At 57.4% G+C, this 230,686-nt stretch carries 191 protein-coding genes, 3 tRNA genes, 11 pseudogenes and 3 riboswitches (2 of these 208 running past the window's edge); of the genes and pseudogenes, 116 read left to right on the top strand and 89 right to left on the bottom strand.

The features are described 5' to 3' along the window. The 4 genes from purM to QE435_RS05850 form a co-directional block, all read left to right on the top strand. On the top strand, positions 1-204 hold the final stretch of the coding sequence (gene purM, locus QE435_RS05865; protein ID WP_306928698.1) for a phosphoribosylformylglycinamidine cyclo-ligase. Its footprint begins 870 nt before the window's first position; only the last 204 of its 1,074 coding nucleotides appear in the window; the start codon falls outside the window, past its left edge; the stop codon is at positions 202-204. Continuing rightward, a complete protein-coding gene (purN, locus tag QE435_RS05860; RefSeq protein ID WP_349040594.1) occupies positions 201-860 on the top strand; it encodes a phosphoribosylglycinamide formyltransferase in 660 nt (219 codons plus the stop codon). Before purM ends, purN begins: the two co-directional genes overlap by 4 nt. A gap of 71 nt (positions 861-931) precedes the next feature. Continuing rightward, on the top strand, positions 932-1,171 hold the full coding sequence (locus QE435_RS05855; RefSeq protein ID WP_349040593.1) for a type II toxin-antitoxin system Phd/YefM family antitoxin: 240 nt from the start codon (positions 932-934) through the stop codon (positions 1,169-1,171). Further along, positions 1,172-1,570 carry a type II toxin-antitoxin system VapC family toxin gene (locus tag QE435_RS05850; protein ID WP_349040592.1) on the top strand — a complete coding sequence of 133 codons (399 nt, stop codon included), beginning with the start codon at positions 1,172-1,174 and terminating at the stop codon, positions 1,568-1,570. A gap of 6 nt (positions 1,571-1,576) precedes the next feature. On the opposite strand, the gene QE435_RS05845 is transcribed toward QE435_RS05850, so the two are convergent. Together QE435_RS05845 and QE435_RS05840 are read right to left on the bottom strand one after the other, a co-directional pair. Further along, positions 1,577-2,191, bottom strand: a complete 615-nt coding sequence (locus QE435_RS05845; RefSeq protein ID WP_349040591.1) for an NUDIX domain-containing protein — start codon at positions 2,189-2,191, stop codon at positions 1,577-1,579. 13 nt (positions 2,192-2,204) lie between these two features. After that, entirely contained in the window at positions 2,205-4,403 is a 2,199-nt protein-coding gene (locus QE435_RS05840) for a molybdopterin oxidoreductase family protein (protein WP_349040590.1), read from the bottom strand. A gap of 17 nt (positions 4,404-4,420) precedes the next feature. Between QE435_RS05840 and QE435_RS05835 the strand changes: the two genes are divergently transcribed. Next, complete coding sequence (locus tag QE435_RS05835; RefSeq protein WP_309769995.1) at positions 4,421-5,269, top strand: 23S rRNA (adenine(2030)-N(6))-methyltransferase RlmJ; 849 nt, start codon at positions 4,421-4,423, stop codon at positions 5,267-5,269. A gap of 6 nt (positions 5,270-5,275) precedes the next feature. Here the strand turns inward: QE435_RS05835 and QE435_RS05830 are convergent, their stop codons facing one another. Continuing rightward, positions 5,276-6,232: a lysylphosphatidylglycerol synthase domain-containing protein gene (locus QE435_RS05830; RefSeq protein ID WP_349040589.1), complete on the bottom strand. Its 957-nt coding sequence runs from the start codon at positions 6,230-6,232 to the stop codon at positions 5,276-5,278. Between the two features lie 205 nt (positions 6,233-6,437). Between QE435_RS05830 and QE435_RS05825 the strand changes: the two genes are divergently transcribed. Together QE435_RS05825 and QE435_RS05820 are read left to right on the top strand one after the other, a co-directional pair. Further along, a complete protein-coding gene (locus tag QE435_RS05825; protein WP_349040588.1) occupies positions 6,438-7,169 on the top strand; it encodes a ribonuclease in 732 nt (243 codons plus the stop codon). An 18-nt stretch (positions 7,170-7,187) separates the two neighbouring features. Next, positions 7,188-7,781 (top strand): glutathione S-transferase family protein, encoded by a 594-nt coding sequence (locus QE435_RS05820; RefSeq protein ID WP_349040587.1) that lies wholly within the window; start codon positions 7,188-7,190, stop codon positions 7,779-7,781. Between the two features lie 74 nt (positions 7,782-7,855). Here QE435_RS05820 and QE435_RS05815 read toward each other — a convergent pair whose 3' ends face one another. After that, entirely contained in the window at positions 7,856-8,506 is a 651-nt protein-coding gene (locus QE435_RS05815) for an outer membrane protein (protein ID WP_349040586.1), read from the bottom strand. A 370-nt stretch (positions 8,507-8,876) separates the two neighbouring features. Between QE435_RS05815 and QE435_RS05810 the strand changes: the two genes are divergently transcribed. The 5 genes from QE435_RS05810 to QE435_RS05790 all read left to right on the top strand — a co-directional run bounded on the left by QE435_RS05810 (position 8,877) and on the right by QE435_RS05790 (position 13,092). Further along, positions 8,877-9,644 carry an SDR family oxidoreductase gene (locus tag QE435_RS05810; RefSeq protein WP_349040585.1) on the top strand — a complete coding sequence of 256 codons (768 nt, stop codon included), beginning with the start codon at positions 8,877-8,879 and terminating at the stop codon, positions 9,642-9,644. Further along, positions 9,641-11,683 (top strand): excinuclease ABC subunit UvrC, encoded by a 2,043-nt coding sequence (gene uvrC / locus QE435_RS05805; RefSeq protein ID WP_349040584.1) that lies wholly within the window; start codon positions 9,641-9,643, stop codon positions 11,681-11,683. Before QE435_RS05810 ends, uvrC begins: the two co-directional genes overlap by 4 nt. Before the next feature lie 102 nt (positions 11,684-11,785). Continuing rightward, positions 11,786-12,373, top strand: a complete 588-nt coding sequence (gene pgsA, locus QE435_RS05800; RefSeq protein ID WP_349040583.1) for a CDP-diacylglycerol--glycerol-3-phosphate 3-phosphatidyltransferase — start codon at positions 11,786-11,788, stop codon at positions 12,371-12,373. After that, on the top strand, positions 12,373-12,627 hold the full coding sequence (moaD, locus tag QE435_RS05795; RefSeq protein ID WP_306928722.1) for a molybdopterin converting factor subunit 1: 255 nt from the start codon (positions 12,373-12,375) through the stop codon (positions 12,625-12,627). Before pgsA ends, moaD begins: the two co-directional genes overlap by 1 nt. Before the next feature lie 3 nt (positions 12,628-12,630). Further along, a complete protein-coding gene (locus QE435_RS05790; RefSeq protein WP_349040582.1) occupies positions 12,631-13,092 on the top strand; it encodes a molybdenum cofactor biosynthesis protein MoaE in 462 nt (153 codons plus the stop codon). Positions 13,093-13,166: 74 nt separating this feature from the next. On the opposite strand, the gene QE435_RS05785 is transcribed toward QE435_RS05790, so the two are convergent. Beyond that, positions 13,167-15,443 (bottom strand): heavy metal translocating P-type ATPase, encoded by a 2,277-nt coding sequence (locus tag QE435_RS05785; RefSeq protein WP_349040581.1) that lies wholly within the window; start codon positions 15,441-15,443, stop codon positions 13,167-13,169. A 204-nt stretch (positions 15,444-15,647) separates the two neighbouring features. Here QE435_RS05785 and QE435_RS05780 point away from each other — a divergent pair, with 204 nt between their 5' ends. Then, entirely contained in the window at positions 15,648-16,532 is an 885-nt protein-coding gene (locus QE435_RS05780; protein WP_349040580.1) for a DMT family transporter, read from the top strand. Here the strand turns inward: QE435_RS05780 and QE435_RS05775 are convergent. Together QE435_RS05775 and rocF are read right to left on the bottom strand one after the other, a co-directional pair. Continuing rightward, positions 16,527-17,615 (bottom strand): ornithine cyclodeaminase, encoded by a 1,089-nt coding sequence (locus QE435_RS05775; protein WP_349040579.1) that lies wholly within the window; start codon positions 17,613-17,615, stop codon positions 16,527-16,529. The genes QE435_RS05780 and QE435_RS05775 overlap by 6 nt on opposite strands. A 12-nt stretch (positions 17,616-17,627) precedes the next feature. Then, entirely contained in the window at positions 17,628-18,548 is a 921-nt protein-coding gene (gene rocF / locus QE435_RS05770) for an arginase (RefSeq protein ID WP_349040578.1), read from the bottom strand. A 129-nt stretch (positions 18,549-18,677) separates the two neighbouring features. On the opposite strand from rocF, the gene QE435_RS05765 reads away from it, so the two are divergent. Further along, the gene (locus QE435_RS05765; protein ID WP_349040577.1) at positions 18,678-19,115 is read left to right on the top strand and encodes an Lrp/AsnC family transcriptional regulator; all 438 of its coding nucleotides are present in this window, start codon (positions 18,678-18,680) and stop codon (positions 19,113-19,115) included. A 109-nt stretch (positions 19,116-19,224) separates the two neighbouring features. Then, a tRNA-Gln gene (locus QE435_RS05760) sits at positions 19,225-19,298 on the top strand. Positions 19,299-19,472: 174 nt separating this feature from the next. Here QE435_RS05760 and QE435_RS05755 read toward each other — a convergent pair. The 9 genes and pseudogenes from QE435_RS05755 to QE435_RS05715 all read right to left on the bottom strand — a co-directional run. Beyond that, positions 19,473-19,662, bottom strand: a pseudogene (locus QE435_RS05755) (IS6 family transposase); the annotation flags it as partial. A 153-nt stretch (positions 19,663-19,815) separates the two neighbouring features. Continuing rightward, complete coding sequence (locus QE435_RS05750; protein WP_349040576.1) at positions 19,816-20,610, bottom strand: ABC transporter permease; 795 nt, start codon at positions 20,608-20,610, stop codon at positions 19,816-19,818. Continuing rightward, complete coding sequence (locus tag QE435_RS05745; RefSeq protein WP_349040575.1) at positions 20,607-21,518, bottom strand: ABC transporter permease; 912 nt, start codon at positions 21,516-21,518, stop codon at positions 20,607-20,609. Before QE435_RS05745 ends, QE435_RS05750 begins: the two co-directional genes overlap by 4 nt. 2 nt (positions 21,519-21,520) lie before the next feature. Beyond that, positions 21,521-23,026 (bottom strand): ABC transporter substrate-binding protein, encoded by a 1,506-nt coding sequence (locus QE435_RS05740; RefSeq protein ID WP_349040574.1) that lies wholly within the window; start codon positions 23,024-23,026, stop codon positions 21,521-21,523. A 1-nt stretch (position 23,027) separates the two neighbouring features. Beyond that, positions 23,028-23,888, bottom strand: coding sequence for a (2Fe-2S) ferredoxin domain-containing protein (locus QE435_RS05735; protein WP_349040573.1), 861 nt, complete (start codon positions 23,886-23,888; stop codon positions 23,028-23,030). A 29-nt stretch (positions 23,889-23,917) separates the two neighbouring features. Further along, positions 23,918-24,107, bottom strand: a riboswitch (cobalamin riboswitch). Positions 24,108-24,633: 526 nt separating this feature from the next. Continuing rightward, positions 24,634-27,459, bottom strand: coding sequence for a TonB-dependent receptor (locus QE435_RS05730; RefSeq protein WP_349040572.1), 2,826 nt, complete (start codon positions 27,457-27,459; stop codon positions 24,634-24,636). A gap of 154 nt (positions 27,460-27,613) precedes the next feature. Continuing rightward, entirely contained in the window at positions 27,614-28,741 is a 1,128-nt protein-coding gene (locus QE435_RS05725) for a FecR family protein (protein ID WP_349040571.1), read from the bottom strand. Between the two features lie 3 nt (positions 28,742-28,744). Continuing rightward, positions 28,745-29,251, bottom strand: a complete 507-nt coding sequence (locus QE435_RS05720) for a sigma-70 family RNA polymerase sigma factor (protein WP_309769925.1) — start codon at positions 29,249-29,251, stop codon at positions 28,745-28,747. A gap of 486 nt (positions 29,252-29,737) precedes the next feature. Beyond that, the gene (locus QE435_RS05715) at positions 29,738-30,085 is read right to left on the bottom strand and encodes a hypothetical protein (RefSeq protein WP_306928748.1); all 348 of its coding nucleotides are present in this window, start codon (positions 30,083-30,085) and stop codon (positions 29,738-29,740) included. Between the two features lie 429 nt (positions 30,086-30,514). Here QE435_RS05715 and QE435_RS05710 point away from each other — a divergent pair, with 429 nt between their 5' ends. Next, the gene (locus QE435_RS05710) at positions 30,515-32,218 is read left to right on the top strand and encodes an ATP-binding protein (RefSeq protein ID WP_349040570.1); all 1,704 of its coding nucleotides are present in this window, start codon (positions 30,515-30,517) and stop codon (positions 32,216-32,218) included. Between the two features lies 1 nt (position 32,219). Further along, the gene (locus tag QE435_RS05705) at positions 32,220-32,843 is read left to right on the top strand and encodes a response regulator (protein WP_306928753.1); all 624 of its coding nucleotides are present in this window, start codon (positions 32,220-32,222) and stop codon (positions 32,841-32,843) included. A gap of 166 nt (positions 32,844-33,009) precedes the next feature. On the opposite strand, the gene QE435_RS05700 is transcribed toward QE435_RS05705, so the two are convergent. From QE435_RS05700 to QE435_RS05665, 8 genes are all read right to left on the bottom strand, one after another. Next, a complete protein-coding gene (locus QE435_RS05700; protein WP_349040569.1) occupies positions 33,010-33,552 on the bottom strand; it encodes a DsbA family protein in 543 nt (180 codons plus the stop codon). After that, a complete protein-coding gene (locus QE435_RS05695; RefSeq protein WP_349040568.1) occupies positions 33,527-34,030 on the bottom strand; it encodes a redoxin domain-containing protein in 504 nt (167 codons plus the stop codon). Before QE435_RS05695 ends, QE435_RS05700 begins: the two co-directional genes overlap by 26 nt. A 12-nt stretch (positions 34,031-34,042) precedes the next feature. Beyond that, the gene (locus QE435_RS05690) at positions 34,043-34,723 is read right to left on the bottom strand and encodes an HdeD family acid-resistance protein (protein WP_349040567.1); all 681 of its coding nucleotides are present in this window, start codon (positions 34,721-34,723) and stop codon (positions 34,043-34,045) included. Between the two features lie 558 nt (positions 34,724-35,281). After that, entirely contained in the window at positions 35,282-36,994 is a 1,713-nt protein-coding gene (locus QE435_RS05685; protein WP_349040566.1) for a cation:proton antiporter, read from the bottom strand. A gap of 356 nt (positions 36,995-37,350) precedes the next feature. Next, the gene (locus QE435_RS05680) at positions 37,351-38,004 is read right to left on the bottom strand and encodes a BON domain-containing protein (protein ID WP_306928760.1); all 654 of its coding nucleotides are present in this window, start codon (positions 38,002-38,004) and stop codon (positions 37,351-37,353) included. A gap of 213 nt (positions 38,005-38,217) precedes the next feature. Then, on the bottom strand, positions 38,218-38,721 hold the full coding sequence (locus QE435_RS05675) for an Hsp20/alpha crystallin family protein (RefSeq protein WP_349040565.1): 504 nt from the start codon (positions 38,719-38,721) through the stop codon (positions 38,218-38,220). Between the two features lie 13 nt (positions 38,722-38,734). Continuing rightward, positions 38,735-39,118: an Hsp20/alpha crystallin family protein gene (locus QE435_RS05670; protein WP_349040564.1), complete on the bottom strand. Its 384-nt coding sequence runs from the start codon at positions 39,116-39,118 to the stop codon at positions 38,735-38,737. A 12-nt stretch (positions 39,119-39,130) separates the two neighbouring features. Further along, complete coding sequence (locus tag QE435_RS05665) at positions 39,131-39,571, bottom strand: Hsp20/alpha crystallin family protein (protein WP_306928766.1); 441 nt, start codon at positions 39,569-39,571, stop codon at positions 39,131-39,133. 184 nt (positions 39,572-39,755) lie between these two features. Between QE435_RS05665 and QE435_RS05660 the strand changes: the two genes are divergently transcribed. Both QE435_RS05660 and QE435_RS05655 read left to right on the top strand, forming a co-directional pair. Beyond that, positions 39,756-40,673: a J domain-containing protein gene (locus QE435_RS05660; protein ID WP_349040563.1), complete on the top strand. Its 918-nt coding sequence runs from the start codon at positions 39,756-39,758 to the stop codon at positions 40,671-40,673. After that, positions 40,674-41,027, top strand: coding sequence for a chaperone modulator CbpM (locus tag QE435_RS05655; RefSeq protein ID WP_349040562.1), 354 nt, complete (start codon positions 40,674-40,676; stop codon positions 41,025-41,027). 88 nt (positions 41,028-41,115) lie between these two features. Here the strand turns inward: QE435_RS05655 and QE435_RS05650 are convergent, their stop codons facing one another. From QE435_RS05650 to QE435_RS05615, 8 genes are all read right to left on the bottom strand, one after another. Beyond that, complete coding sequence (locus tag QE435_RS05650) at positions 41,116-41,703, bottom strand: nucleotide exchange factor GrpE (protein WP_349040561.1); 588 nt, start codon at positions 41,701-41,703, stop codon at positions 41,116-41,118. Then, positions 41,696-43,609, bottom strand: a complete 1,914-nt coding sequence (dnaK, locus tag QE435_RS05645; protein WP_349040560.1) for a molecular chaperone DnaK — start codon at positions 43,607-43,609, stop codon at positions 41,696-41,698. The genes QE435_RS05650 and dnaK overlap by 8 nt, the downstream gene beginning before the upstream one ends. 201 nt (positions 43,610-43,810) lie before the next feature. Next, the gene (locus QE435_RS05640; protein WP_349040559.1) at positions 43,811-44,428 is read right to left on the bottom strand and encodes a helix-turn-helix domain-containing protein; all 618 of its coding nucleotides are present in this window, start codon (positions 44,426-44,428) and stop codon (positions 43,811-43,813) included. Positions 44,429-45,221: 793 nt separating this feature from the next. Next, on the bottom strand, positions 45,222-46,310 hold the full coding sequence (locus QE435_RS05635) for an ABC transporter ATP-binding protein (RefSeq protein WP_349040558.1): 1,089 nt from the start codon (positions 46,308-46,310) through the stop codon (positions 45,222-45,224). Further along, complete coding sequence (locus QE435_RS05630) at positions 46,307-47,875, bottom strand: iron ABC transporter permease (protein ID WP_349040557.1); 1,569 nt, start codon at positions 47,873-47,875, stop codon at positions 46,307-46,309. The genes QE435_RS05635 and QE435_RS05630 overlap by 4 nt, the downstream gene beginning before the upstream one ends. A 70-nt stretch (positions 47,876-47,945) precedes the next feature. Continuing rightward, on the bottom strand, positions 47,946-48,947 hold the full coding sequence (locus tag QE435_RS05625) for an iron ABC transporter substrate-binding protein (protein WP_306928781.1): 1,002 nt from the start codon (positions 48,945-48,947) through the stop codon (positions 47,946-47,948). Between the two features lie 180 nt (positions 48,948-49,127). After that, positions 49,128-49,799, bottom strand: a complete 672-nt coding sequence (locus tag QE435_RS05620) for a response regulator transcription factor (protein WP_349040556.1) — start codon at positions 49,797-49,799, stop codon at positions 49,128-49,130. Continuing rightward, positions 49,796-51,079: a sensor histidine kinase gene (locus QE435_RS05615; protein ID WP_349040555.1), complete on the bottom strand. Its 1,284-nt coding sequence runs from the start codon at positions 51,077-51,079 to the stop codon at positions 49,796-49,798. Before QE435_RS05615 ends, QE435_RS05620 begins: the two co-directional genes overlap by 4 nt. A gap of 978 nt (positions 51,080-52,057) precedes the next feature. Between QE435_RS05615 and QE435_RS05610 the strand changes: the two genes are divergently transcribed. The 15 genes from QE435_RS05610 to QE435_RS05540 all read left to right on the top strand — a co-directional run bounded on the left by QE435_RS05610 (position 52,058) and on the right by QE435_RS05540 (position 64,053). Continuing rightward, positions 52,058-52,996, top strand: coding sequence for an ABC transporter substrate-binding protein (locus tag QE435_RS05610; protein WP_349040554.1), 939 nt, complete (start codon positions 52,058-52,060; stop codon positions 52,994-52,996). 1 nt (position 52,997) lies between these two features. Next, positions 52,998-53,786, top strand: a complete 789-nt coding sequence (locus tag QE435_RS05605) for an ABC transporter ATP-binding protein (protein ID WP_349040553.1) — start codon at positions 52,998-53,000, stop codon at positions 53,784-53,786. After that, complete coding sequence (locus tag QE435_RS05600) at positions 53,783-54,613, top strand: ABC transporter permease (RefSeq protein ID WP_306928791.1); 831 nt, start codon at positions 53,783-53,785, stop codon at positions 54,611-54,613. Before QE435_RS05605 ends, QE435_RS05600 begins: the two co-directional genes overlap by 4 nt. A gap of 167 nt (positions 54,614-54,780) precedes the next feature. After that, positions 54,781-54,939 carry a 2-dehydropantoate 2-reductase N-terminal domain-containing protein gene (locus tag QE435_RS05595; protein ID WP_349040552.1) on the top strand — a complete coding sequence of 53 codons (159 nt, stop codon included), beginning with the start codon at positions 54,781-54,783 and terminating at the stop codon, positions 54,937-54,939. Between the two features lie 23 nt (positions 54,940-54,962). Next, complete coding sequence (locus tag QE435_RS05590) at positions 54,963-55,808, top strand: ketopantoate reductase C-terminal domain-containing protein (protein WP_349040551.1); 846 nt, start codon at positions 54,963-54,965, stop codon at positions 55,806-55,808. Further along, on the top strand, positions 55,780-56,535 hold the full coding sequence (locus QE435_RS05585; RefSeq protein WP_349040550.1) for a class II aldolase/adducin family protein: 756 nt from the start codon (positions 55,780-55,782) through the stop codon (positions 56,533-56,535). Before QE435_RS05590 ends, QE435_RS05585 begins: the two co-directional genes overlap by 29 nt. A gap of 173 nt (positions 56,536-56,708) precedes the next feature. Continuing rightward, positions 56,709-57,905 (top strand): amidase, encoded by a 1,197-nt coding sequence (locus QE435_RS05580; RefSeq protein ID WP_349040549.1) that lies wholly within the window; start codon positions 56,709-56,711, stop codon positions 57,903-57,905. Continuing rightward, a complete protein-coding gene (locus QE435_RS05575) occupies positions 57,905-59,050 on the top strand; it encodes an acyl-CoA dehydrogenase family protein (protein WP_349040548.1) in 1,146 nt (381 codons plus the stop codon). The genes QE435_RS05580 and QE435_RS05575 overlap by 1 nt, the downstream gene beginning before the upstream one ends. Before the next feature lie 28 nt (positions 59,051-59,078). Further along, entirely contained in the window at positions 59,079-59,435 is a 357-nt protein-coding gene (locus QE435_RS05570; protein WP_306928799.1) for a hypothetical protein, read from the top strand. Next, positions 59,432-59,995, top strand: coding sequence for a nuclear transport factor 2 family protein (locus QE435_RS05565; RefSeq protein ID WP_306928801.1), 564 nt, complete (start codon positions 59,432-59,434; stop codon positions 59,993-59,995). The genes QE435_RS05570 and QE435_RS05565 overlap by 4 nt, the downstream gene beginning before the upstream one ends. After that, positions 59,995-61,260, top strand: a complete 1,266-nt coding sequence (locus QE435_RS05560; protein WP_349040547.1) for an aromatic ring-hydroxylating dioxygenase subunit alpha — start codon at positions 59,995-59,997, stop codon at positions 61,258-61,260. The genes QE435_RS05565 and QE435_RS05560 overlap by 1 nt, the downstream gene beginning before the upstream one ends. Further along, a complete protein-coding gene (locus QE435_RS05555) occupies positions 61,257-61,754 on the top strand; it encodes an aromatic-ring-hydroxylating dioxygenase subunit beta (protein WP_349040546.1) in 498 nt (165 codons plus the stop codon). Before QE435_RS05560 ends, QE435_RS05555 begins: the two co-directional genes overlap by 4 nt. 14 nt (positions 61,755-61,768) lie before the next feature. Continuing rightward, positions 61,769-62,530 (top strand): SDR family oxidoreductase, encoded by a 762-nt coding sequence (locus QE435_RS05550; RefSeq protein ID WP_349040545.1) that lies wholly within the window; start codon positions 61,769-61,771, stop codon positions 62,528-62,530. Positions 62,531-62,573: 43 nt separating this feature from the next. Further along, positions 62,574-63,548, top strand: coding sequence for a PDR/VanB family oxidoreductase (locus tag QE435_RS05545; protein ID WP_349040544.1), 975 nt, complete (start codon positions 62,574-62,576; stop codon positions 63,546-63,548). A 7-nt stretch (positions 63,549-63,555) separates the two neighbouring features. Beyond that, positions 63,556-64,053 (top strand): flavin reductase, encoded by a 498-nt coding sequence (locus tag QE435_RS05540; protein WP_306928809.1) that lies wholly within the window; start codon positions 63,556-63,558, stop codon positions 64,051-64,053. A 31-nt stretch (positions 64,054-64,084) separates the two neighbouring features. Here the strand turns inward: QE435_RS05540 and QE435_RS05535 are convergent, their stop codons facing one another. Then, positions 64,085-64,558 (bottom strand): MarR family transcriptional regulator, encoded by a 474-nt coding sequence (locus QE435_RS05535; protein ID WP_306928811.1) that lies wholly within the window; start codon positions 64,556-64,558, stop codon positions 64,085-64,087. Between the two features lie 150 nt (positions 64,559-64,708). Between QE435_RS05535 and QE435_RS05530 the strand changes: the two genes are divergently transcribed. The 7 genes from QE435_RS05530 (at position 64,709) to QE435_RS05500 (ending at position 72,261) form a co-directional block, all read left to right on the top strand. Beyond that, the gene (locus QE435_RS05530; RefSeq protein WP_349040543.1) at positions 64,709-65,893 is read left to right on the top strand and encodes an ABC transporter substrate-binding protein; all 1,185 of its coding nucleotides are present in this window, start codon (positions 64,709-64,711) and stop codon (positions 65,891-65,893) included. Positions 65,894-66,063: 170 nt separating this feature from the next. Then, positions 66,064-67,101: a branched-chain amino acid ABC transporter permease gene (locus QE435_RS05525; RefSeq protein WP_306928814.1), complete on the top strand. Its 1,038-nt coding sequence runs from the start codon at positions 66,064-66,066 to the stop codon at positions 67,099-67,101. After that, positions 67,098-68,909, top strand: coding sequence for a branched-chain amino acid ABC transporter ATP-binding protein/permease (locus QE435_RS05520; RefSeq protein ID WP_349040542.1), 1,812 nt, complete (start codon positions 67,098-67,100; stop codon positions 68,907-68,909). Before QE435_RS05525 ends, QE435_RS05520 begins: the two co-directional genes overlap by 4 nt. Beyond that, positions 68,906-69,661, top strand: a complete 756-nt coding sequence (locus QE435_RS05515) for an ABC transporter ATP-binding protein (RefSeq protein WP_349040541.1) — start codon at positions 68,906-68,908, stop codon at positions 69,659-69,661. The genes QE435_RS05520 and QE435_RS05515 overlap by 4 nt, the downstream gene beginning before the upstream one ends. Before the next feature lie 157 nt (positions 69,662-69,818). Continuing rightward, positions 69,819-70,487, top strand: coding sequence for a nuclear transport factor 2 family protein (locus tag QE435_RS05510; RefSeq protein ID WP_349040540.1), 669 nt, complete (start codon positions 69,819-69,821; stop codon positions 70,485-70,487). 117 nt (positions 70,488-70,604) lie between these two features. Beyond that, entirely contained in the window at positions 70,605-71,426 is an 822-nt protein-coding gene (locus tag QE435_RS05505; RefSeq protein ID WP_349040539.1) for a hypothetical protein, read from the top strand. After that, the gene (locus QE435_RS05500; RefSeq protein WP_349040538.1) at positions 71,368-72,261 is read left to right on the top strand and encodes an extracellular solute-binding protein; all 894 of its coding nucleotides are present in this window, start codon (positions 71,368-71,370) and stop codon (positions 72,259-72,261) included. Before QE435_RS05505 ends, QE435_RS05500 begins: the two co-directional genes overlap by 59 nt. A gap of 20 nt (positions 72,262-72,281) precedes the next feature. On the opposite strand, the pseudogene QE435_RS05495 reads toward QE435_RS05500, so the two are convergent. After that, positions 72,282-73,236: pseudogene (locus QE435_RS05495) on the bottom strand (IS481 family transposase). Between the two features lie 746 nt (positions 73,237-73,982). Here QE435_RS05495 and QE435_RS05490 point away from each other — a divergent pair. The 3 genes and pseudogenes from QE435_RS05490 to QE435_RS05480 all read left to right on the top strand — a co-directional run. After that, on the top strand, positions 73,983-74,363 hold the full coding sequence (locus QE435_RS05490) for a hypothetical protein (RefSeq protein WP_349040537.1): 381 nt from the start codon (positions 73,983-73,985) through the stop codon (positions 74,361-74,363). Between the two features lie 6 nt (positions 74,364-74,369). Next, complete coding sequence (locus tag QE435_RS05485; protein WP_349040536.1) at positions 74,370-74,630, top strand: transposase; 261 nt, start codon at positions 74,370-74,372, stop codon at positions 74,628-74,630. 65 nt (positions 74,631-74,695) lie between these two features. Then, positions 74,696-75,274 (top strand): annotated as a pseudogene (locus QE435_RS05480) (integrase core domain-containing protein); the annotation flags it as partial. Between the two features lie 139 nt (positions 75,275-75,413). Here QE435_RS05480 and QE435_RS05475 read toward each other — a convergent pair. After that, on the bottom strand, positions 75,414-77,144 hold the full coding sequence (locus tag QE435_RS05475; RefSeq protein ID WP_349040535.1) for a TadG family pilus assembly protein: 1,731 nt from the start codon (positions 77,142-77,144) through the stop codon (positions 75,414-75,416). Between the two features lies 1 nt (position 77,145). Then, positions 77,146-77,568: a pilus assembly protein gene (locus tag QE435_RS05470; RefSeq protein WP_309769891.1), complete on the bottom strand. Its 423-nt coding sequence runs from the start codon at positions 77,566-77,568 to the stop codon at positions 77,146-77,148. A 666-nt stretch (positions 77,569-78,234) separates the two neighbouring features. Between QE435_RS05470 and QE435_RS05465 the strand changes: the two genes are divergently transcribed. Continuing rightward, entirely contained in the window at positions 78,235-78,426 is a 192-nt protein-coding gene (locus QE435_RS05465) for a hypothetical protein (protein WP_349040534.1), read from the top strand. 394 nt (positions 78,427-78,820) lie between these two features. On the opposite strand, the gene QE435_RS05460 is transcribed toward QE435_RS05465, so the two are convergent. Both QE435_RS05460 and QE435_RS05455 read right to left on the bottom strand, forming a co-directional pair. After that, on the bottom strand, positions 78,821-79,465 hold the full coding sequence (locus QE435_RS05460) for an XRE family transcriptional regulator (RefSeq protein WP_309769890.1): 645 nt from the start codon (positions 79,463-79,465) through the stop codon (positions 78,821-78,823). A 66-nt stretch (positions 79,466-79,531) separates the two neighbouring features. Continuing rightward, positions 79,532-80,587, bottom strand: coding sequence for an Ldh family oxidoreductase (locus QE435_RS05455; protein ID WP_349040533.1), 1,056 nt, complete (start codon positions 80,585-80,587; stop codon positions 79,532-79,534). Between the two features lie 378 nt (positions 80,588-80,965). On the opposite strand from QE435_RS05455, the gene QE435_RS05450 reads away from it, so the two are divergent. From QE435_RS05450 to QE435_RS05420, 7 genes are all read left to right on the top strand, one after another. Next, entirely contained in the window at positions 80,966-82,252 is a 1,287-nt protein-coding gene (locus tag QE435_RS05450) for an ArgE/DapE family deacylase (protein ID WP_349040532.1), read from the top strand. Positions 82,253-82,345: 93 nt separating this feature from the next. Further along, positions 82,346-82,900, top strand: a complete 555-nt coding sequence (locus QE435_RS05445; protein WP_349040531.1) for a hypothetical protein — start codon at positions 82,346-82,348, stop codon at positions 82,898-82,900. A gap of 82 nt (positions 82,901-82,982) precedes the next feature. Further along, positions 82,983-83,981: a sugar ABC transporter substrate-binding protein gene (locus QE435_RS05440; RefSeq protein ID WP_306929298.1), complete on the top strand. Its 999-nt coding sequence runs from the start codon at positions 82,983-82,985 to the stop codon at positions 83,979-83,981. A 70-nt stretch (positions 83,982-84,051) separates the two neighbouring features. Beyond that, positions 84,052-85,584, top strand: a complete 1,533-nt coding sequence (locus QE435_RS05435) for a sugar ABC transporter ATP-binding protein (protein ID WP_349040530.1) — start codon at positions 84,052-84,054, stop codon at positions 85,582-85,584. Continuing rightward, positions 85,581-86,552, top strand: coding sequence for an ABC transporter permease (locus tag QE435_RS05430; protein ID WP_349040529.1), 972 nt, complete (start codon positions 85,581-85,583; stop codon positions 86,550-86,552). Before QE435_RS05435 ends, QE435_RS05430 begins: the two co-directional genes overlap by 4 nt. An 81-nt stretch (positions 86,553-86,633) precedes the next feature. Further along, positions 86,634-88,703, top strand: coding sequence for a hydantoinase/oxoprolinase family protein (locus QE435_RS05425; RefSeq protein ID WP_349040528.1), 2,070 nt, complete (start codon positions 86,634-86,636; stop codon positions 88,701-88,703). A gap of 3 nt (positions 88,704-88,706) precedes the next feature. After that, on the top strand, positions 88,707-90,377 hold the full coding sequence (locus QE435_RS05420) for a hydantoinase B/oxoprolinase family protein (protein WP_349040527.1): 1,671 nt from the start codon (positions 88,707-88,709) through the stop codon (positions 90,375-90,377). Positions 90,378-91,547: 1,170 nt separating this feature from the next. Here QE435_RS05420 and QE435_RS05415 read toward each other — a convergent pair. From QE435_RS05415 to QE435_RS05405, 3 genes are read right to left on the bottom strand one after another with little or no spacing between them, the layout of a single operon-like run. Further along, positions 91,548-109,319, bottom strand: coding sequence for a cadherin domain-containing protein (locus QE435_RS05415; protein WP_349040526.1), 17,772 nt, complete (start codon positions 109,317-109,319; stop codon positions 91,548-91,550). 5 nt (positions 109,320-109,324) lie between these two features. Continuing rightward, positions 109,325-109,663 carry a PilZ domain-containing protein gene (locus tag QE435_RS05410; protein ID WP_309770620.1) on the bottom strand — a complete coding sequence of 113 codons (339 nt, stop codon included), beginning with the start codon at positions 109,661-109,663 and terminating at the stop codon, positions 109,325-109,327. Positions 109,664-109,671: 8 nt separating this feature from the next. Next, positions 109,672-111,162 (bottom strand): hypothetical protein, encoded by a 1,491-nt coding sequence (locus QE435_RS05405; protein WP_349040525.1) that lies wholly within the window; start codon positions 111,160-111,162, stop codon positions 109,672-109,674. A gap of 340 nt (positions 111,163-111,502) precedes the next feature. Between QE435_RS05405 and QE435_RS05400 the strand changes: the two genes are divergently transcribed. After that, positions 111,503-112,249 carry a helix-turn-helix transcriptional regulator gene (locus tag QE435_RS05400; RefSeq protein WP_309769878.1) on the top strand — a complete coding sequence of 249 codons (747 nt, stop codon included), beginning with the start codon at positions 111,503-111,505 and terminating at the stop codon, positions 112,247-112,249. 30 nt (positions 112,250-112,279) lie between these two features. On the opposite strand, the gene QE435_RS05395 is transcribed toward QE435_RS05400, so the two are convergent. Together QE435_RS05395 and QE435_RS05390 are read right to left on the bottom strand one after the other, a co-directional pair. Next, positions 112,280-113,746, bottom strand: a complete 1,467-nt coding sequence (locus tag QE435_RS05395) for a pilus assembly protein TadG-related protein (protein WP_349040524.1) — start codon at positions 113,744-113,746, stop codon at positions 112,280-112,282. 297 nt (positions 113,747-114,043) lie between these two features. Next, complete coding sequence (locus QE435_RS05390; RefSeq protein WP_309769876.1) at positions 114,044-115,342, bottom strand: HlyD family type I secretion periplasmic adaptor subunit; 1,299 nt, start codon at positions 115,340-115,342, stop codon at positions 114,044-114,046. Between the two features lie 477 nt (positions 115,343-115,819). Between QE435_RS05390 and QE435_RS05385 the strand changes: the two genes are divergently transcribed. The 4 genes and pseudogenes from QE435_RS05385 to QE435_RS05370 all read left to right on the top strand — a co-directional run bounded on the left by QE435_RS05385 (position 115,820) and on the right by QE435_RS05370 (position 121,399). After that, positions 115,820-117,496 carry an ATP-binding cassette domain-containing protein gene (locus tag QE435_RS05385; RefSeq protein ID WP_349040523.1) on the top strand — a complete coding sequence of 559 codons (1,677 nt, stop codon included), beginning with the start codon at positions 115,820-115,822 and terminating at the stop codon, positions 117,494-117,496. Between the two features lie 11 nt (positions 117,497-117,507). Further along, positions 117,508-118,407, top strand: coding sequence for a hypothetical protein (locus tag QE435_RS05380; protein WP_349040522.1), 900 nt, complete (start codon positions 117,508-117,510; stop codon positions 118,405-118,407). A gap of 567 nt (positions 118,408-118,974) precedes the next feature. After that, a pseudogene (locus QE435_RS05375) lies at positions 118,975-119,680 on the top strand (IS5 family transposase). A 231-nt stretch (positions 119,681-119,911) separates the two neighbouring features. Further along, the gene (locus tag QE435_RS05370; protein ID WP_349040521.1) at positions 119,912-121,399 is read left to right on the top strand and encodes a TolC family protein; all 1,488 of its coding nucleotides are present in this window, start codon (positions 119,912-119,914) and stop codon (positions 121,397-121,399) included. A gap of 172 nt (positions 121,400-121,571) precedes the next feature. On the opposite strand, the gene QE435_RS05365 is transcribed toward QE435_RS05370, so the two are convergent. The 6 genes and pseudogenes from QE435_RS05365 to QE435_RS05340 form a co-directional block, all read right to left on the bottom strand. Further along, positions 121,572-121,910 (bottom strand): hypothetical protein, encoded by a 339-nt coding sequence (locus QE435_RS05365; RefSeq protein WP_349040520.1) that lies wholly within the window; start codon positions 121,908-121,910, stop codon positions 121,572-121,574. A gap of 77 nt (positions 121,911-121,987) precedes the next feature. Beyond that, positions 121,988-123,497 (bottom strand): annotated as a pseudogene (locus QE435_RS05360) (IS66 family transposase). 117 nt (positions 123,498-123,614) lie between these two features. After that, a pseudogene (gene tnpB / locus QE435_RS05355) lies at positions 123,615-123,967 on the bottom strand (IS66 family insertion sequence element accessory protein TnpB). Next, positions 123,964-124,218 carry a hypothetical protein gene (locus tag QE435_RS05350; RefSeq protein WP_349040519.1) on the bottom strand — a complete coding sequence of 85 codons (255 nt, stop codon included), beginning with the start codon at positions 124,216-124,218 and terminating at the stop codon, positions 123,964-123,966. Before QE435_RS05350 ends, tnpB begins: the two are co-directional and overlap by 4 nt. Before the next feature lie 518 nt (positions 124,219-124,736). After that, on the bottom strand, positions 124,737-125,786 hold the full coding sequence (locus tag QE435_RS05345) for a GGDEF domain-containing protein (RefSeq protein ID WP_349040518.1): 1,050 nt from the start codon (positions 125,784-125,786) through the stop codon (positions 124,737-124,739). 49 nt (positions 125,787-125,835) lie between these two features. Continuing rightward, positions 125,836-126,795 carry an HD-GYP domain-containing protein gene (locus QE435_RS05340; RefSeq protein WP_309769871.1) on the bottom strand — a complete coding sequence of 320 codons (960 nt, stop codon included), beginning with the start codon at positions 126,793-126,795 and terminating at the stop codon, positions 125,836-125,838. 1,197 nt (positions 126,796-127,992) lie between these two features. Between QE435_RS05340 and QE435_RS05335 the strand changes: the two are divergent. Then, a pseudogene (locus QE435_RS05335) lies at positions 127,993-128,688 on the top strand (IS5 family transposase). On the opposite strand, the pseudogene QE435_RS05330 reads toward QE435_RS05335, so the two are convergent. From QE435_RS05330 to QE435_RS05305, 6 genes and pseudogenes are all read right to left on the bottom strand, one after another. Further along, a pseudogene (locus QE435_RS05330) lies at positions 128,651-128,931 on the bottom strand (integrase core domain-containing protein); the annotation flags it as partial. The pseudogenes QE435_RS05335 and QE435_RS05330 sit on opposite strands and share 38 nt — an antisense overlap. A gap of 112 nt (positions 128,932-129,043) precedes the next feature. Further along, positions 129,044-129,370, bottom strand: coding sequence for a hypothetical protein (locus QE435_RS05325; protein ID WP_349040517.1), 327 nt, complete (start codon positions 129,368-129,370; stop codon positions 129,044-129,046). A gap of 48 nt (positions 129,371-129,418) precedes the next feature. Next, positions 129,419-130,684: a cysteine desulfurase-like protein gene (locus QE435_RS05320; protein WP_349040516.1), complete on the bottom strand. Its 1,266-nt coding sequence runs from the start codon at positions 130,682-130,684 to the stop codon at positions 129,419-129,421. A 23-nt stretch (positions 130,685-130,707) separates the two neighbouring features. Continuing rightward, entirely contained in the window at positions 130,708-131,457 is a 750-nt protein-coding gene (locus QE435_RS05315; protein WP_349040515.1) for an amino acid ABC transporter ATP-binding protein, read from the bottom strand. Then, positions 131,454-132,128: an amino acid ABC transporter permease gene (locus tag QE435_RS05310; RefSeq protein WP_349040514.1), complete on the bottom strand. Its 675-nt coding sequence runs from the start codon at positions 132,126-132,128 to the stop codon at positions 131,454-131,456. The genes QE435_RS05315 and QE435_RS05310 overlap by 4 nt, the downstream gene beginning before the upstream one ends. Positions 132,129-132,185: 57 nt before the next feature. Then, positions 132,186-132,974, bottom strand: a complete 789-nt coding sequence (locus tag QE435_RS05305; RefSeq protein WP_306930219.1) for a basic amino acid ABC transporter substrate-binding protein — start codon at positions 132,972-132,974, stop codon at positions 132,186-132,188. A gap of 157 nt (positions 132,975-133,131) precedes the next feature. Between QE435_RS05305 and QE435_RS05300 the strand changes: the two genes are divergently transcribed. Together QE435_RS05300 and QE435_RS05295 are read left to right on the top strand one after the other, a co-directional pair. Beyond that, positions 133,132-133,830 (top strand): FadR/GntR family transcriptional regulator, encoded by a 699-nt coding sequence (locus tag QE435_RS05300; RefSeq protein ID WP_306929279.1) that lies wholly within the window; start codon positions 133,132-133,134, stop codon positions 133,828-133,830. A 202-nt stretch (positions 133,831-134,032) separates the two neighbouring features. Continuing rightward, positions 134,033-134,329, top strand: a complete 297-nt coding sequence (locus tag QE435_RS05295; RefSeq protein ID WP_309769868.1) for a PRC-barrel domain-containing protein — start codon at positions 134,033-134,035, stop codon at positions 134,327-134,329. Between the two features lie 203 nt (positions 134,330-134,532). On the opposite strand, the gene QE435_RS05290 is transcribed toward QE435_RS05295, so the two are convergent. Then, a complete protein-coding gene (locus QE435_RS05290) occupies positions 134,533-134,787 on the bottom strand; it encodes a hypothetical protein (protein ID WP_349040513.1) in 255 nt (84 codons plus the stop codon). A gap of 307 nt (positions 134,788-135,094) precedes the next feature. Between QE435_RS05290 and QE435_RS05285 the strand changes: the two genes are divergently transcribed. From QE435_RS05285 to QE435_RS05250, 8 genes and pseudogenes are all read left to right on the top strand, one after another. Continuing rightward, the gene (locus QE435_RS05285; RefSeq protein WP_349040512.1) at positions 135,095-135,565 is read left to right on the top strand and encodes a heme-degrading domain-containing protein; all 471 of its coding nucleotides are present in this window, start codon (positions 135,095-135,097) and stop codon (positions 135,563-135,565) included. A 143-nt stretch (positions 135,566-135,708) separates the two neighbouring features. Then, positions 135,709-136,545 carry a transporter substrate-binding domain-containing protein gene (locus QE435_RS05280; RefSeq protein WP_306929272.1) on the top strand — a complete coding sequence of 279 codons (837 nt, stop codon included), beginning with the start codon at positions 135,709-135,711 and terminating at the stop codon, positions 136,543-136,545. A gap of 23 nt (positions 136,546-136,568) precedes the next feature. Then, a pseudogene (locus QE435_RS05275) lies at positions 136,569-137,303 on the top strand (amino acid ABC transporter permease); the annotation flags it as partial. Positions 137,304-137,312: 9 nt separating this feature from the next. Further along, positions 137,313-138,095 (top strand): amino acid ABC transporter permease, encoded by a 783-nt coding sequence (locus tag QE435_RS05270; protein ID WP_349041137.1) that lies wholly within the window; start codon positions 137,313-137,315, stop codon positions 138,093-138,095. 12 nt (positions 138,096-138,107) lie between these two features. Then, positions 138,108-138,893: an amino acid ABC transporter ATP-binding protein gene (locus tag QE435_RS05265; RefSeq protein ID WP_349040511.1), complete on the top strand. Its 786-nt coding sequence runs from the start codon at positions 138,108-138,110 to the stop codon at positions 138,891-138,893. A gap of 2 nt (positions 138,894-138,895) precedes the next feature. Next, entirely contained in the window at positions 138,896-140,236 is a 1,341-nt protein-coding gene (locus QE435_RS05260) for an MmgE/PrpD family protein (RefSeq protein WP_349040510.1), read from the top strand. Positions 140,237-140,251: 15 nt separating this feature from the next. Further along, complete coding sequence (locus QE435_RS05255) at positions 140,252-141,556, top strand: LLM class flavin-dependent oxidoreductase (protein WP_349040509.1); 1,305 nt, start codon at positions 140,252-140,254, stop codon at positions 141,554-141,556. Positions 141,557-141,690: 134 nt separating this feature from the next. Beyond that, positions 141,691-142,557, top strand: a complete 867-nt coding sequence (locus QE435_RS05250) for a D-amino-acid transaminase (protein WP_349040508.1) — start codon at positions 141,691-141,693, stop codon at positions 142,555-142,557. 16 nt (positions 142,558-142,573) lie between these two features. On the opposite strand, the gene QE435_RS05245 is transcribed toward QE435_RS05250, so the two are convergent. Then, complete coding sequence (locus QE435_RS05245; RefSeq protein WP_349040507.1) at positions 142,574-143,455, bottom strand: LysR family transcriptional regulator; 882 nt, start codon at positions 143,453-143,455, stop codon at positions 142,574-142,576. 161 nt (positions 143,456-143,616) lie between these two features. Here QE435_RS05245 and QE435_RS05240 point away from each other — a divergent pair, with 161 nt between their 5' ends. Beyond that, entirely contained in the window at positions 143,617-145,128 is a 1,512-nt protein-coding gene (locus QE435_RS05240) for an MFS transporter (RefSeq protein ID WP_349040506.1), read from the top strand. Here the strand turns inward: QE435_RS05240 and QE435_RS05235 are convergent. Further along, complete coding sequence (locus QE435_RS05235; protein WP_349040505.1) at positions 145,118-146,650, bottom strand: serine hydrolase domain-containing protein; 1,533 nt, start codon at positions 146,648-146,650, stop codon at positions 145,118-145,120. The two genes, QE435_RS05240 and QE435_RS05235, sit on opposite strands and share 11 nt — an antisense overlap. 110 nt (positions 146,651-146,760) lie before the next feature. Here QE435_RS05235 and QE435_RS05230 point away from each other — a divergent pair, with 110 nt between their 5' ends. The 5 genes from QE435_RS05230 to QE435_RS05210 all read left to right on the top strand — a co-directional run bounded on the left by QE435_RS05230 (position 146,761) and on the right by QE435_RS05210 (position 154,664). Continuing rightward, positions 146,761-147,798 carry a dipeptidase gene (locus QE435_RS05230; protein ID WP_349040504.1) on the top strand — a complete coding sequence of 346 codons (1,038 nt, stop codon included), beginning with the start codon at positions 146,761-146,763 and terminating at the stop codon, positions 147,796-147,798. A gap of 147 nt (positions 147,799-147,945) precedes the next feature. Next, complete coding sequence (mprF, locus tag QE435_RS05225; RefSeq protein ID WP_349040503.1) at positions 147,946-150,546, top strand: bifunctional lysylphosphatidylglycerol flippase/synthetase MprF; 2,601 nt, start codon at positions 147,946-147,948, stop codon at positions 150,544-150,546. Next, positions 150,543-151,907 (top strand): AcvB/VirJ family lysyl-phosphatidylglycerol hydrolase, encoded by a 1,365-nt coding sequence (locus tag QE435_RS05220; RefSeq protein WP_349040502.1) that lies wholly within the window; start codon positions 150,543-150,545, stop codon positions 151,905-151,907. Before mprF ends, QE435_RS05220 begins: the two co-directional genes overlap by 4 nt. Before the next feature lie 187 nt (positions 151,908-152,094). Beyond that, positions 152,095-153,237: a Xaa-Pro peptidase family protein gene (locus QE435_RS05215; RefSeq protein ID WP_349040501.1), complete on the top strand. Its 1,143-nt coding sequence runs from the start codon at positions 152,095-152,097 to the stop codon at positions 153,235-153,237. Between the two features lie 89 nt (positions 153,238-153,326). After that, complete coding sequence (locus QE435_RS05210) at positions 153,327-154,664, top strand: telomere resolvase (protein WP_349040500.1); 1,338 nt, start codon at positions 153,327-153,329, stop codon at positions 154,662-154,664. Positions 154,665-154,668: 4 nt separating this feature from the next. On the opposite strand, the gene QE435_RS05205 is transcribed toward QE435_RS05210, so the two are convergent. After that, entirely contained in the window at positions 154,669-155,331 is a 663-nt protein-coding gene (locus tag QE435_RS05205; protein ID WP_349040499.1) for a CHASE3 domain-containing protein, read from the bottom strand. 208 nt (positions 155,332-155,539) lie between these two features. Further along, positions 155,540-155,642, top strand: a riboswitch (TPP riboswitch). A gap of 71 nt (positions 155,643-155,713) precedes the next feature. Here QE435_RS05205 and QE435_RS05200 point away from each other — a divergent pair. Genes QE435_RS05200 through thiD form a run of 3 tightly spaced genes read left to right on the top strand, consistent with a single transcriptional unit; the run spans position 155,714 to position 157,894 of the window. Continuing rightward, the gene (locus QE435_RS05200) at positions 155,714-156,451 is read left to right on the top strand and encodes a hydroxyethylthiazole kinase (RefSeq protein ID WP_349040498.1); all 738 of its coding nucleotides are present in this window, start codon (positions 155,714-155,716) and stop codon (positions 156,449-156,451) included. Continuing rightward, positions 156,438-157,097 (top strand): thiamine phosphate synthase, encoded by a 660-nt coding sequence (gene thiE, locus QE435_RS05195; protein ID WP_349040497.1) that lies wholly within the window; start codon positions 156,438-156,440, stop codon positions 157,095-157,097. The genes QE435_RS05200 and thiE overlap by 14 nt, the downstream gene beginning before the upstream one ends. Further along, positions 157,094-157,894 carry a bifunctional hydroxymethylpyrimidine kinase/phosphomethylpyrimidine kinase gene (thiD, locus tag QE435_RS05190; protein ID WP_349040496.1) on the top strand — a complete coding sequence of 267 codons (801 nt, stop codon included), beginning with the start codon at positions 157,094-157,096 and terminating at the stop codon, positions 157,892-157,894. Before thiE ends, thiD begins: the two co-directional genes overlap by 4 nt. A gap of 13 nt (positions 157,895-157,907) precedes the next feature. Here the strand turns inward: thiD and QE435_RS05185 are convergent, their stop codons facing one another. After that, complete coding sequence (locus tag QE435_RS05185) at positions 157,908-158,384, bottom strand: Lrp/AsnC family transcriptional regulator (protein WP_349040495.1); 477 nt, start codon at positions 158,382-158,384, stop codon at positions 157,908-157,910. A gap of 127 nt (positions 158,385-158,511) precedes the next feature. Here QE435_RS05185 and alr point away from each other — a divergent pair, with 127 nt between their 5' ends. Together alr and QE435_RS05175 are read left to right on the top strand one after the other, a co-directional pair. Beyond that, positions 158,512-159,678, top strand: coding sequence for an alanine racemase (gene alr, locus QE435_RS05180; RefSeq protein WP_349040494.1), 1,167 nt, complete (start codon positions 158,512-158,514; stop codon positions 159,676-159,678). 7 nt (positions 159,679-159,685) lie between these two features. After that, positions 159,686-160,942 (top strand): D-amino acid dehydrogenase, encoded by a 1,257-nt coding sequence (locus QE435_RS05175; protein ID WP_349040493.1) that lies wholly within the window; start codon positions 159,686-159,688, stop codon positions 160,940-160,942. A gap of 40 nt (positions 160,943-160,982) precedes the next feature. On the opposite strand, the gene QE435_RS05170 is transcribed toward QE435_RS05175, so the two are convergent. After that, the gene (locus tag QE435_RS05170; protein WP_306929235.1) at positions 160,983-161,693 is read right to left on the bottom strand and encodes a GntR family transcriptional regulator; all 711 of its coding nucleotides are present in this window, start codon (positions 161,691-161,693) and stop codon (positions 160,983-160,985) included. Between the two features lie 261 nt (positions 161,694-161,954). On the opposite strand from QE435_RS05170, the gene QE435_RS05165 reads away from it, so the two are divergent. The 6 genes and pseudogenes from QE435_RS05165 to QE435_RS05140 all read left to right on the top strand — a co-directional run bounded on the left by QE435_RS05165 (position 161,955) and on the right by QE435_RS05140 (position 167,680). Further along, the gene (locus QE435_RS05165; protein ID WP_349040492.1) at positions 161,955-163,037 is read left to right on the top strand and encodes an ABC transporter ATP-binding protein; all 1,083 of its coding nucleotides are present in this window, start codon (positions 161,955-161,957) and stop codon (positions 163,035-163,037) included. Between the two features lie 33 nt (positions 163,038-163,070). Then, positions 163,071-164,360 carry a PotD/PotF family extracellular solute-binding protein gene (locus QE435_RS05160; protein WP_306929233.1) on the top strand — a complete coding sequence of 430 codons (1,290 nt, stop codon included), beginning with the start codon at positions 163,071-163,073 and terminating at the stop codon, positions 164,358-164,360. 235 nt (positions 164,361-164,595) lie between these two features. Then, positions 164,596-165,507 (top strand): ABC transporter permease, encoded by a 912-nt coding sequence (locus QE435_RS05155; protein WP_296039834.1) that lies wholly within the window; start codon positions 164,596-164,598, stop codon positions 165,505-165,507. Positions 165,508-165,509: 2 nt separating this feature from the next. Next, positions 165,510-166,329, top strand: a pseudogene (locus tag QE435_RS05150) (ABC transporter permease). 10 nt (positions 166,330-166,339) lie between these two features. Then, positions 166,340-167,086: an aspartate/glutamate racemase family protein gene (locus tag QE435_RS05145; RefSeq protein ID WP_349040491.1), complete on the top strand. Its 747-nt coding sequence runs from the start codon at positions 166,340-166,342 to the stop codon at positions 167,084-167,086. Between the two features lie 111 nt (positions 167,087-167,197). Further along, positions 167,198-167,680: a BA14K family protein gene (locus tag QE435_RS05140; protein ID WP_306929227.1), complete on the top strand. Its 483-nt coding sequence runs from the start codon at positions 167,198-167,200 to the stop codon at positions 167,678-167,680. 49 nt (positions 167,681-167,729) lie between these two features. Here the strand turns inward: QE435_RS05140 and QE435_RS05135 are convergent, their stop codons facing one another. Together QE435_RS05135 and QE435_RS05130 are read right to left on the bottom strand one after the other, a co-directional pair. Then, positions 167,730-169,085 (bottom strand): sigma-54 dependent transcriptional regulator, encoded by a 1,356-nt coding sequence (locus tag QE435_RS05135; protein WP_349040490.1) that lies wholly within the window; start codon positions 169,083-169,085, stop codon positions 167,730-167,732. A 1-nt stretch (position 169,086) separates the two neighbouring features. Beyond that, positions 169,087-170,907, bottom strand: a complete 1,821-nt coding sequence (locus tag QE435_RS05130) for a sensor histidine kinase (RefSeq protein WP_349040489.1) — start codon at positions 170,905-170,907, stop codon at positions 169,087-169,089. Positions 170,908-171,163: 256 nt separating this feature from the next. On the opposite strand from QE435_RS05130, the gene QE435_RS05125 reads away from it, so the two are divergent. The 9 genes from QE435_RS05125 (at position 171,164) to iolB (ending at position 183,201) form a co-directional block, all read left to right on the top strand. Then, positions 171,164-172,498, top strand: coding sequence for a dicarboxylate/amino acid:cation symporter (locus QE435_RS05125; protein WP_349040488.1), 1,335 nt, complete (start codon positions 171,164-171,166; stop codon positions 172,496-172,498). Between the two features lie 117 nt (positions 172,499-172,615). Beyond that, positions 172,616-173,053 (top strand): EamA family transporter, encoded by a 438-nt coding sequence (locus tag QE435_RS05120; protein WP_349040487.1) that lies wholly within the window; start codon positions 172,616-172,618, stop codon positions 173,051-173,053. Between the two features lie 93 nt (positions 173,054-173,146). Beyond that, a complete protein-coding gene (locus QE435_RS05115) occupies positions 173,147-174,679 on the top strand; it encodes an acyl-CoA carboxylase subunit beta (RefSeq protein WP_349040486.1) in 1,533 nt (510 codons plus the stop codon). Between the two features lie 11 nt (positions 174,680-174,690). After that, positions 174,691-176,694: an acetyl/propionyl/methylcrotonyl-CoA carboxylase subunit alpha gene (locus tag QE435_RS05110; RefSeq protein ID WP_349040485.1), complete on the top strand. Its 2,004-nt coding sequence runs from the start codon at positions 174,691-174,693 to the stop codon at positions 176,692-176,694. Between the two features lie 102 nt (positions 176,695-176,796). Continuing rightward, a complete protein-coding gene (locus tag QE435_RS05105) occupies positions 176,797-177,612 on the top strand; it encodes a MurR/RpiR family transcriptional regulator (protein ID WP_306929215.1) in 816 nt (271 codons plus the stop codon). A gap of 115 nt (positions 177,613-177,727) precedes the next feature. Further along, positions 177,728-179,653 (top strand): 5-dehydro-2-deoxygluconokinase, encoded by a 1,926-nt coding sequence (gene iolC, locus QE435_RS05100; protein WP_349041136.1) that lies wholly within the window; start codon positions 177,728-177,730, stop codon positions 179,651-179,653. Next, positions 179,650-181,473: a 3D-(3,5/4)-trihydroxycyclohexane-1,2-dione acylhydrolase (decyclizing) gene (iolD, locus tag QE435_RS05095; protein WP_349040484.1), complete on the top strand. Its 1,824-nt coding sequence runs from the start codon at positions 179,650-179,652 to the stop codon at positions 181,471-181,473. The genes iolC and iolD overlap by 4 nt, the downstream gene beginning before the upstream one ends. A 2-nt stretch (positions 181,474-181,475) precedes the next feature. Then, a complete protein-coding gene (iolE, locus tag QE435_RS05090) occupies positions 181,476-182,375 on the top strand; it encodes a myo-inosose-2 dehydratase (protein ID WP_349040483.1) in 900 nt (299 codons plus the stop codon). A 16-nt stretch (positions 182,376-182,391) separates the two neighbouring features. Then, complete coding sequence (gene iolB, locus QE435_RS05085) at positions 182,392-183,201, top strand: 5-deoxy-glucuronate isomerase (protein ID WP_349040482.1); 810 nt, start codon at positions 182,392-182,394, stop codon at positions 183,199-183,201. A gap of 76 nt (positions 183,202-183,277) precedes the next feature. Here the strand turns inward: iolB and iolG are convergent, their stop codons facing one another. Both iolG and QE435_RS05075 read right to left on the bottom strand, forming a co-directional pair. Beyond that, positions 183,278-184,270: an inositol 2-dehydrogenase gene (iolG, locus tag QE435_RS05080; protein ID WP_349040481.1), complete on the bottom strand. Its 993-nt coding sequence runs from the start codon at positions 184,268-184,270 to the stop codon at positions 183,278-183,280. A 570-nt stretch (positions 184,271-184,840) separates the two neighbouring features. Further along, the gene (locus tag QE435_RS05075; RefSeq protein ID WP_349040480.1) at positions 184,841-185,224 is read right to left on the bottom strand and encodes a hypothetical protein; all 384 of its coding nucleotides are present in this window, start codon (positions 185,222-185,224) and stop codon (positions 184,841-184,843) included. A 158-nt stretch (positions 185,225-185,382) separates the two neighbouring features. Here QE435_RS05075 and QE435_RS05070 point away from each other — a divergent pair, with 158 nt between their 5' ends. The 3 genes from QE435_RS05070 to QE435_RS05060 all read left to right on the top strand — a co-directional run bounded on the left by QE435_RS05070 (position 185,383) and on the right by QE435_RS05060 (position 186,968). Next, positions 185,383-185,601 (top strand): hypothetical protein, encoded by a 219-nt coding sequence (locus tag QE435_RS05070; protein WP_309769831.1) that lies wholly within the window; start codon positions 185,383-185,385, stop codon positions 185,599-185,601. A gap of 135 nt (positions 185,602-185,736) precedes the next feature. Next, positions 185,737-186,480: a cytochrome c oxidase assembly protein gene (locus QE435_RS05065; protein WP_349040479.1), complete on the top strand. Its 744-nt coding sequence runs from the start codon at positions 185,737-185,739 to the stop codon at positions 186,478-186,480. Then, positions 186,474-186,968: a CopD family protein gene (locus QE435_RS05060; protein WP_349040478.1), complete on the top strand. Its 495-nt coding sequence runs from the start codon at positions 186,474-186,476 to the stop codon at positions 186,966-186,968. Before QE435_RS05065 ends, QE435_RS05060 begins: the two co-directional genes overlap by 7 nt. On the opposite strand, the gene QE435_RS05055 is transcribed toward QE435_RS05060, so the two are convergent. Further along, complete coding sequence (locus tag QE435_RS05055) at positions 186,946-187,443, bottom strand: DUF2231 domain-containing protein (protein WP_349040477.1); 498 nt, start codon at positions 187,441-187,443, stop codon at positions 186,946-186,948. The genes QE435_RS05060 and QE435_RS05055 overlap by 23 nt on opposite strands. Positions 187,444-187,512: 69 nt before the next feature. Here QE435_RS05055 and coxB point away from each other — a divergent pair, with 69 nt between their 5' ends. The 4 genes from coxB (at position 187,513) to QE435_RS05035 (ending at position 191,897) form a co-directional block, all read left to right on the top strand. Then, positions 187,513-188,178 carry a cytochrome c oxidase subunit II gene (coxB, locus tag QE435_RS05050; RefSeq protein ID WP_349040476.1) on the top strand — a complete coding sequence of 222 codons (666 nt, stop codon included), beginning with the start codon at positions 187,513-187,515 and terminating at the stop codon, positions 188,176-188,178. Further along, positions 188,175-190,670, top strand: coding sequence for a cytochrome c oxidase subunit I (gene ctaD / locus QE435_RS05045; protein WP_349040475.1), 2,496 nt, complete (start codon positions 188,175-188,177; stop codon positions 190,668-190,670). Before coxB ends, ctaD begins: the two co-directional genes overlap by 4 nt. Next, positions 190,670-191,002 (top strand): hypothetical protein, encoded by a 333-nt coding sequence (locus QE435_RS05040; RefSeq protein WP_349040474.1) that lies wholly within the window; start codon positions 190,670-190,672, stop codon positions 191,000-191,002. The genes ctaD and QE435_RS05040 overlap by 1 nt, the downstream gene beginning before the upstream one ends. A gap of 127 nt (positions 191,003-191,129) precedes the next feature. Then, positions 191,130-191,897 (top strand): Crp/Fnr family transcriptional regulator, encoded by a 768-nt coding sequence (locus QE435_RS05035; RefSeq protein WP_349040473.1) that lies wholly within the window; start codon positions 191,130-191,132, stop codon positions 191,895-191,897. Positions 191,898-191,943: 46 nt separating this feature from the next. On the opposite strand, the gene QE435_RS05030 is transcribed toward QE435_RS05035, so the two are convergent. Continuing rightward, the gene (locus QE435_RS05030; RefSeq protein WP_309769823.1) at positions 191,944-192,546 is read right to left on the bottom strand and encodes a hypothetical protein; all 603 of its coding nucleotides are present in this window, start codon (positions 192,544-192,546) and stop codon (positions 191,944-191,946) included. Positions 192,547-192,761: 215 nt separating this feature from the next. Next, positions 192,762-193,481: a Crp/Fnr family transcriptional regulator gene (locus QE435_RS05025; RefSeq protein WP_306929189.1), complete on the bottom strand. Its 720-nt coding sequence runs from the start codon at positions 193,479-193,481 to the stop codon at positions 192,762-192,764. A gap of 757 nt (positions 193,482-194,238) precedes the next feature. Here QE435_RS05025 and QE435_RS05020 point away from each other — a divergent pair. The 3 genes from QE435_RS05020 to QE435_RS05010 all read left to right on the top strand — a co-directional run bounded on the left by QE435_RS05020 (position 194,239) and on the right by QE435_RS05010 (position 195,719). Continuing rightward, positions 194,239-194,592 carry a hypothetical protein gene (locus tag QE435_RS05020; protein WP_349040472.1) on the top strand — a complete coding sequence of 118 codons (354 nt, stop codon included), beginning with the start codon at positions 194,239-194,241 and terminating at the stop codon, positions 194,590-194,592. 186 nt (positions 194,593-194,778) lie between these two features. Then, positions 194,779-195,018 carry a hypothetical protein gene (locus QE435_RS05015; protein WP_349040471.1) on the top strand — a complete coding sequence of 80 codons (240 nt, stop codon included), beginning with the start codon at positions 194,779-194,781 and terminating at the stop codon, positions 195,016-195,018. Between the two features lie 86 nt (positions 195,019-195,104). Further along, complete coding sequence (locus QE435_RS05010) at positions 195,105-195,719, top strand: isochorismatase family cysteine hydrolase (RefSeq protein ID WP_349040470.1); 615 nt, start codon at positions 195,105-195,107, stop codon at positions 195,717-195,719. A 44-nt stretch (positions 195,720-195,763) separates the two neighbouring features. Here the strand turns inward: QE435_RS05010 and QE435_RS05005 are convergent, their stop codons facing one another. The 5 genes from QE435_RS05005 to QE435_RS04985 all read right to left on the bottom strand — a co-directional run bounded on the left by QE435_RS05005 (position 195,764) and on the right by QE435_RS04985 (position 200,368). Beyond that, positions 195,764-196,219 carry a sigma-70 family RNA polymerase sigma factor gene (locus tag QE435_RS05005; RefSeq protein WP_306930217.1) on the bottom strand — a complete coding sequence of 152 codons (456 nt, stop codon included), beginning with the start codon at positions 196,217-196,219 and terminating at the stop codon, positions 195,764-195,766. A gap of 367 nt (positions 196,220-196,586) precedes the next feature. Continuing rightward, complete coding sequence (locus tag QE435_RS05000; RefSeq protein ID WP_349040469.1) at positions 196,587-197,483, bottom strand: DMT family transporter; 897 nt, start codon at positions 197,481-197,483, stop codon at positions 196,587-196,589. Positions 197,484-197,538: 55 nt separating this feature from the next. Then, on the bottom strand, positions 197,539-198,300 hold the full coding sequence (locus QE435_RS04995; protein WP_306929181.1) for an ABC transporter ATP-binding protein: 762 nt from the start codon (positions 198,298-198,300) through the stop codon (positions 197,539-197,541). Then, a complete protein-coding gene (locus QE435_RS04990; protein WP_349040468.1) occupies positions 198,297-199,316 on the bottom strand; it encodes an iron chelate uptake ABC transporter family permease subunit in 1,020 nt (339 codons plus the stop codon). Before QE435_RS04990 ends, QE435_RS04995 begins: the two co-directional genes overlap by 4 nt. Positions 199,317-199,351: 35 nt before the next feature. Further along, positions 199,352-200,368, bottom strand: a complete 1,017-nt coding sequence (locus QE435_RS04985; protein WP_349041135.1) for an ABC transporter substrate-binding protein — start codon at positions 200,366-200,368, stop codon at positions 199,352-199,354. Between the two features lie 184 nt (positions 200,369-200,552). After that, positions 200,553-200,770: riboswitch (cobalamin riboswitch) on the top strand. A 302-nt stretch (positions 200,771-201,072) separates the two neighbouring features. On the opposite strand from QE435_RS04985, the gene nrdH reads away from it, so the two are divergent. The 4 genes from nrdH to nrdF are packed head-to-tail and all read left to right on the top strand — an operon-like array spanning position 201,073 to position 204,854. Continuing rightward, entirely contained in the window at positions 201,073-201,297 is a 225-nt protein-coding gene (nrdH, locus tag QE435_RS04980; protein WP_062600318.1) for a glutaredoxin-like protein NrdH, read from the top strand. Positions 201,298-201,305: 8 nt separating this feature from the next. Next, the gene (nrdI, locus tag QE435_RS04975; RefSeq protein WP_349041134.1) at positions 201,306-201,704 is read left to right on the top strand and encodes a class Ib ribonucleoside-diphosphate reductase assembly flavoprotein NrdI; all 399 of its coding nucleotides are present in this window, start codon (positions 201,306-201,308) and stop codon (positions 201,702-201,704) included. After that, on the top strand, positions 201,692-203,848 hold the full coding sequence (nrdE, locus tag QE435_RS04970) for a class 1b ribonucleoside-diphosphate reductase subunit alpha (protein ID WP_349040467.1): 2,157 nt from the start codon (positions 201,692-201,694) through the stop codon (positions 203,846-203,848). Before nrdI ends, nrdE begins: the two co-directional genes overlap by 13 nt. 16 nt (positions 203,849-203,864) lie before the next feature. Further along, positions 203,865-204,854: a class 1b ribonucleoside-diphosphate reductase subunit beta gene (gene nrdF, locus QE435_RS04965; RefSeq protein WP_349040466.1), complete on the top strand. Its 990-nt coding sequence runs from the start codon at positions 203,865-203,867 to the stop codon at positions 204,852-204,854. Between the two features lie 138 nt (positions 204,855-204,992). Here the strand turns inward: nrdF and QE435_RS04960 are convergent, their stop codons facing one another. The 6 genes from QE435_RS04960 to QE435_RS04935 form a co-directional block, all read right to left on the bottom strand. After that, positions 204,993-206,345 carry an alpha-glucosidase/alpha-galactosidase gene (locus QE435_RS04960; protein ID WP_306929175.1) on the bottom strand — a complete coding sequence of 451 codons (1,353 nt, stop codon included), beginning with the start codon at positions 206,343-206,345 and terminating at the stop codon, positions 204,993-204,995. A gap of 21 nt (positions 206,346-206,366) precedes the next feature. Next, positions 206,367-208,022, bottom strand: a complete 1,656-nt coding sequence (locus tag QE435_RS04955; RefSeq protein ID WP_349040465.1) for an ABC transporter ATP-binding protein — start codon at positions 208,020-208,022, stop codon at positions 206,367-206,369. 18 nt (positions 208,023-208,040) lie between these two features. Continuing rightward, on the bottom strand, positions 208,041-209,162 hold the full coding sequence (locus QE435_RS04950; protein ID WP_349040464.1) for an ABC transporter permease: 1,122 nt from the start codon (positions 209,160-209,162) through the stop codon (positions 208,041-208,043). Between the two features lie 2 nt (positions 209,163-209,164). After that, complete coding sequence (locus tag QE435_RS04945) at positions 209,165-210,169, bottom strand: ABC transporter permease (protein ID WP_309769810.1); 1,005 nt, start codon at positions 210,167-210,169, stop codon at positions 209,165-209,167. A 114-nt stretch (positions 210,170-210,283) separates the two neighbouring features. Further along, entirely contained in the window at positions 210,284-212,365 is a 2,082-nt protein-coding gene (locus tag QE435_RS04940; RefSeq protein ID WP_349040463.1) for an ABC transporter substrate-binding protein, read from the bottom strand. A gap of 116 nt (positions 212,366-212,481) precedes the next feature. Further along, positions 212,482-213,936 (bottom strand): alpha-glucosidase/alpha-galactosidase, encoded by a 1,455-nt coding sequence (locus tag QE435_RS04935; protein ID WP_349040462.1) that lies wholly within the window; start codon positions 213,934-213,936, stop codon positions 212,482-212,484. Between the two features lie 196 nt (positions 213,937-214,132). On the opposite strand from QE435_RS04935, the gene QE435_RS04930 reads away from it, so the two are divergent. Next, positions 214,133-215,020 (top strand): AraC family transcriptional regulator, encoded by an 888-nt coding sequence (locus QE435_RS04930; protein ID WP_306929164.1) that lies wholly within the window; start codon positions 214,133-214,135, stop codon positions 215,018-215,020. Between the two features lie 221 nt (positions 215,021-215,241). After that, positions 215,242-217,179: an EAL domain-containing protein gene (locus QE435_RS04925; protein WP_349040461.1), complete on the top strand. Its 1,938-nt coding sequence runs from the start codon at positions 215,242-215,244 to the stop codon at positions 217,177-217,179. Between the two features lie 32 nt (positions 217,180-217,211). On the opposite strand, the gene QE435_RS04920 is transcribed toward QE435_RS04925, so the two are convergent. From QE435_RS04920 to QE435_RS04910, 3 genes are all read right to left on the bottom strand, one after another. Further along, the gene (locus tag QE435_RS04920; RefSeq protein ID WP_349040460.1) at positions 217,212-218,270 is read right to left on the bottom strand and encodes a D-alanyl-D-alanine carboxypeptidase family protein; all 1,059 of its coding nucleotides are present in this window, start codon (positions 218,268-218,270) and stop codon (positions 217,212-217,214) included. A 134-nt stretch (positions 218,271-218,404) separates the two neighbouring features. Beyond that, positions 218,405-218,479, bottom strand: a tRNA-Gly gene (locus QE435_RS04915). A gap of 218 nt (positions 218,480-218,697) precedes the next feature. Beyond that, positions 218,698-218,772 (bottom strand) — tRNA-Gly (locus QE435_RS04910). A gap of 254 nt (positions 218,773-219,026) precedes the next feature. Here QE435_RS04910 and QE435_RS04905 point away from each other — a divergent pair. From QE435_RS04905 to QE435_RS04880, 6 genes are all read left to right on the top strand, one after another. Then, positions 219,027-219,539: a prolyl-tRNA synthetase associated domain-containing protein gene (locus tag QE435_RS04905; protein WP_306930212.1), complete on the top strand. Its 513-nt coding sequence runs from the start codon at positions 219,027-219,029 to the stop codon at positions 219,537-219,539. Between the two features lie 55 nt (positions 219,540-219,594). Then, a complete protein-coding gene (gene trxA / locus QE435_RS04900) occupies positions 219,595-220,563 on the top strand; it encodes a thioredoxin (protein ID WP_349040459.1) in 969 nt (322 codons plus the stop codon). Positions 220,564-220,638: 75 nt separating this feature from the next. After that, entirely contained in the window at positions 220,639-221,310 is a 672-nt protein-coding gene (locus QE435_RS04895) for an LON peptidase substrate-binding domain-containing protein (RefSeq protein WP_349040458.1), read from the top strand. Between the two features lie 9 nt (positions 221,311-221,319). Then, on the top strand, positions 221,320-221,508 hold the full coding sequence (locus tag QE435_RS04890) for a Trm112 family protein (protein WP_306929153.1): 189 nt from the start codon (positions 221,320-221,322) through the stop codon (positions 221,506-221,508). A 139-nt stretch (positions 221,509-221,647) separates the two neighbouring features. Beyond that, positions 221,648-221,827 (top strand): hypothetical protein, encoded by a 180-nt coding sequence (locus QE435_RS04885; RefSeq protein ID WP_349040457.1) that lies wholly within the window; start codon positions 221,648-221,650, stop codon positions 221,825-221,827. A 250-nt stretch (positions 221,828-222,077) separates the two neighbouring features. Next, the gene (locus QE435_RS04880) at positions 222,078-224,585 is read left to right on the top strand and encodes a methyl-accepting chemotaxis protein (protein ID WP_349040456.1); all 2,508 of its coding nucleotides are present in this window, start codon (positions 222,078-222,080) and stop codon (positions 224,583-224,585) included. Between the two features lie 33 nt (positions 224,586-224,618). Here the strand turns inward: QE435_RS04880 and QE435_RS04875 are convergent, their stop codons facing one another. The 7 genes and pseudogenes from QE435_RS04875 to QE435_RS04845 form a co-directional block, all read right to left on the bottom strand. Then, on the bottom strand, positions 224,619-225,146 hold the full coding sequence (locus tag QE435_RS04875; RefSeq protein WP_349041133.1) for a GNAT family N-acetyltransferase: 528 nt from the start codon (positions 225,144-225,146) through the stop codon (positions 224,619-224,621). 11 nt (positions 225,147-225,157) lie between these two features. Further along, the gene (locus QE435_RS04870; RefSeq protein WP_349040455.1) at positions 225,158-225,739 is read right to left on the bottom strand and encodes an XRE family transcriptional regulator; all 582 of its coding nucleotides are present in this window, start codon (positions 225,737-225,739) and stop codon (positions 225,158-225,160) included. 84 nt (positions 225,740-225,823) lie between these two features. Beyond that, positions 225,824-226,930: a sn-glycerol-3-phosphate import ATP-binding protein UgpC gene (locus QE435_RS04865; RefSeq protein WP_349040454.1), complete on the bottom strand. Its 1,107-nt coding sequence runs from the start codon at positions 226,928-226,930 to the stop codon at positions 225,824-225,826. Positions 226,931-226,942: 12 nt separating this feature from the next. Next, positions 226,943-227,785, bottom strand: coding sequence for a sn-glycerol-3-phosphate ABC transporter permease UgpE (ugpE, locus tag QE435_RS04860; RefSeq protein ID WP_306929145.1), 843 nt, complete (start codon positions 227,783-227,785; stop codon positions 226,943-226,945). 11 nt (positions 227,786-227,796) lie between these two features. Then, a complete protein-coding gene (locus QE435_RS04855) occupies positions 227,797-228,768 on the bottom strand; it encodes an ABC transporter permease subunit (protein WP_349040453.1) in 972 nt (323 codons plus the stop codon). 200 nt (positions 228,769-228,968) lie between these two features. Continuing rightward, positions 228,969-230,268, bottom strand: a pseudogene (locus tag QE435_RS04850) (extracellular solute-binding protein). A gap of 141 nt (positions 230,269-230,409) precedes the next feature. Further along, positions 230,410-230,686 carry the end of a sugar O-acetyltransferase gene (locus tag QE435_RS04845; protein WP_349040452.1) on the bottom strand. Its footprint extends 278 nt past the window's final position, so only the last 277 of its 555 coding nucleotides appear in the window; the start codon falls outside the window, past its right edge; the stop codon is at positions 230,410-230,412.

Genomic DNA, 230,686 nt, shown 5'->3' with positions numbered 1-230,686 from the left:
AAGACCGGCGGCGTGGCGGCAAACGAGATGCTCCGCACCTTCAACTGCGGCGTCGGCATGATCGTCGTCGTTTCCGCCGAGAACGCCAAAGTCGTCACAGACGCCTTGACCGCCGAGGGCGAAACCGTCTTTCCGCTGGGACGCATGGTTGCCCGTGAAGAGGGCGCGCATGGCACGATCTATAAGGGCACGCTCGAACTATGAGCCTCAGCGCTCCCCGCAAGCGCGTCGTCGTCTTCATTTCCGGCAGCGGCTCCAACATGGTGGCGCTGGCCGAAGCCTGCCGTGAGACGGATTTTCCCGCAGAGATCGCTTGCGTCATCTCCGACAAGCCGACGGCAGGCGGGCTTGCCAAGGCGCAGGGTTTCGGCATTCCAACGCTGGTTTTCGAACGCAAGAATTACGCCAGCAAGAGCGAGCACGAAGCCGCAATCCTGGCAGCGCTTAGCGAACTTGCGCCTGACATCATCTGCCTAGCCGGCTATATGCGCCTGATCTCTGGTGAATTCATCGCGCCTTACGAAGGCCGGATCATCAATATCCATCCATCGCTTCTGCCGCTCTTCCCCGGTCTCCACACCCATCAGCGCGCTATTGACAGCGGCATGAAGATCACCGGCTGCACCGTGCATTTCGTCACCGAAGGCATGGATGAAGGCCCAGTCATCGGCCAGGCGGCCGTGCCTGTTATCGCAGGCGATACGGCCGAAAGCCTCGCCGCGCGCGTTCTCACCGTTGAACACAAACTCTACCCATTATCGCTGAAGCTGCTTGCCGAAGGTAAAGTGCGGATGGAGAGTGGCAAAGTGGTACGAAATGGCAACCAAACGTCCACCAGCGAGACGCTGCTCTCTGCTTGAGATTAGCTTGGTCAAGCCTTGACCAAGTAGCTTTTGCTCTGTTATTTTTTAAATAGTGGAGCACGAGAACGATGACGCTGACCGTAAAAGTGGGTGAAGCAAAGACACATCTTTCAGAGCTTCTTGCAAAGGTGGAAGCGGGTGAAGACGTGATTATTGCACGTGGCAACGACGCGGTGGCCCGTCTCGTCAGGACAAACGACGTTCAGGCTCGTAAGCAACTGATAGAAACATTGCGCTCTGAGCGTGCCGCACGCGTTCACGTCACTGCGGACGAGATTCGGGATTGGAAGACTGAAGGCCGAAGTTAAATGCCCTTTGTCGTTGACGCCTCGGTGGTCGCCGCCTGGTTTCTACCTGACGAAACCAATGAAGTAGCGGATAAGGCCCTTTCCAGGCTCGAGCATGACGATGCTTTCGCTCCCGATCTTCTCGCCCAAGAGCTTTGCAACATTCTCATCACGGCGGAGCGACGAAAGCGTATCGATCAGGAAAATGTTCTCTCCATCTTGCTACGGTTTCAAAGCCTTCCGCTGACCCTTGTATCGGGCGGCGATTCGGTCTCCGTCATAAAGCTTGCGCAACGCCATACGCTCTCCGCATATGATGCGGCCTATCTCGCGCTTGCCACAGGACGAAACATGCCGCTGGCCACAGCCGATAGGAAGCTCTCCGCAGCAGCAGTTGCGGAAAACGCGTCCTTCGTCTGACAGTCGTTACAAACTCGCCCGATTTAGCATCGCCCATTGCAGCATGATGATCGTCTTGGAATCGGTGATCTCGCCGGATGCGATCATGCCATAGGCGGCGTCGAGGGCAACGGTCAGGACTTCGATGTCCTCCCCCTCGTTTTCAAGCCCCCCGCCCTCTCCCGCCTTCACATCGAGATCGACACGGGCGTAGAAAAGGCTGACCTTCTCGGTCAATGTGCCGGGGCTGGCATAGGTATCAAAGAGATAGCGTGGCGCGCTGACGGCATAGCCGGTCTCTTCCATGGATTCACGGCGAATGGCCTCGTCCGGCTGATCGCCATCGGTCAGACCGGCGGGAATTTCCAGCATGAAGCTTGGGTCGCCATTCACATAAGCGCCGGGGCGGAACTGGCGAACCAGCACGACTTCCCCTCGCTTCGGATCGAAAAGCAGGATCGCGGCGGCCACGCCGTGATCATGCACCTCGCGATGGATGCGGAACGTGCGCCCGTCACGAGCCTGCTGTTCGAAAATCATCGTCTGCAAATGGATGAAGTTCTTCCAAACCGTCTGCTTTTCGATGAGCTTGACGCGCGCCTCGTCATCGACCTGCGATACTGGACCAGCAGTGGACCGCATCATCAAACTCCCATCAGGCTTTCTTCAGCCACACCTTGTTATCGTGGAACGCCGCTCCGCCATAGGGCGCAACAGCATCGGCGCCGGTCAAGACATTGATACCCTCGCCGTCAAGATGCGCCTTGTTGGGCCAGAGCCCTTCGGCAATCAGCACGCCGGGGCGCGCGCCCTCGACGATTTTCGCATGGATCCGCACATCGCCGCGCGCATTGCCGATCTGAACCACATCCCCTTCTGCGATGTCGAGGCGCACGGCGTCGATGGGGGAAATCATCAACTCTGGACGGCCTTCCTTTTGCACCGAGGTCTTGGTTTCCGCGAAGGTGGAATTCAGGAAGTTGCGAGCGGGAGACGTGGCAAGCCGGAAAGGATGCTCGGCGTCGACCGTTTCGATCACATCGACCTGATCCGGAAATTTCGGAAACGCAGCGGCAGGCCCCATGACGCCGATATTTTTCGGCGGCTTGTTCGGCGACGGGCCGTTCTGCCAATCGGGGCTGAAACGGAACTTGCCATCGCCGTATCCGAAACCTTTGAGATAATGCGCGACCTCGAATTCAGGCTGCGCATCGATCCACTTTTCTTCAGCCAGATTGTCGAAGCTGCCCCAGCCACTTGCTTGAAGAATCGTCTCGACATGCTCGCGCTCGCTCCGGCCAAAGCCCGGCATGTGATCGACACCAAGGCGCTTTGCGAGCTCCTCGATAACGAAGAGGTTTGTCCGCACCGTTTCCGGTGGCTCGACCAGCTTGGGACCGAGCAGAATATGGTTCTGCCCGCCCGCGCGATAGAGATCGTCATGCTCCAGGAACATGGTGGCCGGTAGAACGATATCGGCAATCTCTGCCGTCTCCGTCATGAACTGCTCATGCACGGCGACGAACAGATCCTCGCGTTGGAAGCCCTGCTTCACCAGTCGCTGTTCCGGACAGACATTGGCCGGATTGGTGTTCTGGATCAGCATGGCCGTCACCGGGCCGCCGCCGCGCAGCGCCTCGGCATCGCCAGTCAGGATGCGGCCGACCTGCGACTGATCGAGCTGGCGCACATTCGGATCGGCATAGGCCGTTCCCATGAGCTCCGCCTTGTTCAGCCGGAAGATATCGCCGTTATTGTGAAACGCGCCGCCACCCTCATATTGCCAGGATCCGAGCACGGTGGCGATGGAAAGCGCGGCATGCATGGCAACCGCACCATTGCGCTGGCGGGCAAAGCCATAGCCGAGGCGAAAGAAGCTTTTCTTCGTCGTTCCGATGAGCCTCGCGAAAGCCTCGATCTCTTCCACAGAAAGACCGGTTATCTCGGCAGCCCATTGCGGCGTCTTCGACGCAAGATGCGCCTCAAGCCCCGCCGGATCGTCGGCGAATTTCGCCATATAGGCGCGGTCGGCATAGCCATCCCGGAAAGCGATATGCATCACGGCACAGGCAAGAGCCGCGTCCGTGCCCGGCCGCACGACCAGCTTCATATCAGCCTGCTTCATCGTCGGATTGTCGTAGATATCGACAACGACGATCTTCGCGCCGCGTTCCTTGCGTGCCTTGACCGCGTGGGTCATGACGTTGACCTGCGTGGCGACGGCATTTGTGCCCCAGATGACGACGACATCGGCCTTTGCCATCTCGCGCGGGTCCGGTCCGCGCAGCGCGCCGGTGCCCATCACATAGCCGGTCCAGGCCATGTTGGTGCAGATGGAGCCGAAGAAACCGGAATATTTCTTGGCATGGCGCAGCCGCTCGATGCTGTCGCGCTGCACCTGCCCCATCGTACCGGCATAGAAATAGGGCCACACGGCTTCGGCACCATGCGCGGCTTCCGCTTTGATGAAGGCATTGGCGATTTCGTCCAGCGCGTCGTCCCAGCCGATCTCTTGCCACTCGCCAGCGCCTTTAGCGCCCTTGCGACGCTTCGGCGTCAGCAACCGGCCCGGATGATAGATCCGTTCCGAGTAGCGCGCGACCTTGGCGCAGATCACGCCCGCCGTGTAGGTATTAGAGTTGGCGCCACGCACACGGCCAATGCGGCCATCGGCGTTGATATCGACCTCCAGCGCGCAGGCGCTCGGACAGTCATGGGGACAGACGGTATGGCCGACGCGAGTGGCTTCGGTCACGGCTTTGGCGGAAATCGGGGTCGCAACGTTCATAGATTTTCTATATGGCATCTGCGAGATCGCCAAAAGGGCGAAGTGACGCGCATCAAGATAATTCATAAAAGGCATCGCCCCCGATGAACTACCGGCACATCTACCACGCAGGCAATTTTGCCGACGTTCTGAAACACGCGGTTCTGGCGCGGCTCGTTCGCTACCTCCAGAACAAGGACAAGGCGTTTCGCGTGCTGGATACGCATGCCGGCATCGGCCTCTACGATCTCTCGTCCGAAGAGGCGCAGAAGACAGGCGAATGGCAAACGGGCATCGGCAAGCTTCTGGAAGCCGATCTTCCAGCAGAGGTCGCCGAACTCATGGAGCCTTATCTCTCTGCCGTGCGGGAATTAAACCCGGAAGGCGGGCTCAAATACTATCCAGGCTCCCCGAAGCTTGCACGGATGCTGTTTCGCCCGCAGGACCGTCTTTCGGCGATGGAACTCCACCCGGACGATTTTCGCGCGCTCTCACGCCTCTTCGAAGGCGACTATCAGGCGCGCATCACCGAACTCGATGGTTGGCTATCACTTGGAGCGCATCTGCCGCCCAAGGAAAAGCGCGGCCTCGTGCTGGTCGATCCGCCTTTCGAGAAGGAAAACGAATATGAGCGCCTGGCGGATGGTCTTCACAAAGCCTACCGCCGCTTTGCCACCGGCACCTATTGCCTCTGGTATCCGCTGAAGAAGAACGCGCCGATCAAGGACTTTCACGAGCGCCTGCAATCCTATGAGATCCCGAAAATGCTCTGCACCGAGCTATCGGTCAGAAGCGACCGGCTGGACGGCTTGAGCGGATCCGGCCTCATCATCGTCAACCCGCCCTACACGCTGAAGGATGAACTGCACACGATGCTGCCCGTGCTGAAGTCGATCATGGCGCAGGATCGATACGCGTCGCATCGGGCTTTCTGGCTGCGCGGCGAGGAGTAAACAATCCTACTTCTGCTGTAGCCGCCTCTCTTCCCGCTCGGCGGCTGCAAGCTGCGAGCGTTCGAAAAACAGGATGATGAACAGGCCGATGACGAACGGGATGATCAGGTAGAACAGGCGGAAGACGAGAAGTGCGGCGATGACGTCTGCGGGGTTCATGTCCGGTAGACCCGTGACGAAGACGAGCTCGAGCACGCCGAGCCCTCCCGGCGCATGCGAAATCAGTGCGGCGGAAAAGGAAATCAGGAAGATGCCCAGGATCACCATGAAGCCTGGATTGCCCAACTCGGGCAGGGCGAAATAGATGATACCGGCCGCGCCGATCAATTCGATCGGCCCGATGACCAACTGCTGCACAACCAGTTTCGGGACCGGGTAAAACAGCGTGAAGGAGCCGATCTTGAGCGGCCTGAGCTTCATTAGGCTGCCGAGAATATAAAGTGCGACGATGGCAAGCAGCAGGATGCCGGTGGTGCGCGAGGCTTCCACCGGCAGAACATCGACGAAACGCTCCGTGATATCCGGCTCATAAACCAGGATAAAGCCGATCAGCATGATCGTACCGATCACGAAGGTGAAGGAGCAGAGGGCAACGAGAACGCCGACTTCTGCAGCACTCAATCCCTTCGACGTATAGGCGCGGTAGCGGACGACGGCACCGGAAAATACCGATGCACCGACATTGTGAGACAGGGCATAGGTGGTGAACGATGTCAGCGCGATAAAAAGCCAGCCGACCTTGCGTTTCAGATGCTGCAAGGCAATGCGGTCGTATCCGGCAAGTGCGGCATAGGCGACCAGCGTGCAGAGCCCCGACATCATCCAGTGATGCATGCTGATGGCGCTGAGGCTGCCCCAGACATCATCGAGCGAGAGATGGCGCAATTCCTTGTAGAGCAGCCACACGGAAAAGCAGATCGTCGCAATCCCGATGATGGGCCAGAGATACTTTTTCATTTTCATGCGGACATGCCCAGGCTCAATTTTCCTTCCAGTAAGGATGCCGTACCGGATTCGACAAGCTTATTCGTTATACCAACTCCGGTTCAACACGAAGGATGCTGGAGAAATGAATTTTCGGTGGTCTGTTTGCCATAGGCGCAAGATGGTATAAAACCCGAAGCCTGTTCAAAAAATCGTCATCCTTGCCAGAAAGACCGCGCCTTCGATGAAACAGTATTTCGGTTTTGTCGCACTCGGCGCCTTGTCACTGGCAGCGGCTGGATGGCTGTTTTTGGGCCAACCCCAGACGGCGTCCGGTCCTCCTACGACCCAGCGAACCGAAACCCGTTCACCGCCAAGCTCACGCGGCACCGCAGACACCTCGGAAACTGGCTTCGATTTCTACGTCCTGTCACTCTCCTGGTCGCCCGCATTCTGTGCCAGTGAAGCCGGACGAAATAGCCGGCAGCAATGCGGCTTGGATCGAAAGTTCGGATTCGTGGTTCATGGTCTCTGGCCCCAGAATGACCAAGGCTATCCGGCATTCTGCGGTACGGACAAAAGCGAACGTGTGCCTGACAGCATCGGACAAAGCATGTTCGACATTATGCCATCCATGGGGCTCATCGGCCACCAGTGGCGCAAGCATGGCAGTTGCAGCGGCCTGACCCAGGCGCAATATTTCGAGAAGACACGGGATGCCTATGAGCGCATCAAACTCCCAGCCGACATCTCCTCCGGTGATCAGACCAAGCGCCTTTCAGCCGACGCCATTGAGGCAGCCTTTGTCGATGCCAATCCCGGCATGACGAAGAGCGGAATCGCGATCAGTTGCGAGGGGCCGCGACTGGAGGAAGTGCGGATCTGCCTCTCCAAGACCTTGTCCTTCCGCGATTGCCCCGAGCTCGATCGACAGGGTTGCCGATCAAATGCCGCAGAGATCATTCCCATCCGCTAGTGAAACAGGAAAAACGCAATGGAACTGCTTTATGCTCCAGCCTCCCCCTATTCCGCCAAGGTGCGTATGGCTGCGCGCTATCTCGATATCGGCATCACCGATGTTCGGGTCGACACTAATGCAGAGCCCGCCACGCTGATCGACAATAATCCGCTCGGAAAAATCCCGGTGCTCCTGCATGAAGGTGGCTCGGTCTATGACAGCGTCGCGATCATGCATTATCTCGACCGCATATCTGGCGGAAAGCTCTACCCGAAAAAGCACGCCAAGCGCACAGAAGCCGAGATACTCGAAGCGCTCTGCGATGGCGTGATGGATTGCCTTCTGGCGATCGTCTACGAAAAGCGCTTCCGGCCGGAGGAAAAGGTTCACCAGGAGTGGATCGACAAGCAGTGGCGCAAGGTCGTGAAGGCGCTTGATTTCCTGAACGACAATCTGCCGAAGACCGGCAAGAAGCTGCATGGCGGCCACTTTGCCCTGGCTGCGATGATCGGCTATCTCGATTTGCGTTTTAACGGACAGTGGGCCAACGGGCGAAAGCGGCTGGCCGATTGGCCGGAAAAATTCGGCAAGAAGTTCAAGCCGTATACGGAACTGAAATCCGCCGCCTGATCGCCGACAATTCTTATAAGTGGAAACAGAAAAGCCGGGGCGAGCCCCGGCTTTTCCGCATAATATTTGGCGAATTAGAACTTGACGCCGATACCAGCCTTGACGCTGTGGTCGTCGAAGCCGCGCGAGACGTTGCCACCGTTGATGGCGAAGTCCTTGTCCTGATAATCGGTGTAACGATACTCAAGACGTGCCGTGATGTTGTCTGTGACGAGAGCTTCGACACCGGCGCCAACCGTGTAGCCGAGAGCCGTCTTGTCGTCCTTGCTGCCGGTTACGGTGTCACGAAGTTCGTTGTTCGAAACTGCAAGACCACCCGTACCGTAGATCAGGAAGGGGTTCATGTCGTAACCGACACGAGCGCGCAGCGAGCCGTTCAGCTTCTGCTTGCCCTGAAGGTTGCCGCCAGCGGAGCCCTTTTCATCGCCATAAGCGAGGTCGGCTTCACCACCGTAAACGATCTGGCCGTTCTGCCAGTTGTAACCGCCATAGAGGCCGCCGCCGAAGCCGTCAGCGTCGCGACCGTTGGTGCTGCCGCTGAAACGACCCCAGTCGTAGTTCACGGTACCACCGAGATACGCGCCGGACCAATCCTTGATCGGTGCGGGCTGCTCAACTGCGACCGGCGCCTGCGGAACTTCATTGACCGCGTCGGCTGCCTGTGCTGCCGAGAAAGCTGCCGCGGCCATGGTAGAAGCCAAAAGTGTTGCAACGATAGTACGCATGCCATTCTCCTTTTCAAACCCGCGGGGGCACTCAAACACTCGGTCCCAAACGCGGTATAAAACAGTTAGTTCCCTGCCCGTCTGGAAATGCAAAATGATGGGGGAATGAGGAAATCACAGAGCCAAAATGTGAATTGATTGAGGCACAGCCGTGACAGAAATTGGACGTTGCCAAAAGGACACAGAAATCCATTAAGGATAATGCATCGTTAATTTAAGCAAAGCGCGTTTTTACTTGTGTTTACATCAAATTAAGCTGGCAAAACTTGCGCCGGATAAATCTGTATAACGCCATTCGGATGTGGGCAAACCTCATCGTTTCGATCTATATCTGGAAGTAAATGTGGAATAAGCAGAGCACGGGTCCGCTTTGACAGAGACTATACCGAAGACCGTCTTGATAACGGGCGCTGCCCGTCGCATTGGCAAAGCCATTGCCGATTATCTTGCTTGCGAGGGGTTTGCCGTGGCGATCCACGCACGTTCCTCTTTGGCCGAAGGCGAGGAACTCGCTAACACTTTACGGCAGAAAGGTGGCAAGGCGGTCGTCCTTCAGGCAGACCTAATGGACATATCCTCCACAGCCGAATTGATGGAAGAGGCGACAAAAGCACTGGGACCGGTGGGGGTTCTCGTCAACAATGCCTCTGTTTTTCACAAGGATGAAGCCGAAACCTTCGATGCCGAGACCTTCGACGCGCATTTTGCCGTGCATGTGCGCGCACCGTCCATCCTTTCAGCCGCCTTTGCAAGGCAACTGCCGCAACAGCATTCCGGCCTGATCGTCAACATTATCGATCAACGCGTGTTGGCGCTCAATCCGCGCTTTTATTCCTACACATTGTCCAAGGCAGCGCTTTGGGCCGCAACCCAAACTTTGGCGCAAAGCTTTGCGCCGCGCATCCGGGTCAATGCCATCGGCCCCGGCCCGACGTTTAAAAACGAGAGACAGAGCCCCGAGGACTTTCAGGCGCAGGTCGACGCCCTTATATTGAAGAGAGGTCCGAAGCCCGATGAGTTCGGGCGGACGATTCGCTTTCTTTACGATACCCCCTCGATGACCGGCCAGATGATCGCACTCGACGGGGGCCAGCATCTTGGCTGGGAAACCCCGGACGTGGCGGAGATTAATGAATGAACGGAAAGAAGCTGCCGGATGGCGGTGTTCTCTTCGATGAAACCGACGACGATGAAGACGATGTTGCACTCTCCACCGCCGATGTTGCCGTGGAGCGGGACAGCGCAGGCATCGACTGGAACGCCGGCTGGAAGAACGAGTCCGGCCTGAAGGGCATGGATCTGATTGGCGAGTTCGTCAAACACCTGCCTAACAATCCTGGCGTCTATCGCATGTTCAACGAGGCTGGCGACGTTCTTTATGTCGGCAAGGCGCGCTCGCTGAAGAAGCGTGTCAGCAATTATGCCCAGGGCCGCGTGCATTCAAACCGCATTGGCCAGATGGTGCGGCTGACGACGCATATGGAGTTCGTCACCACCCGCACGGAAACCGAAGCGCTGCTGCTGGAAGCCAACCTCATCAAGCGCTTCCGCCCACGCTTCAACGTGCTTCTGCGCGATGACAAGTCGTTTCCTTATATTCTGATCACGGCGGACAATCGTGCGCCAGCGATCTTCAAGCATCGCGGTGCAAGAGCGCGCAAGGGCGCCTATTTCGGTCCCTTCGCCTCTGCCGGTGCGGTTGGTCGAACCATCAATTCGCTGCAGCGCGCCTTCCTGATCCGTACCTGTACCGACAGCGTGTTCGAGAGCCGCACGCGGCCTTGCCTGCTTTATCAAATCAAGCGCTGTTCCGGCCCCTGCACCCATGAGGTCAGCGACGATGCCTACGCAGAGCTGGTGCAGGAAGCGAAAGATTTCCTCTCCGGCAAAAGCCAGAGCGTGAAATCGACGATCGCCCGGCAGATGAACGAAGCCTCGGAAGATCTCGATTTCGAGCGCGCCGCGATCTATCGCGACCGTCTGGCCGCGCTGTCGCACGTACAGAGCCATCAGGGCATCAACCCTGCCGGGATCGATGAGGCGGACGTTTTTGCCATCCACCACGAAGGTGGCGTGTCGTGCATTCAAGTGTTCTTCTTCCGCACCGGGCAGAACTGGGGCAACCGCGCCTATTTCCCAAAGGCCGATCCGTCCCTGCCTGGCTCGGAAATTCTCAATGCCTTCCTGGCGCAGTTCTACGATGACAAGCCGGTGCCGAGGCAGATTCTCCTGTCTGAAACTGTGGACGAGCAGGAATTGCTGGCGGCAGCGTTTAGCGAAAAGGCCGGTCACAAGGTCGTCCTTTCGGTGCCGCAGCGCGGCGAAAAAAAGGACATTGTCGATCATGTGCTGGGCAATGCTCGCGAAGCCCATGGCCGCAAGCTCGCCGAGACCTCGTCTCAAGCGCGCCTGCTGAAAGGCTTCGCCGAGACCTTCGGTATGCCTTACATCCCGCGCCGCATCGAGATCTACGATAACTCTCACATCATGGGCACCAATGCGGTGGGCGGCATGGTGGTGGCAGGGCCGGATGGCTTCGTCAAAAACCAGTACCGCAAGTTCAACATCAAATCGACGGACATAACCCCCGGCGACGACTTCGGCATGATGCGCGAGGTGATGACGCGTCGGTTTTCCCGCCTGCTGAAAGAAGAAGGCAGGCCTGACCGGAGCCAGCCGGTGTCGCCGGAAGATGCGGCAGATATGCCGTTTCCGGTCTGGCCAGACGTGATCCTGATCGACGGTGGTCAAGGCCAGATGTCAGCGGTACGTGCCATCCTAGACGAACTCGGCATTCGTGATTGTGTGACCGCAATCGGCGTCGCCAAGGGTGTCGACCGCGATGCGGGGCGCGAGCGTTTCTTTACCGATACGCGCAGCGACTTTTCGCTGCCGCCGCGCGATCCCGTTCTTTACTTCATCCAGCGCCTGCGCGACGAAGCGCACCGTTTTGCCATCGGCTCCCACCGGGCGCGGCGCAAGAAGGAGATGATCAAGAATCCTCTCGATGAAGTAAGCGGCATCGGGCCAGGGAGAAAGCGCGCGCTTCTGCAGCATTTCGGCACGGCAAAAGCCGTGTCGCGTGCAGCGCTCAGCGATCTGATGGCTGTGGGCGGCATTTCAGAAACTGTCGCAAAACAGATATACAATCACTTCCATGAGAGCGGGCGCGAGTGACCGGGCGGCTTTTGCCGCCGCCCGCTAAAAAAACACAAAGAAGTGTTGACGCTTCCACCTCGGAGCGTCATCAACGCTCTGATATCGATAGACAGGTTTTCCATGGCTTCGCGCGCATACAAAATCCCGAATCTCCTGACCTATGGCCGCATTCTGGCCGTACCGGTCATTGTTTTGTGTTTCTTCGTTGAAGGAAAACTCGAAAGTTCGGATTTCGCGCGATGGACCGCTCTGTGGCTGTTCATCATCGCCTCGATCACCGATTTCCTCGATGGCTATCTGGCGCGCATCTGGAACCAGACATCCAACATCGGCCGCATGCTCGACCCGATCGCCGATAAGCTCTTGATCGCCTCGATCCTGCTGCTGCTGGCGGCTGACGGCACCATTGCGGGCTGGTCGCTCTGGGCAGCGATCACCATTCTCTGCCGTGAAATCCTGGTCTCTGGCCTGCGCGAATATCTCGCGGCCTTGAAGGTGTCCGTACCCGTGACCCGCATCGCCAAGTGGAAAACCACGATCCAGATGGTGGCTATCGCTTTCCTTCTGGCCGGACCCGCAGGCGATACGATCCTGCCTTATACGACCGAAATCGGCATCGGCCTTCTGTGGATCGCGGCAGCACTCACGATCTATACCGGCTATGACTACTTCAAGGCTGGCCTGCGCCACATCGTGGATGAAGAGTGATGACCCATATCGTTTACTTCGCCTGGGTGCGCGAAAAGATCGGCAAGGCGGAAGAGGATCTCGACATCCCCGCTGACGTGAAGACGGCGCGTGAGCTGATCCTTTATCTGAAAGGCCTTGGCGAAGAATACGAAGCGGCATTCGAATATCCGAATGTCATTCGCGTTGCGGTCAATCAGGAGCATATCGAGCACCACGAAAGCATTGTCGGTGCGCGGGAGATCGGTATCTTCCCGCCCATGACCGGCGGCTGACCGATGGGTGTCGCCCCGACCATTCGCGTGCAGACGGACGATTTTGACGCCGCGGTGGAAGCCAAGCTTTTGACGCGAAATGACGCAGGGATTGGCGCCGTCGTGACCTTCACCGGCCTCTGCCGCGACGAAGGTGGTGCGCTTTCTGCGCTAGAGCTTGAGCATTATCCCGGCATGGCGGAAGCGGAGATGACGCGGATCGCCAAGCTTGCCATCGAGCGTTTCGAGCTTCGTGGCCTGACGGCCATCCATCGCTACGGCAAGATCGCCACCGGCGACAACATCGTCCTCGTCATCGCCGCCTCATCTCACCGCCAGGCCGCCTTTGACGGCGCCAATTTCGTCATGGATTACCTGAAGACCGCTGCCCCTTTCTGGAAAAAGGAGCACGGGACGGATGGCACGGCAGGCGGATGGGTATCGGCCAAAGATGCCGATGAGAGCGCCAAGGATAAATGGCGCTAAGAGATCCCTCGTTTCCTTGTCATCGTCTCGTAACCGTTTCGCCTGGGACATCCGCGCCCGGCAGCGCGGCCGCCCTACTTTACTGTCCTCAGCAACCGTAACGCGTTCATGGTCACAAGCACCGTGGCGCCTGTGTCTGCCAGGATTGCGGGCCAGAGACCCGTGACACCGATAATGGTGGTGACGAGAAAGACAGCCTTCAGACCAAGCGAGATCGCAATGTTCTGATAAATATTGCGCATCGTTCGCTTGGACAGATCTATCATCCTGGCGACATCGCCGACGCGTCCATGCAGGATGGCCGCATCCGCCGTTTCCAGCGCCACATCCGTTCCACCGCCCATGGCGATCCCCACATCGGCAGCGGCGAGAGCGGGCGCGTCATTGATGCCATCCCCAACCTTGCCGACGACGAAACCCTGTTGTTTCAGTTCGCCGACGATGCGCTGCTTGTCTTCCGGCAGAAGGTCTGCACGCACCTCGATGCCGAGCGTCTTGCCGATGGCGCTTGCCGTGCGGGCATTATCGCCGGTCAACATCACGATCCTGACGCCCTTATCCTTCAGCGCTTTCAGTCCTTCGGCTGCATCCGCACGCGGCTCATCGCGCATGGCGATGGCACCGGCAAGCTTACCGTCCACCACGAGAACCGACACCGTCTTGCCTTCATCATTGAGCGCACCGAGGGTGGACTGATCCGCAGCCGGGATATCGACCATAGCGAGAGCAGCTTTCGCCGAACCGAGAAAGACCGGCTGCCCACCGACTGTAGCAGAAACGCCTTTACCGCCGAGTGCCTTGGCATCGCTTGCGGTAGGCACGACGACCTGGTCTTCCGATGCCATCTCCAGAATAGCAAGCGCAAGCGGATGGCTGGAACCGGTCTCAAGCGCGGCTGCCAGACGCAGCACTTCCAGCGCCGGCGAACCAAAGGAGACGATATCCGTCACCTTCGGCTTGCCCTCGGTCAGCGTGCCGGTCTTGTCCAGCGCCACCGCCGTCAGCCGGCCAAGGCCTTCCAACACCGCGCCGCCTTTCAACAACAGGCCTCTGCGCGCACCCGCCGAAAGCGAGGCAGCGATGGCGGCAGGGGTGGAGATGACCAGCGCGCATGGGCAGCCGATCAGCAGAATGGCAAGGCCCTTGTAGATCCACTCGTCCCAATTCGCCCCCCAGAGAAGCGGCGGCACGAGCGCCACGAGTGCTGCGACGGCCACCACGCCCGGCGTGTAATATTTCGAGAAGCGATCGATGAAGCGTTCGGTAGGCGCTTTGCTTTCCTGCGCTTCCTCCACCAGTTTCACGACACGGGCAATCGTATTGTCGGCAGCGGCCGCCGTGACACGCACCCGCAATGCGGCATCGCCATTCACCGTTCCAGCAAACACGCTGTCGCCGGCATTCTTCTGGACAGGCACGCTTTCGCCGGTCACCGGCGCCTCGTTGATGGCGCTTTCGCCCGAAACGATAACACCATCTGCCGATATGCGATCGCCCGGGCGAACCAGGATGACGGTGCCGATCTGAAGACTTTCGGCGGGCACTTCACTGGTTTGCCCCGCCTCTTCCAGCAGCGCGGTCTTCGGTACGAGGGCGGCGAGCGATTTGATGCTGTCCCGCGCCTTTCCGGCCGCCACGCCTTCCAGCAATTCGCCCACCAGAAAAAGGAAGACAACGGCAGCGGCTTCTTCCGTGGCTCTGATTGCCAGCGCACCAATCGCGGCGATGGTCATCAACATTTCGATGGAAAAGGGAGTACCCGCCAGCGCCGCCATGATGGCTCGGCGCGCGATCGGCACCAAACCGACCAGCATGGCGATGGCAAAAACATAAAGCTGGACGGACGGCACGAGGTGACCGATCGAATAGGCAACCACCAAAGCTGCGCCAGCCAACAACGTCGCACGGCCCTTCTTGCTTTTCCACCATGGACCGTCGCTCGGTCCATGGTCATGGCCATGCAATCGTTCGACAGCGACAGCACCGTTGCCATGATCGTGATCGCCATGCGTATGATTGTCGTGGTCGTGGTGAGAATGCCTATGGCCTTCTCCGTCCGCATGATTATGCGCATGACCGCCACAGCACGTCCCACCTTGGTTTGCCGATGTCGGGTTGCCGGCCTGACGCCCCGCCAATCGCTCAACCGAGTAGCCAAGGCCACGAACCTTTTTACCGATGGCGTCAAGATCGCTTGTCTGATCGTGACGGATGCTCATGGTTCCGGCAGTCACAGAGACAGAGACGTCCTCCACGCCCGGCATGCGCCGAACGGCAGTGTCGATCTTACTGGCGCAGGATGCGCAATCCATGCCGCCAACCCGAAATCTGGTCTGTAAATCCGTGCTCATCTGACAGTCCTCTTGATACTGCAGAGGTTCTACGACCTCTAGTAACTAGAGCTACAAGGGCAAAAACGACGTATGGGTTGGAATTATTCGGACGCAGGAACGGAAGCGTTTTGATCCGGCCTTTCGCTTCGGGCATTTTTCGCATAATTGCCCATTGTCAGATTATCGGCATGCCCTCCCCCGCCGATATGCCGAGAGAGAGCGATGCCCAGCCAATCCACCGGACTTCTCTACGCCCTTGGGGCGTTTTCCATATTTGCCGTACAGGATGGCATTTCCAAGCATCTCGGCCAGTACTACCCGCCCGTCTTCATCGTGATGCTGCGCTACTGGGCCTTTGCCGTCTTTGCGATTATCCTCGCCGCACGCTCTCACGACGGGCTGAAGGCAACGATGCGCTCCAAGCGGCTCTTGCTGCAGATCAGCCGCGGCGTGCTGCTTGCGGCTCAGATTGTTCTCTCAATTTTCTCGTTCAGGCTGGTGGGTCTCGCCCACACACATTCCATCTTCGCCTGCATCCCATTGATCGTCGCGGCACTCTCTGTTCCAATGCTTGGGGAGAAGGTCGGCTGGCGGCGTTGGTGCGCCATCCTCGTCGGCTTCATCGGCGTACTGATCATCATCAACCCAGGTGAAACGGGCTTCGATCTGACATTCCTGTTGACCTTCGTCGCAGCCTTCATGCTGGCGCTTTATGGCGTGATGACAAGGCTGGCCAGCCGCACCGATACGGCCATGACCAGTTTCTTTTACACCGGTGTTGCTGGCGCCGCCGCGCTGACACTGATCGGCCCGTTCTACTGGGTCAACATGGCGCCGCATGACTGGCTGTGGATGCTGGCGCTCTGCATCACCGGCATGAGCGGCCATTACCTGTTGATCCGCGCTTTCGAGCTGGCGGATGCGGCCTCTGTCCAGCCCTTTTCCTACTATCAGCTGGTGCTAGTCTCCATCGTCGGCGTCACGATCTATGGTGAAGTGCTCACCGCCCATATGGTGATTGGCGCGGCTATCGTCATCGCAGCCGGTCTCTTCACCATCTGGCGCGAGCAACTCACCGCCAGAAGACGCCGACTTCAAGGATTATGACAGCGCGATCCGACTCTCAGCGTCGGCAGCAGACATCGCCGCCTCGCATCGAAGCAGCATGCCATAAAGATCGCGCGGCTCATCCGGATCGGCCAGAAGATCGAGTTCCTCGAACAGACCCGTTTCCATCAGCTTGGAGCGCACGTAGCGCAGCGCCGAAAAATCCTCGATGGCGAAGCCCACACTGTCGAACAGCGTGATCTGCCGCTCGCTCGACCGTCCGGCGACCTTGCCAGCCATGACCTGCCACAACTCGATGACCGGATGGTCTGCATCCAACTGCTGGATCTCCCCTTCGATCCGCGTCTGCGGCGGGTATTCGACGAAAATATCCGAGCGCAGCAGGATGTCGCGATGCAGTTCGGTCTTGCCGGGGCAATCGCCGCCGACGGCGTTGATGTGAACGCCGGGGCCGACCATGTTGTCGGTCAGGATCGTGGCATATTGCTTGTCTGCGGTGACGGTGGTGATGATATCGGCACCCTCGACCGCCTGTTCAGCGCTGTCGCAGATGGTGATGGAAAAGCCGAGCCCGCGTAAGTTTGCCTCGCATTTACGGCTAGCCAGCGGATCGATATCGTAAAGCCGCAACTGATCGACACCGAGGATCGCTTTGAATGCCTGCGCCTGGAACTCGCTCTGCGCCCCATTGCCGATGATCGCCATGGAACGTGCATCCGCCCTTGCCAAATGCTTCGCGGCAACGGCAGAGGTGGCAGCGGTCCTGAGCGCCGTCAGGATCGTCATCTCGGACAGCAGCATCGGATAGCCGTTGCCGACATCGGACAGAACGCCGAAAGCCGTTACCGTCTGCCGGCCATCGCGGGTGTTCTTCGGATGCCCGTTCACATATTTGAATCCGTAAAGCGTGCCGTCACTTGTCGGCATCAACTCGATCACCCCCTCATGCGAGTGGGAGGCGACGCGCGGCGTCTTGTCGAAGCTCTCCCAGCGCAGAAAATCCTCTTCGATCACGTCCGCAAGTTCACGCAGGAACGTGTCGATGCCAACCTTCAGCACCAGCTTCATCATATGATCGACGCTGACGAAGGGAACGACGTTCAGTTTTGCAATCGCTGTCATGATCTTTCCTCCTCAGCCTGCGCGCGTTGGGCGGTCGAGAACGCGCTTGCCCATCAGGCTTGCAGTCAGATCCACCATCAGCGTTGCGGTGCGTCCACGTTCATCGAGGAACGGGTTCAGCTCCACCAGATCGAGGCTACTGACGAGGCCGCTGTCATGCAGCATCTCCATCACCAGATGCGCCTCACGGAAGGTGGCGCCGCCTGGCACGGTGGTACCGACAGCCGGTGCAATCGACGGATCGAGAAAATCGACATCGAAGCTGACATGCAGCAGCCCGTTGGCCGCCTCCACCCTTGCCAGGAACTCCCGCAACAGCACGGCCACGCCATGCTCATCGATCATGCGCATATCATGCACGGTGATACCGGAACCGCTAAGCGCCGCACGCTCCGCCGGATCGACGCTGCGAATACCGATCATGCAGACATTGTTCGGATCGACAGGATGCGCAAGCGGCGGGAAGTAACCCGCGAAGCCACTTCTCCCCGTGTAATAGGCGACCGGCGTGCCATGCAAATTACCGCTCTTCGTCGTCTCAAGCGTGTGAAAATCAGTGTGGGCATCCAGCCAAAGCACGAAAAGTGGTCGTCCCTGCTCGGCAGCCCGACGAGACAGCCCGGCAACGGTGCCCGCGGACAGTGCGTGGTCCCCGCCAAGGAAGATCGGCATGGCATCCGCGCTTTCGAGATAGGCTGTCTCGATCAAGGTTTCGGTCCAGGCGACCGTTTCAGGAAGGTGATGCACCGCCGCGTTCGGATGCTGGAGATCGCGAAAAGGCGCTGGCGACACATTGCCGAGATCGCGGACATGATGCCCCAACTCTTCAAGCGCCCCCTTCAGCCCTGCAACCCTGAGAGCGCTGGGCCCCATCTCGCATCCGAGCTGCCCTGCCCCGATCTGCAACGGAACACCGATCAACTTGCAGTCCATCACGTCATCTCCAGTTCCCGATTTTTGATCATGACACCACATTCAGATGGCAGATTGAATGGTAAGGATTGGCAAATTTTCCCATCAAGCTTATCATTCTGATCAATAGCCCTACCAATTTGGTTTTCGATGGATCAACTTGACGAAAAGCTCATCACCCTTCTGCGCCATAATGGGCGAAGAAGCATATCGGACCTTGCGATCGAAACCGGCGCGTCCCGCGCCACGATCCGCGCCCGCATGGAAAAGCTGGAGAAAAACGGCACGATCATCGGCTACACCGTCATCCTGCGCGCCGACGCGGTCGAGAACGCAATACGCGGCATCATGATGATCGAGATCGAAGGCCACGTCACCGACCGCGTCATCCGCGCCCTCGGCGGCATTTCGGAGGTCTCCGAAATCCACTCCACCAACGGCCGCTGGGACCTGATCGTCGAACTGAGCGCCGCAACGCTGACCGAATTCGACGCGGTACTGCGCCGCATCCGCCTCGTCCCCGGCATCACCGGCAGCGAAACCAGCCTGATCCTCTCCACACAGAGATCCACCAAAGCAAGGCTTTGACCTGAACCGACAAACAAGCTTTGGAAAAAATGCATTTTTCAGCTTGCATAGCCAACCAAATCATCTATATGACGACCCACCAAACGAAAGCGCCCGGCGCTTCTCGGATTGGGGAATAGTTCAATGGTAGAACAGCGGACTCTGACTCCGTCGATCTTGGTTCGAATCCAGGTTCCCCAGCCAATTCTCCCTAACTGCCCTTAATTCCTGATTTTCCAGTCGTGCCGGATATCGTTTTGGCATCATTGGCGACCTGATGCCCAGAACTTTAGCCCACAGGTGATGCCCACGAGACGTCGCCTTAAGGTTGCCTCCAGTATATCGTAAATTTGAGGTGATGGCTGGAGGAGATGTCGCGCGGGGGATTGGGAACAGGTTGGCAATCGAATTGTGAATGGAGACGAAGCAATGCCAATGGTGTTGTAGCGTGAAGCGCTTCATAATCCGTTCTCGCCATCGGAGTGGCTGGTGGGAATTCTCCGGCCCGCTTGTTCAAGCCTTTATGCGAGCGGTTTCCGACACCAAGCATGATCTCTGCTTTCGCAGCGAATTTGCCCCAAAACCTCCAGCATGAAACTGGCCTCATCGACGGAGCGCCAAAGCCATTGCTTTGCAGCGGATCGAACCAATGGCCTCGTCACAGGCGTCCTTCAACACCCATGGGCGAAGCTCGCTGGCGATTAAGCGCAACCTTTAATTATTATAAGGATATTCCCTTTTTTCGGACATGCGCCAACTCCTCTCTATCGAGCATCACACCCAAGGTGAAAGTCGTCAAAGCAATTGCTGCCCCTGGCCAGAACATAAGTCGAGGATGATCGAAGATAAAGGCGCGGTATTCAAAGAGCATGGAACCCCAATCGGGCTTCGATGGATCCGATCCGAGGCCGATGAATGCCAGCGAAGCATATGAGACGATGGCTAGACCAGCTTGATTTCCCGCATAGGTCACCATCAAAGGCAACGTATTGGGCAGCACGTGTTGAGTCATCATTCTAACGGGTGACACACCAAGACTATGGGCTGCGGTAATAAATGGCTGCCCTAAGACGCGTTTTGTCAAAGAATGAGCAAGCAGAGAATGGGGCCCAATCGCGGCAAGCCCGAGCGCAAGCCCCGCGCTCATGGGGGAGAGGCCGAAAAGCGCTGCGGCAACCAGCGCGATGATCAGCGTCGGCACCAGCACGAAAAACTCGCAACTACGCAAGATCAAGGCTTCTGCCCAGCCACCCAGCACGGCAGCAGACGTGCCTAGAAAACTGCCCGCGACAAAGCCTATCGAGCAGACGGCGAAGATCACACAACCGGTTCTCCACCCACCGACCAGAACGCGGGAAAGCAGATCACGCCCCAGTTGATCTGTTCCTAGAAAATGCTGGCTACTACCAGACGCGTAGCGGTCCAGAAGACTGACCGCGTTCGGATCATGCGGTTGCCATATGCCACCGGCGATCAGAAACGCAAAAACCAGGAGCAGCAATCCGTAGCGGATCATAAACGAGCTCTCGGATCGAGATGATACATGACAAGCTGGGCTGCTGCGTTCAACAATAGCATCCACAGCGCGATGACCATCACATAAGCCTGCAGGACCATCTGGTCCCGAGCCGCTATACTCTGAACCAGAAACTGGCTGATCCCCGGAAGGCCGAACAAGATCTCCATCGTGGCCGTCGATCCTACCACCCACCCAGCTTCAGAACGGACGGCTGCAAGCAGCGCGTATAGTGCGCTCTGGTGACCATGGCGCCACAACGCAGCACCTTGGGAAAGACCCTTCGCCAGCGCTGTGACGAAGTGGGGCGACCGTGTAGTCGCTATAAGGTCGTGGCGGTAGACGCGTGCCAGCGTGGCAACCGAATGAAGTGCAATGAGCAACACCGGCAGGATCAGTGAGGTTGCATCGTTGGAAAACGGTTTTATCCACTTCAACTGCACTCCCAGCACCCATAGCAAGATCAATCCTGACCAGAAACCCGGCACTGCCTGTACGAAAACGGATAGAGCGCGGCTAAATTTGTCTACGGCTCCCCCGGGGGAAGCAGCGGCAAAGAAGCCAAGCGGAATGGCAAGGATCACGGCCAGTAAAAGGCCGGACAGGCCCATGAAGAGCGATAATGGCAGACGCTCAGCAAATTCTCGCAATACCGGCTCCCCGGTGCGAAAGGACCGGCCCCAGTCGCCTGTGAGGAAATTCGACAGCCAATGGAGGTAACGGAACGGAATAGGTTGATCCAGCCCCCATTCGGCGCGCAGAGCAGCATATGTGGCTTCTGTTGCCGGAAGATTCCAAAGGTGTATGGCAATGGAGACGGGATCAGATGGCATCATGGCGATAACCGTGAAGGCGGCGAATGAAATCGCCACCAGCCCGATGACCGATCTGATAAGGGGCCAAGTCAAATTCACTCGCTCTTCGCTTCGCCTATATCTGCTCGCAGGACGTGGTAATCCGATCCCCAAGGTTCATATCCTTGGAGCCATTTCGAGAGTCCAACATGCCATATCGGTGACACGAGAAATGAGACAGGCACCTCCTGAAACAATTTTTGCTGCGCTTGAAGCGCAATGCTGGCGCGGGTCTCCGGGTTGCTTTCCGACGCGAAGCGATCGACGATGGCGTCAAACTCCGGCGATGCGTATTTGGCATAATTCAGCGAAGCGCCACTGCGCAGCATCGAATTCATGAAGAAGGCCGGATCACCGCTTGGCGCCGTGTGTTGCGCCCAAAGTGCGATATCGAAGTCACCAGCGGCGGCGACCTGCTGGATGTTTTCGACCACCTGTGTGTCGAGTTCAACACCCACTCTGGCGAGTTCGGCCTTCACGACGGGAAGCATCGTAACGAGATCGGGACGTTGCGGATAGGTGATCGCCAGCAGGCGCAGCGGCTGTCCATCCTTTTCAAGGACACCGGTGGCGCCCTTTTTCCATCCCGCTTCCTCAAACAGCCTTGCCGCATGGTTTAAGTCTGTCACGCGGGCATCTTTGCCAGCAAACGAGAAGTATGGGGCATAAGCGCCCGTCGCTGGCTCTCCGCCGTTGATGGCCGCCGCCAATTCACGTCGGTCAAACGTCAGATCAAGCGCCTGACGTATCCTGACGTCTCTCAACAGTGGGCGGGTTGTGTTGAGCAATGCCAGATATTGATATCCAACCGGAAAGGATTTGATAGTCAGATCGGGATTGTTTTTCAGTCGGCTGACGACCTCTGATGGCAGTCCGAAAGCGAGATCCAACTCTCCCGCTTCCAGCGCCAGCGTCATACTCTGCGCATCCCCGAACTTTCGGAACTCAACTTGCGAACGTTTGTCTGAACCGGGAAAATAGGTGTTCGGCTCGAGTGTAATGGAAGCGTCACTTTTAAAGGCAGCGATTTTGTAGGGGCCGGTGAACGTTGCCTCACCATTCGCCGAGAGTGTGTAAGCAACCATCGGCCACTCCGCAAACAGAGCAGGGATGTAGGGTATCGGTTTTTCCGTTTTTACCTTGAGCGTTAAGTCGTTGACCGCTTCGAAGCTTAGCTTCCCACCAGTGGCAAGGGCGGCTTTGTTTTTCGCAAACGTGTTCTCAAAACCAGTTGCCAGAGCCTTTGCCGTAACAGCAGATCCATCAGAAAACATGCGGCCTGGCCTAAGCTCTATCGTCCACGTAAAATCGTCGTCGCGCTTGGCACTTTCAGCCAGTTCCGGAACCAGTTTGCCGTCGCGGTCGACGGTAAACAGATTTTCGCCAACACCATGACTCGTCAATGCCCAACCGTTCGAACCTTTGGCCGGATCAGTGCCACTGGTGATGTAGGTCGCACCAACATGGAGTGAGTCCGCAGCGACGGCAGTTGAAGCCGCTGCCATTATGCCAACGGCGGCGAGCCCAGCAAAAGCAACGCAGGACGTGAATCTGGATAACATCTTATCTCCTCGGATCAATTTGGGGATTTTTCAGGCGCTGCTTGTGGCCTGTGGGGTGATACGCATAAGTCTCGACCACACGGCCGCCGAGTAAATGGCAGGATATGATGTCATCCACGGCCTGCTCGGTCACACCGCCGTAATAGGTACCCTCTGGAAACACCTGTAATACCGGTGCCAGACTGCAGGGCCCGAGGCACGTCGACTTCGCCGTCATAGTGCCTTCGCCGACAATGCGCAGTTTCTGACGTTCCTGCTGATTGCGTAGATGGTTCCAGATCGTATCGGCACCTGCGCTGTTGCACGTTGCACCAGAGCAAACGAGAACACGGTACCGCTGCTGCGGCACGATCGTTCCCTCGAGAGCAACAGCTTTTCCTTCGGCACTCTCAACGATTTTCGGCTCCCTCAGAAGATCAGCAACTAGCGGTAACATGAAGGGAGAGGAGGCGATGTCTTGAGTGATCGATACCCCAGGCCATGGCTGTTCCCCGGAGCCTCGCCAGCGCTTTATCGATTTGTCTAACCATCGGAAAAAGCTGGGTTCCATCGGCAAAATCAACGGAAGGATGATGATGTGGTTAAGGTTTCGGGCCACCAGGGCAACCAACCCTTCGAAGAATGAGGGCGTACCTTGTTCGGTAAATGCAAAACTGACGACGTCCTCGGGGCATAACTCGCCCAGTTGCGCTGCCAGTCGCTGCATTTCCCTATGGGGCGCGGCCGCAAAGGCGGATTTTGCAATCAGGAGAATTCCGCGCCTTGCTGGTCGATCTGGATGCTGTTGTTCGCTGCGCACTGCCTGAATCTCAATTGGAGGAGGCAGCAAAAATGATGGCGCATCTGACCACACCGTCAGCACACAATCATTCCTGTGGCACACCCCGACCACGGAATTATATATCGTCAGGCAGGTCTCCTGGCTCGCGGGTCAATGCCGTTTTCCGTCTTCCCGGCAATTCTGCCAGTGACATATCGGACAAACGGCTCGCCGCTTACAGTTGCGGGACAGCTCCGGTTTTGCACCGAATTCCCTCTTAGCTTCCACCGAGGTGAAAGAACCATGACTGGCCAAATCTACATGGCGCGCCATTCCTGTCAACGGCGCAACACCATCGCAAAAGTGTGGCGGACCAACTTGCGATGAAAAAGGATTTCCATTGATCATTTGCAGACCGGCGCACGACGCTGAAGCTCAAATATCTGTACGAACGTCCCTTAGAGTGAATTTACCGCACCCCCTCGACACGATGATCTTGGGCGGGACAGCACTGGAGGTTTCTTCGTCAAATTCTGGCATTCGAGGCAGTGCACCGAGGTGGGTTTCTTCATTTTAAGTCACACGAATTCTCATCCAGCCGATATGTAATGTTATACCATTTATGATAAAGTCATTGCGACGGCAAGCTCGAAATTCGCCACGTTGGAAAAAGGAATCGAGGCCAAGCGTGGACGGAGCCGGTTTCGACTATCAACGCTTCCGCATGCCATCATGGGCTTTCAAGAGTGCCCATGACCCGCAAGCACCGGCACCACTAAGTCCGACGTCCGTCGACAGGCTCCATTCCTTGTCCATCAACGATGCGGGGTTGCCGCTGTGATACCAGTCAGAATTTTGCGGTCAGGTTGAGCCGGAACGTTCGACCCGGTGAAGGCATCAGTCCGAGCGTCAGCGTATCCATGTAATAGGTATCCGCAACATTATCGATGGCGGCATCGATCTTAAGGTTGTCGTTGACCTTATAGCTGGCGAAGAGGTCAACCACGGTGTAGGGTTTCCACTCCACATGGGTCAGGCTTCCACCTGTGGAGTTTGATACCCCCAAAGCGGTCGTGGGACGGTTGCCGATGTAATTCAACCTGCCGCCGAAGGTAAGAGTTTCGTCCAGAGCCCGCATGCCAAGAGTGAGCGAGAGGCTGTCTTTCGGTGGAAGTTGGTTGATGACATAACTATTGGCAACGCCGCCGCTTGAGCAAAGGGCTGTATACGACGTGCCGGAAACTTGTCCGGGACGAGAGCAGAACTCTGTTCGTAGGTAACGGGTGTAGGACAGGTCGCCAAAAAAGTCGCCCGCGTCGTAGGATGCTGCCAGCTCAACACCCTCCAACTTGGCATAGTCGATATTGACGATATAGGCTCTCCCTTGATTGAGAGATCTGGTGAGATAGTTGTCCACCCGATTATGGAAATAGCTGGCCTTCAGTTTGAGTTCGTCTCCTGCGGTGAAGATGCTGTCGCTCATCACATTAGATCCAAACTCCCATGTCCGAGCGTGCTCAGGCCGCAGAGGATTGGCTTGGCCCGGTGGAAAATCGCCGCCGTAGAACGAAAATCCTCGTGTGGTCTCGAAAAGGCTGGGCATACGCAGAGCTTCGGCATATTTCGAGTAGAACTGGATACCATCCCAGGGTTCCACCATAACGCTGCCCATGGGAGCAAAGCCGCTATCTTCATAGGATTGATAAACGCCGGAGTTCGAGGTGGTCACGGCGAGAAGATTGGTCGAGCCGGGATGGGCTCGACGATATGCAGCCCGTTCAGCCGAGGAATTGAAGCTCAGCACCTGGCCATTGTAGCTCAATGGATAGGTGGTCGTTTCCCATGGCCGAGTGTCTCTCGATTTGAACTCTGAATATCTGAGAGAACCGTTCAACGTCAGCCATTGCGTCGGCTTCCATTCACCGGAAGTGAAGATGCTTGCTTCACGGCGGTTTCCCTCTCGCGCATTCGGTAGATTTGCTCCTTCGCCTGGCTCGATAAGCTCGTGCGTGAAGGAGCCTCCGTAGTTGAACGACAGGTCGCCCCAAGCGGTGTCGAAACGTGACGTATTCTCCGCATTGATGCCCCAGCGCCGGTTCGCAGCACCATAGTAGTTGTCAAAAGTGGGATCAGCCGGCGTGCCGACAGCGGGCCAATACCATTGCATAGGCGTTGTGAGATCGGCGTTCGTCATCCATGCAGACAGTTTGACGTTCACAAGATCTGAATCCTCAGGATTCCAGCCATATTTGGCTGTATACGTATCCATCTCCACTTGGCTCAACGTGGCTTGATAGGCCCCATAATCTCCTGAATATACGATCTGGGACGGCATGATCTCTCCATATCGGCTTTCATAATGAATGTAGCCGAGATCGATCTTCTGATCGTAGGGTAACCGAACGGTGGTTTTTAAGAGGGTCGAGGTGTTGCTCTGCGACGTGTTGAGAACCTCCTCTCCCGCACGGAACCGGTTCAGGCCGGAGAACCCGACTGCAGTCCAACCGGGTCGAGGGAGACTGCAAGTCAACTGTTCTGTGACCCTGCCGCAATCAGGAAACAGAACTGGACTGGGCACATCGCCCTTCGTGCCGGCGTGGTAATTACCGTTCTGGCGACGGGCAAAGCCAGCGACGATATCGAGGTTTTCAGATCGATAGGCAGCGGCAACACTGCCGTTGCCGCCGGTTGGCTCCAAAAACCCAGGCCTGTCCATACCGTCTGATCCCCCAAACGAGCCGGGCAACGATGCGCTTGGATAAGCCTGCTGGCCGTATAACCCGCCTGTCGTGTAGAGTGGCGGAATGGATGAGCTGTTGGAGTTGAATCCCCCCTTGAAGCGTACACCGAAGCTTTTATCGGGAAGGAGAATGTCGTCGGGCGTGATCGTATTCATTCGAACGACGCCACCGATCACACCTGCTCCATCCGCGCTGCTGTTCGGCCCCTTCTCCACCATGACACTGCCAATGAAGTCCGGATCTATGAAAGAGCGCCCCGCGACGCCCGCATATCCCCGATAGACGGTTGTTTCTTGTTGCGCACCGTCCACGACCACTGGGACGCGCCCCTGCCCTTGCATGCCGCGTATGTTTACGTCCAGCGCAGCACCATTGCGGTTATCGCCATTGAGCACGCCTGGTGTTCCGGAAAGCATGTCGCCCACGGAGGTGCCGCGAAACCGTTCGATCTTCTCCCCGGAAATATAGGTGCTGGATCCGGCTGTCCGATAAGGATCGTCCGCCAGGGTTCTGGATCCTTTGATCACGATGGGGCGAAGAACTGTCGCACCCTCGGCGGACGAGGCACCACTGTCGACGTGAGCGCTGATGATGACGGTACGAGGACCCAGGAAACGGTAGGTCAGGTTCGATCCTGCAAGGATTTCGGCAAGCGCCCTCTCAGCAGTGAGAGTGGAGTGTACCCCGCGGGTCCGATGATCGCGCACCGCTGCCGCATCGACAGAGATTTGAAGTCCAGATTGCTGGCCAAACAGGGTCAGGGCGCTCGCCAGTGGCTGTGGAGCAATCGCAAACGCTTTCTGCGCGTCTGCCACCTCCTGCGCCCTGGCGTGCCCGGTCATCGCCACAAGAGCACCATTGAGCGCGGTTGCCATCAGCAACGCCGTTGTCCAGATCGCGCGAATTGTCCTGTTGTTTCTCTTCTCAGCCATTTTTTGAACGCCCCTAATGCACTTCCGAGGGTAAGCGGACGGCAGCGCCGTCGACCTCCTGAACAAGAAACGGATGGGCATTCGAAATTTTCAGGAAAAAATGCAGTGCGGGGAAAACAACCAGGTGGAAGAGCCTGAATTCGGGCGCAAACGCCTATCGAGCGGAGACGACGGCGAGCCACGATCCCGCGGTATAGATGTTCGCTCCCTGCGACTGCGCCACGGCGCGAAGCGCCGTGATGGGGTCGGCAAGATCGTAGACCCCGGTCACTCGCTTGTCGCGCAGGCCAGGTGCCGCGACGATGATGCGGCCACGGTAATACCGGTTCAGCGCATCGATAACATCACTGACAGCAACGTCCTCGACCATCAGCGTGCCGTTGCGCCATCCGCCAACCGCAGAAGTCGAGGTCGTGCCGCGCTCGATCGTACCTTTCCAGTCGACGCGCTGCCATTCACCTGCTTCGAGTGGCGGCCCGGCCTTCCCGTTTCCACAGGCGGGACAGTCCACCAGCACACGACCATGCGCCACCGAGACAGCTACTCCATCGCTGTTCATGCGAATATTGAAACCGGTACCGAGCACAGTTGTTTCAACACCTTGAGCGTCGACCGTGAAGGGCCGAGACGGGTCGTGCGCCACCTCGAAATAAGCCTCCCCTGCGAGCAGCCGCACGTCGCGCCGTCCTTGAGCGAAAGACAGCGAGACGGCGCTGTCGGCACCGAGGGTCACGATAGATCCGTCTTCAAGACGAACCTGCTGGCTTTGGCCCGTGCCTGTCTGGTAATCCGCTCGGAGCCAGAGACCTGCCGTTGGTGCGACCAAGATGGTGATCACGGCCAGCGCACCAGCGAGAGCCGCCGCCAGAACGGGACGTCGCAACTGCCAAACGCGGCGTGGCGAGTTGGCTGGAAAAGCAGGCCTTACGACAGCAGCCGATCTGTGCGAACCGTCTTCGGATGCCGGTGCGTCGAGCGCCGGCTGCACGGCACCAAGAACGTTCCAGAGGCACTGCGCATTATCCCAAGCCTGCGCGTTCTCCGCAGAAGCAGTCTTCCAAGCGAGGAAGCGCGTCAAAACGGATTCATCGTTATCCTCTTCGCGCAGGGCAACCAGCCACTCGAGCGCTTCGCGCGAACGTTTATCAATATCGCTATCGTGCTGAATGATGATGGGTCCCTGCTTATTGATCTCGTCGTAAGTGAACCAGCGGCCCTTTAGGCCATCTTCTATTCGAAATAACGTATAGGGCGCGGCTTTTTTTAAAACTATTCCCGTCACGGATCATTTTGTTCTCGCCACCTGACGGCGGCAAGCCTCCAACCCGTCAACGACCAAAGAATGGGCTAGCGATACCGAGATATCGAGCCGCAGTGCTATATCTTTCAACTTGCAGCCCTGAAACCTGTATAACTCCACAGCAAGACGAGTGCGTGGAGGAAGCGCCTCCAGAGCCTTCATGACAGCGACGAGTTCGTCGCGGTCGATCGCGATCTGTTCAGGAGATGGCGCTGTCTCCCCGATTTCTTCGGTCAGCGCAGAAGCATCGAACATCCGGCCTTCGAACATGCAGCGACGTAGGGCGTCCAGAGAAAGATTTCTGACAATCCTTTTCAGATAACCAACTGGTTGCTCCGGTCGGAGCCGAGCGTCGGCTGAATTCCACCGCAAAAAAGCTTCCTGAACAATGTCCTCTGCGCGAGCCCTGTCACCGAGAATGGCAGATGCGAGATCGATCAGCTCGACCCGGTGCAGTAAATAGAGGTTCAGCGATCTGTCCGAATAGCCCAATATCCCACTCCCGGAGGCAACCAAGCCACTGCCCGGAAAACCTCGATGCCGCTGGCAACAAAGCAACGGCAGGCACCCTTTTTTTCGTGTCCAGCCTGACGTGCATCGCTCGCCGTTTGCTGATGGCTACATCATTTTCCAGGCCAGCCCGGTTAGTCTGAGAGGTGAGCCGGTTGGTCGAAGTGCCCTATGCCGCACGGGGAATAGCGGGTCCTGATCACAACGGATGTCTCTCTCGACTCGCCTCTCTTCTTGACCCCGCCGCAGCCTGCAAGAAAAGCGCACGACACGATTGCTGGACGTCGATAAGTGTCGAGGAGACGCCGCGCAACAGGAATGTCATGGACTGAAACACCCCATTTCTTGGCGGAAATTAAAACTTGAGTATTAAATTCTTGTTTTTGTTGAGCACCGGCCGGTGCGAATGCTGATGACACGCATAGACCCCAGGTTTGAATCCCAGACCTGTGTCACAATTCCGCAACATTAATCCGTTCCCACAAGACCACGAAGCTTGCAGCCTTCCTCATGACCGATAGCCGGTCTCAGCGGAGAGCTGCTCTGGATCGGACCGGTGCCGATGTCGTCGCACGGCCCGACCTCCACGCTCCTGCGAACAATCTCGTTTTCCCCCACCCGATCCCGACCGGCCTGCTGGCCACACTGATAGCGAGCCTTTCCTGTTTTGCTCATCGGGAGGAAGGTATGGGAACAGTACGAGTTTCCGACCCCGGACGGTGCTCTCTCCGCAGCGGATTGCTGCGAAAACGCAACCGCTGCGGCTGGTGGCAGGATCTCGGCCATTTCGACACGAATGCCAACGTGCATACCCACCTGCATGTACCCATGCAATTGGGGGGATCCTCGCTTAAAGAATCCACCGGCTATACGAAGCCGTTGACAGTAAAATCGCCGGCGGAAAGCTGTAATTAAGTTTACGTGCGGAGCAGGCTCCAGATTTCGCTCGAGAACCAGACACTCAGGAATTCACCACGTTCGCTGGCCCGCCTGCCGGTCCTAAAATAACGTATGGGCAATCGAAGCGCGTAGTGTATAGTCTCCAAGATGTGGTTGCTAGGCGGTCTGTCGACCTCTGCATTTGGAAAACATCGGAAATTGCACCGGCGGCATCATGAAAAGTTCCGACCCAATGGACGGCTTGCTGGCAGGCGCTAATTCCGGAGATGCGCTCATGTTGCTTTGCTTCAGTATTTGCGCAGCCGGTCAAGTTTAGAAGTGCGTCCTGTATTTGGATCAGGCGACATGTTAAGGGTCAATGGGCTTTTCGAACCACAAGAGCTCAAGCATTGCATTCGCGATCTTGTCGCCCTTTCGACTCTGCCGACAAGCTGGAAAGACTACAACTCGCAGCAAACTGCTGAGAGTGTGGCCGCCGCATTGATTTCCATGCTCAATGCCGACATCATCTATGTGTCCTCACCGGGGCTGGGCGATGACGCCCCCGTGGAAGTGATACGAACGAGCTTCGTAAGCTCTGCCGAAGCGATCGATCGCATCAAAACCATCGTTCGTGGTGCCTGGCTGGACAAGCGCAAGCAGGCATTCGGGATCGGCAATACCTTTGGGAATGGCGAATTGCATTTCGCCAGCGCTCCGATAGGCTTTGGCGAAAATGCGGGGATTGTTGCAGGCTCCCTCCATCCTCATTTTCCAAGCGATGCCCATCGGCTGCTTCTCGAAATTGCCGCAAGCCATGCGACACTGGCTATTGAGCGCGGATATGCGGATGCCCAGCAACTGCGTATGGCGAGCCTTGTGGAGCGATCTTCCGAACTCGTTGGCTTTGTCCGGTTAGAAGGCAGTGTTGACTATCTGAACAAGGCTGGCTGCGAACTGCTGGGGCTCTCTGGCCCCCAGGAAGCACGGCATCTCAACATCATCGATTTCATAACTCCAGATCAGCAAAGCCGGGCGCGCCGCAAGTTGCTGCCACAGGTTATGGAGACTGGTCGCTGGCTTGGAGAGCTCAATTTCCGACACTTCAAAACAGGAGAAGACATCCCTTTTTTGGTAGATTGGTTCCGCATCGACGATTTGCTTACGGGCCGTCCTACAAATATGGCGACAGTCAGCCGCGATCTAAGAGGGCAAAAAAAAGTAGATAAGAACCTTCAACGCCTGAACGTGTTACTTGAGCAGCGGGTGTCCGAACGTAACTCGGAGTTGGCAGAAGCGCTTAAACGGCTAACCTTTGAAGCCGCTGAACACGCGCTTGCAGATGTCCGCGCTCAGGAACTGCAGCTAGAGCTCCTTCATGCGTCCCGCCTCAGTGCAGTAGGGCAAATGGCTGGCGCATTGGCGCATGAATTGAATCAACCGCTCACCGCGCTGACAAACTTGGTCAACGCTGGACGCCACATGATCTCAAAAAACACGCATACGGTGGAGTCGGTGCAAGAAGTGCTCCATGAGGCTTCAGCCCAGGCACTGCGCGCCGGCGAGATCGTCCGCCGCCTCAGAGAGTTCGTTAAGCGGGGCGAGACGGAAATGCGGATAGAAAAACTCCCTGACTTGATCCGCGAAGCCAGCGCCCTCGCTTCCATGGGAAGCGGAACACACGGGGTACGCACCAAGCTGAAATTTGACCCGCGCGCCGATGCGGTATTGGGGAACCGAGTTCAACTCCAACAGGTCATGCTCAACTTGATACGCAATGCGCATGAGGCAATGGTGGAGAGTGAGCGACGCGAGTTGGTGGTCTCGACATCACGGCTCGACGAGGAAACGATTGAGATCTCGGTGGCAGATTGCGGACCCGGTGTTCCGGATGAGATTGCCGAGCATCTTTTCGAACCCTTCCACACAACGAAACCGGACGGGATGGGCTTGGGGTTGTCGATCTGCCGCATAATCGTCGAAGCTCACGGCGGCACGCTGCAATATGAGCCTAACCTCGGAGGCGGAGCGATCTTTCGTATAAACTTCACTTTCCCACGGGAGCAATGAAATGGAGGTAGGTACGTCTCCTTTCGTTTATGTTGTTGATGACGACCCAGCGGTACGTCGTTCGCTGGAGCGCCTGCTGGACGCAGTTGGTTTCCGGGTGACTTCCTACGCGACGCCCAAGGCATTTCTCGGTGTGGCGGAAGATTTGGCTTTAGGCTGCGTTCTGCTGGATCTTCGCATGCCTGAGATGGATGGCTTCGAGGTTCAGGCTCGCCTGCTGTTGATCAACCCTGGTTTGCCGGTCATCGTAATAACGGCTGAAGGTGATGTCCAAAGTGCTGTCCGTGCGATGAAGGCAGGAGCAGTAGACTTCATCGAGAAGCCATGTTCTGACGAGACTCTCATTTCGGCTATTGAATCCGCGTTGCGTGGCATCGGCATGAAGGGTCGGACAGAAGATATCGCTGCCGCGGCTGTGCTAATAGGGACGCTCAGTCCACGGGAGCGGGAAGTTCTGGAAGCACTGGTCGCCGGGCAGCCAAACAAGGTCATCGCCTTCAGGCTCGGCATCAGTGTGCGCACCGTCGAGGTTCACCGCTCACGCATGATGGAACGTTTGGGCGTGCGTCAACTGGGCCAAGCGGTCAAACTTTCAGTTCTCGCAAGCCTGGCAGAGGGTGGGTGAATGGCACCTGCGGCACCGGTAGAGGCTAGCCCGCGGGCCGCTACACTTATCATGCTGCACGCCGAAACAGCCGCGACACCTGGATCACCCCATCACTTCGGCAACAGGCACTTCGGCAACAGGCCGCGAGTTCCGGGATCTGCGGCACGAGTCGTACAGAGTCGACTCAGGCGGCGGACGGCGAAGCATCCATCGCTTCCTGTATTGACATACCAAGCTCGCGTGCGCTGAATCCGCCTTGGTGTCGCAAGCCGTTCACAAAGAATGTCGGCGTTCCGTTGACACCGCTGCGGACACCACCAATGAAGTCAGCCTGAATTTTGTCGGCGTGCATCGACCGAGCGATCGACTCGCGAAGTGCGATCTGCGACAGCTTCAATGTTCCGGCAATGGCAAAAAGAAGTTGCATGCTAAGCCGGTGCTGGTTCAAAAAAATCGCATCATGCATGTCCCAAAACACGCCTTGATCGCCGGCATACTCCGTCGCCTCGGCTGATGACGCTGCGAAAGGATGAACCTCGACCAATGGGAAATGCCGAAAGACGACACACAGCTTCTGACCATACAGGCTCTCCAAGGATCGGACGACGGGATTAGCGAGAGCGCAGAAGGGACACTGGTAGTCGCCATACTCCACGAGCGTGACGCTTGCGCTTTCACCACCACGCTTGTGATCGCGCGCATTAACGGGAACTTTGAGCGTCGACATTTTTTTGCTCCAGGTTTGGCATCTGATCGAGCGCGTCAAGAATGACATCCGCTCCGGGATTGACCGCGACCGGCGACAAATAGCTCCACGCGATCGTGCCGTTCTCGTCAACGATAAAAAGGGCTCGAGCGCATTCGCCGACGTCATCGCGATAGACGCCATAGGCCTGAGCCACCTGCGCCTTGGGGTGAAAATCCGACAGCAACGGGAAATGGAGGTTCCGATCCCGAGCGAAGGCCTGGTGACACCAGGCGCTATCGACAGATATGCCCAGTAGGGACGCGCCCTTGTTTCGAAATTCGGAAAGCACGTGATTGTAGAGGGTCATCTGGTCCCCGCAAACTGGGCTCCAATCTGCGGGATAGAAGGCCAGGATCACGCGCCGGCCCGTAAACTCGGACAGCGAGAGGGTTTGATCCGGCGTTACGCGTAAGGCAAAAGCGGGCGCCTTTGTTCCCCGTGAAAGAATCTCCGACATATGTTGCTCCTGTCACTCTGTTATTCCCGTGGTGGAATGAGCGAGATCGCCTTGCAGGCCGACGCTTTGAGATCTCAGCTTGTAGGCCAGAGCCAGCAGTGTCGCCCCTAGAACAACGGCGTGTGCGCCGGTCCAGAAAGTCAGCACGAGGGCCCCGACAAAAGGCCAGAAGATCAGCAGAACTCCGAAGACGACGCTCGCGATGCCGCCAACCACCAGCCAGACGCGACCGTGATCGATCTTGAGCCGATAAGCCGAGATCAGCATGAAGGTGCCAGATACCATCGCCCGTGAGGCGAGGAGAATGACGAACGCCAAGATTGTAATACCGGGCCACAAGATCGCGACCGCACTGGCGGCGACACCAAGGATGCCGCTGAGCAGCAGCCAGATCCAGCGCTCTCCTCTTCGCGCACCGCGTATCGATGCAACGATCCCGAAGATCCCGTCGATAAAACTGAACACGGCGAAAACCATCACAAATGAGAGCATCGTGATAAACGGCATCGCGAAAACGGCGATGCCGAACAGGATCGCGACAACGCCCTGCAACGCGACTGCCCACCAGTTTCTTGCGAGCATGTCATTCATCGACTCAAATTTGCGGCTATCGGGCGATGCGATAATCATAGTGTTCTCCGTTCGCGTCCGGGATTTAAGTAACCAGTTGGCGCTGACAGCGCGTGCTGGCATGCACGACACGCCATAAAGGATAGGGTAGTTGTGCCGGGCGAGCCGTGATGATCGTCAGTTTTTAGTTCACCGGTAGCGTTGTGTTGATCGGCAGAGGAGGAAGCCGAAATGCCACACCTGGGAATCTCCGCAGTGAATAAGTCGCCTGCGCCTCGCCCGTGGCCGCTGGTCGTTCTGTAAAGGGCTGGAAAGCTGAGCTTGATCGCTGTCCGCATTGGCAGGCGTATCGCCACTTCCAGACGAAAAGTTGAGCTCACGCCGCAAAGAACTCAGCCGCGCATGACTTGGTGCCAGCAAGGCAGCTTGAGTGGAGCGACATCCATCTTCTTGCTTTTCTGGCGGACCACAAGGACGTTCCGACGCGTGCGCCCTCGACGCATCCGCGCCCTTTCCGGCGGGATGAGCGTTGCGACCGTGATCGCCGCAAAAACGTTCAAAGCGGCAAACGTGACAGAACCATCCTGCGCGAAAACAAAATTATGTCTCCGGTTCGGCTACACCATCGGCAAGGCGCGGTTGAGAGACGCCTCGATCTTTCAGGTTGTTTCGGCACCTGGGTCAACGGGCGCTTATGCCGTCTTCCCTCGTCTGTCCCTGCACCAGTTCCACCCTAACTGTGTCTACGACGCGGGTCGCGTCATCCTTCGTTTTGCCGCACAGCAGCAAAGCCCGGTCGGCAAGAGCAAGACCAGCGGCTAGATTTTCCGGAAACACCGCAGTCGCGTTGAGTTTGGCAAAGTCCGCTATGTCGAGGTCATCAGCCGTTGATACGAGCGACGCTGGAGCCCTTTCAAGAGCCTTCACTTGATGCAGGATGCGTTTCACCGTGCCTTGATGATCGAACGTAATGACAACCAGAACGGCTTGATCCAGCCCTGCCGCCTCGAGAATGCGTCGATGTCCTGCGTCGCCGAATACGACCTTTTGAGATTTCCGCTGGGCAGTCCGAAACCGCGGCAGATCCATCTCAATCGCCACGTAAGGGACCTCCGCCGATTCCAGGACCGTTGCGACGAGGCGACCAACACGACCACAACCACACAAGATGACGTGATCCCGGAGGCCAAAGCTATGGGCGCGGATCAAAGCTTCCGTTGCGGCGATGCGACGATCTCGACGACCGAATGGCCAACCGGCCCAGTGGTTGCGCTGGATGATGAGCGGGGCAACACCCATCGTGAGGGCAAGAGCAATCAGTATCGGCTGCCCCAGTTCCGGCGATATAACGCCGGACTGAAGCGCAAGCGACATAAGCAGTAATCCAAACTCGCCGCCATGCGCGAGAATAACAGCGGTCCTTGCCGCTGCCTCGCGGGGCGCCCCGGCGATCAGTCCTGTCACAAAGGTCAGCAGCACCTTTACGGGAACAAAAACCAGCACCCAAAGGATGATCGAGAGGGGAAATCTCGGTATTGCCGACAGGTCGATACCCATGCCCACGGTGATAAAGAACAGCCCGACCAAAACGTCGCGAAACGGCCGGATGTCCTCCTCGACGCGATGGCGAAATTCGCTCTCACCGATGACGATGCCCGCGACAAACGCTCCGATCGCAGGAGCAAGACCTGCAAGGTGAACGAGATAGGCGGTGCCTATCGCGCTCATCAGCACCCACAAAAGGAAGAGGTCGGCGGAACGTGACCTGAGAACCCACGAGAACCCGAAGCGGATCAAAGGCCGCGCGATGACGGCTGCCGCGAGCAGCGCACCGGTTGCAACTGAAATTTGTTTGAGAAATGCCATGGGCTCCAGGGTTTCGCCTTGCGACAAAGCGTCCGCCAGGATGAGAAAGGGGAGTGTTGCCAGGTCTTGGAACAGCAATATTCCAAGCGCCAGCCGTCCGTGCCGACTGGTCATTTCGCCCTGCTCAGCGAGTTGCTTAAGGGCGATGGCTGTCGACGACATCGCGATGGCGCCGCCTATGATAATTGCCGGCTGTAACGCTACGCCGCTCAGGAACAGCCCGGTGGCCACGAAAGCGATCGTCATGCCAACCTGCAGGCTGCCAGCACCAAGCACATCCCATCGCGCGCGAATAACGGTGGGAACAGAGAATTCGAGGCCGACCATGAACATGAGAAAGATCAGGCCAAGTTCCGCTAGAAACCGTGTATCCTCCGCCGAACCGAAAACGCCGAGGCCATGCGGCCCGAGCGCCACACCGACAAGAAGATAGCCTGTGGCGGCTGGCATCCGAAGGAGGCTTAGAAGACCAACCGCAAATCCCGATGCAACGATGAGGATAAGTGTCCGGGCTAGCAAATCGTGCATTTCGGCCTCGGGTCTCTGCGGCGGATACGACATGGCAACTGAACGTCCGGACCAGATTCCTTCCTGGCACGCTGACGCCCTTCGGAAGGGTCAGCGCAAGGACCATTCTCCCGGCAACTGGCCATTTCAGGGAAATCTGAACTCGCAGGTCTTCGAGGCAGGCCAAGATGTGGGGCGTTGCGCGAACGAAGATCACTCGGGAGACATGAGCTGATTCCGGCCAGACCAACCCGGTCCAGATCCATCTCCTCTTGCCGATCAGTTCCCGGACTTTCCTGAGGGATCAAGCGACCAACTCCTCTCGAAGGATCACAGCCGGGCCAAGCAATAGCCCGGCTGATATCAACGGTGATTGATCACGGCGAGATGGTAATTCGGTTGTCCACCTTGGTGACGCCAGGCGCACGCCAAGCTGCGCGCTCGGCTTCCTGCCGTTCCGCCCACGAACGAACGGTGCCTGTGAGGGTCACCTCCCCGCCGCTGGCGGTTACGGTCACCCGGTTCGCATCGACCTCAACCATTCGTTTCAGAGCATCCTCGATCTTCGATTTGATCTCTGTTGGAGTGGCGCGCGGCTTCAGTGTGACCAGGTTGGAGATACCCCGCACACCCTTGACCTTTCGCACAGCGACCTCGGCCCGATTGCGTTGATATTCCCACTCGACATTGCCTTCGAGGGTCACCCAGCCGTTTTTGACGACGACTTTGATGTTTTCGTGCGAGTAAGGCAGTTCATACTTGAGCGCTTCGACGGCGGAGCGCGCAATTTCGGGATCGGGTCTTTCGTGGATCGAAGGCAACCGGACTTCGATATCGTTGGCGACGCCGAGAACGCCCCTAACCCTTTTCGCCGCTTTCTCCGCCTCATACTTCTGGGTGAAGCTGCGCACAAAGCCGCTCAGCGTGACCACCCCGTTTTTCACTGCAACCCCGACATCTGAAGCATCGATATCCGGATCCCATTTGAGTTCGCTTTCCACGTCTCGCTTGATGTCACTGTCTGTTGTCATGTCGCGATCCTCCGCTGTGAGTGATGAAGCTACACGTCGAAGGCTTCCTTCGTACGCAGCATCCAGAAGCTAGCTCGCCTATGGTGGTTCGGCCTTGACGGTCATCAGCTTTGCCGGGAATCCCGTTGAAGACATTCGCTCGCTCGTAAAACAAGAAAGCCCGCAACCGTGGGCGGTCGCGGGCAACGGGGGCGTTTCATAGGGAGAGATGAATTAACCCGCCTGGACTGAAACGCGGCGGGCCTTAGCCTGTGGCTCCGTGGACTTTGGTATGGTGAGGGTTAGCACGCCGTTCCTGAATGTGGCCGTGGCCGCGTCAGCAATGATGCCGTCGGGAAGCGTTATCGTTCGCTCGACGGTGCCATACGCTCGCTCTTTGACGAGAACGCTATTTTCCTCGAGTTCATACTCCGACTTCTTCTCGCCACGGATCGTCAACAGACCGTTGCTGATCGACACATCTATGTCGGCTTCGCTGATGCCCGGCAATTCTGCGGTGACTTTGACCTCTTTGCCGTTATCAACGACATCGACACGAACGTCGTCCAGATGAGACGTCCGATCGATAGCGGCGAACGGATAGGAAATGGCGCGCCAAAAATTGTCGAAAGCGCGCTCAACTTCCGTTTGCAGCCCCGACATCGGGTCTATCGGTGCAGAGCGGGCGGTAACGTCGCGGCCGGAGCCTCGCCAGGGAACGAGATCTGTGATTTTCATTGCATGTCCTCCATCATCCCGCTTTGACGCTTATCTTGGCAGCGGGGGATGGCGCGGCTTTAGGCAGTGTCAGCCGAAGAATGCCGTCCTTGAAAACGGCCTCGATCTTCGCGGTATCGATAGGCTCGGAGACTGTAAAGCTGCGCTCATAGCTCCCATCACGATACTCCGCATGCACCAGCGCATAACCTTCAGGCGCAGTGGAAACCGATCGAGCGGAGATTCGCAGGACACGCTGGTCGAGCGTGACATCAAGACTCTCCGGATCCGCGCCCGGCATGTCGAGTATGAGATGAACGCCAGACTTGTCTTCGATGATATCGGTTGGCGGGTTGAAGACAGGTCCGGCACGGGTGCCTTCTGCAGATGCTGTGCCGTTGAGTTGGTGATCGGTCATTGTGGTTTCTCCTCAGGACCGGCTGACGGTGATCTTGTGTGGCCTATCCGCATCTGGACGGGGTAGATCGAGCCGGAGCACGCCGTCCTTAAAAGTCGCGGTCGCCCGTTCGCCGTCGACCCGGAACGGCAATATCAGGTTCCGGGCAAAGGCACCGGTGACGCGTTCCTGGCGATGAATGACAGCATCCTCCGCCAAGGGTTCCATCGCTCGCCTGCCACTCAAGGTAACGGTGTTGTAATGGACCGCGACGTCGAGATCCTGCGGCGACACGCCGGGTATCTCGGCTGTGATCACCGCTCCATTGGTTCCGGCCCAGACATTCATCAAGGGTAATTCGGGTCCATCCGCCAGCCGGAAATTGTCAAACAGACGACTCATGTTGCCTTGCGCGGAACGCACCTGGCGGAGCGGGTCGAACCATCGCCCCGTGTTTTCGATGTTAGGCTGCATGCCGATCTCCCTTCTTGAATAGGAACAACGTCCAGGTCTTCAAAGGTGCATCCGCGATGCGCAGGTCACATTGATGACCGTCAGTTTCAGGCCTTAAAATTCGTGTATTTGTTTTGGGGTCCTGGCAAAAATCTCCAGCGGCCTCCCCGACGAGGGGACGTTTACGAAGGGCGGGGCAGCGAAGATGCCGATAACCAATGGCGATCCATATGCAACCCTCGGCGTCAAGCGCGATGCCTCGCAGAGCGATATCCAGTCGGCCTATCGCCGCAAGGCAAAAAAGCTCCATCCCGATCTCAACCCCGGAAACAAACAGGCTGAACAGGATTTCAAAGCACTGTCGGCAGCCTACGAGATTCTGCGCGACGAAGAAAAACGCCGCAAATTTGATAATGGCGAGATCGATTCGACGGGCACGCAAAGGCAAGAACGGCGATACTATCGTGACTTTGCCGATGCCGGCACGGCTGGTGGGTCCTACGACGATGGCGATGGCTTCGCGGATTCGGCCGGCGGCGACATCTTTGCCGAATTTTTCTCTCGTCAAGAGCGGCGGGGTTTCCGCGTGCCCGGTGCCAACGTCCGGTACTCAATGGAGATCGACTTTCTCGATGCGGTCAACGGCAGCACACGCCAGGTCAAGCTATCAGACGGCGAGATGGTGGACATCCACATCCCCCCAGGCACCCGAAACGGGCAGACCCTCAGGCTGCGTGGCAAGGGCCACGCCGGCGTAGGTGGGGCGGAAGCCGGTGACGCTCTGATTGAGGTTCACGTTCGCCCTCATCCTTTCTATCGGTGCGAGGGTGATGACATTCATCTGGACCTCCCGATCACGCTTGGCGAAGCCGTCCTCGGTGGCAAGGTTAAAGTGCCGACACCTGCCGGACCCGTGGTTGCGACCATACCGGAGAATTCGTCCAGTGGACGGATTCTGCGCATCAAGGGAAAGGGCGTGGCTCGCCCAAAAGGCTCTCGGGGCGATGTCTATGCCTTGCTGAAAATCATGCTCCCCGAAAGTCCGGACGCCGAGTTGAAGACGTTCGTCGCCCACTGGTCGGCCGGCAAAGTCTATAATCCTCGAGACAGGATGGGAGTGTAGATGATGAATCAAGAAGAATTTGCACATAACCTTCAAATCGATATCGCTCAGTTGCGCGCCTTGACGGAGCGAGGCTGGATATCGCCTTTGATGATCGACGGGCAGGAAACCTTCCGGGACGTCGATCAGGCAAGAGCCGAATTGATAGCCGATCTAACAAATGAAATGGGCATCAATGATGACGGCGTGGAGGCCGTGCTTGCCCTGCTTGACCAGCTTTACAGCCTACGCCACGCCGTCGGCGATCTGATCGACACATTGGAAGGACAGCCCCTTATCATTCGGCGTCGTATCGTCGCGGAGGTCCAAAAGCGCAGGAGACTTGCGCATCTGAGATCGCGTCCGCGTCGATGAAACAATTCAAGACGCGCAAGCCTTGGGTTCCAAGATCACCGACAACAAAACCCGCCACAACCACGTCGCGCCGGGTAGCTCAGCCTGTTCATTGCATCGCGGTTCCATTCTTTTGCTGTCCCTTGATCGCAACACCAACCATCGCAGGCCTGAGCAGCCGGCCGTGGAGCAGATAGCCCGGCTGCAACACCTCAACAACAGTGCCTTCCTCGGCGGTCGCATCGGTGTGCTCGCGAACCGCGTGATGAACGTGCGGATCGAAAGCCGCGCCGAGCGGATCGATACGTTGCAATCCATGGCGGGAAAGCGTGGATAGCAGATTGGATTCCGTCACCTCCACGCCTTTTAGGATCGGGCCGACGGTGTCGTGGTCAGAAGTCCCCTTCGGAACGCTGTCAATCGCACGTCGGAGATTGTCGAGCGTGTCCAGCAGGTCTCCCGCCAATTGCGAGGCCGCAAACTTGACGGCCTCATCACGCTCTCGTTGCATCTTCTGCCGGATGTTCTGCTGCTCGGCGAGCGCCCGCAACAATTTGTCCTTCACATCAGCCAGTTCGGCCTGCAGGGATGCCTCTGAGCCCGTGTCGGGCTCAGATCCAGCACCCGTCGTCTGGCCAGTTGGGTCCGATCTTGCCACGTTCGGCTCGTCCTCTTTCCGAGGGTCCGCGTCAGCCATGGTGCTCGTCCTTGCTGTCGACTTCATCGAAATCAGCGTCCACGACATCCTCGCTCGATGCGCCATCCGACGCGTCGCTGGCTCCAGAAGACGATGCGCCGGATGCTTCATGCACCTTGGCTCCAAAATTAACGGAAGCGATATTGAGGGCCTTCGTCTTGGCCTGTATCTCGTCCACGGAGTCACCTGCAATCGACGACTGTAGTTCTTCGATCGCTTTTTGAACCGGGGTACCGTCAGCCGGTGAAGACTTTTCCTTTGCTTCGTCCAGCGCTTTCTGGCTGATGCCGATCTGCGCATCGGCCTGATTGCGCGCCTCGACCAAAGCGCGCCTCTTTTTATCTGCCTCGGCATTTGCCTCAGCCTCCTTGACCATGCGGTCAATATCGGCCTGAGAGAGTCCACCGGACGCCTGGATCTTGATTTGTTGTTCCTTGCCGGTGGTCTTGTCTTTTGCCGTGACATTCACGATGCCGTTGGCGTCAATGTCAAAGGTCACCTCGATCTGCGGCACGCCACGCGGCGCGGGCGGAATTCCCACCAGATCGAACTGGCCGAGCAATTTATTGTCGGCAGCCATTTCCCGCTCGCCCTGGAAGACGCGGATCGTCACGGCGTTCTGATTGTCTTCCGCTGTGGAGAATACCTGGCTCTTCTTCGCCGGAATAGTGGTGTTGCGCTCGATCAACCGCGTGAACACGCCGCCAAGCGTTTCGATACCCAACGACAGCGGGGTCACGTCGAGCAGCAGCACATCCTTGACTTCGCCCTGCAGTACCCCCGCCTGGATGGCGGCACCGATCGCCACCACCTCGTCCGGGTTGACGCTCTTGTTCGGCTCTCTGCCGAAGATATCCGAGACGGTTTCCTGCACCTTTGGCATGCGCGTCATGCCACCGACAAGAACCGCTTCATTAATGTCCTCGCGCTTTATTTTGGCATCCTTCATCGCCGCCCTGCACGGTTTCTCGGTGCGGCGGATGAGGTCGTCGACCAGATCCTCGAGCTTGCCCCGCCTGAGCTTGATCTCCAGATGTTTTGGGCCATTCTGGTCCGCGGTGATGAAGGGCAAGCTGACTGTGGTCTCCAAAGTCGAAGAAAGTTCGATCTTGGCTTTCTCTGCTGCCTCTCTAAGCCGCTGCAACGCCAGGCGATCTTTACGGAGATCTATTCCCTGTTCCTTTTGAAATTCGTCCGACAGCCAGTCTACGATCCGTTTGTCGAAGTCCTCGCCGCCCAGAAACGTATCGCCATTGGTCGCCCTGACTTCGAATACGCCATCGCCGATATCGAGAAGGGAGATATCGAATGTGCCACCACCAAGATCGTAGACGGCGATCTTTCTGCCATCTTTTTTGTCCAGCCCATAGGCCAGTGCGGCAGCGGTGGGTTCGTTGATGATGCGCAGAACCTCCAGCCCCGCGATCTTTCCGGCATCCTTTGTGGCCTGTCGTTGGCTGTCGTTGAAGTAAGCGGGTACGGTGATGACAGCCTGGCTGACCTTGCTGCCCAGATAGGCTTCCGCTGTTTCCTTCATCTTCAGCAGAATATGGGAGCTGATCTGGCTTGGGCTATATGTCTTTCCCGCGACCTCGATCCACGCATCGCCGTTATCGCCTTTGACGATCTTGTAAGGGACCAGCTTCATGTCCTTTTCCACCATCGGATCATCGTACCGCCGGCCGATCAGTCGCTTAATGGCAAAAATCGTATTCTCGGGGTTGGTGACGGCCTGTCGTTTTGCCGGCTGCCCGACGAGAATTTCGCCGTCTTTGGCAAACGCCACAATAGAGGGGGTGGTCCGACCGCCCTCGGCATTCTCGATGATTTTAGCCTGCGCGCCTTCCATCACTGCGACGCAAGAATTTGTCGTACCCAGATCGATGCCGATTACCTTGCCTGCCATGTTCTTAGCTCCCAATGTTGAGGGCAACGCGACTGCCGCGCCACGTCCGAAGTCTCGCCTGTAAAAGGACTGCCGACCTTGATGCCCGTCAGTTTCACATTCCTATGAGACCAGACGCTCGAAGCCTCTCCCGGGGGGCGGCACCTCTTTTCGTGGAAGAAGGAAGGGGTCGGCTCGGCGAGCATAAGCTCGCAGCATCTTTCACGGCTTTCTTGTCGCCACTTGTGTCCTGTTGATCACGATTTGGCGCGGGCCATGCAGTGAGATCACTCCATGTTCCTGCAAGTCGGTGAAGGCTCTGCAGACTGTCTCGGCAGAGATACCAAGCATGTCAGCAATGTCGTAGCGCGTGATTGGTAATGAGAGACTGTCCTCGTCACTTGCTGAAAGCCTATGATGAAAGTAGGTCAGAAATTCCCTGACCTTTTCCTTTGCGGTCATGGTGCTGATTACCAACAGATGCTCCTGCATGCGTTCCAGCGCTTCGAAGACGTGCCGGTTGATTTCGACGGCAGTCTCCTTGTCTTCCTTCGCTAGAGCCTCCACGCGCTGGCGAGGGTAGCAGGCGACCAATGTTTCGTCCGCTACGGCCTGAACGGCAAATCTATGATGAAGCCGCGATGTAAAACCGAAAAGATCTCCTGGCACGAAAATGTCGACGAGCCGTCGGCGCCCGTCGGCGCTTATCAGATACTTGCGGGCGGAGCCTGACACTATACGATACCAAGTCTCGCTGCGCTCTTCCTGTCGATAGATTTCCTGCTCGCGATGGAAGCGACGAAGATGTGCAAGAGAGCGGAGTTGCGCTGGCTCAGGCATCGGCACTCCAGCCAAGCCTCGTGGATCGATTGAAGTTTCGGACAAGTCAACCATAGCGGGCCCTCCTCGCCAACTCACGTGAGCGTCAAAGGAGCATTGGCCAGACCCGCTCAGATTAGAATTCGTGGAGTCCACGTATGGTAGAATCACGCAAAGAGCCGTGACAGGGTCGGCTTCGCCCAGCATTTGCGTTGCCTGGCAACGTCGCGAATTGCATCGATGTCGTATGCCTTGTCGGCAAGGAACGTTGCGACGGGCCGGAAGTTGCTCAGCAGCCTTTCGGCAATAGGTGCATCGACAGCCTGACCGACCCTGAGTTCCCGCTAAACCGGCCCTGCCGTCTACATCGATAAGAGCATGGGCATCGCCGTCAAGCCGCGGCGGGAACGTCCCCTGCAAGGACCAGCAGGTCCATCCATTTTAGCGTTGGCACCCTGTTGGTGAACGTGGACACAAGAACTGTCGATCATCACGATATCTCCATCGTCACGCCTTGAAACAGCGCCAGAAGACGATCCCAAACGTCCACATTACGCCCAATTGTTCGCCAGCAGCGGGGCAATGACAGCTCTTTCTTCGTCGCTCAATTCGTGACGGCGCATGACACTCTATCTTCCAGAACATCGGGGGCACGAATGAGGGAGAGGTCTTCTCCACTGACGCCTCGGTATAAGGCGTCCCGACCATCGGAAGACAATGAAAACCTCTATCGAAACAAAACATCACATTTTGCTTCCGCTGCTACACTGGTTGCTTGATCCCAGGCATTGATAGAGGCTGAGCCATCAGCCACTCATTCCACACCGGTGTCGCTACATGGTTTCCCGTCACGGTCCGGAAAGACATGTGCTGGACCTGTTACAGTTAGCGTAACGGCGTCGCCCTCCGATAAGATCGTACGGTTTGGGATGCGCAAACGCATTGCGAATGGCTCTCGGCTGCCGACCGTTATAGACACATCTGAAGTAGCGCCATTGAACTCGATGTTCGTGGCCGTTCCGTGCACGCTGTTGTTTGCGCCAGCATGACCGTTTCGCACAGTGACATCAATTTGTTCGGCCCGCACCATGATCCGCGCGTCTCCCGACCGTGTCGGACCGCCAACCGGGATATTGCCCAACGCGCATTGCGCCCAACCATCTATGATCGTTGCCTGCAGAACAATGGCCTCACCTAGAAACCGCGCCGTTTTGACATCGATCGGTCGCGAATATACCTCACGGGGCGATCCCACCTGGGCAAAGCGACCACCCTCCATAACAGCCACCTGATCAGCGAAAGCCAGTGCCTCAGCCTGATCGTGGGTGACGAGGATGGTCGTAATGCCAGCCGCCGCCAGCACTTGAGCGACCGCGCGCCGTGTTGTCACGCGCAAGCTTGTGTCGAGCGCGGAAAACGGTTCATCCAGAAGTATCAGTCGCGGCTTTCGCGCCAATGCCCTCGCCAACGCAACGCGTTGCTGCTGGCCACCTGAGAGCTGATCGGGCTTGCGGATGAGCATTGACCGCTCTAGCCCGACCATATCGATAAGCTCCAAGATCAGCGCCTCGCGTCCGGGCATGTGGCGCTCAAGTCCAAAGCCAATGTTCTCGCTCACCGATAAATGCGGGAACAAATTTCCGTCCTGGGCGACAAGACCGATACCACGCTTATGTGCTGGGACTTGAACATGCCTGTCCGCGAGCAGACCGCCATCAAAGACTATGCTGCCGTCATCCGGCACGTCAAAACCGGCGATCATTCTGAGCAATGTGGTCTTGCCGCAACCCGAGGGCCCGACGATTGCGGTACGCGTTCCCATCTCGACATGCAGATCGACACCGTCCAACGCCGCAACGCTTCCAAAAGATTTGCGCAGGTCTTTTATCTCGATCAATGTCATCGTCCTGAGATTTTTCTTGATTGGTGATGCAGAAGCCACGTCATAGGCAGCGAAAACAGCACCATAAGCACTGCATAAGGCGCCGCCGCCGCATAATCTATCTCACTGGTCAGTGCCCAAAATGCCATCGCCAGCGTGCGTGTACCGTTAGGCGCAAGCATTTGCGTCGCTGTCAGTTCGTTGAGGATTCCGAGCGAAGCAAGCGCCATGCCCGCTGCCGCTCCAGGGGCGGCAAGCCTGACGGTTGTGGACCATAAGGCGCGAAATGGCGAGCGCCCGAGACTCGCTGCCGCCTGTTCTAGTTCGACCGGCACTTGCGCAATGCTTGTTCTGAGACTCACCAAAGCACGTGGCAAAAACATAATGATATAGGCGATCGCGATGGTCGCCACCGTTTGGTAAAGCGGCAAAGCCACACGCACGGTGACCGTAACAAGCGCAAGCGCGACGACAACGCCCGGCATAGCGCTCGAAAGATAATAACAGCTTTCCAAGAAACGGCTCGCCCGCGTTGGTCGGCGAACGGATAGCCAGGCGATCGGCAACGCAGCGACTGTGGTAGCCAGTCCCCCCACCACACAAATGCCGAGAGTTTGGGTAAGAGCCAACCCGATTTCGTTCCCCTGCCAGATCGCCGTGCCGCCAGCCAGAAGCCACCGTCCCAACGTCCACGCCGGAATGCCAAGTGCGAACACCGCAGTGATGACGGGCAAAAGCAGGACCGGATAACGCCAACGTCCAAGTCGCTTCACCCCGGCGTGCCGGGCCACCCCTGAGCCAAGCCGTGCGTATCGTCTGCGACCGCGCAATAGTGCTTCTAACCCTAGCAAGGCGAAACAGCAAAGGACGAGAACAACCGCCAGCATATTGGCCGCAACACCGTTGTAGGTGGACTGAAATTGCTCAACGATGGCGGTGGTGAATGTGTCGAAACGGATCATGGCAAAAAGCCCGTACTCGGCCAAGAGATGCAACGCAATCAGCAGTCCGCCACCGCACAAAGCAAGCCGCAACTGGGGCAAAACCACGCGAAAAAATACGGCAACAGGGGAAAACCCAAGAGCCGACGCCTGATCTTCCAATGCTGGATCCAACAGTCGAAAAGCGGCAGATACCGGCAGATAAAGAAAGGGAAAATACGCCACGACCGAGATCGCGATGCCGGCCTGCAGACCGTGCAGGCCGGGCCACAGGCCAATCCACGCATAGGAGTGTACGAAAGCAGGCACCGCGAGGGGAGTGATGGACAACCATGCCCAAAACCGCCGGGCGGGCATATCACTGCGTTCTGTCAGCCATGCCAATGCGACCGCCAGAACGCTACACAGGGGTACGGTGAAGACGATCAAGAGAATGGTGTTGAGAAGAAGTTCGCCGACCCGGGGCCGCCAAATGAGTCGAGAAGCCGTCTCCATTCCCGTCTGGATCGTCGCCCACATCACGAAACCGAGCGGCACGAGGGAAAGCAAGGCCATAACCGTAGCGCTCGCAAGAACCCACGAAGGGGCACCGAGGATACGCCTGCGTCGGGGGACGGCGAGCCCGCTAGGTGAAATGACAACCATCATGCGTCCAGGAAATGGCGAGACACCGCAGGCAAAACCTGCGGTGCTCCAAAGTTGCAACCTTAAAAGCTTAAAGAATGCCAGCCGCGGTCAGCATGTCGGTGACTTTGGCATTGTTGAGTTGGGATGGCTCAACTTTTGGCGCATCGAGGTCCGCGAGCGGCACCAGCGCCTTGTTTGAGGCTTCACCCTTGCCAACGGCATATTCAAACGAGGTGCCGTCACGCAGAACCTGCTGGCCACCTTTGCCGCTCACCCACTTGAGGAAGGCCTGCGCCTGTTCCTTATGCTTCGACGCAGCAAGCACACCGCCACCGGAAATGCTGACGAACGCGCCGGGATCCTTATGTTTGAAATAATGCAGTGCGACGTTCTTGCTGTTCTCACCAGTTTTCGCCTGATCACCGAAGTAATAATAGTGATAGATCACCGCGCCTGGAATCTCGCCCGCATTGACAGCCTTCATCGCCGTCGAATTGCCCTTATAGGCAGTGAAGTTCGTCTTCATGCCCTTCAGCCACTCCGCAGTTTCTGTTTCGCCCTTCAGCTGAAGCAACGCGCCGACAATAGCTTGGAAATCCGCTCCGGATGGCGATGCTGCCCAGCGGCCCTTCCACTCGGGCTTTGCAAGATCGAGCATCGATTTCGGCAACTGGTCTTCGGTAAGCTTGGTTTTGTCATAGGCAAAAACTGTGGAGCGTGCTGCGATACCGATCCAGTGGCCATTCGCAGGGCGGAATTCAGCAGGGACCTGCTCTAGCGTCGCCTGATCCACCGGTTCGAATAGAGACTTGCTATCGACCAGCGCCATTGCCGGGGAATTTTCGGTGAGGAACACATCTGCTGGCGAATTCGCGCCTTCCTGAACGATCTGGTTTGCAAACTCCATGTCGCTGCCCTTGCGAACGGTCACAGGAATACCCGTCTCCTTCGTGAAGGCATCGGCCCACTCCTTGGTGAGACCTTCATGCTGCGCGTTGTAAATGACGATACCGTCCTCAGCTGCGACGGGTCCAACAAAACCTGCTGCGGTCAGCAAGGCGGCAATAGCGATAGAAGTGCCGAATCTCATGTCTATCCCATTCTTCTGTTTGGCAGCCAGTTTGAAGCCTGCCTCGGGTTCCAGTTTTTGAATACCGTCGCACACTTTGCACGACGAAAACTATTCACTAAAACTCCACTTATATTGCCTGAGAATGGATATCCATGCGGACTAAAGTCCGTATTGCGAGGCAACCGCTATTCGCGTCGCTCAATCTTTCGAGTGCGCGTCCCGCCAGTATTTAGCCGCTTCCGTGCGGTTGCGCGCATGGAGCTTGCGCAGGACACGCGTCATGACATGCTTGATGGATTTCTCCTGCAAATTCAACAGGCGAGCCACCTCCTTGTTACTGTTGCCATCCGCCACCAAAACGAGAATCTGCTCCTCCCTTGCGGTTAGGTCGGACATTGCATGCCGGTCGTGTGTTTCGTGTCTGGATGGCGTTTTTACTCTGCCGCCGTCGAAAGACCTCGACATCCGCGAAGCCAAGGGTGGAGAGACATATGTCTTGCCCTCGAACACGTCCCTCATGATCCTTACCAATTCCGATGACTCGACGCCCTTAAGCACATAGGCGCGCGCGCCTGCCTCAATTGCTTCGACTATATCCCCCTGCTGTTCGGACGCGGTCAGGACGACGATAATGGCTTTCGCATCCTCGGCGAGGATGGCGGAGATTGCGGTGTGGCCACCGCCGGGCATGGAGAGATCGAGCAGAACGATGTCGGGCCTGTGTTGGATAAAGAGCAATAGGGCTTCATCGGAGCTGGCGCCCTCCGCGACGATTGTCATTCCGGGCTCGTCCTCAAGACTGCGGACCAAGCCCATTCGAAAAATGGGGTGATCGTCGATGATGACAATGTTCAACTTTCTTTCGTTCATCGTTTCTCCCGCATCTTCAGCCTCATATGGACCGACGCCCCACCTTCCGGCTGCATGTGGACCTCCATAGTACCACCGAGGCTTGCGACGCGCTCCCTTAGACCCACGAGTCCGAGCCCAACTGTCGAAGCGTCGGGAGAAAAACCGATGCCATCATCCTTGACCGTAATCGCCGTATAACCGTCCTTCTGGCGCGTGATGACGTCGACGCGAGAGGCTTGGGCATGCCGTGCGGCGTTGCTCAATGTTTCCTGAAGGAAACGGTATATGCAGATCTTCTCTGCAACCGATTGGACATCGATGCGGGCCAGATCGGCCTTGACGTGACTTCCAGAATAGAACTCGTGAGATTGGATTGCGCGCTTCACGACCTCGTCTGCGGAGAGCTCCTCCAGCTCCGGCAAACGCAAGCCTCGGCAAATGTTTCTGATCTCTTGTAATGCGTCGGCGACTGCCCGCTGGATCAGACTGTGATCATCTTCCCGGGCTTTCCCCTGCTCGATTGCTTTGAGCCGCATGGTGGCAAAGCCAAGCATCTGCGCAGGCCCGTCATGGAGCTCGGCTGAAATGCGGCGCAGATAACGCTCATTCAGCGTGGCGGCATTTTGCGATGCAGCGTCAATGTGCTGGCGCAAAGCAATGTTTGCGGTCACCATATTGGCAAGCTCTTCCACCTGATCGTCCAAGGCACGCTTCTGGCGTTCGATTTGCACGCTGCCGCGGGCGACAATACCGTAAAGAAGCATGAGCATGCAGATCGTGACAGCAGCCACGACAAGCCAACTTTGGAAGAGAACCTTTTGAAGTTCAGCAAGGATGTCGGCGGAGAATTCGTAAAGTTCCGCCACCCCTATGATCTTGCCCGTTCCAGTCTCATGGATCGGGCTGTAAACTTCGATCAATGGATACCCGCTTTTCCGCTCCAGCGAATGTTCCTGCCCGTTTAGCGTGGTGAAGGATGCATCCACCTGCCCTGCCAAGGCTGCCTTCAGCCCTTGTCCAGGGGCAAAATGCTGACCGATCAAATTTGGATCGCTGCTGAAAACGACTGTCCCGTCAGGCCGCCAGATTTTGAACGAAAAGAGTTCCTTTGCCAAAGGCCCCTTCTGGATCATGTCGAGAAGACGGCGCTGCGACTGCTCGCTGAGAACACTCGATTGGCCCAACTCCTGTACCAGCGGCGAAACGATGCTGTCCACGAAGAGAGCGGTCTCTCCCGCCCTCTCTTGAACAAGGGCAGTCTCGATGTGGGATGTGACCCATAAGCCAATCGTGAGCATCCCACCCGTAACCACGAGCAATCCCATAATTATAAACTGGCGCGCTAGTGTCAGTTGTGGTGGGAGGTGAAAAGCGATGTTGCGAACATGAAATGTCAAATCTAGTAGGCTTCGCCTCTTAGAAGAAGTTCGCATCGTCTTTTTCCGCGTCTACGAGACTGCCCGCCCCCCGTAAAATAGGAGAAATTGGTAAACATAGGGCGCGGGTACTGTAGGGTGCCGCAAAGCGATGATCAACCGGATCCGTCCATATGGATCGAACAGCGTATTAGTCTACGTTAATTTCAAATCCGCTGGAAGATGGCGGTCGGTGACGTGTGGCCGGATTTTGGGCGAGCGGGAGCTGGAATTTTCCGGGGTTATGGGGCAGCTCTACGGGGGCCGATGGGCCGTTCATGATGCCGCGCTCCAAGAATAGTTCCTCAACCAACCGCGGTCAGCGAAAAGAAATACATCTACACTGCTTGAGTAATGATCTGCGGTGCGAAACGGTGGTTCTTATAGCTGACGCTCGTTGAATGCATAACCGAGCGATGAGCCATCAACCGTTCAGCCATCAACAACGTGACAACGTACCGCCACCATTCGCAATTTGTACTTCATTCTTGAACCCAACCATGCCCTCAAGGATTTGGCAAACCGCTGAATAGTTGCATGCAACCACCTGCTTCGTGTCTTTCATGTATCAGGCCGACTGCGATTCATCGTGCGGCCGGGCATTGACCTCGACAGCTGCGCCCTGGAGGGGCGGCAAGTTTTGCTCGAAATTCGTCAATCCTCATATTGTCCAAATTGGATATCTTGCGGCTAGAAGATTAAAAATAGTGCGATACTATTAGTCGCATAAAAAATAATCATATTCATTTTCAAGCCTGACGTGTCCAACCTTTTCTTGTGATCGGTTTTCCGGCTGAGTGGAAGGTATCGCTTCACGCAGGAGCTATTCGGATTTCCCTCACTCTTATCAGGAGTCGCTTGATGTTTGGCTTTTCCTTCTCTCTTGCCAAAATGACCGCCGTCGTCGCCGTGGTAAACCTTTCGATTGCAATGCCGGCGGTCGCCGAGACGATCCGCATAGGACTGGGCGTCGATCCCGCTCACGGCGAGTATTTCGTTGCGGCCGAGCGTGGACTGTTCAAGAAGGCTGGACTGGATGTGGAGCTTGTGCGGTTCACGCAGGGTGGTGAAGGCGTCGATGCCGCGTTGACAGGGCTCGTCAATATTACCAGCGCTGCCGATATGACCACCATGATCCGCATGGCGCGTGGACCTCTGAAGCCTTTGGCCATCGGCCAGCGATCCATCAATTCCATCAAACTCACCGTGTCATCCAAGGTGCAGTCCATCAACGATATCAAGAAATTCGGAATCGTGGCCGGGTCAGTCAGCGAATACGCCGCACGCGCCGCCCTTAAGAAATTTGGCGTCGACGCTACGGGCGTAACGTTCGTTCGCTCCGGCCCGCCAGAATTGCCAGCGTTGCTGGCGCGTGGTGACATAGACGGTTACTTTGTCTGGGAGCCTCTTGCCAGCTTGGGGGTCCAGCAGGGCGGCAAGATTTTGATGACCAGCGTGGACGCTGGCTATCAATCCCATATGTGGATCACTGCCAACGCCGCATGGTACGAGACCCACAAGGACGAGGCAAATCGCTTGGTGGAGGTATTGTCGGAGGCGGCAAAGATCATCGCCGCCGATCCAGAGGCTGCAGCCAAGGATATCAATGCGCAGACACGCCTGCCTGTCGACCAGACCGCGACCACGTTGAAGATGTATGACTGGTCCGTCCGGAAATTCACCCCGCAGGACATTGAGGGCTACAAGAATATCACCACTTTTCTTGCCGAAAACAAAATGACAGACAAGCTACTCGATGTCGCCGCTGCCGTCCCCGTCGATACGTCCGGGACGAAGTGAGATGCACGGCGCCTCAATCCTCATCGAGCACCTCGATATCGACGTACCCGGCCGTAAAATCGTCGCGGACATCAATCTCTCGATAAAGGCCGGTGAATTTATTTGCCTTCTTGGACCCTCCGGCTGCGGCAAGTCGACGATCCTCAATGCGGTTGCTGGCTTTATCGACGTCATTGGCCGTCTTGAGGTCGGCGGCAAAAAGGTATCCGGCCCCGGCCCCGACCGCGGCGTCGTCTTTCAGAGCACGGAGGCGCTGTTTCCGTGGCTGACGGTGGAAGAGAATGTCGAGTACGGCCTTCGACTGAAAGGCGTGCCGAAGAGTGACCGTCGCAGGACGGCAGACCGCTTTCTTCGCCTGGTCGGACTATCCCATGCGGCCAAGCAGTTCCCCTCACAATTGTCCGGCGGTATGCGCCAGCGGGTGCAGATTGCCCGTGTCCTGGCCAATGAACCGCAGGTCGTTCTGATGGACGAGCCTTTCGGAGCGCTTGATGCGCAGACGCGCGAAGTCTTGCAGCGGGAAGTCCAGCGTATCTGGAACGCGACGAGAACCACATTTGTTTTCGTCACCCACGATATTTCCGAAGCGGTTCTTCTCGCCGACCGAGTCGTAACGATGACCGCGGGCCCGGCAGCCGGCATCAAAAGCATAACGCCCGTCGCACTCGCCCACCCCCGTGACCTGACAGATCCCGAATGCGTGCAACTTCAACGCGACTTGCGCAACACCATAGCCAACGAGGTGGATCGCGCCATGGGCAACGAAACCGCTGGAGAACGGGCTGCATGAGTATCGACAACAGCGCCTCCATTCAGACGCACCGGAGCGGAACCGTTAGCCAAATAGTGCGCCGCCTGCTTCGATCGCTTGTCAGTCGATATGGTGCGTTCGCAGCCTCGATTGCAGGCGGTGTCATCCTCTGGCAGATCGCAAGCACCTTCAGTTCACCACTCTTCCTTCCCTCGCCACTGGCGACGGCGGAAGCGTTGATGTCCCTTTGGAGCGACGGAACGCTGCCGGCCTCGATCGTAGTTTCCGCCAGGCGCATCTTCATAGGCTGGATCACAGGCGTTATCGTCGGCGTGCCAATCGGCATGTTGATGGGGTATTTCAAGGTCATACGCCAGGTTTTCGACCCTTACATCGAGTTTTTCCGCTTCGTGCCGCCCACGGCCTTCGTCACCCTTGCGGTGATATGGCTGGGCCCAGGGGAGGCATCGAAGATCGCGCTGATCTTCTACGCGACCGTCTTTGCCGTAACGATGAACACGCTTGCCGGGACGCTTGCGACCTCGGAGCTTCGCCTGCGTGCCGCAGCCTCCCTCGGTGCAGGTCCTCTTGCAACACTCACGACCATCATTGTCCCCTCCGCCATACCTTACATCTTCACCGGGGCGCGCATCGCCATGGGCAATTCCTTCCTGACCATCATCGTTGCCGAGATCGTGGCCGCTCAGGAGGGCCTCGGTGCCCTGATCTGGAACGCACGCAACTATGCGCGTACGGACTGGGTGTTCGCGGGCATCATCGTCCTGGGGCTGCTCGGTTTTGTATTCGACCGCATTCTGAGGGTGGTAGCGGTCCGGACACTCAAGCGGTACGGCGTTGCGGCCTGACACGCCCTGATCGCTCGCTGTGACGCGGCCCGGAAAACAATGGGCGTCAGCCTACCTCGATAAAGATGGACGGAAATTTCTGCCCATTTTATGATCGAAAATTTTCTTGCCTAAAGAGTACTCAGCAAATTATGGTAATATTCACGCAAAAACGTGGAGGGACCGATATGACACGACCACTCTCCATTGCCATTCACGGCGCAGGCGCCGTCGGGTCTGCGCTCGCCGCCCGCCTAATGGCAGCAGATCTACCGCCAGAGGTGTCGGTAACACTCATCGCCCGAGGCACCCGCTTGGGACAGTTGCGTAAAACGGGCTTTCGCTGACGGATTTGACGGGGCGGATCGATGTGTTTCCGGTCGCCGTCGCCGAGCGCGCGATCCGACCGGTCGATATCTTATTTCTTTGCGTCAAGGGTCATGCCATCGCCGATGCGCTGACGGAAGACCTGCCATATGTCACGGCAGAAACTGTGGTCATTCCGCTCGTCAATGGTATCCCCTGGTGGTACTTCGCCGACACGGCGCAGCCACGCGCCGTATCCGCCGTCGATCCGGACGGGCGTCTGCTGAGCATGCTGGACTCCCGGCAGATCCTCGGCTGCGTGGTTTACATGACCGCCGAATTGGACGCCGAGGGAATGGTTACGGCGCATAGCCCGCACCAACTGGTTATCGGGCCAGCCACAGGCCCCATCACGGACACACACAAGCGTGTCGCCGCACTCCTTGAATGTGCAGGGGTGAAGACGACGCTAACCCCCACCATTCGGGAAACTATCTGGCAAAAGTTGACACTCAACCTCGCCACCAACCCACTTTCCGCGCTCACCGGCGCGTCGGTTGCCCAGATATCGCAAGATCCAGCCTTAATGAGTGTCGCCCGGGCGATTGCGGATGAAGTGAAAGTGACGGCGCATGCGTGGGGCGCGGAGGTCCCCGGCTACGAAGAGTTTCGTACCAAACTGCGTCTGGCCGGCGATTTTCCGACATCCATGCTTCAGGACGCCCGCGCTGGCAGACCTCTGGAAACCGGCTCGATCTGTCAGGCGCCTCTCGATCTAGCCGCAGAAGCCGGCGTGGCAATGCCACTTACCCGCAATATCGTCCATCTGCTGCGACATGTAGCGCCTGGCTGCCACTCTTCACAGACGTTAGGAGAACCGCATGAACGCCCCCTTTCCCGAATTGCTTAACGGCAAGACCGAAGCTGAACTGCGCGTGCAACTTGCCGACTTCTACCACCTGGTCAGCTATCTCGGCTGGACCGAACTTATCTTCAACCATATTTCGGTCAGAATACCCGGACCGGATCACGTTTACCTCGTCAATCCTTTCGGGCTTCACTATGACGAGGTGACGCCGGACAATCTCGTCAAGGTCGGCGTGGACGGCAAACTCGTTGAGGATAACGACTATAAGGCCAATCCCGCTGGATTTGCGTTGCATGGCGTGATTCACCAACATCGCCCGGATGTCGGTTGTGTCGCACATACGCACACCACGCCTATATCGGCAATTACGCTGAAGGAAAGCGGCTTCGAACACGACAGTTTTTATGGCGCCCAGCTCTACGGACGCGTCGCCTATCATGCATTCGAGGGCATCACGCTCTACGATGATGAACGGGAACGCATGCTGGCCAGCCTTGGCGATAAAAATGTTCTGGTGCTGCGCAATCACGGCATTGCGGTGGCAGAGGCCGACATTCCCACGACCTTCATGTTGCTCTGGACCGTTCAGCGTGCAGCAGAGATCCAATGCGCAGCCAACGCGCTGCCTGGCGCGAACACATCCCTGCCCCCGGCCATCATGGAAAAATGCGCAACGGATGCGCAGCGTTTGATCGAAAAGGCAAGCTTTGCCCAGTTGCTGTTCGACGCCATGGTCCGAAAGATGAAACGCGACCGTCCGGCGCACTGACGGCATCGCATTTGTCGTACTTTAACCGTGCCGGACATCTTCGGTGCGACAGGCTCTCCGCGCCGTTGAAAAACTATTTAAGTGTCTGAAAATAAACAATAAATTCTAGATTCGAAATTGACTCGGTCCGGATTTACAGTAACATTCACGTAAATTGAAGAAAGCTGGACATCATGCAAGACGCTCCGCGACCATTAGCGACACCCGCCGAAGCAAGCCGCCCGCAGGGCTTCGCCATCACCGTCCCGTTGGATCTCGGTGGGACTGGACCGACAGTTGTGGTGAAGGAATGTATCGCGATTGCCGGCCACCCGACGAGGAGCGGTTCCGAAGCGCTTGCCGGGGCGCCTATTTCCTCCGATCATGCAGCCGTGGTGCTCTCGGTTCTGGAGGCGGGTTGCCGCATTGTCGGACGCGCCAACATGCATGAACTTGCCTTCGGCATGACAGGCGTGAACCGCTACCTCGGCACGCCGATCAACCCCCGATGGCCGGACAGGATACCCGGCGGATCGTCTTCCGGTTCGGCCGTGGCCGTCGCCGCAGGTCTTTGCGATTTTGCAATCGGCACCGATACCGGAGGCTCGATCCGTCAACCCGCCTGCTGCTGCGGGGTTTACGGCTTCAAACCCACTTTTGGCCGCGTGAGCCGAGCAGGTGCCGAGCCCGCCGAAAGCTCACTCGATTGTATCGGCCCTTTTGCAGCCAGCGCAACAATGTTGACCCGCGCCATGAGCGCGATGGACCGCACGTTCACCGCGCAACGTCTATCGCGCCCTCCCGTTCTCAAGCGCGTGAGAACGGGCATCGTGGATCCTGCTATAGAAGCGGCGATGGATGCTGCCCTCGCTGCCGCTGGACTGACGCCGGAAGACACGGAACTGGAAGGACTATCCGCCGCCTACGACGCAGCCATTACCGTTATCAATCGCGAAACAGCCAACGCATTCGGCGATCTGGCGCGCAGCGCAGCACCGATGGGAGAGGATGTCCGCAACCGAATCCTTAACGCTGCGAAAACGACGGATGAGGCGCTCGCCAACGCAGAAGCCGTGCGGGCCACTTTCACTGCTGCGGTCGATGCAGCGCTGGCTGGGGTCGATGCACTCATATTGCCGGCCATGCCGGTCGTACCGCCGACGCTTGCCGAAGCACAGGATCCGGCAGCCGTGCTGCCGCTGACCCGGTTGATCCGGCCATTCAATCTTTCCGGCCATCCGGCGCTTACGGCGCCGCTTCTAACCGCGCAGAACCTTCCGGCAGGATTTCAACTCATTGGCGCAAAGGGAATGGACACGCTGCTGTGTGCCGTTGCCGAATGGCTTGAGGAGCGCATCGAAGGACGCAACACAGAGAAGGTGATCGAGTGATGGATCAGGTCTCTTCGCCAAATCCTGTTAAACCGGTGACGCTTGCAGCCACGCTCGATGAAATTCGCGCCCGCCGTCACGAATTCGAAGCCCTCGGCCATATCCCGCTCGACATGGTGGAAAAATTGCAGGCAATCGGCTGTTACCGCGCTTTCGTGCCGAAGGAGCTTGGCGGCGACGCCCTGAGCCCTGCCGAGTTTTGTGTCCTCATCGAGACGCTGTCCCAAGCCGACGCCTCCACAGGCTGGGTGGCAAGCTTCGGGGTCTCCGCAACCTATCTCTCCGCCCTTCCGCCGAAGACCTTTCGTGCCATCTATGCCGCCGATCCAGACAGCGTATTTGCCGGGGCCTTGTTTCCTCCGCAGCCTGCCAGGCGCATCGATGGCGGCCTGTCGGTCAGCGGACGGTGGAAATACTGCTCTGGCTGCATGGGCGCCTCGCTCATCGGAGCCGGGGTCACTCTTGCCGACGGTGCGGAGACGGCCCTGCCACGCATGGCGATCATGCCGCGCGCGGCCGTCCGCATCGAGCAGACCTGGAAAACCACCGGTCTGGCGGGCACCGGCAGCCACGATATCGTCGCTGAAGACGTCCATGTTCCTGAAGACTGGACTTTCGTGCGCGGCGGCCCGTCACGCCAGGACGCGCCCGCATTTCGCTACCCCGCCATGGCGCTCGCGGCCCAGGTGTTGGCCGTCGTTTCCCTTGGCGCGGCGCGTGAAGCACTCGATCATATACGCGCTGATGCCGGCAGAGTGTCGATCACCGGAGGCCCAACGACAGCGGCGCGCCCATGGTTGCAGGCAGACTTTGCCCGCAGCGAGGCGACGCTGAGGGCGTTGCGATCCGTCTTCTACGATACGATCGACGAGGCGTGGCAATGTCTCTTGCGTGGGGACAGCATTGACCGAGACCTGCATACGCGTCTGCGCCTCGTCGCAACCCAGGCCGCGCATGGGGGTGCGGACGTGGCGCGCGCCGCCTTCTACATGGGCGGAACCGGCGCTATCGCCAAGGGTCACATCCTGTCTCGAACCATGATGGATACCGCCGCCGTCGCCCAGCATGCCTTCATGGCTGAAGGCACCTGGACTGCGGCCGGCGCCGCATTGCTGAACCAGCCGACAATGCCGGGCTATCCTTAATCTCCGCCCCTGACCGAGAGGACATCCTATGACCGAAAAGCCGATCCGCACTCTCTTCTGCATCGCCGTGCTCCAGAATTTCTTCGATCTGCCCTCCGCCGATATCGGGGTCGTTTGGAAAGCAACCGGCAAAATGCTGTCGGGCATCGCCAACCTTCCGGGTGTCACCATTCTCGGCACCCTTGACGATGACGAAACCATGGTCGGGACCTCCCCGAACGGCTGGCCATGGACATGCTATATCCTCGCCGACTGTCCGGACCGGGAAACCGTGCGGGCGGCCTGCAATCTCTTCCGGACCATCGAAGTGGGCGAACACCGGCTGTGGAAGTACCTGCGGGTCGAAGCCCGGATGGGCCGCGTTCTGGAGATTCCCGCGCTGTGACGTCTGTTCAGGATGCAATTGCCCGTCGCCTCGGGCTTCTGGAAGCGGAGAGCGCGATCAGGGCCTGCCTGTCCGACTATATGGACATTTGCGACCGCATGGACGAGACGACGGACCTTGCCCCGCTTGGGGCCCTTTTCACCCGCGATGCGGTTTGGATGGGCGGAGGCGGACGCTACGGCAAGGACTTCGGCAGTCACGAAGGGCGCGAGGCAATCATCGCCTGGTTGTCGCGCTTTTGCACGACGCCACCGCACTTTGCCATGAATGCGCATTTCCTCGGCTCAGAGGCGATACGGGTTTTGAGCGACCGCACCGCGACAGGCCGGTGGATGATGTTACAGACGCCGACCTTCGCGAATGGCGAGAGCTACCTGATGGCAGCCCGGCTGCAGATCGGTTTTGCCTTTGAGGAGGATCGGTGGCGCATGGCGCATTTTCACACGACCAACCTCTATGCCAGACCCGTTTCCTCCTGGGACCAGAACGTGCCTATTCCGAAACCGCTGACCGCCGCCGCCCCCTTCACGGTCGCTGCCACATACAAGGAACCGTCCTGATGCTCGACATTTTGAATACCAGCCCTGACTGGTCCGGACTCGTCAAGCCCGACCACGTCGATACGCCAATGTATGAAGACCCGGCCATTTTCGATGCCGAGATGGACAAGATATTCAGTCGGACATGGGTCTGGGTGGCCCATATATCCGAAGTGCCGGACAAAGGATCATTCACGCTGAGCTATGTTGGCACCCAGCCCGTCATCGTCAGCCGGGACCGCAAGGGTGACGTCCATGTGATGGTCAATCGGTGTCGGCATCGTGCCGCAACGGTTTGCGAAATCAAACGAGGCAAGACGTCGTCGTTCCAATGCCCCTATCACGGTTGGGGATACGCGCTCGACGGCTCCTTGCGCGGCGTCCCTTACACCGAAGGCTATGCCGACGACTTCGATAAATCCAGCTACGGCCTGAAGAGGTTGAAGGTCGGCATCTATAACGGCATGATCTTCGCGAGTTTCAACATGGATGTCGAACCGCTCGAGGATTTTCTAGGAAACGCCCGAAAATGGATTGATCTTTTCATGAAGCAGGGCGGGGGCTTTCCCGTCAAAGTCAATGGTGAGCATCAATTCCGCTTCCCCGGAAACTGGAAGATCCAGCTCGAGAACACCACGGACGCCTATCACTTTCCGGTGGTGCATAAGTCATTCCTGCAGTCTCTGGACGCGGAAGCGGAAAAGCAGTTCTCATTCCTCGAGGGCGAGGGCTTCGTGGAAGATCTCGGCAACGGCCATTCAGTGATGGTGATGATGCCGGAACTGATCGATCTTGACGAAAACCTCGATGCTCCGATCCCCGAACGTTTCGAAGAGCTGGCCGAGGAGTTGCGCGCCGATTATGACGAGGCGCAAGTCCGCCGGATCGTCCGCGCCGTCGGTGGAACGGGCTTCAACCTCAACCTCTTCCCGAATGCGGCCTGCTCCTTGTCGTTCTTCCGGATCTTGCGTCCTATCTCCGTCAAGGAAACAGCCATCCGCCACATTGCCATCGGCATGGATGGCGGCCCCGAGGCGGGCAACCGCATGAGGTTGCGCATCCATGAACATTTCCAGGGGCCGATGGGTTTCGGCAGCCCCGACGACGCCGAGGTCTGGGAACGCGTCCAGCGCGGCAGTGCGGGGGGCCCTGACCTTCCCGTCATGGTCAACAGGGGCTTGGGCATTGAGAAGCAAAGCGAAAACGGTCTGCCGGTCGGCGATGTCAGCGCCGAGACCGGCATGCGCGGCGCTTACCGCCAGTGGAAAAGGATGATGCAGGGATGAATGAAATGCCAAAGATCGATCAGGTCATTCCCCTGCAGCAGGCGATTGAGTTCCTGTGGGCGGAGGCCGATATTCTTGACAAGCCGGACTATGACCGCTGGCTGCAACTGTGGAACGGAGACGGCCACTACGTCATTCCCATCGATCCGGAGACGGAGGATTTCGCCTCTACGCTCAACGTTGCCTATGACGACGCGCAGATGCGCAAGCTGAGGGTAGAGCGCTTGCAAGGCGGGTTTTCGATATCGGCAGCGCCGCCGGCGAAAACCGTTCGAACCATCTCGCGCTTCGTAACCGAACAGAATGCGCCGGGGACACTCACCATCCGGTCCGCCTTGCATCTCGTCGAAGACAAGTTCGGACGTCAGCGGGTCTTCGCGGCGAACGTCACCCACCGGCTAGTCGTGACGAATGACGGGCTGAAAATTCGTGACAAAGTCATTCGATTGCTCAACTCCGACGGGGTGCTGACATCCATCAGCTACCTTCTCTGAGCGGAGGCAAGCTCATGACCGCACCTTTACCGGATGTCATTCAGACCGCTGTGATTACCGGGGCTGCTTCCGGCGTCGGCGCCGACATCGCCCGCGCGTTGCACACGGCGGGTTTTCGCGTCGTGATCACCGATATCGATATGGAGGCTGCTGGGAAACTTGCTCTCGAACTCGACCTCGCGGGAGAGACAGCCGTTACCGCAACGCTCGATGTCAATGATCCAGCCGCATTCCAGGACGTTCTGGACAAGATCGTGGATCGATGGGGGTCTGCGGAGGTTCTGGTCAACAATGCCAGCGTTACCGTCGCAAAGCCCGTGCTGGAGATTCTGCCGGAGGAATTCAACGCCGTGCTGGCGACAAACGCCGGAGGCACCTTCGCTGGCAGCCAGGTTTTCGGGCGCCATTTCAAGCTGCGTGGCTATGGCCGCATCATCAACATGGCGTCGCTCGCCGGCCAGAATGGCGGCACCGCCACGGGAGCGCATTACGCCGCCTCGAAAGGCGCGATCCTCACCCTGACCAAAGTCTTCGCTCGAGATCTCGCACCCTTCGGCGTCACCGTCAACGCCATCGCACCCGGACCGATGGACACGCCGATGGTCCATCGGCTGATTCCCGAAGACAAGCTTGCCGGTCTGGTTGCGGGCATTCCTGTCGGCCGCATCGGTGATCCGAAGTTCGTTGCCGAACTTGTGGCGTTATTGGCCGGGCCATCGGCCGCCTTCGTCAACGGCGCATGCTGGGACATCAATGGCGGGCTTTTCATGCGATGAGACAGCTGCACCAAGATGACATTGACCATGACAGGAGAGGCCAGTGGCCAACGCCCCCTTTCAACTGAAGATCACCGACCGGCATGACGACCGCGGCAATATCATGCGGCTGACCCTGGCAGCGGCCGACGGTTCGTCGTTACCACCCTTCGATGCCGGATCGCATCTCGACATTCGCATTCAGGATCGCGCACAGGGCATCGACCTCTGGCGCCAATACTCGCTCTGTGGCGATCCTTCAGAGCACGGCGTCTATCGGCTTGGAATTCTGAACGACCCGGCGAGCCGAGGCGGCTCGCAGGCGCTACACCGGATCGCCCAGCCGGGCCTCGTAGTGGAGGCTAGCCATCCCCGCAATCATTTTCCGCTTGCACCTGATGCGCGTCGCTCCATCCTGATCGGCGGCGGCATCGGCGTCACGCCGATGATCGCGATGGCCTGGACTCTTGAAGCCAAAGGATCCGATTTCATTCTTCACTACTGTACAAGAGATCCGGAACGCACAGCCTTCCTTTCCGACTTGCAAGGCTGGAGTTTTGCCTCGAAAATCAGATGCCATCACGACAATGGCCCTGATACGCAACGCTTCGATGTGCTTCGCGACATCCCGGAACCGGATGGCGGGACGCATATCTATGTCTGCGGCCCGCAAGGCTTCATGGATATGGTGATTGACGCGGCACAGAATGCCGGCCATGCGAACGAAAACATCCACCGCGAATATTTCAGCGCCGATATCGACACCAGTGGTGGTGCCTTCGAGGTGGTTGCGCAGACCTCCGGCGTCACGGTCGAGGTCGGCGCGGACGAAACCATTGTCAAAGCCCTTGCCCGGGTGGGGGTGAAGGTGGAGGTCAAGTGCGAAGAAGGGATCTGCGGCACCTGCCTCACCGACATTATCGAGGGGCTTCCCGACCATCGCGACGCTTTTCTGACGGAGGATGAGCGGCAGGACGGAACGGTGATGATGCTGTGCTGCTCACGGGCGAAGACGTCACGTCTCGTACTGGATATCTGAGGTGCCGATGACCGACGCTCCGACTGACGCCAAATTATTCCGATCCGCCATGAGCCGGCTTGGCGCCGCTGTCAACATCATCACGACCGACGGTCCGGCGGGGCGCCACGGCATGACTGCTTCCGCCGTCTGTTCCGTCACGGACACGCCGCCGACGGTGCTTGTCTGCGTCAACCGCGACAATCGATCTCACCGGTTTTTCGTCGAGAACCGCGCGCTTTGCATCAATGTGCTGGCGGCCCGTCATCAGGCACTTTCCCTCGATTTTGCCAGGCAAACCGTTGAGGACCGTTTCGCCGGTGCCGGCTGGTCGACTTTGGTGACAGGGGCTCCCGCGCTTGAGGACGCGACCGTCGCTCTCGATTGCCGGATATCCGCGAGACAGGAGGTTGGAACGCATTCGGTGTTTTTCTGCGCGGTTCAGGCGACGCGGATATGGGACGGCGCGGCCGAGGGTTTGATCTGGTTCGACCGCCAATTTCACCCGCTTGCCGCAACAGGTTAATCGCACTCCAGCGAAAGGTTTTTACGTGGCTTCAGCCCTCGCCAAGCCGATCAAACACCCGCTTCAGAAGACTGTTCATCTGCGCAAGCTCCTCGCTGCCAATGTCGGCGAAAGAGCGCTGGAACACCGCCTCGACCAGAACGCGGGCGCGCCGAGCCTGCGCGCGTCCCTCTTCAGTCAACGTTACCTCCGTCACCCGCGCATCGGCCTTCCGGCTTCGGACAGTGACCAGCCCGTCCGTCGTCATGCGCTGGATAATTTTAGTGGTGGTGTTCAATCGGATGATGCAGAAATCCGATATCTCGGAAATACTGAGATAAGCATCCTCCGTGAGCGACGACAGGACGCGCCAACGCGGCACATCAAGACCGATCGGACGCAAGGCCTTCTCGACAGCAAGGACGTAGCGGGCATTGACGCGTGTGATCCAGTAGTACGGCCATTCGCTCTTGTGAAATGCGGGTTCAATCTGTCCAAGGGCGTCGGGATCGGTTTTTGTCTGCATGTACGCTTATGCCTTCACTTTTGGCAGATCGGATACATCACCTGCTCTCAGGGAGCAAACAATACGAACAATCCTGGGCCGAAACCGCGGTCTCAGGCTTGATTGCCATCTAGAAAACTAAAAAACGACCAACCAGAGGATCAAGAACACATGCCACACGTCACTGCCTCCTTAAAGCTAAAAGTCACCCCCCTGTCGAAACGCCTGATGATGTCGTTGATGGTCGCTACCCTCTGGGCTGGCGCCGCAGACGCCCAGATCAAAGTTGGCGTTGTCACATCCTCCACCGGGCCAATCGCGCTGGTCGGTATCCCGCAGAAGAACACTATTCCTCTGCTGCCCAAATCTGCGGCAGGCCAAACCATCGAATATATTCCGCTCGATGACGGTAGTGATCCGACGGCCGCCGTATCCGCCTTCAAGAAGCTGATCGAAGAGCAGAAAGTCGATGCCATCATTGGCCCTTCTGGTTCGCCCAGTGCCATGGGCGTCATCGCATTCGCAGCCGAGTCCGGCCTCCCGATGCTGGCGCCTGTCGGAACGGCCGCGGTCATCCTGCCAATGGACGACAAGAAGAAGTGGGTCTTCAAAACCACTCAGAACGACGATCTCGTGGCCAGGGCGCTGGTGGCGAACATGGTCAAGGCCGGCGTAAAAACGGTCGGGTTCATCGGCACCGCCGACGCGTTTGGAGACAACTGGCAGAAGGTCTTTACCGCCGAAGCCGGAAAGTTTGGCATAAAGGTCGTCGCTGCGGAGCGTTTCCAGCGCCAAGATACTTCACTCACCGCGCAGAGCCTGAAAATTCTCGCATCAGCTCCCGAGGCGGTTCTGATCGCGGCACCGGGCAGTTCGTCGGTCCTGCCACAGACAACCCTCTACGATCAGGGTTACCGCGGCAAAATCTATCAGACCCACGGTGCGGCACTTCCCGATTTTCTCAAACTGGGCGGCAAGAAGGTGGAAGGTACCATCCTGGCGGCCAGTCTCATGCTGGTCCTAGATGAAATGCCGGACTCCAATCCTTCAAAAAAGGTCGCGGTCGATTATGTCGCTGCCTATGAAAAGCTCTACGGCTCCAAACCCGCGACCTTCGGCGCCAATGTTCTCGATGCCGGACTGCTTCTCGAACGAGCGATCCCAGTCGCGCTGAAGAGCGGCGAACCGGGAACGCCAGGCTTTCGCGCCGCGCTGCGGGACGCGCTGGAGAATGTGAAGGAATTGCCCGGTGCACAAGGCATTTACAACATGACGCCAGCCGACCACAGCGGTTTCGACGAGCGAGGCCTTGAGATGATCACGGTTAAAAACGGCAACTGGGCACTGTTGAAGTAAGCCTGCCTCCTGCGTCGGGCGCTCGCCGGTGAGACCTGACGCAGAAATACGCTCAAGAAGAAATACGGGAACAGCAAAATGGATCACCTGAAACAGCATCGACCGGCAACGGGAGTGTGTCGCGCCTCGCACCGTCATCCAGGCTTTCGGCAGCGAGGAGATATCGCGTCATGAACCTCGTCGTCGCCATACTGCTTGGACAGGACGGGCTGACCAACGGCGCGATCTACGCCCTCTTAGCGCTCGCCATTCTTCTCGTTTTCTCCGTCACCCGCATCCTGCTTATTCCTCAAGGCGAGTTCGTGTCCTTTTCGGCGCTCACGATGGCCGCCATGCAAGCCGGCAAGCCGGTGCAGCTCGGCTGGCTGCTGCTTGCCTTTTGCGCAACCGCCATCCTCATGGATCTCTACACCGGATTGCGGGACAACGGGCGTTGGCTGATCAAGCCCACCATGATCTGCATCTCCATCTACGCACTCGCCCTGACGCTCGTGACCTTTTTCCTTCCGTTGGCCAGTGCTGGCGCTGCTATTCAGGCAGCCCTCACCACCGGTCTCCTCATTGCGTTCGGCCCACTTTTCTATCGCGTCGTCTTCCAGCCACTCGCCTCCGCCCATTCGCTGGTGCTTCTCATCGTTTCCATTGCCTCCCACGTGGCGCTTGTGGGCATCGGCCTCCTGATGTTCGGCCCCGAAGGAATGCGCACGGAACCCTTTACCGATATAAGCCTCAACATCGGCCCGGCCATGATCAACGGCCAGTCTGTGGCCGTGGTAGTGCTATCGCTGGCGTTGATCGGCATGCTGTACGCCTTCTTTGAAAAGACGCTCTACGGCAAAGCCTTGCGCGCCACCGCCGTCGATCGCCTTGGCTCTCAGCTGGTGGGAATCTCTCCCGCCCTTGCGGGTCAAGCAAGTTTTACGCTGGCGGCGCTAATTGGAGCACTGTCGGGCATATTGATCGCTCCACTGACGACCATCTATTACGACTCCGGCTTCATCATCGGCCTGAAAGGCTTTGCCGGCGCCATCATCGGCGGCCTCGCCAGCTATCCGCTCGCCGCTATCGGCGCGGTTGTTTTGGGTCTCGCCGAGGCATTTTCTACATTCTGGGCCAGCAGTTACAAGGAAGTGATCGTCTTTACTCTGCTGCTCCCCGTTCTTTTATGGCGTTCGCTGGCTCACAAGCGGGTGGGAGACGGCGAATGACGCTACGCCACCTTCGCATGCTCGGGCTTCTTGCCGCCGTTCCGCTGCTGGCGCTTTCCGCTATCCTCCTGCCCGGCCACCAGATCACCATCGCCAACAACATCGGCATCTATGCGCTTGCGACACTCGGCCTCGTGCTCATGACAGGCGTCTGCGGCATGACAAGCTTCGGTCAAGCGGCCTTCGTGGGGATCAGCGCCTATACGACCGCGGCAATCGCCACCGGCGCGGGTCTGCCACCGGCGCTTGAATTCCTCCGCTACAACCCGCTGCTCAGCCTTGTCGCAGGACTGTTCCTCACCCTTGGTGTCGCCGCCATTCTGGGTGGCCTTACGTTGCGTCTCTCCGGACACTATCTGCCGCTTGGCACCATCGCCTGGGGCCTGTCGATCTACTATCTGTTCGGCACGAGCGAAACGCTGGGCGGATATTCCGGTCTTTCCGGCATCCCGTCCCTGGAAATGTTCGGGCTGCGTTTCGACAAGGCATATCTACTGTTTCTGCTGATCTGGTTTGCCGTCCTCTGTGGCATCGCGATCATGTTCAATCTGCTGGACTCGCGAGAGGGAAGAGCCATTCGTGCCCTCAAAGGCGGCCAGACAATGGCCGAGTCAATGGGCGTCAATACCTTTCGCGCCAAGATGGCGGCCTTCCTCGTCGCGGCGGCTTTCGCGGCCGTCTCCGGTTGGCTCTATGCTTACACCCAGCGTTTCGTCAATCCGACGCCCTTCGGCCTGCAATACGGCATCGAATACATGTTCATGGCCCTGATCGGCGGCATCGGCACAGTGGGAGGCGCCGTGGTGGGAGCAGCCACGACGACGTTTATGAAAGAGTGGCTACAGAACCTGCTGCCGAACATTCTCGGCCAGGGCGGCAACTATGAAGCCATAGTTTTCGGCATCATCATCGTACTGCTGATGCAATGGATGCCGGGAGGCATCTGCGGCACCCTTCTTGCGCGGTTGACCCGCGGCGGCAACCTCAAGCCGGTGGCTACGACGACCTCCGATATCTTGCCTCTCGATCGCCGCGACCAACCTGACAAGACAGCGCCGATCCTCGATGTCCGCGGCATCACGCGCAAATTCGGCGGTCTTGTCGCCAACAGTGATATCTCCTTCGCCATCGACGCGGGTGAAATTCTCGCTGTGATAGGCCCGAACGGCGCCGGCAAAAGCACGCTCTTCAATCAGGTGTCTTGCGTCGACCGACCGACATCTGGCGAGGTGATATTCCGTGGTCAGGCAATCACTGGTCTTGGCGCGCGTCACGTGGCGAAAGCAGGCATGAGCCGCACCTTCCAGCATGTGAAGCTTCTGCCAGACATGAGCGTACTGGAAAACGCGGCGATCGGCGCCCATTTGCGGGGCAAGCACGGCCTTATTGCCTCCATTTTGAGGCTGGACCGCAAGGAAGAGGCACAAATTTTGGCGGAAGCCACCCGGCAACTGAAGCGCGTAGGCCTTGGGGATCATCTCTACGCAGAGGCCGGTAGTCTGGCGCTCGGTCAGCAACGAATTCTGGAAATTGCCCGCAGCCTGTGCGCCGATCCGTGCCTGCTGCTGCTGGACGAACCTGCTGCCGGCCTCCGTTTCAAGGAAAAGCAGGCGCTCGCCGACCTGCTCAGAAAGCTGAAGGCGGAGGGCATTGCGATCCTTCTCGTCGAGCACGATATGGATTTCGTAATGGGGCTGGCCGATCGCATCATGGTAATGGACTTCGGCCAGAAGATCGCCGAAGGCCTTCCTGCGGATATTCAGTCCAATCCGAAGGTGATCGAAGCCTATCTGGGAGGCGTCGAATGACCGGTACCTCACCCTTGCTGGCTGTTTCGGGCCTATCCGTGTCCTACAGCAAGATTGAAGCTGTAAGCGGTCTCAATCTTGAGGTCGGTGAAGGACAGATCGTCTCCGTCATCGGGCCGAACGGCGCTGGCAAGACAACCCTCCTGTCGGCGATCATGGGAATCCTGCCCTCACGCGGGACGATCCGCATCTCAGGCGAGGCTGTCGAGGCAGGGACGATCAGGGGCCGGATCGACCGAGGACTCGGTTTGGTTCCGGAAACGCGGGCCCTGTTTGGCACGATGAGCGTAGAAGACAATCTCAGGCTCGGCGCTTTCCGTTTCCACCGCTCTGCGGCGAGTAAACGTGCCGACACGCTGGAAGAGGTCTATACCCTGTTCCCGCGCCTGAAGGAGCGTCGAGCACAGATCGCCGCCACGCTATCGGGTGGGGAGCGACAGATGCTTGCGCTCGGTCGGGCCCTGATGGGCCGACCTCGTCTATTGATGCTGGATGAACCGAGTCTCGGCCTCGCACCGCTGATCGTGAGGGATGTTTTCCGTATCATCGCCGATCTGAGGCGCAAGGGCGTTTCTATATTGCTCATCGAGCAAAACGCCCGCGCCGCATTGAAGATCGCCGACTATGCTTATGTGCTCGAACTTGGACGCATCGCGCTGCAAGGCCCCGCCTCGGAACTCGCCCAGGACCCACGCGTGGTCGCAGCCTATCTCGGCATGACCAGCCAGCATCAGGAGATGCTCGCCACATGACGCTCGCCGCGCCCAAACTGTACAGTGTCGGCGGGCAATCGTTTGCCGCTGCGAAGCGCCAATAGAAGATTGCCAGCAACGAAGAGCGCTAGGCGCGTCGTACCGGGAATGTCTGTGAACAGGCATCCAATCAAAGGGAAGAATATCCATTCCGGATATGATCGGCCTGGGCCTGGAGCGAATGCCTGAGCAATACTCTGACGACCGCGACGGGGACCGCCCTGTCGCGCCCGGTTTAAAAACCAGATTCGAGGAAATGAAAATGCTGTCAGTTGAAGAACAGATCGCGAGCTTGACCCGGAAAGTCGATGCGTTGCAAGCAGAAGCAGATATCCGCCGCATCGTAAGCCGCTACATGTTTCTGTGCGATGTTCCGATGCCCGAACCGGACGCCGAGGGAGGAAAGCGGATCGATCTCATCCTGGAACTCTTCAGCGATGATGCCCAATGGGAGGGCGTCGGCGCCTATTACGATAATCAGTTCGGCAAGAAGCAGGGCAAGGCAGCACTGCGCCAGCACTTCGAAGGCTTTTTCGCGCCACGCGAACCGCAGATGATCCTCAACTGCCATTATCTGACATGTGAGCATATCGCGGTGAATGGTGACAGCGCGGAGGGAACATGGGTTCACTTTCAGCCCTGGATCTTCAGCGACGGCACCTCGCTGCTGCGCTCCAGCCGGCTGTATAACGCCTTCAAGAGAGAAAACGACGTGTGGAAAATGTCACGATATCGAACCGAAAACGTCTTCGTAGCGCCCCTGCCGAAAGAGTGGTGGGACTTCATTCCTGCAGAATCGATCCTCATGCGAGATGCCGCGGCCTGATCTCCCGCAAGCTGTCGTCGCGGGGGCACAGGGTGAACGGTTTTCTTATGCCACTTGCAGATGGTGTCGGGAAACGTCTAGATTTTATAACGTTGGGAGGCGGCAAGAGGGCTGCACATGAACGAGTACGAGATCAGCCGGATCATAGCGCTTGCAGACCGGTTGACGGCCCGTTTTCGTGTGGCCTTCCCCGAAGCGGGGCAGAATAGCGTCTGGCAAATCGTCAGCAATCTCGTCCGCCTGCATCTCGAAGGCCATATGATAACGCTGACCAGCCTTATCGCTGCGTCCGGATTGCCCTATGGCACAGCGATCCGGTGTATACACGCACTTGAGGCGCGAGGCATGATCGGCCGGCAAGCGCGCAGCCGTAGCGGCAAGAGCTTCGTCTATTTTCCCACCCCCTCGCTTTTGAAAAACTTCGAGGCCTATGCCGAAGACGTCAAGCAAGAGTTGTCTCGAATGGTTGTGGAGGAACCGCGGCTCGACGCAACCAAATATTTTTTTGGCGGGGACCATCAACGCCACGCCCTGACGGAGCGTCAACTTCGGGGACTGCGCGATATAGAAGGCGTGGAAACACTGCAATTTCTGCTGCATAACGATTGGTACTTCATGTCGCTGCGTCACGTGTGGTCGGATTTTCGCAGCCGTATCGGCCCATCCGGCAATTTCACTCTTGTCGACCGGCAAACATTATATGAAACGATCAGGCGCAATGCCGAGCAACCGGTTTCCGGTGCCGACATCATCGCGATTGCGCCGTCATGGGTGGGAGAGATGGCCGCTGGCGCCATCATCGCGCCACCGGGGGCAGCATCAGCTTTGCGCAGACGTCGCCAGCCCACTGCATGCCATGCTGGCACCGTCAGGCCTCGAAATGGCCGTTCCTGCCTATGTGGCCATCGATCTGCTGGCCGTTCGCCGCGACCTTCTTGATGAAGAAGCCTTGAGCTATCCAACCAACCTTGATGCCGTCCTCGCCACGGCTCGGCAACTCCACACGCCGCGCCATAACCGTTACGGTATCGTCTGGGGCGGCAGTCGTGGGCTGGCGCTCGGACACAGCTTCCTGTTCATCTTGTCATGCATGGGAGCGCAGTGGCCGCAAAACGGTGCCAATTCACTTGAATTGGTTTCAACGTTTCTGACAGGAAGCGAAAGCGTGGCAGCATTCGAGTATTTACGAATGCTGATCGAAGTCTCAGCTCCTGGCGTGTTGAACGGGGGATCGGGGGAAACACAGGCGGTGTTCGCCGCAGGATCAGCGGCGATGAGCTTTCTTTCTTCGCTGGATGCCACCCGCTTCGAACTCGACATAAATTCGAAGGTAAAGCACAGGGTCGCGTATCTTCCCCCTCCCATCGCAACCCGTGGCCGCGGGAAGGTGCCCCTTGACGGCTTCTTTCTGGCGCTCCCGGCAAATCTTCCACCACCACGCCAAAAAACGGCCCAAGCCGTACTTGCGGCATTGGCATCGCCGGAAAGCACGGGCGTTGAAGAGGATGTAGGCCGGCTCCCCACCTCCTCACTCTTCAGCCTCATCCGAGATCCGGAACAGGCCAGAAACTCTGCTATCCACGCCCTCATTGCCTCGCTCACGCGGCAGCACAAGCTCGTGGCGCCTTCTCCTATCCTACCCCCGCACGAAATCGTCGTTACTCAAATATTGGGAGAAAACCTCCACGACGCTTTGGCCAACAATGCAAAAAACGGTACCGCAGCGCTCGCCTCGGCCGCAAAGAAAATTCGATCCATAGGTTTAAACGCTTAACGGTTCAGAAAAAGAACAGCCTAGGTGTTTAGTCCCGGCATTTTATGGATGGGATCGATGATGAAACGATCCGGCTCCGAAGCCATCGTTTACAGATGAACTCGTAGGGCGTGAGGCCCTTGAGTGTCTTGAGCCTTCGTCCGAAATTGTAGGCGTCGATGAAGTCTGCGAGATGCTTTTTGAGCTGTTCGTGATCGCCGTCATGGAAGCGCTTGACGGTCGCGTCCTTGATGGTCCGGTTCATTAGCTCGACTTGTCCATTGGTCCATAGATGCTTCACCTTGGTCAGCCGGTGTTCGATATTGTTCTCGTCACAGACGCGGTCGAAGATGTGATTGAAGGCGTAGCGATCGCAAGCCCTATTGGTGAACTGAATGCCATTGTCTGTCAGAACCGTATGGATGGCATAGGGCACAGCTTTGACCAGGTTGCCCAGGAATTGGCTGTATTCGTTTTTCCGGCTTCGGCGTAAAGCTCAACAAACGCAAACTTGGACGTTCGATCAATCGCTACAAACAGATAGAGCTTGCCCTCAGCGGTCTGAACTTCAGCGATATCGATGTGGAAGTAGCCGATCGGATAACTCTTGAACTTCTTTTTCGGCTCTTTATCTCCCGCCACTTTCGGCAGTCGTGAAATGTCATTGCGCTGTAAGCATCGACGTAAGGATGAGCGCGTCAGATGCGGGATTGTTGGCTGAAGGGCATAAAGGCAATAATCCAAAGGCAGAAGCGTGTGCCTTCGGCTTCGGAAGGCGACAATCACGGCCTTCTCCTCGAGACTCAAGATAGTGGAATGCGGCTCCTTCGGCCCGGTCGCCAAATCGGCAACCGATGTGCGTTTCCTCCACTTGGAAACGGTCTTCAGGTTGATCCCATACCGTTTTGAGAGCGCTCTCAGGCTCTCTTGACTATGTTGTATCGCTCGACGGATTGCCTCAGTCGTTGTGGCGCGACCACGTAGAACCTGGCCCATAGTGCCTCCTTCCATTCGACGGAAAATAGTGCACCATTAAAATCCGGGATCATACATCCGATTGTCTCAGGTGAAAGTGGCGCGGCCGGATTCGCAGGGCTGCTGCGGATCGCCGGAGACGTAGACGCTCGAGCAAAGCTGGGATTGGACCGGCGCAGCCGTGTCCTTCTGATCAACACCGAGGGCGCGACCGATCCCGCTTCATATGAGACTATCGTAGGTTTCTCACCGGAACAGGTGTCGGCCCGCGCGGTGAGGCGCGCCAGCTGAGCTCCTTTAACTTCACAACCACAAAAGGGAACGTACTTTGTCCATACTCAAGATTCCGCAGGCGAATTCGAAGGCCGCATCGAAAGTGCGCACAAGCATAAATTCGACGCCTTGGTGGTCTCCGCCCCGCCGCACGTGCGCTATTTCACGGGTTTCGACTCTCCGTTCTGGGAAAGCCCGACACGCCACACGGTTCGTCGTGGTACCGTTGGGAGGCGATCCCGTCGCCGTTATCCCGGAAATCGGAGCACCTGAGATGGCGCTTACCTGGATGAGGGACATCCGAACATGGCCGGCTCCGGTGCCAGAAGACGACGGCATATCCCTCCTCAAATCCACGATCAAAAGCTTCTCGAGGAAGCACGGGCGGGTCGGCGCTGAAATGGGCAGAGAGATGTCTCTCCGCATGCCAGTATCCGGCCTGCTCAACTCTGTCGTTCGTGCACTCGTCGGCGAAGGCGTGTCCATCAAGGAGATTGTGTGCAGAACCGGGCACAGCCGAAAGCTGGTCCGCGTTATCGTTCGTGATCAGCGGACCGACATCTCTCGGGTTCGGCAAACCCTCCCTCGAACCGCATTTGCCTTGGCTGGAAGCGCAATGGGACACCGGATTGCGAAACGGCGCTGAACTGTGGCGGCAGCTTCGGCTGGCTGGTTTTAGTGGGGGTCTCCGCGTTGTTACGGAACGGGCAACACGACGAAGGCGAGCCGAAAAAGCCGAAAACGGGCTCGGCCACGCGCCCGCAGCACGCACCGTCGTCCGGCTGATGACCCTTGAACACAACAATTTGACCAAAGTTCAGACGATGACGGTCGCTGCGATCCAGGAGCGACTACCAGATCTTGTCGAGGCCTAAGATGTCGTGGAAAGCTTTGACGAAATGCTGCGACGCAAGTCTAAAGATGATCTGGACATGTGGATCGACCGCGCAGCAACAAGCTGGGTCGCGTCATTTGCCAACGGCGTTATCCGCGACAAAGCAGCGGTTCAGAATGCAATCACTTCAGTTTGGTCGAACGGCCAGACAGAGGGCCAGATCACCAAGCTGAAACTCATCAAACGCCAGATGTACGGGCGCGGAAAATTCGATTTGCTTGAGGCATGTATCCTTGGGGAGCCCTGATGTCATCGAAATTGCGTCAGACCCAATTTTGCACGCCTAAACACATATTGGCCGAGGCGAAGACCAATGCCCGCTCGTCGCTGGACTTCGTGCATGACCAGTTTACCTGCGGCAGACGCTTTCGGATCCTCAATGTCGTTGATGACGTGAGGCGCACATGCCTGGCAGCGATCCGGACACGTCCATCTCTGGTCGACGTGTCGCCCGAGAACTGACGACCCTGATCGAGCGACGGGACAAGCCCGGCATGATTGTCTCGGACAACGGGACCGAACTGACCTCGAATGCCATTCTCGCCTGGTCGAGGGATCATAAGGTAGAGTGGCACTACATAGCGCTGGGGAAGCCAATGCAGAACGGCTATGTCGAGAGTTCAACGGTCGGATGCGTGACGAGTGCCTCAACGAGAGGCTCTTCTTCAGCCTCGATCATGCCCGCAGCGCAATTGCTGAATGAGCTGACGACTATAACCATTTCCGGCCACACTCATCACTCGGATATAGACCCAGGCAAGCTTTGCCGGGTCCATCGCCGCAGCCGGCTCCAACGCTACGTAAGATGAAAGCTTCGCGTTTCCGCCGGTTACTCCCATCGCGCCATTTGGCGTATTCAAAGCCGCCGAGGCTCTGATCGCAGATGGATGAAACTTCAGTGGCAAGTCAAGAAACCTGAAATCTTCACTCGAACCCCAGGCCACGACATGTTGGGACCAAACACCTAATTAGTGAGTTTGTCTGCCTCGGAATTTGAAGCTTCCAGCTCCCCAACGCCTTTTTGAACACACTACTGCAACAGCGCGGGCTGCATACAGCGCGCATCCGTCACCCGGACATCAGCTTCACCGACCTTGACTCCGAAGATCAGCATCACGTTATAAAGGACTTGATCGACCGGCCGAGCAGCAACGGAAAGAGTATCGGCCAACGCCGCTTGTACCGCGGTCGGTGAGCCGACACTTAAAACCAGCACGTTGATATCGAGATCGAAGTTTTTCAAGATGGACTGAATGTAGGAGGTCCAACCATCTCTAGTGGATACATCTTTGATCGTCGCTTGATTGATGTCCGCTTGCGTGAACGTCAATCTGGTCTTCGCCAAATTGCCGACCGTGACATGCGACATGCCGTTTATTTTTACGAGACGTGAGTCGACGATCGCTGCTTTCGTTACGCGCGGCTTACTGCCGAACTTACTGAAAGCGCTTGTATCCACTTTGCCGACAGCAATTTCCACCACTCCAGGTACCACATCAACGTCCACGGCGTTGTTGCCGCCGGCTGCGCAACGAATGTCTACAAGTTTTCCTTCGGCAGGTGCCATTTCGACGTAGAGAGGTAGACGCACCTGAAGGCCAGCCAAAGCTTTCAACCCGTCGACGGTGGTGTTCAAGGCAACTCGGGTCTGAGCAGTTCTGACGACGGTTCCGACGCCGCCCACCGCCAACGATGTCGTCAGCACAGGCAATTCACCGATGGCGATGGTCAGTTTTGTGGAAGCCAAGCCGGGAATGTTGGTGCCCGCATCGACTTCAAACTGATGTCGTCCGTTTGCGGCAATCGCCGTAGCGGAAATCAAATCGAAGACGCTGACCGTGACCTTCGGATTGCCGCTGCTTCCTACCATATTGTCGAGGAAGGGGCCAAGGTTGACAATTTTCTCCAACGGAAAATTGAGCGTGGTTGTGTTGGCTGCCCTTTCCAATTTCTGGATGGTTGAGGCGACGGACGGCTGTAACCCACTGGTTCTAGCCAGGGCGCTGAGAAACTGGCTCAAGGTAATTTTCGTTGTTACGAGCTCGCGATAGGTTCCGACGTTCAGCTTAAGATCCGTTGCGAGGATGTCGATCGTTTTCAGCAGGCTCACATCGGCGCTGGCAAGCGATTGATAGTCCCCCACCTTAAGATGAATGGTCGAACCAAAAAGAGTGCTCAGTACACTGTTGATCAGACCGTCATTGAGGCTGGCTGCGCGAGATCCAACGGAAAATGCGGCTACCCTTTGTGCCCCAGCCGTTCCCACTGCTGAGAGGTTAGGCGGGGTCGTGAAGCCTGACGCAAAGTAGAGCCTGCCTTTTTCGAAAATTGCGACCTTTACTGCGTCGGCAGGCGCTGCGTTAGGGGTAAACCGCCTCTCCACTGGAGTGTCCGGGTCCGCGACATAACGCCCTGTGGTGATCTCCGCGTAACCGTCCAGTCCCGCTCCGTTGATGTCGGCATCCTTTGGCAGGAGTCCACCTTCGGTCAAGAGACCTGATCCAGTTCTGATGCCAATTTTCTGCCCGTTGAGTTTGAAGTATTGCAATACGGCCTGTTCAGCATCGAGTGCGGAGGCCGCGGAAATCGCAGCGAGATCCGCAGATTGCTGGAGCTGCCTTTTTTGCAGCGTCAATGCCCCATAATCCACCCCGAGTGCCAAAACGCCGACAATCATCGGCGCAGTCAACGCTGCCATAAGTGCGATATTGCCCGCATCGTCTTGATTAAACCGAAAGATCGAAGATCGTATCTTCCCCATCTCATATACCCCCGATCCTAACGGTGGAAAATCGTCTTATCGTTTTTGCTGGAAGCGCATAGGTATAAAGGCCCCAAATTGGCAGCTTCGTTGCGTCATAATCCACGGTAACCGTAAACTGGTTGCTGTTGGCATTGTCGATGCCAACGGTGACGTTAAGGTCGCCCTTGTCCAAGAACGCATAACTAAGCGCGCTCTTGCTGACGAAGTCTCTTGCTAGTGCTTCCCGTTCCTGATTGTTCAAACCGGCAATCGCGGTTCTGGCGGCATCTGCAGCCACCTGCTGCACGGAATAGGCAGCCATGAGATATATCCCATAGGCTACCATGCTCAGCAGAACGATGATGAAGAGCGGCGCCACGATGGCAAATTCGATTGCCGAAGATCCAGACCGATTATGAAGTACTCTCGAGAGATATGCCACGATTCTTGCCTAAAAATTGACAATATAATTTTCCTACCCCTAGTCTTGCGGCTTTTATTTTTTCTTAATGCAGAGATTTTCGATTTGTATCGATTTAATACAACGTGATTTTCACATTATATTATTATTTTTTCATGAGCTTATTTTATAATTGAAAATAGTAATATTTCGAAACGTGAAAGCAATATCAAAGACAATCTGCAAAAATCACTTTGTATCTTTAGCAATATCAAGTGACAACGAATGGGGATTTCGGTGGCGCTACTGGGTGGATATTGACTTTCATCGTACGGGTACGGCGTTGCGGTCCGGTGCTTCCGTCGACCGAGGGCAAGATATGGCCTGTCGCACTGGCGATCTGAGTTTTGAATTACAACGAAGTGGAAGGATTACTCAACCTGTCACACTCCCTGTAAGGGGTCATAACCAGCGCCGAAAACTGCACCCGGTACGACGGAATTCGACCTGAGTGAAAGCAGTGCCTCAGGTATTATAGGACGCGCTTATGGAAAAGCAGCCTTACCCTGTCGGCATCGCAATCGGGAGAGCTATGCGAAAAAGGCGCGTGCCAACGGAGTTTCTCAGTCCGACCCTGGCACAAAAGTCGGGGGCGGCTTTCAGAAGGTGCAGAAGTACGAGAAGGGCACCAACCGGATATCCACGAGCATGCTGACTGAAATTACCCGCGTGCTCCATGTGGACATGGGAAACTTTTTTGACGGCCTGGAAGCTCAAAATGGCAAAGAATTAGTCGACGTCATGACGCCCGGGCACCTCGGCGTTACGCGTGAGGCAGCCTCCCCCAATGAGTCATTTTTGCAGATTAGCGACTCCCGGGTTGGTCGTAAGATTTGTTGATCTTGTACGTGTTGTCGCTGGCTACAACTCCAACAACGACGAAGAACCTCCTCAAGCCACCGCGGAGTAAACAAGCAAGTGAAGGTGCCTAGTGTTTAGCCCCGGTGCCTAAAGCGTGTTGCGATCTTTTAGATTCGCTGCTCGCGCTTTAAATCGTTGTTCTAGAGCAGGTCGCTACTGGAAAACCGCTATGCACTTTTACGCGATATGTTTTAATGGACAGGGTCCGACAGGCCCGGTTCGACGCTAACACCGGTGCTTGGGCGCCGACGCTAAAGGCGTAGCACTCGGTGAGGTGGTCATCTTTGCGATGACACTCACCATGCCACCACCCGCGACGGGGCGTCCGTTCAATTGCAAGCGCGTCGTTTTGCGACACGCGCAATGCTTTCGCTTATCCCGCAAGGGGGCTTATAACATTAGAACATACCCAAAGGATCACCGCTGGATTCTCGGAGGTGCTGACGAGCGCGTGCCCCATCATGCTGTCGAAATAACAGCTGTCGCCCGCATTCAACACGGTCGTGGCATAGAGACTGGTATGCAGCGTGACGCAACCTTCGAGGACATAGACAAACTCCTCACCTGTATGTGTGACCAGCATCTCGAATTCTTTAACGGACCGCGCCTCTATGCGGGTGAGAAGCGGGACGAGTTTTTTGTTTGCGATGTCCGCGCACAAGAGCTCATAGGTATAATTGCCGACCGTCATGACTGCACCTTCGCCCTTGCGGGTTATTGCGCGGCGGCCACTAATGGGGGTGGACGGTTTGTGAGAAAAGAGCTCCGACACATCTATATCAAGGCCGTGTGCGAGGCTAAGGATCGTTTCGTAAGTCGGCGACATCTGCGCGTTTTCTATTTTAGAAAGCGTCGAGGGCGCGAGGCCACTACGTTCTGCAAGCTCGCCGATGCTGAAGCCGCCGTCCTGCCGCAGGCGCCGCAAGGTGGTAGAAAGCGACCGAGAATGAGGGCGCGATCCGCGATCCGGTGCATCATCGGAAGCCCTGTGGGTCTGATCATTCTTCAAAATCGCCATTGGTTTTTACCTCGGTTGGAGCTGCCTAGAGGTTGAGTCAACCTAAGCATTATAATTCCATGGTTGTTAGCCCTGATTAGCCATATCATTCAGGCGTTGCCAATCGGCAAGCTGAAGCAAAATTCCATTTTTCATGGATAGAGCGCGCCTTGTGTGTCGCCGGTCACCGGGCAGGCGGGAAACACCAACTTTCATTAGGCGCTCGGTGAGCGCATTCACTCTTTGCGCGAAAACCGTTTTTCTGCCGCAGTCAGGATCAATGACGATAACGACTTGACCCGTGTGGGGTGTCTGGGCGCCGGGATGGTCAGACCAGTCGACCTCATAGGAGAACTTGCCGCCAGTCAGAGCAGCGGCGAATAGCTCGATCATCATCGAAACGGCGGAACCTTTGTAGCCTCCGAATGTCAGGAGCGCTCCGCCGTCCAGAACGCGGTTGGGATCGGTTGTCGCTTTGCCATCTCGGTCCACTCCGTAACCAGGAGGAAGCGTAAAGCCCTGCCGCGCAGCAATCTGAACGTCGCCATTAGCGATTGCGCTTGTCGCAAGATCGGCTACGAGAGGGCTGCCAGCGCCACGCGGTGCGGCGAACGCAATCGGATTTGTACCGAAGGTCGGCTTTTTTCCGTCGAAGGGAACAGTGCAGGCAAAGCTGTTGACCATACTCACGGCCAGCAAGCCCATTTCAGCAAAAGGCTCCACATCCGGCCACAATGCGCTGAAATGGTGCGAATTGCGGATCGCCGCTATTGCGATACCATTGCGACGTGCCTTCTCTATGAGGAGAGGAGACGCAGCGGCAAGTGCTGGCTGGGCAAAGCCGTTCATGGCATCGACGCGAAAAAATGCCGCTGCAGCGTCTTCCACGGAAGGGACCGCCGAAGGATCTACCCACCCGCTCCGGATCGAGCTCACGTATCCCGGAATGCGGAAAATTCCGTGTGACAGCGCCCCATCGCGCTCACAGTTGGCACAGTTCGATGACAGAAGTGCGGCAACCGCAGAGCTCGCGCCCACGCGGATGAAGATGCTCCGCAGTAGCTCACGCAGGGTATCGTAATCCGTTATGACTTTCGATTCCGAAGGCTCGCCTTCCGAAGCGTAAAAACTGTTAATCGTCATGTTGATAGCGTCCATTTCCGATAGGAAACATATTTTGCGATGAATGCATTTTCAAGAAGAAAGTTTCTTCCCGCTCCAATTAGGGATGCATATTCACCTTGAGCATATTTAATTGAAATGACTATGGAATTCTGATGTTTTGGGCTAGCAAAGGAATTTCATATTTTACATGGACGATGATTGACAGCTGCAATCTTGTCATTACTATAGGCACTATAATTTCCGATACGAAATGAATTGAGTGGACGACCATATGCTGCCAGCTTGCCTTATCTGCAGCAGCGTCAGCTATCGAGCGCGAAGTGTTCGTCGATATGACAGAGGGGCGGCGTTGTTCGGCGCCTTGAAACAGAGTGGCGGCTGGCTGAGGTTGAAGAATTGGAACTGATTGATCTTGATGCTAAGCTTGAAGATGTCATCGAGACAAATTTCGATGCTCAAGTCGCGTGGCTTGCCAAGCTTGTATCCTTTGATTCGGTTCGCGGAAATGAGGGGCCGTGCCAGGAATGGTTGGCGACTGAATTTTCAAAGCGTGGCTGGGGCTTGGACAGCTTCACGATCGCAGATGTCGATATTGAGGGAAAGCGTGGTTTTTCGCCCGTCATAGACGCGGACTACTCCAAGGCCGTTCAATTGGTTGCAACGGTTGAGGCTGGCGATTTGCCGGGTCGAAGCCTCATTCTCCAGGGACATATTGACGTTGTGCCTCCTGGCGCACATGAGCTTTGGGACCGCCCTCCTTTCGTTCCTCATATCGAAGACGGCTTCATGTGGGGACGAGGCGCGAACGACATGAAGGTTGGCGTCGCCGAGATGGTCTTCGCGCTGGATGCGTTGAAGAAGCTGGGTTACGTACCGGATGGCAAGGTGTTGGTCCAGACGGTGAGTGAGGAGGAATGTACGGGTAATGGCGCCCTGGCTACGCTTGAGCGAGGCTATAGAGCCGATGCCGTTCTTATTCCGGAATCCCTTAACAATCGCCTTATTCGCGCAGAGCTTGGATCTGTGTGGTTCAGGTTGCGGATACTTGGCAAGCCCGGGCACGTACTGAACTTCAATCGCGCATCCAACGCTATCCTCGCGGCCTATGAGTATGTTGAAGACCTGGAAAAACTCACTAAGGAGGTCAATGGTGAGGCGAAAAATCACCCTTGGTTCAGTCATATCGACAACCCTGTGAAGTTCAGTCTCGGGAAAATTCGAGGCGGCGACTGGCTCGGTTCAGTGCCCTCCTGGTGCGAGATTGAATGCAGACTTTCCGTCCTGCCGGGGCACCCGCTGCACGAGGTTCGTCAGCGAATCCTCAACCGTGTCGAAGAAACAGCAAAACGTCTCGGCACTGACCGCGTGCCTGAACATACGTGGATCGGCTTTCAGGCCGACGGACATGTTTTTGAACCGGGGAGCGAGGCTGAAGCTGTGCTTGCTCGGAGCCATCGCGCGGTCTTCGGTTCTGAACTTGAAAGCTTCAGTATGACGGCCACCAGCGATACGCGGCAATATAATCTCTATTATGATATTCCGGCCCTTTGTTACGGCGGGCGCGGTGAGGATAGTCATTCTCCCAAAGAGCGCACTGATCTGGCCAGCATGAAAGAAACAACGCGTGTTCTGGGATTGTTCATCGCAGAGTGGTGCGGTTTGAAGAAGGTTGGCGCAAGATGACTATTGCCACCTCATCCTCCATCATCGCCTTTAAGTCATGGGACTTGGACAAAGCCAAGCTTAAACTCTCCCAGAAACCGTTGAGAGCAGCATATGACCATTGCGTATGATAGCGAGGAATTGTGGAAAATTGCAGCCGGGCCCGATGCCGGTCCGTCGCTCTTGTCCTACATCCGCCAAGGGCTTAAGCGGGACGCAGGTTGTGGGTTGATGACAGCTTCGGTTTACGATGTCCCGAACATGAGATCGCGGCGCGTTTTTTCGGACGATCCACAGGCTTATCCAGTCGGCAATTTCAAGCGTCTCGACCGCAATCTCTATTTCGAAAAAGTAATCGTCGGGAACAAACACTTTTCATCGACAACGATCGAAGAGATTGCAGAGGTGTTTTTCGACTGGGAGAAGATCCGGGATCTCGGTTTCGACTCCAATCTCAATGTTCCGGCAGTTGTGAATGGCCAGGTGATCGGTTCCGTCAATCTTCTAGCGAAGAAGGGGCACTACACCAGCGAGCGGGTAGAAATGGCATTGCTGTGGAAGCCGGCCATCACCCTCGCTTTCCTTCTTCTCCACCATCAAGGAGCGGAAACCGCCACCTTCACGTCAAGGCAAGAGATCACGGACACACCCATAATGGAGGGTGAGTAAGCCACCCTCCACGCCAAAAAACCAGAAATCGAAAGAGAGCCGAAAAGGCCGCATCAGACCTTCAGAGTATATGGAGCGCTAAATGAAACTAAGATTGTTGACAGCCACCACCCTCTTGGTTGGGGCATCGCTGATATCCGCCGCGCAAGGGCAGGACAAGACCTTCAAGATTGCCTTCCTTGCGGCATCCAGTCAGAACGGGTTTAATCAGGCGATCTATTCAGGAATAGAAAAGGCCGCCAAGCAATATCCAAATGTCACAACCGAAATCTTTGACGGCAAGTTTTCTGCCCCGACGCAATTTGCCCAGGTCGAGGATTTGACCGCGGCAAAACGTTTTGACGCCATTATCCTTTCCCCAAACGATACGGTCGGTATCGCGACTGCGCTCGAAGACGCCACGGCTGCCGGCCTCAAGGTCGCCACCACGCTCTTCCCGGTTGGCCCCGACTTGAAGAACATGCAGCCTCAGATCAAGGGTCTGACGACCACCGTCGCCAGCGATCCTTCGATCGGCGCCAAGGCACAGGCAGAAAAGATCGTCGAATACTGCGCGAGCAAAGACCCGTGCCGTGTGGTCGTTATGATGGGTCAACTGATCTATCCATTCGACAATCTGCGCTATGAAACCTTCAAGGAAGTCCTCGGTCAGCACAAGAACATCAAAATTGTCGCAACGGGCGAAGGCAATTACAGTCCCGATACGTCTCTTAAGGCGATGCAGGATATTCTACAGGCCAACCCGGAAATCGACGCTGTGCTTTCCAACGCTGACCAGCATCTGCTTGGCGTAGAGATAGCGCTGGAAGACGCGGGTATTGATCCATCATCGATCTATCTGATTGGCGGTGGCCTGAATCAGATCACGATCGACAAAATCCGCGAAGGAAAATTCAAGGCATCCTTGGCCAACTTCCCGGAATCGATGGGTTCGTCCGCACTGGATGCCGTCGTGAAGTCTTTGAAGGGTGAGCAGGTCCCCGTCTGGATCGATGAATCTAAGCTTCACGACATTCCGATGATCGTAGACAAGGCCTGGCTCGATGCCCATCCGGATTTCAAGGCGGAATGGCCAGGCTGATATCGCTTCGCCGAATGGCGCGGCAGACTGGCCGCGCCAATTTTTTGACGCTTGGTAGAAGAGAACAGCCATGAAGGAACGCGAACTTGCGGTTCGCGTCGAGGCCGTTGCCAAAAGCTTCGGCGGAACGCGTATTCTCAACGATATCCATATCGACTTCCGTGTTGGGGAAGTGCATGCGCTTGTCGGTGAAAACGGTGCCGGCAAGTCAAGTGTCGGTAAAATCATTGGTGGATATTACTCGGCAGACGAAGGCGAAGTTTTTGTCTTCGGCGAGAAGGTCACCAAATATTCCCCGCGCGAGGCGCTGTCTCGGGGCGTCGCTATGATCCATCAAGAACTCCAGCTTGTCCCGGAGATGACGGTTGTTCAGAACGTCTTTCTCGGGCAGGAAAAGAGTCGAGGCGGGCTGCTGATCGGTGGTGACCTTGCACGTTTTCATTCTCTTGAGAAGACATGTGACTTCGGTCTCGACCCTAACGTGAAGGTGGCCGATCTTCGTATCGCAGACCGTCAGAAAGTGGAGATCATGCGGGCCATTGCCCGCGACGCGCGCGTCATCATCATGGATGAGCCAACGTCCTCTCTGACCGAAGACGAGGCGCGACGACTCCATCAGTTGATAGCGCGCCTGAAAAGTCGCGGTGTTACCGTCATCTACGTCAGTCATTTTCTCGATCATATTATTGCTAACTGCGACCGCGTAACCATTATGCGAGACGGGAATGTCGTGAGGACAGCTGACATCGATGGGGAAACCAAGCAGAGTCTCGTGGACGGGATGCTGGGTGCAGCCTCGCAAATCATCTGGCCTGCCCTGCCCGCCTTGCCGGCACAGCAAACCCAGCCGGTCGCCGAGTTGAGAAACGTCCGTACTCGCGCGGGGCTTCAGGACATTTCGATGCAGATCCGACCAGGGGAGATCGTCGGTCTCATTGGTCTTGTCGGCTCCGGCCGAACTGAGGTGGCCCGCGCGCTTTTCGGTGCAGACGAGATCGTCTCCGGTGATTATTTTATCGAGGGGAAAGCGCAGGTGCGCCTGAACGTTCGCAAAGCGGTTCAGCAGGGCGTGGCGCTGGTGCCGGAAGACCGCCGCAAGCAGGGTCTGGTTCTCACGCAAACGACACGGCCAAATATAAGCCTGGCGACACTGGACAGGATTAACACACTCGGTTTTCTCCGGACTGGCCGCGAACGTGCACGCGTTGAAGAGATGATCCGCCATTTTGGCATCGTCCCTGCGAAGACCGACGGAGACGTCGCCTTTTATTCGGGCGGGAACCAGCAGAAGGTGCTTCTGTCGAAATGGGCGGTTGCCCGTCCAAAGCTGTTAATCCTCGATGAGCCCAGCCGCGGCGTGGACATAGGAGCGCGCCAACGCATTCACGAGTTCATCGTTGAAATGGCGCGTGCGGGTGCTGCCGTACTGCTCATCTCTTCCGAATTGGAAGAGGTAATCAATCTTTCCCATCGCGGATATCTGATGAGCGAGGGGCGGATCTTTGCCGAAGAAGATTGCCGCACTTTGACAGTCGAGACTGCGCTCAAGCGCATCTTCGAAATCCAGAGCCGCAAAAACCCATCCGAGGAAAAGGTTCAATGAACGACTCTCGCACCATTGCCGCAAAGAAACACGGCAAGATCTTCGATCCCATCGCTATCGTCCGAGAGTACGGCGTTCTCATTATTATCGCGCTGCTTCTCATCGTGCTGACCTTCGCTTCGAACAGCTTTTTGACACCGCGTAACCTGTTGAATATCGTCAATCAGAGCGCGCCGCTGATGATCATCGCCTGCGCTTTGACGCTGGTCATCATCGGGGGCGGCTTCGATCTCGCAACAGGTGCGATCTTCGGTGTGGCGGCTGTTTCGGCAGGCTGGATCGCCACGAATATCGATCCTTATCTTGCGATCATTTCGGGACCATTGATTGGCCTTATGCTCGGAACGCTCAACGGGCTGATCATTACGACTTTTAATGTCCATTCTTTCCTCGTCACACTGGCAACGAGCCTTGTTTACCGTGGCATTGCGATTTTGATCACGGGCGGCTCGCTCATCCCGGTTCGGATCGAGCAATTTTCATGGCTTGGCCGCGGTCGCATCGGAATGGTCAACATTGCGGTGATCGTACTGGTTGTATTTATGATAGCGATGATGGTGCTCCTCAATCGCACGACTTTCGGCCGGCGGGTCTTCGCAGTTGGCGGAAACGAGGAGGCGGCAATCCTTTCAGGGATTCGGACAAATCTGGTCAAGACGGTCACATTCGCAATCAGCGGCGCGGCGGCGGGCCTTGCAGGTGTCATTACCGTGTCACGTCTTTCTATGGCCGAACCGCAGGCGGGTGCAGGTTTTGAGCTGGAGGCAATTGCCGCCGTCATCCTTGGCGGAACCGCAATCAGCGGCGGTGCGGGCGCGATCTGGCGCTCTGTGGCTGGCGTGCTCCTGATGGCTCTGATCGGCAACGGTTTCAACATTCTCAATGTCAATCCGTTTTTCAAGGATCTTACGACGGGTGTGATCATCGTGATTGCAGTGGCGCTGGCCGCGTCCAAACCCCGCCGCTGACGGAATTTGTACGTTTACGCGTGCGCTGCGGAGTCAGAAGCGCTTCGGACATGCATTGAAAAGACTATGAGAAGGTAAGTCATGACTGAAAAAATCATTCGCGTCTCGACGGATGTAGGAGGCACGTTTACGGACCTGGTGTATTTCGAAACTGATCCTGGGACCGGCCTTCAAACGGTGCGAACGGAAAAATCGGACACCACGCCGCCTGACTTCGAAATGGGCGTGTTGAACGTGCTTCAAAAGGCAGACGTTGATATTACCCGGGTGGATTTCTTCGCTCACGGAACGACAGTGGTCATCAACGCACTCACGGAGCGAAAGGGCGCGAAGGTTGGCCTCATCACGACGAAAGGTTTCCGCGACGCGCTGGAGATCGGTCGCGGAAACCGCCCCGATTTCTTTAACCTGATGTATCAGAAACCAGTTCCGTTCGTTCCCCGGCACCTGCGGCTGGAAGTTCCTGGGCGGATAAATTATCAAGGCCAGGAAACAACTCCCCTCGACCTCTCAGAGCTTGGCGCCATTGTAGACGCCTTCAAGGCTGCGGCTGTTGAAGCAGTCGCGGTTTGCCTGCTTCATGCCTACGCCAACCCTGCCCATGAAACGGCAGTCCTGGAAGCGCTGCGCACTCTTTGGCCGGAGGTTTCGGCGGTGGCCTCGCATCAGATCACCCGCGAATGGCGTGAATATGAACGCACCAATACGACCGTTTTGTCAGCGTATGTTCAGCCGAAAGCGGCCCGTTACCTCGAAAAGCTGGAGGTTGGGCTCAAGGACAAGGGATATCGGGGCAATCTCTTCATCATGCAATCGAACTGCGGTGTGGATTCCGTTGAAGCGGTGAAGGCTATCCCGATTACGATGGTCGAAAGCGGTCCGGCCTCGGGCTTCTGGGGGGCTGCGGAATTGGGCCGCATCATCGGCGAACCTAACGTGCTCGCCCTTGATATTGGCGGCACGACGGCGAAGTGCTCCCTGATCGAGAACGGTCAGGTCAAGATCAAAACCGATTACTGGATCGAACGTAACCGCACGTCTGCGGGTTATCCGATCATGGTTCCGGTGGTCGATCTGGTTGAGATCGGCAACGGCGGTGGCTCCATCGCATGGGTGGATGATTTTGACAAATTGCATGTCGGACCGCAATCGGCCGGTGCGTCACCGGGCCCGGCTGCCTATGGGCGGGGAGGTATGAATGCCACGACGACGGACGCCAATCTCGTCCTCGGTCGCATCAATCCAGACTACTTCTGTGGCGGCTCGGTTGTCGCTGATATCAGTGCCCTGAACGCGGCCATGACCCCTCTTGCCGAGAGGCTCGGGACAAGTATCAAGGATGTCGCGCGCGGGATTGTGCGTATCGCCAACTCGAATATGGTGAATGCGCTCAAGCTCGTCTCCGTCAACCGCGGTTTTGATCCACGCGACTTTACCCTCATCGCTTTTGGTGGTGGAGGTGCAATGCACGCGGTCGCTCTCGGACAGGAGCTCAACGTTCGGAAAGTCGTCATTCCTCGTGGTGCGTCTGTCTTTTCGGCATGGGGCATGATGATGAGTGACCTGCGCCGCGATTACTTCGTCACTCAGTTGATTGATGAAAAGGACTATCAGTCACTCGACATATTGCTTTCACGCACAATGGAACTGGCGAGAGCGGAATTCCTTCGTGAGGGCGTCGGCGCCGACAAGATCAGCATGCGTCCGCTGGTTCGATGCCGTTATCAGAATCAGGAATTTGCCGTGGAAGTGCCGATTTCCGCGGGCCGTATCGGACCGGAAGAAGCGGCACAGATGGCCGATGATTTCCATGAGATTTATCAGCGTGAGTATACTTATCGTCTTGATGCAGGCGTTGAAATCATAGGACTTCATCTGATCGCGTCGAGCGAAGTTGGCAAGCTCGAACTTGTGAGACTGCCAAGGAACGAAGCCGACATCGATAGTGCGATCAAAGGCCGTCGCCTGGTGGACTATGCGACCGAAGGCGAACATGAAGCAACCATCTATGACGCGACCAAGCTGGAGCCGGGCATGATGTTCAAGGGGCCTGCTATCGTAGAGGATCCGGGTACGACGATCGTGATCCATCCGGGCAATACCGTTTTCATCGATGACTTCGGCAACACGCATATCAACATCCGGAATTGAATCATGACCGAAACACAGCAAAAAGAATTCGATCCCGTTACCTTCGATATCATCCAGAATGCCCTCGAAGCGGTCGCCAACGAAATGTTCGTGGCTCAGCGCAAGACATCGATGAGCGCCATCATTTACGAAGTGCTAGATCTTTCTTCCGGCGTGCTCGACAAGCACGGGCAGGTGGCTGCATCGGGTGCTGGCATACCGGCCTTCATTGGCGTACTCGACAAGGCGATTGCGGGTATTCTGAAAAAATTCAAGCCAGAAGAGATTAGGCCGGGAGATCTCTTTGCATCCAACGATCCCTATTACGGCGGTGTCACGCATCTGAACGACATGGTGCTCGCCTTGCCTGTTTTCCATGACGAGCATCTGGTGGCCTGGGTCGCCAATATCGCGCATTGGAACGATGTCGGCGGTAACGTCCCCGGATCCATGTCCTCAGAGGCGACCGAAATTTTCCAAGAGGGTATTCGTATCCCCGCGGTGAAGCTGTTCGATGAGGCCCGCCCCAATCAGGCGGTGTTCGATATTCTTTATGTCAACACACGCCTCCCGGATTTTTTGCGTGGTGATCTCTGGGCCGGTATCGCTGGCCTGCGTATCGGTGAGCGCCGAATTCTGGAACTGGTCGAGAAATACGGTACCGAGACGTTCGAGGCCGCCGTTGCAGATTTCATGGATTTCGGTGAACGACGGGCGCGGGCCGCGCTGAAGACAATCCCCAATGGCAGCTATAGCTTCGAGGAGGAGCAGGACACCGGAGCGATTCACAAAGTGACGCTCACCATCTCCGACGAGGAATTTGTGGTCGATCTTCGGGACAATCCATTACAGAAGGGATCGTCGAATTCGAGCCGTGAAGGTACCGAAATCGCCATACAGCTGGCGTTCAAGTCGTTCACAGATCCCGAAGCTCCCGGGAATGGCGGTTTTTTCCGTCCGCTGAAAGTGTTGACCAAGCCGGGTACGATTTTTCATGTTCAAGAGCCTGGCGCACTGGGTTACTATTCCGAGGTCGAGATCCGGCTCTTCGATATGGTTCTAAGAGCGCTGGCCGCCCACTTCCCAGGCGCCGTTCCGGCTGGAAATTTCGCATCGATTTGCGGCACCGTTGTGGGAGGGCCACATCCTGTTACCGGCCGCCACTATACGATTGTAGAGCCACAAGTTGGAGGTTGGGGCGCATGGGAGGGCGCTGACGGCCCAAGCGGGCAGTTTTCCGGCTTCCATGGGGAAACCTTCAATTGCCCTGCAGAGGTGGCGGAGGCGCGCTATGGCCTCAGCGTCGACCAGGCGACGCTCAATGCGGAACCCGGAGGTGAGGGACAGTGGCGTGGAGGCAAAGGCATCGACGTGCATTATCGCGTTCTCGCTGACAATAACTTCCTTTCTGTCGGTTACACACGCTCACGCATTCCGCCGTGGGGTGTAGCTGGGGGGCTGGACGGTTCGACGAACTATGTGGAGGTTCGGCGCGCAAATGGCTCAAAGGAACGTTACGCTTTTGCCACGAATGTTGTCGTCAACAGGGATGACGTCATTCGAGTCGTGACCGCGAACGGTGGCGGCTTTGGAGATCCGAAATTGCGTGACCCGGTATCTGTAGCAGCAGATATCAGGGATGGATATGTGACCCCGGAGCGGGCGGCAGCCGTTTACGGAGTTACCACAGAATAAGTGCCGGCGGCGCTCGGTTGCAGCGCCGCTGACGGCCCCTTTCTCTATGATGGTCCGACGCGCAAGTTCACGCAGGCGAGCGATAGCATTCTCTGCGTGCCAGCTACCTAAGCGTGTCGCGATTTTTCAGATCCACTCCTGACGCATGGGTGCTTGTTTCACAGCGCAAAACCGCTGCACACTTGCGCGACATGTTTCACCGTGGTGCAAAGACGCGTTTATTGCCGAACGTAATAAAGGACCTGGCCAGTGCCTATTTTGGGCGATCGCGATCCATGTTGCTTGTTAGGCTCACTTCGAACTTGACCATATCAGGTCCTGTCTGGAGGATGTGACGCATACTAGCGAAGCCTGAACCCATATCGTCAATTACAATGTGGATACTTAGAGCGTGTAGCGACTCTAGGGCGGCTTGAAGCGCAGCATAATCCTAGACTTGATTGTGCTCATTGATTTCGAGAGTGATCCGATGGCAGGGGTAATCACTCACCAGTTCCAACAGTCGTCCACCGATGATCGTTTCTGGTGCGCTATTGACGCTGAGGTCGCCTCCTGCGGGCCAAACGCATCCATAGCGATCTGAAAGAGTTGCATGTGGCGCATCTAGCCTGCTCAAGGACAGAACCTCTGCAAGATGCCAGAACTCGGTGGCCTGGAGGAGAAGGCCACAGCAGCCCTATCAGGTCTTGCTCCCATGAGCCGCCGGTCCGGACGATGGACCGGACGCGCTTTCATCGCCGGCGGGGGAGCATCGTCCGCCACGCACTCTACATGCCAGCCTCGTCGCATGCCTCTTCAACCCAGACCTCAAGGCCGCATACGACCTCCTCATCAAAGCCTGAAAGCCGCCGAAAGTTGCCATCACGATCATCATGCGAAAGCTTATTGTCATCACAAACGCACCGCTCAGGAGCAACCGAAAATGGATGCCAAAAATCCTTTGATCAAAACGGATACTTCGAGTGTTTGTCCAGCATTCCGGTGATCACGGATTACGCTCTATTTCCCTGCTTTCACGCATCGTCCGAAGCCGAAGCGATTATGTCCTGGTTGAAAATGCTCTATCTGCAAAGCGGTTTGAGGGTAAACCGATACTCACCCTCACCCTTCTCGCGCGATTTCACGGTACTATCAAAACGACCCGCCTGGGGTGCAGCATTGTGCGCAACGTCATGCTGCCTGAACGTGGATCGTGATATTGTGGTTTTGATCGTCGTCCATGGTGAAGACGTTATAGGTCAACCCATGCTCGACAAACTGGTTATGTGTATCGGTTGCGCCGGCCAGCGTGATCGTATCTCCACTGTCCCTGTTGATCGTCAGCAGATCACCTTCCGGAGCGAGACTGCTCAGAGTGGTCGAATTGATCGTCACGCTATCATTTCCAGAGTTGCGGAAATCGAGCGTTTCCAGCCCCGAAAGCCCCGTCAGAACCCCTGATCCCACCGCAGTGAAAATCGCCGTATCCTTCCCGGCTCCCCCGCTTACGGTATCCGAGTAATCCACATAGAAGATGTCGTCGCCTGCACCACCGCTCAAGAAATCAGCGCCGCCGCCGCCTCTAAGCGTGTTCGCATTCCCGTCGCCCGTCAATGTGTCGGCAAAATCCGAGCCGATGATATTCTCTATGCCGGAATAGGTGTCTCCTTCGGCTTCTCCATCATGGCCTGTTCCTGCGCCAAGATCGACCGTGACGCCGGCCGAAGAATGGCTGTAGACGGCGGTGTCGATGTCTGCCCCACCGATCAGTTGGTCCGCCCCTGCTCCGCCTTCCAGCGTGTCGTTTCCTATGCCGCCAACGAGGCGATCGTCACCGCTGGTCCCGACGAGGTTCTCGCCCTGCAGATCACTGACCGCTATGGCGATTGAACGCGTGTTGCTGAGACCGTGATCGTCCGTCGCCACTAGGTCGAGCGCGTAGCTCGATCTGGTTTCATAGTCGAAGGCCACGCCATCTAGGAGCTTGATCGTTGTTCCGGAGATTTCAAACAGCGCGCTGTCTGCGCCTGCAAGGCTGTAATGCACGTGATCTCCGGCATCAGGATCACTGCCGGTGAACGTCGTTACGGTCGCTCCGCGCTGATCTTCAGCGATCGTGATTGTCGATGCGGCAAGCGTGGCGGTCGGTGCCTCATTGACATCTCTGACCACCACCTCGACAGTCTGGCTGGCGACACTGGTGCCATCCGAGACCAGAATATTCAGGTTGTAGTGGTTGTCATTACCAGCGTCCGCAGGGCTCTCGAAATTCGGAGCCGTGCGGAACGTCAGGACACCCGTCGAGGAGTCGATCGAGAACAGATTGGCGTCTGCCCCGCCTGCCAGGGCGTAAACCAGTGCGCCACCTGCGGGATCCGTTGCCGCAACGGTACCAACCGCAGTTGCGTTTTCGTTGACCGTGAATGCGGCGGGTGAGGTGATGGTCGGAGCGACGTTTGCGAGCGTCACAGCCATCATCTGGCTGGTGACGAGCGTTCCGTCGGAGACGGACACTCTGACATTGTAGACGTTGTCGTGGTCGGCGTCCGCCTTCGCTTCATGATCCGGGGCCGAAACGAAGCGCAGAGCGCCCGTCTGAGCATCGATCGAGAAGGCACTGGCATCCGCACCGCCGGAGATCGAATAGACGAGATTCGCACTGTCGGCGTCCGTTGCAGCAACGGTCGTAACAGTCGTTACGCCCTCATTCACCGTTACCGAGCTGGCTGAGGTGATGACAGGCGCTTCGGCAACATCCGTCACCACAACGCTGACGCTCTGTGTCCGCGCATTGGTGCCGTCTGACACCAGAACGGTGACATCGTAAACGTTGTCGTGATTGATATCGGCTGGCGCCTCATAATCGGGAGCGGAGCGGAAGCTCAACTGGCCCGTCTGGCTGTTTATCGTAAACAGCGAAGCGTCTGCGCCACCGGATATGGCGTAGGTCAGCACTGTCCCGGCATCGGGATCCGTCGCGGTCACGGTCATGACCGACGTCGTGTTTTCGGCAATGTTAGCCGTCACGGCAGAGGTAAAGGTCGGCGCCTGGTTGACGTCTGTCAGCATTACATTGAAGGTTCGGTCCGTGGTGAGCGACCCATCGGAAGCCCGGACGGTTACCTCGTAAAGGCGATCATGGTCGGCGTCTGCCGGGTTCTGATAGTCCTGCGCTGACGCAAAGACGAGCTGGCCCGTCTGTCCGTTGATCAGGAACTGAGCCGAATCCGCTCCTCCCACGATCGAGTAGGTGATAGCGGCCCTTTCAGGGTCGGCGGCAACGATGGTGGCGACAGCCGTCTGCTGTTCTGCTGCCGACAACGTTGTTCCGGTCGAAAAAACGGGGGCCTCGTCGACGTCGGTCACTGTCACGGCCAGAGCGCGCGTCGACGACAGGCCGGTCTGGTCCTGGGCCTGCAGGACGACCTGGTAGACGTTGTCACCATTGGCATCGGTCGGCTGCTCTCTGTCCGGGGCCGAAACAAAGGTTAACACGCCCGTCTGGGCATCGATGTTAAACTTGGCCGCGTCTGCACCGCCTGCGATGGACCAAGTGATGGTGTCGCCGACATTCGGGTCCTGCGCCATGGCGCGCATGACCATCGTGCTGTTTTCGGAGACCCCCATCACAGGCGGTACGTTTACGATATCCGGCGCCTGCTGGTCGCGCAGTACCGTCACGGCCAAGGTCTGGAAGGTACTGACCGTGCCATCCGAGACGCGCACCTGCAGATCATAGACATTGTCCTTGCCGGTATCCGTGGGGCTATCGTAATTCGGCGCGGCAACGAAGCTGAGTGCGCCTGTTGCGGCATCGATCGCGAACTTCGCCGCATCCGCTCCACCTGCGATCGCCCAGCTCATGGCGTTGCCATCCTCATCCGTCGCAGTCAACGTGGAGATGCTCGTATTGCCCTCCACCATGCTGAGTGCCGTCGCGGAAGTGATGACCGGTGCGTCATTGACATTGGTCACGGTGACGGCAACAGCCTGCGAGGTGACGTTGGTGCCATCGGAGACCGAGACGGTCAGGTTATAGATGTTGTCGTTACCGGCGTCCTGCGGCGCTTCAAAATTGGGGGCCGTCCTGAAGCTCAGCGCGCCCGTCAGCGCATCGATCTGGAACAGTGCGGCATCCGTGCCGGAGATCGACCAGCTGCGGGTTGCTCCCGCATCCGGATCCACAGCCGCAAGCGTCGCCACCGCAGTGCCGTTCTCGGCCACGTTGAACGTTGCAGCCGATGTGATCGTCGGCGCCTCGTTCACGTCGGTGACGTTAACCGTCAGCGTTCTCGTCACGCTGTTGGTGCCATCAGACGCCGTCAAAGTCAGATCGCGGTGGGTTGCCTGCTCGTAATTGAAGGACACGCCGTCCTTAAGGCGAACCGTATTGCCATCCACCACGAACATGTTCGCATCCGCCCCACCCAGCGTATAGGTCAAGGTGGTACCGGCATCCGGATCGCTGGCCGCAAAATTCGCGACCGTCGCAGCCGCGACATTCTCGTTGACCGCACCGGTACCCGTCAGCGTCAGGCTTGGCGCTTCATTGACATTGGTCACGGTGACGGCAACAGCCTGCGAGGTGACATTGGTGCCATCGGAAACCGAGACGGTCAGGTTATAGATGTTGTCGCTACCGGCGTCCTGCGGCGCTTCAAAATTGGGGGCCGTCCTGAAGCTCAGCGCGCCCGTCTGCGCATCGATCTGGAACAGTGCGGCATCCGTGCCGGAGATCGACCAGCTGCGGGTTGCTCCCGCATCTGGATCCACAGCCGCAAGCGTCGCCACCGCAGTGCCGTTCTCGGCCACGTTGAACGTTGCAGCCGATGTGATCGTCGGCGCCTCGTTCACGTCGGTGACGTTAACCGTCAGCGTTCTCGTCACGCTGTTGGTGCCATCAGACGCCGTCAAGGTCAGATCACGGTGGGTTGCCTGCTCGTAATTGAAGGACACGCCGTCCTTAAGGCGAACCGTATTGCCATCCACCACGAACATGTTCGCATCCGCGCCACCCAGCGTATAGGTCAAGGTGGTACCGGCATCCGGATCGCTGGCCGCAAAATTCGCGACCGTCGCAGCCGCGACATTCTCGTTGACCGCACCGGTACCCGTCAGCGTCAGGCTTGGCGCTTCATTGACATTGGTCACGGTGACGGCAACAGCCTGCGAGGTGACGTTGGTGCCATCGGAGACCGAGACGGTCAGGTTATAGATGTTGTCGTTACCGGCGTCCTGCGGCGCTTCAAAATTGGGGGCCGTCCTGAAGCTCAGCGCGCCCGTCTGCGCATCGATCTGGAACAGTGCGGCATCCGTGCCGGAGATCGACCAGCTGCGGGTTGCCCCCGCATCCGGATCCACAGCCGCAAGCGTCGCCACCGCAGTGCCGTTCTCGGCCACGTTGAACGTTGCAGCCGATGTGATCGTCGGCGCCTCGTTCACGTCGGTGACGTTAACCGTCAGCGTTTGCGTGGAGGTCAATCCACCGGCATCGGTGGCGGTTACTGTTACCGTGCGTGTGGCGGCCTGCTCGTAATCGAGCGAAACACCATCCTTGAGCCGCAGCGCGTTGCCGTCGATGACGAAGAGGCTCGCATCCGTACCCGACAGAGCGTAGGTCAGGTGATCGCCAGCATCCGGATCGGCGGCAGATAGTGTCGCCACTCTCGCCGCTAACGTGTTCTCGGCAATCGCGCCGGAGCTCGTCAACGTTAGAACGGGCGCCTCATTGAGGTTGGTAACGGTGACCGCCAGGTTCTGCTGCGTGATGTTCGTGCCATCGGAGACCGAGACGGTCAGGTTATAGACGTTGTCGTTACCGGCGTCCTGCGGCGCCTCGAAATTAGGGGCGGCGAGGAAGCTCAACGCGCCGGTCTGTGCATTGATCTGGAACTTGGAGGAATCCGCGCCACCGACGATCGACCATGTCAGCGTGGTGTTTGCGTCCTGATCCGACGCCGTTAGCGTGGCGACCGCAGCACCGTTCTCTGCACGGCTGAGATTGGCCGCGGAGGTGATGACGGGAGCCTCGTTCACATTCGTGAGATTAACCGTCACGTTCTGCACATGGGTTGAACCGTCCGCTGCAACGGCCGTGACCTGAAGCGTCCGCGTCGCGCCAGCCTCGTAGTCGAGCGAGGCACCGTTGGCGAGCACGATCTGATTGCCGTTGATCGCGAAGGCGTTCGCATTGGCACCACCGGTGATCGCATAGGTCACATTCGACCCATCGCTCATGGCAAGTGTGGCGGCGACGGAACCGGCCGCGCTGTTTTCCGCGATCGTGCCCGACGACGTGAACTGCATGCCAGAGACCAGATGCGCGGTCGTCAACGTGCCATCGTCGAAGGTGAAGCGTTCGACGTTCTTGACCGTGTCGTTGCCGTCCGGGCCGGAGACCGTATAGCTCATCGACGCTGCGTTATAGGTGATCGTATAGGCCGCACGGCTGCCTGAGAAAACCGCCCGATCGTTGCCGGCGCCACCGTCGATAAGGTCGTCGCCAGCGCCGCCGGTGATGACATCGTCTCCGGCCACGCCCACCGTGCCGGTGATCGCCGATCCGGGAACGTTGACGTTGTCGATGGCGATGCTTTCGTTGCTCACTCCCTCGTTCATGTTGGAGCCGAAGCCGAGCCTCAAAGTGCCTCCGGTAGGCGTCGGTACCGTCAGCGTAATCGTCAGCTTGTCGTCAAGGCCGCCCCAGCCTGCCGAGTAATTACCCTGGACCAGGCTTGCGGTATAGGTCGCCCCGCCAGCCGTCGTGAAGGTGAGGCCGGACATGTTGGCCCCGATGCCGCCCATGCCGTTCGGCGCGATGATTGTCAGGACGGCATTGCCGTTGACATAAACCTTGGCGCCTTCATTGTTATCGAAGGAGTCGAGCAGATAGAGATCGAAAGAGAGGGTTGTGGTCGCCGCACTGGCATCGGTCAGCTGGTAAGTCTTGCTGATCTGTTCCCCCCAGGCGTTGTTGTTGCCTGAGCCGCCGACAGGGCCGAGCACAATGTTGCTGTCGAGTAGAGCCACCGTCCCGAGTGTCAGGCCGGCCACCCCTGTCCAGCCGCCGACGCCGTTCGTGAACGTCTCCAGAACCGGAGCCGCGAATGCATCGACGTCACCGCTGATGATGTCGTTGCCAGCTCCACCGTCGATCGTGTCGTTACCCAGTCCGCCGATGACCTTGTCATCGCCATCGCCGCCGCGGATCGTGTCGTTGCCATAGCCGCCATCGATCGTGTCGTTTCCGGCGCCCCCATCGAGCGTGTCACGACCGCCGACTTCGGTGAAGATCACGTCGTCGATCATGACCTGATTGCTGGTCGAGAGATACTTGAACTCGATCTTGTCGCTACCACCCGTTCCGGTGACGAGATAATCGAAGGTCTGCCATTGATGGACAAAGGCAGCGGAGTTGATCGTGTCGAGCAGGGTGCCGTTGAAATAGATCGCCACTGCATTGGTGCCGGATGAAAGGCCGCCGACATTGAATTGCAGCAGGTAGGTCTCGCCCGCCGTCGTGGTGACATTCTGCCAGACGTCGCTGTTGTTCCAGCCGCCCTGCAGTCGCAGCGCTTGATTCTCAGTATTTCCATTGGCGATGTAGGCGCTATCGCTGAGGTAGATCGCCCCATCAGGGGTTTGCCAACCATTGGCAAGCGTAGCCGTGACGTTGGCGCCGCCCGTAAACCGGCCGACACTGTAATTCTCGAAATTGCCGTTGACGAGCAGATTTGTGCCCGCAGCAGCCGTGCTCGCATAGGTGACGAGCTTGTTGAGATCGTCGTCCCCCTTGATCACGTCATCGCCGATGCCGCCCGTGATGGTGTCGTTGCCGGCGCCGCCGATCAGCGTAGAGCCGGACGACGAGGCGACGAGCGTGTCGTTTCGCGCTGAGCCGATGACGCCTTCGATGGAAGTCAGTGTGTCGCCCTGGGCGTCACCACCGCTCGCGGTCTGCTGTTCAAGGTTGACCGTGACCGCCTGTGCCGAGCCGGCGTAGGAGACGATATCGCTGCCTGCTCCACCGTCGAGCATATCCGCTCCGGCGCCGCCGATCAGCACGTCGTCCCCGCCGCCGCCGCGTAACGTGTCGTTGCCGACGCCACCATCGAGCACGTTGCTTCCGGTATCACCCGTTAGCGTGTCGGCATAATCCGTGCCCGTCAGATTCTCGATTTGCGCCAATGTATCGGTCACGACGCCAGCGCTTTCCAGGCCGGTCTTCTGTGTTGCCAACTGCTGGATTTCGGCTTCGGTCAGCGCCCGGTTGAACACCGCGAAGTCATCGATCTGCCCGTCGAGATAATTCGCAGTCCAATCGCGCCCGATGAAATTGCTCGTGAAATTGCTATTCGGGGGCAGGATGACAGTGCCGTCGGTGGAGCCGACCAATGTCCCGTCGATGTAGAGCTGCAAACGACCCGCCTGATAGGTGACGGCAACATGCATCCACTGATCGATGGTTACATAGCTCGAGTTTACAGCAAAGCCGGAGGTGGTCTGCCCCGGTACGGTCGCCCCCGCAAGATCGCCACGGACCTCAAGATAAAGGCTCCCGTTTGTCGTCTTCGTCAGCCCGATCCACTGGTTGTTCACCGTACCGAGCTTGAAGACGCCCTCCTGGACACCGCTGGCCTTCGTGTCGAAATTGACCCAGGTCGAGACGGTGATGGAATCGCCAAGCGTCATCGCGCCGATCGTGGCGAAGTCGTTACCTGCGCCGCGGCCCTTAAAATCGAGCGCGGCCCCGTGATTGTCCGGTCCTGTCGTCCAGCCTGTGGTGCCGTTGAGACTCAGCGCGACATTGGCACCGTTCATCGTTGCGGCGGTCCTCCCCGAGCCTTCCGTGAAGCCCCAGCCGGCGACCAGGCTCGGATTGCTGTAGGCCGTCGCAGCTCCCTGGATGCCGGCATCGCCACCATAGGCAATGCCGGTCTCGAGATTGGCGGTCACACCTGAGGTCGAGCCCGCCCAGCTTGCTGTATCGATGCCAGTGCCGCCGATCAGGGCATCCGCTCCGGTCCCGCCAATCAGAAGATCATCACCAGCGCCGCCGAACAACACATCGTTGCCGCCTGCACCCTTGAGCGTATCATTGCCGGACGCGCCATTCAGCGCGTTGATGCCGCCGTCTCCAGCGAGATAGTCGGAAAAGCTCGATCCGATGAGATTCTCGACGCTGCTGTACCAGTCGCCCTCGGCGCTGCCGCCCCAGGAGCGAGCACTTGAATTGGTGTTATACGCGAGATCGACCGTCACACCGCCCCAACCGTAGTTGAGAGCGTACGTAACCGTGTCGATACCGGCGCCGCCGTCGATCAACCCATAGCTGGAATTGTCGGCGATAAAGTCATGACCCGCTCCGGCGTTGACCTGCGTGCCACCGAACTGCAGGTTGATGATGTCGCTATAGGCCGAGCCGGTGATGTTCTCGAAATTGGCGGTGATATCGGTACCGGCACCGACGGTATTGTAGGCGAGGAACGTCTTGGTCGCGACCCCGTTCGGATACGTCCAGTTATAATAGTTTGGCGCGAACCGGACGCCACTGGTCGCGTTGGCATAGGAGAGCGTGTCCGTACCGTCGCCGCCATCCAGATTATCGTCCCCGGCGCCGCCCTCGATCGTGTCGTTTCCGTCGCCGCCGCGGATGGTGTTGGCGCTCGCATCGCCAGTCAGGACGTCGTTGTACTTGGAGCCGGTGATGTTCTCGATATTGCTCAGGATATCGTTGGCAGCGTAGCCGCCCGAGGCTGTGTTGGTCTGGAGGTTAACCGTGACAGCCGCCGTCGACCAACTATAGTCAATTATATCGCTACCAGCGCCGCCATCAACCACGTCGGTTCCCGCTCCGGCCACGATGGTGTCGTTGCCTGCTCCGGCTGTAAACGAGCCGCCCGATGCACTGGCATAGATATAGTCGGCGAACGCCGAACCGATCACGTTCTGGATGTTGAGGAAGCTGTCTCCCTCAGCGTCGCCGCCCGTGCCTGCTCCGGCATTCGCATAGGCTCCGATGTTTGTGCTGAGATTGACGTTGACGCCTGCCGCCGAAGCCGAATAGTCGACCGTGTTCGAGCCCGCGCCACCGTCAAGCATATCCGCGCCGCCGAGGCCTATGAGCGTATCGTCCCCATCGCCACCGAGCAGAACGTTGGCACCGGACGTTCCGGTCAGGACGTCGTCGAGAGCCGAGCCGGTGACATTCTCAATGTTTCGGAGAACGTCACCCGCCGCATCACCGCCAATGCCGGTTCCAAGGGTGAGGTCCACAGTGACACCAAGCAATGAGGCAGAATAATCCGCGGTGTCGACGCCGTCCCCGCCATCAAGCACGTCCGCGCCGAAGAGACCCATCAGCACATCGTCGCCGGCACCACCGGACAACTGGTTGTCTGCTGCATTGCCGACCAACGTATCGCCCAGCGCCGACCCGATAACGTTTTCGATGGAAACGAGGACGTCCCCATTGGCATCCCCCGTGGAAACCTGGGCTGTTGAGAGGCGCAGATCCACTGTAACCGCGGCGGTCGATTGCGCATAGCTCGCGGTGTCGGAATCCTCGCCGCCCTCTAGCCTGTCCGCACCTGCGCCACCGGCAAGGATATCGTTGCCGGCACCGCCCTTGATCACATTCGCGCCGCCATCGCCGGTCAGCACGTCGTCAAAAGCCGAACCCGTGATGTTCTCGAAGTTGCGAAGAATATCACCAGACGCATCGCCACTCGATATCTGCGCTGTCGCCAGCGTAAGATCGACCGTCACGCCCGCGCCGGAATTGGCATAGGACACCGTATCGGTACCTGCCCCGCCGTCCAATGTGTCGGCGCCACCCATGCCTTCGATGGTATCGTTGCCGCTGCCACCGTTTATGGTGTTGACGCCGCCGTCGCCGGTCAGCGTATCGTTGAAACCTGAGCCATAAATGCCCTCAATACTGGCGTAGGTATCGCCTTGGGCAAATCCCCCGGATCCCATGCCGGTGGCGAGATTGACCGTGACGCCGGCACTGCTCATGGCGTAATTGACAAAGTCGTTCGCTCCGGCGCCGCCGTCGATCTGATCGGTTCCCGCATTGGCGACGAGGGTATCGTCGCCTGCACCGCCCGCCAGCCTTCCGCCCACTGCGGACGCGGCGAGGATATCGTTGAACGCCGAGCCTATGACGCTCTGAATATTGGTCAGCACGTCGCCTTCGGCATCACCGCCACGCGCCACGGCGCTGGTTACGGTACCGACCGGCGTAGCGATCGAGAAGGAGGCGAGATCCACATAGACCGCGGAGCCGGAAGCGGAATAGTCCGCCGTGTTGCTGCCCGCGCCGCCGTCGAGTGTGTCCGCGCCGGCAAGACCGGCAAGCACATCATCGCCCGCACCGCCGCGCAGTACGTTGACGCCGCTCGTACCCGTCAGCACGTCGTTGCCAGCGCCGCCGGTAACGTTCTCGATCGCGATCAGCGTGTCGCCCTGAGCGTCGCCGTTCAGGCCCGTGCCTGCGTTGAGGTCAACGATCACCGCTGTCGTCGCGGTCGAATAATCAGCCGTGTCAATACCGGCACCGCCATCCAAGGTGTCGGATCCCGCGCCGCCGTTCAACACGTCGTCGCCCGCGCCGCCGCGCAGCACGTTGGTGCCCTGATCGCCGGTCAGCACATCGTTCCAGGCACTTCCCAGGACGTTTTCTATATTCGCGATCGTATCACCCTGGGCATAACCGCCAGATGCGGTCTGCGTGGCGAGATTGACCGTGACCGCAGCCGTCGAGGCGGAGTAGTCAACCGTGTCACTGTCAGAACCACCGTCGATGACGTCGGCGCCAGCGCCAGCGACCAGCGTATCGTTGCCAGCAGCACCCATCAGCGTGCTGCCCATTGCCGCAGCGATCAATGTATCGGCATGGGCCGAACCCAGCACCTTTTCGAAGTTGCTGAGTATATCTCCAGACGCGTCGCCGGCGGACACCTGCGCCGTCGTACGACCAAGGTCGACCGTCACACCCACGCCGGAATTAGCATAGGAGACCGTATCGATACCAGCGCCGCCGTCCAGCGTATCGGCGCCGCCCAGACCCTCGATCACGTCGTCACCAGAGCCGCCGCGAATGTCGTTGACGCCCGAGGTCCCGGTCAGCGTATCGTCAAAGTTCGTACCATAGATGTTCTCGATACCGGTCAGTACATCACCTGCGGCATAGCCGCCGCTGACCGTGTTCGTGGCAAGGTTGATCGACACACTCGCATCGGAAAGAACGTAGTTGACCAGGTCGAGACCTGTACCACCATCGATGATGTCGGCACCAGCGCCAGCCGCGATACTGTCGTCACCGGCACCGGCGCTGATCCGCCCGCCGCTTGCGCCTGCAATGAGATAGTCGCTGAAAGCGGAACCGATCACATTCTGGATATTGGTCAGCGTATCGCCCTGCGCATCGCCGCCAAGCCCGGTGCCGCCCTGTATCGTGCCACCGTTGATCTGACTTGCCGAGAAGGCCGTCGTACGGAGGTTGACCTGCACCCCTGCAGATGACGCGGAATAGTCCGCTGTGTTGGTACCGGTCCCGCCGTCCAGAACGTCAGCGCCGCCCATGCCCGCGAGCACGTCGTCTCCTGCACCGCCGGAAAGCACGTTGGCGCCGGCATTGCCGATCAGCGTATCGTTGGATGCTGAACCGATCAGGTTTTCAATTAAAAGCAGCCGGTCGCCGTCGGCGCTGCCGCCGGAACCGGTCCCCGTCGTGAGATTGACCGTCACGCTCGCATTCGAATCAGCATAGCTTGCGGTATCGTTGCCCGCACCACCGTCCAGCAGGTCTGCGCCTGCACCGCCGACCAATGTATCGTCGCCGTCGTTACCGTCGAGAATGTTCGAACCGGCGTCTCCCATCAGAATGTCGGCAAAAGTCGAGCCGCGCAGATACTCGATGCCGATCAACGTATCGCCCGCGGCATAACCACCCGTTGCAACGCCGGTGGCGAGGTTGATCGAGACACCTGCGGTCGAAGTCGAGTAATCGGCAAGGTCCATACCAACCCCACCGTCGAGCACGTCCACGCCGGCACCGGCATTGAGCGAGTCGTCGCCTCCGCCACCGGAAAGGACGCTGCCGCTATCGGCAGCCGTCAACGTATCGGCAAAAGCGGAGCCGATGACATTTTCGATAGAGATGAGAACGTCTCCACTGGCATCACCGGTCGAGTTCTGAGCAGTCGTTAGTCGAAGATCGACCGCAACGGCGTCCGAAGACCCTGCATAGCTGACGGTGTCCGAGCCGGCACCACCATCAAGACGGTCCGCTCCGGCAAGACCAGCCAGAATATCGTCGCCGGCACCGCCTGTCAGGGTGTTGGCGCCCGCATTGCCTGTCAGGATATCGTCGAAGGCAGAGCCTGTGACGCTTTCGATGTTGGTGAGAATGTCTCCTTCGGCATCACCGCCGGTGTTGAGATTGGATGTCAGATTGACGACGACGCCTGCGCTGGAGGCGGCATAGCTGGCAGTATCGGTTCCAGCGCCACCGTCGAGAACGTCTGCCCCACCAAGACCAGCCAGCACATCGTCCCCGGCCCCGCCTGAAAGCCGGTTGTCACCGGCATTACCCGTCAGCGTGTCGGAGAGCCCCGAGCCAATCAGATTTTCGATGGAAATCAGCGTATCGCCCTGGGCATCGCCCCCCTGAGCAGCCCCCGTTGCCAGGTTAACGTTAACCGCCGCGCTCGACGCCGCGTAACTTGCCGTATCGTTGCCTGCGCCGCCGTCGAGCGTGTCGGCGCCGCCAAGGCCGGCGAGCACGTCGTCTCCATCGCCACCGGTCAGGGTGTTGGCACCGGAGTTACCGGTCAATCGGTCACTGAAGGCCGAGCCGAGAATGTCTTCAAAGCCGGACAGGATATCGCCCGCAGCGTCGCCGCCGGATACCTGCGCCGTCGTCAACTGCAAATCCACCGTCACGGCCGCTGCCGAGTGGGCATAGGAAACCGTGTCGGTTCCCGCGCCGCCGTCCAGCGTGTCGGCCCCTGCCAGTCCTTCGATCACGTCATTGCCGGATCCGCCGGACATCACGTTTGCAGCGAAGCTGCCTGTCAGCCGGTCATCATAGATGGAGCCTGCGATATTCTCGATCGCAGTCAGCGTGTCGCCCTGCGCATATCCACCGCTGGCCGTTCCTGTCGATAGATCGACGGTGATCGCCTGACTGGACAGACCATAGTCGACCGTATCCAATCCAGCACCGCCGTCGAGCGCATCCGCACCCGCGCCGGCGATAAGCCGGTCATTGCCGGAGCCTGCGGCAATGCGGCTGCCTGCAGCGTTAGCGGCAAGCACGTCGTCGAAATTGGAACCGGTGAGGTTCTGGATGTTGATGTAAGTGTCGCCCGCGGCATCTCCGCCGAGACCGGCACCGCCAGCAGCAATAGTGCCGAGTGCCGTGGTGATGGAAGAACTACTGAGGTTGACAGCGACAGCGCTTGCGGATGCCGAATAGTCGGCCGTGTTCGAGCCGGCGCCACCGTCGAGAATATCCGCTCCGCCGAGGCCCGCGAGAACATCGTCGCCCGCGTCACCCTTCAACAGGTTGGCTCCGGCATCGCCGGTGAGGACGTCGGCAAAAGCCGAGCCCGTCACGTTCTCGATACCCGACAGAACGTCACCGGCCGCATCGCCGCCAAAGTTCTGATTGTTCGTCAGATTGACCGTGACCCCAGAGGCGGAGGCGGAGTAATCGGCAGTATCGATGCCCGCGCCGCCGACAAGACTGTCGGCTCCGCCAAGTCCGATCAGTACGTCGTCGCCGCTGCCACCTGTCAGCACGTTGGCCGCTGCATTACCGGTAAGCGTATCCGCAAAAGCCGATCCAATGACATTTTCGAAATTCGAAAGCAGGTCGCCTGCGGCGTCGCCGCTTGAATTCTGTGCGACCGTCGAACGCAGGTCGACCGTCACACCCGCGCTGGACGCGGAGTAGGACACCGTGTCGTTGCCCAGTCCGCCATCAAGCGTATCGGCACCCGCGCCGCCGGCGATCAAATCGTTTCCTTCGCCGCCCAGAAGAATGTCGACACCGGCACCGCCGATGAGCGTATCATCACCCGCATTGCCTTCCAGCGTCGATCCACTGGCAGACGCGGTCAACGTATCGGCATAGACCGTACCAATAACGCGTTCGATCGAAACCAGCGTATCGCCGCTAGCATCCCCACCCGACACCGCACCGGTTTGAAGATTGACCGCGATAGCTGCGTTCGAGGAAGAATAATCCGCCGTGTCGAAACCCGAACCACCATCGAGTGTGTCCGATCCGGCACCACCAACGAGAACGTCGTCATCCGCGCCGCCATAGAGCTGGTCAGCGCCTGCGCCGCCCGAGAGGATGTCCGCTCCAGCACCGCCGGTCAGGATGTTCGCCCCACTGTCACCGCTCAGCCTGTCGGCGAATGCCGAACCGACGAGTCGCTCTATCCCCGTCAGCGTATCACCTTCGGCGTAGCCGCCGACACCGGTGCTGCCGTCCAGGGAAACCGTAATTGCAGCCGTCGAGGCGGAATAGTCGGCGGTGTCGTTTCCGGCGCCACCGATCAACTGATCAGCGCCCAGATTGGCGTAAAGGGTGTCGTCGCCAGAACCGCCATCGAGACGCGAGCCGCTCGCCGCAGCTTTCAACCGGTCATCAAAGGCCGAGCCGATGACCTGCTCTATTGAGATCAGCGTGTCACCCTGAGCATCGCCACCGGACGCCGTGACTGTCTCCAGATCCACCTGCACCGCACTTGCCGAGGACGCATAGGACACGGTGTCCACGCCTGCGCCGCCATCCAGAACGTCTGCGCCGGCACGTCCTTCGAGCAGATCGTCGCCCGCTCCGCCCCTCAGGGTGTCCGCGCTGGCACCGCCACGCAATGTATCCGCGAAGGCAGAACCCTGGACTTCCTCGAAGCCGTCGAAAACATCGTTCTCCGCATCGCTTCCACGGCCGGTCCCAAGAGCAAGATCGACAGTGACCGCACCACTGGAAAGCGCGTAGGACAGAACGTCACGACCAAGGCCGCCATGCATCACATCGGCGCCGCTCCCGCCGCTCACGACGTCGTCACCGGCGCCGGCATCAATGGTATCGTTGCCGCCAGCGCCGTCGATGACGTCGTTGCCGGCACCGCCAACAATCGTGTTGGCACCCGCGCTGCCAATCAGCGTGTCGTCAAAAGCGGTACCGGTGACATTTTCGATATCGACATATGTGTCGCCATTCGCATCGCCGCCGGAGCCTGTCTGCGATGACAGATTAACGCTGACACCGGCTGTCGACGAGGAATAGTCGATGGTATCGCTGCCGTCGCCACCCTGGATCGTATCGGCGCCCGCGCCACCAATGAGAACGTCATCGCCAGCGCCGCCGATGAGGATATCGTCCCCGTCTCGTCCTTCCAGAATATCGTTCCCGGCACCGCCTTCTAGCCGGTTTGCGCCCGCGTCGCCGCGCAGGGTATCGTTGAACGCGGAACCCGTCAGGCTCTCGATGCTGCTCAAGGTGTCTCCCGCAGCATCGCCGCCCGCGACGGTTCCAGCTGCAAGGTCGATCTGCACAGCTGCCTGCGATGTCGCGTAATTTGCGGTGTCGACACCTGCGCCGCCGATCAGCGTATCGCTGCCGGCACCGCCCATGAGAACATCGTTTCCGTCCCCGCCCTCGAGCCGGTCGTTCCCGGCACCGCCGATCAGCTGGTCGTCGCCGCTGCCGCCCAAGAATATGTCGTCACCGGCACCGCCGGTCATCGTGTCAGCGAAAGCCGAACCAACGATCTTCTCAATCGAAATCAGCGTATCGCCCTGCGCGTCTCCGCCAGTATTGATGCCTGTGGCGAGATTGATCGTAATGCCCACTGCGGAACCGCTGTAATCCGCGGTATCGACACCCGCGCCGCCATCGAGCTGATCTGCGCCGCTTCCGCCTATTAGAATGTCGTCGCCGTTTCCGCCCTGCAGGACGTCATCGCCGCCACGGCCATCGAGTGTATCATTGCCATCACCACCCTTCAGCGTGTCGGACCCGGCACTGCCGCGGATCGTATCGGCAAACGCGGATCCGATGACGCTTTCGATCGAAACGAGCCTGTCGCCCGTGGCATCGCCGGCAGAACCCACGCCCGCTGCCAGATCAACGGCAATCGCCGACTGGCTGGCGGAGTAATCTGCCGTGTCGTTGCCGTCGCCGCCATCCAGAAGATCGGCACCGCCGGCGCCCGCGAGGATGTCGTCACCGGCATTGCCATGCAGCTCGTTATCGCCAGCGTCGCCGGTAAGCCTATCCGCGAAACCCGAACCATCGATATTCTCGATATTGTGGAGCACGTCACCCTCGGCATCACCGCCGCGGCCTGTACCTGCTCCGAGATCGACCGTCACACCCGCGGGCGAGCTCTTATAACTCGCGGTGTCGATACCGGCACCGCCATCGATGCGGTCGGCACCAGCGCCACCCGTTATGACGTTTGCGGTGGCATCACCGGTTAGCTCATCCGAAAATTTCGAGCCCTCAATATTCTCGAAATGCGATATCGTGTCGCCATCGGCATAGCCGCCGGAAACCGTGTTGGTCGACAGATCCACCTTTACAGCCAGATTGGACGTCGCGTAGGACAGCGTATCCGCTCCGCCTTCGCCATCAAGATCATCTGCGCCCGCTCCAGCAAAAACCGTATCGTCGCCTGTACCCGCATGGACGACGCTTCCCGGAGGCTTGCTCCACAGGACGTAGATCGGGGAGCCCGTGATCGGATTGACATAGGTCGCATCGGTCTCGCCGGTCACGTTGCGAATACCGAACTGGATGGTACCGCTTGTCGTGGAGGTGGTGTTCAGCGTCGCACTGCTGATGTCATAATCAACCTTGATCGCAAAATAGCTGAAGAAACCATTTGCATCCGCTGCCCCCGTTCCATCCGGCAAGACGTATTGGAGCTTCACCTCAACACGGTCGGGATGAAGGGAATCCAGTGGAATGACGAAGCTTCCATTGACCAGATTCGCGCCGACGATCGAATAACCCGTAGGAAGACCAGAAATCCGCACACCGGTGATTGTCCAGGCGTTATCGGGCATCACCGTCGTCAGTTCGATCGCTCTGGATGTCGTGCCAACGCCGGCATATCGGACGTTGTCCGCATGGATTATGTCATCGAACGACGTTCCTTCGATGGTGTCGACGAGTCTTTGCGACGCAAAAAGAGGATCTGTGTCGGCAGGTGTGGAGGCAAGCGCACCCTGGATTGTCTGGCCGTCACCGTGCGCCGATGTTTCGGTGGTCGTGATGCCGAACAAACGTGCGGAAATCTCGGGCACCGGCACATCATACCGGCCTGCACCAGTACCCGTACCGGTATTGTCGTTTTTAACAGCCGGTGCGGCTGACGGCGCCGAAGGTTCCTCCCAGGTCTTTTTGCCCTCCGAAACGATATCGGAAAGACGATCATTATCCGATGTGCCTTCAGATTTCTGCCGTTCGTCGGGGGGCACGTCATATTTATGATTGTTCGGCTCGGCCTTGACCTCGATCACCTCAACCTGTGGCTGCGGCTGAGACGTTTCCTTCGTATTGTCGTTTCCGTCTTTCTTGGAAACGCTCTTGACCTGTTCCGTCGCCATGTCATTTGAAATCGGAACGTCAGAGGCTGTGAACTGCCCCACGAGCGACAGCAGGCTCTGGGTATCAAGCGGATGGCCATTGAAGCTCAGCTCCGCTGGGTTCTCTTCAACCAGCTTAAGACCGAAACCGAGAAGAACGATGGATGATCCGTCCGCAAATTTGATAACCAGATCGATATCTCTGAGCTCAACATGCGCGCCTTCGAGAGAAAACGCGAAGCCGATCTTGTCGACATTATCGCCGATCGTCACAACGCGCGTTTCACCAGTTTTTGGCTTCTCGACTGATAGAGTCACGGCGGAGGAATTCGGCGTTTCTGTCATCTTATCTACTCAGTTTCAACGTTCAAAGACAGGAAGAAGCTCAATTGCTGATCGTCAATTTCCTGTGCAAAAGCGAGACCATAACCGTCCACCACGGTATTCCTGATCACTGCGTCCATGCGAATGGATTCCGCCTCGAGACGAACCATCCCGTCGTTTCGGCGCATGATGAATGTCTGATTAGGTTTGAATTTCAGGCCGCCCTGCGAAATTTCCGTGACATGTCCACGAATCGTCGATCCATCTTCCAGAAAGTGGATAGAGGCCGGGACGCTGCATTCGAACCTCTCAAACCGTCTCCGGTAAGATTTATTCCGCAACAGCGCCTTAATAGGATTGATCATCAGGCCCACTAAGCAACTCCTTTTTCAATGGTCGTTACGGTGTCGCCATCAGAGGAAGTGGAGCCTTCCTGAAGTAATTGCGACAGTTTTCTGATGGTCGCGACATCTTCAGTCCTCAACCGCATCGTTGAAACGAGGTGCTTGAAATCAGCGACCAGCTCTTCCTGCTGCTCCGTCACAGCATCGCGAACCCGGTTTTCAAAGCCTTTTCTAACACGCCCATCGATGGATCGAAGTTGATCGCTAACCTGCGAAAGGCGCTGGACAAGCTCATCAATCGTGCTCTCGACCTTTCCTTCATGTAATGCGCTTTTTTCGAGGAACAGACGGTTCTCGGTAAACCGGGCATCGAAAGCGGCTTTTCCCTTCATGAGAAGGGCGCTAAAATCTCCACTCGCCTCCAACATGCTCTGGCGCAGCTCTTGCAGCCCCTCGGCCATCTGCGTCTGCCTCAGCAGGCTTTCCTCCAGCACATTGACGGCTCGGCTCAAACTCAGGTCCAGTCGCCGGTCTCTTTCGGAAGCTTTTTCCTGAAGGCGTTCTAGCTCTTCTTGCATTTCGCCCTGACGCTCGATCATCCGGGATGTCGCAAGAACTGTGTTGCGCGCAACATTGAGTGCTGCGGACCAGCTGGTGGAAATGGCAGCGGCGTCTCCTTCAACCGATGTTGCGACAACGCCATTACTCTGAGGGGGAGCGTCAATCTGAACGGTGTTGCGCAACCACGTTTCAAAGTCGTGCTGGAGATGATGGGCAGCTCTGGAGTCAAACTTGCCAAGTACACCGATCACAAGAGAGCCTATAAGGCCGAAGAGAGACGCGCCGAAGCCAGTCGCCATACCTTCCAGGGGTAGCTTCAGGCTTTCGATCAGATTGGCAATGGCACCTGCTCCGCCATTGCCGGATAGGTCAAGGCTTCCAAGAATTCCACCGACCGACTCAAGTGTGTGCATAAGGCCGATGAACGTACCAAGCAGACCCAACAAGACCATCAGAGCACCAAGATAATGCGTCATACCCTGACGCTCATCAAGCTTGGTCTCCAGGTCTGAGACGAGGACTTGCATCGTGGCGGGCGGAATACTCAACGTGCCATTGCGCAACAACTCAACGTATATAAGTTTGTGCGCTGTGCCTAAAGCCGTCGGCGGATTGTATATTACATTTGGCTTGGTCATGCGTTCGCTGACGATACGACGATGATCTTCAGGTTCAGAACGCTCTCTGCGCGCATCCTCATAGATTTGTTTGAGCGCAGATAGCGCGACGAACTCGTTCTTCAGGCCGAACGTTCCCCGAATCGTATTATAGAAACCGAATATAGCTGCCCCGAACAGCAGAGCGAAAATATAAATATCAGCTGATGCGGCCTGGATCACGAAGTGGTGCTGCCAAACGGCAATAGCCACGATCACAGCAATCAGGATCAACTGCTTGGCTAATTCCACTTTAACGACGCGGCTACTGTTGTCCGCCTGCCCTTCACTCCGGTTACTCATCTTCAGCCTCTACACTCATCGGAATTCGACTCCAGAAGTAGCAGCAAAAGGTTAACAGGAATTTTCAACTAAGGCAGAACTGCAGTCGTCGGCCTCATTCCTTACCTTGATCAGTCGTCCTGACCATCAATACTCGGCCACTAACCGAGTATAGTCTTGGCGGCCTCGAAACCTTAGTCGCGAAAGGCCGCAGCTGGATGTTCCAGCCGGTAAAGTCCGTTACTGTCCGCAGACTTTCTAAAAAGTAATCGATGACATTCGACCACTCGTCTTGGATTGTCTAGGCGGTTAGATCGCCTTAGATCTATTCATTAGAGGTAATTTAATTTTGAGTTCTCTAATGCAGCAGCTTATGAGGCGTCGACCCGCGTTGCGTCGATATGATGGCGAGATCGATCAAAGCACGGATCTCGCGTCATTGGCGAAAGTCAGGTTATTAAAAGATACTGAGTTGGTCGACCGGCTGAGATGCGCCGTCCATTTTGACTTCATTGCTGTCATCGGGCTCGATGTTGAAGGATATCGCCTAGAAAATTTCACGTCGATCGACTCGACCCTTCCGCCGGCGTTTGTGGAAACTTATACCGCAGAACGACTCTACATGACTGATCCGCTGATAGCCCGCGTCCGTGAGACCGGAGACGTCGTGCAGGATAGCGATATTGGCGGTATCACTTCTACAAGGCTTCGGTATCTCTTGCGGGCACTTAGGGTCAACAACCGCGTTCTGTTTCCTATCGGGCCGACCTCTAACATATTTGGCGCAGTGATGCTGGCGCGCGAAAAAGTGTTTACCGCGGACGAGATATACTTTGGTTCTGTGGTCGCTGAGGCCACGCATCAAGCGGTAACGGGTCCGATCATGGAGAAGTTTGGTGCGTCCGCATTAAAGCTTACTAAGGGTGAACTTCTATGTCTGCAACATGCCTATTTCGGATTGACGAGCGACCAAATTTCTCAGCGAACTGGGTTCCAGCGGGAGACGGTTAACGCATATGTAAAAACAGCGACAAAGAAACTGGGCGCTACGAATAGGACTCGTGCTATCATAGAGGCTTTACAACGAGGCCTTTTGCAAGCTGGATGAACTGCACGATCATCAGCAAGACGAATTATTCTATTTTACCAATATAACTTTCGAAAAAGACGTCGCTATCTTGGTAAATGCTGCTATCAGATCCTGAGGAGTGGACGCGTCGAAATTATACTGGGGATTGGAAGCACAGTCAGCCATTGCTTTTCGACCTTCGTCTTCAGACACCATGAAGGACACTGTGAATACGTCTATTTTTTTTGAGCGGGCATAAAGACATAAAGCCTGCATGTCAGAATAGGTTTTGGCGAGTTGGGTTTTGCTTGTGGCATGCACATGCTGGCCCGTGCTCTTGTCAAGAATCAATGTGTTGGCACCGTCGGTCATCAGGACCATTACCTTTTTCGGGTTTACATTGTCCTCACTGAATGCTGCGCCTTCCGTAAAAGGCCGCGTAGGAGACAGGACATTGATACCCCACACCAACCCTGCTGGAATGTAGGTCTCTGGCCTGTAATCACCGACCTGGACCACCATTTTCAAGATTTCCGTGCGAATGAGGTCAATCGCACTGGTAAGAGGAATGATGGGATTTAAGCAGTTTTGCCTCCAGTTGAGCAGACCTGGATAGGGGATACTCGGCGATTCATCACTCAGATGAAGTGCATTTGAGGTTCGCGACCCTACGCAGCCGTACCACTTATAGGGAATCGTATCTCCGCCCACACATTTCCTGTACGGAGTGATGGGTATCGCTACGCATTGCCACTCGGTGCAATCATATTTCTCCGGGATGCCATCAACAACACGCGTACAGAATTTCTGAGGACCTCGTGTGCATTCGGTTTTGGTTGTCTCCATCCAACAGGACTGAGGGTTCGTAGCTAGGTAGTCTTGGCGAACAGATACCCAAGGTTGATATCTGTTCTGCACACCGACGTTAACATAGTCGGCATAGGGAACGAGACCTATCTTCAATCGCCCTTTATTGTTTTTCTCAGCAATAGCGACGAGGTTTAGCGCTGCCTGTTTCAACGCGGCAAGTTTTTCACCGTTCATCGACCAAGTGTTATCTAGGACCAGCACCACTTCCACGGCTTGTGGACCTGTCCGTTTTGCCTGTGCAAAGATGGTAAAAGGCATAGTTTTGATGCTTACGAACTTCATAAAAGTCGTTGGAACTTCGCCGTTCGCCTCGACGGACACCAGGTTTTTGTTCTTGTCCACCGAAAATGCAGTCAGCCTAATTGCGGCGGCATCCGACGACTGACCGTTCTTAAGATACTGAGCTGCAATAGTTTTAAGATCAACGACACTGTCCTTAACGGAAGCGGCAGCAGCCAAGGTGGCGGCGTCGACGATTACCTGCGCATTCGTCCTTGCGCTCACAAGACGGCTGATATCTATAGCACAACCCGCTGCAATGATGAGACAACTTAGCAAAACCGCCGAAAGAATCGCGAATGATCCCGCCTCATGGCGGACTAGGTTAGCGCCCAGTATTCGTAGGGCCTTCGAGCCGCGTGCGGCTTTGAGGATTACACGGCGCACTCATCAACCTCCAACACGATCTAATCCAAACGTCCTGATGATAGTGCCGATCAGAATTTTGAAAGCCTTGCATGCTCATTAAGGCTAGTATCTGCACCATCACGCGCAAAAACGACTTGATAATTTGGCAGCATTATTCCGGAAACAAGCATCCGGCCAATAACTCCGCTGGCTTCTTATACAGAATAGAATAGATTTCTGAATAGAATAGACTATCCATCTACTCCATTAATTAGATTCGATTATTAATGTAAAGTTAATCTGTAACCTGACTGAAAAGAAATAACAAGTCTTGGCTTATTGGCGAAGCGCCAGATCCATGGTGTTTACAATCGGCGAGAGTATGTAATTTAAGACAGTGTATTGACGGGTCATCATATCGACATTTGCCATCATACCAGGAATGACGGGATGCTTTTCCCCAAGAACATTCGGAGCGTTCAGCCGTACGCGGAAATACGCATCCTTATCCTTTTCTTTGACGACATCGGGTGATATCTCGACGACCTCTGCAGGCAGCGCGCCGTAGACTGAATAGTCGTACGCTGTGATCTTTACGACAGCTTTCGTTCCTGGCCATATCTGGGCTCGATCTTGCGGAGAAAGCTGTGCCTCAATAGCGATCACGTCGGACGTTGGGACCAGCTCCATGATCGGCGAGCCCGGCGCAACAACTCCGCCGACTGTATTGATCATCATTTTATTGACAATGCCGGCAACAGGCGCGCGAACCTCCGCCCTTGAAGCTCTGTCCTGTAATCCAGCGATGGACGCGTGCAATTGCGCAATTTCGGTTAGTAACTTGTTTTTCTCCTGCGCGGCCTCGGATTTCACCTTCAACAACGCCGCTGTCCGCTGACGTTTAGCTTCACTAAGAGCGGCTTCCGTCTGCGGAATATCATGGTTGAGGTCGTCAATTTTCGTCTGGTTTTCCTGAAAAGCGCTCATGGCTTGAAGCATTTCGCTCTTGGATGCTGCACCCATGTCGCGCAAGTCGCTAACGCCTTTCAATCTTTCGGCTGAAATCTCGCGTTCCTTCAATTGGTTTTCAAGTCTCTGACGATACCCTTGCAAGGCAATTTCTTGCTGGCGAATCTTATCATCAAGCAACAGAAGCTCTTCAACGTGCTGCTGTTTCTTTTGCTGGAAAAGGTCGAGTTCATTTTGAATCTGGGGCGAGGAACTGAGGTCTTCCGGAAAAACAATTTCCGAGGCATCGGAAATCTCGGCCTCCAACCGCGAGACCGCCGCACGTTTCGCATTCAAGGTGGTGATTGATTGCTCCAGATTGGAACGGGCGACCGCATCTTCAATACGAACCAGGACCTGATTCTTCTCGACTTTATCCCCCTCCTTCACGTCGATCTCGGATACGATGCCGCCTTCGAGATGCTGAATGATTTGATTTTGGGTGAAGGGAACAACCATCCCAGTACTGCGCGCAACGCCAGTCAGCGTCGTCAGCGAACTCCAGACGAGTAGAGCCGCCGTTCCAACAAACAACACAACGATGAGCGCACGATGGGTTTTAAACTCGTGATCCGTTTCGTCAACAGAATCCGTGCTGCGTTTGGATGAAGATCTGATTGCGAACATTCTATAGGCCCTAACAAACTTGGTTAATTTAATCATGCCATTTGTTAAGTAATCGATAACAATAATGAAGTAGACTTTTCTTATTCGGAGAGCCTAAAAATGACGTTGGACCAGACTAACCTCAACCCACAGACATCAAGTTGTCACCTGCTGGACGTCGGAGAGCCTGCGATGGCGGCCATGGACAGGGTCGGGTCCAAGACGCCAAACCCGCAGCTCGTTTCGTTGGCACTCGATGACATCACACCGGCGATGGCTCCGTGTGTTCTTCTATTATCGAATGGAAGAGGGCTCGCGGTGAGGGGCGTGACGGCTGATGGCGTATTGGAAACGATCGGGAAAGATGGTCCGGAACATTTTCGTCGAGAAGCGATAGCGCATGCCTATGTGGGATCAATCATCAGCCTTTCCCGACCATCAGAGAACACATCGCGCTCGGAAGCACCGCCGGTGGTCTCGGACACTTTTGACATCAGCATGAAAACGATTTTCCGCGATGTCATCAAATCGGGAAGGGTAATCGAATTATTTTTGGTCGCTATCCTATCCAATCTTTTCATCTTCGCATTGCCGTTGTTCAGCATGGCGATCTATGACAGAATTATTCCTCACCGTGCATATGAGACATTGTGGGCGCTCACACTTGGCCTTCTCATCGTCCTGATCATCGATCTGACCAGCAGGCTCCTACGAAATAGGGTTCATGAGGCAATCGCCTATAAATTGAACGTCAAGAACCAACGGGAGCTATTTTCCCGGATTCTTGCAACCGATCTCGATCACGCTCCAAAGTCCGCCAGTACAATCTCCAGTGCATTGTCCGCCGTCGAAGCGGCATGTCAGCTTGCACCTGCTTTGCTCGTCGGACTTCTGGTCGACATGCCATTTGTGGTCCTTTTGTTTCTTCACATTGCATTCACAGCCAATTGGGTCGTCGTCGTTCCGATTTTCGCGACCAGCATCATCGTTTCGGCGAGCGTGGTTCTGCATGCCGCAGCACGACGCGCTTACGCCGCGACAGTGAAGAACAACGTGCAACAGACGATGCTGATCGAGGAGAGCGTAAGCGGCTTTGCAACGACGAAGATAACCACGTCCCAATCATCGGTTTTTACGAACTGGTACCGGATGATGGGAACCCTTTCCAAAAGCTCGATGTCTGGCAGAAGTTCGACAAACCTCTCTGGCCAGATTGCCAATACGGTCATTCAATTAAATACGGTCTTCGCCCTTGTGATCGGCGTATTTATGATCGCGAGCGGCTATATGACAGTTGGCGCACTGGTTTCAGCCGTGATGCTGAGCGGGCGCGCGCTTTCTCCCATCATTGCATTCGTGACAGGCTTCATGCGCATGTCGAGCCTTGTCGAATCGCTTGCTCTGGCAAGACAATTGGCAAACTTACCCCCCGAGCAGCCCGGCGATCCGAATTTTTCGATGCCGTCGTTAAAGGGTGCAATCAGTCTGAAATCCGTCGAAATGCGATATCCAGAGGCTCCCGCGGCATCGCTTCGCAATATCGACCTGCAGATACAGCCGGGCGACAAAGTGGCGATCATAGGCCGTATCGGTTCGGGTAAGAGCTCATTGGTGAAGCTTCTGCCACGGCTCCATCTGCCATCCGACGGCAATATCGTCCTTGAAGGTCACGACATACGGCAATTTTCACCCGATTTTCTCAGAAAAAACATCGCTTACATGCCGCAGGACTGCGACCTTTTTGACGCAAGCATTCGCGACAACATCCTGAAAGGCATAGCGGATGTCGATGAGCGCGCCTTTGCCGAAGCGGTTAAGGTATCTGGGGTACAGGAGATCGTGGCAACCCACCCGGCAGGTTACGATCTACAGGTAGGGCGAGGAGGACGCCGGCTTTCGGGAGGTGAGCGACAGGCGGTGTGCCTAGCACGCGCACTGGTGCGCAACGCGCCCATTCTTGCGCTTGATGAACCGACATCGGCAATGGACAGCCAGATGGAGCAGGCCGTGGTTGCACGCCTTAAGCCGTTCATCGCAGGCAAGACGTTGATCGTCGCCACACATCGCACACCGCTTCTCGCATTGGTCAACCGTGTTATCTGGCTGAACAACGGTACGATTGTCGCTGATGGCACCCCTTCGGACATTATCGCGCAAGCCTCCAGAGCAGCGTAAAAAGGTCGGTCATGGCAAGCAAGCACAAGCAGGAAGATCCGTGGGCGGGATTCGTCGACGTTCTCTCCAACATTCTGATGGTCGTGATCTTTCTGGTGGTTATCCTCGGGATATCGATCTTCGCCATCTCACAGCAGGTCACGAAGAACGCTGTCGAACAGGCGATTGAGAAAGAGCGCAACAGCAAAACAAAATCGACCGATACCCAACCGGAGCCACTCGTCGCCGAAGCCAGCCAGCCCGATGGGAAGACAGAGAATAAGGCGGAAGAGCAAGCGGCCTTACCTCCAGTCGCTGACAGCCAGCAGCAAGCCATTGCCATCGAGACGAGCAAGAGCGCCGCAAAAACCGAGGAAACAACAAGCACACAGCCGCAAACGCCGGGAAGCGCGCCTGAAGTCTCTAAACCGGCACAACAAGACATAGCATCCGGCTCAGCCGGTGAGCGGGAAGCCGCCCAGGCTACCCGGGTTCGGCAAAGCGATGAAGTTGCGGGAGAGACAAACTTATCAGTACGCAGCGCAAGAACCAATGATCAGGAACAGATCGAGGTTGCTTCAGAAGAGATCAAACCGTCCTTTGGACCCATCAAGGTGGAAAATGCGGATGCAGCCTTGACCCTTGGCTTCAGCAAGGGATCGTTCCGCATCGATGAAAATACGAGCCAAAGCATCAAAACTTACTTGACTGATCATGCAGGCTTGAAAAACAAAAACATAGAAGTCAGAGCGTTCGCGCAGTCCACAGTCGGATCCGTGAGCGAAGCCAGGCGCATCGCCTATTATCGCGCCATGCAAACCAGAACCGAACTTCTAAAGAACGGCTATGCAGCTGATAATATCATCATAAAGGTCCGGGAATCGATTTCACCCGAAGAGGTGGATGCCGTTCGCGTTATCATCAAGCCGTAAAGCTTCTCGCATCTATGCGCTGCATTCATCGTGGGCAATCCATGCTTGGGTCCGACAAACATAGAGTGATTTGAAGGCTATGAGTGAGGCCCCAAAAGGCGTCTGTCGCTTGTCCTCCCCAAATGAGGATAGTTATACAACGCTAAGACAGAACACCAACGGGAACGAGGTTAGCGAGCTTTTATATCAGTAGCCCCCCGTTCCAGGCGATTGTTCATGTCCTTGAGGCGCTGTCTAGGGGGCCGCACACTTTCTACTGCGGCCTTTCTGGTTCTGATTCTGGTCGACGTCTCGAAGTCCCAGCATGGATGTCCGATCGCTCCTTGAGCGGCCATTGCCGCAGCCTGCCGGATCCGTACTTGGGTCTCGAAGCCCTACATCCTTTGGCAAAGTTTCTGGAGGACGCTGAGACTAAAAGCGCCTTATTGGCTCCGCTTGCCGCTTAACGGCGTGGTCGACTAGGCTCAGGACCTATTAAATAGCTTTCCTTGGTATTACGGCTTTGATTCATTTGGATCGAACCGGGGCACCGCGACGAGTGATTTGCTGTCGTTGTCTGAGGCGCAGATGCCCCGGATCGCGCCATGCTTCTCTTTGTCTCACGGCTTGACGCGAGTTGATGATCGGTTCGTTTTGAGCGGCATTATCTTCGTTCTGCACAATGGATTGCGATGGCGCGACGCGCCGAGGGAATACGGCCCGCACAAGACGATCTACAATCGCTTCATCCGCTGGAGCAAACCCGGCGTATTCAACCGGATTTTGGCCGAGTTCATCGCCAAACGAGGCGAGCCAGAGCAATTGACGATCGACGCCATCCATTTGAAGGCCCATTGAACAGCAGCCAATCTGCTAAAAAAGGGATGTTCCCAGACGTATCGGACACACCAAAGGCGGCCTGAACTCCAAGCTGCATGCTGTCTGCGATGGCCACGGCTGGCCCGCTCATCCTGCTTCTAAGCGAAGGGCAGACGAGCGACTATGAGGGGGCTCCGAAGATGATCGGCGTCTTTCCTAAGGCCAAGACCCCCCTGGCTGATAAAGGCTACGACGCCGACTGATTTTGAGACGCATTGGTCAAACGAAAAATCACCGCCTGCAGTCCATCACGGACAAATCGCACGGTGATCATCCCTCATGATCCGATGCTCTATAAAAAACGCCACAAGATCGGCTCAAGGGTTGGCGCAGTATCCATGCACGATACGACCGCTGCGCCCACACCTTCTGCTCAAGCATATGTATCGCAGCAGCAGTCATCTTCTGGCTCTGATCTACGAGCCCGAGCCTAGGCCACCTTTACATTTCGTTTACCATTTTTACCCCATTTATGGTATTAGTTTGGTGATTCTATTGGTGTCGAAGCATTATGTCGGACTCCGCAGAAAGCGTAGGCTCGACTAATCATGCAGCAGCACTTGAAGAGCTTGAAATTTAACATAGGCATCCATTTTTTTGCGTAGGACGGCCTCGAACACTGAATTAAGTTCAGCGGGTCCAAAGAATGAATTTTTTAAGTTACACGATTGTTTCTTTAGCGCTCGTATTGGGATCTTGCAGCAATACTGTGCCGAAAAGCTGCGTCGTGGATGATGACTATCCTAGGCCCGCAAGCCTATGCAACGAGACACATAAACCTAATATAACGCGTTCTTCAACAGAATCTCCCAAGCCGCTATCATCGTCCCAGAAACTGACCCTGGCAGACGTGCTTCTTAGGGTGATCGACAGCAATCCCGATGTCGGGATTGCCGGCGCACGAGAGAAAGAACAAAGCGCCGCCATAGAGGCCGCCAAGGCGGCGAGACTTCCGAGCCTCGACTTATCCATGTCTGCTGGCCCGCAGCACATTTTTTGGCCCTCGCCGGGCGGTGACGCTATTCGTAAGGAAGCTTCGATTGGCGTGAAGCAGGTCCTTTTTGACTTCGGAGCGACAAAGAACGATATAAGCAGAGCTGAGATGGCTTATGCCAGCGCATCCGCCTCTCGCGTTGCCAAGACCGAAGACGTCGCTTTTCAGGTGCTAAAGACCTATCTAAAGGTTCTGCAGGCCGACGACCAAATCAGAATAACGCAGGAAAATATTGCAGCTCACAGCAGTATTCTCAATCTGGTGGAGTTACGCGAGAAGAATGGCAACGGAACGCTTGCGGATGTCAAACGAATAACGACACGGCTGGAAAATGCAAAGGCAGTGTTGATAGACCTTACGACCCAACGCGCGGATGCCGCTGCTGCTTTTGAAAATCTAACATTGATAAACGCCGATAAGGTGGATCCAACTATCCTGAAATCACTTAAAGGCCAGCCAGAGAAGATTAACCGCGATATTATAGAGGCAAATCCGTTGCTCACGTCGCTCAAGCAGGAGCTTGCCTCGCTTGAGTATCAACTCGCGTCAGCAAAGGCTGAAAAATTGCCTTCAATAGGTCTTCAGGGCTCGGTACGAGCCAGTCAGAATGTGAGTTCAAGTGAGGACGGCGATGATCAATTTGCCGTCTACGGCTTAGTGACGGTGCGGCTTCCTGTTTTTGATGGAGGCTTGAATAATGCAAAACAGAATCAAATCAGGAGCCGCATTGAGGCTACCCATTATAAACTGGAGAAAGAGCGACGTTCGCTTTGGGAAGATTCGCGCAATGCAATGCGGGTGACGACAACAGATGGAGCGCGCTCAGGTTCACTCGAAGCTCGTGTTGCCGCAGCTAAGAAAGTTGCCGATCTCAATCTCGAACAGTTCAGGAGCGGCAGTAAGTCTGTTTTCGAACTGCTCGATGGACAAGCTGATTATTTCAAAGCGAAAAGCGATGTCGTAGGGCAGGTTTACAGTCGTATGGAGGCCGAAATTCGGGCCTTGCAACTCAGGGGCCAGCTGGTGCGTGCTATCCTTGGCCTGCCAGTTCAGTCTCATCTCGACTTTAACAAGAACCAGCCAACCTCCCAATCGGTGCAATATAGCTCAAGCTTGCCCGGCGTAAAAATCATCCAGTAGGCCGATTGATCTGAACTCTTTTAAATGGCCTAATTTATTGAGAGCACGTCACCTGCTGAAGGCCGAGCATTAGACCAGCTTCATGCCGTTTTTACGGTGATGAGGCTTGGCAAGCTTGCAATCGTAGTGAGCGATGTTCGGACACCACAGCTTCTTGGTCTACGGGTCGCCGCTACCGATTGGCGGTCGCCTTCACCCTCTCTGAAAGGGCAGCGCAGCTCTCGTCAGATACATCCTGCAGACTGCCATCTACTTTTTCGACCATCTCGGTGGCCGTCGTTCGCGCAAGAGTCTCTGCGTCTGGAAAGTTGTTCTGTTTCGCGAAGGTCACGAAGGCATTGGTGGCGTGTGAATAGATGTCTTGCCAACCTAGTTGTTTGGCGCAAGCGTTAGCCAGAAACAGGTCTGATGTTACCGGCGTGTACTCATCTTGCCTTTCGGGCGGAACAAACTGCTGCTGTGCGATGACTGTCGTCGCCGACGTCATCAAAAGGAGGAATGTTAATTCCATGCGCATTCTTTGATCACCAGCCGCTTACCAATTCAATTCGGTGTCCTTGCTTTATCGCCTTAGGAAGGCACTTCCGTCTAGCGGATCGTGGTGGAATAATTCCAAGGCATCAATTCAGCGATCCGGCCCTGCCTATGGCCGTTGACTGTGGTGGTGAGCGTGGCGGTCATGTAGGCCAACGGATCGACGGCATTGAGTTTGCAGGTTTCGATGAGCGAGGCGATGATTGCTCCGTTCTCGGCTCCTGCGGTATGCCCCGCAAAGAGTGCGTTCTTGCGATTAGGGGCTATCGGCCGGATGGTCCGCTCGACGCTATTGTTGTCGATCTCTATCCGGCCGTCGATCAGGAAGAGCTTCAAACCATCCCAATATTTGGCAATGTAGGCCAGAGCCTCGCAGAGGAGGAGTTCGTCGCAACACCGGCACATTGATGGACGAACCGCGTATGCATGTCGGTGACGAGTGACGCAGACCGTCCTTGTCGCCTGGCGAGGCGAGCCTCCGGATCAAGGCCCCGTAGTAGGCCTCGATCTGATACAGTTCACCGATGCGTTTAATGGCATTAACGGTAATCGATGCTGATCCATTGCGAGTGATCTCCACCAGCTTGCGCCGTGCATGTGCCCAGCAATAGGCAAGCCGAATGTCCGGCCCAACGCGCTCTGGCGCGATCAGCCTGTTGTATCCTGCATAACCGTCGACTTGAAGGATGCCCGAGAAGCCGTGCAGTATCCGTTTGGCATTAATGCCCTCACGACCGGGCGCATAGGTGAAGGCGACACCCGCAGGAGCGCCGCCGCCCCAAGGGCGATCATCTCTCGCCAGCGCTCAGAAGTATCCGGTCTTGGTTTTGCGCGAGCCGGGATCGAGAAGCGAGACGGGTCTCGTCCATGAACAGCTTGGTTGAGCGCTTCAGGTCGGCAATCAGCGCATCGAAGACGGGACGTAATTCGAAAGCTGCTCCGCCGACCCAGTCGGCAAGTGTGGAGCGGTAGAGATCAATGCCCTGCGGCTCATGATCTGGGTTTAGCGGTAAAGCGGAAGGTAATCGGCATATTTGGAGACCAGCACATGGGCGACGGTGGCCTCTGTCGGCAGCTCTGCCTCGATCAGCCGTGCTGGAGCTGGGGCCTGAACGACACCATCAGTGCAGGCGCGACACGCATATTTGGGGCGACGTGTGACGATGAGCCGGAACTGCGCCGGGACCACGTCTAGCCGCTCGGAGACATCCTCACCGATGCGATGCAGGCAGCCGCCGCAGGTGCAGATCAGGCTTTCCAGCTGGATTACCTCTTCAACACGCAGAAGATGCTTTGGAAGGGAGCCGCGATTGTTCCCACGTGGCTTGGCAACCCTGTTCCCTGCAGGAGTGTCCGTCTCATCCTCGGCATGGATCACGGCCATAGCCGTCTCCAGGTCTTCCAGCACCGCGTCGAATTGGTCAGGATCAGTCTTCTCGGATTTGCGTCCATAGGCTGACTGCTTGAAGGCTGCGACCAGCTTCTCAAGCCGTTCGATCCGCTCATCCTTACTGGCTATCGCGACGTCCTTCGCCATCTCACGTGCTTGTGCCGCAATCAGCATCGCCTACAGGGCGACAACATCGTCGGGAAGTTTGGCGGCATCAAGCATGGCCGGAAGCTACCAAATCCCGCGCCGATTTGCCTTTGGAATCTGTCGTGCTGAGTCATCGTGCCGCAGCTATTCGATGGTCTCCGGCGTTCTCGTCTGGACGGCGTGAACCCGCCGCCAGTCGAGGCCCCCACACAGGGCTTCGACTGGGGATGGGTCAGTGTAATCAAGCCATCTTTGACGCTTGGCCAGGTGAAGGTGTGCTCCTCCAGCCGTTTGTAAGCCATGACGATCCCAGAGCCATCCCAATAGATCAGCTTCAAGCGATCCGCCTTGAGTGACCGGAACACGAAGACCGTTCCGGTGAACGGGTCCTTGTGCAGTTCGTTCTTCACCAGCGCCGCCAATCCATCATGACCCTTGCGGAAGTCGACGGGTTTGGTCGCCACCATGATCCTGACGCGGTTCGACGGAAAGATCATGTCTCCGCAATCAGCACCCGAGCGATGGCCGCGATCCGGGCCGCAGACGGACCTTCCTCAAGACGGATCGTTACCGGACCGACGATAATTTCTGCGCGCGCGGCTGCCTTGACCGTTGACGGCTCAGGTGACAGCTGCTCAACAACCACGGCGGCGAACTCTACCGCGTCTCCGGTGCTGGCAGGATCAGCTTGCCCTGCCGCGCCATCGTCCGCCAGGTGGAAAGGCTGTTGGCTCGCAATCCATACCACTGCGCAACTTCATTGACCGTCGCGCCGAGCCTTAAGCTCTCCGACACTATCCTAGTCTTGACCTCATCAGATTAATGTCGGTGAACCTCACGTCGGGTCTTCCCCGTGGTGAGAAACTCCACTGTAGTCTCCATGGAGAAACTCCCGTTCATGATCCATGGAATGTCCATCACAGATCAGAAACTCGCAGACAACGTGGAGGTGGAACACCGGTTAAAAATCGTCGTTGATGTCTATGCCTTCTTCGTCGACTTCCTCGGACTGGAAATCGACACGGCATAGGCGCTAAGGCGACCGACCACGACAACATACGCCATGTCTTGACGAGAACTTCCGATCCGGCGCAAAGGCGCGAGACGAAGCGGTGAAAGCCATCGAGGAAGAGGGTGCGTTACGCCAACTCCGCGCAACCGCGATTATTACGTGAAGCCGCACTATCGATTGTGTGGTGACATCCACCTGATAAGTACCCTCGATGTCGACTATCGGTTAAGCGATGCCAGCTTTACCTTCATATGTTAGGTCAGGTCACCGGCGTACATCTTGTAGCGCCCTAAGCTTTCATCTGCGTTATATGGTTCATACCAAGTGACCCTGTTTCTTCCAGTGCTCTTGGAGCGATACAATGCTGCATCTGCCGATTCGTACAACTTGCCCGTGGTTGAGGTCGTCTCGGCAGCCGCGATGCCTAACGAAACCGTGACATTGATCTCGTGGCCCCCGGATCTTATCTTGAGTTTCTCGATCGCTTGGCGAACGCGTTCTGCCAAACTCGTTGCATCTGCGATCGACATTTTCTTGAGAACAATAGCAAACTCTTCGCCCCCGGTACGCGCCAGGAAAGCGCCGTCACTCAGCGCTCGCCCGATCCCGGCCGCGACCGCTTTCAAGGCATGATCTCCAAATGCATGTCCATGATTATCGTTCACACGTTTGAAGTGATCGATGTCGACCAAAATCAAGGTAATGTCCGATAGCTTGCCGATCGCAGTCGCCAGGTATTCATCGAAACTGCGACGGTTCGCGACCCCGGTGAGTGCATCTGTATTGGCAAGTTTTCTAGCTTTGACCAGCTCTTCGCGTAGGGACTGTATCTCATTGCGATTTTCATCGATCCGATTCATGAATCGGGTGCCAGACGCCACCCGATGCCTGCCGGCCTGTCCTACTGCGCTGACGACTTTCAAAAGAATCTCTGATGTGATTTTTTCCTGTTCCGAAAAGTGAACAAGAGCCTCCACTACCCGATCCAAGGCTTTGTTGAATGTGAGCAATTCTGACTGCTCACCGCGGAGTTGGCTCGTCAAATCGTTCATCGTCTTCAGAAGGCCTTTCTCATGTCGGATTGTAGACGCTGAGTCGGGAGCATCCGGGCAGAATTGGTCTATTATGTTGTCGAGTTCGTCCTGGCTGGGAAACTGGCCCAACGAGTGTACCGCGCGACGAATGACGGGATCAGAATTGGCAATGCAGCAATAAAACAGATGATAATTACGAGAGAGAGGCGCAGCTCCCACCTTGTCCATCATGGCAACGACTTGGTGACCAATATGTTTACGGTTCTTCATACAGCCTCCATGTAGAGCAGATGATGCGTCCTTAACCGCGCACTCATCGTTAATTCAGATCCCCACTCAAGATCATTTTCGAAACAAACTGACGTAACAGTGACGGATCAAAATGCCCCTGCGTGCTCAGCATCGTTTCGACCGCTCTTGCCTGGGACCACGTCGCCTTGTACGGTCGGCGCGATGTCAGTGCGTCATAGACGTCACATATGGCTGCGAGCCTCGCCACGAATGGAATTTGCTCGCCTGACAGTCTCGAGGGATATCCAGAGCCATCATATCGCTCGTGATGGTATAGGCACACATCCAGAACCGTTTCAGGCAGAGTTGCCTTGTTTTTCAGGAGTTCAGAACCGAGAACCGGATGGAGTCGCACGATACGATATTCATGTTCCGTCAGCTTTTCCTGCTTGCGGAGGATCTCGGTTGGAATCGCCATTTTCCCCACGTCGTGAAGTAACCCCGCGAGTCCAACATGGCGGATTAGCTCTTCATTCATAGACAGTTTTCGAGCAAAGGTTATCAGCAGGGCACTGACGGAAATCGAATGGACAAACGTTTCCTCGTCTCTTCTTCTCAGCTTGCTCAGACTAACGAGCGCGCCTGCGTTTTTGGTCGTCGAAGCCATAATGTCTTCGACCGACGAGAGTGCTGCCTCCACGTTGATCGCTCCTTCCCTGGGAGCATTAGTGAGTAGGTCTTTGACCTTGGGAACTGTCTTGCTCATCAAGATTCGCGCATGTGCAATTTCCTGTGACGAGTAATGCCGAAGTAGATACTGTTCAAAGTTTCGCCGGATTTCGCTTTCCGACTGAGCGGTGGCGTCCGGGTTAATGCCCTTCGTGACGTCAATGACGGCGCTGATCGCGTTGCAGGTGATAACAGCTTTTATCTGATCGATGGTATCTATGAGAAAAGGTGCGTAGTATTTGTGATCAAGGCTGCTGGTTTCGAGCTCCTCGACGTACATACCGACACGTAATTCACCGATGCGAATACGTTTCTTCATATATTCCCCACGATGTATAAGCCACCTCAAAAGAAAGTTATAGTGCGACAAGGCAGAATTACGCCGTGCACAATAACAAGAAAATTTTCCTGCATAATTATTTATTATAAGTTACTATCTTGGTGTAAAATAAAAATTGATAAAATAATTTCTTTATTTACTATTGTTAGTATAATAAAAAATTCTAAAATATATATGTTGCAAATATCTGAAATTAGACTCCAAAAATGGAGTGTTATGATGAGTATATTAGAGTGTCTGTTACCTTTATTCGAAAAGCACTGGCGAGAATTCAAGGCTGACTCGCATCTCACGGCTCTATGCTAAGGATCTTCATAGTAAAGGTTTAGGCACTCAAGTTCAAATATGTCGAGATTGGGCGGTCTCGTCTTAACCAGATGGTTGGATTTGGCTTGACAACCAAGGTTAGATGCCCCTTGGTCTGCATACCCGTCGCAAACGCCACCGGAAGGTAAAACTCGTCCCAGAGATTCAGTACCTTGTCGTTGATGGGAATACTGAAATTTTATATATTTGATTATGCGGGCCGCCCCGAAACCGACTGATCTCGTCTTGGCCAAGTAACCTTTCATGCTGATCCGAAAAGTCCTGTCTTGCTTCTCAATATCTACAATGAGGCCTCACAGGCCAATCTCTCGTCGGCTGAGCGCAACGAGTTGAGAGGAATTCTGACTGCGTTGTCCCGTCAATAGCGAGAAACTGCCACCAAGCGATCAAAGAACGTCAGGAGCTGCGATGAGCAAAGCAGAATCACGCGTTTTACAGTATGCCCGTGGAGCTCTCATCTACACGGACGAAACGCAACACGAACATCCCCTCACAGGTCAATGTCAAGACCAGTAAAGATTTGGTATGTCACAGTAGCTGTTCGAATTCCGATATGATTTCTCCGTCAATCGTGCGCGCGGTTAGGAACAGAGCCGATCCAGCAAAATACCATCCTTGTAACTGTGATCAAAAATTTAACAGAAAGCCGAACCTAGAATATTTTCTAGGCTCGGCGAAGTTAGATGTGCTGGCGGCGATGCATTCGACCGCTATACATTTATGGTATAGAAATAATACTAATGTATTAATATTCGAAACGGAGGAGTACGATCTAGGCTCAGGACCTATTAAATGGCTTGTCTTTGGTTTCATGCGTTTGATTCATTTGGGTCGAAGGGAGGCGCCGCGATGAGTGATTTGCTGTTATTGTCTGAGGCGCAAATGCGTCGGATCGAGCCACACTTTCCGCTGTCACACGCTGTGCCTCGCGTTGACGACTAGCTAATCCTGAGTGGCATCATCTTTGTCATGTGCAATGGATTGCGATGGCAGGACACGCCGAGGGAATACGGCCCTTACAAGACGATCTATAATCGTTTCATCCGCTGGAGCAGACTCGGCGTATTCAACCCGGATTTTGGCCGAGTTGACCGCCAAACGGGGCAACCCTGACCCATTTGATGATCGACGCTACCCATTTGAGAGCCCATTGCACAGCAGTCAATCTGCTAAAAAAGTGATGTTCCCAGACGTATCGGACGCACCAAAGGCGGCCTGAACTCCAAGCTGCATGCTGTCTGCGATGGCCACGGCCGACCGCTCATCCTGCTTCTAAGCGAAGGGCAGATGAGCGACTATGAGGGGGCTGCGAAGATGATCGGCGACTTTTCTAAGGCCAAGACCCCGCTGGCCGACAAAGGCTATGACGCCGACTGCTTTCGAGACGCATTGGTAAAACGAAAGATCACCGCCGTCATTCCACGTCAAGCACATCCGGAGTTCATCAAGGTGTCGTCTCGATCGATGGTCTGGTCGCCGAAGAGGCGATCTTATTCGCCAGGCGCGTCTACCTGTTTAGTCCCGGGCATTGATGGAGCGGATTGAGGCTGAACCTTCCGGCTCCGAAGTCCAGACTTTTTAGATTTATTCGTAAGATGTAAGGCCTCTAAGTGTCTTCAGCCGGCGGCCGAAATTGTAGACATCGACAAACTCGCTCAAGTGCCTGCGAAGTTGATTCTGGTCGTCGTAGTGGAAGTGTTTTACCTTCGCATCCCTGATGGTGCGGTTCATCCACTCGGCCTGACCATTCGTCCACGGGTGGCGAGGTTTAGTCAGGCGGTGCTCGATGTCGAGATCAGCAAAGGCCAGTTCAAATGAATGACAGCGAAATGGCACGTTGTCACAGTACATGATCTTTGTATTTTCTGGGTCAACCGAGGACGATGCCTTACGTCGTACGTCAGGATTGCACTCGCGCCTTCGATGCAATCAGATCCGTATCATCGACGCAGGCGCTTATGCGGTGATGCTCGGAGAACGGCGACGAAGGAGACACCTCCATTCGGAGCGCTTCGTTACAACCTGCGCTTCTTAGTCGTCCCCCAATGACAACGCCTTCGCCCGACGGCTGATCGAGGTGGACGTGGCTTTCTATCCCTCCCGGCGACACGAAAAGGTCCGTGGCGTCGATGATCTCCACTGCATCATCAAGTCCGCTTGAAAGGGTAGCGATCTTTCCGTCGAGGATACCGATGTCACAGACAAAGGTATCACCAGCGGTGTCCACTGTTCCATTGCAGATGATTGTTCGACGCGCATCAAGGCCTTCCTTTTCTCAACTCGCTTTTGCAAAACCTGTTTCGCCAGAAAGAATTTGGTCAAGAGCCTGCGTGAAGCGATCGACTTCTTCTAAAGTATTGTAGTGCACCATAGAAACTCTGAGCATGCCACCATGGTAGGTGAGCCCGAGATACTCGGCCAACCGACGCGAGTGAAAGTCGCCGAAACGCATCGCGATCTTGTGCTCATCCATCGCCCTGCATATCTCGGCTGCGTCCCGGCCATCGAAGCGGAAGGCAATCGTAGGAACGCGGGAACTGTCTCCATTATGACTCTGCCCGACGATTTGGCAGTCATTTCGTGAGCGCAGATAGGACAACAGCCTCTCGGTCAGTGCATCTTCCTGCGCAGTGATTGCCCTGAACGCTGTCGTGATACGACTGCGAACGCTGCCTGTGTCGCCCGCCTGTTCCCCAAGCTTCGTGAGATAGTCAACGATGCCACAGGTGGAGAAGGCAAGCTCGTAATTGGGGTTGCCGGGTTCAAGCTTCCCCGGAACTTTGTCCTTGCCGTAGAAGTAGTGGTACAGCGTATCGAGCTCGAGGAGATAATCATATTTCCCATACATGAGCGCGTAATGAGGACCGTACGTCTTGTAGAGACTGAAGACGTAGTAATCCGCATCAAATTCCTGCACGTCAACGAGACGGTGGGGTGCGTACGCCACGGCATCCACACATAGCCGGGCACCGCGCGCATGAACGAAGTCGGCGATCTCGCGCACCGGGTTGATCGACCCAAGAATGTTCGAGACATGCGTTACACAGACAAGTCTGGTGCGCTCCGACATCAGGGGTTGAAGATCTGCCAGATCAAGGGTCAAAGTCTCCTTGTTGAGCGGCCAGAACTTGATTATGATACCGGCCGATTTCAAGCGATCCCAAGGCCCGATATTCGATTCATGGTCGCTCACGGTTACGATGATTTCGTCGCCGGGACTAAGCTGGCTTTGCATGGCGCGCGCCAGATTTTGCAAAAGCGCCGTCGTCGAATTTCCAAAGATGATTTCTTCGGGCCTCTTCGCGTTGACGAGGTGCATAGCTGCGGTACGCGCCTCATACAATGCTTCCGCAGCCTTCTGCGATACCTCATAGGAACCACCGATCTGGACGTTGCGCTCGATCAGGAAGCTGTTGATGCGATCGATTGCTCCCTGCAGGATCTGCGAGCCGCCGGCATTGTCGAAAAAGGTCCAGCCTCTTGCCAAACCGGGAAATTGCTTGCGCACGAATTCCATATCGAGCGATGGTTTACCGTTCATCGTGTGTCCTCCACAGACATAGTTCAATGATTGAGTACGGCGCGCAGGAAACTGCGCGTTCTTTCTTCTTGGGGATTGTCGAATATCTGCTGGGGGGTACCCATCTCGACCAGCTTCCCGCCATCCATGAAGATGACGCGGTCGGCCACCTGCTTGGCAAAGCCCATCTCGTGCGTCACGACGATCATCGTGACACCGGTCCCGGCCAGACGCCGCATGACGTCCAAGACCTCCCCCACCATTTCCGGATCGAGAGCCGATGTCGGCTCATCGAACAGGAGAACCTTCGGCTCCATGGCGAGAGCACGCGCGATGGCCACACGTTGCTGCTGCCCGCCGGATAGCTGTCCCGGATACTTCTCCGCCTGTTCGGAAATCCCAACACGGGCCAAGAGGTCTTTTGCCTTCACAGCAGCGTCCGCTTCGCTGAGCCCGCGCACACGCATCGGCGCCAGCATGACGTTTCTGAGCACAGTCATATGCGGGAACAGATTGAAGGACTGGAACACCATTCCGACTTCAGCACGAACTTTCGCAAGGTCCTTGCCGGGACGAACTTTGATCCCATCAACGGTGATGAAGCTGTCAGGCGAGAAAGGCTCCAGATGATTGATGCACCGGATCAAGGTCGACTTTCCGGACCCGGAGGGGCCGATAATACAAACGACCTCACCTTCGGCGACGTCGAGATCGATGCCGTGTAGCACGGTATAGGTGCCATAAGCCTTGAACAGCTTTTCAACGCGGATCAAATTCTTGGATCGGTCTGTCATCTGCGTCTCCCTGCACCAAACCGCACTTCGAGACGGGAAACAACGGCAACCATGGGCCAGAGCAACAGGACGTAAATGACCGCCGCGCCAATCAAAGGCGTTGGATTGGCACTCAGAGCCTGCGCCTGTGTCGCCTGTTTCAATAGATCCGGCATGGCGACCACTGAAGCCAAGGCGGTATCCTTCAGGACATTGATCGAATTATTGGTCAGCGGCGGGATGACGATCCGGATCGCTTGAGGGAGAATAATGTCCGCCATTGTATGCCGGTTCGATAGTCCCAAAGCCGCCGAGGCCTCGAATTGGCCAACGGGTATGGCCTCGATGCCTGCGCGAAAGATCTCCGCCGTGTAAGCCGCGGAAACGAGCGAGAGCGCTGTGACTGCCGACAAGAACGGCGACAGCCTTATCCCCACGAATGGCAGAGCGTAGTAGATGACGATGAGAAGAACGAGCAACGGAATGGATCGGAAGACATCCACATAGACACGGATGAGCAGCACGATCGACCGTGGCGCGTAAAGCCTTGCCACAGCAAGGACGAGGCCGCCTACGAGACCCGCGACGATGCTGACAATGCCAATCTGAAGAGTGACTACAAGTCCCCACATCAGTTGCGGAAGGCTCTGAACCAGGACATCGTAATTGAAGAAGGTATTGATGAGATTCATGCCGAAAAGGCTCCTTTAGGCCAGCGGATCGAAGACCCGCTGGCGCCTGCGGCGCTATCAAAGTTTTGGCATGTCCATGACCGTCACGGTCGATGTTTTCTCTTCCGCAGGCGCACCGAACCAGGTCTGGTGCAGCTTGGCTAGGGAACCGTCCTTCTTCATTTCGGTGATGACGCCATTCACCTGCTCTGCGAGCGGATCGCCCTTGTTGAACATGATGGAGTACTTCTCACCTGTCGGTATACGGGCCACCACCTTCAGTTCCGGCTTGTCCTTGACATAATACAGGAGGGCGGGAATATCGCTGATGTAGCCATCGATGCGGCCCGCGACGAGATCGAGCATGGCGGGAGACAATCCCTCGAACCGCCGGATGTCGGAGAATTTGTATTCGGCTTTGTTCTTCTCTGCCCACATATCGCCAGTCGAGCCGGTATCAACGCCGACAACCTTGTCGGCCATGTCTTTCAAGCCGGTGATGCCAGACTTTGCCGTGACAGTGAGGGACTGGTCACTATCGTAATAAGGCTGAGCGAAGGATACCGATTCAAGGCGCTTCGGGGTAATCGTGATCGAAGAGATCGCCATATTGATGCGGCCCGATTGAACCGCTGAAAACAGTCCATTGAATGGGGTGTTCACAAACTCGACCGACTTGCCGAGTCGCTTCGCAACCTCGTTGACAAGGTCGACTTCGAATCCAACCACTTTGCCAGAAGCATCCTGGAATTCCCAGGGCACGTTGCCGATATTTGCGCCCACCGTCAAATCGGCGGCGCGCGCTGCCTGCATGCTCATAAGAGCGATACCCGCGGCCAATGACGCGGTTAAAAATCTCGCTGTCATGCGTTTCATCAGTGTTCCCCTTGTTATTTGATACACGATCACACATTGTGGTCTAACTGGTCCGACCAGTTAGACCACACAAGCACGGACTTTCCGTCTTGGCAAGCTGTGATGTTGAAAATAGATGTTGAGTGATGAAGAGAGGGACGCGCGCAGAATGCTAAACAAAACGCTTTTGCCACAAACAGTGGCGCGCGAAATCCAGAACATGATCCAGACCGGTGTGCTGAAACCCGGCGAGAAAATTCAGTCACAGCGAGAACTGTCAGAACAATTCGGCGTCAGTCGGGCGTCCCTTCGTGAAGCCTTGCTGACCCTTGAAACGCTCGGCATGGTCAAGACAGAGGCAGGACGCGGCACCTTCGTCACCGCGCCAGCAGAGCGCGCCGCTGGACCTGCCGCCAACATGGCGCCGTGGCGCTACTCCCAAAGCTATTCCGCCTTCGATGTCTTCCAGACACGCGCACTTCTTGAGGGCGAAATCGCGAAACTGGCTGCTGGTCGCTTAACGCAGCGCCAACTGGATGAAATGGAGCAGGCAACCGAGACGATGGAGCGGTCTTGGGAGAAACAGGATGTCATCTCCAATGTGGAAGCCGACCTGCAGTTTCACGCGACCATCGTATCCGCCTGCTCGAATGTGATGATGCAGGCGCTGTACCAAACTGTCCGTGAACTGATTACCGAGACCCAACGTCAACCCATTCCCATCACGGATCCAGCGAGAATGAGAAACTCAATCGCCGAGCACCGCCGTGTCATCGAGGCGCTACGTCTCAACGATGGAAACCTGGCGAAGGCAGAAATGGAAACGCACATCCGCAATACAGCCCGATGCGCTGGTCTCGATCCTTAGATGGTTTACCGTAGGTGTCGGCAACGCGCATAAGAGTTGGCACATCGCGATAGCAAGTGCCGCGATTTAGAAAAGCCACAGCGCCCCTGAAGCCCAAACCCAACGCGACACATCCATTCCCGATATTCCGAGCATATGAATTTCGCTCGGAACAGGAGCGGAATCCATGAGTTATCCTGATCCCAACAACAGGAGAAAGATCATGGATCACAGCAATCACATCCGCCTCACCGTTGATGAACTGAGACCTTCGGTGCTCGCAGGAGCCACGGTCTACGGAGCAGACGATCACAAGGTCGGGAAGGTTGATCACGTCCATGGTATCGGCACAAACAGCAGCGTCATCATCGATGTTGGCGGCTTTCTCGGCATTGGCGCGAAACCGGTCGCAGTTTCGATTTCCGACCTGGACTTCATGCGCGATGAGGATGGTGACGTACACGCAATAACCTCCTGGACGAAGGATCAGCTCAAGGAGATGCCCGAGCATCGCGACTGATATCTTCGAGAGCCAGAGGTCGTTCGCAGGAACTGCCTCTGGCTTTTGATTGCGTATAGTCGCCTGGTCAGGTGCGTGCTGGAGGGAAAAGCGGCGTTGCAGTGTTTCTGATTACAGAACGTGTCGATGAGGACATCGTAGACTGGCCTTGAACGAGTCCTGAAGCGCACTGAGCGTTAACGCCTCCAAACCGCGCCGCCGTCTCACTTCAACTGATCGAGCAGAGCAGAAATCTTGTCGGATTCAGGCAGATGCGGCGCATGTTCGAGTCTCGATTTCTGCCGATAGCTCGGGCTCGTGGCATACCAATCGATGAGTGCGGAGGCGACTTCCTGCGCTCTGCCATCGCTCTTGTCGACACCGTTTTCCTCGCACCAGGCGTTCAGGAAGCGGTTGACCTCTTCCAGGTCATCTGACGAGAGGGGAACGGTCGAATAGGATGAAGCATGTGTGTTCACGGCGGCACCAACCAGTCATTATATATGTGATAACTTCCGCATAAATTATTTGGTTCCCATAAGTATTTGCGGCAGCTCATGATATTGAGAGAATCACGTTGATTGCTGTAGCCATAATCCCAGGCCGTGCGCTTTTTATGGCATGGAGCAACTGAAAATATATGTGCTCCGTCTTGCCTTTTGATGCCAGCAATTGTCAGGATGACGTCTCCAAGGCACCATTGTTTGAAAACGCTTGTCCAACATCCTGTCTCCTCATATTCAGATCAAAGATCTTGAGCTCAAGCTTTGACCCGGAGATGTCACGATGCAGAATGCCAGACCGACGATCGAAAGCGTGAAAGCTGAAGAAGCAGCTCTCCAGATTCCAACATTTCATTATGCCTTTGCCTGGACACTCGGAAGCTTGATCCGGCAGAAGGCTGCAGAGGGCAATCACCCTGTGGCGATCGAGGTCAGACACGGAAACGATGTGGTGTTTGCAACGCTTCTGCCCGGCGCGACCATCGATAATTTCGGTTGGGCCAGGCGCAAATGCGCCGTCGTACACCGCTTCCACCGCAGTTCGCTTCGCATGCGGCTCGAGGCTGAAGCCAAAGGCTATGATTTCAACGCAAAGTTCGGTTTACCCGTAACCGACTATGTTGCAAGCGGCGGCGGTTTTCCTCTGATCCTGAAAGGTGGCACCCTGGTCGGATCTGTCGCGGTGAGTGGACTTCCGGATATTGAGGATCATGCCATGATCGTGGAGAGCCTTCGCGAATTCTTGAGTGTCTGACGCTGGCCCCACAACTGCGGCCATCGTTTCGCAATAAGCCGATCGAAGAGAAGATTTTTCTGCATTCTTGCTGCATTGAGGAAAGCCGTTCCTCGTGGGATACTGGCGGTTCGCCTATGTTGCCGGCGAAATAGGAGCCTCCCATGTTCGCCAAAGCCTTTACTAAAGCTGTTTTTGCTCTTTCCATCTCGCTCGCAACGCTAGCGGCGACCCAGGCTTCTGCGGATGCCACGCTCGACCGCATCAAGGGCCGTGGTAAACTAACGGTCGGCGTCATTCTGTCCGGCGCCCCATTTGGCTACATCGATCCCGCCTCTCAGGAGCAGAAGGGCTACAATGTCGATCTTGCCAAGGCCTTGGCAGCAGATCTCGGCGTCGAACTTGAAACCGTCACCGTGACCCCGCCCAACCGCGTACAGTTCCTGCAGCAAGGCAAGGTCGATATTCTGATCGCCAATATGCAGTACACGGAAGAGCGCGCGAAGATCCTCGATTATGTGCCAACGCCTTACGATCGCGCCGGCGGCGCGGCTGTGGTTCGCAAGGATAGCGGACTGAAGGATTGGGCCGATTTGAAGGGCAAGCCGGTCTGCATTTCGCAAGGCTCCAACTATGCGCAGCCACTGGCGGAACAATATGGCGCCATCGTCAAGGGCCTGCCAAGCCAGCCGGAATCACTGCTCGCACTCCAGGGCGGCAATTGCGTTGCAGCTGTGCATGTGGGCGCAACCGTCGGCCTGCTGCTTGTGGATCGCGCCGATGAATGGAAAGATTACGCCATCCCCTTCCCCACCGAACTCATCCCCTCCGACTCCGTGATCTGGCTGCGCAAGGGTGAAAGCGACACGCAGACGGCACTCGACAACAGCGTCAAGAAGCTTCACGCATCCGGCAAATTGCTGGAGATGGCCAAGGCAAACCGCCTGCTGAACACCAAGTATCTAGAGGAAGAAAAGACAAAGCTTTCTGCCGCGCAGTAAGCGGAGGCCAGCGGTAGCGCTCCATGCAAGACATGAACCTGACCAGGCTGTTCGTCGATCTGACGGGCAGGCTGGGCCTCAATTATGAGTTTCTGCTGACCGGCTATGAAGCGCAGATATGGCGCGACGGCTTTTTGACGACTCTCTATCTCGTCGCCATCACCATTCCAGTCAGCCTGTTCTTCGGTGTAATCTTTGCGGCCTGCCTCACCTCGGGCAGGCCTTGGCTATCCACGCCTGTTCGCGCCTTTGTCGAGCTTACGCGCAACACGCCGACGCTGGTGCAATTGATGTTCAGCTTCCTTGTGCTGAACATCATCGTGTCCAACATGGTCGGGGGTGCGGTAAACAATCCGCTGTCGCCGTTTTTCTGGGTCGTTGCCGTGGTGGGGTTGCATGTCGCCGCCCTGCATACGGAGGCAATCCGCGGCGGTATAGAGGCGGTTCCTGCATCGATGATCGAAGCTGCGCGTGGCATGGGTTTCAGCCAGTTCGAAATTCTCCGCTATGTCCAGATCCCGCTCGCGCTCCGCTCCTCACTGCCGGCGATCGTCAATGGCCTGATCAGCCTCGTCAAATCGACGACTGTCGGCAACGCGATCGCGGTCAGCGAAATCACCTACGCCTCCATTATGGTCTGGACGCAGCGCGACAATGTGGTCGAATTGATGATCGTGCTGCTCGCATTCTTCAGCCTGATCAATTTCCTCATTGCCCGCCTCGGCACATGGGTGGAGCGCAAGCTGGCAGTTCCTGGGATATGGGCTATGAACGCAATCCCCTCGCGATCCGCAAAGTCCGGCAGCGCCATCCTGCGCAATGTTGGCTTCGTTGCCATGCCTCTTCTGGTTGTCATCTGGTCGCTCATCGACCCGACGCTTGGCGCCGAACTGGTAAAATGGATCCCCTATCTCGCGTCCGGCTTCTGGATGAACATCGTCATCACCCTCTCCGCCATCACCCTTGGGACGGTGGCCGGTGTCCTTCTCGGCCTCATGCAGCTGGCGCCGCTCTGGCTCGTCCGCTGGCCAGCGGCGATCTATGTGCAGATTTTCCGCAATGCGCCGGCACTCGTGCTGATCTTCGCTACCACCTACATCTTTCCCTTCGAGATCGTCGCCTTCGGCCACTACCTGCCCTTTCCAGATTGGATCAAGGCCGTCATTGGCCTCGGCATCCTGGCTAGCGCCTACATTGCCGAGATTACGCGCGGGGCAGTGCTTTCCATTCCGACAACGCAGTGGGAGGCAACAAAGGGGCTCGGCTTCTCAAGGTTACAGGCGCTCCGCTTCGTCATCCTGCCACAATGCATCAGACGGTCTCTGCCGCCCTGGATGAATGTTGCCTCTTCGATTGCCATGGGAACCTCTCTTGCGTCGCTCGTCGGTGTTCACGAACTCATGCACGCCGCAACCGATGCCAGCACCGCGGTGCGCCGGCTGGACTTCACCGTCATCGCCTATGTCGTGGTCATGGCCGCCTTTTTCACGCTTTGCTACCCGCTCTCCCGACTGACACGCCGCCTCGAGCAGCGTTTCAATGCGGGTTGAAGGATTTTGATCATGACCACATCCACCGACACCGCGATCGTGAAACTGGAAGACGTTCATCTCGCATTCGGACAGACCGAGGTTCTGAAAGGCATCGATCTCACCATCAACAAGGGCGATGCCGTCTCGATCATAGGCCCCTCGGGCTCGGGAAAATCCACCCTGCTCCGCTGCATCAATGCGCTTGTCACGCCGCAGAAGGGCCGCATCACCGTCGCTGGCACGCGGGTGGATGAGCTGACCAAGGAAAGCGAACGCATCGCGCTTCGCAAGCGCGTCGGCATTGTTTTCCAGCAGTACAATCTCTTCCCGCATCTGACCGTGCTCGACAACATCGTGCTGGCACCGACCCGCATTTTAGGCGCGGACCGCGCAGCGACCGTCAAGCTTGCCCGCGAGTTGCTGGAAAAGGTGCGGCTTTCGGAAAAGGCCGATGCCTATCCAGGCCAGTTGTCGGGCGGCCAGCAGCAGCGTGTGGCGATTGCCAGAGCCCTGGCGATGAAGCCGGAGCTGGTGCTCTTCGATGAGGTGACATCGGCGCTCGATCCTGAAACGGTCGGCGAAGTTTTATGGGTCATCCGCGACCTGATCCGCGATGGCATGACCAGCATTCTCGTCACGCATGAGATGCGTTTTGCCGAAGAGATCAGCGATACTGTCATCTTCACGGAAAACGGCCGGGTGGTGGAGCAGGGTTCGCCAAAGCACATTTTCCACGAGTCGCAAAATCCGCGCATCCGTCAATTTGTCGGAGGCCTTTCCGGCGGACGCTCCGTACGCGATGGCGAGGGCATCTAACCATGTCCAAGGCCATTATCACCACAGCTTTTGCGACGATTATTAGTAAAGCCGATCCCCGTCAGGATGGCACGGCCATGGAAGCGGCGCAGATAGCGATTGTCGATTTTCTCGCCTGCGCGATCGCCGGCGCCAGTGACCGGACGACGGATATTCTCGCCAAGGCGGTGGGCGTGGATCTTACGGGCAATGCGATCCTGATCGGCCGAGCCGCAAAGACCGATCCTCTCACGGCTGCAATCATCAATGGTTACGCGGGCCATGTGCTGGATTATGACGATGTTCATTCCAGCGTTCGCGGCCATCCGACAACCGTCATTCTGCCGGCCCTCCTGGCATTCGCCGCCGAGCATCGTATCCGGGCAGACGCCCTTGTCGCGTCTTATATTGTCGGTCTGGAGGCAATGGCGAGGATCGGACTGTCCCTTGGCTCCAGGCATTACGAAAACGGCTTTCACGCAACCGCCACACTTGGCCCAATCGGCGTTGCTGCCGCCATCAGCCACCTGACCGGCGCTTCCGTCGAGGAAACAGCGATCGCGCTGGGCCTTGCCGCAACGCAAAGCTCGGGCCTGCGCCTGCAATTCGGCTTCGATGCCAAGCCCTACCACGCCGGCATGGCGGCACGCTCCGGCCTGCTTGCTGCCCGGCTGGCGGCGGTCGGCTTCAGCGGCGCGCCCGATTTTCTCGACAATCCAACCGGCTTCTACTCCGCTTACGGCTTTGGTGCCTCTCGTCCGGAACTGGCGACCGAAAACTGGGGCGCTCCATGGCAGATCGTCTCACCCGGGCTGACGCTGAAAGCCTACCCCTGCTGCACGGCAAGCCATCCGGTCGCCTCCCTTGGCATCGAACTGCATCGTGAGGGTCTTGCTGCAGATCAGGTAGAGGCGATCACCTTTACCTATCCACCCGGCGCGGATGCAGCTCTCGTGGTCACGAAACCGGAAAACGGTATCGAAGCCCGTTTCAGTCCTGAATATGTGTTTGCTGCCGCCCTGCTTGATGGAGCACTGAGGCTCGATCACTTCGATGAAAGACCGGTCGAGGATCGCATCATGGCGCTTGCGCTAAAAGCCAGCCGCCGCCACGACAATACCGCTCCACGCATGTCGAGCGATCCGGCCACGCGCTTCGTGCTTCTGGATATCGCGCTGAAGGATGGCACGACAATCCACCGTCGTTTCGACGGCTTGCCGAGCCTCACCAACCCCGAACAAAAATTCAAGGATGCGACTTCAGGGCGCCCGGCTTTTGCCGATATCCCCGATCTCGTGCGCAGAATGGAAAGCGAGGCCGATCTCGCCCGCCTTCTAACACTGCTCAACCAGACCTCTCTCTGACGAAAGACTTTTGCCATGACTGCCAAGCGACAAATCCACCTCGGCCTGTTTCTCCAGGGCGCGGGCCATCACGTCTCCGGCTGGCGGCACCCGAAAGCGGAAGCGGGGAGCGAGAATTTCGACCTGCTTCGTCGCGTCACGCAAGCCGCCGAACAGGCGAAGTTCGACATGGTATTCCTGGCGGACGGATTGACCAGTGGCGTCGACGCCCACCCATCTACGATCGCCCGCTTCGAACCTCTGACGCTGCTTGCGGCACTTGCCCTCGTCACCGACAAGATCGGTCTTGCCGCGACATCCTCCACCACCTACGGCGAACCCTATCATACCGCCCGAGCCTTCTCCTCGATCGACCATCTAAGCCACGGTCGCGCCGCATGGAATATCGTCACGACTTCCTATGCCCGCACTGCCAACAACTTCTCCAAGTCGCATCCCGAGCATGATGAGCGCTATGCGGTGGCAGAAGAATTCGTCGATGTGGTTCGCGGCCTGTGGGACAGCTGGGATGATGACGCTTTCATCAAGGACAAGCAGAACGGCATCTATGCCGATCCGAACAAGGTGCATGTGCTGGATCACAAGGGCAAATATTACTCGGTCAAAGGACCCCTCAACATTCCCCGCTCGCCCCAGGGCCACCCGATCCTCATCCAGGCTGGCTCTTCGGGCCCAGGACAGGATCTTGCCGCCCGCACCGCAGATGTGGTCTTCACCGCGCAGCAAAGCCTTGCGGAGGCCCAAGCATTCTACAAGAGCCTGAAATCACGCGTGGAGAAATTCGGCCGTCCTGCAGATGCCGTAGCCGTCATGCCGGGCTTCCTGCCGGTGATTGGGCGCACGTCGAAAGAAGCGGCGGAGAAACTCGCAGAACTCGACCAGTGGACGGAGCTGAAAAGCGCCATGCCGCTCCTCGAAGAGCGCATCGGTTACAGCCTTGCCGACTACGATCCGGATGGGCCTTTGCCGGATCTGCCAATTTCCGACCAGTTGCGCAGCCGGGCGGAGCTTTTGACCGCACTTGCCAGACGTGAGAACCTGACGATCCGCCAATTGGCGCTACGCGTGGCTGCCGGACGCGGCCACCATATCGTGCTCGGCACGCCTGTCGAGGTTGCGGACCGTATGCAGGAATGGTTCGAAACCCGAGCCGCCGATGGCTTCAACGTCATGCCGCCCTTCTTCCCAGAAGGGCTTGAGGACTTCACGCAGCTGGTCGTGCCTATTCTGCAGGAACGCGGGCTGTTTCGCACTGAGTACACTGGCTCGACCCTGCGCGACCATCTCGGGCTCGTCCGTCCAGCCCTTACCTCAGCCTGATCCTATCGTCCAGACCGCTATCCAACCTGGCGACAATGCTGCCGGTTCTCGTAGCCGCCAGCCTTGCATCCTGATGGTCGCAGTGCCAGACAGGGATCACGGCTGGTAGGCATATGACAGGCAGAGGCAGGATCATGGACAGAACGGTTTACTTGAATGGCGCATGGGTTGCGGAAGGTGACGCGAAAGTATCGGTCTTCGATCGGGGCTTTCTGTTTGCCGACGCCATCTATGAGGTGACAGCCATCGTTCAAGGCAAGCTCGTCGATTACCCTGGTCATCTTGCCCGCCTGAAACGATCTCTGGATGCGCTCGGTATTGCCATGCCGGTGGCGGAAGCCGAATTGCTGGAACTGCACAAGGAAATCGCGCGGCGCAACGGCGTCGAAGATGGTCTTATCTATCTGCAGGTGTCCCGCGGCGTTCAGGATCGTGATTTCGTCTTTCCAGAGACGATGCAACCGACCTTCGTGATGTTCACCCAGACCAAGAAGGTGCTGGACAATCCGAAGTGGAAGACGGGACTTTCCGTCAAGACGGTGCCTGAGGGCCGCTGGTCGGATCGGCAGATCAAGACCGTCCAGCTTCTCTATTCGTCGCTGCGCAAGACGCAGGCCAATCGGGAAGGCTACGACGACGTCCTTTTCGTCGAAAACGGCTACATCACCGAGGCAAGCTCCGCCAATTTCCATATTGTTACGCAGGACGGCACACTCGTTACACGCGATCTATCGAACGCGCTGCTGCACGGCATCACCCGCGGCTCCATTCTGCATCTCGCCAGACAGGCCGACCTTGCCGTTGAAGAGCGCGCCTTCACGCCAGAAGAGGCCAAATCCGCATCCGAGGCCTTCGTGACGTCTGCCACCAGCTTCGTCACGCCGGTGATCAAATTGGATGGCGACACGATCGGTAACGGCGAAATCGGCCCCATCAGCCGTCGTCTGCTGGATATCTATATCCGCGAGCAGATCGCCACGGGCATTCCGATCGCGAACTGAATTCTGCATCCCACGATCAGGCACTTACAAGGCTGATCCGCCGGTTGCTCGATTTGCGGTGCTCACTAAAGGCTGCGGTGATCGCACGCAGTGTTTCCCGCGTTTTGGCGTCGGTGAGCGAGGAATGCAGCATGATCGATAGCGAAGGGATCGGCGGCAAGCCGAGCGCATGGCCGACCTCGATCATGTCCGGCGTTGCCAACCGGCAGGGAAATGCGGCGACGGCAAGGCCAGCAGAAAGTGCCGCAGTGACGGCGGACGTGCCTCCGATAAAGACTTCCGTCCAGGCGATTGATGCGCCGTCCAGCAGGCGGGTCGCCACTTCGCGCACGGTGCAGCAGGTCGGATGGCTGGCGAGCGGCAGCGGCTCTCCAGACCGATGCTCGAAATCGGCAGAGGCAAACCATCCGAAATGTTCCGGGCCCAGCACCTCCCCGCCCCTGCGGTCATCATCGCTTCGAACGATAATCGCATCGAGTGCACCCGCCTCGTAGGCGTCGAGAAGCGCGCGTGAATTGTCGATCATGACTTCGACCTTGAGGCAGGGGTCAAGCGTCTTCAGCTTGGCCAAGAGGATCGGCATTTCCGGCCCCATGATATGGGCAGCGATCCCAAGCCGGAAGCGTCGCCGCTCGGCAGTCAATGCAGCCATTGCTCGCTCATGGGCAGCGAGAAACTCCCTTGCTGGTGTCAAGAAGGTTTCGCCTTGCGCCGATAACCGAACTTGCCTTGGTGTGCGTTCGATCAACCGCTTTCCAAGACGATCTTCGAGCCGTTTGAGCTTGACGCTGACCGCACCCTGCGTGGAACCGAGCGCTTCTGCAGCACGTGTGAAGCTCTGATGGTCCGCGATCATCACGAAGGCCCTGACAGCATCGACTTCCAGCATACTAAGCATCCCATTTTGTTATCACTGAAATCCTCTGCCATGCGATTGATGGATGATCAAGACTCCGGCAGGTTGGCTTCGACACAAATCAATTTGCAAGGCCCTCGTGCCCAGTCTTCGCATCCTGCTGGATGCGATGTGCCTTGCATTGTGGAAAAGCAAGGCAGGCCATGACAAACTATCCACCATCCAGAAATCGTTTAGCGCTCGTCGCCGTATGTCTTTCGGCATTGATGCTGGGGCTTGAAATAACCAGCATTCCATCGATCTTGCCGACGCTGGAGAAAGTCCTTTCAGCCGACTTCCAGCAACTTCAGTGGATCATGAACGCCTATACGATAGCGATGTGCTCCGTGCTGATGGCGATGGGGACGCTGGGGGACCGGTTTGGACGCAAACGAGTCTTCATGATCGGCATCACAGTCTTCGCCGTCGCCTCGCTGATTTGCGGACTGGCGACCAGCGCGCCCCTGTTGATCGCGGCCCGCTTTCTCCAAGGAACGAGTGCTGCGGCAATGCTTGCATGCCAGGTCGCGGTTCTATCCCATCAGTTCCAGGATGGAGCAGAGCGCGGCAACGCCTTTGGTTGGTGGGGTATCATCTTCGGAATAGGCCTGGGTTTTGGCCCGATCGTCGGGGGAGTGCTTATCACACTCACAAGTTGGCACTGGGTTTTTCTGATCCATGTGATGATTGCAGTCACAACCTTCATCTTCGCACGCAAGGGGGTCGAAGAGTCGGTCGATCCACACGCAACACGCCTCGATGTGGCAGGGATGGCAACACTTTCGCTTGCCGTCTTCGGCACCGTCTATCTTATCACGCAGGGTCAGCAGCTCGGACTGGCAAGTCCTGTGGCGTTGACGTTGCTTGCCTTGTGTGGTGCGAGCCTCGTGCTGTTCATAATCATCGAGACACGGGTCGCCCGACCTATGTTCGATTTCCGGGCGTTCCGCGTCCGTCGCTTCTCCGGTGCAATCATAGGGTCGAGTGGCATGAATTTCAGCTTTTGGCCCTTCGTCATCTATCTGCCGATCTATCTTCAGGCCGTGCTTGGCTATGATGCGATCGCAGCAGGGATGACGGTACTGGCCTACACGCTTCCAACCATTGTCGTTCCGCCGCTTGCCGAAAGGCTGCTGCTCAACCGGGGACCGAGGCTTGTGATCCCACTTGGCCTCCTCACCATCGGTGCGGGCTTCATGCTCTTGATGCTGGTGATCGGCAGTCAACATGCAAGCTGGCTGACTTTGCTGCCGGGTTGCGTCTTGGCTGGCGTCGGACTGGGCCTGACCAATACGCCTGTCACCAACACGGCAACGGCAGCACTGCCGCCGGAACGCAGCGGTATGGCATCGGGCATGGATATGAGCGCCCGCATGATCTCGCTCTCCATCAACATTGCGCTGATGGGGCTTATCTTGTCGAGCAGCGTATCCGGCTACATCCTGCACGCGGTTCCCGATACACTCTCCAACGCCACGCTGCGGATTCTCTCGGATCTGATATCGGCCGGAAACCTCGCCGCCAGCGAAGGCCAAGGCCTGTCGGTCACGTTGGCTCAGGAAGCACTGGCGCACGGAATTTGCAGGGTTACTCTCTACGGCGCGATCTCGGCGTTGATCCTGGCCTTGGCGAGCTTCATAATCTTCGGAAACAGCCGCGCGCGCCTCAAAAGCTAGCAGACCGGTCAGCGTCCCGTCGATACTCGATCATCCTGGCACGGCTGGTCACAAGCTCCACATGGTCATCGCCGAGCATATGGAGGCAGACCCGCTTCGTCCAGGGTCCGTCGTGGAGAGTAAACAGAAAACGCCCGCTGCCCAGACTGGTCAGCGGTCTACCGCGCCGAAGCGGGCCGATGCCCATGACGACCGAACCTGAAACGATGTCGAACTCCGCGCCCTCATCCGAGCGCCAGCGTCCATCGAGTGTTGCCGGAACGTCGACGGTTGGCACGACAGGAAGAAATTGCCGGGTTGCATGACCGACTTCCCCAGCGAGTGCCGAACCATCGAGGCGAAGACGGATCGGTGACGACGCTGAACGGGACGAGACCCATCCATCATCATCTTCATAGAGCGTGTCTTCGGCGTCTAGGAAGCTGCAGGTGCTGCCCTTGATCTCCAGCCACCAGGGGCCGGTCTCGGTGACGTAGAGCCCATCCGGCAAGGATACCGAAGGTTTCGGCAGCGGCAAGCCCGTTAGTGACGCCATGCTTTCGAGCGCGATCTTGAAGCCGTTGGCGTCCTCACGATTGGAGAGGACGACAAAGCCGGTGCCGCTCTCGGGATCGAGCAGGAAATAGCTCTTGTAGCCGGGATGCGACCCGCCGTGGCCGACGAAACGGCTCGCTCCGAGGTGCGTCCAGCGCAGACCGAGGGCGTATTCGCTCATCCTGCCATCCGCAAGCGGTCGCGGAGCCGATAATTGGGCGAGCAGGCCGGAAAAACCATCCTCTCCCTTCAACAGGCACTGCAGCCATGCCACCAGTGCCTCAGCGCTTCCGGCGAGACTACCCGAAGCAGAGAGATGAAGACCGGCTGCGGACAATTGCCAGCCATTATCGGACTTCCAATAGCCGGGCGCGAGACCGGCAACAGGATCGTTCCAGACATCCGGAGCGGCCAGGCCAATTCCCAAGGGCTTGGCGATCCGCTTCTGCACGAAGTCATCGAAGCGCAGGCCCTTTCGCGCCAGTGCGGCCTCGACCAACCGGTAGCCGGTATTGGAATAGGAGATTTCCGTTCCAGCTGGAAAATTCAGCCGCCTCTGGCGCGCAACATACTCCAACAATGGCTCCGCTCTGGTCTCGCTATAGACCGATAGCCCAAGCAGCGAGAGGCATTCACGCACATCCGGCAAGCCACCGCTCATATCCAGCGCCTGACCGACAGTGACGTCGCGGAGTGGGGACTGCAACTCCGGGAGATGATCGGCAAGCGTATCATCGAGGCCGATCGCATCGGCATTGGTAAGGACCATCGCGCAGAACACATGTTTTGTGAGCGATGCATAGCGGGCGACGGTCTGAGACGAGAACGGGACGAGAGTCGAGAGACTTTCAACGCCACCCGCATGGACAAACCGAGTGCCGGAAAGATCGAAGCCGACCACGCAACCACCCGGCTCATCTTCGCCCCAACGCGAAACCAACTCCCCAGCGGCTTTTGAAGCCGCGTTCCAGTCCATCGTCGTCGTCATGAGTCTCGTCCTCATTGTTCCACCAGGCGGCGGAAATCATTCTTGCATTGCATTTGCCCCGCTCTCGGGGATAGAGCAAGAACGCCATGACATCAGTTGGAAGCAATCCTATGACCGATCAAACCGTCCTGCCCGTCTTCGATGGGCATAATGATGTTCTGCTGCGATTGAAACTCGCCGGCTATTCAAACCCGGAAGAGCGTTTCATCGACGGCGACAGCGTCGGCCATATCGATCTTCCCAAGGCTAGGAAAGGCGGATTGGCCGGTGGGCTTTGCGCCGTCTACATCCCCTCGCCTCGCGGAACCGACGCCAATGGCGATTTCCTCGCGCCGACGCAGCAGACAGCGCTTGCCACGACGCTTGCGATGGCCGGTCTGCTGTTTCGCATCGAAGCGCAGTCCAAGGGTGGGCTGAAGGTCTGCCGCAATGTCGCCGATATCCGTGACGCCATGACGCGCGGCGCTTTCGCCTCCGTTTTCCACATCGAAGGTGTCGAAGCCTTCGACGCTGACTTGGAAGCGCTCTACGTCCTGCATCAGGCAGGCCTTCGCACGCTCGGTCCGGTCTGGAGCAGACCCAATATCTTTGCCTATGGCGTTCCCTTCCGCTTTCCCTCTTCGCCGGATATCGGACCGGGGCTGACGGAAGCGGGACGGCGCCTCGTCAAGACCTGCAACGAGCTGAAGGTCATGATCGACCTGTCGCATATGAACGAGCAAGGCTTCTGGGACATTGCCAAGTTGTCCGACGCGCCGCTGGTCGCCTCACACTCCAATGCCCATGCGCTTTGCAACCACAGCCGCAACCTGACCGACCGGCAGCTCGACGCCATTCGCGACACGGGCGGCCTGGTGGGCATTAACTTCGGCGTTCTCTTCCTGCGTCAGGACGGCATCAAGAACCCGGATACGGATATTCGTGAGCTGGTTCGCCACGTCGATTATATCGTCGAGCGTATCGGCATCGACCACGTGGCACTCGGCTCCGACTTCGATGGTACGACAATTCCAGCTGCCATGCGGGATGCGTCCGACTTGCCGCTTCTCATCGAGGAGCTTCGCAAAGCCGGCTACGATCAGGCATCGCTGGAAAAAATCGGCCATGGCAACTGGCTAAGGGTTTTAGAGCGCAGTTGGGGTGCGTGAGCCAGTATTCCCTCATGCATTTTAGACAAACGACATACTGTAGATAATCTCACAAAGGTTATGAATTTTCGTATTTGTGAAACCACAACGAATTACTGTCATAATCCTGTGATTGGCAAACTGCGCCTCGCTTTCGTGGAACATTAAATGACAGAGAAGAACGACGTCACGCCGATTGAAGAGGCCGAAGGCGGCCTGAGCGGTTTTTTCGAACGTTACAAGCCCCATTTGACATCGCTCGCGGTGATCGCCGTCTTCGTCATGATGACGGTCACGATCTATCGCCTCACCTCAGAGGTCCGCTACGATGACATCGTCGTCGCTCTTCTCAACACCAGCTGGAAATCGGCCTTTCTGGCCGTTCTGTTCACGGCGCTCAGTTTCGCCGCGCTGATCTGCTACGACCTGAATGCCATCGAATTCATCGGCAAGCGCCTTAAAAAGCCTTCCGTCATCGCGACGGCCTTCATCGCCTATGCCGTCGGCAATACCGCCGGTTTCGGACCTTTGAGCGGTGGCGCGATCCGTTTCCGCGCCTATACGCGTATGGGACTGACGCCCTCCGACATCGCCCGCGTCATCGCCTTCGTTACGCTATCCTTCGGCCTCGGCCTCTTGTCCGTCAGCGCGCTCGCAACCTTGATCGTTGCGCCACGCGTCGCCAGCATCATGGGCGTGGATGCGATCTGGCTTCGCGGCGCTGCGGTCATCGTCATCCTCATTCTGGCGACACTGATCTATGTCGGCCGCAATGGGCGCGTTGTTCAGATCCGTCAGTTGAAACTGCGCCTTCCCGACAGCCGCACTTCCTCGCGCCAGTTCCTGGTGTCCGCGCTCGATATCGCGGCATCGGCTTCGGTGCTCTATGTGCTTTTGCCGGAAACCAATGTCGGCTGGCCGAGCTTCTTTGCCATCTACGCCACGGCCGTGGGTCTCGGCGTTCTCAGCCACGTACCGGCAGGTCTCGGCGTCTTCGAAGCGGTGATGGTCGCGGGTCTCGGCAATGCCATCAGCCTCGATCAGCTTCTCGGCGGTCTTGTTCTTTACCGCGTCATCTATCACGTCCTGCCGCTTCTCTTCGCCATCATCCTGATGCTGATCACCGAGATGAAGCAGTTCGCCGCAAAGCCGGTGATGGCCGATATCGGTAATCTGGCCGGTCGCCTGGCGCCGTCGCTTCTTTCGGCCTTTGCCCTCATCCTCGGCGCGATGCTGATCTTCTCTTCCGTGACGCCAACGCCGAACAGCAACCTGGATTTCCTCTCGAACTTTGTTCCGCTTCCCATCATCGAAGCTGCGCACTTTCTTTCCAGTATCCTGGGCCTCGGTCTCGTCGTCGCATCGCGCGGCTTGAGCCAGCGGCTGGATGGCGCATGGTGGGTGGCGCTGGTAGCAGCATCCGGGGGCCTGTTCCTCTCGCTGATCAAGGCCATCGCCATTTTCGAGGCGATCTTCCTCGGCATCTTCATCGTGGCGCTGTTCTTTAACATGCGCGCCTTTACCCGCCACGCCTCGCTTCTGCGGCAGGCGCTTGGCCCCACCTGGATCGCCGCCATGGCGGTGATCGTCGCCGGTGCGGCCACTATTCTACTCTTCGTCTATCGCGACACGGATTACAGCCAGACGCTGTGGTGGCAGTTCGAATTTTCCGAGGAAGCGCCACGAGGCCTTCGTGCGGTCCTCGGTCTGGTGCTTGCCTCTTCCACCATCGCCATCTTCAGCCTTTTGCGACCCGTCACCTATCGGCCGGAAGAGATCAAACCTGACGACATCGAGAAGGCCACCGAAATCGTCGCCAAGCAGGACGTGGCCGACGCCAATCTCGTGCGTATGGGCGATAAGCACATCATGTTCTCGGAAAAGGGCAACGCCTTCATCATGTATGGCATTCGTGGCCGCTCTTGGATCGCACTCGCCGATCCTGTCGGGGACGAAAGCGAATTTTCCGATCTGATCTGGCAGTTCGTCGAAACCGTGCGTGCCAATGGTGGACGAGCCGTCTTCTACCAGATCTCATCCGCGTCGCTGCCCTATTGCACAGATGCCGGCTTGCGCGCCTTCAAGCTCGGCGAACTCGCCATGATCGACCTCAAGCGCTTCGAACTGAAGGGCGGCAAGCTCGCCAATCTGCGCCAGTCGCTGAGCCGTGGAGCGCGTGACGGCCTGACCTTTTCGGTTGTCGATACGCCGGATGTGCCGGCCATCTATGACGAGTTGAAGAGCGTCTCCGATTCCTGGCTGGAGCACCACAACACCCGCGAGAAGACCTTCTCGCTCGGCTCCTTCGAGCGAGACTACATCCTCTCTCAACCTGTCGCCGTACTGCATAAGGATGGCAAGATCACCGCCTTCGCCAATCTGCTGATGACCGATACCAAGAACGAAGTCACGGTGGACCTGATGCGCTTTGCGCCGGATGCGCCGCGCGGTTCCATGGACTTTCTTTTCGTCAGCATCATCGAGCACATGCGTGAACAGGGCTATGCCCAGTTCAACCTCGGCATGGCGCCGCTGTCCGGCATGTCGAAGCGCGATGCCGCACCGGTCTGGGACCGTATCGGCGGCACCTTGTTTGAGCATGGCGAGCGCTTTTACAATTTCAAAGGCCTGCGCGCCTTCAAGTCTAAATTTCATCCCAAATGGGAGCCACGGTATGTTGCCGTCTCGAACGGCACGAGCGCCGCTCTGGCATTGATGGACGCAACGGTTCTCATCAGCGGCGGCGTGAGAGGAGTGATCGGTAAATGAGATTTTTGAAACGCCTCACAGGCGCATTGCTTACGGCAGCGGTTTTGCTGCCCTCACACGCGCCAGCGCAGGACGCTCAAAAATACGAGACCGGCATGATCCCGGCCAATCACATTCTCCTGCCCGATGGCGACATCACCTCCACGGTCTTCCTGGTGTCGGATGGCAATGGCTGGGATGAAAGCGAGCAGAAGGAAGCAGACGCTCTGCTCGAAAAGGGTGCCGCCGTCGTCGGCATCGATTTTCCTGCCTATATAAAGTCGCTTGAGACCGACCCGGATGACTGCGTCTACATGATTTCCGACATCGAGCAACTCGCGCAGGAAATCCAGCGCAAGGCCGGCGTCTCGAATTACAGTCTTCCAATCATCGCCGGCACAGGCGATGGCGGCGCGCTTGTCCTGGCGATGATCGCCCAGAGCCCGGCGGCAACCATTGGCGAGGCCGTCGCAGTTGATCCGATGGCGAGCATTCCTTTGAAGAAGGTGCTCTGCACGCCTGCAACGAAAGACAAGGACGGCGATCGCACGATCTACGGCCTGACAGATGGTGCGCTTCCCGCGCCAGTCACCGTTCTCTTCACGCCCAAGGCCGACCCGAAGGGCCGCGCCCATGTCGATGCACTTTTGAAAGATCATTCGGACATCGACGTGAAGGATGTCACCGACGACGCGACGACGGCGCTGACCCAGGTTCTTCAGGACCGGATCGATGCCGCCGCAAATTCCGATAGCCCGCTTGGCCTGCCGCTCACCATTCTCGAAACCAAGCCGACCATGGACACGATGGCAATCATCTATTCGGGTGATGGCGGCTGGCGCGATCTCGACAAGGATGTCGGCGGCTTCCTGCAACAGGACGGCATACCAACCGTCGGCGTCGATTCCCTGCGCTATTTCTGGTCTGAGAAGAAGCCGCAGGATGTGGCCAACGATCTCGCGCGCATCATCGATACCTACCGTAAGGAATGGAAGGTCAACAATGTCCTGCTGGTCGGCTATTCCTTCGGCGCAGACGTTCTGCCAGCAGCTTACAATGCCCTGCCTGAGAAGGATAAGTCTCGTGTGGTGCAGATGAGCCTGCTATCGCTATCGCATGAAATCTCCTATGAGATTTCGGTTGGCGGCTGGCTGGGTGTTTCCTCGGATGGCGCGGAAGATCCCGTCAACGATCTTGCCAAGATCAACCCCAAAATCGTCCAGTGCGTCTATGGTACGGATGACGATGAAAGCGCCTGCCCTGCGCTGAAAGACAAGGGGATGGAGCTCGTTGGGATCGAAGGCGGCCACCATTTCGATGAAGACTATGAGGCGCTGACGCGCAAGATCATTGCTTCGCTGAAGCAGCGACTGCAAAAATAACGCCGCTCCAGTCGCTGTCGACATCTTGAATACAGCCGGCAGGCTTTGTACTGATTCTGACAGCGTGTCGTGCAAACGGGTCGAACGACCTGTGTCAGCGACGTTGCTAAAGAACAATGGCCCGAAACGTGGCGCATATCGGAGATATTGCGACACGCCGTGGGTACGGCAACCAAAGTGTGTGTACATGCAATTTCCCAACAAGCCCGCTGCCATTTCCGATACCGAACGACAGGAGCGGCTTCAGCGCTTACGGGTGAAAATGCGCGAGCATGGCTTCAGCGCCGTCCTTCTCGGCTCGACTGAAAGCCTGCGCTATTTTACCGGGCTGGTATGGCACCAGAGCGAGCGCCTGCTTGGTGCCGTTATCACCCCTGATGCTCTCCATTACATCGTGCCGGGCTTCGAAAAGAGCCGCGTCGACACACTGCCGCATCTGGAGGGCGAGGTTCACATCTGGCAGGAAGAAGAAAGCCCTGCGGCACGTGTCGCAAGCCTTGCCGGTCCATCCGGCCTGATCGCGCTGGATGATGCACTCCCGCTCTTCATCTATCACAGCCTTGCCACCAAGGTCGGGCCTGATCGTCTCGTCGACGGAGGCCCAGTGATCCGCGGCCTCCGGCTTCTCAAGTCCAGCGCCGAAATTGCCATTATTCACTACGCGATGAACCTGACGCTGGAAGTGCACAAGCGCGCTCATGCCATGATGAAGCCAGGCGTAGTCGCATCCGATGTCGTCCGCTTCATCGACGAGCAGCACCGTGCGCTTGGCGGCGAGGGCGGCTCTTCCTTCTGCATCGTCTCCTTTGGTGAGGCGACATCGCTGCCTCATGGCGCCGACGGAGAACAAACCTTACAGCCGGGCGACGTCATTCTGGTCGATACGGGAACGCGGATCGACGGTTATCATTCCGACCTGACCCGCACCTACGTGATGGACGAGCCAAGCGCTGATTTCGCCCGCGCCTGGGCCATTGAACGGGAAGCACAACAGGCAGTTTTCGATGCCGCGCAGCTTGGCGCACCTTGTGAAGATCTCGATACGGCAGCCCGCGCCGTGATGGCACGGCATGGACTTGGGCCGGATTACGCCCTTCCCGGACTACCACATAGGGCGGGCCATGGTCTTGGACTGGAGATCCACGAAGGCCCGTATATCGTGCGCGGGAACACGCAGCCGCTTGCCGCCGGCATGTGTTTCTCCAACGAACCCATGCTGGTCTATCCGCACAAGTTCGGCATCCGTCTTGAGGATCATATCTATATGGCTGCGGACGGCCCGCACTGGTTCACCCAGCCAGCCCACTCGCCCGTCCAGCCATTCGGTTAAATTCGGACGTCCAGGCTCTCCTCCACCTATGTTAGCCCTTGCGCAAGATTCATATATTTTCTATCCCAAGAGAGCTTGAGGAGAAATCGATGTCCGTTGCCGAAAAAAGAAAAACAAAAACGCCTATCCTGGCCGACCGCATCGCTGAGTTCGTCGAAAAGATCAAAACAACGCGCAAGGACGATGGCACCTTCGATACGAAAGCGATCGGACGTCTTTGGGACGACGAGGTCCGTTTTCACTTCGAGAACGGCAGAACCGCGAAAACCCTTGAGCTCTACATCGTCAAGTACCGCTATGCGCTGAAAGACGCGTTCGGGCCAAAAACCACACCGCTTGCCATCTGCAACATGAAGAAGCTGCGCGAGCGTCTCGACACCTACATTGCGCGTGGCGATTACCCGCAAAGCGGGGTCGCGATGTCGATTGTAGAGAAGATCGAAAGGGCGGAGCACAACACGGCCGGACGAAAGCCGCGCTTCCTGCTGCGCGTTTCGGACTTCATTTCCGCCATCAATGGGGTCAGCACCAAGGAAGAGATGCAGGCGCTGTGGGACCGGGAAATGGACGCCATGACCGGCAGAACGCAGGCAACGATCATTTCCTATATTACCAAATATCGCAACGCCATCCGCGAAGCATTTGGCGAGCAGCACCCCATGCTGCGCATCGCCGCCGGCACGCCGCAGCTTTACGACGAGGCCCGCAAGGCCAAGATGGCGAAGATTGCGCTCAAGCACGGCTCACTCATCACCTTCGAACATTATTCCGAGGTGATGCGGCGATGCCGGCGCTTCCTTCACTCCGAGGACCCTTTGACGATCGGCATCGGCCTGATCGGAACCACCGGGCGACGCCCCTTCGAAGTCTTCACCCAGGCCGAGTTCACGCCAGCGCCTTACGGCAATGGCGTCTCCAAATGGAGCGTGATGTTCAACGGCCAGGCGAAGACGAAACAGGGCGAAGGGACCAAATACGGCATCACCTATGAAATTCCGGTGCTGGAGCAGGCAAAAATCGTGCTTGATGCCTATCGGCGTTTGAGAGACAGCAGCGACGGCAAACTATGGTTCGGGATGAATGTGGACGACTTCTCATCGGATGCAAGACTGCCGCTGCGCGATGCGATGATGGCGAAATTCGAGGACATCTGGCCGAAGGAAGAGCCGCCAAAGCCCTATGGCCTGCGCCACCTCTACGCCGAGATCGCCTATCGCAACTTCGCGCCTGCCAACGTGACGAAGAACAGCTATTTCGCCGCCATCCTCGGCCATAACAACAACGATCTTGAAACATCGCTGTCCTACATGACCTATGCTTTTCCAGAGGACGAGCAGGAATCGCGGGCCCGCGCAGAGCGCGTGGCAGACCGCACCATCCGCCAGATGATCACCGTCAATCAGATTCCAGGGATTGCGGGCGAATAGACCATCAGGTTCTTCTATAGCGTCGCGCCAGATACATCTCCACAACAGCGCGTGTTAGAAAAGATGCCAGGCCAACAATGATCGCAACCACCCGAATGCGAAACTCGTCGGCCTCGACTTCCGCGTGGCGTGTGTCCAGCAGGGTGTGTTCTGTAACCGTGATCTCGCCGATGATCTCTCGGATCCGATCCATCGTGCCGACAGCCATATAGCCGATCTCATTCTGTCGGGCGGCATCCGCACCGACATCGTCGTAGAGCGATATCGATTGCTTCAGCTCTTCGAGCTTCTTCTCGATCAGTTGGTCCAGCGTTTTGACCCGCACGACCTGGCCGGAATTGTCCGAAATCCGGGTCATCAACTCGTTCTGAAGCAAATGAAGGCGCTCCATCGCCTTTTCATAAGGGGCGAGATAGCGCTTGTCGCCACTGACGAGGTAGCCTCTCTGCCCGGTCTCGGCATCGTCAAGCGCGATCAAAACATCCTTGGTCGTGTCGATTGCCTCATAGGTATGCACCACCATGTCGTAGTGGTCGCTCAACAGATCGTGGGTCCAGCTTGTGGCAAGAATGCCGGCCGCGACGACGACGCCAACGGGGATCGACCGCAACAAAGTCGGGAAAGTCAGATATTTCTGACGCAACGACGTCCAAGACCAGTTAGACATGTTCACGGCCGCCCAAGCAATCACAATTCAAGGTCTCACATCCCGCTGATGCCACGCTGTCGACGAATGGCAGAGTATTATGCCAGTTGGTTCAACGCGACAACAATTGCGAAGTTCAAGACGGCGTCTTATGAATTTGACGCAAGCCCGTTAGGACGAGCGGAATTTCAAGAACCTTGACACGGCAGAGCTTTTCTCTTTTAGCTTCATGCATTCCGAGGGGAGCATCGAACGATGCTGAGATGGCGGTGAGCCGGACCCTTGAACCTGATCCGGTTAATACCGGCGTAGGAACGGAACGGTTGCCGTCAGGCAGAGCTTTCTCTTCCATGCGCCATGCTTACCCGGATTCGCAAATGGCGTGTCTGGAGATCAATGGCCCATGGTAAGCTTTCCCACCGCAAATAAAGCAGCAGAACTTTTGGGCCTCGTGCGCGAGCGGCGACCGCGTGTCCACTGCCTGATGAATACGGTGGTGCAGAAATTCACTGCCGACGGCATTACCGCAATCGGCGGCATCCCTTCCATGACATCGTCCGAAGAGGAAATCGAAAGCTTCGTGACAAAGACCGATGCGGTGACCATCAATCTTGGAACGCTGGACGAAGCGCGCCGCAAGGTCATCCGCATTGCCGTCACGATCGCCAATCACCAGGGCAAGCCCTGGATCGTCGATCCGGTGCATTGCGACTACTCCCCTTCGCGGCTGGATTTCGCCCATGAATTGAGCCGCCTGCGCCCCTCGATCGTGCGCGGGAACGCAGCAGAAATGGCGGTGATCGGGGACGTCGGTGGCGCATTGCGCATTCAGACGGGAGCCGTCGATCGCTTGAGGGATGCCGATCGCAAGGTTCGGATCGTCAACGGTGACGCCCTGATGGCGAAAGTGACAGGAACCGGCTGCCTTTCCGGCGGCGTCATCGCGGCCTTCATGGCTGTCGAGCCGGATGTGATGCTGGCAGCAGCATCGGCGCTGGCCGTCACCGGCGTTTCGGCAGAGATCGCCGCCAGACATGCCAGCGGACCGGGATCCTTCGAGGTCGCCTTTCTGGACGCGCTCTTCAATCTGAAGAGTGGAGACATTCTCTCCCATGCGAGGATCGAACATGACGAAGATTGATTACCGGCTGAATGCCATTGTCGACGCCTCTCTGACAGATGTCGCGACACTTCCCGAGCTTGCAGCTCTGGCCGCAAAGAATGGTGCGACGATCATCCAGTATCGCGACAAGACCGCCTCCACGCGCAAGATGATCGACCAGGCAAAAGCCATGGTCGCTGCGCTAAAAGACACGGGCGTGCCGCTGGTGATCAACGACCGGCTGGATGTCGCCATGGCGACCGGCGCAGATGGCGTACATCTCGGGGCAGACGATATGGATGCCGACACGGCAAGACGGCTTCTCGGCCCGGATGCGATCATCGGGTTGACGGTGAAATCAATGGATGACGCACGGCGCGTGGCGCAAGCACCCGCCGATTATGCCTGCATTGGCGGCGTGTTCGAGACCACGTCCAAGGTCAATCCGGATACGCCTGTCGGGCTTGCGGGGCTGAAGCAACTCAGGGCATATCTGCGTAACGAGCGCCCGGACCTGCCCGTTGGCGCTATTGCCGGTATCACGCTGGAGCGCGTTCCAGACGTGATCACGGTCGGTGCCGATGGGGTAGCGGTGATTTCCGCTTTGTTTCGTGCGGGCGATATCGCAGCGACGGCTAAGGCGTTTCGCAGTGCTGTGGATGACGCGATGGGAGTACGCCCATGACCGCGATTGCTTTGACCATTGCTGGCTCCGATAGCGGCGGCGGGGCCGGTATCCAGGCCGATCTCAAGACATTCTCCGCGCTTGGCGTCTATGGTGCGAGCGTCATTACCGCCATCACCGCACAGAACACAAAGGGCGTGACCGCAGTTGAAGATATCTCGGCGGCAATCATTGCTGCGCAGATGGATGCGGTGTTTTCCGACCTCGATATCAAGGCGATCAAGATCGGCATGGTCTCGCGCACCGACACGATACGAACGATCGCCGAGAGACTGCGCGGCCGGCCCCAACCGGTCGTCCTTGACCCGGTGATGGTGGCGACCTCAGGCGACAGGCTGCTTCAAGAAGAGGCAATCGAAACTCTTCGAAGCGAATTGCTGCCGCAGGCAATGCTCGCCACGCCGAACCTACCCGAGGCGGCGTTGCTGACGGGAACCGGCATCGCCACGGAGCGTGCCGCGATGCTGAAACAGGCGGAGATGATTTTGGCGCTCGGTGCGAGGGCTGTGCTGATCAAGGGCGGCCACGGCACCGGATCAGAGAGCGTCGATCTTCTTGTGGACGGTCAGACGATTCAAGAATTTTCCATGCCGCGCATCGAGACGAAGAACGACCATGGCACCGGCTGTACGCTTGCGGCGGCAATCGCCGCCCATCTGGCGCTTGGCCTGCCGCTGACGGATGCCGTCGGTCTTTCCAAAGATTATCTCCAGGGTGCACTGGCCGCGGGCCGCGACCTGAAGGTCGGGCACGGGCACGGGCCGGTGCACCATTTTTACCGCTGGTGGGCGCCCTGACGGACCTGCCCGATCAAGATTTGCGCTCCGTCGCCCGAGGCTTGGGGGCGGCGAGCGCGTTGCGGATGGCGAAGCTCGAATGGATGCGCGACACGCCCGGCAGCTTGGAGAGAATGTCTTTGTGCACCCGCTCGAAGTCGCCCGCCGTTTCCACCTCGACGCGGAGAAAATAATCCGAGCCTCCGGTCATGAGATAGCATTCTCGTACCTCCGGATAACGCCGCACGGCATTTTCGAAGCGATTGAGAAAATCCTCCGTCTGCCGGTCGAGCGTGATCTGGACGATGACGGAGATCATCTCGCCGCCTGCGGCGCTTCCGGTGATCGCCGTGTAGCCGCGAATAACGCCTTCCCGCTCCAGAATATCCACGCGGCGCAGACAGGCGGAAGGCGAAAGCCCGACTTCAGCAGCAAGCTTGGCATTGCTGATGCGGGCATTCAGCCGCAGCAGCCGGATGATATGGCGATCGGTCGCGTCGAGCGAAGACATGAGTTCATTCCGAATGATCGCATAAAATTGCGATAGTGAAGATATTATCGAATAATATTCGACTGAGACTGCTTAAATTCAAGGATCATTGCAATACCTTGTTGTGATAAAAACAAAGGGAACGACAATGGACATGACCATCCAGCAGCAGAAAGCTCAAGGTGGCGCAAGCGGCTATTTGAGCATCGATCTTGCAGCCCTTCGCGACAACTATCTCAAGCTCGCCGCCAAGGCGCCGCAGGCGGTGACGAGCGCCGTGGTGAAGGCAGATGCCTATGGTCTCGGTGCCGATATTGTCGCTCCCGTGCTTTACGATGCGGGATGCCGGCACTTCTTCGTCGCTCATATCGATGAGGCGTTGTCTCTTCGCCTGCACATCGCTCCCAATGCGAAAATCTTCGTTCTCAATGGTCTCCAGCCCGGCAACGAAACCTCCTGCTCTGCGCTGAATATCGTTCCGGTTCTCAACTCGCTGGAGCAGATTGCCCAATGGTCGGCGCAAGCATCCGTTCTCGGCAAGACTCTGCCTGCCGCACTGCAAATCGACACCGGCATGTCGCGGCTCGGCTTGGCGCCCTACGAGGTGGAAGCGCTGCTGGCGGCACCGGCCATGCTCAAAGGCATCGATCTTGCCTGCATCATGAGCCATCTCGCCTGTGCCGACGAGCCTGATCACCAGGCCAATGCGCTACAGCTTGCCGTCATGCGCAAGACCACCGAGCAATTTCCGGGCGTGCCGGTCTGCTTTGCCAATTCCGGCGGCATCTTTCTTGGCACGGATTATCACAATGCCCTGATGCGACCGGGCATCGCGCTTTATGGCGGAGCGCCCGCCTCGACCGTTCCCAATCCGATGAAGCCGGTCGTCGGCTTAAGCGTTGCCGTGGTTCAGACCCGTACAGTGCCTGCTGAAAGCTTCGTCGGCTATGGCGCCTCGCTGCGCACCACCGCAGAAACCCGTCTGGCAACGATTGCCGCGGGATACGCGGATGGCCTGCCGCGCTCTCTGAGCAGCCGAGGTGCCGCTTATTTCAACGGCGTTCGGCTTCCCATTGCCGGGCGCGTGTCGATGGACAGCATCACGCTCGATATTTCCGCCCTGCCCGAAGACACGCTGACCCATGGCAGCCTCGTCGAAATCATCGGCCCGCACCAGACCCTCGAGGCGATTGCCGAGGATGCGGGCACGATCGCCTATGAAATCCTGACGCGGCTCGGCCAGCGCTATCGTCGCGCCTACCTCTATCCGGAAAAGCAGGCCGCCGCCTCTTCCACCATCGCTCGAAACCTGTGAGGCCAGCATGAACATCACCATTCTTGGAGCCGGCGTCATTGGCGTCACCTCAGCCTGGTATCTGGCCAAGGCCGGACATTCCGTCACCGTCATCGACCGCCAGCCCGCAGCGGCGCTGGAAACAAGTTTTGCCAATGCCGGCGAAGTCTCGCCCGGCTATTCTTCTCCCTGGGCCGCACCCGGCATTCCGATGAAGGCGCTGAAGTGGCTCTTCATGGAGCACGCGCCTCTGATCATTCGCCCCACCGCTGATCCTGCCGCCTGGCGCTGGATGATCCAGATGCTGAGCAACTGCACGGCCGCGCGCTACAACGTCAATAAGAGCCGCATGGTGCGCGTGGCCGAATATAGCCGCGACTGCCTGATGGCGCTTCGTGACGAGACCGGCATTCAGTATGATCAGCGCATGCAGGGTACGCTGGAAGTCTTCCGCACTCAGAAGCAGTTCGACGGCATCGGCAAGGACGTGGAGGTTCTCAAAGCCGGCGGCGTGCCTTACGAAATCCTCGATCGTGACGCCTGCGTTGTAGCAGAGCCGGGTCTTTCCTCCTCTCGCGAGAAAATCGTCGGTGGCCTTCGCCTACCGGGCGATGAGACGGGCGATTGCTTCATGTTCACCTCGGAGCTTGCGAAACTGGCCGAGCAGGCAGGGGTTAAATTCATCTACGACACCGGTATCATGCGCCCTATCGTTGAAGGCAGCCGCGTCAAGGCCGTCGAGACGAGCAAGGGCCTGGTCGAAGCGGATGTCTTTATCGGCGCACTCGGCAGTTACACGCCGCATTTCCTCAAGCATCTCGGTCTCGACCTGCCCGTCTATCCGGTAAAGGGCTATTCGATCACTGTGCCGATCGTCGATGCCGCCAAGGCGCCGATCTCCACGGTCATGGATGAGGCGCACAAGGTGGCGATTACTCGCCTTGGCGACCGCATCCGCGTGGGCGGCATGGCGGAAATTGCCGGCTTCAACAAGTATCTACCCGCCAAGCGTCAGGCGACCTTGAGGCATTCGGTGGAAGACCTGTTCGGTGGTGCGGGTGATCAATCCCAGGCGAAATTCTGGTGCGGACTGCGCCCGATGACGCCAGATGGCACGCCGGTGATTGGCGCGACGCGCTATGCGAACCTTTACCTGAACACCGGACACGGAACGCTTGGCTGGACCATGGCCTGCGGCTCGGCGCGTGTCCTGGCGGATCTGGTTTCTGGCAACAAGCCGGAGATCGAAACCGCCGACCTCGCAATCAGCCGCTACGCGGCATAATGTAACAATAGCCGTGCGGCGCTTGCGCGCACGGCTATTGTTACAGCGCCAGCGCTTCCTTCAGCGCCAGACCTTCCTTCACGCGAAGGTCGAGATCAGCCTCGATGTGATCGATGTGATGCATCATCAGGTGATTGGCCTTTTCGACATCGCGGGCCTCCAGCGCATCGAGAATGGCGGAATGATCGCCGTGGCCGCAGCTTGAAATGCCGGATCGGCCATAAAGCGCGATAACGAGGGAAGAGCGGGCGACGAGCTCGCCCATGAATTTTTCCAGAATAGCGTTGCCCGCAAGCGATGCCAGCAGCAGATGAAAATCGCCGGAGGCCTTGATCTCCGCTCTGCGAGCAGAAGGCCCACGCTCATGCTGGTGTCGCGTCTCCTCTTTGAGATGCGCGCGCAAGCTGGCAATGCCTTCCGGCGTGATCCGTTCAACCGCGGCGGCAACGATGCCCTGTTCTATCAGGCGACGAGAGGCAAAGACCTGGCGTGCTTCATCTGGCGATGGATTGGAGACAAAGGCCCCCCTGTTTCGTTCCGCCTTGACCAGCCCTTCGAAGGCCAGCATCTGCAAGGCGGCCCGCACAACGGTGCGGCTGACATCGAAAAGGGCGCCAACCTCCGCTTCGGAAAGTTTTGTGCCGGGCGTCAGGCGTCTATCGGCAATCGCATCCCGCAAGGTATCGCGGATCGCCTGCGCGCGATCCTCTGGCGCGTTGTCCATATCGGGTTCGAGTTGCGACAGTGCCATTGCTTTTTCCAGATTTTCTTTCTTACTATCGCGAAAGCTGCGGACTGCAAACATCTAACCGCGCTTCGTCTTCGATAAAATTGCATACAATGTCGCGCCCTATTGAAAACAATAGCTGCTTTTTTGTGCATGCAAAGCGACGGCGCTGAACAAAGCTGCGCCACCCAAAATAAAAACGTTTTCCTTTCAATCGCTTAAGCGAAGCTCCCCGAAACTGGCACGGCATATGCAAGTTCGTCTGCAACAAGCAGGGGAAAATGCATGAGCAAAGCTGCCGAGATAGACATCGCCTCCGTTACCAAAGTCTATGGAAGCACCACCGCCGTTCACGCCATCAGTCTGAAAATCCCGGCTGGCAGCTACTGCTGCCTGCTGGGTCCTTCCGGCTGCGGCAAGACCTCGACGCTGCGCATGATTGCGGGACACGAAACCATCTCCAGTGGCGACGTGCGGTTGGGCAACACGGTCGTCACCGACCTGCCGCCGGCCCGTCGCGGGACGGCGATGATGTTTCAGTCCTACGCGCTCTTCCCCCATCTCGATCTGATCGACAACGTCGCCTTCAGCCTGAAGATGAAAGGTGTGGAGAAGGAAGCGCGCCGTGCCAAAGCGTTGGAGATGCTGAAGCTGATGCAGCTTGAGCCCTATGCGACCCGCCGTCCTGCCCAGCTTTCGGGCGGCCAGCAGCAGCGCGTTGCCCTTGCCCGTGCGCTCATCACCGACCCAGAAGCGCTGCTTTTGGACGAGCCGCTCTCGGCGCTCGACCCATTCCTCAAGATCCGCATGCGCGCCGAACTGAAGAAGCTCCAGACGTCGCTCGGCATCACCTTCGTCCACGTGACCCACAGCCAGGAAGAGGCTATGGCGCTGGCCGATATCATTGTTGTCATGAATGACGGTCGCATCGAGCAGGCAGCGGCTCCGCGTGAGGTGTTCGAGCGCCCTGCGACAGCCTTCGTCGCCCGCTTCATGGGCGATCACAATGTTATTTCCGGACGGCTGAAATCCGTCGATGGCGATGTCGTGACGCTGGAAGTGGCAGGTGGCGGCACCTTCAAGGCCAGTGGCAAGGTCCCGCCCGACGAGAACGTCGATATTGCCGTGCGCACGGACCGCGTGCGGATCGGCGAAGGGGAAGAAGGCCTTGGTTTTACTGGCATCGTTTCCAACGTCGAATATCGCGGCGCCAGCGTGAAGCTCGTTGTCACGGGTGCCGGCATCGACGAATTCAACGTGATTTTGACCGATGCGGTCTTCTTCGAAAATCCGATCAAGGTTGGCGATGCCATACCTCTTTCCTGGAATGCGGCCGATGCCATCGTGCTCGGACGGGTAGAGCAATGACCTCAACAAAAATAGCCAGAGGAGAACTTTAAAATGACCGACACGACCAAGACGAAAAAGGGTCTGACCCGACGCGGTCTCCTGAAGGCGGGCGCTGCCGCCACGGGTGCTGCCGTCGGCTCCGGCCTGATCACCGGCTTCCCCACCATTTGGGCGCAAAACCCGATCACGCTTCGCCAGTTCGGCACGGGCGTTTCCAACATCAATGCGATTGCCGAAAAGTGCAAGGCAGACCTCGGCATCACGCTTGAAATGACGGCAACGGATTCCGACGCGGCTGCACAGCGCGCCGTAACCCAGCCGAACTCCTACGACATCGCGGACATCGAATACTGGATCCTGAAAAAGGTGTATCCGGCCGGCGTGATCCAGCCGATGGAAATCAAGAAGCTGAAATATTATGACAAGATCGTGCCGCTGTTCAAAACCGGCAAGCTGAAGCCGGACAGCGTGATCGCGCAGGGTACGGCGCCTCATACGGTCGGCTATGTGGAAAAGCCTGGCGACAAGACGTTCGCCAAGGGTGAAACGGACTATTTCACCATGGTTCCGACCATCTACAATGCCGACACGCTCGGCATCCGTCCTGATCTTGTCGGTCGTGAGATCACCACCTGGGCCGATATCATGGACCCGAAGTTCAAGGGCAAAACCTCCATCCTGAACATTCCGTCCATCGGCATCATGGATGCGGCAATGATCATGGAAGCCATGGGCAACATCAAGTACGCCGACAAGGGCAACATGACCAAGGCGGAAATCGACAAGACCATCGACTTCCTCATCAAGGCCAAGAAGGACGGCCAGTTCCGCGCCTTCTGGAAGAGCTTCGACGAGAGCGTCAACCTCATGGCGTCGGGCGAAGTCGTCATCCAGTCCATGTGGTCACCGGCGGTTGCCGCCGTTCGCTCCAAGGGTATTGCCTGCAAATACCAGCCGCTGAAGGAAGGCTATCGTTCATGGGGTGGCGGTCTTGGCCTTGCCAAGCACCTGAGCGGCGCCAAGCTCGACGCGGCCTATGAATACATCAACTGGTACACATCCGGCTGGGTCGGCGCGTACCTCAACCGTCAGGGCTACTACTCCGCCGCTATGGAAACGGCGAAGAACTACATGACCGCCGACGAGTGGGGTTACTGGGTGGAAGGCAAGCCTGCCCAGGGCGACATCATCGCTCCAGACGGCAAGGTCATGGAAAAGGCCGGCGCTGTGCGCGATGGCGGCTCCTTCGAAGAGCGCATGGGCAAGGTCGCCTGCTGGAACTCCGTTATGGACGAAGACCGCTACATGGTCCGCCGCTGGAACGAGTTCATCGCCGCTTGATGATGAGAGGAGACCGGCGGTTACTTGTCGCCGGTCTTCGCCTGCTGACACCCTCGGCACTTGCTTTTCGTCATCCTCGGGCCTGACCCGAGGATCAACGGCTTACGCATGATCGGATTACCCTCGGGTTTGATCAGGGGCGGACCACACCGACGGAGAGACTTTATCCTTCGTCATCGCACGAAAACCGGCAACTTAACGCTGCCGGTCACGACAACAATAAAGGGCACCATGAATGGCGACGGTCAGATTTATAGGCGTTGGCGAGAAGAAAGAAAAAGCGGGTAAGCCCTTTACCCTGCCGCAAACCGTTGTCGCCTATCTCCAGGCAGCACCTTTGGCGCTGATCCTCGGCTTCTTCCTTCTTCTGCCCATCCTGATGATCGTCGTGGTCAGCTTCTGGGATTACGACTTCGCCCAGATGTATCCGGACTTCGTTACCTTCAACTACACCGAAACGCTCGGGTCCTGGGTGACATGGCAGACCTATCTCAACACGTTGAAATACGCCTTCATCGTCTGGGCGATTACCCTGTTTCTCGGCTTCTGGGTGGCCTATTTCCTGGCATTCCATATTCGCACCACCACGATGCAGATGGTGCTCTTCCTGATCTGCACAGTGCCCTTCCTGACCTCGAACATCATCCGCATGATTTCCTGGATTCCGGTGCTTGGCCGCAACGGGCTGGTGAATAGCGCGCTGGTCAATATGGGCATCATTCCCGCACCGATCGAATGGCTGCTCTATTCCGACTTCGCCGTGGTGCTCGCGATGGTGCATCTCTATACGCTCTTCATGGTGACGCCGATCTTCAACACGCTGATGCGCATCGACAAGTCTCTGGTGGAGGCGGCGCGCGATGCCGGCGCGTCCAGCTGGCAGGTTCTGTGGAACGTCATCATTCCGCTGGCGAAGCCCGGCATGGCGATCGGTACCATCTTCGTGGTGACGCTGGTCATGGCCGACTTTTCCACCGTGCAGGTCATGTCGGGCGGACAGAGCGCTTCGGTTGCCCTGATGATGAAGAACCAGATGTCGCTCCTGCAATATCCGGCCGCTGCGGCAAATGCCGTCGTTCTTCTCGCCCTCGTTCTCCTGATGGTCGCAGGCATTCTGCGGGTCGTCGATATCCGTAAGGAGCTCTGATCATGCACTCGGAAAAACGCGGTCGCGAATTCTACATCCTCGCCATCTTCTGTGCGCTCTTCGTGCTGTTTCTCTACGGCCCGCTCTCGGCCATCCTGATCCTCGCCTTCCAGGGACCGAATGGCGGCCTGACCTTTCCGTTGAACGGCGTCTCGCTCCACTGGTTCGCCAACCTTTTCGAACAGCAGGCCGTCGGCGATTTTGGCGGTTCCTTCCGCCGCTCCTTCATGCTGGGCCTGATGGTGATGATCGTGACGGTTCTCGTCTCGCTTCTGGCGGGTCTTGCGTTCCGCCCGCAAATTCATCGGCGCCACGCCGCTTTTCTATCTCTCGGTCGCAAGCCTTGTTGTGCCATCCATCATCATTTCGCTCGGCATCGGCGTGCTCTTTCAGCAGCTCGGCCTCGAACCCGCGTGGAACACCTCCGCCTTCGGCGCACATCTGACCTGGACCCTTCCCTTCGGCGTTCTCATCATGTTTGCGGTCTTCAACCGCTTCTCGCCCTCCTATGAGGAGGCGGCGCGGGATCTGGGCGCGAGCTCCTGGCAAACCTTCAGCAATGTCGTCCTGCCGATGATCGCGCCAAGCCTGATTGGCGTCGGCTTGTTCGGCTTCACGCTTTCCTACGACGAATTCGCCAGAACCCTGATGACGTCCGGCACCTACAATACGCTGCCGCTTGAGATCTACGGCATGACGACGAACGTGACCACGCCGGTGCTCTACGCCCTTGGTGCTGTCACCACCTTCTTCTCTCTCATCGTCATCGGCGCGACGCTCGGCATCATTGTCGCCATGAACCGCCGCCGCTCGAAAGGCTGAACTGCAGATCATGCGCATTCTCGTCGTCAATCCCAACACCACCCAGTCGATGACCCGCACTATCGAGGCTGCGGCCAAGGCAGTCGCTTCCGCCTCGACGGAGGTTGTCGCCGTCACGTCGTCTATGGGACCGGTCTCGATCGAGGGCTATTACGACGAGGTCTTCGCCATACCTGGGCTTCTGTTGGAGATCGCCAAGGCGGAGAAGAATGGCGCGCAAGCAGCGGTGATTGCCTGCTTCGACGATACGGGGCTCGATGCAGCACGCGCACTTGCAACCATCCCGGTCATCGGCATCTGCGAGGCGGCTGTTGCGACCGCGGCTTTCATCGCGCAGCGCTTCACGGTCGTCACCACCATGGAACGCTCACGGCTGCCGCTCGAACATCTCGTGCATCGCTACGGCATGGCTGCGCGAGCAAAGGTGCGGGCGGCTGACATTCCGGTTCTCTCGCTGGAGGATCCGGCTTCGGACGCCTTGCCCCGGCTACGTGCCCAGATCGCCGCGGCCCTTGACGAAGACAAAGCGGAGGCCATCGTTCTTGGCTGCGCAGGCATGGCGGATCTTGCAGCAGAGCTTTCACACGACTTTGGCGTTCCGGTCATCGATGGCGTGTCGGCGGCGGTCAAACATGCCGAGACACTGATCTCGCTCGGGCTTACCACGGCAAAGCGCGGCGCCTATGCGACCCCCGTTCAGAAGCCCTATCTTGGATTGATGGAAGCGTTTTCGCCTGCGCACATAGTGGCAGGCTGAGCGTCCCGGTCCTGCCACAATTCATTCAGCGCCCGTTCAGCCTGCGGAATCTATTTTCTTAACCATCGGATAACACCTGGCGGGCAACTGCCGTTTAGATGGAAAATGAACATGGCTTCGATTGCAGCTAAATCTCTTCTGGCTCTTGCGGTCTCTGCAACCGTCCTGGCACCCTTGAACACGGCATCGGCCGGCGACTGGCGACACAGAAACCGCGACGCAGCCATCATTGGTGGTGTTCTTGGTCTCGCTGCCGGTGTTGCTGTCGGTTCTGCCCTGTCGCAGCCGCGTTATGAGGAAGAGCCGGTCTATGCCGAGCCGCCTCCGGTGCGCCGCTACCAGACCTATCAGCCAAGCTACACCTATGACGATCCGGACTATCGCGAGTATCGTCCCGCACCACGCCCGGTCTACCGCGCCCAGCCGGTTTACGAGGCCCGCCCCGTTTACCAGCAGCGTCAGGTTTACCGCACGATCGAGCCCTGGTCCCAGACCTGGTATAACTATTGCTCGCAGCGTTACCGCAGCTTCAATCCGAACAGCGGTACCTATATCGGCAATGACGGCAACAGCCATTTCTGCGTAGCAGGCTGATTGCGACCGCCTCGATTTCAAAGATTTGAACTGCTCGGAATACCCTCACTCACTTGGGGACGTAATCCGAGCGGTTAATGTTATGACGCTGCAACTTATCGTAAAATGTCTTGCGCGCGATCCCGAGCGCGGCGATGGTTTCGGCAACATCGCCCTGGTGCTTTTCCAGGGTCTCGCGAATGATGTCCGCCTCTTGCCGATCCATGCGCTCCGAAAGCGTGCCGGATCCACTCGCCGTCGCGGCTAGGCTGGGTATTTGCGGCTGTCCACTTTCCAGCCCCAGCACCACACGCTCGGCGAAATGCCCGAGTTCACGCACATTGCCTGGCCAGTCATGCTCGTTCAAATAGCGCGAAATAGATGCTCCGATCTGCGGGACCGGCATGCCAAAGCGGCTTGAGGCCTTGCTGACGAAGTGGAAGAAGAGCAGCGGGATATCTGCCCGGCGCTCCCGCAGCGGCGGGATGGATAGCGTCACCACATTCAAGCGGTAATAGAGATCCTCGCGAAAATCCTTGCGCTGCTCGGGATCCCCGAGATCCACCTTGGCCGCTGCCACCACACGAATATCGACGGACCGCTCCTCGTTGGAGCCGACCGGGGAAACCTCACGCATTTCCAGCACACGTAGCATCTTCACCTGTAGAGCAGGCGGCATGCTTTCGATCTCGTCCAGAAACAGCGTGCCGCCGCTGGAATATTCGATGCGGCCGATGCGCTTCTTCTGCGCCCCGGTAAAAGCGCCAGCCTCATGGCCGAAGAGTTCGCTTTCAATCACGGTCTCCGGCAAGGCGCCGCAATTCAACGCCACGAAATTTCCGTGGCTGCGCTTCTTGCTCCAGCGGTGGAGAGCTGTCGCCACCACTTCCTTGCCACTGCCTGTCTCTCCCGCCACCAGCACATCCACATCCGTGTCGGCAATATGGCGCAGCGTATTGCGCAGGCGCTCCATTGCAGGCGTCTGACCAAGCAAAGGCATGTCATCGATCGACTGCTCCGCCGCCTGCTTCAGTGCGCGGTTCTCCATCACCAACCGACGCTTTTCCAATGCGCGGCGAACGCTTTCCACCATGCGCTCGGCAGGAAAGGGTTTGGCGATAAAATCATAGGCGCCGTTCTGAAGCGCGCTGACGGCCATCGGCACATCGCCATGGCCGGTGATCAGGATAACAGGCAGGTCCGCATCGATCTTCCGGACGTGCTCGAAAAACTGCAAGCCATCCATGCCGGGCATGCGCACATCGGTGACGATCACGCCATCGAAATCCTCTTCCAGAGCGTCGAGCGCCAGCTCTGCCTTGGGGAAAGGCATCACTGTCATGCCTTCCAGTTCCAGCGTCTGCCGCATCGCCTTGCGCAGCTGCGAGTCGTCATCCACCAGATAGACCGTTCCCATTCCCGTCATGTCATGCCCGCTTCAAATAGACTGAAAAACACGTGCCGCTGTCGCCTGTATCGACCTCGATCCGCCCGCCATAATCCGAGGCGATATCGCTGGAGATGACGAGGCCAAGGCCGAGCCCACCTTCCTTCGACGTGTTGAAGGGCGAAAAGAGCTGCTCGAGAATAGGCGCCGCGATGCCCGGCCCGTTGTCGTGAACGCGCAGCACCACCTCTTCTGCCATTTGCTCCACCATCACGTCGACGCGTCCGTCACTCTTCTCTTCGACGGCTTCGAGCGCGTTCTGCAAGAGGTTGATGACGATCTGCTCCAGCCGGATGCGGCTTCCCATGACCTTGAGGTTTTTATCCGGAAGATCGAGATCGAGCATGTCCATGCGTCCGGAAAACCGGCTGCGCAGCAACAGCACGGCACCTTCGATGACCAGACGAATGCTGACAGGTTCTGCGGCAGTTCTGCCCTTGCGCGCCAGAATTTTCAGATCGCTGGTGATGACGCCGATGCGCTCGGTCAAACGGGCAATGCTCTCCAGATTCTCGTCCGCTTCCTCCAGGCGCTTGCGCTTGAGAAGCACGCGAGCATTGTCGGCAAAGGCGCGAATGGTGGCGACGGGTTGATTGATTTCATGCGCCACGCCAGCCGCCACCTGTCCGAGGATCGAAAGCCGGTTGGCCTGGACCAGATCGTGCTGGACGCTCTGCAACTCCTTACCCGTCTGTTCGTGGCGCAGGATTTCCGCCTGAAGCTTGTCTCGGGCCATGGTCAGATCCACCGTCCGCTCCTGAACCCGGCGCTCGAGTTCCGCGCGATCTCTTTCGGCGGCGGCACGCGCCTGCTCTGCCTTCAGCCGGCGTCGAAGCCAGATCGCCGACAGGGCGAAGAGCGGCATAAGGGCGGCAAGAGCGATGATCCGGCTTTCGCGTATGGCGGCATTCGTCGCCGGCGTCACTGGTTGAAGATAATGCAGGGACCACTTGGTCGTCGGAACGGGGAGTTCGAGACGAAGATAATCTCCTCTCAGTGTCGAGGGGGAGCTCACTTCCACAAGCGCCACATCCGGACCGAGTTTCGAGCGCAATCGCACGGGCATGGGAGAGAGCGCTTCCTCTCCGAATTGAAGACTGGCGGAAATCATCCGTCGCTTGTCTTCATTGATCGGCGCCACCGTCTTGAACCGCCATTCGGGTATGCTTGTCATCAGCACCACGCCGTTGGAATCGACGATGTAGACGGGACGCCCGCCGATATTCCAGTCGGTCTCGAGGCGGTTGAACTCCACCTTGGCAATGACCACGCCGAGCGGCTTTCCATCTGCACCATCGACCCGCCGGGAGATATAGAGCCCCGGCCGGCGGCTGACATTACCGAGCGCGTAATGCTCTGCCATGCCCGTTTCCATGGCTCTGCGAAAATAGTCACGGAAGGCATAATTGGAACCGACGAAACTCTCGGGCATCCGCCAATTGCTGGACGCGATGGTGACGCCCTTGGCATCCGTCACATAGATGACCGAGGCCTGCGTTCCTTCGATCAGCCCCTCCAGCTTTTCATCCAGACGCTGGACGGCAGCGCCGCCATTTTCCAACGCGTCGGCGATATCTCGGTCGCGGGAGAGGACGAGTGGCAGGACGCGCGGGCGTTCCAGCGCCACATTCAGCAAAGCGGTTTTCAGCTCGGCATCCGTCGTGGCATCGGCAATCAACCGCTTCGTCGCTTGGACACGACCTATCTTGTCTGCAGCCACGAAAGCGCCGAAGGCAATGATAACCCACATCAAGGCGAAGGCCACCCAGCGGAAGCGGCTGCTATTCACGAAAACGGACATTGGGCGGCTCGAAATGTCATGGTTTCACTGTGCGGAAATCCACACAAAAGACAAGAGATGATGAGCGGAAAAACACACTCGTGAAGAGTGGTCATTGGATGGCTTAAAATAACACCAATTTTTATCAATGGCTTAATCTCAAAAACCAAACTGGCATACTATTTGCGTAGGTAGTTCCGAACGGCAGAGGGCCGGGCAAAACTTGAGGCAAACCCGGGAGGCCGTCAGGGCAGGGTTAAGCCGAGGAGGAACTAACATGATTGACAGCACAGCCGTGGCCGAAAGCCACGCCAGACTGCCTTTTTACCGGCATCTTTATTTCCAGGTCATCGTCGCTATCGCCGCAGGTATTGCGCTCGGCCACTTTTATCCCGCTCTTGGCGAACAGCTGAAGCCGCTCGGCGATGGCTTCATCCGTCTGGTCAAGATGATCATCGCACCCGTGATCTTCCTCACAGTCGCAACCGGCATTGCCGGCATGAACGACATGAAGAAGGTCGGCCGCGTAGCCGGCAAGGCGATGATCTACTTCATAACCTTCTCCACCCTGGCGCTGATCGTCGGCATGATCGTTGCCAATGTCGTTCAGCCGGGTGCGGGCATGAACATCGATCCGTCCACACTGGACGGCAAGGCCGTTGCAACCTACGCCGCCAAGGCGCATGAGCAGTCGATCACCGGCTTCCTGATGAATATCATCCCGACGACGATCGTCGGCGCCTTCGCGGACGGCGATATTCTTCAGGTGCTGTTCTTCTCCGTGCTGTTCGGCATTTCGCTCGGCGTCGTCGGGGAACGCGGCAAGCCTGTCGTCGATTTCATGCATGCCTTGATGTATCCGATCTTCAAACTGGTCGCGATCCTGATGAAGGCTGCTCCGATCGGTGCCTTCGGCGCCATGGCCTTCACCATCGGCAAGTACGGCATTTCGTCGGTCACCAATCTCGCCATGCTGATCGGCACCTTCTACCTGACGTCGCTGATCTTCGTGCTCGTCATTCTCGGTGCCGTCTGCCGCTACAATGGCTTCTCCATCCTGGCGCTGATCCGCTACATCAAGGAAGAATTGTTGCTCGTTCTCGGCACATCTTCGTCGGAAGCCGCACTTCCGGGCTTGATGAGCAAGATGGAAAGAGCAGGCTGCAAGCGCTCCGTCGTCGGTCTCGTCATCCCGACCGGTTACTCGTTCAACCTCGACGGTACGAACATCTACATGACGCTCGCCGCCCTCTTCATCGCGCAGGCAACGGGCATTCACCTGTCCTTGGGTGAACAGATCCTCCTGCTGCTTGTCGCTATGCTGAGCTCCAAGGGTGCCGCGGGCATTACCGGCGCTGGCTTCATCACGCTTGCGGCCACGCTCTCGGTCGTCCCATCTGTCCCCGTCGCGGGCATGGCGCTGATCCTTGGTATCGACCGCTTCATGTCGGAATGCCGCGCGCTGACCAACTTCATTGGCAACGCCGTTGCAACCATCGTCGTTGCCCGTTGGGAAGGCGAGCTCGACCAGGAGCAGCTCGCAGCCGCGCTGAGGGGCGACGAGCCAAAGGTCGTCGACGATGCGACGGCACTTGGAATTCCTGCAGAGTAAACCGCGCTGTTAAAGCGATCCATAGCAAGCCCGCCTCGATCATTCGAGGCGGGCTTTCCTTTTCCGGCCCCGACTTGATAAGATGGACCCCTCTCCCGTCCTCACCGGTGCTCGACGATGAAAAACCTGTTTCTCTCCTGGCAAGTCTGGGCTCTTCTGTCGGCCACTTTCGCCGCACTGACCGCGATCTTCGCCAAGATCGGCATCGAAAACGTCAATTCCGATTTCGCCACCTTCATCCGAACCATCGTCATTCTTTTGGCTGCAGGCTTGATGGTCTACATCACAGGGAACTGGCAAAGCCCGGCGACCATCACACCGCGCACCTGGCTGTTCCTCATTCTCTCCGGGCTTGCGACCGGTGCATCCTGGATCTGCTATTTTCGCGCTTTGAAGATCGGCGATGCCGCGCGCGTTGCGCCGATCGACAAGCTCAGCGTCGTCTTCGTCGCGGTCTTTGCGGTTCTCTTTCTGGGCGAACGGCTCTCTCTTCCCAACTGGCTCGGCGTGGTTCTGATTGCTTTCGGGGCGGTTCTCGTCGCCTATCGCGGCTAGTGTGTCAGGTGTTTCCGTCTGCGACGAAGGCCGACATTTCCATTTTGCGAATAAGGCTTTAAGACTTGTCGGCGAATGCGACAGGGAGGTCTTATGCGTTCAGTCCTTCAAGAACTGGAAAGCCGCCGCGCCGAGGCTCGCTTGGGCGGCGGGCAGAAGCGTATCGATACGCAGCACGCCAAAGGCAAGCTGACCGCGCGAGAACGCCTCGACGTGCTTCTCGATGAGGGCTCCTTCGAAGAATACGACATGTACGTGACCCACCGGGCGGTGGATTTCGGCATGGCGGATCAGAAGGTGGCCGGCGATGGCGTCGTGACCGGCTGGGGCACGATCAACAGACGGCAGGTCTATGTGTTCAGCCAGGATTTTACCGTGCTTGGCGGCTCCCTGTCGGAGACCCACGCGCAGAAGATTTGCAAGATCATGGATATGGCGGTGCGCGTCGGCGCACCGGTGATTGGCCTCAACGATTCCGGTGGGGCACGCATCCAGGAAGGCGTGTCGTCGCTTGCGGGCTATGCGGAGGTGTTTCGTCGTAATGCGGAAGTGTCGGGTGTCGTGCCGCAGATCTCCATTATCATGGGCCCTTGCGCGGGCGGTGCCGTCTATTCGCCCGCCATGACCGACTTCATCTTTATGGTGCGCGATACCTCCTACATGTTCGTGACGGGGCCGGACGTGGTGAAGACCGTGACCAATGAGATCGTCACCGCCGAGGAACTGGGCGGGGCCACCACCCACACGAAGAAATCCTCCGTTGCCGACGGCGCCTATGAGAACGACATCGAGGCGCTGGAAGCGGTTCGCACGCTCTTCGATTTTCTACCCGCCAATAACCGGCAGAAGCCACCGACCCGGCCTTTCCATGACGATCCGGCTCGCCTTGAGGCGAAGCTCGATACCTTGATCCCGGACAGTTCCAACAAGCCCTATGACATGAAGGAGCTGATCCACGCGATTGCGGACGAAGGCGATTTCTTCGAATTGCAGGAGGCCTTTGCCAGAAACATCATCACCGGCTTCATCCGCCTTGAAGGCGAGACCGTCGGCGTCGTCGCCAACCAGCCCATGGTGCTGGCCGGATGCCTGGATATCGATAGCTCGCGCAAAGCGGCGAAGTTCGTGCGCTTCTGCGACGCCTTCAACATTCCGATCCTGACCCTGGTGGATGTGCCGGGCTTCCTGCCCGGCGTGGCGCAGGAGTATGGCGGCGTCATCAAGCACGGCGCCAAGCTGCTCTTCGCCTATTCCGAGGCGACGGTGCCGATGGTAACGCTGATTACCCGCAAGGCCTATGGCGGCGCCTACGATGTTATGGCGTCGAAACATATCGGTGCCGACATCAACTATGCCTGGCCGACGGCGGAAATTGCCGTGATGGGCGCCAAGGGTGCGGCGGAAATTCTCTACCGCTCCGAACTGTCAAACCCCGATAAGATCGCGGAACGGACGCGCGAATATGAAGAGCGCTTCGCCAATCCCTTCGTTGCTGCCGAACGCGGCTTCATCGATGAAGTCATCATGCCACATTCCTCGCGCCGCCGCATCGCCCGCGCCTTTGCGTCCCTGCGCAACAAGCAGGTGACGACGCATTGGAAGAAGCACGACACGATTCCGTTGTGAGGATGAAGCCTATGTTCAAGAAAATCCTCATTGCCAATCGCGGCGAAATCGCCTGCCGCGTCATTCGCACCGCGAGAAAAATGGGCATCGCAACGGTCGCGGTTTATTCCGATGCAGACGCTAACGCGCTGCATGTGCGCGAAGCCGACGAAGCGGTGCATATCGGCCCGGCACCCTCCAACCAGTCCTATATCGTCATAGACAATATCCTCGAGGCCATCCGCAAGACGGGTGCGGACGCGGTGCATCCGGGCTATGGCTTCCTGTCTGAAAATCCGGCTTTCGCGGCGGCTCTGGAAAAGGAAGGCGTTGCCTTCGTCGGCCCGCCGGTCAAAGCCATCGAAGCAATGGGCGACAAGATCACCTCCAAGAAGCTTGCAGCCGAGGCAGGTGTCTCCACCGTTCCCGGCCATATGGGATTGATCGAGACTGCGGATGAGGCTGTCCGCATCGCATCCGAGATCGGCTACCCGGTGATGATCAAGGCATCGGCCGGCGGCGGCGGCAAGGGCATGCGCATTGCCTGGAACGATAGCGAGGCACGCGAGGGTTTCCAGTCATCACGCAACGAAGCAAAAGCATCTTTTGGTGACGATCGGATTTTCATCGAAAAATTCGTCACTCAGCCGCGTCACATCGAAATTCAGGTTCTCGGTGATCAGCACGGCACGGTGCTCTATCTCGGCGAACGGGAATGCTCCATCCAGCGCCGCAATCAAAAGGTAATCGAGGAAGCACCGTCTCCGTTCCTGGATGAGGCAACGCGCAAGGCGATGGGCGAGCAGGCTGTCGCGCTTGCCAAGGCGGTCGGCTATTTCTCTGCCGGCACGGTCGAATTTATCGTCGATGGCGACCGCAACTTCTACTTCCTGGAAATGAACACCCGCCTGCAGGTGGAGCACCCCGTCACCGAACTTGTGACCGGCATCGATCTCGTGGAGCAGATGATCCGGGTGGCAGCGGGTGAAAAGCTGTCTCTGTCCCAAGCAGACATCGAACTGACCGGCTGGGCCATCGAGAGCCGTCTTTATGCGGAAGACCCTTACCGCAACTTCCTGCCCTCCATCGGTCGATTGACCCGCTACCGTCCCCCGGAAGAGGGCCGACAAGAGAATGGCACGATCCTTCGCAATGACACCGGCGTCTTCGAAGGCGGCGAAATCTCGATGTATTACGATCCAATGATCGCCAAGCTCTGCAGTTGGGGCGAGACACGGCTGTCCGCTATCGATGCCATGGGCGAGGCGCTTGATCGGTTCGAGGTCGAGGGCATCGGGCACAACCTGTCTTTCCTCTCTGCGGTCATGCAGCATCCTCGTTTCCGTTCGGGCAATCTCACCACGGGCTTCATCGCCGAGGAGTTTCCAGAGGGTTTTTCCGGAGTGGAGCCTGAGACGCAAGCCGCTGACCGACTGGCGGCGATCGCTGCGGCCATTCACCATCAGGTGCAGAGCCGCGCAGCAAAGATCTCCGGCACCATCGGCAACCATCGCCGCATTGTCGGCAAGGATTGGGTGGTTCAACTCGGCAAGACCGAGCGGCGCGTTTCCCTTGATCTCGATGGCGACAACATGATGGCTCAGATCGAAGGCGGCGAGAGGATGGCTGTCGAAACGGATTGGCTGCCGGGCCGCAGGCTTGGCACTTTCCGGCTGGGCGGTGCGATTCTGGCGGTGAAGATCGATCTTTCGCCATCCGCCATCCGATTACGTTGGCATGGTGCAGACATCTTCGCCAAAGTTCGTTCCCCTCGCGTCGCCGCGCTTGCGCGTCTCATGCCTGAAAAGCTGCCGCCAGACACATCGAAGATGCTGCTTTGCCCCATGCCGGGCGTCGTCACCTCGATCTCGGTCGCGGAAGGTGATGAGGTCGAAGCCGGGCAGGCGCTCGCAACCGTAGAGGCGATGAAGATGGAAAACATCCTTCGGGCCGAGCGCAAGGGCCGTGTTACGAAGGTGGCTGTGAAGGCTGGGGACAGTCTGGCTGTGGATGAGGTCATTCTGGAATTCGAGTGACGATCCCTAACGTGTGGAGATTCCGCTTCCCTGCCGCGTCTTTTCTGGAATAGATATTCCAATCCAGAAAAGACGATTTCATTTGTGGGGGAGTGAAACGAGATGCAGGATAGTGCCGCACCGGCAACGGTGAAGGAATTCGAGGAGAGACTGGTCGAGGTTGCGCCGAAGCTGCCGAAGAGATTGCGGCAGTGCGCGGATTATGTCGCAGCCAATACCGACCGGATCGCCGTTTCCACTGTGGCGGAAATGGCCGAAGCCGCTGGAGTCCAGCCTTCCGCCTTTATGCGCTTTTGCCAGATCCTCGGCTTCTCCGGCTTTTCGGAGATGCAGCGGCTGTTCAAGGAAAGCTATTCCGGCCGCTGGCCGGATTACGACACGCGGCTCACGAACCTGCGCGATAAGGGAGAAGACAGCGGCGGTCGGCTTCTGGCGGAATTTGTCGAAGCCGGGCGTGCATCGCTGGAAAACCTGCTGAAAACCGTCGATCAATCTGCTTTCGAGGCCGCAATCCAGGTGCTGGCTGACGCGCAGATGATCCATATCGTCGGCTTGCGCCGCTCCTTCCCGGTCGCAAGCTATCTCGCCTACGCTTTCGAGAAGATGCAGGTGCCCTCCATGCTGCATGCATCCGTGGGCCAGTTGCAGAGCGCCAATGCGATCCGTCAGGGCGACGTCGTTCTTGCCATCACCTTTGCGCCCTATTCGGCAGAAACGATGGAGATCGTTTCCTCAAGCCGTGCCCGCAAGATCCCGGTCGTGGCCATCACCGATACGGCTGTCAATCCGCTGCGCCAATTCGATGCCACAGTGCTGGCGGTGTCAGAGGTCGATTTTGGCGCATTCCGTTCCTTGTCGGCGACCCTCTGCATCGCCATTGCGCTGGCCGTGGGGGTGGGGACGCATCGACAGAACTGAATATTCGTATTGAAAACGTAAAAAATAGAATTTATAGTCCAAATATAAACGAGGGAGAAAAGTGACGGACATACAGTTCCGTCCTTTGTGGCGCGTAACAGCGCGGAGGAGACAGATCGTGAAGACACTCGATCTCATCACGATCGGCCGCTCGTCGGTCGATCTTTACGGCGCGCAGATCGGCGGACGTCTGGAGGACATGTCCTCCTTCAACAAATACATCGGTGGCTCTCCGACCAACATTGCAGCAGGTGCCGCACGACTTGGTCTGAAGAGTGCTGTCATTACCCGCGTGGGCGACGAGCACATGGGGCGCTTCATCCGCGAACAGCTGGTGCGCGAAGGCGTCGATATTCGCGGCGTGCAGACCGACAAGGAGCGCCTGACCGCACTCGTCATTCTCGGCATTCGCGACCAGCAGCAGTTCCCCTTGATCTTCTATCGCGAGAACTGCGCCGATATGGCGCTGAGCGAAGACGATATCGATCCGGCCTTCATCGCCGAAGCCAACTGTGTCTGTGCCACCGGTACGCATCTCTCCCATCCGCGTACGGAAGCGGCCGTGTTGAAGGCCCTGCGCCTTGCCCGCGAAAACGGTGCCAAGACGGCGCTCGACATCGACTACCGCCCGAACCTCTGGGGTGTGGCTGGCCATGGTGACGGTGACAGCCGTTTTGTGGAATCGGCGAAGGTCACGCAGAAGCTGCAATCCACCCTCAACCTTTTCGACCTGATCGTCGGCACCGAGGAAGAGTTTCACATCGCCGGTGGCTCCACCGATACTCTGGAAGCGCTGCGCGCCGTGCGGGCTGTTTCCAACGCCACGCTCGTCTGCAAGCGCGGACCGATGGGCGCAGTGGTCTTTCCAGGCGACATTCCAGGCAGTCTCGACGATGGCGAAAGCGGCGAAGGCTTCCCCATCGAAGTCTTCAACGTGCTGGGTGCCGGCGACGGCTTCATGGCCGGGCTCTTCCGCGGATGGCTGCGCGGCGAAGACTGGCCGACCACATTGAAATACGCCAATGCCTGCGGGGCTTTCGCCGTCTCGCGCCATGGCTGCACGCCGGCCTATCCAAGCTGGGAAGAGCTGCAATATTTCTTCCGCACGGGCATTCGCAACAAGGCGCTGCGCAAGGACGACGCGCTGGAGCAGGTGCATTGGGCAACCAATCGCAAAGGCGACTGGAGCACCATGCGCGTCTTCGCCTTCGATCACCGTATGCAACTGGAAGCCATCGCAAAGGACGTTGGCGCAGACGACAAGAAAATCGGCGCCTTCAAGGAGCTTTGCCTGAAGGCCGCCCATCAGGTCGCCGGTGGCAATGCTGGGTATGGCATTCTCTGCGATGGTCGTCTTGGCCGCGACGCTCTTTATCAGGCAGCAGGCTCAGGCCTGTGGATCGGCCGTCCTTCCGAATGGCCGGGCTCGCGCCCGCTGACGCTGGAGCCGGATCTCGGCCCAGATTACGGCGGCCTCAACGAATGGCCGGCCGAACATGTGGTCAAGGTGCTGTGCTTCTACCATCCGGACGATGACGAGGCGATGCGCGCCGGGCAGGAAGAGACAGTCTCGCGTCTCTTCGCCGCCGCGCGCCGCAACCGTCTGGAATTTCTTCTAGAGGTCATCCCTTCCAAGGTGGCGCCAATCGATGATGAAACGACAGCCGGCATCATAAACCGCTTCTACGAGATCGGCGTCTATCCCGACTGGTGGAAGCTTGAGCCGCTGAAAAGCGTGGAAGCCTGGCGTCAGGCGACCGATGCGGTAAAACGTCATGATCCTTATATTCGAGGCATCGTGGTTCTCGGCCTGGAGGCGCCGCAGAGCGAGTTGGAGGAGAGTTTCAGGCTGGCGGCGGGCTTTGATCTGGTGAAAGGCTTTGCCGTCGGTCGCACGATTTTTGCCGAGGCCGCGCGCAACTGGCTTGCAGGCAAGGTCAGTGATGAGGAGGCGGTTGCCGATATGGCAGCCCGTTATGAGGCGCTTTGCCAGATTTGGGACAAGGCGCGCGCCGCGCATGTAAAGGGAGAGGCAGCGTGAAGACGGTACGATTGACGGCGGCACAGGCGCTTGTGCGTTATCTGGCAACCCAAATGAACGAGGATGATGAGCCTTACATCGCCGGCGTCTGGGCGATCTTCGGCCATGGCAATGTGGCTGGTATGGGAGAGGCGCTCTACGGCATTCGCGAGGAACTGCCGACCTATCGCGGCCAGAACGAACAATCCATGGCGCATGCGGCGATCGCCTACACCAAACAACTCGGCCGCCGCCGGACCATGGCAGTCACATCGTCGATCGGTCCCGGGGCATTGAACATGGTGACGGCTGCGGCGCTTGCGCATGTGAACCGTCTTCCCGTGTTACTGATCCCCGGCGATGTCTTCGCCAATCGTGGGCCGGATCCGGTGTTACAGCAGATCGAAGACTTCAACGACGGAACGGTTTCGGCCAATGACTGCTTCAAGCCAGTCAGCCGCTATTTCGACCGGATCATGCGCCCCGAACAGCTTCTGACCGCATTGCCACGCGCCTTCCGCACCATGACGGACCCCGCCGATTGCGGTCCCGTGACACTTTCCTTCTGCCAGGATGTGCAGGCGGAAGCCTATGATTATCCGGAAAGCTTCTTCGACAAAAAGGTCTGGCGTCAACGCCGCCCCGAGCCCGACAGAGCGGAACTCGAAGAAGCCATCGCTGCTCTCAAAGCGGCAAAGAGCCCGATCATCGTCGCAGGCGGCGGTGTGCATTTTTCCGGCGCGACCGAGACGCTGAAAAGCTTTGCCGAGCGCCACTCCATCCCCGTCATCGAAACCCAGGCGGGCAAATCTGCGCTGGCATGGGACCATGAAATGAATTTCGGCCCTGCCGGTGTGACGGGCGCGTCGAGCGCCAACGCCTTGGCCGAAAAGGCCGATCTCGTCTTCGGCGTCGGCACCCGTTTTCAGGACTTCACCACTGGCTCCTGGGCGCTTTTCAAGAACCCGACGAGCAAGCTGTTAGCGCTCAACGTGCAGCCTTATGACAGCGCCAAGCACGATGCCATCAGCCTCACGGCCGACGCCAAAGTTGGGCTTGAGAAACTGACCGAAGCCTTGGGCAGCCACCGCTTTTCCGCACCCGATGCAAGCCTGAAACAGGACTGGTTCGCCAAGGCCGATGCCGTGACCGCGGCACCGAAGGAGGCCAATAGCCTTCCGACGGATATGCAGGTGATCGGCGCGGTACAGCGCGCCTCGCGCGACAATACTGTCGTCATGTGTGCGGCAGGCACCATGCCTGGAGAACTGCACCAGTTGTGGAAGGCGAAGCTGCCACTCTCCTACCACATGGAATATGGCTTCTCCTGCATGGGCTACGAGATTGCCGGTGGCCTCGGCATCAAGATGGCAGAGCCCGAGCGCGACGTGATCGTCATGGTGGGCGATGGCTCCTACATGATGATGAATTCGGAACTCGCCACTGCCGTTGCCATGGGCCTGAAGATCACCGTCGTGATTACCGACAATCGCGGCTATGGCTGCATCAACCGGCTGCAGATGGGCACCGGCGGGGCAGAGTTCAACAATCTCTACGCTCACACCAACCAGAAAAACCCCATCGCCATCGATTTCACCTCGCATGCAGCCAGCATGGGTGCGGATGCGCACAAGGTCTCGACAATCGCCGAACTCGAAACAGCACTCGATGCAGCCCGCAGCGCGGACGTTCCGACCGTGATCGTCATCGATACCGATCCCTATCCGACACCGGATGCCGGGGGCTACTGGTGGGATGTCGCCGTGCCGGAAGTCTCTGAACGCAATGAAGTCAAACAGGCTCGTGCAGCCTATGAATCCGCACTGAAAGAAAGACGCTGATCATGATCCTTTACGGTACAAACCCCATCGCCTGGAGCAATGACGACGACCGCACGCTCGGCGCCCATATCAGCCTTGAGCAGTGCCTGGACGAAACCTCCAAGATCGGCTTCGACGGCATCGAGAAAGGCCACAAGTTCCCGCAGGAACCGGAAGGCCTGAAGGCGGTGCTGGAGCCCCGCAAGCTGCGCTACGTCTCCGGCTGGCATTCGCTCAACCTGCTGACCAACTCCATCGACGACGAAAAGGCCGCCATGCAGCCTGCCCTCGACCTTTTGAAGGCGATGGGCTCGAAGGTCATCATCGTCTGCGAAACCTCCAACGCCATCCACGGCGAGGATGCAAAGCCGGTCAACGACCGCCAGAAGCTCGCCGACAGCGAATGGAAGCGCTTTGGCGAAGGCGTGGAAGCGCTGGCGAAACATGCGGCCGATCAGGGTGTCGCGCTCGTCTATCACCATCACATGGGCACGATCGTCGAGAGCGAAGACGAGATCGACCGGCTGATGGAGAACACTGGCCCGCACGCCAAGCTGCTGCTCGATACCGGCCATTGCCTTTTTGGTGGCGGCAATCCGGAGCGGCTGGCGAAGAAGCATATGGGTCGCGTCGGCCATATCCACGCCAAGAACGTGCGTCCTGTCATCGCCAAGCAGGTTCGCGACGAAAGCCTCTCCTTCCTCGAAGGTGTGCGCCGTGGCGTCTTCACTGTTCCTGGCGATAGCGAGGGCGGCGTCGATTTCCTTCCCGTTCTCAAGATTGCCGCAGAGCATGGCTATAGCGGCTGGCTGGTAATCGAGGCCGAGCAGGATCCGGATGTCCGCAATCCTTTCGAATATCAGAGCCTAGGCCTGAAATCGTTGCGCGCTTTCGCCCGCGAAGCCGGCCTGGACAAAGGCTGAACAGAAAGGTCAAGACATGGCAGATCTGCTGCGCAAACCCACCGGCACATCCGGCAAGGTTCACGACATCACGCCGGAAAGCGCCAATTGGGGCTATGTGGGCTTCGGGCTCTACCACCTGAAGCCTGGCGAAACCGCGACCGAACAAACCGGCGAGACAGAGGTCATTCTCGTTCTCGTCGAGGGCAAGGCGGAAATCTCGTCGGAAGACAAGAATTTCGGCGAACTCGGCGACCGCATGAATGTCTTCGAGCGCAAGCCGCCGCATTGCGTCTATATCCCGGCTGGCTCTTCCTGGAGTGTGACGGCGACGACGGACTGCACGCTTGGTGTGTGCACCGCACCGGCAAAGCCAGGCCGCGAGGCCCAAGTCATTGGACCGGCGGGAATTACTCTGGCGGAGCGCGGCAAGGGCGGCAACACGCGCTACATCTTCCCGATTGCCATGGAAGATCGCGACGTGGCCGATAGCCTGCTGGTCACGGAAGTCTTCACCCCATCCGGTCACTGGTCGTCCTACCCGCCACACCGGCATGATGAGGACAACTACCCCGAGATGACCTATCTGGAAGAAACCTATTACCACCGCCTAAACCCAGAACAGGGCTTCGGCTTCCAGCGCGTCTTCACCGAAGACGGATCGCTGGACGAGACCATGGCGGTCTCAAGCGGCGATGTGGTGCTGGTGCCGAAAGGGCATCACCCTTGCGGCTCTCCCTATGGCTATGAGATGTATTATCTCAACGTTATGGCTGGACCGATGCGCAAGTGGCGTTTCCAGAACCATCCGGATCACGACTGGATTTTCAAGCGCGACAATCCATAAACGCGCAATCTCTGCCAAAAAGAAACGCTCGCACCAAGACAATGGCGCGAGCGTTTTTTGTTGGTCGAAAAACCGATCAGACGATTTGAACAGGCTTGCCGGTCTGCCAGCTTTCGGTCGCGGCATCGGCCAGTTTCTGAGCCTGAAGACCATCGAAACCGCTTGGACGCGGCGAGGTGTTGCCAGCATCGACAGCGTCGATGAAGGTGTTTATCTCGTTGGCATAGGCCTGAGCGTAGCGCTCGATGAAGAAGTTCTGCACCGGATCTCCGGCAATGCCGTTGGCATTCCACAATTCGACGCTCGAATTCTGGATGTTGCGGGCAGAGAGCATACCCGTCGAGCCATGCACTTCGATCCGTTGGTCGTAGCCATAGGTCGCGCGGCGGGAGTTGGTGATCACCGCGATGCGTCCCGATGCCGTCTGCATCTGGACTGCTGCAGTATCGACATCGCCTTCTTCGCCGATCGCCTTGTCCACCAGTGCGGAGCCAAGCGCGTTAACGACCACGAATTCTTCACCCATCAGGAAGCGGGCCATATCGAAGTCGTGGATCATCATGTCGCGGAAGAGACCGCCAGAGGATTTCACATAGCTCGCCGGCGGCGGATTTGGATCGCGGCTGATGATGGTCACGATTTCGATCTCTCCGACATCGCCGTTGCGCAGGCGCTGCTCGACCATCGAGAAGTTGGTATCGAAGCGGCGGTTGAAGCCGATCATCAGAGTCGACTTGTTCTGTTCCACCACATCCAGGCACTGATTGATGCGATCGACGGAAAGCGACACCGGCTTTTCGCAGAGAATATGCTTGCCAGCCTTGGAGGCCGCCTCGATCAGATCGGCATGGCTTGGCGTCGGCGTTGCGATCAGCACGGCATCGACATCCGATGCCGCGATAATCTCTTCAACGGACGCGACACGTGCACCCGTCTGCTGCGCCAATTGCTCTGCCGCCGCCGGAAACGCATCCGCGACATAGGCAAGCTTTGCCTTGGAATTGGCGGCAATCGTTGCCGCATGGACCTTGCCAATACGGCCCGCACCCAGCACACCGAACCTGATCATTTCATTTGCTCCACGCTGATTTCCTCCTCCGGACGGCCACTCCCCGAGAAGCAGTTCGCGTCCTGTCATCATCCGATGTGTTGTCGATGACGATCGATGAGACCCTAGCTCAAGCCAAGGCGAAATCAAGTGGAAATTCCATTAAAAGCGTGAGTGAAATATTTATTCTATTTAGTGGATAAGACTCGGTTCGGGGGCATGACTCACTTCTATCAACAGCGAGTAAGCGCTTTCATCAAGATGTCTGGCCTGTCGCGGGTTTCATTCAACGCGGTTGAGTTCTGAAAGCGGATGGCTGTGGGTGAGGGGCGGGAACTGCCGCCATCACGCCTGGCCATTCCAAAGCCTGCGTAGTGACCAGCTTTAAGCCTTCCTGACGTGTGCAGAAAATGATGAGGCGATCGCGATCAGCCGTAAGATCCGCAGAGCACTAGGGATTTCGCCTTCTAGGCGTGACGACGGTCGAAGGCTCGTCGCTCTTCAATGCAATGCGGTGTCAGCTCCAAGTGATAAAGCAATGCGTTAAAGCATCACGAGCCGAACAAACGGATCGTGACACTCTCTAATACCTCAATGTGTCGCACCACGACCCTGCGCCGCGAGCGCCGAAACGATGTGCCTGATTTCATCTTTTGCGCCAGAGAGCACGAACGGCCCCTGATGGTGACCGACGGCGCAAAGAGGAATGAAGAAAATATAAGGGATGGCTTTGCTATCCAGAGTTTCCATCAAGGGCAGCATGCGTTCAGGTCCATATCGTACATCAATGACGGCGCAGCCGAAATGCCAGTCGTGCTCATCGACCGCTGTCGAAGAGTAAGGACCTTGCAGAATCATCGATGCCTCTGACCATGCGCTTCGTATTGCAGGCGTGAGCGTATCGCTTTCGCCGAATACGGCTATCGTCAAGCGGTGGTCCGTCGCCATGTTCTGCTCCGTGGAAAGTAGGGTCATTTAGCAGTCCTTTGCATCGACTTATAGTCACCTGCACCTCCCAGCATCTGCGGGATCATCACTTTCATCCGTCTTCAGCGCCTCGCGGAACCGAACTGCGCAAACACGGTTCGGACGCATCACAAAATCGATTGTGAGCCTATCAGGAGGAGAAATTGATGAGCAATGACACGGTATTGATGCCCCATGAGCGCGGCTGGGCTGTTCTGCGCAATGGCATGCTGACGAAAGTCTATCCAAGCCGCCATTTGGCTATGCAAAAGCTCAAGGACGAGATGAGCCGCCGACCGCTCACAAACCCAAAAACGCATCCGGTCAACGGTGAACATGCCGCGCGGCGACGCGATGGCTCAGCACAACAGCGCGATCACGCGTAATGCAGCGAGGAGCCTCGGCCCAAGCTGTCAGCATTCTCTCATTTAAAAAAGCAACGTCGGAACCTCAGCCCCTCCCCGGCGTTCGACCCCTGATGCCTCTGCATCGCTTCAACGGAGGGCGGACGGATTTTTGGGGTGAACCAACCAGTGCCTTATTGCGGTCCTGCACCGCTACCATCGGAAGTGTGGGGGGCTTGGAACCTCGACCCATTCGCTCTGGCGGTCGTTGCCGCCCTGACGATGCTGCCGGCGCTTTCGCTCCATAGACACCGAATAGTCATTGCGACGGCTGTTTTTGCGATATCCATCCTTCTTCTGATTTCACCGCTCTGCTCTCTTACCACCGCGCTGTTTTCGGTCCGGGTGACCCATCACTTCATCTTGATGACGATACTTGCTCCCCTTCTCACGACGGCCTTTTGTACGAGAGGTCCTGCCTCCAGCCGCCTGCCACCGGAGATGGCGTTTATCTTTCACACTCTGATCTTCTGGTTCTGGCATATTCCGCCGGGCTATGCCTTCGTCCTGAACGGCATGATCCCCTATTGGATTATGCAGGCAGCGCTTCTTGCCAGCGCCATCTGGCTATGGGCGATCCTGCTGTCTCCGAGAACCAGTGTTTTCACTGCCGTTGCACTGTCTCTTGCCACTGTCGGGCAGATGGGCATGCTTGCAGCCATCCTGGCCCTCTCGCGTGCACCGCTTTTCGCCGCTCACTTGGATACGACCCAACCCTTTGGCCTTGAGCCGCTGCAGGATCAGCAGCTCGCTGGCGTCATTATGTGGACTGTCGGCCTCCTTCCCTATCTCGGCATTGCGTTGATACGCCTTTATCGAACTGTCGCTAGCCCGGATCGCAAGGGCAGCTGGCAATGGTGATGCTGCTCAAATTCATCCACATCGCAGCAATCTCAATCTGGGCGGCGACGCTCATCAGCCTGCCTGCCCTTTACGTGCAGCGCGCCCATGTGGGTAACCGCCCTGCTCTATATGCGCTCCAACGTCTCGTGCGCTTCTGCTACGTCGTCGTCGCATCGCCTGCCGCCTTCGTCTCGATCCTGACCGGCACAGGCCTTATTTTCTTTCAGCAGACCTTCACGCTCTGGTTCACCATCAAGCTCGCGCTGATCGGCGCGATGGTGACACTGCATATCGTCACCGGGCTCGTCATCATCCGCCTCTTCAACGACGGAGAGGTCTATCCGGTCTGGCGCTTCATCGGCGCCACCGTCCTGACTGCCGCGACCGTGCTCGGCATCTTTTTCGTCGTTCTCACAAAACCGGATTGGAGCCTCGACACGATCCCTATCGAGGCTGGGGGGCTGAAGGAGATCGCGCGCTCGATCAGTCCTTGGACGATACCATGAGCCCGACGCCATGATCGAAAATCAACTTGCCGCCATGCCAGCCAGCCAACCCCGTCAGACCGGCGGCAATCAGCGACAGGATGAGGCCGTGGGGCAGAACCTCGATGCCGGAAAAATAGCGACCTCCCCAATTGGCGCCGCACACCGCAATCAGCGACATGCCGGCCACGGCATGGGCCCAACTGGCAACGCGCGCCCGAATGCCGGGGACGAGAAAGAGTTCAGCCGAGCCGATCAAACCCGCAACGATGGCGCTGAAGAATGCGATACCCGTCGTCCACAGTCCGACCCGCAGCCAGAACGGATCGGCGCCCCACCAGTACATGATGTCAGCGCCGAGCGTCCCGAACACAAGTGCGATGGGGAAATGCACTGTCATCGCATGCAGTGGATGACCAGCAACCGCTACGGTAGAACTGGCGTCCTTTTCCTCCAGCTTGGAGATGACCGGGTTTTTCTTCGGCGATGTATCCAAAACAAGTCTCCTCTTTCTCCGACAACCAGCCGGACAGGGCAGAGGTTCCGCGCGCTCGCGGCAGGCCTCATGCTACCGCTGACGCTGGCTGGCTGTTCCGGCGATCTTTCAGCGCTCGATCCGGCAGGGCCAGCCTCACATGCTGTGGCGCAGCTCTGGTGGATCATGCTGACCGGATCGGTCCTGCTTTTTGCCCTGGTCCTTGGTCTGTTCTTCCTGAGCCTCTTCTCCCGCAAGCTCTCACATGTTCCAGCCTCACGCTGGATTATCGGCGGCGGGATCGTGATGCCCATTCCCGTGCTCACGGTCCTTCTGGGTGCTGCCTTCCTTCAAGGTGAAGCTCTGTTCGGTGCAAGAGCCGGTGCGCCATCCGATGTCATTCGCGTTCAGGCCAGCATGTGGAACTGGGATATCCGCTACGGTCCGGACGATGCCGCGCCAGCTAGTCGCAATGTTCTCCACATTCCGGCGGGTCAGACGGTCGAGATTGTCGTTACCAGCACAGACGTGATCCACAGCTTCTGGGTACCGCGTCTTGCCGGAAAGATCGACGCGATCCCGGGCCATGAGACCCGCATACGTCTGAAGGCCGACAGGGCTGGCATCTTTGGCGGTATTTGCGCCGAATATTGCGGCACCGGCCATAGTGCCATGACCTTCAGCGTGATCGCCCATGAACCGGACGACTATCGGCAGGTGATCCAGACACTTCCAGATGCACAGGGATCGACGTGACGCAAAAGATTTCACCCATTCGCCTGCATCGGGAGCTGGAAGCCATCTGGGGCACCGGCAGAGGCTGGCGCCGACTGGCAGCCGTCAATCACAACATCATCGGCGCACGCTTCATGCTGACGGCCCTGGTCTTCTTCGGGATTGGTGGCTTTCTCGGCATGCTGATCCGTACCCAGCTCGCGACGTCCGGGAGCCGCTTTCTCGACGCGGCGGAGTATGCCCAGGTCTTCACCATGCATGGGACGATCATGATGTTCCTGTTCGCCATCCCCTTTTTCGAGGGACTGGCGATCTATCTCCTGCCCAAGCTGCTCGGCAGCCGCGACCTCGCCTTTCCGCGTCTTTCGGCTTACGGTTACTGGTGCTACCTCTTTGGCGGCACCATGCTGATCGTTGCCCTCCTGGCCGGCGTGGCACCGAATGGCGGCTGGTTCATGTATACGCCGCTCAGTTCTTCCACCTACAGCCCCGGCATCAATGCCGATGTCTGGCTGCTCGGCATCACCTTTGTCGAGATATCCGCCATGACGGCGGCGATCGAAATCGTCGTGACGATCCTCAAGATGCGTGCGGCCGGCATGTCGCTCGACCGGATGCCGATCTTTGCCTGGTACATGCTGGTGGTTGCGGGCATGATGGTCATCGGCTTTCCGCCGCTGATCCTGGGCTCCATCCTGCTCGAGGCAGAGCGCGCCTTCGGCCTCCCCTTCTTCGATCCGGCCCGAGGCGGCGATCCCCTTCTGTGGCAGCATCTTTTCTGGCTCTTCGGCCACCCGGAAGTCTACATCATCTTTCTGCCGGCAGCCGGCGTCATCTCAACGATCCTGCCGGTGCTCGCCCGCACGACGTTGACGGGATACAAGATCATCATCGCCGGTATCCTGTCGATGGCCTTCCTGTCCTTCGGACTTTGGGTGCATCACATGTATACGACCGGCATCCCGCACGTGGCCCTGTCGTTCTTCTCGGCCGCCAGCGCCCTTGTCGCCGTGCCGACTGCAATCCAGATCTTCGCCTGGATTGCGACGCTCGCCCAAGGGCGGCCATCCTTCACCATCCCTATGCTGCATATCTTCGGGTTCTTCTTCGTCTTCGTCATCGGCGGCCTGACTGGCGTGATGCTGGCGATGGTGCCCTTCGATCAACAGGCACATGATACGCATTTCGTCGTGGCCCATCTCCATTACGTGCTTGTCGGCGGCTTTCTGTTCCCCATGCTGGCGGGAGCCTATTACTGGGTACCACATATTTCCGGCCGCCAGCCCATTCAGCACATGTCGCATGCGGCCTTCTGGATGATCTTTATCGGCTTCAACCTCACCTTCTTCATGATGCACCTGACGGGTCTCCTCGGCATGCCGCGCAGGGTGGATACATACCCGGCGGAGTCGCCTTGGGAGTGGCTGAACCTGATGTCGTCCATCGGCAGCTTCATCATGGCGATGGGCTTCGTGCTGGCTGCGATCGATCTCTTTCTGGTGTTCTTCTTCGGCCGGCCATTCCGGCGTAACCCCTGGAATGCTGGCACACTTGAATGGGCGATGCCAACTCCGCCGCCATCCTACAATTTTGCCGCCCTGCCATCCGTCGACAAACCAGCAGACAGGTTCGACATCGACCGTATAGGCGCTAGACTCGCAGCGGGCGATGGGTATCTCGGCTTCACCCGAAACGGCTGGATGGAGACTTTGGGCGTAAGTGCTGTTCGAGCCCTGCCCAGCCAGATCATTATCCTGCCGCGTCAGACCTATCTTCCCCTGATGACGGCCCTGGCCACTGGTCTGTTCTTCATCGCCCTTCTGACGAAGCTCTACATCGTGGCCCCCGTGGCGCTTCTGGCCGTCATCGTTCTCTTCCTGAGATGGACGCCGAATGAAGCAGCGCAGAAGACCGCTAGCGAGCTTCACGCGGGCAAGGGGTTGGTTCTGCCCCCGCATTTCGAAAGCGGCGACCCACCCTCGCTGATGGCAATGCGATTGACCCTGCTGGTGACGGCCACACTCTTTACCTCGCTTCTCTTCGGTGGCCTCTTCCTCTGGGTGTCAGCGCCCGGCTGGGAGAATCTTCGCCCCTCTTCCGTTTCATCGCTATGGACGCTCGTCGCCTGCACTATTGCGATCACGGCCGCCGTTCTCGGCTCGCTGCCCGCCAAAACTTTGCTGCACGCGCCGTTCTCACGCTTCGTATCCACCGCGTTGTACGGCATTGCGATCGCATTGCTCTTGGTGGATCTCGTCAGGGCATACGGAATGGAATTTCACGCTTCCGATGCGGTGATCTATGCCGTCAACGTCTACGGTCTTATCCATATCGGTATCGGCACGCTATTGTCCGCCTTTTGCATCTGGAGAATCCGAACCGGCTATGTCATCCGAAACAGGCTCGCCGATCTGGAGATCGCCGGGCTCTGGAACCGATATGTGGTTGCGACGACTTCGATCGTGGCGGCCTATCCTTATCTTCTATCCCTTCTGCAAAATGGAGGCAGCTGATGCGATATATGCTCGCCATCGCCCTTCTGCTGCCTTTCACGGGCTGGAGCCTTGGCTTCCTACTTCTCTACGGCGTTCAAGCGACAGGGTGTTCGCTCGGGTGGCAGCATATAGCTATTGGCCCTGTTTCCGTGCTGAGAGCGGTTCTGATTTTATTGTTCGCTGTGACAACCATCATCGTAGCGACAGCCATTTTCGTTGCGCTGAGCGCCGAGAAAACCTCCTCGTCGATGAGCAGATCAATGCTCACCGTGACGCGCTACACGGCTGGTGCTGCGCTCTTCAGCACCGCATATGTATTCTCAGGCGTCTTATGGCTTGAGCTTTGCTGAGGCGCTGCTTCCACAGGCGAAGAGGGAGCATTTCGACGGTAGAACTTTTTTGCCGCTCAAGCGTTCCCACATCAGTGGCTGCGAAATCTGCGCCACTGCCAACAGCTGTGCCGCGAGAGGATGCAGAATGTCAGAGGACGATGAAAAGCTTGGACTTCAGAACCAGTTAATCTCGTTTCTGCCGGACGACATTCGCCTGGAGCTTCTCAAACGTGCGGTAGCGACGGACCTTCATGCCGGTGAAACCATCATCAAGGCAGGAGCGAAGATTGAGAAGGTGTTTTTCATCTGCAACGGGATCGCCTCCGTTCTCGTCAAATCCCGCTCCGGCAAGGTGACGGAATCCGGCATCGTCGGACGTGAAGGTTACGTGCCATCCGGTGCCCTCGTCGACGCAGAAACGAGCTTCACCGAAGTCATCATGCAAGTGCCGGGACAGGCGATGGTGCTGGACATTACCGCTTTCCAGGCCCTGCGCAATCGTCATCGAATCCTTGAGCAGCTGCTGACCTGCGCATCCCATGCGCTCCGGACCCAGATCGAGTGTACTCTGTTGTCCAACACCACGCAGACTGTAAGCCAGCGTCTGGCGCGGTGGATTCTGATCTGCCACAACCGCGTGGACGGCAATCAGCTTCATCTGACGCACGAGTTTCTGTCGCTCATGCTGGCTGTCCGGCGACCGAGCGTCACCGATGCCCTGCATTTTCTCGAAGGTAGAGGCTTCATTCGCTCTGAACGGGCGAAGATCACCATTCGCAATCGCGACGCTCTTGAGGAATATGCAGGCGATATTTATGGCCTGTCCGAAGAAGAGCACGATCGGGTCTTTGCCCGCTTTCGCGCCTCAGCTCTTCTGCGCCCCGCCGCAGTGGATACTCGCTCAGCAAGTTGACAGGGTTACGGGGGCCGCCTCCGTTGGGGACGGCCCTCGCCACGTTTTACCGCGACGCGGTACGGATGATCCGGCAGAGCTTTACGAGATCCGCCTCATAGCCGCCCTTCATGATATCGACGCATCGCTTTGCCAGACGAAGCTGTTCGGTGCGTGACATGTCATTATAGGCGCGGATCATACCATTGGCTGGCAACGACGGGTTAGTGCCAGGGTTGACCGTTCCCGGATTCGGTCTTCCAGGACCGGTGCCGATGCCGACATCAAGATCGACGTCCAGCGCTCTCGCACCGCCGACCGTGGCCCCTGCCTTGGCGTTCAATCCGCGACTTCCGCCAACAGAGGCGTTTACGTCCGCATTGGCAATGCTCCGGCCACCCACGGTCGCACTGGTATTGGCATTCACACCTCTGCTTCCACCCACAGAGGCATTCACGTCCGCACCAAGGCCACCTCCCGAGCGGCCTCCCACGCTTGCTCCGGCATTGATACCGCCGCTTCCGCCAACAGAAGCACCGACGCCCAGGCCGCCACTACCATTGCCACCGACGCTGGCGCTAACTCCCCCCACACTGACGTCCAAGGCATGCGCATTGATCGGAAGCACCAGACAGGCGCTCACCAACAAAACAGTACTCAGTCTTGTCATGATTTTCTCTCCTCAAACACGATACTCACTCCACATCAGCATCAAAGATGCACTCTAAGAGAGTATATTAGAGGATTATAATTTAAAATAGATATATGTGCGCCATGGCTAATATAGGCGCGAAACTGACTTCACAATCCTGTGAAATCGATAATCCGTCTCATTTTGGCACAAGTAATATGACGCACCGCGAAAGCAATGTGGTACCAAGATACTTATCTCTCTAGTATATCCCTCATGAGGCGATTGTATTCGCTCTCTGCCCTGCCATAGGAGCCCCCGGCTTCAAGCTCCAGTCCCTGCCGGTTGATGATGGTAATCTGGCCGCGTGAGGCCCGGATCAGGCCTTTTCCCTCAAGAATATGAAGCGCGACAGTAACGCCAGGACGTCTCACTCCAAGAACAATTGCGAGGAATTCGTGCGTCATCGCGACCGTCGCACCATCAATCCGGTCATGAATCATCAACAACCAGCGCGCGAGACGTTTATCGAGTTTTGATAGACCGTTGGCGATGACGGTCGACGCGGTCTGAGCCAACAATGTATGGATGTAGGTCAGGAACACATCGCGTAACGTGTCGCTGGCTCTCATGGCATCGACAACTGCGGCAGAAGGGACGGCGATCCCGTAGCCGCCCACCTGGACAAAGGTGCGGTGTGCTGTTTGCGTGCTGCCAAGTATGATGGCCGATCCCGTTAAGCCCTCGCGGCCTATCAGTCCCACCTCGATGCTTTTCCCACTGGACAAATGACCGATAACGGAGGCGAGGCCAGTCTCAAAAAAGATGACCCGTTCGATGGCGACATGGGGCTGCTCTATCACTTCATGGGCATTGAGCTTGACGATCCGCATATTCGGCCGCAGCAGCTCGAAATCGTCCGGACGCAAAGCTTTCAATAGTTTGTTGCGCACAGAGTTCTGTTCAGTATCCATTGAAGTCGTCATTCCCTTCGATCGTCCATTGGACGTTTGAGGGACACTAAACACTTGAAAACTTTGAGCAATGCACTGTCATATACCGTACAGAAATTGATACCCGCCAAAAACGCTATTCATATGATAAATATCTAATTAGTCTATAATGGTGCGATTGAGGGCTTCGGTCATGTGACGAAGTGTGTGTTCGGGCCGATGACAATGGCAACCGCCAGATACCTCATCCGCAACCGACTTCTCAATCCCATGGATGAGTCGAGCTTGGTTCTCTGAGCCGCATCTTCCAGCGGGCCCAGCTTTCCTCCCGCACCGACCCATCGCGACTTGTCTCGGAACCGTCGCGCCTGCGTGGCCAATGGGTTGAATATCCTGAATGGGACGCGAGCGAAACAAGCATCCAGAGGCGCGATCGAAATTCTGGATGTGGAGCCGACAAGTGTAGCGGGCAACGGTCATGTGCTGTGCCAAGGCATTTCCCCGATCGGAAAAAGCAAACCGGCGGAACCGTCCTCGCGCACACCGCTTGGGGCAGGGCGAAAGGAGAATGATAGGACCAAGGACACATCTTTCACCGGCCCCGCCGGTACGACCGACGAGTGGCCATGCTGGTAAGAGCCGACGACTCAAAAGCCGCGTGGCTATATGCCAGCGGCTGATGACCCGGAAAACGATAGGGACGCTGCCGACGAGAATTTAAAGGACCCTGAAAAGCAAAGTACCAGCGACGCGCTGAAGACATGAGACGATCAATAGCGTGAGAAAAGGGATTACGGTCGAAATCAGGGGTGATCCGACCGGATGGCAGCTGCGTAACCAGATGAAAGCTAAGATAGCACTCAAGACATCAATTTGCTGCCGGACGGGGAGAATGGCGAAATACTACTTCCATGTGCTGACGTCTGAAGGACGTGTCATCGATCCCGAAGGGACCGAGCTGGAAGGCATGGACGCCGCACATGTTTCTGCGATTGAAGATGCTCGTGCTTTGATGAGCGAGGCGATTTTGGAAGGAAAGGATATCTCGTCTCGCAAGATCGAGATTTGCGATGAAAATGGAGCTCTACTCCAAGTCGTTTCCTTCCGATCCGCGCTTACAGTCGTGGACTGAGCACAAATATCGATTGCGTCCCTAGTACTTTGCATCGACGACAACTACTAGTCGCGCCGACTTTCCAAAATAAATCGTGCCTTTTGGTACGTTTCCGGACGTTTACGGCCTTCTGCCGCCACCCTATACTTTGAGCATTCTTCTTTCCTCAAGCATGGGCCGGGTTGGTACTGCTCGGAAGATACGATGTCTTTTCAATATGAACATCAGAGCCAAGGCATTTTTTTAAACGACGACATGCGCATTGTGCAGTCTGCCTACAGTGGCGTGATTTCCGAGCAGTGGGAATCGCTCGGCCCCGATACCGCTGACGTCGCTCGCTATGTCTTGCGGATGTATGATCGCGGCATCGTAGACGCGGATAAATTGACGCGTTTGACATCTCTGCATTTTCGCCGCCGGCTTCACATTCTCCGTTACGGTTGACGCGACCTGCGGCTTCAAAGTCAGGAACATTGCCCGTCCCCTACGGTTAGCAGCCGCAACGCAGACCTCTCTGGGGCAGTTCGACAATGGCTTCTACCGACACGAATTCCGGCAATTGGCGGCACCTGTGCATAGACATGCAGCGGATGTTCTCGGAGGAGACGCCATGGCAGGTGGACTGGATGCCGAAGATCCTCGGCAATGTGGGCCGGCTGGTTCAGGAATGGCCAGAGCAGACCATCTTCACCCGTTTCGTTCCGCCTGCCAATGCGAAGGCCGCCCCGGGTCAATGGCAGTCCTATTACCGCAAATGGTGGATGATGACCGGCGATCATATGCGCCGTGAACTCACCGAGGTTATTCCGGAGCTCGCCGCCTTCATGCCGCCCGCGGTGGACTTTAGCAAATATACTTATTCTCCATGGACGGATGGAAGACTGCATCACGATCTTCACAAGCGGGGCGTCGACACGGTCGTGATCTCCGGTGGGGAGACCGATGTCTGCGTGCTTGCAGCGGTTCTCGGCGCCATCGATCTCGGCTACCGCGTCTTTCTCATCGAAGACGCCGTCTGCAGCGGGCGAGACGAAACGCATGATGCCTCACTGGCACTGCTGCGAGGTCGTTTTGCGGCTCAGCTGACGCTTGTAAAGACCGGGGAAATGATTGAAAGCCTGAACGAAATTCTGGCCCATCCCTGAGGTGCGGGGTGGGCGATGAACAACGTGAAGACGTTGGGGGATTGTCAGTAAAGGTCGCGGCGCAGCGCCTCACGGGCGCGACTGACACGGCTCTTAATGGTGCCGATGCGGCAGCCACACATATCGGCAGCGTCGGCATAGCTGGTACCATCCGCAATCAGGAGCAAGGCCTTCTTCTGATCTGAATCCAGATCACCGATCGCGCGCATGACCTGTTGATGTTCCAGGCGCCATTCCTGGCTAGGTGGCGTGGAGATCATCTTCTCGACGCCGGCCGGCAGACCGATGCGCTCTCGCTGAGCGACCTTGTAGCGCGTGCAGAAGGTGTTTCGCATAATGGTGAAAAGCCACGACTTCAAAGCCGTTCCCGGCGTGAACCGATGAACGGCGCGGAGCGCTCTCAAAATCGTTTCCTGAACGAGATCGTCCACCTCTTCCTCCGTGCGAACAAAGCGACGGGCAAACGCGGAAAGAGCAGGGCTGAGATCGGCAATGCCCATTCTCAATTCGGCAAGCTGTTCTTCTGTGACAACCACTTCGGATGCGGTGCTGACATTTTGCGTGTCCATATTCCCCTCCGTTGATGTAGGTCATAATGCAGGGGGAAGCTCATCGTTGCTGTACGCCAGCGTACGTACGCAGGTTGAATTAGAGAAAACTTAATGAACGGAACAGGAATCTAACGGCGCGAGGGATCGTTTGAGGAGGAAGCCACCAATATGGAGAAGAGCCCTTCTCTTGCTGGGATTGATCGTCCTTGTCATCCCGCATTTCTCAATATTCAACCCAAACAATGAGCGCTTTAAGGGACAGGCCTTTCCACATGCCGTCGACCAAAGCCAATGATGTAGAGCTGTGCGGCGCAACCTATGATTGATTACGCTTCCGCCTTCCCTCCATCGCAGCAAGTGCCGCCCCGGTGAGGATCAGCGGCAGAGCGGTTATGAAAGTGCTGGAAAGCGGTGACTTGAAGATCAGCAAGTCTGCGAGGATCGGCCACAGGATCGCGATATATTCGAAGGGAGCGAGCAAAGATGCTTCCGCATGTCGAAAAGCCACCGTCATGGCGATATGGGCGAAGCCACCGAACAGACCTGCGAGAACGAGAAGCGCGAAACCCATATGATCCGGCATCACCCAGCCAAAGGGCAAGGTGAACAGGCCGCCGATCATTGAGGCGATGACGAAGTAGAAAGCGATCGCGCCTGGATTTTCCGTTCTGCTGAGACTGCGCACCATGATGAGAGCGAAGGAAGTCAGCACCCCCATCAGCAGACCGAGAATGTAGCCCCACATTCGCGTTTCATCCATAACGCCGTGACCGATCTCCGGCCACACCAGCGTCACGACCCCCGCAAGGCCGAAGAGCACGCCACCGACGCGCCATTTGGTCAGCCGCTCGGAAAGGAGCACGACACCGGCAATGCTGGTAAAGGTCGGCGAAAGATAGGTGAGCAGCGTCGCCTCCGCCAAGGGCAGCCGCGCAATGGACGCAAAGGATGCAAACATCGCCGCAGCCCCAAGACTCGAGCGCAGCAAATGGCCAAAGGGGCGCCGCGTCGCCAGCCCACGCGGGAACTCGTTACGCCACCAGAGAAAAATCACCAGTGGGATCAGCGCAAAGGCCGAGCGAAAGAAGACGATCTGCCCGACGGGCACTTGTCCCGAAGTCGCCTTGATGCAGATTGACATGCCCGCAAAAAGAAACCCCGAAAGGACCCGAAGGCCGATGCCAAGCGTCTGGTTTTCGTTGATGGTTTTCACAAGAGTCCCTGAACCGTAGATGCGTGGTTGCGACCGCACATTCAGACGCGATGTTCTATCGAAGAAACTGGATGTGCGGCTTGGCGTGAAAGCGCGACGCCTCGACGACGGCTTCCACCGAAAAGACATCCCGCAAGAGATCCTGCGTCATCACCTCTTCTGGCGTTCCAGATGCCACGATCTTGCCGGTCTGCAGCACGATCAGGTGATCGCAGTACATGGCCGCGTGATTGAGGTCATGGAGTGCTATGATGCTGGTGACCGGAAGCTGAGACACCAGACGAAGAAGACTGATCTGGTGGTGGACATCCAGATGATTGGTGGGCTCATCGAGGATGAGCTCCTTCGGCGACTGCGCCAGGGCGCGAGCAAGATGAGCACGCTGCTTCTCACCGCCCGAGAGGCTCTGCCAGGCATCATTGCGTTTGGCTGCCATTTCCGTGCGCTCAAGCGCCTCATTCACCGCTGCGTCGTCTTCCCGCGTCCAACCGGAGAACATCGATTTGTGGGGAAAGCGCCCAAGCTTGACGACGTCGATGACCTTGAGATTGACGTTCGTCGTGGCGTGCTGCTCGATGAAGGCGATGCGCTGCGCCAGAGATTTGCGGCGGATCGTTTTGATGTCCGTGCCGTCCAGCAGCACCCTTCCGGAATGGGGTTTCTTCAACCCGCTGAGCAGCCGTAGCAGCGATGTTTTTCCGGAGCCGTTTGGGCCGAGAAGTCCGAGCATCTTGCCTGGCTCGACCGTGAAGGAAATGCCATCCACAATCGTCTTGGCACCGACCTTCCACACCAGATTGTCCGCTGTGATACTCATGACGCGCGTTGCAGCCTGTAAAGGATGACGGAGAAGAAGGGCACGCCGACAAGCGCCGTCACCACACCGATGGGCAGAACCTGCTGCGGGACGAGCGTGCGGGAGGCGATGTCCGCCAGCACCATGAAGATGGCACCGGTGATGGCGCAGGCCGGCAAGAGCCGTGCATGCAGCGGCCCGACGACGAACCGTGCCGCATGGGGAACGACGAGGCCAACGAAGCCGATCGTTCCCACCATGCTGACGATGGTGGCGGTAATAACTGCCGTCAGCGCAAAGAGGATGATGCGTGTCCGCCCGACATTGACACCTAGAGAAGCGGCCGCTTCATCGCCGAAAGCAAAGGCATCGAGAACGCGGGTATGGAACAGGCAGCAGATCAAACCGAGACCGACGACGATGGAAACGAGACCGACATCCGGCCAGCGTACACCGCCGAAGCTGCCGAGAAGCCAGAACATCACATCGCGCGCCTGCTGCGCGTTGCCGGATGTGGTGACCACATAGGATGTGGCAGCATTGAATAGCTGAGCGGCTGCGACACCGGCGAGGATCGTTCTGTCGGCTCCGCCGCGAGCGCCATTGGATAAGATGGCGACCAGGAAGAATGCGGCGAAGGCGCCGACGAAGGCGCCGAGAGAAAGCGACACCGCTCCAGCGCCAATTCCGAGAATGACGACGGCAACCGCACCGGTCGAAGCACCGGCGGAAATGCCGAGAACATAGGGCTCGGCCAGTGGATTGCGCAGCATGGCCTGCATGATGGCACCGCACATCGCGAGGCCCGCACCGCAGAAGACGGCCACGAGCGCGCGGCTCAGCCTGTACTCCCAGATCACCGCCTCATGGATGCGGCTGATCTCGACCGACGTCCAGCCGAGCTTGTTGGTGATGGCGGCATAGGTGGTCGAAAGCGGGATCGGCAAATCGCCAATCCCGACACTGATGCCGACCACGAGGGCAATCGTCATGAAGCAGGCGAGATAGAGCGCCGCGGAGGCAAGCAGCCGGCTCATCCCGCTTCCTGATCGATCCTTAGCCGCCACCGAACTCACTTGAGGCCGAGGGTCTTCAACTGCTGAGCAATCTGCTCGGCGCCATAGATCGTCTGAACGCTCGGGTTCATCGCCTGCGCCGACATGATGACGAGCGCCTTGTTCTTGACGGCATTCATCTGGCTGGTGGCAGGGTCACTATTCAGGAACTTGATCTTGGCATCTGCCTTGTCGAGTTCCCAGCGATTGCGGTCGACCTGCGTCACGACGATGACATCGGGATTGGCGGCGATGATCGTTTCCCAACCAATCGCGGGCGATTCCGTTTCGGTCGTAATGGCGTTGGTGCCGCCCAAAAGATCGGCGATATAGCCGGATGGGCTGTTCTTGCCGCCGAGATAGGCGTCAGCCGAAGGCGAGGGGCTGGAGAACCAGAAGACATAGGAAAGCTTCTTGCCATCCTTCGGCGCATCAGCACGCAATGCAGCTTCGCGCTTCTTCAGGTCGGCGATGACGGCCTGACCCTTGTCGGCCACATCGAAGATCTGCGAGAGATCGTCGATCTCCTTATACAGCGTCTCCATGTTCCAGAGCTTGGAGCGGTTGCCGTAACCGGACTTGTCCTTGGACATGTCGTCCAGCGCGCACATGCTGGGCGACAGATAGGTGGAGATGCCAAGCTTGTCGAAATCTTCGCGCTTCGCCACCTTGCTGGTAGGGCCGACGAGCGTCGGCAAAGCGGCGGTCACGAAGTCCGGGTTCTGTGCCAGGATGGATTCGAAGGTCGGAAACTCGACAGTCAGAACCTTGACTTTGGCATTTGCTTCTGCGACCTGCGGCAGAACCTTGTTCGGCCAGAAGGCAGTGCCGACCATCTTGTCCTGAAGACCGAGCAGCAGCATGATCTCGGCGCTATTCTGGCCAAGTGCCACGGCACGCTCTGGCGCCTTGTTGAAGGTGACCGTCGCGCCGCAGTTTTCGATCGTCAGAGGATAGCTCGTCGCAGCCGTCGCGGGGGTCGTCGCAAACCCAGCCAACGCGCAAAATCCAACAGCCGCAAAAAGACGCTTCATCATAATCCAAAATCCCTTTGAACGCGGCTCTCGCCGCAAAATGCTTGCGCCTATAATCACCTCTCCTTGCACAAAACAAGACCGTTTGCTTCATATTTTGGTGCCGCCTCACGTCCTGTTGAAAGCAGCATCATTGCGCACGGGCGCGCCACAACAGCCTATTGACGCCATCGACGAAATGCATACTATATCTGGTGTTCAAGGTTCTTCCGATTCTGTCGGAAGCGAAGATGGGAATACGGTGCGCAAAACCCGATCAGGGTAAAGCAATGCCGCAGCTGCCCCCGCAACTGTAAGCGGCGAGCATTCTCTCAACAGCCACTGAAACATGACGTTTCGGGAAGGCGAGATGAATGTGTCGACCCGCGAGCCAGGAGACCTGCCTTGAGCGAGAACGTCCACCGGCGGGGTGCCCGGAAGGTCGCGAATACGCACGGGATGACTCTGTGCGTCTCGCTTCCCTGGAGCCTCCGCGTAGAGCCACTTCGGGGTGAAGTCCTATGATTACGAGTTCAGTCTTTTATCCGTTGGAGTAACAGACGTTTGAGGCATGGCGAAACAGAAGCGTTCAGCGCTTTTGCGATCGAGCCATGCGACAGCACGGCCAAGTATACCTCGGCCCCGCATTCCATCCTGCTTTCGACCATCACGCGCTTCACGGCGCGAGAGCGATTTCCCATGCGTTTTTTCCAACGAGGATCAAGATGACCATCACCGTCTACAGCAAGCCAGCTTGCGTTCAATGCACTGCGACAACCCGCGCTCTGGATCGTCAGGGTCTCGACTACACAATCGTCGATGTCTCCACTGACGAGCAAGCTTATGAGCACGTGCTCGGTCTCGGCTATCGCCAGGTACCAGTTGTGATTGCCGGCGAGATGCACTGGGCGGGCTTTCGGCCAGACATGATCAGCACGCTTGCATCGTGACGCAGAGCATGGCGGGGGAGGTCGTCTACTTCTCGACCCGCTCGGAAAACACACATCGCTTTGTGAGCAAGCTCGAGACCCCGGCCCGCCGCATTCCGATCAGCGCTGCTGAACCTCTCCATGTTCACAAGCCGTTCGTCCTCATCGTTCCGACCTATAGCGGCGAGAACGGCAAGGGCGCGGTTCCCAAACAGGTCATTCGCTTCCTCAACGATGCGAATAATCGAGCAAATCTTCGCGGCGTGATTGCTGCGGGCAACAGCAATTTCGGCGCAACCTTCGGGATCGCCGGCGACATCATCTCCGCCAAATGCGGTGTGCCGTATCTCTATCGCTTCGAACTGATGGGAACGGGAGAGGACGTCGTCAATGTCAGACAGGGATTGGAACGATTTTGGACACGTTGACACTCGAGAGGCCCCTGAAGCAATCGGACGCGACCGTGCTGGATTACCACGCGCTGAACGCGATGCTGAACCTCTATGATGAGGATGGCCGGATTCAGTTGGACAAGGACAGGCTGGCTGCACGCCAGTACTTTCTTCAGCACGTAAACCAGAACACGGTGTTCTTTCACAATCTGCGCGAAAAGCTCGATTATCTTTTGAGTGAAGGCTATTACGAGCAGACGGTGCTGGACCAGTATGCCTTCAACTTCGTCCGCGATCTTTTCGATCATGCCTATGCGAAGAAATTCCGCTTCCCGACATTCCTCGGGGCGTTCAAATACTACACGTCCTATACGCTGAAAACCTTTGACGGAAAACGATACTTGGAGCGGTATGAAGACCGCGTCTGCATGGTGGCGCTGACGCTGGCACGGGGCGACGAAAAGCTGGCCCGCGACCTTGTGGATGAGATGATCTCCGGCCGCTTTCAGCCGGCGACTCCGACCTTTCTCAATGCGGGCAAGAAGCAGCGCGGCGAACTGGTTTCCTGCTTTCTGCTGCGCATGGAAGACAATATGGAGTCGATCGCCCGTGGCATCAACTCCGCACTGCAACTCTCGAAGCGCGGCGGCGGGGTAGCCCTTTCGCTGACCAATCTTCGTGAAGCCGGTGCGCCGATCAAACAGATCGAAAACCAGTCTTCCGGCGTCATTCCGGTGATGAAACTGTTGGAGGATTCCTTTTCCTACGCAAACCAGCTTGGCGCGCGCCAGGGTGCGGGCGCCGTCTATCTCAATGCCCATCACCCGGACATCATGCGCTTCCTCGACACCAAGCGCGAAAATGCCGACGAAAAAATCCGCATCAAGACGCTGTCGCTCGGCGTCGTCGTTCCGGATATCACCTTCGAACTCGCCAAGAACAATGAGGATATGTACCTCTTCTCACCCTATGATGTGGAACGCATCTATGGCGTCGCCTTCAGCGAAATTTCGGTGACGGAAAAGTACCGCGAGATGGTCGCCGATAGCCGTATCCGCAAAAAGAAGATCAAGGCGCGCGAGTTCTTTCAGGTGCTGGCCGAGATCCAGTTCGAAAGCGGCTATCCCTACATCATGTTCGAGGACACGGTGAACCGCGAGAACCCGATTGCCGGGCGCATCACCATGAGCAATCTCTGCTCGGAAATTCTTCAGGTCAGTGAACCCAGCACCTATGAGGCCGACCTGTCCTATGAAACGACCGGCAAGGACATTTCCTGCAACCTTGGCTCACTCAATATCGCAGCGGCGATGGATTCGAATGATTTTGGCAGGACGGTCGAGACCGCGATCCGCGCTTTGACAGCCGTATCGGACATGAGCCATATCGCCTCCGTGCCATCCATCGCCAAGGGCAACGCAGAGAGCCACGCGATCGGCCTCGGCCAGATGAACCTGCATGGCTATCTCGCGCGCGAGCGGATTTTCTATGGCTCCGAAGAAGGCGTGGATTTCACCAACATCTATTTCTACACGGTGACCTATCACGCGCTGAGGGCTTCCAATCGCCTGGCGGTAGAGCGTGGCCAGCGCTTCAAAGGCTTTGAACAGTCCAAATATGCGAGCGGCGACTACTTCGACAAGTACACGCAACAGGAATGGAAGCCGTCTACAGCGCGGGTTGCCGATCTGTTCGAAAAGGCCGGCATCCATATTCCGACGCACGAAGACTGGCTGGAACTCAAGCAAGCTGTGATGGAGGGTGGGCTTTACAACCAGAACCTTCAGGCGGTGCCGCCGACCGGCTCGATTTCCTACATCAACCACTCGACCTCCTCCATCCACCCGATCGTCTCGAAGATCGAAATCCGCAAGGAAGGCAAGATCGGCCGGGTCTATTATCCGGCTGCCTTCATGACCAACGACAATCTCGAATACTATCAGGATGCCTACGAGATCGGGCCTGAGAAGATCATCGATACCTATGCCGCAGCCACCCAGCACGTGGATCAGGGATTATCGCTGACTCTGTTCTTCCGCGACACCGCCACGACACGAGATATCAACCGCGCCCAGATCTATGCCTGGAAGAAGGGCATCAAGACGATCTACTACATCCGCCTTCGCCAAATGGCGCTGACCGGCACGGAAGTGCAAGGTTGCGTCTCCTGCGCCCTCTGATCATTCGGTAACAACCATGAACATCCAACTGAAGACCACGGCGCCAAAGGCTGCCACCGCCATTCGCGCGATCAACTGGAACCGCCTTGAAGACGACAAGGACCTCGAAGTGTGGAACCGACTGACCGGCAATTTCTGGCTGCCGGAAAAGGTGCCACTCTCCAACGACATCCCGTCCTGGGCAACGCTGAAGCCCGAAGAGCAGCAATTGACGATCCGCGTCTTCACCGGACTGACACTGCTCGATACCATCCAGAACGGCGTCGGCTCCGTCCGGCTGATGGAAGATGTGGCGACACCGCATGAAGAGGCCGTGCTGTCCAATATCTCCTTCATGGAAGCCGTGCATGCCCGCTCTTACTCATCCATCTTCTCGACTCTATGCTCCACGCCGGATGTGGACGATGCCTATCGATGGTCGGAAGAAAACGAGTTTCTCCAACGCAAGTCGGCACTGATCCTGGAGCAATATGCTTCGAAAGACCCGATGAAGAAAAAGGTGGCGTCGGTCTTCCTCGAAAGCTTCCTGTTCTATTCGGGCTTTTATCTGCCGATGTACTGGTCGAGCCGCGCCAAGCTCACCAATACGGCAGACATGATCCGCCTCATCATTCGCGACGAGGCGGTACACGGCTACTATATCGGCTACAAATTCCAGCGCGCGCTCGAACGTTTGCCAGAGGCGGCGCGCCAGGAGATCAAGGACTTCGCCTTTGATCTGCTCCTGGAGCTTTATGACAACGAAGCGCGATACACCGAGGCGCTTTACGATGGCGTCGGCCTGACCGAAGACGTCAAGAAGTTCCTTCATTACAATGCCAACAAGGCACTGATGAACCTCGGCTATGAGGCACTGTTTCCCCCCGAGGCCTGCAAAGTCAATCCCGCCATCCTTTCGGCGCTATCCCCAAATGCCGATGAGAACCATGACTTCTTCTCCGGCTCCGGCTCATCCTATGTCATCGGCAACGCTGTCGCCACAGAGGATGAGGACTGGGATTTTTAGAACCACCCGCATCCGTTGTGTTGTAGTCTGCGTCTTCTGGTCTCCCAACGCTCGGCTCACGATCGTTGGAGAGAGTTCTGAATGAGGCAAACGTGAAGTGTCTGCGGGGCCATTCAGCCCCGCAGTACTTATGCGCGATCAACGGGCCTGCGTCCATTCCGGCAACCAGTCGCGGTGGGCGACGAGAAGATCGTCCACCAAAGACCATATCTGGTCGAGATCGAGCTCGGCTGCCGTATGCGGATCCATCATCGCTGCGTGATAGATATGCTCGCGGTTCTCGCTCATCATCGCCCGGACCGTCAGTTCCTGGACGTTGATGTTGGTGCGCATCAGCGCCGTCAGTTGCGGTGGCAGTTCGCCGATGAAGGTGGGCTGCACGCCGTTATGATCGACGAGGCAAGGTACTTCCGCCGCGCAATTATAGGGCAGCGAGGTGATGCAGCCATTGTTGCGCTGGTTGCCATAGATCACCGAGGGCTCGCCGGTCCACACTGAGTTGATGATGGAGGAGGCATATTCCTTCGATTGCTTAACTTCGATCTTGTCCGCCGAGCGATAAGCATCCGCCTCGCCCTTCCAGCGTTCGATCTGCTCGATGCAGCGCTTTGGATATTCATCGAGCGGAATGCCGAACTTCTCGATCAGGTCTTCGCGGCCTTCCTTAATGAAATAGGGCGTATATTCGGCGAAGTGCTCTGAGCTTTCGGTGACGAAGTAACCGAGCCGCGTCAGCATTTCGTAGCGGACCTTGTTGGGGCAGCGCGGATTCCAGCCGGGTTTTGGCGCACGGCCTTCGCGGTAGCCACGCACGAGATCGGGATAGAGGTTCTTGTAACTGCCATCCGGCTGGCGGTGTTCGAATTCAAGGAAGAACGCCATGTGGTTGATGCCGGCGGAACGATAGCGGATTTCCTCGTAGGGAATATCGAGATCGTGGGCCAGTTCCATCGCCGTACCCTGCACCGAATGGCAGAGACCGACCTGGCGGATCGTCGGATACTTTTCCGCAATCGCCCAGGTGTTGATCGCCATCGGGTTCACATATTGCAGCATGATGGCATTGGGGCAGACCGCCAGCATGTCCTCGCAGATTTTCCACAGGTGCGGCACGGTGCGAAGACCGCGCATGATGCCGCCGACGCCGAGCGTATCGGCAATCGTCTGGCGCAGGCCGTATTTGCGCGGCACTTCGAAGTCGGTAACGGTGCAGGGCTCATAGCCACCGATCTGGAAAGCGACCACGACGAAATCCGCGTCCGTCAGCGCCTTTCGCTGATCGGTAAAGGTTTCCGCCTTGGCGCTGACGCCGAGCGTCGAGATCAGCTTGTTGACGACGATGGCGCTTTCATCCAGCCGTTGCTGGTTGATGTCCATCAGCGCGATGCGGGCGCCGGACAGGGCTGGCCGCTGCAACACGTCACCGATGATGTTTTTCATGAACACCGTGGACCCTGCCCCGATGAAAGCGATCTTGGGATTTCTTGTCATTTCTCTCTCCACTCTCGGAAATTATGCGATTTCGAACGCAGCCCGGACCAGCCGCTGCGTGTATTCGGTCTTGGGATTGGACAGCACCTCTTCGACGGACCCCTGCTCCACGATCTGCCCGCGCTGCATGACGATGACACGGTGGCAAAGAGCCCGGACGACCTTCAGGTCGTGCGAGATGAAGAGGTAGCTCAAGCCCTTCTCATCCTGCAGCTTGCGCAAGAGATCGATGATCTGCGCTTGCACAGAGAGGTCGAGCGCCGATGTCGGCTCGTCCAGCAGCAGGAACTCGGGCTCCAGCGCGATCGCGCGTGCGATCGCGATACGTTGGCGTTGCCCGCCGGAGAACTCATGCGGAAAGCGATTGGTGACATTGTCGGGAAGCCCCGCATCTCTGAGAGCCGCGCGCACGCGATCCAGCCGCTCGGCACTGTTGGCGCCGATATTGTTGACGACTAAGCCCTCACCGATGATCTGGCCCACCGTCATGCGCGGATTGAGCGAGGAAAACGGATCCTGAAACACTACCTGCATGCGTGAACGTAAGGGACGCATGGCATCGCGATCCTTGTCGTGGATAGGCTGCTTGTCGAAGACAATTTCTCCGCCCTCATTGCCGATCAGTCGCGTCAGCGCCTGCCCGAAGGTGGTCTTGCCGGAGCCGGACTCGCCGACGAGCCCCAGCGTTTCATGCCGCCTGAGCTCGAGGGAAAGTCCGTCCACCGCAACGAGGTCGTGGAACACCGGTCGGAAAAAGCCGCCGCTGCGCAGGCCGAACGACACGCGAACATTCTTGCCTTCGAGCAGAATGGGTTGGTTGTCCGACAGTGGCTTGGCGCGACCCCGCGGCTCTGAGCCGAGAAGATGGCGTGTGTAAGGATGCTGTGGCGCCTCGAAAAGTGCGGGGGTGGTATTGTGTTCCTGCAGCAGACCCTTCTGCATCACATAGACATAGTCGGAGAACCGCCGCACCACCGTCAGATCATGCGTGATGAGGACGACGGCCATGCCGTGCTTTTGCTGCAAATCGCGCAGCAGATTAAGGATCTGCGCCTGCACGGTCACATCGAGCGCGGTCGTCGGCTCATCGGCAATCAGCAGGTCCGGATTGTTGGCAAGCGCCATGGCAATCATCACACGCTGACGCTGGCCGCCGGACAGCTGGTGCGGATACTGATCGATCCTGAGTTCCGGATCAGGGATGCGCACTTCGGCCAGAAGTGCGATGGCCTGTTTGCGTGCTTCCGACTTGCTGACCCGGCGGTGCGCCCGGATGGCTTCAGCAATCTGCGTGCCAACAGAGTAAAGCGGATTGAGCGAACTCATCGGCTCCTGGAAGATCATCGAAATCCGGCTGCCGCGCAGCTGACGCCGTTTCTCGCGCGAATATTTCAGAATGTCTTCGCCGCGAAATTTTACCCGCGTATTTGGATTGACGGTGGCGCGCTTGGACAAGAGGCCCATGACCAGACGCGCCGTGACCGATTTCCCCGAGCCGGATTCGCCGACGATAGCAATCGTCTCACCGCGATAAAGCTGAAAGGAGATGTCTTGCACGGCCGCGACTTCGCCATGCTCGGTCTTGAAGTTGACGCCGGCGTGGCGAACATCGAGAAGCGGTTCGTCGGTATGGAGCGCTACGTCGAGCCGTAGTTCAGGGATGAGATTTTGTGTCATCGTGATCTCTTTCTCGGCTCAATAGGGATCGATTGCATCGCGCAGACCATCGCCCAGCGCGTTGAAGGCAAAGACCGTGACCAGCACGAAGCCGACGGGCGCGAGGATCCAAGGGTAGGAACCGATGACCGAATAATTCGCCGTATCCTGAAGCATCAAACCCCAGGAGATCAGCGGCGGCTTCACCGCAAAGCCGAGGAAGCCAAGGAAGGATTCCAGAAGCACGATCGTCGGGATGTTCAGCGTCACCGCCACGATCACATGGCTCATCACATTCGGGAAAATGTGCTGGAAGATGATGCGCCGGTCGGTGGCCCCGATCGCAATCGCCGCCTTCACATATTCGATACGGGCAAGCGCCAGCGTCTTGCCACGCACTTCTCGCGACATCTGCGCCCAGCCGAGCGCCGACATGACGACGATGACGAAGCCAAGGAAGACATTGGTCGGGGCAGTGACCGGGATCAGCGATGTCAGCGCCAGATAAAGCGGCAGTTGCGGGAAGGCGAGCACGAGCTCGACGAAGCGCTGCGTCCATGTGTCGAAGGCACCACCGAGATAACCCGATACCATCCCAACGGTCGTGCCGATCGCGGTGACGATGGTGACGACAGTGAGCGCGATCATGAGCGAAATCCGCGAGCCGTAGATCGCGCGGGAGAGAATGTCTCGGCCGAGCTTGTCCGTGCCGAGGAAGTGAACCGGCTTGCCATCCGTCGAGCCGAAGAAGTGGATCGTGGACGGAATGATGCCGAACAGCTTGTACTCGAAGCCGGTCACAAAGAAGCCGAGTATCCGCGGGTTCTCATAGTCCGGCCCGCTGATAGGCTGGAACGTAATGGGATCGAGCTTTTCGGAATCGACCATCGGATAGACGCGGGGCATGACCAGATTGCCTTCCTGGTCATGGATCGAAATCGATTCCGGCGGCATGAAGGAATCTTCCGACAGCATCGGATCGACAGGGGCGAGGAAGCCCGCGAAGACCGCCATGATGAGAAGAGCGCAGACGAGCACGAGGCCGAGCATGCCGGTAAAGGAGCGCCGGAAGCGGCGCCACACCAGAGCCTGGTAGCTTTCGTTGCCTGCTGGTGCAGTCGTTACGGTCGGCTCGATTGTGGTTTCGGCTGGAACCAACATGGTCACGCTCCTCCCAGTCTGACGCGTGGATCAAGGGCTGCCAGCAGCATATCGGCGATGATGTTGCCGATGATCAGCGTGGCGGCCAGCACGAGCATGAAGGTTGCCGTCACGTAGACGTCGCCCACATGCATGGAGCCAACAATGGCAGGTCCGACGGTCGGCAGCGCGAAGATGATCGCCACCTCGATTTCGCCGGTCAGCATGTAGGGCAGAACCACACCCTGATACATGATGAGCGGATGCAGCGCATTGGGCACGGCGTGGCGCATGACGACCGCGCTCTCACGCAGGCCCTTGGCTCGTGCCGTCTCGATATATTGCGCGTTGAGAGTATCGAGCAGATTGCCGCGCATGACGCGCATATTGTAGGCGAGCCCGCCAAAGGTGGCGATGGCGACCACCGGCCAGACATGCTTCACCAGATCGACGAACTTGTCCCAGGACCAGGGCGCGCCGCCATAACGGGGCGAGAAGAAGTTGCCGATTTCGCTGATGTTGAAATGGAAGACCAGGAGATAGACCATGATCAGCGCCATCAGAAAACGTGGAATGGTCATGCCGAGGAAGGCGATGCCGGAGAGGATCGTATCGACCCAGCTATATTGGCGCGTGGCGGCGAGGATGCCGAAGGTAATACCGAGGATGGACGCAAAGATATGGCAGACCAGCGCGAGGATCAGCGTTCGCGGCAAACGTTCGGCAACGATCTCACCCACGGGCCGGTTATAAAACATGCTGTAACCGAAGTCGCCCTTCGCCACCATGTTCCAGATCCAGTTGAAATACTGAATGACCAGAGGCTTATCGAGACCATGAGCGACGGCATAGGCCTTTGCCTGAGCATCCGCCTGCTCGAAGGAAGCGCCTCCGAGATTCATGAGCTGCGACCGGATATAATCTGCATAGTTGCCGGGCGGCGCCTGGATGATCGCGAATGTCACGATGCTCAGGATCAGAAGCAACGGAATTGCGGACAGAAGGCGGGTAACCAGAAACCTCAACATAAGAACTTCTCCTCAGAGGGACGGTGGCGGTTCCCGACCTCTCGGCCTCAAACCGCCACCTCTTGGGTTCCACGCCCCGCCTCATGCCGCGGGACGCAGAGCCGGGAGATACGCTTACTTCTGCGGACCTTCGCCACCGGGCTTGCCGGGCAACGTGTCCTTGAAGAGCTGGTAGTCACCCTGATCGGCTGCCGGAACATAGAGACGTTCGCGGATGATCGAGTCTTCGGCCCAGTTGAACATGTAGATCGGCGTCCCGTTCGGCACGTTCTTGAAGCGCTTGTTAATGATCAGAGCACCGGGATATTCCACAAGACCGACCGTGTTGACGTTGGTGGTGTAGATTTTCTGATACTGCTTGATCAGCTCAGCCTGCTCCTTCGGGTCGCTCGAAATGACGAACTTGTTGATCGTATCAGCAAGCTCCTTCTCGAATGGCATCAGGTCGAGCTCATTCTTGTTGTTGGCGCGGTGGAACCAGCTGGTGCGCGGGCCGGTGGGAGCGAGCTGCGGCGTGTTCTGCACGACGGAAGCAAGTTCCGCCTGGGTGCGGTGAAGCGACCAATCGAACTTACCACCGAAGTTTGCCGCATCGCGATCCTTGCTGGCCTGAGCGTTCAGCACCACACGGATGCCAAGCTTCTGCATCTGCGCGATGACGCCTTCGGCAAGGCTTTTGTCGGTCGTGTAGTCGTTGCTGACGAGCATCGAGATTTCGACATCCCTGCCGCCGACAGTGCCTGCCGGGAAGTTGACGATGCCGTTGCCATCGGTGTCCTTCAGACCGGCCGCAGCAAGCTCCTTCTTGGCGCCTTCGAGATCGAAGGGATAGTAGAAGGTCGACTGACGATCGTAGAAGTTCGAGCCGGAGAGAATACCACCGGCATAGGTCGCGACGAACGGACCCTTGACGAGGGAATCGCCCAGTTCCTTGCGGTTGGTCGCCATGGTGATGGCGCGACGGAAATGCTCGTTACGGTTCAGCTCGCGAATGGCTTGCTGGCGGGCATCCGGATCGCCCCAGCCGTTGGCGGAGAAGTTCATCTCGATATTGTAGCCGATCAGACGCGGTCCGAAGGCCAATCTCGCAGGAGCGTCCTTCTGAGCGGAGCGCTTCAGCGACTCCACGAAGTTTTCCGGCTGCTCCAAGTTGGAAATGTCGCCGGAACCCGCAACCGCCTGAACGTCACGGTCGGCCCAGGTCGAAAGCTTGTAGTGTGTTTCGTCCAGATAAGGCAGCTGGTTGCCCTTTTCGTCGACCTTCCAGTAGTAGGGATTGCGACGCATGACGATGATGTCATCCGGGCGGTACTCGACCGGAACCCACGCGCCCATGACCGGGAAGTTCATGTAGCTCGGCGGGAACGCGTTCTTGTACTGGTCGTAGGTGTTCTTCGAATACTTCGGATGCTGCGGCTTCAGCACATGGGCGGGACCGGGGCAGAAGGTGCCATAGGCCATGTTGTAGATGAACTGCTTGGGAAACGCGTCCTTAAAGGTCCATTCGATCGTGTATTTGCCGATGGCTTTCAGCGTCGTGCCTGCGCCGAAGGTTTCCTGGGTCGCACCATTCAGCGGCGAGACGTTCGGGTCGAGGACGTTGTCGTCCCAGTAGAACATCACATCGTCGGAAGTGAAGTCCTGACCGTCGGACCACTTCGCACCCTCGATAAGCTTCATGGTCAGCTTATGGCCGTCCTTGGACCACTCCCAGCTTTTGGCAAGGTTCGGAAGCGGCTGGAGGTCTTCGGCCTTCACCTGGAAGAGCGGGCCGGTGCGCGTCAGGCACTCGAAGAGACCGATATCGATGCCGCCCCAGCCCTGGTTCTGACCGGCCCAGTAATTCCAGCCTTCCGGACGACCGCCGATGACGTGGCGCAGCGTGTCGCCGTAAACGCCCACGCCATCCGGCATGTTTCCGGTCTTGTAGACCATTGGCTCCTTCGGCAGGCGATCCTTGACCGGAGGCAGCTTCTTCTGGTCGACGAACTGCTTCGTCACCCATTCTGGCTCATGATATTCCGGTAGTGCTTTGTACTCGAGGATGGCCGAGCCATCCACATATTGCACTTTGGTCTGCGCCGGGAAATCCGGCGGCTGCGGCACGACGGTCAGTTCCGACGCCATGGCGCCGTATGCCAAGGCGGACACGCCAACTAGAAGGGCGGCCGTTTTCACAAGATATCGGTTTGTCATCCTCACTCCCCTTTTTTTGAACAACGGAGTATACCCGTCATCGCTCGTTCAACCGGGCCTCCCGCCCGGTCTTATCGACAGCCCTCCTCAGGGCCGCCTTGATCTCTCTGCTTCGATCAGCTCGCCTGCTTGATGGCCCGCAGCTCCTCGATGGAGCGAACGGCGCGACGCGCTGACCCTTCCCATTCGCGGGTCTTGACGGTCGCGTTCTTCAGACGCTCGCGGGCTGCCGGAACGGCATCGGCATACTGGGGCAGCCACTGAGCCTGCGCCACCACCATTTCGTCGACCATCTGCCAAACCTCTTCCGGCGTGGACACCGCGCCCACCAGCGGGTCGTGCAGCACCGCAAGCTTCAAGAGGTCGATATCGCCGGTCACCGCCGCATGCACCGACATGCGCTGAACATTGATCGATGCCATACAGGTCGCTGCACAGGCTTCCGGCAGGGTGATCCCCGAGACCATGTTGATGCCAAAACGATCGACGAAGCCGGGCGATTCGATGATCGCATCCGAAGGCAGATTGCTGATGACTCCATTGTTCTTGACGTTGAAGTGGCCGCGATAGACACGTCCGGTTTCCAGCGCCTCCAGAATATGGCTGGCATGTTCATTCGAACGCTCGGCCGGATCGATCGGCTTATCGGCTGCTGCCAGGAACTGTGGGAATTCGGTTTCGAACCAGTTTCGCGTTTCCGTCGAATAACGGAGGTAACCGCCGGTCTCGCCATGGATCCAATCCGACATGTCGATCCAGCGGGAGATTTCTTCCGGCCGCTTGCGATACCAGGGCAGATATTCGGACAGATGCCCGTTGCTTTCGGTGGAATAGACGCCGAACCGCTTCAAGACGTCGATGCGAAGCTTTTCCTGCTGCGAGAAAACCGGATGGGCTTCAAAGGCAGAAATCAGCTCCTCCTTGCCGATCTTGCGACCATTGAGTCGCAGGTCGACAAACCATGTCTGGTGATTGATACCGGAGCAGATGTAGTCGAGTTCGGAAAGCGATTTTGCGCCCAGAACTTCGGCAATCTGTTCGGCGCCATGCTGGACCCCGTGGCAAAGACCCACAGTATCGACCTTGCCATATTCGATGGCCGCCCATGTATTCATTGCCATCGGGTTGGCGTAGTTCAGGAACTTCGCATTCGGAGCGGCCACTTCGCGGATGTCGCGGCAGAAATCGAGAATGACGGGAATATTGCGCTGGCCATAGAGAATGCCGCCTGCGCAGATCGTATCGCCGACACACTGGTCGATACCGTATTTGAGCGGAATGCGAATATCCTCGGCATAGGCTTCCAGACCACCGACGCGCACGCAGCTGATGATGTACTTGGCGCCTTCCAGCGCACGTTTACGATCGGTGTGCGCGGTGACCTTGACCTTGAGGCGGTTGGCTTCAACAATCTTGTCGAGAATGGCCTTGATCATATCGAGATTGTGCTGGCTGATATCCGTCAGCGCCACCTCGATATCGTGAAATTCCGGTACGCACAAAACATCGGTGAAGAGCTTTTTTGTGAAGCCCACGCTCCCCGCCCCGATTATAGCGATTTTGAAACTCATAACGCCACCTCTTTTTCGAATAGAAAGGGTGAAACGGGCCAAAGGATTCTCGCGTCACAAAAACTCAGATGACCTTCCATCTCATTGGAAAATCAGAATTATTGACGTTATCTTTATAAAAAATCCTGCTGGCTGTCTCCTCTGCGGGCGATTATGCGTATAAAGTTGGCCAATGCCAGAGAAGGATTATGCTTTAATGGGTAATTTTGTGCTACAGGATTTAATCGACCAAGGCCCTTGCATGCGTGCTGTATCCCTGCCGCGAGGGCGCCAGACGCTTCACACAATGCCCACGAGTAGCGGCTATGAAATCCGTCATGGCGGCAACTACGATTGGGATGGAAGAAAGCGCGGGCAGACGCCATTCACGGTCCTGCAACATTGTATCAGCGGTGCCGGCAATCTGCGCTATGAAAATCGTCATTACGTCGTCAAGCCCGGCGAAACTCTTCTGGTCCTCGTTCCTCACAATCATCGTTATTGGCTGGACCATGACCAGGAGTGGGAGTTTTTCTGGATTTCCATGAACGGCGAAGAAGCCTTGCGCATCCACCGCAACATCCTCGCAGTGACGGGACCGATCCTCAAACTTCAGCCGCAGACCATCGATCACTTGGCGGAGTGCTGTTCCCGCCTCGTCAACGGCGCCGAAACGCCAGGCGCCGCCTCCGCAGCCGCCTATGAAGCCGCCATGACACTTTACGACGATGTCTTCGGCTCTCATGCCTCCTTCGGCGGCGAGTACCGTACCATGCAGCAGGTGCTGAGCTACATCGACGGACATTTGAATGAGCGCTTGTCGGTCAACGATCTGGCTGCTGTGGCTGGGCTTAGCCGCGCGCATTTCTCACGAATCTTCACCGCCAATGAAGGCGTTCCGCCGGCAGAATTCGTATTGCAGCGGCGACTTCGCCGTGCGGCAAAGCTTCTGACCACGGCGGCAAACATACCGATCAAGGAAGTTTCAGTTCTCTGCGGCTTTGACGACCCGAACTACTTCTCAAAGGTGTTCCGCAGGCTTTACGGCACCAATCCGAGCGAATTTCGCACCAGTGGCATGTATCCAAGCGCGCCACAAAATTAGAGCTTCGCATTAAAACAAGGAGAAGATCTTAACTTGGGAGCCGTCCAAGTGACTCGCCTGAACCTCAACAGGCGCCTGCTGTTGGATGTGGAACATCCAGTTCAATTCAAGCATATTTTCGACAGAAAACAGTTATGAAGCATTAACTTCGATCGTAAGACTGGGCTTTACTCTTCTGCGTTAACAGTCTCACCATCAACGATCAACATGCGGATAGTGAGATGAGCGACAGCTTTGCAAATGCACGGACTGTAGAACAGGCGCGATACCATGCCCTGGCCAGAACTTGGCCGGCTCTGTACATCGCACTGTGCGCTGACATTGTTGCCGTGGCCCTCGTTTATTCCGCTGAAGCGCCCTGGTGGGCGTGGGGCACTCTACCGGTGGTGCTGGTGCCGAAGTCGCTGATCTGGGCTTATCTCTGGTATCGCAAACGCGACGTTATTCCGCCATCGGAGGAATGCACGCGAGCTGTCCGAATTCTCGGCATCGAAATCACCGTCTGGATGGCATTGATTGTCGCCTGGCAGGTGTGGCTTTCCCATTGGGGAACGGGTGAGTCCCTCCTGCTCTTGGCGCTTTGCATGGGCGGACAGATGGTCTTCCTGCTGTTTGGTCTCTTGCACCTGCGCACCTCCTCCATTCTGTCGGCCACATTTTGTGTTCTCGGCATGCTCTATATCGGCGCCCATTCAGGCTCTACGCTGATTGGCATCGTCGTTCTTCTGGTCGGCGGCGTTGCGGGTCTCGCCTATGTCGCTCAGGGCTATTATCGCGACTTCACCAGTCTTGTCTCGTCGCGGCTTTCGATAGAGGCCAAGACACGGGAAATCGAGGCGCTCAGCGACGACAACTTTCGCATTGCCAATACCGACATGCTGACCGAAATCGGCAACAGACGCCGCTTTTTCCGTGATCTGGAGCAGGCCCTCGATCACGCGCGCAAAGCAGACAAACCTCTGGCGCTTGCCATCGTGGATCTCGACGGATTCAAGGCCATTAACGACAGCAATGGCCACCTCGTCGGCGACCGGCTGCTGAAAGCCATGGCGCAACGCTTGCAGGACATCCTGTCGTCTCATGCCGAGGTTTATCGACTGGGCGGCGACGAGTTTGCCTTCTTTATGCGCGGTGAAAGCGATCGTGAAAGGCTGGTCAGCCTTGGGGACGGATTGATCGAGGCTGTGAAAGCACCGATCTTCGTCGAAGACCTGCGCTTGTCACTCGGCTGCTCAGTTGGATTTTCCACCTTTCCGCAGGCTGGAACGACAGCCACGGAACTCTATGACAGGGCCGACTACGCGCTCTTTCACGCGAAGAAGACCGGCAAGCAGCAAACCGTTCTGTTCAGTTCCGAACACGAGGAAACAGTGCGCGAAGCCGCCTTGATCGAGCGCAGCCTGCGCGCGGCAGACCTCGAACAGGAATTGTTCCTGACCTTCCAGCCGATCGTCGATTCCGGTCGCAATGAGACCATCCTGCTTGAATGCCTTGCCCGCTGGCAAAATCCGGCCCTCGGTCTCGTCTCACCCGCGCGGTTCATTCCGGTCGCGGAGCAGTCTGGTCTGATCTCTACCTTGACCCCAATCTTACTGCGCAAGGCCTTGGACGCGGTGCGGAACTGGCCGGACACGGTCGGGATTTCCTTCAATCTTTCTGGTCACGACATCACCGCTCCGGATAAAATCCTTGGTCTCATCTCGATCTTGGAGGAGAGCGGCGTATCTGCGCGCAGGGTCGAGTTCGAGGTGACGGAAACCGCCTTGATGATGAATCTGGACCAGGCCATCGCCAGCCTCAATGCACTCAAAGCCACAGGCGCCCGCATTTCCCTTGATGACTTCGGAACCGGCTATTCGAGTCTCAGCCAAATCCAGCGCCTGCCGCTTGACAAGATCAAGGTCGATGCCAGCTTCGTTCGCGACCTGATCGACAGTGAGGCCAGTCAGAAGATCGTCCGGTCGGTCAGCTCACTGTCGCGCGATTTGTCTCTCGATTGTGTCGTCGAAGGCGTGGAGACGGAAGATCAGCTCAATATGCTGACCGATATGGGCTGCAACCTGATCCAGGGCTACATCTACTCGCGCCCGCTGAAAGCCATCGATGTTCAGCCCTTCCTGGACCAGCAGATCCGCACGGAGGCTGCGGCCGTCGCCTGACGGAGCCGCAGCATGGTTTAGCTCATGGAGCGTTAGTTCCGCGGTGCGTTGTTCTCGGCCGGTCGGGGAGATGGCAACGGAACATCAGCGGCAGCCGCTTCATTCTGCCAGGTCGTAATGCGATGAACGATGCCAGGTATCTCGTCATTGAGATAGCTCGGCTGGCCTGGGAGGCCCATTGGATACATGGCCTCACGCGATGCTTCATACTTGACGCTTTGATTGGTGCAAAGCCGCACCCTCATATCTTCCGGCTTCACCTCAGGCCTGTTCGCGATCGACTCCACAGTGCCGAAGCTCGGGGAAAGTCGTCCGTCGAAGCCCTCGTCCAGATATTTTGCAGATCGTTCGTTGCGCTCGCGCTCGGTGGTCGCGCCCAGCACCACGACCATGAGGCTGCGGTTGTCGCGCTTTGCCACGCCGACGAAGTTGCGTCCAGACGCGCACAGAAAACCGGTCTTGAGACCGGTCGTGCCGCGGTAGCGGGTCAGGAGCAGATTGTTGGACGGGATTTCCTTGCCGTTGATCGATACGGCAGAGACCTGGAAAAAGTTCTGGAACTGCGGAAACTGCTGCTCGATGGCAAGCCCCAGGATCGCGAGATCGCGTGCGGTGGTATAATTGTTCTTATCGAACAGTCCGTTCGGATTGGAAAAATGCGTCCCCGTCATGCCGAGACGCTTGGCCGCATCGTTCATCTTCTCGACGAAGGGTGCCTCACCATGGCCGACCCTCTCCGCAACGGCCATCGCAACATCGTTGGCGGAAGCAACGATCATGGCATAAAGAGCGTCCTCCAATGTCATGGCCTGGCCTTGAGAGAGACCGGACTCCAGAAACGCTTCACTGACGGATTTCTTCGTCATGGTGACAGGCGTCGACAGCGAAATCTCACCAGCACGCAGCGCCTCGAAGGTGAGAAACGCCGTCATCAACTTGGTTGTCGATGCGGGATACCAGGGAACCCCGGCATCTTCCTGAACAAGTACCTGATGGGTATCGGCATCCAGAACGAGGACGGGCGTGGCCTTCACGGACATTGGCACCATCATCAATGATGCCAAGCAAACGGAGCCAATCAGTCTTTTCATCTCAATGCTAATCCAGTGTTGTGGAAAAGCGGCTCCCTTAGCAGGTAAACGATGCGGATGCCACATGAGCGCGCATGACAATCACGTAGGCTGCTATGCAAGAAGAACACATCACTGACTGGGCTTGGAAAATTTGGAGCGGGCGAAGGGATTTGAACCCTCGACCCCAACCTTGGCAAGGTTGTGCTCTACCCCTGAGCTACACCCGCTCAAAGTCCGACGGTTCGGGGTAGATCGCTGAACCGCGGGCCGCCGTGTTGCGGCAACGGGCGCTATATCGCTCAACCGACTTTCAAATGCAAGAGATAAATGCAGGGAGAGTGCGATATATCTTTTCCCAGCACGCGACCAATGGCTTACGGCGCAAGCGCGCAATGCGCCATCGTGTATGGTTAAATGGCAGGATAAACTCTGATAGAGAGAGATTTGGAGCGGGCGAAGGGATTTGAACCCTCGACCCCAACCTTGGCAAGGTTGTGCTCTACCCCTGAGCTACACCCGCTCAAAAATCCAACGGTTCGGGGTAGATCGCTGAACCGTGGGCGCCGTCTTGCGGCGACGGGCGCTATATCGCTCAACCGATTTTCAAATGCAACAGGGAAATGACGAAAACCGGGAGAAAAATTTGTCAATCGTCGCAAGCATCGGAAAAGGCTGATCTTTTGAGAGCTTGGAAGCGGAATGGATTGCAAAAGCGATGTGTCAGGCCTATTCACATTGTCAGATACATACGAAATTCGGCAGAGGCACGCAGTGATGGTTGCAGAGCATTCCCCTAAAACGGCGCAGGATCTTTTCAGCTTTCTCGACGGCCTCGGCATCAAGCACACGACCACGCAGCATCAGCCGGTCTTCACTGTAGCAGAATCGGAATCGCTACGCGATCTGATCCCCGGCGGCCATACGAAGAACCTCTTCGTCAAGGACAAGAAAGATCAGTATTTCGTTCTGACCGTGGAAGAAAACGCCACGGTGGACCTGAAGGCGGTGCACAAGATCATCAATGCCGCCAGCAGGGTCTCCTTCGGCAAGCCGGAAAAGATGCTGGAATATCTGGGCGTCGTTCCAGGCTCTGTCACCGTGTTCGGCGCCATCAATGATACTGACAACCAAGTGACCTTCGTGCTTGATAGCGACTTGATGACGTACGACCTGATCAACGGCCACCCGCTGACCAATGATGCGACGACGACGATCGGCCGTGACGATCTCGTGCGCTTCCTCGAGGCGACGGGGCACACGCCGCTGATCTTGAAAGTCACGGAATAAACTACGATCTGTGCGGTATGATCGCACCGGCACGAGATGATATGGGAGTCGAGATATGAGCGGAATGGATAACCCTTACGGAGCTTCGCTCGGAGGTCAGATGACGGGTTCGGCAAGCTTCGGCGGCGGACAATCCGGCTCTCAAGGCTCCTATGTCAAGGATACGACGACTGCGAATTTCTCCAAGGACGTAATGGAGGAATCGCGCCGCCAGCCTGTGCTGGTGGATTTCTGGGCGCCATGGTGCGGCCCGTGCAAACAGTTGACGCCGGTGCTGGAAAAAGTGGTCAATGAAGCGGGCGGACGCGTCAAGCTGGTGAAGCTGAACATTGACGATCACCCAGCCATTCCCGGCCAGCTCGGCATTCAGTCTATTCCCGCGATCGTTGCATTCGTCGATGGCAGACCGGTCGATGGCTTCATGGGGGCCGTTCCTGAAAGCCAGATCCTGCAATTCATCGAGAAGCTAGCAGGACCGGGAGGCGATGATCAGAAGGCCGAAATCGAGGCAGCACTCGCAGAGGCAAAACAGCTGCTGGAGGTCGGCGATTTCCAGAATGCCGCCCAACTCTTCGGCGCCGTCATGCAGGCCGATCCCGAAAATGCCGCAGCTGTTGCGGGCATTGCCGAGTGCATGATCGCAGTGGGTCAATATGAGCGCGCCAGCGAGCTTCTGTCTTCCTTGCCGGAGGAACTCACCAAGGACGCAGCGGTGCAGGCGGCATCGAAAAAGCTGGCGCAATTTGAAGAAGCCCGCAAGCTCGGCGATCCTTCTGCCTTGCTGCAGGCGCTGCAACTCAACCCGGATGACCACGCATCAAGGCTGAAGCTCGCCAAAATCCTGAATGCGCAAGGCAAACGGGACGAGGCTGTCGAAGAGTTGCTGACCATCATGCGCAAGGATCGGACCTTTGAAGACGACGCGGCGCGCAAGCAGTTGGTAGAATTTTTTGAGACCTGGGGCTTTAAAGATCCCGCTAGCATTTCCGGTCGCAGGAAGCTGTCGTCCATACTCTTTTCCTAAAACCGTCTTGCGCTTTACCGCCCCGCTCCTCATCTAGACTGGAGCGGGAACGATGAGACATAAGGAATCCCTCCGATGCACGTCGGAAATGCGAGATATCTGAAAGAAAGCGATCTACCCGAGACCATTCCTGTTTTCCCCTTGTCAGGTGCCTTGCTGCTACCGGAAGGGCACTTGCCGCTTAACATCTTCGAGCCGCGCTATCTGGCGATGTTCGATGCGTCCATTGCAAGCCATCGACTGATTGGCATGGTCCAGCCCGCCCTGCAGGCTTCGGAAACCGGAACCGAGGGCGGTGCGCTCAGTCCCATCGGCTGCATCGGTCGCATCACCTCATTTTCCGAGACAGGTGACGGCCGCTACATTGTGTCGCTGACGGGTGTTTGTCGTTTCAGGCTGCTGGAAGAGCTTGAGGAAAAGACGCCTTACCGCGTGTTCAAGCAGGCCCCATTCATTGCCGATCTATCGGGTGAGGATGGAGAGGAAGACATCGATCGCGCCAATCTCTTGCGCGTTTTCCGCGACTTTCTTGAGTCGAACCAGTTGGAAGCAGACTGGGATAGCGTGGAGCGTGCTGGCAACCGCGTGCTGGTCAACTCACTGTCGATGATGTCCCCGTTTGGGCCAGCGGAAAAGCAAGCACTGCTGGAAGCCCCGGATCTGAAATCCCGCGCCGACGCACTGATCGCCATTATGGAGATCGTGCTCGCTCAAGGTGGCGCGGAAGGTAGTGTGATCCTACAATGAGCCACCTCCATGGATGAAAAGCTGAGCAAGGTTGACCCGAAGCTCCTCGATCTGCTGGTCTGCCCTTTGACCAAGGGCAGGCTAACCTATGACCGCGAGCATCACGAATTGATCTCCGAACGCGCCAAGCTCGCCTACCCGATCCGGGACGGCGTGCCAATCATGCTGATTTCAGAAGCGCGCAAGATTCAAGACTGACACCCTCAGTCGTCTCCCCAAACGGGGCAAGCATCATCGAGATGCAGCGCCGTGCTCCATCTGGAGAGGGAACTGGTATTTTCCCCGTGCGTTTCGATCCTTGACGACAAACATGAGATTGCGATGAGGGACCTGAACCATGGAAGACAAGAACGCACGTCAGACCATCGAAGAGACCGACGAGAAGACCACGCGCAATGAAGACATTCCAGCGGCAGGTCCCCACGCGAAAAAACATCTGACCGACGACAGCAAGACGCCGGGTGCAGGCTCGCTGCCGGATGAGGACGATAACGATATCAACCCAGGCTCCGGCTGAGTGGCGAGCAGGCCTCATCATTTTGTGTGGTGCGGCGCATGATAAACGCGATCGACTCCGTTACCATCCAGTCGCTGCATCGCCAATTAATGCATCAGCGTATTTAATGGGCAGGCCCGCACGCTCCCCGTTACCAGCAAGAAATACGGGGTCTTTTTAACGTTTTCTCAAAGCTTGATTGCAAAAAGTCTCCTCTGCCGAAAACCAATAACAATCAACGGCATAGAAATCATAGAGGCTTTGGGGCAGCATGTTTATCGATAGAGTTCTGGCACGTTTTAAGATCCAGACAAAGGTTATTGTCTTTATCGCACCATTCATTCTCAGTATTCTTGCGGTTGGAATATCGGGCCTTTACACCTCTAAGCTGCTTCAAGGTCGCATGGATATTTCCAACACGACCCTGCAGTCCTTGACCGGCTTCAAGCAGGTCTTTGAAAGCATGACCTCGTTTCTTCACAACACCACGGAAGAGACACGCACTACTCTTCATCATCAGATCGATGATCAGATCAGCTTTCTCAAGATGACGGGAGACGGAAGCGATCCTGCCATTCAGGACGCCATTAAAAGCACCTCTCTGATCGGCGTCCAGGTGGATGAGTTGTGGTCCTTCTACCAGAAGGAGCAAGCGCTCCGTTCGCAGATGAATGGCGATATGGCGGCCGCGACGAAAGAACTCAACGGGCTTTTGGCAAACGCCACCAACATCCGCAGCACGCTTGAAACCGACGAGACAAAGGCTAAGGTCATGTTGCGGGAAGCCGACAGGCTGGTTCGCGGCGCGACGCTGATCGCCACCGTCGTCACCGAATTCAACAAGCGGACAGTTCCAGAAGAAAAGATTGCGGTCATTCGCGATGCGATCGGCGGGCTGGAGGCCACGGCGAAGTCGCTCTCGGCCATAGCGGTTGCTGACCAGAAGCTCGTCATCGATCAGATTTCCGAAAATGTGAAACATATCCGCCAGCAGGTCGATGTCGGCGTCGTCAACGACATGACGGTCGGAACCATCGATCAGGCGATCAACATGATGCGCCCGGCAACGATCCGCCTCCAGGGCTTTGCCACGGTTAAATCCCGCCAGGCCGCCGAGGTGTTCGGGCAACTGGACGGCAAGATCGAGCCCGCCGAGAACTTCCTGACGATGGCGCGCCAGATCGCTGACGACGCCAAAAACCTGCAGCTTGAGATGGCGGGTTTTGCCGCAGCCCCGACAAAGGACGGGCTGGAACGGTTCCGCGATATGGCTTTCCGTCTGAGCGTCTCGGCGGGTGCGGTCATGTCCGACAAGACGATGTCCGAAAGCGCGATCAAAAGCGGCACCCTGATCGATGCACTTTCTACAAAACTCGACAAGAACGCCGTCGATCTCCTGGCCATGTTCAACCAGCGCAAGGCGGCCTTCGCCAAGGCAACGGAAGAGATCGGCCATATCTGGGAGCAGCTTACAGGCTTTGCAGAGTCCCAGCGTCTTGCGGCAGATAGCGAGCGCAGCAAAGCCAATGGCATCTCGATTTCCGCCATGCTCACCGGCATCCTGATCGCGATTTTCGCCGGCATCGGTCTGGTCATGACCTTCAAGGGCCCGATCCTGACGATCGTCAGCGCCATGAAGCGTCTCGCCACCGGCGACGTCAACGTGCCGCTGAGCGGCAACACCCGTCATGACGAGATTGGCGACATGGCGCGTGCATTGGAAGTCTTCAAGGAGAACGCCGCGCAGCGTCTGCGTCTCGAAGCGCAGACGGAAGAACAGCGTGCCGCAGCCGACGCGGAACGGCAGATGAACGAAGCGGAGCGCAGAGAGCTCGACCGTCAGATTCAGTTCGCGGTCTCAGCGTTGGGCGATGGCCTGGAGCGACTGTCCTCTGGAGACATTTCCACCACGATCGATACGCCTTTTACCGGCCATTTGGAACAGTTGCGCGTCGACTTCAACCAGTCCATGCAGCGGCTGCGCCAGACGATCGGCGGCATCCAGGATAATGTTGGAACCATCCGCATCAATGTGCAGCAGATGTCAGCGTCCACGCTCGATCTGTCCCGACGCACCGAGCGCCAGGCCGCTTCGCTGGAAGAAACCGCGGCAGCCGTCGATGAGGTCAACTCCAATATGCGCAATGCGGTGGAGCGTGCTCGTCAGGCCAATAGCATCGTCGACAACACGCGCCGCCATACCGATGAATCCCTGATGATCGTCAGAAACGCGGTTGCGGCCATGGAGCGCATCGAGGCAGCCTCACAGACGATCGGCAACATCATCGAGGTGATCGACTCCATCTCCTTCCAGACCAATCTGCTGGCATTGAATGCCGGTGTGGAAGCGGCCCGTGCGGGCGAAGCTGGCAAGGGATTTGCGGTCGTCGCCCATGAAGTGCGCGAACTGGCGCAGCGTTCTGCTTCTGCCGCCAAGGAAATCCGCCAACTGGTTGCCGTCTCGACACAAGAGGTTTCGGCAGGTTCGGACCTCGTGAACCAGACAGGCGAAGCCCTGGCGGAAATCGGCGTTCAGATCTCCAAGGTCAGCGATCAGGTGCACCAGATCACCCAGGCGACACAGGATCAGGCGGTCGTACTCCAACAGATCAACGGCTCAGTTGGAGAGGTCGACGTTCTTACCCAGCAAAACGCCGCCATGGTGGAAGAAACGAGTGCAGCGACACAGCAACTCAACACCGAAACAGATCAGTTGCTGCAATTGCTGCAGCAGTTCCGCTTGACGAAGGACAGCGCTGCCACCCGTTACGCAGCCTGATCTCGAAGAGCCGCGCCTCCAACATAGGTCCGGTCATTCGGCCGGACCTATGCGTTTGTAGAAGAACGTCGTTCCGCAGTACCGACCGTCTGGAAAGAGCGTGAAATAGGGAATGACTCCGACGCGCTGCCAGCCGAAGCGTGGATAGATCGCTTCCGCCTCGCTGCCTGTTGCTGTATCCAGCACGAGGAGCCTCCGTCCGAGACGTGTCGCTTCTTCCTCCACTTTCGCCATCAGCCTGCGTGAGAGACCGAGCCCCCGCGCCTTTCGATGGATCAACAGTTTCATCACATCGCCGCGGTGAGGCTGGTTGGGCTTGGTGGCAAGACCCACCTGGACGGTGCCGACCACCTCTCCATCTCGTTCCGCCACCGCATGGAGTGTCGTGCCACGACCCACTGCTTCCGCAACATCCTGCCAGAAGCCGCGCGCGTCGTCTGGCCCAAAAGGCAGCATGAAGCCGACCGAGGCTCCGCCATTGACGCAGTCTGACAGGACTTCGCAAAGCTCTGGCAAGGCATCGAGCGTCTGCTGACGATCGAGAAGTCGGACCGTTACAATAGGTTCTTCCATCATATGCGCTTTCTCTGATCCAGCACTACGGCGTAGCGTGCCGGGATGTCGGATGGATTGTGAAAAATGTGACCCTCGCCCACGGGCATGAACAGGCAATCACCCGGCGCCAGCTGGTAAGTCTGCTCGCCAAGCTCCATGGTAAGTTCGCCTTCGAACAGCCAGACATATTGCGTCATGCCCTTGCTGGCGGGATGGGGTGGGAAGCTGACGCGGGCCGACGCGGGCAGCGAGACCTCGACGATATCGACATCGGAGCCCATACGCGGCGGGGAAATCGCGCGACGGACATAACCGGTCTCGGGGTCTTTCCAGGTCGGCTGATCACCGTGTCTTACCAACGGTGAGGACCGTGTCTCATTCTCGGCGAAGAACTGCGATAGCGAGAGGCCGAGAGCCGCACAAATGCGGGCAAGCAGCGATGCGGTAGGGCTCGCCTCGCCCCGCTCAATGCGCGATATCATGGCACGGCTCACGCCGGACATTGTCGCAAGTCCGTCCAGCGTCAGCCCACTTTGCTCACGCAGAAGCTTCAGACGCATGGCGATGGCGGGTTCAAGGGGGTCGAATTGAGTTTCCATGATAAGAGAATATTCGATCTTATAATGGAGTCAATGGACAAATTTAAAGCCGGACAGCTGGGCGCGGTCCGGCTTTTCACTCTATTAATAGACGCGGGCCTGCTCGAGTTCGCGCTGAGCACTGTGGCGATCCAGCCTGACATCGATCCGCTTCCCAGTCTCGTTGTCGAAGAAGTGGAGCCTGGCAGGATTGATGGTCAGCGCAAAGCTCTCGGGCAGCCCCAGCTCGGCGGAAAGCGCCACCGTCAGTGACTGATCTCCAACGAGACCATGCACCAATCGCTGCGAGCCGAGTTCCTCGACATAATCGAGGCGGAACGGCAAGGCAGGCTCATCCCCATGTGCAATGCGCAAATCTTCCGCCCGCATGCCGACCGTCACCGGGCCGGAAGTCGGCGCCACACTATTCAACGACAGGATCGCAGGGCCGATCGCCAGCCGATCGCCATGCAGTTCACCGGACAGAAGGTTCATCGCAGGCGAGCCGATGAAGCTTGCGACAAAGGTAGAGGCGGGCGTGTGGTAGACATCCAGCGGCGCGCCGATCTGTTCGATGCGTCCCGCATTCAGCACCACAAGGCGATCTGCCAAAGTCATCGCTTCCAACTGGTCGTGCGTGACATAGATGGATGTGGTTCCAAGGCGACGTTGCAGCCGCTTGATTTCGCCGCGCATGGAGACACGCAGCTTGGCATCGAGATTGGAGAGCGGCTCATCGAAGAGGAAAGCCGCAGGCTTGCGCACGATGGCACGGCCCATGGCGACGCGTTGTCGCTGACCGCCGGAAAGCGCCCGCGGTTTGCGCTCCAGATAAGGTTCGAGTTGCAGCATGCGTGCTGCTTCCGCCACGCGAGAATCGATCTCGGCCTTCGGCGTCTTGCGGTTCTTCAGACCGTATTCCAGATTTTCGCGCACCGACATATGCGGGTAGAGTGCATAGTTCTGGAACACCATTGCAATGTCACGGTCCGCCGGCTCCACATCATTGACGATACGGTTGCCGATGCTGACGGTGCCCTCGGAGATTTCCTCCAGACCCGCCACCATGCGCAGAAGCGTGGACTTGCCACAGCCGGACGGGCCGACGAGCACGATGAACTCTCCGTCCTTGATGGAGATATCCACATCGTGGACGGCGCGCATGCCGTTGGCGTAATCCTTGCAGACCTGACTGATTTCGATCTCGGCCATTGTCGGTATCCTTTACTTATCGCTTTCGGTGAGGCCCTTGATGAACCAGCTTTGGAAGATGACGACGATCATCACCGGGGGCAGCATGGCGAGAACGGCCAGCGCGAAAGCCTCGTTATAATCGGGGAGTTGCGAACCGACCCAGACTTGCAGGATCGACTTGATGCCGCGCATCAGCGTGAAGAAGCTCTCATCATTGGTCATCAGCATGGGCCAGAGATACTGGTTCCAGCCATAGACGAACATGATGATGAAGATCGCTGCCACCATGGTGCGCGATAGCGGGATCAACACGTCGATGAAGAATTTGATCGGGCCCGCGCCATCGATCCGCGCCGCTTCCAGCAACTCGTCCGGCACCGATTTGAAGAACTGACGGAAATAGAAGGTGCCGGTGGCAGAGGCCAGAAGCGGTACGATGAGGCCGGTATAGGAGTTCAGAAGCCCGAGTTTGCTCATCACCTCATAGGACGGCATGATGCGCACTTCGAGCGGCAGCAGCAGCGTGGTGAAGATGATCCAGAAGGCAAGCGTCGCGAAACGAAAACGGAAATAGACGATGGCATAAGCCGCCATCATCGATAGCACGATCTTGCCGACAGCAAAGCCGATGCCGAGGATCAGCGAGTTCATCACCATATTGAAGCCGGTCACCTGACCGGTGAAACCGCCCTTCTGCGTCAGCACCTTCTCATAGGTCGCGATGAAATTGTTGCCGGGCGTGAGAGCCAGTCCGTTCATGTGGATTTCGGCTGCCGTGTGCGTCGAGGTCATGAAGGCGACGATGACCGGCAGAACCAGAAACAGCGAGCCGATGATCAGCACCAGATGGTCGAGAGGCTTGGTCTTATACATAGGTCAACACCTCAACCGTAATGGATGCGTTTTTCGAGGAAGCGGAATTGCATGACGGTCAGCACGAAGACGACGACCATCAGGATAACGGACTGCGCCGAGGAGCCGCCGATATCGTTGCCGCGGAAACCGTCGAGAAACACCTTGTAGACCAGCGTGATCGGGTTGTTGGCCGCCTTGTCCTTCACCATCACGTCGATGACGCCGAACGTGTCGAACAGGGCATAGGTGACGTTGATGATCAGCAGGAAGAAGGCAGTCGGCGCCAGAAGCGGCATGATGACGGTCCAGAACCGGCGAAAGCCAGAGCGGCAATCGAGATAGGCCGCCTCGCGGACCGAGACCGGAACGCTTTGCAAGCCCGACAGGAAGAAGATGAAATTATAGGGTATCTGCTTCCAGACCGAGACGAAGACCATGGCAAAAGCCGTGTCGAAGTAATTGACGCCCACCTGCATGTGCCAGCCGAAGAAGGCGGCGATCTTGACGAAAGGGCCGATATGCTGGTCGAAGAACATCATGCCGATCAAGCCCGCCACCGGCGGCGCGATGGCATAGACGGAGATCAATAGCGTCTTGTAAGCCGAAGCACCGCGGACGACGGAATCGGCCTTGACGGCCAGCAACAGACCAATGGCCAGCGAAAATACCGTCACGAGAATGGTGAAGATACCGGTGAACTTCGCGATGCTCAGATATTCCGCACTGAACAGGGCATCCGTGTAATTCGAAAAACCGACGAAGGTCGAGCCGAAGCCAAAGGGGTCCTCGATATAGAAAGAGGACTGAACCGCCTGCACCGACGGCCAATAAAAGAAGACGAAAATGACCAGAAGCTGCGGCGCAAGGAAGAGATAGGGCAGCAGCGAAGGGGAAAACTGGACGCGCTTGGCCGTCTCTGTCGCCGCGGCAGGCTTCTTCGCTTTCGCAGCAAGGCCGGGAAGAACCTGGGTGGCGCTCGGTTGGGAGGGAACGTAGGTCACGTCCGCAAACCTTCCTTGGTTATGGACCGGGCTTCAGCGAAGACGTCCGTCCGTGATTTTTTCAGAGAGCCCTGCTTGTGTGCCGCGCATCATCACTGCCCATGGGGCAAGGATGGCTGCGACTTGGAAGCGGCTTGCACATAGTGGAACGGACCTCTCCCCGATCCGAGGAGAGGTCCATCGATTGGGCGACCGTGTTATCAGCCGGCGGTCTTGGCGAAGCGCGCCAGAAGGTCGTTGCCTTCCTTCTCAATGATGTTGAAGGCATCCTTTACGGAAACTTCGCCGGAGAAGATGCGGCCATATTCACGCTCCATGATGGCGCGGATCTGTGGGTAGAAGCCGAGGCGATAGCCCTTGGACCATTCGCCGCCTGGAAGCGACAGCTGCTTGATACCGACTTCGGCAACAGGCTGCTTCTCGTAGTAGCCTTCCTTCTTCGCCAGCTCGTAAGCGGCCTTGGTGATGGCGACGTAGCCGGTTGCTTCATGGTAGAACTTCTGAATTTCAGGCGAGGTCAGGAACTGGAAGAAGTCTGCCACGCACTTGTTTTCAGCCTCAGGCTTGCCGGACATGGCAAACAGGGCCGCGCCACCGATGAAGGAGTTGGTGCCAGCGCCCTTGATCGCGCCCCAATACGGCAGGAAAGTTGCCGAGAATGGCATCTGTGCCGTCTTCTGCAGACCGCCGAACGAGCCCGAGGAACCGATCCAGAGGGCGACCTTGTTCTCTTCGAACGGCTTCTGGTTGTCGTTCCAGCCGGCACCGTAATAGGCGAAGTAGCCTCGGTCCTTCCAGGACTTCAGCTTTTCGAACATCATGATGAGGTTCGGATCGGTCACCTTCAGCTTGGTATCGACGACGCTGTCATAACCATTGTTGTTGGTGGCGAACTGGATGTTGTTGCGCGAGAAGAAGTTCTCGGTGAACTCCCAGGTCAGCTGCGACTGTACGAGCGGGATGAAACCGGCTTCCTTCAGCTTAGGCGCGATGGCTTCGAACTCTTCCCATGTCTTCGGCGCTTCGACACCGGACCTTCTTCAGGGCTTCGGTGTTGATGTACATGATCGGAGCCGACGAGTTGAACGGCATGCCGACGAACTTGCCGTCCGCTGCGGCGTAGAAGTAGCGAACGCCAGGAATGAAGGCTTCGCGATCGAATTTGTAACCGGCCTTGGTGATGATGTCTTCCGCTGGGATCACAGCGCCCTTGGCGTTGATGATGGTGGCTGCACCTGCATCGAAAACCTGGAGAATGTTCGGCTGCTCGCCGGAGCGGAAGGCAGCGATGCCGCTTGCCAGCGCTTCTTCGTAAGAACCCTTGGAAACCGGCGTCAATGCGCATGCGGTCTGCGCGGCGTTGAACTTCTGCGCGACCTCATTGATGACTTCGCCATTGCGGCCGCCCATGCCATGCCACCAGGTGATGTTGGTTGCCGCCATGGAAGACGTTGCGGAAACGCTGAAGGCCATCACGGCCATGGAAATTTTCTTGATCATCTTTCGATCCTCTACCGCCCTTGTTGGGTGAGGATGCGAATAGGGACGTTCCGTGACGGGGATTTTACAGTTTCATGTCAGATTTATTACGTGAGAAGCTCCGAAATTGCAGGCCAATCACGCCGGGCAATCGCAGGTAGATCATTTACGTCGCGTCGAACGCGCCGGATTGCCGACGACAACGTCGCCTGGCGCGACGCTCTTCGTCACCACCGAACCTGCACCGATAATGGCTCCATCACCAATCGTCACACCCGGCAGAATGATGGCGCCGCCGCCTATCCAGACATCTTTGCCAATCGCGACCGGCCTTGCTCTCTCGATCCCCTGCCCGCGCAGAGCGATATCCCGATGATGATCGGCGCAATAAATATGGACGCCGGGACCCAGCATGGAGCCTGCGCCAATTTCAACGCGG

The sequence above is a fragment of the Agrobacterium sp. SORGH_AS 787 genome (genome assembly GCF_030819035.1).
GTDB classification, from domain to species: Bacteria; Pseudomonadota; Alphaproteobacteria; order Rhizobiales; family Rhizobiaceae; genus Agrobacterium; species Agrobacterium larrymoorei_B.
This window is presented reverse-complemented; position numbering and strand designations above follow the sequence as displayed.

Bases quoted from the DNA above. Each gene is read 5' to 3' on its own strand.
- purN (WP_349040594.1), top strand. From the start codon at position 201: ATGAGCCTCAGCGCTCCCCGCAAGCGCGTCGTCGTCTTCATTTCCGGC.
- QE435_RS05855 (WP_349040593.1), top strand. From the start codon at position 932: ATGACGCTGACCGTAAAAGTGGGTGAAGCAAAGACACATCTTTCAGAG.
- QE435_RS05850 (WP_349040592.1), top strand. From the start codon at position 1,172: ATGCCCTTTGTCGTTGACGCCTCGGTGGTCGCCGCCTGGTTTCTACCT.
- QE435_RS05845 (WP_349040591.1), bottom strand. From the start codon at position 2,191: ATGCGGTCCACTGCTGGTCCAGTATCGCAGGTCGATGACGAGGCGCGC.
- QE435_RS05840 (WP_349040590.1), bottom strand. From the start codon at position 4,403: ATGAATTATCTTGATGCGCGTCACTTCGCCCTTTTGGCGATCTCGCAG.
- QE435_RS05835 (WP_309769995.1), top strand. From the start codon at position 4,421: ATGAACTACCGGCACATCTACCACGCAGGCAATTTTGCCGACGTTCTG.
- QE435_RS05830 (WP_349040589.1), bottom strand. From the start codon at position 6,232: ATGAAAATGAAAAAGTATCTCTGGCCCATCATCGGGATTGCGACGATC.
- QE435_RS05825 (WP_349040588.1), top strand. From the start codon at position 6,438: ATGAAACAGTATTTCGGTTTTGTCGCACTCGGCGCCTTGTCACTGGCA.
- QE435_RS05820 (WP_349040587.1), top strand. From the start codon at position 7,188: ATGGAACTGCTTTATGCTCCAGCCTCCCCCTATTCCGCCAAGGTGCGT.
- QE435_RS05815 (WP_349040586.1), bottom strand. From the start codon at position 8,506: ATGCGTACTATCGTTGCAACACTTTTGGCTTCTACCATGGCCGCGGCA.
- uvrC (WP_349040584.1), top strand. From the start codon at position 9,641: ATGAACGGAAAGAAGCTGCCGGATGGCGGTGTTCTCTTCGATGAAACC.
- pgsA (WP_349040583.1), top strand. From the start codon at position 11,786: ATGGCTTCGCGCGCATACAAAATCCCGAATCTCCTGACCTATGGCCGC.
- moaD (WP_306928722.1), top strand. From the start codon at position 12,373: ATGACCCATATCGTTTACTTCGCCTGGGTGCGCGAAAAGATCGGCAAG.
- QE435_RS05790 (WP_349040582.1), top strand. From the start codon at position 12,631: ATGGGTGTCGCCCCGACCATTCGCGTGCAGACGGACGATTTTGACGCC.
- QE435_RS05785 (WP_349040581.1), bottom strand. From the start codon at position 15,443: ATGAGCACGGATTTACAGACCAGATTTCGGGTTGGCGGCATGGATTGC.
- QE435_RS05780 (WP_349040580.1), top strand. From the start codon at position 15,648: ATGCCCAGCCAATCCACCGGACTTCTCTACGCCCTTGGGGCGTTTTCC.
- QE435_RS05775 (WP_349040579.1), bottom strand. From the start codon at position 17,615: ATGACAGCGATTGCAAAACTGAACGTCGTTCCCTTCGTCAGCGTCGAT.
- rocF (WP_349040578.1), bottom strand. From the start codon at position 18,548: ATGGACTGCAAGTTGATCGGTGTTCCGTTGCAGATCGGGGCAGGGCAG.
- QE435_RS05765 (WP_349040577.1), top strand. From the start codon at position 18,678: ATGGATCAACTTGACGAAAAGCTCATCACCCTTCTGCGCCATAATGGG.
- QE435_RS05750 (WP_349040576.1), bottom strand. From the start codon at position 20,610: ATGATCCGCTACGGATTGCTGCTCCTGGTTTTTGCGTTTCTGATCGCC.
- QE435_RS05740 (WP_349040574.1), bottom strand. From the start codon at position 23,026: ATGTTATCCAGATTCACGTCCTGCGTTGCTTTTGCTGGGCTCGCCGCC.
- QE435_RS05730 (WP_349040572.1), bottom strand. From the start codon at position 27,459: ATGGCTGAGAAGAGAAACAACAGGACAATTCGCGCGATCTGGACAACG.
- QE435_RS05710 (WP_349040570.1), top strand. From the start codon at position 30,515: ATGTTAAGGGTCAATGGGCTTTTCGAACCACAAGAGCTCAAGCATTGC.
- QE435_RS05705 (WP_306928753.1), top strand. From the start codon at position 32,220: ATGGAGGTAGGTACGTCTCCTTTCGTTTATGTTGTTGATGACGACCCA.
- QE435_RS05700 (WP_349040569.1), bottom strand. From the start codon at position 33,552: ATGTCGACGCTCAAAGTTCCCGTTAATGCGCGCGATCACAAGCGTGGT.
- QE435_RS05695 (WP_349040568.1), bottom strand. From the start codon at position 34,030: ATGTCGGAGATTCTTTCACGGGGAACAAAGGCGCCCGCTTTTGCCTTA.
- QE435_RS05690 (WP_349040567.1), bottom strand. From the start codon at position 34,723: ATGCCAGCACGCGCTGTCAGCGCCAACTGGTTACTTAAATCCCGGACG.
- QE435_RS05685 (WP_349040566.1), bottom strand. From the start codon at position 36,994: ATGCACGATTTGCTAGCCCGGACACTTATCCTCATCGTTGCATCGGGA.
- QE435_RS05680 (WP_306928760.1), bottom strand. From the start codon at position 38,004: ATGACAACAGACAGTGACATCAAGCGAGACGTGGAAAGCGAACTCAAA.
- QE435_RS05675 (WP_349040565.1), bottom strand. From the start codon at position 38,721: ATGAAAATCACAGATCTCGTTCCCTGGCGAGGCTCCGGCCGCGACGTT.
- QE435_RS05670 (WP_349040564.1), bottom strand. From the start codon at position 39,118: ATGACCGATCACCAACTCAACGGCACAGCATCTGCAGAAGGCACCCGT.
- QE435_RS05665 (WP_306928766.1), bottom strand. From the start codon at position 39,571: ATGCAGCCTAACATCGAAAACACGGGGCGATGGTTCGACCCGCTCCGC.
- QE435_RS05660 (WP_349040563.1), top strand. From the start codon at position 39,756: ATGCCGATAACCAATGGCGATCCATATGCAACCCTCGGCGTCAAGCGC.
- QE435_RS05655 (WP_349040562.1), top strand. From the start codon at position 40,674: ATGATGAATCAAGAAGAATTTGCACATAACCTTCAAATCGATATCGCT.
- QE435_RS05650 (WP_349040561.1), bottom strand. From the start codon at position 41,703: ATGGCTGACGCGGACCCTCGGAAAGAGGACGAGCCGAACGTGGCAAGA.
- dnaK (WP_349040560.1), bottom strand. From the start codon at position 43,609: ATGGCAGGCAAGGTAATCGGCATCGATCTGGGTACGACAAATTCTTGC.
- QE435_RS05640 (WP_349040559.1), bottom strand. From the start codon at position 44,428: ATGCCTGAGCCAGCGCAACTCCGCTCTCTTGCACATCTTCGTCGCTTC.
- QE435_RS05635 (WP_349040558.1), bottom strand. From the start codon at position 46,310: ATGACATTGATCGAGATAAAAGACCTGCGCAAATCTTTTGGAAGCGTT.
- QE435_RS05630 (WP_349040557.1), bottom strand. From the start codon at position 47,875: ATGGTTGTCATTTCACCTAGCGGGCTCGCCGTCCCCCGACGCAGGCGT.
- QE435_RS05625 (WP_306928781.1), bottom strand. From the start codon at position 48,947: ATGAGATTCGGCACTTCTATCGCTATTGCCGCCTTGCTGACCGCAGCA.
- QE435_RS05620 (WP_349040556.1), bottom strand. From the start codon at position 49,799: ATGAACGAAAGAAAGTTGAACATTGTCATCATCGACGATCACCCCATT.
- QE435_RS05615 (WP_349040555.1), bottom strand. From the start codon at position 51,079: ATGCTCACGATTGGCTTATGGGTCACATCCCACATCGAGACTGCCCTT.
- QE435_RS05610 (WP_349040554.1), top strand. From the start codon at position 52,058: ATGTTTGGCTTTTCCTTCTCTCTTGCCAAAATGACCGCCGTCGTCGCC.
- QE435_RS05605 (WP_349040553.1), top strand. From the start codon at position 52,998: ATGCACGGCGCCTCAATCCTCATCGAGCACCTCGATATCGACGTACCC.
- QE435_RS05600 (WP_306928791.1), top strand. From the start codon at position 53,783: ATGAGTATCGACAACAGCGCCTCCATTCAGACGCACCGGAGCGGAACC.
- QE435_RS05595 (WP_349040552.1), top strand. From the start codon at position 54,781: ATGACACGACCACTCTCCATTGCCATTCACGGCGCAGGCGCCGTCGGG.
- QE435_RS05585 (WP_349040550.1), top strand. From the start codon at position 55,780: ATGAACGCCCCCTTTCCCGAATTGCTTAACGGCAAGACCGAAGCTGAA.
- QE435_RS05580 (WP_349040549.1), top strand. From the start codon at position 56,709: ATGCAAGACGCTCCGCGACCATTAGCGACACCCGCCGAAGCAAGCCGC.
- QE435_RS05575 (WP_349040548.1), top strand. From the start codon at position 57,905: ATGGATCAGGTCTCTTCGCCAAATCCTGTTAAACCGGTGACGCTTGCA.
- QE435_RS05570 (WP_306928799.1), top strand. From the start codon at position 59,079: ATGACCGAAAAGCCGATCCGCACTCTCTTCTGCATCGCCGTGCTCCAG.
- QE435_RS05560 (WP_349040547.1), top strand. From the start codon at position 59,995: ATGCTCGACATTTTGAATACCAGCCCTGACTGGTCCGGACTCGTCAAG.
- QE435_RS05555 (WP_349040546.1), top strand. From the start codon at position 61,257: ATGAATGAAATGCCAAAGATCGATCAGGTCATTCCCCTGCAGCAGGCG.
- QE435_RS05550 (WP_349040545.1), top strand. From the start codon at position 61,769: ATGACCGCACCTTTACCGGATGTCATTCAGACCGCTGTGATTACCGGG.
- QE435_RS05540 (WP_306928809.1), top strand. From the start codon at position 63,556: ATGACCGACGCTCCGACTGACGCCAAATTATTCCGATCCGCCATGAGC.
- QE435_RS05535 (WP_306928811.1), bottom strand. From the start codon at position 64,558: ATGCAGACAAAAACCGATCCCGACGCCCTTGGACAGATTGAACCCGCA.
- QE435_RS05530 (WP_349040543.1), top strand. From the start codon at position 64,709: ATGCCACACGTCACTGCCTCCTTAAAGCTAAAAGTCACCCCCCTGTCG.
- QE435_RS05525 (WP_306928814.1), top strand. From the start codon at position 66,064: ATGAACCTCGTCGTCGCCATACTGCTTGGACAGGACGGGCTGACCAAC.
- QE435_RS05520 (WP_349040542.1), top strand. From the start codon at position 67,098: ATGACGCTACGCCACCTTCGCATGCTCGGGCTTCTTGCCGCCGTTCCG.
- QE435_RS05515 (WP_349040541.1), top strand. From the start codon at position 68,906: ATGACCGGTACCTCACCCTTGCTGGCTGTTTCGGGCCTATCCGTGTCC.
- QE435_RS05510 (WP_349040540.1), top strand. From the start codon at position 69,819: ATGATCGGCCTGGGCCTGGAGCGAATGCCTGAGCAATACTCTGACGAC.
- QE435_RS05505 (WP_349040539.1), top strand. From the start codon at position 70,605: ATGAACGAGTACGAGATCAGCCGGATCATAGCGCTTGCAGACCGGTTG.
- QE435_RS05500 (WP_349040538.1), top strand. From the start codon at position 71,368: ATGGCCGTTCCTGCCTATGTGGCCATCGATCTGCTGGCCGTTCGCCGC.
- QE435_RS05475 (WP_349040535.1), bottom strand. From the start codon at position 77,144: ATGGGGAAGATACGATCTTCGATCTTTCGGTTTAATCAAGACGATGCG.
- QE435_RS05465 (WP_349040534.1), top strand. From the start codon at position 78,235: ATGCTGACTGAAATTACCCGCGTGCTCCATGTGGACATGGGAAACTTT.
- QE435_RS05460 (WP_309769890.1), bottom strand. From the start codon at position 79,465: ATGGCGATTTTGAAGAATGATCAGACCCACAGGGCTTCCGATGATGCA.
- QE435_RS05455 (WP_349040533.1), bottom strand. From the start codon at position 80,587: ATGACGATTAACAGTTTTTACGCTTCGGAAGGCGAGCCTTCGGAATCG.
- QE435_RS05445 (WP_349040531.1), top strand. From the start codon at position 82,346: ATGACCATTGCGTATGATAGCGAGGAATTGTGGAAAATTGCAGCCGGG.
- QE435_RS05440 (WP_306929298.1), top strand. From the start codon at position 82,983: ATGAAACTAAGATTGTTGACAGCCACCACCCTCTTGGTTGGGGCATCG.
- QE435_RS05435 (WP_349040530.1), top strand. From the start codon at position 84,052: ATGAAGGAACGCGAACTTGCGGTTCGCGTCGAGGCCGTTGCCAAAAGC.
- QE435_RS05430 (WP_349040529.1), top strand. From the start codon at position 85,581: ATGAACGACTCTCGCACCATTGCCGCAAAGAAACACGGCAAGATCTTC.
- QE435_RS05425 (WP_349040528.1), top strand. From the start codon at position 86,634: ATGACTGAAAAAATCATTCGCGTCTCGACGGATGTAGGAGGCACGTTT.
- QE435_RS05420 (WP_349040527.1), top strand. From the start codon at position 88,707: ATGACCGAAACACAGCAAAAAGAATTCGATCCCGTTACCTTCGATATC.
- QE435_RS05415 (WP_349040526.1), bottom strand. From the start codon at position 109,319: ATGACAGAAACGCCGAATTCCTCCGCCGTGACTCTATCAGTCGAGAAG.
- QE435_RS05410 (WP_309770620.1), bottom strand. From the start codon at position 109,663: ATGATCAATCCTATTAAGGCGCTGTTGCGGAATAAATCTTACCGGAGA.
- QE435_RS05405 (WP_349040525.1), bottom strand. From the start codon at position 111,162: ATGAGTAACCGGAGTGAAGGGCAGGCGGACAACAGTAGCCGCGTCGTT.
- QE435_RS05400 (WP_309769878.1), top strand. From the start codon at position 111,503: ATGCAGCAGCTTATGAGGCGTCGACCCGCGTTGCGTCGATATGATGGC.
- QE435_RS05390 (WP_309769876.1), bottom strand. From the start codon at position 115,342: ATGTTCGCAATCAGATCTTCATCCAAACGCAGCACGGATTCTGTTGAC.
- QE435_RS05385 (WP_349040523.1), top strand. From the start codon at position 115,820: ATGAAAACGATTTTCCGCGATGTCATCAAATCGGGAAGGGTAATCGAA.
- QE435_RS05380 (WP_349040522.1), top strand. From the start codon at position 117,508: ATGGCAAGCAAGCACAAGCAGGAAGATCCGTGGGCGGGATTCGTCGAC.
- QE435_RS05370 (WP_349040521.1), top strand. From the start codon at position 119,912: ATGAATTTTTTAAGTTACACGATTGTTTCTTTAGCGCTCGTATTGGGA.
- QE435_RS05365 (WP_349040520.1), bottom strand. From the start codon at position 121,910: ATGGAATTAACATTCCTCCTTTTGATGACGTCGGCGACGACAGTCATC.
- QE435_RS05345 (WP_349040518.1), bottom strand. From the start codon at position 125,786: ATGAAGAACCGTAAACATATTGGTCACCAAGTCGTTGCCATGATGGAC.
- QE435_RS05340 (WP_309769871.1), bottom strand. From the start codon at position 126,795: ATGAAGAAACGTATTCGCATCGGTGAATTACGTGTCGGTATGTACGTC.
- QE435_RS05320 (WP_349040516.1), bottom strand. From the start codon at position 130,684: ATGAACGGTAAACCATCGCTCGATATGGAATTCGTGCGCAAGCAATTT.
- QE435_RS05315 (WP_349040515.1), bottom strand. From the start codon at position 131,457: ATGACAGACCGATCCAAGAATTTGATCCGCGTTGAAAAGCTGTTCAAG.
- QE435_RS05310 (WP_349040514.1), bottom strand. From the start codon at position 132,128: ATGAATCTCATCAATACCTTCTTCAATTACGATGTCCTGGTTCAGAGC.
- QE435_RS05305 (WP_306930219.1), bottom strand. From the start codon at position 132,974: ATGACAGCGAGATTTTTAACCGCGTCATTGGCCGCGGGTATCGCTCTT.
- QE435_RS05300 (WP_306929279.1), top strand. From the start codon at position 133,132: ATGCTAAACAAAACGCTTTTGCCACAAACAGTGGCGCGCGAAATCCAG.
- QE435_RS05295 (WP_309769868.1), top strand. From the start codon at position 134,033: ATGGATCACAGCAATCACATCCGCCTCACCGTTGATGAACTGAGACCT.
- QE435_RS05285 (WP_349040512.1), top strand. From the start codon at position 135,095: ATGCAGAATGCCAGACCGACGATCGAAAGCGTGAAAGCTGAAGAAGCA.
- QE435_RS05280 (WP_306929272.1), top strand. From the start codon at position 135,709: ATGTTCGCCAAAGCCTTTACTAAAGCTGTTTTTGCTCTTTCCATCTCG.
- QE435_RS05270 (WP_349041137.1), top strand. From the start codon at position 137,313: ATGAACGCAATCCCCTCGCGATCCGCAAAGTCCGGCAGCGCCATCCTG.
- QE435_RS05265 (WP_349040511.1), top strand. From the start codon at position 138,108: ATGACCACATCCACCGACACCGCGATCGTGAAACTGGAAGACGTTCAT.
- QE435_RS05260 (WP_349040510.1), top strand. From the start codon at position 138,896: ATGTCCAAGGCCATTATCACCACAGCTTTTGCGACGATTATTAGTAAA.
- QE435_RS05255 (WP_349040509.1), top strand. From the start codon at position 140,252: ATGACTGCCAAGCGACAAATCCACCTCGGCCTGTTTCTCCAGGGCGCG.
- QE435_RS05250 (WP_349040508.1), top strand. From the start codon at position 141,691: ATGGACAGAACGGTTTACTTGAATGGCGCATGGGTTGCGGAAGGTGAC.
- QE435_RS05245 (WP_349040507.1), bottom strand. From the start codon at position 143,455: ATGCTTAGTATGCTGGAAGTCGATGCTGTCAGGGCCTTCGTGATGATC.
- QE435_RS05240 (WP_349040506.1), top strand. From the start codon at position 143,617: ATGACAAACTATCCACCATCCAGAAATCGTTTAGCGCTCGTCGCCGTA.
- QE435_RS05235 (WP_349040505.1), bottom strand. From the start codon at position 146,650: ATGACGACGACGATGGACTGGAACGCGGCTTCAAAAGCCGCTGGGGAG.
- QE435_RS05230 (WP_349040504.1), top strand. From the start codon at position 146,761: ATGACCGATCAAACCGTCCTGCCCGTCTTCGATGGGCATAATGATGTT.
- mprF (WP_349040503.1), top strand. From the start codon at position 147,946: ATGACAGAGAAGAACGACGTCACGCCGATTGAAGAGGCCGAAGGCGGC.
- QE435_RS05220 (WP_349040502.1), top strand. From the start codon at position 150,543: ATGAGATTTTTGAAACGCCTCACAGGCGCATTGCTTACGGCAGCGGTT.
- QE435_RS05215 (WP_349040501.1), top strand. From the start codon at position 152,095: ATGCAATTTCCCAACAAGCCCGCTGCCATTTCCGATACCGAACGACAG.
- QE435_RS05210 (WP_349040500.1), top strand. From the start codon at position 153,327: ATGTCCGTTGCCGAAAAAAGAAAAACAAAAACGCCTATCCTGGCCGAC.
- QE435_RS05205 (WP_349040499.1), bottom strand. From the start codon at position 155,331: ATGTCTAACTGGTCTTGGACGTCGTTGCGTCAGAAATATCTGACTTTC.
- QE435_RS05200 (WP_349040498.1), top strand. From the start codon at position 155,714: ATGGTAAGCTTTCCCACCGCAAATAAAGCAGCAGAACTTTTGGGCCTC.
- thiE (WP_349040497.1), top strand. From the start codon at position 156,438: ATGACGAAGATTGATTACCGGCTGAATGCCATTGTCGACGCCTCTCTG.
- thiD (WP_349040496.1), top strand. From the start codon at position 157,094: ATGACCGCGATTGCTTTGACCATTGCTGGCTCCGATAGCGGCGGCGGG.
- QE435_RS05185 (WP_349040495.1), bottom strand. From the start codon at position 158,384: ATGTCTTCGCTCGACGCGACCGATCGCCATATCATCCGGCTGCTGCGG.
- alr (WP_349040494.1), top strand. From the start codon at position 158,512: ATGGACATGACCATCCAGCAGCAGAAAGCTCAAGGTGGCGCAAGCGGC.
- QE435_RS05175 (WP_349040493.1), top strand. From the start codon at position 159,686: ATGAACATCACCATTCTTGGAGCCGGCGTCATTGGCGTCACCTCAGCC.
- QE435_RS05170 (WP_306929235.1), bottom strand. From the start codon at position 161,693: ATGGCACTGTCGCAACTCGAACCCGATATGGACAACGCGCCAGAGGAT.
- QE435_RS05165 (WP_349040492.1), top strand. From the start codon at position 161,955: ATGAGCAAAGCTGCCGAGATAGACATCGCCTCCGTTACCAAAGTCTAT.
- QE435_RS05160 (WP_306929233.1), top strand. From the start codon at position 163,071: ATGACCGACACGACCAAGACGAAAAAGGGTCTGACCCGACGCGGTCTC.
- QE435_RS05155 (WP_296039834.1), top strand. From the start codon at position 164,596: ATGGCGACGGTCAGATTTATAGGCGTTGGCGAGAAGAAAGAAAAAGCG.
- QE435_RS05145 (WP_349040491.1), top strand. From the start codon at position 166,340: ATGCGCATTCTCGTCGTCAATCCCAACACCACCCAGTCGATGACCCGC.
- QE435_RS05140 (WP_306929227.1), top strand. From the start codon at position 167,198: ATGGCTTCGATTGCAGCTAAATCTCTTCTGGCTCTTGCGGTCTCTGCA.
- QE435_RS05135 (WP_349040490.1), bottom strand. From the start codon at position 169,085: ATGACGGGAATGGGAACGGTCTATCTGGTGGATGACGACTCGCAGCTG.
- QE435_RS05130 (WP_349040489.1), bottom strand. From the start codon at position 170,907: ATGTCCGTTTTCGTGAATAGCAGCCGCTTCCGCTGGGTGGCCTTCGCC.
- QE435_RS05125 (WP_349040488.1), top strand. From the start codon at position 171,164: ATGATTGACAGCACAGCCGTGGCCGAAAGCCACGCCAGACTGCCTTTT.
- QE435_RS05120 (WP_349040487.1), top strand. From the start codon at position 172,616: ATGAAAAACCTGTTTCTCTCCTGGCAAGTCTGGGCTCTTCTGTCGGCC.
- QE435_RS05115 (WP_349040486.1), top strand. From the start codon at position 173,147: ATGCGTTCAGTCCTTCAAGAACTGGAAAGCCGCCGCGCCGAGGCTCGC.
- QE435_RS05110 (WP_349040485.1), top strand. From the start codon at position 174,691: ATGTTCAAGAAAATCCTCATTGCCAATCGCGGCGAAATCGCCTGCCGC.
- QE435_RS05105 (WP_306929215.1), top strand. From the start codon at position 176,797: ATGCAGGATAGTGCCGCACCGGCAACGGTGAAGGAATTCGAGGAGAGA.
- iolE (WP_349040483.1), top strand. From the start codon at position 181,476: ATGATCCTTTACGGTACAAACCCCATCGCCTGGAGCAATGACGACGAC.
- iolB (WP_349040482.1), top strand. From the start codon at position 182,392: ATGGCAGATCTGCTGCGCAAACCCACCGGCACATCCGGCAAGGTTCAC.
- iolG (WP_349040481.1), bottom strand. From the start codon at position 184,270: ATGATCAGGTTCGGTGTGCTGGGTGCGGGCCGTATTGGCAAGGTCCAT.
- QE435_RS05075 (WP_349040480.1), bottom strand. From the start codon at position 185,224: ATGACCCTACTTTCCACGGAGCAGAACATGGCGACGGACCACCGCTTG.
- QE435_RS05070 (WP_309769831.1), top strand. From the start codon at position 185,383: ATGAGCAATGACACGGTATTGATGCCCCATGAGCGCGGCTGGGCTGTT.
- QE435_RS05060 (WP_349040478.1), top strand. From the start codon at position 186,474: ATGGTGATGCTGCTCAAATTCATCCACATCGCAGCAATCTCAATCTGG.
- coxB (WP_349040476.1), top strand. From the start codon at position 187,513: ATGCTACCGCTGACGCTGGCTGGCTGTTCCGGCGATCTTTCAGCGCTC.
- QE435_RS05040 (WP_349040474.1), top strand. From the start codon at position 190,670: ATGCGATATATGCTCGCCATCGCCCTTCTGCTGCCTTTCACGGGCTGG.
- QE435_RS05035 (WP_349040473.1), top strand. From the start codon at position 191,130: ATGTCAGAGGACGATGAAAAGCTTGGACTTCAGAACCAGTTAATCTCG.
- QE435_RS05030 (WP_309769823.1), bottom strand. From the start codon at position 192,546: ATGACAAGACTGAGTACTGTTTTGTTGGTGAGCGCCTGTCTGGTGCTT.
- QE435_RS05025 (WP_306929189.1), bottom strand. From the start codon at position 193,481: ATGGATACTGAACAGAACTCTGTGCGCAACAAACTATTGAAAGCTTTG.
- QE435_RS05015 (WP_349040471.1), top strand. From the start codon at position 194,779: ATGTCTTTTCAATATGAACATCAGAGCCAAGGCATTTTTTTAAACGAC.
- QE435_RS05010 (WP_349040470.1), top strand. From the start codon at position 195,105: ATGGCTTCTACCGACACGAATTCCGGCAATTGGCGGCACCTGTGCATA.
- QE435_RS05005 (WP_306930217.1), bottom strand. From the start codon at position 196,219: ATGGGCATTGCCGATCTCAGCCCTGCTCTTTCCGCGTTTGCCCGTCGC.
- QE435_RS04995 (WP_306929181.1), bottom strand. From the start codon at position 198,300: ATGAGTATCACAGCGGACAATCTGGTGTGGAAGGTCGGTGCCAAGACG.
- QE435_RS04990 (WP_349040468.1), bottom strand. From the start codon at position 199,316: ATGAGCCGGCTGCTTGCCTCCGCGGCGCTCTATCTCGCCTGCTTCATG.
- QE435_RS04985 (WP_349041135.1), bottom strand. From the start codon at position 200,368: ATGAAGCGTCTTTTTGCGGCTGTTGGATTTTGCGCGTTGGCTGGGTTT.
- nrdH (WP_062600318.1), top strand. From the start codon at position 201,073: ATGACCATCACCGTCTACAGCAAGCCAGCTTGCGTTCAATGCACTGCG.
- nrdI (WP_349041134.1), top strand. From the start codon at position 201,306: ATGGCGGGGGAGGTCGTCTACTTCTCGACCCGCTCGGAAAACACACAT.
- nrdF (WP_349040466.1), top strand. From the start codon at position 203,865: ATGAACATCCAACTGAAGACCACGGCGCCAAAGGCTGCCACCGCCATT.
- QE435_RS04960 (WP_306929175.1), bottom strand. From the start codon at position 206,345: ATGACAAGAAATCCCAAGATCGCTTTCATCGGGGCAGGGTCCACGGTG.
- QE435_RS04955 (WP_349040465.1), bottom strand. From the start codon at position 208,022: ATGACACAAAATCTCATCCCTGAACTACGGCTCGACGTAGCGCTCCAT.
- QE435_RS04950 (WP_349040464.1), bottom strand. From the start codon at position 209,162: ATGTTGGTTCCAGCCGAAACCACAATCGAGCCGACCGTAACGACTGCA.
- QE435_RS04945 (WP_309769810.1), bottom strand. From the start codon at position 210,169: ATGTTGAGGTTTCTGGTTACCCGCCTTCTGTCCGCAATTCCGTTGCTT.
- QE435_RS04940 (WP_349040463.1), bottom strand. From the start codon at position 212,365: ATGACAAACCGATATCTTGTGAAAACGGCCGCCCTTCTAGTTGGCGTG.
- QE435_RS04935 (WP_349040462.1), bottom strand. From the start codon at position 213,936: ATGAGTTTCAAAATCGCTATAATCGGGGCGGGGAGCGTGGGCTTCACA.
- QE435_RS04930 (WP_306929164.1), top strand. From the start codon at position 214,133: ATGGGTAATTTTGTGCTACAGGATTTAATCGACCAAGGCCCTTGCATG.
- QE435_RS04925 (WP_349040461.1), top strand. From the start codon at position 215,242: ATGAGCGACAGCTTTGCAAATGCACGGACTGTAGAACAGGCGCGATAC.
- QE435_RS04920 (WP_349040460.1), bottom strand. From the start codon at position 218,270: ATGAAAAGACTGATTGGCTCCGTTTGCTTGGCATCATTGATGATGGTG.
- QE435_RS04905 (WP_306930212.1), top strand. From the start codon at position 219,027: ATGGTTGCAGAGCATTCCCCTAAAACGGCGCAGGATCTTTTCAGCTTT.
- trxA (WP_349040459.1), top strand. From the start codon at position 219,595: ATGAGCGGAATGGATAACCCTTACGGAGCTTCGCTCGGAGGTCAGATG.
- QE435_RS04895 (WP_349040458.1), top strand. From the start codon at position 220,639: ATGCACGTCGGAAATGCGAGATATCTGAAAGAAAGCGATCTACCCGAG.
- QE435_RS04890 (WP_306929153.1), top strand. From the start codon at position 221,320: ATGGATGAAAAGCTGAGCAAGGTTGACCCGAAGCTCCTCGATCTGCTG.
- QE435_RS04885 (WP_349040457.1), top strand. From the start codon at position 221,648: ATGGAAGACAAGAACGCACGTCAGACCATCGAAGAGACCGACGAGAAG.
- QE435_RS04880 (WP_349040456.1), top strand. From the start codon at position 222,078: ATGTTTATCGATAGAGTTCTGGCACGTTTTAAGATCCAGACAAAGGTT.
- QE435_RS04870 (WP_349040455.1), bottom strand. From the start codon at position 225,739: ATGGAAACTCAATTCGACCCCCTTGAACCCGCCATCGCCATGCGTCTG.
- QE435_RS04865 (WP_349040454.1), bottom strand. From the start codon at position 226,930: ATGGCCGAGATCGAAATCAGTCAGGTCTGCAAGGATTACGCCAACGGC.
- ugpE (WP_306929145.1), bottom strand. From the start codon at position 227,785: ATGTATAAGACCAAGCCTCTCGACCATCTGGTGCTGATCATCGGCTCG.